Source organism: Flavobacterium flavipallidum, from assembly GCF_038289905.1.
Classification (GTDB): Bacteria; Bacteroidota; Bacteroidia; order Flavobacteriales; family Flavobacteriaceae; genus Flavobacterium; species Flavobacterium flavipallidum.
The window spans coordinates 115,343-302,220 of record NZ_JBBYHU010000001.1 but is presented as its reverse complement, the minus strand read 5'-3'; the positions used below and the strand labels follow the sequence as shown (position 1 = coordinate 302,220).

The window sequence follows — 186,878 nt, the reverse complement described above, 5'->3', positions numbered from 1 at the left end:
GTTATTGCTTGATGCTTTTTTAAAACTTCATTTACACATCGAAGTTTAAAATCATAACCATACTTGACTTTTCTTTCCATAAAAATACCCCCAAATAGTGTCTAACTTTTTGGGGGCAGTGCAAACTGGTCAGCCTCTATTGTATTTAGATAATAAATCAAGAGTTTAAAATCCGAAAATCTCCTGAAGTTTTTTTCCTAAATCTTCCCCTCTTACGTTGTCGGCAATTAATTTGCCTTCTCCGTCAATTAAGTAAGTAGTAGGAACAGCTACAACTTTATAAAGAGAAGCTACATCATTGTCGTTAAAGTTAGGCCATTTCATTTTTTCATCCTCCAATGCTTTTTTCCATGCATTTGAGTCTTTGTCGATTGAAATACTGATAACGTCAAATCCTTTTGAAGCATATTTCTCGTAATTCGCTTTTACATTTGGTAATTCTGCGCGACATGGTTTACACCAAGATGCCCAAAAATCAATTAAAACGACTTTTTTACCTTTGATTAATTCGGCTAAGCTGTGTTTGTTACCATTTGCATCTGCAGTTGTAAAAGCGTGTACTTTTTGTCCAATTTTATTCGCTGGGTATAATAATTCTTCAGTCATTTTTCCATAATAACTTTCTTTAGCCTCCTTAGACATACCGTCAAATGTAGGGCGTTGTTCAGGAGTTAAATAAGAGTATAAAGATAACATCATCAATGGCCCCCAATAGGTTTGTTTATTGGCTTCAAAAGCTTTATCAAACTCTTTTTGTACAGTAGTAAAGAAATCTTTTTCAGCTTTTGCATATTCTTTGTAAGTGTCAAGTTGCAGGATAGAATCCATTTTCTTATTGTTTTTTTCGCTTCGGGCTTTTGCAATAAGCGCACTAACGTCCTTGTAGCGTGTTTGATTGCTTTGGTATAGCTCATCTAGTTTTTTTCTGAAAGCAATTTGGCTATAGTAATAGTCGTTGCTTTTAGAACCTACAATTTTGATGTCTGAAAAAGTATATCGGCTTGGATTTTCATTTTTAGAAGCGATTTTTTCTACTTTTCCATTGATTGAAATTTTGGCATTTTCAATCATAATCTGATAGTAACCTTCATTGTTACCAATAACCAGAAAATACAAACGAGGTTCCGGTACTTGTCCTTTGAAAGCAAATTGCCCTTTTTGAACCGTAGTTTCTATTTCGTTTTTCTGACTGTATTTTGAGAAAGGCATTAAGGCTACTTTTGTGCCTTCTGCAAGACCTTCTAGTTTTCCTGCGATTGCATAATTCTTGCTTTTTTGAGCATAAGTAAAAGAAAGACTTAGACTTAAAACGAAAAGAAGGATTGCTTTGATTTTGTTTTTCATTATGGATTTTTTAGATGTTTTATTTGGTAACATTTTGAACGAATGTTCCATTTCCAGGATTGTCAATTGCTCCTTGAGGGAAAGGCATAGTCCACATATGAGATGTTGGAGCTAATGTCAAGGTATTTCCGTCCACTATTTTAGATAATGTAACGGTATAAATGCCTTCATGATTCCAACGGCGGATATCGCAAAACGGAACAATAGATAGAATTAATTCATTTCTTTTTGTTTTCATAATGTGTGCCATTGCCTGGGCTGTTGTTGTCGCAGTAAGATCGGCATAACTGGCAGCAAGAATACGGGTTTTACGAACCGTGTTAAGGGTATTCATGGCTTCATTGATTTCTCCTTTTCGGGCTTGACATTCTGCTTTTATTAAATATACTTCTACAGTTGTCATTCCTCCAAGGTTAAAATAACCCGAAATCGTACCATAATAATAAGTGTCAGCTCCTACAGTTCTTACTTTCCAACGGGATTTAAATCTAGCGTCACCAGTTTCAAACTGAGCTCCTCTTTCATAAGGAATGGTGCTTTCTCCAGAACTACTATTTGAGGAACCATGTCGGAAATTATAGTTTTCTATATAATTGAAATCCATAGGCGAGGCGGTACGAACATAAGAGGTTGCGTTTTCAATTTGCGTTTTATTTGTAGCATAATAAGCAGTCCAATCATATAATTTATTGTTTTCTGCTAAAGCTTTATCAGCAAATGCTAAAGCTTGGGTATAATTGTTCATTTGTAAATACACACGGGCATAAAAAGCATAGGCAGCCCCTAATCCGGGATGCAAAATTGTAGCTCCTGTTTTTGGTAAAAACGGTAATGCTTCTTCCATATCTTTTAAAATGAAATCATACATTGCCTGAATACTGATTTGTGTATATGGCGCATTTACATTGGCACTTGTAATTAATGGAACTGATAATTTAGTTGCAGCCGTAGAGGCATCATAAGTGTCAGCATAATAATTAACTAAATTAAAATAAGTCATGGCGCGTAAAACTTTGGCATGGGCCCAAACTACACGTTTGGCATCTTCAGTAGCATTTTGACTTGTAAGTGCATTTTCAATAATTAAATTGAATGAGTTGATAGCTCCGTAACTGGCATAATAGGCAGTTTCGTCAGCATTATTTAAAGTGATGCGGTTAATCGATTCGTCCCAAAAATAATTGGCTTTGTATAATGGGTAATAATTTAAGTTTGCACTTGATTGCCATTTGTCATTTAATAAGTTAAGCGCTTGTGTGATATCTACACGGTGATTTCCGTATTCGTAGCGTAACATAGCTTCAAAGTCAGCTAATGTTTCTGGAATTTTTTTTCCTTTTGGAACTTCGTCCAAATAACTTTCGCAACTAGTTAAGCCTATAAGTAAAAGGAAAAAATTCAGCAGGATGATTTTATGAATAGTATTTTTCATGATTCTTTGTTTTAAAAGTTAACATTTAATCCAAATACAAAGTTTGGCGTGTTAAATCCGCCAAGCATAAATTTGGCATCTCTACTATGAGCGAGTGTAAACACATTTTCAACATTGAAATTTAAACGTGCTGTTGTCATTTTTAATTTAGAAATTAACGAAGTAGGCAGGTTGTATCCTAATGAGATATTGCTCAAACGAATATTAGTTGCATCTAAGACATTAATATCTGCTAATGAATAAATAGAATATAATGCCGAACTAAAATCACTGTCGTATTCAAATACGGCACGTGGGATGTTTGTGGTTAATTCATCACCCGGATTTCTCCAACGGTTTTTGATATCGCTGTTGACAACACCAATATTAGTAATATAACCTCCAGCTGCACCATTATAGGCATTATTTAGCATTGGTAGTTTAGTGTTTCTAAGTTTATGTCCGCCCTGGTAAATAAACAACATCGATAAGTCAACATTTTTATACTTAAAAGTACTTCCAAAAGAACCACTGTATTTAGGAGTGGTTGTTCCTAAATTTTCGATCGATTCTAAATCTGTTGGTTGTGAACTTTGTGCTACTCCCTGACTGTTGTAAACCTGTGGCAATCCTGTTGCTGATAAACCAGCCCATTTGTAACCATAAATAGAATTATATGGAGTTCCGATTCTTGGGAATTCACTAGGATAATCTATTTGTAAGAAGTAAACCGGTGCTTTTACATTTACATAAGTAACCTTGTTTTTGTTGTATCCGTATATGGCAGAAGCATCCCAACTAAAATCTTTTGATTTAATGATAGTTCCATTCAAAGTAACTTCCACACCACGGTTTTGCATATTTCCATTGTTGATGGTGTAAGTGGAATAACCCCAGCCTTCAGTAGGTACTCCTTGTGTATTGGCTAACAAATCTTCTCCTTTTTTAGTATAAAATTCGATAGCACCATTTAAACGGTTTTTGAACATAGCAAAATCAAGTCCAATATTAGTTGTAGTTGTTTTTTCCCATGATAATTCCGGATTAGGTCGGGTTGAAACATAACCGTAAGTACCACCAACAGTTGTGCTGGCAAAATAAGAAGCAGTCATGTAAGGAGCAGAATCCTTAGCGATATTTCCTCCAATACCATTAGAAAAACGAAGTTTTAACATGTCTATCCAAGATACGTTGAAAAAATCTTCATCACTGATATTCCAGCTGGCACCCACTGACCAGGTTGGCTTATTTTGATATTTATTATCGGTTCCCCATAAATTAGAACGATCCCAACGTAAACTTCCACTAGCAGTATATTTTTTGTCAAAAGTATAATCGGCATTAGCGTAAAGTGATACAAATCGATTCGTAATTTCACGGATTTGAGCAAAATCAGATGTTGTCATAGAACCTCCTAATATTAATCCTGAAGGATTTAATAAGGTAGTTTGGTTTACTGGGCTATAAGAAAGTAATTCAGGGTCATAGTTATACAAGGTATTAGAACGGTATTCTATTTTTGAATGACGAATTTCATTACCTATAATTGCTGATAAATCATGTTTGTCTCCAAATTTCTTAGTAATATCTAATTGCTGTCTGAAATTGTAAGCATTGGTATATTGATTGGTTTCATTATAAATGTTCCCATAAGGTAAATTGTAAACGGCATTTCCTGAAGACGCAGAAGCCATTTGATTTACTTTGCTTCTTACACTATATGACTCTTTGTTTCTTAATAAACTGCCACGGTCTGCACCATATTCATATTGGAACATCGTGTTGTATTTTAACCAGTTTGTCAATTTAAAATTAGCTTTAATGTAGTTTCTGCTTAAAAAGTTTTTATTATCCTGTAAGTTGTAATTCAATTCATCCAAAGGATTAATATCCATACTGTACATTTTATAAGTTTGCAAAGCATTTAAAGTTGATTGACTAAAACGTGAAGCAGCTGTAGAAACAAATGGGTTCCCATTGTCATCATATAAGCTGTTGTAGGGTTGGTAAGTATAACCAGGACTTAGTAAGTTGTAGGTTTGAGTGGTACCATTTAGATATTTAAAATAAGTTCCAACATCAACGGTTAACCATTTTGAAACTTCAGTTGAATTGCGAAGATTGATTCCTACAGACTTATCTTTTGAGTTAATGTCTTCATATTCGTTTCCTCTGTAAGTAATAGATGCATTAAAGTTATTTTGTTCGCTTGCTTTACCTATCGTTAAGTTATGTTGTTGGTACATTGGACTACGCTTAGCGTATTTAGTCATATCATTATAATACTGAAATCCATTACCGGCTAATTTATCTAAAGTAGTATTCATAGCCGCTTGTGTCGTGTTACCGGCATAATAATTTAGGATTGTATTCAATCCTGTACTAGTAAATACAGCATTATTTAGTAAGGAGTTAGCATAAGTTGAAGCAGTACTTCCCTGTAATTTAGGGTTTTTAGTAGCCCATTCTTTTTCTAAATCAATGATTGCTTCAGAATCCGTTAAGTTGTCTGTGTAATAACGATAAGGATTAATCGTTAAATTTGAAGCATATGAAATATTAGTTTTGCCTTTTTTAGCTTTTTTAGTAACAATTACTACCACACCATTGGCTGCTCTGGCTCCATAAATAGAGGTAGCTGCAGCATCTTTTAATACTGTAATAGTTTCAATATCATCTAAATTTAAATCAGGTAAACTTTCTGTCAAACTTCCTGTTGCTGTATAACGGGTATTTTCAATTGGAAAACCATCAATTACATATAAAGGGGTGGTTAGTCCTTTCATAGAAGTTGTTCCTCTTAAGACACCATTTTGAAAACCGGCAACTCTACCTTCAATAATAGTACTTAAGCTGTTTAAGCGTTGTCCTTTGAAATCTTCAGTACTAATTTTTGAAAAAGCACCCGTTGCTTGTTTTCGGGATAGCGTTTTATAACCGGTAACGATTACTTCGTCTAAATTGTTTACGTCGTTCTCAAGAGCTATTTGAAAATTAGTAGTAGTACCTACTAAAATACTTTTGTTTTTGTATCCAATAAAAGAAAATTCCAAGACATCGGTTGAGGCTGCATTGATTTTAAATTGACCGTCTATATCAGAAATTGTTCCTGTTGTTTTTCCTTTTATATTTACATTAACACCAGGAATTGGTAAGCCTTTTTGGTCAACTACTTTTCCTGTAATTTCTTTTTGTTGTAATGATGTAGCAGTGTTTTTTTTGATGACTATTGTGTTGTCACCAGTAGCTACTAATTGTACATTTTTATTAGCAAGAACTTTTTCAAGCAATTTTTCCGTACTAATGTTACCTTTTGGTAAGTTTACCTTTGGGGCATCTTTAAATAGATCCAATTCATAAATGAAATTGTATTCGGTTTGATTCATAATCAAATCGAAAATCTCATTCACGTTTAATGTGGTATCACGCTGGATTTTAATAATCTTATTTTGGGATAATAGACCATTGGGGCTAAGACTAAATACCAAATTGCAAAATAAAAAGATAAAGGTTCTCATAATAAGCTTCAATAGGCGGCTTCTTGACAGAAACCTGCTTCCAGTTAAGTTAATTTCCATAAATTTGTTTTTGGTTAGTTGTTATTCTATTCGACTGACTCTGTAATAAGGGGACTTGATAATAAGACTTTGGCGAGTTTTATCTTGTCCTCTTTTTTTTATTACTGTTTTTTCTTTTTCCTCATAGGCTATTTGTTTTTTTAAGTGTAATTATAGGTTAGGGTTATTTAAGTATTATTTTGTGATTATTGATTTCGTAGTTATTTATTGATGTTGTCATCATGATTGACATGATTTCTTCAATTTTTAGGTTTTTGCGTAAAACGCCTTTGAATTTAACTTCTTCCAAAGATTTGTTTTCAAAAACAACTTCCATATCATACCATCTTGATAGTACTTGCATGATGTTTTTTAAAGATTCTTCTTTAAAACTAAATTCTCCTTCTTTCCATGAAACTTCAGGTTTGACATCGATATTTTTTATTTTTAAAGAACCTTTTTGTATGTCGCTTATCGCTTGTTCATTAGGCATCATGATTTTTTCATTTGTATTATAATGAATCGCAATTTTACCCTCAACCAAAGTTGTAATGATAGATTTGTCGCCTTTGTAAGCTTTGACATTAAATTGCGTTCCTAAAACTTCGATTGTTTGTTTGCCCTGATGTACCATGAATTTTGAACCTCCGTTTTTGGTGCTTGGAGACACTGAAAAATAAGCTTCACCATACATTAATTCGACGTTACGTAATTTGCCTTTCTGAAAACTAACCGGGAATCTGATTTCTGATTCTGAGTTTAACCAAACAGTACTTCCATCTGAAAGTTCAATTGTAAATTGGCCTCCTCTAGGAATTGTTAAAGTGTTGTAAGTAGTATGATTGGAAGTAACTTTATCGTTAGCAGCATAAGAAATAGAAGCGCTGTCTGTTTTAACAAAAGGAGTTCGGTAGTTTGTTTTTTTACCCAAAATGATTTTGGTTCCGTTGCTTAATGTTAAAATGGCTTTGTTCGAACCCGTTTGAATTTGATTGTTAACTATTAGTGGTGTGTTGTTTGTTGTTTCATGAATTACTTGTGGTGCTGGTTGGAACCAATAAAAAGTTAATACCAGAATAAGTATTGCTGCAGCAGCAAAATAGAAGGTTTTGGTTTTCCTTCTTCTTGGTGTTTTTTTGAATAGTAATTCAAGGTATGATTTTTTGGGTTCAAATTTTTTCCTTTCAGAAATCAATTGATTCGCTGCTATGAACTTATTAAAATAGTCCTGATTTTTTGCTTCTTTTAACCACTCTGTTAAAACCATTGATTCTTCATCTGTAATGGTATTATCAATTAAGCGAATGATTAATCTATTTATACGATTTGACTGCATTTTCCCTTTGTTTTTGTTAATATGATGCAGAAAGGTGTGAATACCCTATATAATTATTGAATTTTTTTTATTCATTTGTAAAATCTCTTTAATTAATGATAAAGAATAGACTTAAAGTTGGATAAATTTGACGAAATAAATATAATTGTTAATGCTATTAAAGCAGGTGATAATAAGGTTTATGAAGAGCTTTATCTATCTTATTATGGTAAATTATGTCATTTTTTAACCGGATATACTAATGACGATATAATTATAGAAGATGTTGTGCAGGAAGTGTTTTTAAAAATCTGGACAAAGCGCGACGAATTGAATATTACAACTTCACTAAATAGTTATTTGTATCGAGCAGCTTACGTAACTTTAATGGAAAAACATAGGTATGTAAAGCGAAAAAACGATATGTTGTCTTCTTATTATTATACCGCTTTGACCTTGGCTTCTGATAAAAGTCAAAAAACTAAAGATTTACAACTTGTTAAATTAGAAGAGTGTATAGCTTCTTTGCCTGATCGTTGTCAGGAGATTTTTAGAGAGAATAAGTTGAACGAAAAAAAATATGCTGAAGTAGCTCAAAAATTCAACGTTTCTGTCAAAACTGTAGAAGCACATATTTCCAGGGCTTTGGCCATTTTGAGGGATTGTTTAACTACTTAAAGGATGCTTTTTACTGGAAAACCACATTAAAAATAATGGAGGTTTTACTTTTCTATTACTAGTTAAATAGACACACATATTACTAATCCACCTTAATTGGCATGAAATGTTACGTAGCAAACTAAAATATTTGTAGTATGTCAAGTTTCGTTTTAGGGATAGCTTTTTATCTTTTTTTATTTTGATGGAACGAAGTGAGAGATAATAAAATGGATGATTTTTCTTCTGATTTTCAAATGATTGGCGTTTTAAAATATTTATATAATTCTAAAAACCTCTAAAGTAAATGCTTTTAGAGGTTTTTTTTTGATGCGTTTTTAACGGGTTTGTTATTAAAAATAACATTTTTAAGAATTATTCATAATTAATTAACGTTAAAAGGTTTAAAAATGTATTTTATTTAATTAATCGTTTTGTAATTGTTTATGTATTGTTAATTTATTATCAACATAACAATGAGTTAACATTAACTTAACACAGTCAACTGAACTTTGCCCAAAAATAAATCAAGAGTAAAAAATGAAAAAAATTTTATTTACAACTGTACTATTTGTTTCGTGTTTAGTGAATGCGCAAAATGTTGATAAGGTTGCAGTTGCAAAAGAAGTGGTTCGTGTTTTAGATTCCATTAATAAGGTAAAAGGAGCGCAGGAAGCTGCTAAACCAAAAAAAGAACACTGGTATGATAATATTGGCTTGAGAGGTTATGTACAAGTTAGATATAATGGTTTGTTGTCTACTAATGACAAAGTAGCTTGTGATCAATGTGATAAATCTTGGGGTACAACTTCAACCGCAGCGGACGCAAAATCTAATAATGGTCTTTTTATTAGACGTGCTCGTTTAGTGTTTTCAGGGCAAATTCATCCTAATGTGTATATTTATATTCAACCGGATTTAGCTAGTTCACCTGCTTCAGGAGTGAATCATTTTGCTCAGTTGAGAGATGCTTATTTTGATTTGTCGTTTGATAAAAAAAGAGAATTTAGAGTTCGTTTAGGGCAAAGTAAAGTGCCTTATGGTTTTGAAAACATGCAATCGAGTCAAAATCGTTTGACTTTAGATCGTAATGATGCTTTGAATAGTGCTGTGGCAAATGAGCGTGATTTAGGTGCGTTTTTCTACTGGGCTCCAAGTGAAGTGAGAGAGCGTTTTGCTATGTTAGTTAAAGATGGTTATAAAGGTTCTGGGGATTACGGTGTATTTGCTTTTGGAGCGTACAACGGGCAAACAGCTAATAAATCAGAAGCTAACAGAAATTTACATGTTGTAACCAGAGTGAGTTATCCTTTTGTAGTAGGAAATCAAATTATTGAGCCAGGTATTCAGGCGTATACAGGGAAATGGGCTTTTGGAAGTGAACTTTCTACAGGTGTAACAACTGCTAATAAGCAAAATACCTTAGATCAACGTATGGCTGCTTCTTTTATTTTGTATCCAAAACCTTTTGGGGTACAGGCAGAATATAATATAGGTAAGGGACCTCGTTATAATAAAATTACAAATACAGTGGATGTATCTCATTTAGAAGGAGGATATGTTACCTTAAATTACAAATGGGATTTACCTAAACATCATTTGTTATATCCATTTGCTAAGTTTCAATATTATAACGGAGGTAAAAAGTTTGAAAAAGATGCTAGAAGCTATGTCGTAAGAGATTACGAATTAGGTTTAGAGTGGCAGCCATTCAGAGCTTTTGAATTAGTTGCTGAGTGGGTTATAGCTGATCGTACTTTTGAGGATAGCGCGCTTCCAAATAATAGACAAAGAGGAAATTTATTGAGATTACAAGCTCAGTTTAATTTTTAATTTCGAAGAGAATAGCATCAATTTAATAAACTAATAATAATATTAATTTAACATTGGCTACAGGTATGTAAAATACTTTTGTGGAAAAATAAAATAAGGAAAATGAAAAAATCAAATTTGAAATTATATGCAGTTTTAGCGGTAATTATGCTTGTAGGTTTGTCATTTACAGCATTGAAAAAAATTACTGTAAAAGGATCTGATACAATGGTAATTTTGTCTCAAAAATGGGCAGAAGTTTACATGGCAAAACATCCGGGAACTGTGATTCAGGTTACTGGTGGTGGTTCAGGTGTTGGATTAGCTGCTTTATTAAATGGTTCTACTGAAATTGCTAATGCGAGTCGTCCAATAAAACCAGCTGAGGTTCAAAAATTAAAATCAAAATTTAAGACAGCTGGAATTGAAATCCCATGTGCTAAAGATGGTTTGTCGGTTTTCTTAAATAAAGGGAATAGGGTTTCTGAATTATCAATTCAACAATTAGGTGATATTTATTCGGGTAAAATTACTAACTGGAAAGAAGTAGGAGGAGACGATGCTAAAATCCGTTTATATGGTAGAGAAAGTAGCTCTGGTACTTTTGAGTTTTTCAGAGAGCATGTTGTACAAGGTGATTTTGCAGCTAATGTTCAAACTTTACCTGGAACTGCAGCAATTGTAAATGCAGTGGCTAAAGATAAATACAGTGTTGGTTACGGTGGTGCTGCTTATGCTGAAGGTGTGAAAGATTGTAAAGTGAAAAAAGATGCAAAAAGTAAAGGTGTATTGCCAACTGCAGCTACAATCAAAAATAAAACCTATCCTATTTCAAGATATCTTTTTATGTACTTGAAGTCTAAGCCTACAGGTGAAACTAAGGCATTTATTGATTGGATTTTGAGTTCAGAAGGACAAAAGTTAGTAGTTGAAACGGGTTATTTCCCAGTAAAATAAATTAAATACATAAGACTATCCTTTATCGGTGGTATTCCCTTCGATAAAGGATATGTTGTATTTATAGATTAATGAATTTTAAATATTCAAAATGAATTCTCAAGTTCCGATTAAACAAAATTTCACAAAGGAAAGTTTAAAAAAACAATTTAGACTTTCAGAATTTCTTGCTGAAAAAATAATTTCATCAGTTGCCTTTTTGTCAATTGCGATTATTTTCTTGATTTTTATTTTTGTTTTTAAAGAGTCTTTGCCAATTTTTTCTCAGGGAAAAGAAACGGTTAAAACAGAAATACAAGAATCAACAGCATCAAATGATAAACCGGAATCCTATGGAGCTGAAACCGAAAGTTTAGAGCCAGAATCTTACGGTGGTGTAGAGAAAGAAGATTTGCAACCAGAGTCTTATGGTGGTGTAGAAAAGGAGGATTTGCAACCAGAATCATACGGAGGTGTTGAAAAGGAGAATTTGCAGCCGGAGTCTTATGGTGGAGTTGAGGTTGAACCTTTAATAGCTGAAGATAATTCGGGAGCAACTAGTGAAGTTAAAGAGGAAAAAGAGAGTTCTGTTTGGGATAGTTTATTAACACCAGACTGGGTTCCTGTATCTGATAATCCTAGATTTGGATTATTAAGTTTACTTATCGGTACTTTGAAAGTGACAATTATTTCCATGTTAATAGCGGGGCCAATTGCAATATTGGCAGCGCTTTATACTGCTTGTTTTGCTTCTAAGAGAACTAAGGAAATCATAAAGCCTATTATCGAAATGTTGGCCGCTTTTCCATCTGTAGTAATTGGTTTCTTTGCCTTGATGGTTATGGCTACTTTTTTTCAGGATATATTTGGATATGATTCGCGTTTAAATGCATTTGTAGGTGGTATAGCGATGGCTTTGGCTTCAATTCCAATTATATACACAATTTCGGAGGATGCACTTTCTTCTATTCCTAAAACCTATACTGAGGCGAGTTTAGCACTTGGGGCTAATAAATGGCAAACTGCTTTTTATGTGGTATTACCGGCTGCTACTCCTGGGATTTTTGCTGCTTTGTTATTAGGTGTTGGTAGGGTTTTTGGTGAAACGATGATTGCTTTGATGGCTACCGGAAATGCTGCCTTGATGTCGGCAAATCCATTTGAGAGTGTGCGTACTTTTGCGGCTACTATTGGAGCTGAAATGGCTGAGACTGTTTTTGGAGAGACACATTACAGTGTGTTGTTTTTTATAGGTTCGTTGTTATTCATTTTTTCTTTTGGATTAAATGCATTGGCAGAATTTTATGTGAAGGGAAGATTAATTAAGAAATTTCAAGGGAAATAATCATGGATACAGCAACTAAAGAAATCAATAGTTCCTTGTTTTCAACTCAAAATAAAAATGACATTAAAGGCAAACTTATTGTAGGAGTTACACAATTAGCCGTTTTTACTATTATTGCAGTTCTTTTTGTTATTTTAGGGATTATAGTATATGAAGGACGCGAGAAATTCTCTTGGGAATTTATCTGTTCTTTTCCAACCAATGGAATGACCGAAGGGGGAATTTTTCCCGCTTTGATTGGTACTTTTATTATGGTAATTGTAATGTCGATTGCGGCAGTACCTTTCGGAACAATTACGGCAATTTATTTGACGGAGTATGCTAGTGAAAGTTCAAAATTTGCGGCAGCAGTACGTTTCTCTGTTCGTACCCTGGCGGTAGTTCCTTCAATTATTTTTGGACTTTTCGGACTTGGATTTTTTATCCAATTCATTGGTGCCGGTTTTGATACAGCTTTCAATGCAGGGCAATTACGATGGGGACAGCCAAATATTCTTTGGGCAAGTTTAACCATGTCATTGTTAACTTTGCCAGTAATTATTGTTTCGGTAGAAGAAGCTTTAAAAACCATTCCGCGTGAGTTGCGTGAAGCAAGTTTAGCATTAGGGGCTACTAAATGGCAAACGATAAAAAATGTGGTGCTTCCGGGTTCTATCTCCGGAATTATGACTGGAACAATCTTGGCAGTAAGTAGAGGAGCAGGTGAGGTAGCTCCTATTTTATTTACTGGAGCAGCTTACTATTTGGCTTCATTACCGGGTTCATTGAGTGATCAGTTTATGAACTTAGGATACCATATCTATATTATGGCTACACAATCTTCAGATGTTGAGAAAACAATGCCAATACAATTTGCAACAACCTTAGTATTGTTAATACTTACATTGTCGCTTAACCTTGTAGCTGTAGTTATTCGTTCCAGAATCAGAAGAAAAGCAAAATAGTTTTGCGCATTAACTAATAAAATTTACTTTTAGATTATAATAAATATAAAAATGAAAGACATAAAAATACAAGTAAATGATTTGTCATTGTATTACGGTGAAAAGAAAGCGTTAAAAGAAATTACAATGCAGGTGCCGGCTAATAAAGTGACAGCTTTAATTGGTCCTTCAGGTTGTGGAAAATCGACTTTTTTGAGATGTATTAACCGAATGAATGATTTGATTCCGAGTGTTTCTATTACAGGTCAAATGCTGGTTGAAGGAGTTGATATTTATGATAAAAATGTAGATGTAGTAAACATCCGAAAAAAAATCGGGATGGTTTTTCAAAAATCAAATCCTTTTCCGAAATCCATTTATGAAAATGTTATTTATGGTTCCCGAATTAACGGAATTACCGATAAAAGAGAGTTGGACGAAATTGTTGAGACTTCATTGCGTCAAGCAGCAATTTGGGACGAATTAAAAGATCGTTTAGGAGATTCTGCTTTAGGACTTTCAGGCGGTCAGCAACAACGTTTGTGTATTGCCAGAACTTTGGCTGTAAATCCGGATATTATTTTGATGGATGAACCGGCGAGCGCTTTAGATCCTATTTCGACTTCTAAAATTGAAGAATTGGTTCACGAACTGAAAGAGAAATACACGATTTTGATTGTTACGCATAATATGCAGCAGGCAGCGCGTGTAAGTGATCATACGGCTTTCTTTTATATGGGTGAATTGATAGAAATGGGTAAAACAAATGATATTTTCACAAAGCCTGAAAAAAAACAAACAGAAGATTATATCACAGGTAGATTTGGATAAATTATTGATATCATTATAGTAGACACAATTGGTATTTAAATAATTTAATCTTAATATTTAAAAAAAAAATAGAATGACACACTTTGAAATAGAATTAGATAAACTTAAAAATGTTATTCAAAAAATAGGTGCTTTGGCCGAAAATCAAGTGAGTGAAGCCGTAAAGACCTTGCTTTTAGAATCTGTTGCAGAAGGTAAAGAAGTAAAGAAAATAGAAAGTAAAATAGATAAATTAGATGTCAAAATTGATGAAATTTGTCAAAGAATCTTTGCTTTACAACAACCTGTTGCTTCTGATTTAAGGTTTATCATGGCTTCTATGCAAATAAGCAACGAAATTGAAAGAATAGGTGACCTAGCAATTAGCATCATTAAGAAAACCAAAAACATCAAGGAAAAGCATGATTTAATCAGTAAATTTGAAATAGGAGAGATTGCAAGAGAGGTTGAAATTGTTGTGTTAAAAACAAATGAAAGTTTTTTAACCAGAGACTCTGAAATTATTTCTACTATCTTTTCGTTAAATAATGCCATTAAAAGGAAAGTTGATGATGTTATTTTAGCGATTATTGGTGAAATGAAAGCAAATTCTAAAGTGGTTGTGTCAGGTACAAATCTTGTTTTAGTTTTAAAACATTTAGAGCGTATTTCTGAACACTGTAGTAATATTGCTGAATCAGTATATTTTATGGTTAATGCTAAAATTATCAAACACGAAAAGTTTGAGGATTTGTAATTCTCAAATTCTTACTCTATCAAAAAAGCCAGGTTTTCATATTGAAAAATCTGGCTTTTTTATGATGATACTAAAGAGTTAGCATTTATTTATCTAAGCCGATAGATTTATTAAATAATGAGATAAGTTGAACAATGTTTTTTATATTTAACTTATTAAATATTTTGTTTTTATGGGTACTAACTGTAGTTAATTGAATACTTAATTTATTGGCAATTTCTATATTGCCATCTCCCTGTACTAAGAGTTCAGATATTTCTCTTTCTCTTTTAGAAAGTTTATCAAGTGGGTTGTTGCTTTCCTTGCTATTTGAGGCCTTAACCAGTTCATGAACGATATTAGGTGTTAGGTAATTGCCTGTTTTCAATATAGTTCCTATAGCATCTGTCAATTTTTTCTTGTCACTCAATTTGTTTAGATATCCATTAGCACCGGCAATGATGTAAGGACACGCATGAGTTTCTTCATCATAAACTGAAAAAATTAATATTTTAACATCGGGTTGGATATCTCTTATTTCTTCAATCATATTTGTATTTCTTCCACCGGGTATATTAATATCTAATATGATTAAATCAAAAGATTTTTTTCTTAAAAGACTTAATGTGTCATTGTAATTTTCGGTTGTAGAAATAGTTATGTTTTTTATCTTTTCTTCTAAAATTATAGAAACACCTGTTCTTACCACTAAATGGTCATCGACTATGAGAATTTCTTTTTGCATAATTTTTGGTTTAGATTCTTTTATAAAATAATTAATCAAGATCAATCTCAATGGTAACTTTTGTACCAATGTTGTCTGAGTTTAAAAATGAAATACTTCCATTTATTATAACTAATAGTTCTAATACCAAGTGAAGGCCTATTCCATAAGTACTCAGAATTAATTTTTCGGGATCTCGATTTTTAAATAGTTTGGTGTAATATTCAATTATCTCCGGATTCATTCCTGTTCCGGTGTCTTTTACCCAATAGGTTATTTTTTTGTTGTCAATTTGAGAACCAATTTCGATTATTCCTGATACGGTGTTTTTTACCGCATTATCTATTAAATTATGAATTATAATTGAGATTATTCTAATATTAATGTTTGATTTTAAATCATGACTACAACTGTTTTTAATTACAGTATTGTTGTTAGCCGCTATTTCTTCAAAGAATGTTTTTTTATTTTCAATTAAATCATGCACAGAATATGTTTTTTGCTCATATTCTTTGTCCTCAATATAAATTTTTGAATATTCAACTAGGGTTTTTGTGAAATCATATAACTGAGAGGATGATTTATAAATAGAACTAGCATATTTATGAATACTTGTATTTTTGTCTTTTTTTGTCTCTGAACTTAGTTGTTTGGCAATAATCTGGATATATTTTAAAGGACTTCGGATATCGTGACTAATAGTTCCTATAATTTTTTTATGTTGAATTATTTCAGCGTATAATTCTCGTTTGGTTTTTTCTAAGTCATTAATTATGGCTTCTAGTTGTTCTTTTTGCTGATTTAATTCCAGTTTTGATTTAATTTTTCTTTGAAGCATGGCGCTATAGTAAATACTAATAGATCCTATAATGACACATATGAAAAAAATGTTTGTAATTAGGAGATAGTATTTTATTGTGCGGGTACCATGCCCTAATAAATTAGAGAAATTATCTTCTTTAATTGCTAATAGATTGTTGATGTTATCTAACTCTTGGAGGATTTTTAATTTAGACTCAAAATCTAATTGATGATTTGTAATTTTTTTATGTATAAGTTGTCCTAAATGGTACAACTGAGCATTCAAAATATCCCCTCCTTTCCATTCAATGATTGCAGCTTTGAAAAATGAAAAACTTTTAAAGTTCTTGAACAACCAAATCATATCCTCCAAATCATCTTCGTTGTTTTTCCCTTCTCTGAAACCCTGTTTAATAGTTTCATTATCTAAATTTTGTAGCAGTGCTTCTCTTGCAACTCCATCGCCTAATGGAGTTTTAATATTTGCTGTAAAATATTCCCAATGTTTTTCATTTGCTGTAAACAAATAGTTTGTCAAATTTCTTGTAGCAATATTGTGACCTTTGGAATAATGTGATTCGCCATTAATATAAGCTCTTGTAGCTGATAAAGTTTTTATTGTGTAAAAGTTAATAACAATCAACATAGAACAAGCCGTCAATATTATAATTATAAATGTGATGGTATTTGTTTTAGCAGGTTTCAATTTGTTGGTAATAAGTTAATTGTTTATTTTTTATAAAATATTGTAAGAATTATATTTTTAAAATTTGAATCTTGATAATGGTATTACAAATATATTAATATAAATAAATACTTTTTGTAAGAATAAATTTGTTTTGAAATCGAATTTTATAAAAATTTTAATAGTTTTTATTTTGTTAACATGTAGTCCAATGTTTATATAAATTAAAGTATTTTCTGTAATAAATGAATTAATTTTGTTATAAATCATCATTTGAGTTAAGATTAGAAATATTTTAAAATCTAATTATACTTGTAAAAAAAAGACCTCAACATCTATTTGTATCCAAATTTAATTCTTTAGATTATGAGAAAAAACTACCCCGAATTATCTACTCCTACACTTATTGTAAAATTTTTACTGATATATAATTTTAATAAGTTGTTCTTTTGTTTAGGTCTTATATTGATGTCTATTAATTCTTATAGTCAATGTAATACTGAAGTGCCGACCGCTTTTGTACCAGCTAATTTTGATAACTTAACTGTTACTACAAATACTACTGGGGCATGCCTTTCTATCCTAGGATGTGGAATAAGTAATGAAAGTCGTCTAATAGATGCCAGTTTAACTAATTATGCAACAGCGAGTTTTGGTGTGGTTAGTGTTGGTACGTCACATTCTTTAAGAGTAACAGACAGTAATACAACTTATACAGCAGGAACTTTAGCAGGATTTAAAATTGCACCGAGCGGCGGATTGTTAAGCTTAGATTTGTTAAATGGAATTACTATCAAGACTTATAATGATGGAGTTCAACAACAATCATTTTCAGGAGCTTCCTTGCTTGGGTTAAGTTTATTGTCAAGCCCAACAGATTATATTGTTGGATTTAATACAACTATCGCATTTGATGCTATTGAGATAGTTTTTGACGGAGGTGTTTCTTTATTGAGTTCTACTAATATTTACCATGCAGTTGTTCGTGAATATTGTGCAGGTCCGGCTTTAGTATGTAATACTGTTACTAAATTAAGCTTGCCAACTTTTCCGGTTACTATAGATCCAGCTAATACTGGTGTTTCTGGAGTAAGCGTAGGTAGTGTTGCTGATGTTGAAAATGCCATTAATTCGAATACAAATGATTATGCAACGATAAATTTAAATGTAGGCTTATTAGCTTCAGGTTCTATAGCGATTAAGGATCAGCTTACAGACTATCCGGCAGGTACTTATGCAGGTGTTGAAATAGAAAATAGTAATTTGTTGAGTTTGTCAGCACTGAGCAATGTTGTATTGAGTACATATTTAAATGGTGTTCAAAGAGAACAGTTTTCTGGAAATAATTTAATTGCAAATACAACTTTGCTTGCTTCAGGCGGAAGGTTTAAATTAGGGTTTATCACCACGCAAGTATTTGATGAAGTTAAATTGTCTGTCAATCAGACATTAGCTTTGAATTTAGGAACCACAAGGGTTTATGGTGCTGTCTTTGAAAACTTTTGCGCAGGACCTGCTTTGCCTTGTAATGTTCAAACAGCAATAACTTCACCAAGCTATCCCGTATATGTTAATAATGCTAATTCTGGTATAAATGGATTGGTATGTGCATTGTGTTCAATAACGAATCAGGATAATTTAATAGATGCTGATTTAACTAATTATGCCGAAATTAATTTATCGGTAGGAGTGGGGACAACCGGAAGTTTATCTGTAAAAGAACAAATTACGGATTACCCTGCTGGAACTTTCGCAGGTTATACAATTGAGAACCCTAGTTTAATTAATGTAGCTGCGTTTAATGCAGTAAGAGTAACTACATATTTAAACGGTGTACAACAAGAATCGAAGTTAGGTAATGATGTTTTAGTTTCGGTAGGAACAGATTTGTTAGTTACTACAGGGAAAAAAACAGTTGGTTTTGTTTCTACAATGCCTTTTGATGAAGTTAAAATCACTCTCGAAAATTTGGTTTCATTAAATTTAGGAATAGTTAAGGTTTATAATGCAGTATTTCAAAAATTATGTGACCCTGTAGTTGAGTGTAATAAGAGTTATCTGTTGTCAAATCCTGATTTTCCAGTAGTAATAAATCAGGATAGAACAGGGATTGAAGGTGTTGCCTGTGTTTCCTGTGCGGTAAATGATACTAATAATTTATTGACTGCTGATCAAAACGATTTTGCCAATATTACTTTAATTGCTGGTGTGATAGGTTCAGGATCTGTGGCTGTAAAAGATCAATTGTTTACGTATCCCAAAGGTACATTTGCAGGATATGTAATTAAAGATTTAGGTACTCTGGCACAGGTTAATTTATTACAGTCGTTAAGTATCAGTACTTATAATAATGGCGTCTTACAGGAATCTAGAACGGGCGGACAAATAATCGATTTGTCGTTGATAGGACTTGATGTTCTGGGTTCAGTTCCTGGAGTATATAATATCGGATTTAAAACGACACTTCCTTTTGATGAAATCAGACTTACCTTAAATTCAGTCGCAAGTGTTATTAATTCAATTAATGTGTATGGTGCTTTTGTAGATACTTCTGAAAGCGATGGTGGTACTTTGTCTTGTAACTCTTCTTCAATTTCAGTAACGAAGGAAGATGTTTATGTTGATGTAAATTCGGATGGTAAAGTAAATCCAGGAGATAGAATTGATTATACTTTTGTTGTAAAAAATACTGGTTTTGAAACCTTAACTAATATTACGTTAACAGATGACAATGCAACTGTTTCGGGAAGCTCAATAGCTAGTCTTGCACCTGGAGCTACTGATTCAAATACTTTTACGGCTACTCATATTATTACTCAGTCTGATATAGATGCAGGGGTTGTTTATAATTTAGCAACAGTATCAGCTTTAACACCTTTTGGTACAACAATAACAGCAACTTCTACTGATCCAACACCTTGTGCGAGTTGCCCGGTAAATACCGCATGTACTGCTTGTACTGCTACATTAATGACTCAAATTGATGGGATAGCATTAGTGAAAACTGCTATTGTAGGAGGAACAGGGACTAAAGGTGATATAATCACATATACATTTTCAGTTACCAATACAGGTAATACTACATTAACAAATATTGTAGTTACAGATCCTATGGTTGGCTTGAGTATAACAGGAAATCCAATAGCCAGTTTGGCACCAGGTGTTACGAATTCAAGTATTACAGGGGTTTATGCTATAACACAAGCAGATGTCGATGCAGGAAAAGTAACTAATTCTGCTTTGGTAACTTCCAAAGATACTCAAAATAACACTATTAGTGACATCTCAGGAACAACAGTAACTACTGATGATAATACAGAAACACCGGTAACTCAAAATTCAAAAATTGCTTTAGTGAAAACAGCCGTTGTTGGCGGATCAGGAGGATTAGGAGATACGATTACCTATACTTTTGCCGTAACTAATACAGGAACCACAACTTTAACCAATATTATTGTATCGGATCCAATGCCAGGATTGACAATAACTGGAAATCCGATAGCGAGTCTTGCTCCAGGGGTATCTAATTTAAGTATTACTGGAACTTATTCAATTACTCAGGCAGATGTTAATGCAGGAAAAGTAACTAACTCGGCTTTAGTAACGGCTAAAGATCCACAAAATAATAATATTACCGATATTTCAGGGACTACTGTATCAACAGATGATAATACAGAAACTCCAATAGGTAGCAGATCGACAATTGCTCTTGTAAAAACAGCAGTGGTGGGAGGTACAGCTAAATTAGGAGATACAATTACGTATACTTTTACGGTAACAAATACTGGGACAACAACTTTAAATAATGTTGTAGTGACAGACCCTATGGTTGGTTTAACTATTACGGGGAATCCAATAGTGAGTTTGGCTCCAGGGGTTACAAATGCGAGTATTACAGGTACTTATAGTATTACGCAAGCTGATATTGATGCTGGTAAAGTAGTCAATTCGGCATTGGTAACAGCTAAAGATCCATCTAATAATGATGTAACCGATGTTTCAGGTACAACTCAAGGCACTAATGATAGTACCGAAACGCCTGTTTCTCAAAATCCAGCCATTGTTTTGGTGAAAACGGCAGTTTACAATGGCAATTCATCAAAAGCAGTTGTGGGTGATACAATTACCTATACTTTTCAAGTTACTAATACAGGTAATACAACCTTGAATAATGTTGTTATTTCTGATCCAATGATTGGTTTGACAATAATAGGTAATCCTATAGCTAGTTTAGGTGTTGGTGAAAAAAAATCAAGTATTACAGGGATTTATACAATAAATCAGGCCGATATTGATCAGGGTAAGGTAACTAATTCTGCTTTAGTTACGGCAAGAACCCCACAAGGAACAGATGTTCAGGATATTTCCGGAACAGCAGTGAATAACGACACCAGTACCGAAACTACCTTACCAAAATCAGCTTCGTTAGCCTTTGTAAAAACAGCAGCTTATCAAGGAAATGCAACTAAAGCAGCAGTAGGTGATAAAATCACTTATACCTTCACAGTAACCAATACCGGTAATGTAACGGTAAGTAATATTGTGATAAATGATGCTAAATTAGGAGCGACTAATTTGGCCATAGTACCAAGTAGTTTAGCACCATTGCAACAAGGTGTTATTACAAGTGATTATACTATCACACAGGCCGATATTGATGCAGGAAAAGTGACCAATACAGCTATTGCCAAAGGACAAGATCCACAAGGAACAGATGTTCAGGATATTTCCGGAACAGCAGTGAATAACGACACCAGTACCGAAACTACCTTGCCAAAATCAGCTTCGTTAGCCTTTGTAAAAACAGCAGCTTACCAAGGAAATGCAACAAAAGCAGCAGTAGGTGATAAAATCACTTATACCTTCACAGTAACGAATACAGGTAATGTAACGGTAAGTAATATTGTGATAAATGATGCCAAATTAGGAGCGACTAATTTGGCCATAGTACCAAGTAGTTTAGCACCATTGCAACAAGGTGTTATTACAAGTGATTATACTATCACACAGGCCGATATTGATGCAGGAAAAGTAACCAATACAGCTATTGCCAAAGGACAAGATCCACAAGGAACAGATGTTCAGGATATTTCCGGAACAGCAGTGAATAACGACACCAGTACCGAAACTACCTTGCCAAAATCAGCTTCGTTAGCCTTTGTAAAAACAGCAGCTTACCAAGGAAATGCAACAAAAGCAGCAGTAGGTGATAAAATCACTTATACCTTCACAGTAACCAATACCGGTAATGTAACGGTAAGTAATATTGTGATAAATGATGCTAAATTAGGAGCGACTAATTTGGCCATAGTGCCAAGTAGTTTGGCACCATTGCAACAAGGTGTTATTACAAGTGATTATACCATCACACAGGCCGATATTGATGCAGGAAAAGTAACCAATACAGCTATTGCCAAAGGACAAGATCCACAAGGAACAGACGTTCAGGATATTTCCGGAACAGCAGTGAATAACGACACCAGTACCGAAACTACCTTACCAAAATCAGCTTCGTTAGCCTTTGTAAAAACAGCAGCTTATCAAGGAAATGCAACTAAAGCAGCAGTAGGTGATAATATCACTTATACCTTCACAGTAACCAATACCGGTAATGTAACGGTAAGTAATATTGTGATAAATGATGCTAAATTAGGAGCGACTAATTTGGCCATAGTGCCAAGTAGTTTGGCACCATTGCAACAGGGTGTTATTACAAGTGATTATACTATCACACAGGCCGATATTGATGCAGGAAAAGTAACCAATACAGCTATTGCCAAAGGACAAGATCCACAAGGAACAGATGTTCAGGATATTTCCGGAACAGCAGTGAATAACGACACCAGTACCGAAACTACCTTGCCAAAATCAGCTTCGTTAGCCTTTGTAAAAACAGCAGCTTACCAAGGAAATGCAGCAAAAGCAGCAGTAGGCGATAAAATCACTTATACCTTCACAGTAACCAATACCGGTAATGTAACGGTAAGTAATATTGTGATAAATGATGCTAAATTAGGAGCGACTAATTTGGCCATAGTGCCAAGTAGTTTAGCACCATTGCAACAAGGTGTTATTACAAGTGATTATACCATTACACAGGCCGATATTGATGCAGGAAAAGTAACCAATACAGCTATTGCCAAAGGACAAGATCCACAAGGAACAGATGTTCAGGATATTTCCGGAACAGCAGTGAATAACGATACCAGTACCGAAACTACCTTACCAAAATCAGCTTCGTTAGCCTTTGTAAAAACAGCAGCTTACCAAGGAAATGCAACTAAAGCAGCAGTAGGTGATAAAATCACTTATACCTTCACAGTAACCAATACCGGTAATGTAACGGTAAGTAATATTGTGATAAATGATGCTATATTAGGAGCGACTAATTTGGCCATAGTGCCAAGTAGTTTGGCACCATTGCAACAAGGTGTTATTACAAGTGATTATACCATCACACAGGCCGATATTGATGCAGGAAAAGTAACCAATACAGCTATTGCCAAAGGACAAGATCCACAAGGAACAGATGTTCAGGATATTTCCGGAACAGCAGTGAATAACGATACCAGTACCGAAACTACCTTGCCTCAAGATTTCAAGATTGCATTGGTAAAAACAGGAGTGCTAAGTGGGGTAGTAGAAGCAGGAGGGGTTATTAATTACACATTTGCTGTTACTAATATCGGAAATGGAACTATCAATAATATAGTAATTAGTGATCCGATGGTTGGTCTTACAATTCCAGTGTCAACAATAGTTAGTTTGGCTCCTGGAGCAACTAATAATTCTATTATAGGGACTTATATTTTAAAACAATCAGATATTGATGCTGGAGTAGTAGTTAATTCGGCTTTAGCTGTTGGAAAAGATTCACAAGGTAATAATGTACAGGATATATCTGGTACCACAATTACAAATGATAATCCTACAACTACTACTTTGTCTACTAATCCATCAATAAGTATTACTAAAGATGGAGTGTATGTTGATTTTAATAATGATGGTATTGTAAGTGTAGGAGATCGTATTGACTACAGTTTTGTAGTGATAAATACAGGGAATACTTCTCTTTCAAACGTGATGGTAACTGATGCTAAAGCCGTAATTACAGGAACGGCAATTCCAGATTTGGCTTATAATACATCTAATAGTACAGCATTTACAGGAGTGTACATAATTACCCAAACAGATATTAATGCTGGAGTGGTATACAATTTAGCAACTGTTGAAGGGACTTCACCAAAAGGTGTAAAAGTGACAAATACATCTACTGATCCTACGCCATGTGTGAGCTGTCCTGTAAATCCTGTTTGTCCAACATGTACAATGACTCTTTTAACACAATCCCCAAAAATTGCATTATTGTTGGTAGGAACGTTTCAAGATGAGAATCAAGACGGTCAGGCTCAAATAGGAGAGACAATTAAATACACATACACTATTATGAATACCGGAAATGTTCCATTGTCTAATGTTTGGATAGAGGATGAAATGGTTGGACATGGTATGAATCAAGGTATAATCAGTTTAGCTGTGGGGGCTACAGATAATTCGACTTTTACGTCAAGTTATACAATTACTCAACAAGATATTATAGCCGGAAGAGTTACAAATCAAGCTAAAGTTTTTGGAACGAGTCCTTTGGATGTGATTGTTGAGGATTTATCAGATACCGATAATCCATTAGAGAATGATGCTACTGTAGTAGGTGTGAGTGGTTGCGAAATTAAAGTGTTTAATGCTGTTTCTCCAAATCTAGGCTCTGATTTTGAACGAATTTTATATATAAGAGGAATAGAATGTTATCCTAAAAATACAGTTCAAATATTTGATCGTTGGGGTGTGAAAGTATTTGAAGTAGATGGTTATGATAATGCAAACAAAGCGTTCAGAGGGATGTCAGACGGACGTACAACGATAAGTCAGTCAAATGGTTTACCTAGTGGAACTTACTTCTACGTAATTAAATATACGGATGCAGAAGCGAATGAATTTAATAAATCAGGCTATTTACACTTAATAAATGATTGATAAATGCAGTGTGCCAAAGAAAGGTTCTTTTAGATTAAAAAAAATCAACTTATGAAAACAAATTCTGCTATAATACTTCTGTTATTAGTAATGGTGTCTGGTTTTGCACAACAAGATTCACAATACACACATTATATGTATAATACTGTTAATATAAATCCTGCTTATGCGGGCAATCGAGGGGTGACGAGTATCTTTGGTTTGCATCGTACACAGTGGGTAGGATTAGACGGAGCTCCTACAACAAATGCTTTTTCTATAAATACACCTCTTCCTAATTCGAGATTAGGAGTTGGACTTTCATTTGTAAATGATAAAATTGGTGCAGGAGATCAAAATAATATATCAGTTGATCTTTCTTATACAATTCCTACTTCTGAGTATCATGATTTATCTTTTGGTATTAAAGGTTCGGCTGATTTATTGAATGTGGATTATACAAAATTAACCCGTTACAATACCGGTAATCAGGCATTTAAAAATAATATTGATAATGAGTTTTCACCAAATATAGGTGCGGGAGTTTATTTTCATTCTGATAAAATGTATGTGGGTTTTTCGGTTCCCAATTTCTTAGCAGTAAGGCATTTTGATGATAACGTATCTGCTACTGTTCAACAACGATTACATTATTATTTGATGGGAGGCTATGTTTTTGAAGTAAGTCCTTCAGTTAAGTTAAAGCCAAGTGTTTTAACTAAAATGGTGTCAGGAGCTCCTTTACAAGTTGATTTATCTGCTAATGTATTGTTGCAGGATAAATTTACTATGGGACTTTCATATCGATGGAGTGCTGCAATTACCGCTATCGCTGGAATTCAAATTTCGGATGGACTGTTAGTGGGTTACAGTTATGATTTTGATACAACCACTCTAGAAAACTATAATTCAGGTTCTCATGAGATATTCTTAAGGTTTGAATTGTTTAATATTCAAAGGAGAATTGTAACACCAAGATTTTTCTAATAAGAACATAATGAAATAACGGTTTAAGGATTTTGAGTTAGTACAAATGTGATTTAAAATAAATTTATACCTATGAAAAAGTATTGTTTATCAATAGTATTGTTCGTTTTTTCAGTGTTAAAACTTTCTGCGCAGCTAAATTTTAAAACAGAAAAAGCGACTAAAGAGTATGACCGTTATGCTTATGTAGATGCCATCAAGACTTATGATCGAATGTATGATAGAGGATACAAGTCATCAGACATGTTATTGAAGTTGGCAAACGCGTATTATTTTAATGGGGATTTGGAAAATGCAGCCAAGTACTATAGAGAGTTATTTGAAATGAACGCAGTGGTTACTCCAGAATGCTGTTATCGTTATGCACAGTCTTTGAAATCAATTAAAGAATACGAGAAAGCAGATGAAATGATGGCTAGATTTAATAGAGAAAATGGAAATGATTTAAGAGCTCAATTGTCTGCTAATCAAAAAAATTATCTTGAAATTATCAAAAAAAATTCGGGGCGATATACAATTGAAAATGCAGGAATTAATTCTAAATATTCTGATTATGGGAGTGCATTGTATAAGGATAAATTAATTTTTACTACTGCCCGTGATACAATGAATTTTATAAAACGTAAGGATCCTTGGACGGGCGAAGCCTTTACTAATTTGTATCAATCTACCATAGATGCTGATGGTACTTTAAAAAAGGAAAGCAGAGCTTTTACTAACTTAAATACAAAGTTTCATGAGTCGACTCCTGTTTTTACTAAAGATGGGAAAACGGTTTATTTTACCCGTAATAATTATAATAATGGAAAACGAGGTAAAGATGGAAAGCAAACTACTTTGCTGAAGATTTACAAAGCTACTTTGAATGGTGAAAAATGGGAAAATATATCCGAATTGCCATTTAATAGTGATGATTATTGTGCGGCGCATCCAGCACTTAGCTTTGATGAAAAGACCTTGTATTTTGCTTCTAATATGCCGGGAACATTGGGACAGTCTGATCTTTATAAAGTAAAAATTAATGATGACGGAACTTATGGAAATCCTGAAAATTTAGGAAAAGTGATTAATACTGAAGGAAGAGAAACTTTTCCTTTTATAACAGTGAAAAACGAACTGTATTTTGCTTCAGATGGGCATCCAGGATTAGGTGGTTTAGATGTTTTTGTTACTAAAATTGCTCAGGATGGCTTATCTAAAGAAGTTTTAAATGTGGGAGAACCGTTAAATAGTTCTAAGGATGATTTTGGGTTGTTGATTAATCCGAATACAAGAATGGGATATGTAACTTCCAACAGAGAAGGAGGTTTAGGAGGTGATGATATCTATAAGTTTATAGAAAACCGAGCTATCGAATATCCTTGTGAGCAGTTTTTAATGGGTAAAGTTACTGATGTAGAAACAAATCAATTGATTGCTAATGCTAAAGTGAGTTTGTTTGATAGCAGTTTTCAAATATTAAAATCGGTTACTACGGGTGAGAAAGGTGATTTTGATTTTGGAGAAGTAAAATGTGACGCTAAATATTACATTAAAACAGAAAAAGAAGCTTACAATACCGATGAAGTTTCTACAACAATTGCTGCTGACAACGGTAAAACTTTTGTGCCGGTTACTATTGAAAAAACCTTGAAAAAAATAACTGTAGGTGATGATATTGCTAAAGTTTTTGGGATAAAAATTATCTATTTTGATTTAAATAAATCGGATATCCGAACTGATGCGGCCTTAGAATTGTCCAAAATTCTGGATGTGATGCTGCAAAATCCAAAAATTAAAATTGATATTCGTTCGCATACTGATAGTCGAAATACGGCTATGTATAATTTGAAATTGTCAGAACAAAGAGCCACTTCAACTAAGGCATGGTTGATTCAAAACGGAATTGATGCTTCCCGTTTGTCGGCAAAAGGTTATGGAGAATCTCAATTAGTAAACAAATGTCCTGATGGCGTAGAATGTACCGAAGAAGAACATCAGGCTAATAGACGAAGTGAATTTGTGATTATTTCTATTAATGATTAGTTAGTTAGGTTTTTTTTATTTCGTTATCCTACGAACGGGGGTTATGTAGGATAGCACATTAGACACACTAATTGGCCTTTTTGGGTCAGTTAGTGTTTGTCTTTTTTATATAAAAACATTAAAAATTTCATTCCAATTGTTACTGGATTTTATTTCAGAAAGTCCTTTGTAATTATCGATTTCATCTAAGTTTTCAATGCAAAAATTATCCTGAGTTGCAAAAGGAACAAGGCCTTCCTTTTTTAATTTTTTGGCTAAGTATAATTGCTCATATTGCCCAGGAGTAGGGATAAAGAAGGCTTTTTTGTTTAGTTTGGCCAAATCCATAATCGAGGTGTATCCTGAACGGCAAAGAATAATATTGCTTTCATTTAGCGCTTGTTCCAGCTGACGGCTGTGCATAAAATTATAAAAAGTAACGTTTTCTGTTTGTTCCTTTTTTTGTTCTTTTTCTATAATTCCCTTTATAAAAAGTACATTTCCGTTGTAGTGAAGAATTTCTTTTTTAAGTTTTTCTTCCAGCATACTACGTTGTGGTTCTGGTCCTGAAAGCAGAATCATTAAGTCGTATTTCTTCTCTGTTTTTTTATAATGCATACGACTCAATGGACCAATGTATCTGATGTTTAAATCATGATTTTTCAAATGACTTAATTCGCCGGCTAAATTTAGTTCGCCTTCATTGTCCGGGACCCAACATTCAGTATATTTTTTGATAATATTTTGATGTAAAATACTGCTTAGCCAGGTAGTGTTTCCTGTCATGACATTGAGCTGATGTGTGATAAATACCGAAGGTACTTTTTTACTGAAAACTCCAAGTCGGTTGTCAGAAATGATACCGTCGATATCGTGTTTTTTAATCCATTTTTTGACTAATTTTTTTTCCTCTAAAATGGCCTCAATAATTTTAGGACAATTTTTTAAAAGTTTCCATTTGAAATATCTTCCGTTTTTGGCATATTCTATTTCGTAGGAAGGTAATTCAAGAAATTTTAAATAGGGAAATTCTTTTTTTAATAAGTCCAAAGCATTGCCATCGGAAGCAATAATAGGAATGAAGTTGTTCTCTTGTAAGGCTTTAATAATAGGTATACAACGGGTAGCATGTCCCAGGCCCCAGTTTAACGGAGCTACCAGGATGGTTTTGCTTGGTGTATTTAAATTCATAGTTTAATCATTTTTGATAAAAATACTTAAACAAAGTTTTTGTAAACAGACTTATTAATTATCAAACTATTAAGTTATTATTTCCTAATCTAATAATTTTAAAATGATTTGGTAATAAAAAAGACACTGCTAAGCAACAGTGTCTTTTTGATGAAGTTATAGTAAAAAAAGATTAACTTTCTTTAGTAACAATTTGCATAGTTTCAGTACCTAATTGTTTTAATAATACTGTTTTTCCTTCTACTACTGTTTGTGCTGCAGCATCGTTAAAGTGTCTGATGGTGTACAAAGTAACATTTTCGTTGTAACCTACTTTGAATTTTTTAGACAAAATAGCTAGTAAATCTTTGAAGTTGCCAAATTTGTCTTCAACACATACAGAAAAGCTAATTGCTGAGTTCTGAATTAAGTTTACCTTAATTTTGAATTCGTGGAATAAACCAAAAATCTCACTGATGTTTTCTTCCATGATGAATGAAAAATCAATAGAAGAAAGAGAGATTAATAATTGCTCTCTTTTTACAATAAAACAAGGCATGAAAGGCTCTAGAGTAGCTCCTTTACTTACAACAGTTCCTTTTAATAAAGGATTGATGAATGATTTTACGTGTAAAGGAATTTCCTTTTTTTGTAATGGTTGTAAAGTTTTTGGGTGAATAACCGTTGCTCCGTAAAATGCTAATTCGATTGCTTCACGGTAAGATATTTGGTTTAACAAACTTGCGTTTTCAAAATATCTTGGGTCGGCATTCATAACTCCCGGAACGTCTTTCCAGATAGTAACGCTTTCCGCATTTAAGCAATAAGCAAAAATAGCAGCAGTATAATCAGAACCTTCACGACCTAAAGTAGTAGTAAAGTTATTTTCGTCAGAACCTAAGAATCCCTGAGTAATGTTTAAACTTTTCGTTTTGATGTTTTTAGAAATGTTGCTTTGAGTCAATTCCCAATCCACTTCTGCATCACGATAATTGTTGTTTGTTTTGATATAATTACGCACATCAATCCACTGTGTTTCAATTCCCATGAAATTCATATAATAACTCAAAACAGTAGTCGAAATAATTTCTCCCATACTTACAATTTGATCGTAAACAAAGTTGTAGTTAGGTGATTTATTATGTGCTAAGAAATATTCTAAGTCAGAGAAATGTTCATTAACACCGGCAAAAACTGCGTGGTTTTCGTCTTCAAATAAATCTAATAAGATTTGGTTATGGTATTTTTTAATTTCCTGTACAGATGCATTAAGCTCAGGAGATTTATCAAAATAATTTTTGATTACTACTTCTAAGGCATTAGTTGTTTTTCCCATTGCTGAAACAACTAATAATACATCTTCATAACCTGCTTTTTGTAAAACGTCATATACGTTTCTTATCCCAGCTGCATCTTTAACCGATGCACCACCAAATTTAAATACTTTCATTTCAAATTAAGATTTTAGACTTAAGAATTCAGATTTAAACTGAAAAGTTAAAGTCATTATTATATGTTTTTACTTTTTAATTTCTTTTCTATAAAATTAGCAATTCCGGCTTCATCCATTTGAGCAACATGCCATTCTTTTAATACTTTAGCTCCGGTTTTTTCATAAAAATCAATGGCTGGTGTGTTCCAGTTAAGTACATTCCAATCTATTCTTTTTACCTTGTCTCTTTGAGCTTGTTTGATAATTTCAGAGTATAAAGCATAACCCACTCCTTTGCCTCTCATGTTATTTTTTACTATCAAATCTTCCAGGTGGATAATTTTTCCTTTCCAAGTCGAATATCGGTAATAAAAAAATGCAATTCCTACAATTTCTGAATTTATTTCGGCAACAAAAACATGAAATAACGGTTGGTTTCCAAAACCATCTCTAATCAAATCCTCTTCTGTTACGATAACAGCATCAGGCTCTTTTTCAAATTCTGCCAGTTCCTGAATTAGTTTAAGAACCGCCTTCATGTCTTCTTTTTCACCTGCTCTAATATTCATAGATTCTTATTTTTTGGTTTAAAATTTAACAATATGGCTTTCCTTAAAACTGTTAGCTTGCTAATTATTAGCAAATATACAATACTGTAAAACTAAGTAAGTTTTATTCTATCATTATCACAAAAAAAACGATATTTGTTACCTCAAATACAATTATAACGATTTCGTAAATGGAAGAAAAAGCAACTACCTTAGGAGAGTTTATTATTGACAACCAAAAATCATTTCAATATTCGTCAGGAGAATTATCCCGAATTATCAATTCAATACGCCTTGCGGCAAAAGTTGTAAGCTATAAAGTAAATAAAGCTGGATTAGTTGATATTACAGGTGCGGCAGGAGAAACTAATATTCAGGGTGAGGATCAACAAAAATTAGATGTTTACGCTAATGAAGTTTTTATTCAAACTTTAAAAAATCGTGAAATAGTTTGCGGAATTGCTTCTGAAGAAAATGATGAGTTTATTACAGTAGAAGGAAAAGATAAAAGCCATAAAAATAAATATGTGGTTTTGATGGATCCTTTAGATGGGTCTTCTAATATTGATGTAAATGTTTCTGTTGGAACTGTTTTTTCGGTTTATAGAAGAGTTACTCCCGTAGGGACGCCTGTAACTCTTGATGATTTTTTACAGCCAGGAACTATGCAAGTGGCAGCGGGTTATGTGATTTATGGAACGTCAACGATGCTTGTTTATACAACTGGTGATGGTGTAAATGGTTTTACTTTAAATCCTGCTATAGGTACCTTTTACTTGTCGCATCCTAATATGAAATTTTCTCCGGATGGTGCTATTTATTCAATAAATGAAGGACATTATTTGCAGTTTCCTCAAGGAGTGAAAGATTATATCAAATATTGTCAGGCCGAAGAAGGTGATAGACCTTATACTTCCAGATATATAGGAAGTTTAGTTTCAGATATTCACAGAAACATGATTAAAGGAGGAATTTATATTTACCCAACAAGTTCTAAAGCACCTAAAGGGAAATTAAGATTGCTTTACGAATGTAATCCAATGGCCTTTATTGCAGAGCAGGCAGGAGGGAAAGCGTCAGACGGATTTAGAAGAATTATGGAAATTAAACCAACCGAATTGCACGAGCGTGTGCCGTTTTTCTGCGGTAGCTATAATATGGTGGCTAAAGCAGAAGAGTTTATGCTTAAGGCAAGTAAATAATTTGAATTAAAATTTTTAATAAATGAAAAAAGCTCTTGAATTTAAAAATTAAGAGCTTTTTTTAGTATTTGTTTACCGTGAAATTATTTATGCATGTTTTGCATTTCGTAAGCAAAAGTGTCAAAATCTACTTTTTTGTCTACTAAAGATAAAGCTTTTGCAACAATGTAGTTAACGTTACTTGGTGTAAATCCTAATCCAATAGCGATTTTCTTTAAAACGGTTTCTTGTTTGTCTCCTAATTGATGATCAACATGTACCATTCTTGCTAAATCGTATAAACGCTCCAGTCTTTGAGAATATAAATAAGGCGGGTTGATTGGGTGAATGGATGGGTTTTCAAGAATTTCTTCATATTCTGAACTTGAAATTTCTAGTTGTGTAGCTAATTTATCCAAGAAGTTTTTTTCTTCCGTTGAGACAATACCATCAGCTAAAGCAACGCGAACGATCGCAGAAAAATGACCTTTATTTCTTTGTTTAAACTCGCTATCAAATAAATCTGAAAATGACATAATAATTGTTTTTTTGTTAGACAAATATAATTCAAATTTTAAATTATTAATTTTCTTTTGGATTTTATTTGATGTAAAATCTATTTTAAAATGAAATTATTCACAATGAATTGAGGAGTTTCAAAATTAATTGTAAGTTTACGTCCCCTATCAATAAATTACACCTATGATGTCCCAATTTTTAATCTATTTTCAGTTAGGATTAAAACATATTCTAAATATTTATTCCTACGATCATATTCTTTTTTTAGTAGCATTGGTGATTCCGCTTTCTTTTAAGGATTGGAAACGAATATTGCTTTTGGTTACTTCGTTTACAATAGGACATACGGTAGCATTGTTGCTAACTTTATATGGGATAATTGCGGTTAAAGTAACCGTGGTTGAATTGTTAATTCCTATTACTGTTTTAATTGTGGCTTTGTTTCATTTGTTTACAGCGGGAAAATCAGGTAAAAAGGAAAGCCTTAATCTCATTTTTTTTATTACACTTTTCTTTGGGATTATTCATGGCTTAGGTTTTTTAAATTATTTTAAAAATATACATAAGGGAGCTTCGGTTTCAAAATTATTAGCGATATTAGAATCGTCATTAGGAATTGAAGCAGCTCAGTTAGTTGTCATTTTGGTAGTTTTGATTTTGTCATATATTGTGCAAACTGTTTTTAGATTTTCTAAAAGAGATTGGGCATTAGTGATGTCAGCATTTATTATTGGAGTAGTTTTACCAATTATTTTGGGAAATGAAATTTGGATAAGATAGAATATGGAACAAAAAAAATTAAATAAATACGATAAGGCTTATCTTAGAATTGCTAAGGAATGGGGGCAATTGTCTTATTGTAAACGCAAACAGGTAGGAGCAATTATAGTAAAAGACCGAATGATTATTTCTGACGGATATAATGGTACACCTACAGGATTTGATAATTGTTGCGAAGATGAAGAAGGTTTAACAAGATGGGATGTTTTGCATGCCGAGGCTAATGCTATTCTAAAAGTAGCGCGTTCAACTCAATCTTGTGAAGGCGCTACTTTGTATATTACGCTTTCTCCTTGTAAAGAATGCAGTAAATTAATACATCAATCCGGTATTAAACGAGTAGTATATCAAAATGGTTATCGTGATGATTCAGGGATTCAATTTTTGAAAAAAGCCGGAGTAATTGTAGATCATATTCAGGATTTAGAAGAATAAAGTGAAAATAAATTATAAATACCTGCCTATTTATATTAGTATTATCCTGTCTATTGGAATACTTATAGGTGGTTTTTTGAATTTTTCAAGTCAAAATCAGTTTTTGAATGCTAATAATTCGAAAGCAAAACTCAATCAATTAATTGATTTTATTAATAATGAATATGTTGATGAGTTAGACACCGATTCCATTGTTAATCGAACGGTGGATAATATTTTGTCCCAATTAGATCCGCACTCCGTTTATATTCCTCCAAGCGAACAGGCTGAGGTAGCTGAAAATATGAAAGGGGATTTTGTGGGTGTTGGCATTCGTTTTTATCTCTATAAAGATACCGTTGCAGTTGTTGAGTCAATCGCTAACGGACCCTCAGCAAAAGCTGGAATAAAAGCCGGTGATCGAATTTTGTATGCAGATCATGTGAAGTTATTTGGACGAAAATTACCAACCGATTCTTTGTTTTCAAAGTTTAAAGGTGCCGAAGGTTCGCAGGTGCTTCTTACTGTTTATAGAAAATCTGAAAATAGAAAAATAAATTTCACCATTACAAGAGGTGTTGTTCCTTTGAAAAGTGTTGATGTTGGTTTGATGTTAAATCCAACTATGGCTTATATCAAAATCAATCGTTTTGCTGAAACTACTTATGAAGAGTTTAAGTCTAATTTGGTTCGATTACAAAAACAGGGAGCTAAATCGTTAGTAATTGATCTTCGGGATAATGGTGGGGGGTACATGGAAGAAGCAATTGAAATTGCCGATGAATTATTGGCTGACAGAAAATTAATTGTTTTTACTAAAAACAAAAAAGGTAAAGTTGATAAAACCTATGCAACAGCAAAAGGTAGTTTTGAAAGCGGGAATTTATTTATTTTAATCAATGAAAATACTGCTTCGGCGAGCGAGATTCTGGCTGGCGCTGTTCAGGATAACGATAGAGGAACAATTGTAGGTCGTCGTTCTTTTGGGAAAGGTTTGGTGCAACGCGAAATGGATTTCGAGGATGGTTCAGCAGTACGATTAACGGTTGCGCGCTATTATACTCCTACTGGTAGGTCAATTCAAAAACCCTATGTAAAAGGGGAAGAGCAATATTTTAAAGAATCTGAAGCCCGATTTAAAAACGGTGAATTATACGATAAAGAATGTATTGAAGTTGATGATAGCTTGAAATTTAAAACGCCAAAGGGAAAGATTGTTTACGGCGGCGGTGGAATTGTTCCGGATATTTTTGTGCCCATTGAGTTTCCTGATGCTGATGAGGCCACCTTATACTTAATGGAATCTGGAGTTGTAGGTAATTTTGTTTTTGAACAATTGGATAAAAAAAGAAACACATTCAAGGCGCTTACTTTAGGTCAATTTTTAAATAAAATGAATGTTACCGATGACTATTTTAATGCGTTTGATACTTTTTTGTCTAAGCATATACAGGGGGTTCAGTTGAAAAAGGGTAAACTGGTTGTTAAAAGATATTTAAATGCTGAATTTGTGAAACAATTGTACGGTGAAAAGGCTTTTTATGACATTTTGTTAAAGGATGACGTGATGATTAAGAGGGTTTTAAATAAAAAATAGGTGTAAATTTTAAAACCATTAAGAAATTAAGAAAGTTTAGCTGCAACGCTTAATAAACTTAATTTCTTAATGGTTTTTTTTGTAGATATTTTTATCTAATGCTGTCGTGCGCGTGAGTTTGTACTCCGTTATTCCATAAAGTAAGAATATCAGTGGCAACGGCTGCTCCACTTCCGGCAGCAATGGCTAATTGGCTTCTCCATCCTGCTAAAGTCCCAATGACATAAATCCCTTCAGTTACTAGATGATCTGTATTTTTTAATTGAATTCTTTGTTTTTCAGGAAGTGCTTTTTGATGCGGTATGACGTATTGCATTAGTCCATCAATAGCAAAAGTGTTGGCTGAGCCAATACCTACTACAACAGCTTTGGTTTGGTAGCTATTTTTGTTAGTGATAACAGTCAAATTAGGTGCTTCTCCTTCAATACGGAATACTTTTTCGTTTTGAATTTGTGTAATATGAGGGTAAGTTTGATCTAAGTGTGCGATGCTTTCACTAAGTAATTCTGATCCAAGTTTGCCAGCAGGAATTCCATAGGCATTATTAAAAAGAGCATCCTGAAGTGAAGATGACTTTTGGTGTGAAAAAATCCCGATTTTTTTATCGGTAACAAATTTTTTGTTTTTGGCTGAGCCAAGTACTAATGCACATGACATGCCGGAAACACCACCTCCAATGATTAAAACGTCAAACATATAACTATAGTTTGTCGTTCATTTTATCTTCTATTTTTTTAGACATTCTAAAAATAATTAGAATCAGGATGGCGCAACAAGAAGCAGCAATTCCAATAAAGGCAACTGCGTTGTCTCCTCCAAACAGATTGTTGAAATCTAATTGAGTAATGTTGAAAATAATAAGTGCTGCAGCTAAAAATACTAATATGTTAGTGAAAATTTTCATGGTATTTGTTTTGACTTGTAGCTAAATATCTATTTGATAAAGTGGATATTGGTTTTTACTACTGGTTGTGTTCTACAAGTTAATTTAGGGTGTAAAATTATAAAAAAATAGTTTAGAGAAATAGTCCTTTAACATTAGAGGCAAATAATTTAACAGCGATAGCTAGTAGTACTACCCCAAAAGCTTTACGTACCACGTCAAGTCCATTTTTTCCTAATAGTTTTTCAATTTTTGAAGATGATTTTAGGACAATGTATACTAAAATGATGTTTAGGATTATAGCGATAACAATATTTACAGTGTGGTATTGTGAACGTAAAGAAAGTAAGGTGGTCATGGTTCCTGCTCCCGCAATCAGCGGAAATGCTAAAGGAACAATAGAAGCAGAGTTAGCTTCTTCATCTTTATAAATACGTATGCCGAGTATCATTTCTAAAGCAATGAAAAAAAGCACAAACGATCCTGCTACCGCAAATGAATGGACATCGATGCCTATGATGCTTAAAAAGTCTTCACCAATAAAGAGGAAAACAAGCATAATAATTCCCGCTACTAAAGCAGCCTTTTCTGACTCGATATGTCCGTGTTTTTTTCTAAGGTCTACAATAATAGGGATGGAACCTACAATGTCAATAACGGCAAAAAGAACCATTCCTACAGTGATGATTTCTTTTAGACTAATTAATAGCATGCTTTTTAGATTTTGTTATAGCAATAGAAGTTGGTGTCTGTTTTAAATTGTTGTGTAAAAATAGTTAATTGCTTATTATTTCGATGTTTTAGGTTGGTTTTTTTAGTGTTATTAATATTGCTGCAGCTGTAGAATTATCTTTCTTTAGTTTAATAGAGATTGGTTACCTTTGTAGCTTATAACAATAGTGTTTAAAAGTTATGTTTCAATTAGGGAAAACAATCGTTTCAGAGGATATTTTAGAGAAGGAATTTGTGTGTAATTTATCGGCTTGCCATGGAGCATGTTGTATTGATGGAGATGCTGGTGCGCCTTTAAGTGAAGAAGAAACTAAAATTTTGGAAGAGATTTATCCTAAAGTAAAGCCTTTTCTGCGTAAAGAAGGGATTGCTGCTATAGAAACTCAGGGGACTTGGGTCAAAGGTACAGATGGTGATCTTGAAACGACATTAATCGATAATAAGGATTGTGCTTATGTGATTTTTGATGGAAAAACAGCGCTCTGCGGTATTGAACAAGCCTATAATCAGGGGATTGTTGATTGGAAAAAACCGGTTTCCTGTCATTTGTATCCAATCCGAGTTAAAGATTTTACAGAGTTCGCAGCTGTGAATTACGACAAATGGGATATTTGTGATGATGCCTGTACTTTAGGTAAAGAATTAGAGGTGCCGGTGTATAAATTTGTGAAAGAAGCTTTGATTAGAAGGTTTGGTGAAGATTGGTATTTAGAGCTGGAAGAAGTGGCTCGTGAATGGAAAAAAGTGAAGTCAAAATAAACTATTTTTTTCTTGTTTTCTATTTTATAAATCCTATATTCTATAGTATATTATACCGTATGTCTATTTTTAAAGTATTGATATATAGTGTTTTATTTTTTAATTAGGGTTTAGTAGTCTTTTCTGTCTTTGTTAAAAACTAGGGGTTATTGTGAATAAGTTTGGCTTTTAATTGCCATAATATTTAGTAATCTTTGTAATATGATTTTAAATAAAAAAGAGCCTACGGACCCAGAAAGTCTTTGGCTCAAATTTTGGAAAGTCACTCCGTCAATTGTTGGATTTGGTCACCTGATTATTGATGTAGTGAAATTATTTATCGAAAGATAGAATAATTCAAAGACCGATGTGTGTAAAAACATATGTCGGTTTTTTGCTCTTCAAAAGTAATACATATCTACATATAATTTGTTAATATCGGTTTAAAATTATTAACGATTCGGGTTTTTATGTTGACAACTTTTTTTTTGACTTTTTTGATTGGAATAAAAGAGTTAAATAAAGTGTTTTTTTTCTTGTTTTCTATTTTATAAATCCTATATTCTACGGCATTTTATAACGTTTTCGGATTTTTAAACCGTTGATATGTAGTGTTTTATTTTTTAATTAGGATTTAGTAGTGTTTTCTGTCTTTGTTAAAAACTAGGGGTTATTGTGAATAAGTTTGGCTTTTAATTGCCGCAATATTTCATAATCTTTGTAATGCTTCAAAAAGCAAAAAACTATCCTTACAATCTCATTAAAAATAGAATTACAATGTCGCAAATTGAACCCATTTTACAAGAGAATAAAAATCGTTTCGTAATATTTCCAATTAAACACCATGATATTTGGGAATGGTATAAAAAAATGGAGGCAAGTTTTTGGACTGCCGAAGAGATTGATTTGTCTCAGGACTTACACGATTGGAACAATAAGCTAAATTCGGATGAGAAATATTTTATCAAACATATTTTAGCTTTCTTCGCTGCTTCTGACGGAATTGTAAACGAAAATTTAGCCGAGAATTTTGTTAACGAGGTACAATATGCTGAGGCGAAATTTTTCTATGGTTTCCAAATCATGATGGAAAATATTCATAGTGAAACCTATTCCCTTTTGATTGATACTTATGTAAAAGACGAAAAAGAGAAAGATGAGTTGTTTAATGCTTTAGATGTTTTTCCAGCTATTAGAAAAAAAGCAGATTGGGCTTTAAAATGGATCGAATCTGATTCTTTTGCTGAAAGATTAATTGCTTTTGCTGCTGTAGAAGGAATCTTCTTTTCTGGAGCTTTCTGTTCTATTTATTGGTTGAAAAAACGAGGTTTAATGCCAGGATTGACTTTTTCTAACGAATTGATTTCTCGTGACGAAGGAGTTCACTGTGACTTTGCAGTGCATTTACACAATCACCACTTGGTGAACAAAGTTCCGAAAGAAAGAATTAAAGAAATTATCGTAAATGCATTAGATATTGAAAGAGAGTTTATCACCGAGTCGCTTCCTGTAAGTTTGATTGGAATGAATGCCGGTTTGATGACGCAATATTTAGAGTTTGTTACGGATAGATTATTAGTGGAATTAGGTTGTGAAAGAGTTTATAATACGGCTAATCCATTCGATTTCATGGATATGATTTCGCTTCAGGGAAAAACCAATTTCTTTGAGAAAAAAGTATCCGAATATCAAAAAGCAGGAGTATTAAACAGTGGAAAAGCTAATGATTCTGATGCTCAGGAAATTTCATTCGACGCTGATTTCTAAATAATGAATACAATGTTTGTTTAGTCGTTGGCTAGGACAAACTCAAAATAACTAAGGCTTTTGGCTTTAGTGTCTTAAAGACAAAAAAGATTACAAATAACCCAAAAACAGAGAAGGGATTCTTTGTTTTTTTAAAACCCAAAACTTATGTACGTAGTAAAAAGGAACGGCCAAAAAGAGCCGGTAATGTTCGACAAGATCACAGAAAGAATTAAAAAACTGTGCTATGGCTTAAATGATTTAGTGGATGCTGTAAAGGTAGCCATGCGCGTGATTGAAGGATTGTATGATGGGGTTTCTACGTCAGAGTTAGATAATTTAGCGGCTGAGACTGCTGCTTCGATGACTATTGCGCATCCGGATTATGCTTTGTTAGCGGCTAGAATTGCTATTTCAAACTTACATTCAAATACTAAAAAGTCATTTTCTGAGACAATGACTGAAATGTATCATTATGTAAACCCAAGAAATGGACAAAAAGCGCCGTTAATTTCTGATGAGGTTTTTAAGGTTATTCAAGAAAATTCAGCTTTTTTAGATTCTCATATTATTTATAACAGAGATTTTAATTACGATTATTTTGGTTTCAAAACATTAGAGCGTTCTTATTTATTAAAAATAAACGGTAAAATTGTTGAAAGACCACAACATATGTTAATGCGTGTTGCTGTTGGGATTCACTTAGATGATTTGCAGTCAGTTTTAGAAACCTATGACTTAATGTCTAAAAAGTTCTTTACACATGCAACGCCAACATTATTCAACGCAGGTACTCCAAAACCGCAAATGTCTTCTTGTTTCCTTTTGGCAATGCAGGATGATAGTATTGACGGAATTTATGATACTTTAAAACAAACGGCTAAAATCTCTCAATCAGCGGGAGGAATTGGACTTTCAATTCACAACGTTCGTGCTACCGGTTCCTATATTCGTGGTACTAACGGAACTTCTAACGGAATTGTTCCAATGTTGAGAGTATTTAATGATACGGCTCGTTATGTAGATCAAGGTGGAGGGAAGCGTAAAGGAAGTTTCGCGATTTATATCGAAACATGGCATGCTGATATCTTCGAGTTCTTAGATTTGAAAAAGAATACCGGAAAAGAAGAAATGCGTGCAAGAGATTTATTCTTTGCGATGTGGACTTCGGATTTATTCATGAAACGTGTACAGGAAGATGGACAGTGGACTTTGATGTGTCCTAACGAATGTCCTGGTTTATATGATGTATACGGAGAAGAATTTGAAGCTTTATATACCGATTATGAGGCTAAAGGAAAAGGTAGAAAAACCATCAGGGCGCGTGAATTATGGGAGAAAATCTTGGAATCTCAAATCGAGACCGGAACTCCTTACATGTTATACAAAGATGCTGTTAACCGTAAATCAAACCAAAAGAATTTAGGAGTTATTCGTTCTTCTAACTTGTGTACTGAGATTATGGAGTACACTTCTAAGGATGAAATTGCAGTTTGTAATCTGGCTTCACTTTCATTGCCAATGTTTGTGGAAAATGGTGAATTTAACCATGAAGCTTTATACAATGTTACTAAACGTGTAACAAGAAACTTGAATAAAGTAATTGACAGAAATTATTATCCGGTTCCGGAAGCTGAGAATTCTAACTTACGTCACCGTCCGGTAGGTTTAGGAGTTCAGGGATTAGCAGATGCTTTCATCATGTTGCGTATGCCGTTTACAAGTGATGCTGCTAAGAAATTAAATCAGGAAATTTTCGAAACTTTATACTTCGCAGCCGTTACTGCTTCTATGGAAATGGCAAAAGAAGAAGGGCCATATTCAACTTACGAAGGTTCACCTATTTCACAAGGAGAATTCCAACATAATCTTTGGGGATTAAAAGATGAAGAATTATCCGGTCGTTGGGATTGGGCATCCTTAAGAAAAGAAGTAATGGAGCACGGTGTGCGTAACTCTTTATTAGTTGCACCAATGCCTACAGCTTCTACTTCTCAAATTTTAGGTAACAACGAAGCATTCGAACCATATACATCCAATATTTATACACGTCGTGTATTATCTGGGGAGTTTATCGTGGTAAACAAACACTTATTGCACGATTTAGTAGAGCGTGGATTGTGGACCGAAAGTTTGAAACAGGAAATTATGCGTCATAATGGTTCTGTTCAAAACATCGATATCATTCCTCAAGACTTGAAAGATTTGTATAAAACCGTTTGGGAAATGTCAATGAAAGATATTATTGATATGTCTCGTCAAAGAGGTTATTTTATTGATCAGTCACAATCATTGAACTTGTTTATGCAAGATGCTAATTATGCCAAATTAACTTCGATGCATTTCTACGCTTGGCAATCAGGATTAAAAACAGGTATGTATTATTTAAGAACGAAATCGGCAGTAGATGCGATTAAGTTTACGTTGAATAATGACAAAAAGGAACAACCCGTTGCTGCTGTTGCTGAAGAAGTAAAAACGGATTCTATTGATATCAACGAATACAAAGCAATGATTCTTAAAGCACAAGCAGGTGGTCCTGAGGATTGTGAAATGTGTGGATCTTAATATGAATTAATTATTAATTCAAAATAGTTAAGAAAACAGTCATCCTTGCGATGGCTGTTTTTTGTTTTAATAAGGTTGTTAATTATTCGTTTCAAAATTATAATTGCTTAAATTTGTAGTAGTTAAAACTAAATCATTAAGCTATGAAACTTAAAAATTTGTCTAAATACAGTGATGCTGAAAAGATTGTTCTTGCCGAACAATTGTGGGATAGTGTTTCTAAAAATGATTTAGAAATTTCTGAAGAAGTAAAAAGAGAATTAGATATTCGAATTCAAAATTTAGAAGAAGGAAAAACGGAATTATATACTTGGGAAGAAGTAAAAAACCACCTGAAGGCTATACGTAGTGTATAAGATTCGTTTTACTAAAGAAGCATTGTTTGATATTGAAGACATTGTCCTTTGGTATGAAGAACAAAGAATAGGTCTTTCTTATGATTTTGAACTTTGTTTAGAAGCCGGAATTGATACTATTTTGAGAAACCCGGAGGCTTATCAAAAAAGATATAAAAATATCAAAGTGAGGTATATTTCTAGATTTCCTTATGGAATTCATTATAGTTTCCAAAAAAAAGAAATTATCGTTATTGGTATTTTTCATACTTCACGTTCTCCTAAAAATTGGTCAAAAAGATTAGGATTGTAAAATTGATTATCTGTTTTCATAAAAACAGTCATCCTTGCAATGGCTGTTTTTTTGTTGTATATCAAATATTTTAATTCGTTTTGATATCTTTTTTGAGTATAATTCGTTAAATTTGAGTAAGTTAATTTTGTTTGAGGTTCTTGTTTAACACTAAATTTATAGTCATGAAAACAGAAGAATTCACAATAACAGAAGAATTATACGCAAGCCAATTCCAGCGTTTTCTTAATCTTTGTATCGATTTGATGTTTATTTATATCATCGTTCTAAGTTTAGGAACTACTGTTATTTTAGTGGCTTTGTCAGCTAATAATTTTGAACTTTCTAATTGGACCGAAAATCTTAGTAGGTCAGAAATAGGTTTTTATTCTGTAATAGTCGCTTTTTTATATTATTACCTCACTGAAGCTTATTTTTCCAGAACGTTTGCCAAGTTAATTACCCATACTATAGTGGTCAATATTGATGGAACAAAACCTTCGGTAAAGCGTTTGTTTATTAGAACTTGTTGCCGATTTATTCCTTTTGAAGTTTTTACTTTCCTGAAAGAATTTCCAAGGGGTTGGCATGATACTTTGTCTGAAACCTATGTAGTAAAAAAACGTAAGCTCACTAAAAAACGCAAGCATTTTAATGCAACAGTTGATGTAGTGAATGCTTAAAAAGGTAGCGTTAAAATTATTTTCTCTCCCCAATTTGCTGTCTCCACATGGCGTAATACAGTCCTTTTTCGTTTAATAAATCCTCGTGTTTCCCTTGCTCGATAATTTGTCCCTGTTCCAACACAAAGATTTTATCGGCGTGCATAATTGTGGATAAGCGATGCGCAATTAGTACCGTAATTTGATCTTTTTTGGATGAAATACTTCGAATGGTTTTGGTGATTTCTTCTTCGGTAATCGAATCCAGTGCTGAGGTTGCTTCGTCAAACAATAATAAATGTGGATTTCTGAGTAAGGCTCTCGCAATGGATAAACGTTGTTTTTCTCCACCAGAAACTTTTATTCCGCCTTCGCCAATGGTGGTGTAAATACCATTCTCGGCACGTTTCAATAAATTTTGGCAGGCTGATTTTTGTAAAACATCATTGATTTCTTCATCTGTTGCATCCGGTTTAACAAAAAGTAAATTGTCTTTTATCGTTCCGGAAAATAATTGTGCATCTTGAGTCACAAATCCTAATTGTTGTCTTAATTCGTTAAGGTCAATTTCTTTAGAATTTTTTTCATTGTAAAAGATAGCTCCTTCTGCTGGATTGTACAAACCAACTAACATTTTTACCAAAGTAGTTTTTCCGCTTCCGGATGGTCCAACAAAAGCAATGGTTTCGCCTACATTGGCTTCAAATGAAATGTTTTTGACGGCGTAACCTTTGGCAGTTTTGTGTTTGAAACTTATATTTTGAAAACTCAAATGATTGATTTCACCTAAGGTTTTAGGGTTTTTAGGTGTTTTTTCTATTTTGGCGTTCATCAATTCGGCAAAATTATCCATTGATGCCTTGGTTTCGTTAAAAGTGGCAATAACATTTCCCAATTCCTGTAAAGGGTTGAATAAGAAAAATGAAAAGAACATTAACGTAATTAAATCTCCCGGTTTTATGATGTCATTGAAAATGAACATATATAATGAAAATACTAAACAGGTTCTCATAAAATGAACGGTTGTTCCCTGAATGAAACTTAACGAACGGATAAAACGTACTTTTTTAAGTTCCAAACCTAAAATTTTGATAGTTGTAGCATTCAATCGGTTAATTTCCTGATCGGTCAATCCTAAGCTTTTTACTAATTCAATATTGCGTAAAGATTCGGTTGTCGCTCCTGCCAAAGCAGTAGTTTCGCCTAGAATTTCTTTGGATATTTTTTTGATTTTTTTACCTAAAAATGAACTTACATATGCAACAATTGGAACAGTTACTAGAAATATTGGTCCTAAAAGCCAATGAATACTTACGGCATAAACCACCACAAATACAATCCCTACAATCGATTGGAATATTAAAGAAATGGATAAGGTGATGAATTTTTCGCAATCTACTTTTACTTTTTGGAGTTTTCCTAAAGTTTCACCACTGCGTTGATCTTCGAAGTCTTGAAAAGGCAATTGCAAAGCTTTTTGAATTCCGTCGGTATACATTTGGGCGCCGGTACGTTGAATGATAATGTTGGTAAAATAATCCTGAAAGTTTTTAGCAATTCTGGAAGCCATGGCAGCTCCTAAGGATAATAGTAACCAACCTGATACGGCTTTAATAAAGTTAGTTTCATTATGATTGAAGTTAGCAACTCCAACACCGCATTCGTTCAGCAGTTTTCCAATGATTATGGAATCATATAATGAAAAGCATTGGTTTACTGCTGCTAAAAATAATGCTATATATAAAAGGGTCTTGTGGGTTTTGATATAACTAAATAAGACTTTCATCGGTTTTTTTTAAGTAAAAAGAGTAACTACAATTAGTTGAATGCAAATTTAAATTAAATATCGAAATATTTCGATATATTAAAAATATATTTTACTTTTGTCCTATGATTGCTGAATTGAACATAAAACAAGTTGAAAAAATCTCAAAAGCGCTGGGGGATCCTTATCGTCTAAAGATAATGAAGATCGTTAGCCAAAGTGAGAGTTGCGTTCAATGTTGTGATGTTTCTGCCGAGTTTCATTTGGCCCAGTCAACTATGTCTCATCATATAAAGCAATTGATTGAAGCTGATTTGTTAATTGCTGATAAAGATGGACGTAATTTAAAATTTGTTGTAAACAAAGAAGTTTGCGAGGCTTATGCTAAATATATTAGCAATTTTACGCTTTAGCTTTTTTTTGATTCAAAATATCGAAATATTTAGATATTTAAATACTTGGGATAATTAAACTATAAATAAGAAATAATGAAAAAATTAGAAAATAAAGTAGCTGTTGTCACAGGAGGAAACAGCGGAATAGGATTGGCAACTGCTAAAGTGTTTGCAGAAGAAGGTGCAAAAGTTGCTATTACAGGAAGAAACAAAGCTACAATTGATGAAGCTGTTTTTGAAATTGGTAATGCTTCTATCGGATTAGTTAGTGATGTTTCGGATATCAATAACATCGACAGGACTTATAAAACAGTGAAGGATACTTTTGGAAAAATTGATGTTTTGGTGGTTAATGCAGGAGTTTTTATTGCTGCTCCATTAGCAGATTTCACTGAAGAAATGTTTGATCAAACCAGCGATATTAATTTTAAAGGAGTTTTCTTTAGTATTCAAAAAGCCTTGCCTTATTTGAATGATGGAAGTTCAATTATTATTACAGCTTCAACAGTGGCACATAAAGGTTTTGCAACTACAGCCGCTTATTCGGCTTCAAAAGCAGCTGTTCGTTCTCTAGCCCGAACATTATCGGCTGAATTGTTAGATAGAAATATCCGTGTGAATGTACTTTCGCCTGGGCCAATCGATACACCAATATTTTCAAGAGGTGGAGCATCTGAAGAAGAAGCTCATGGAACAAAAACACATTTTGCATCAGGAATACCGGCTAAACGTTTGGGAACTTCAGAAGAAATGGCTGCTGGATTCCTTTATTTGGCTTCTGACGATTCGAAATTTATGATTGGTGGTGAGTTGCTCTTAGATGGTGGAGCAGCGACACTTTAATTGGTTATATTATTTAGTTTTTATTTGTTTTAAAAGGAAGAAGCCCTGGTTGAATACAATCAATCAGGGCTTTCTTGTAAAAAAACATTGGTCAATTATTAAATTATCATTCGCTACATGCATTGTTTGAGCTGCTTTGACTATTTCAATTAAAGCTTTTTTAGGTTCTTTCGTGTAACGTGTTTTTGTCTTATAAAATCCTAAAATAAAATGTATTTTTGAGATTTTAAATTTGCAATCTAAAATCAGCTATGAACTGGGAACAACTATTATCTTTAAAACGACAAGGCGACACAAGTAAAAGACTAAGAATTGAGCAGGATGATACCCGTTTGGGATTTGAAGTGGATTATGACCGAATTATATTTTCGGCTGCTTTTAGAAGTTTACAGGATAAAACACAGGTGATTCCACTCTCGAAAACTGATTTTGTGCACACTCGATTGACGCACAGTTTAGAGGTTTCGGTTGTTGGGCGCTCTTTAGGGCGTTTGGTTGGGAAAAAAATTATCGAAAAATATCCTTATTTAAAAGAAGTTCACGGTTTTCATATGAATGATTTTGGTGCTATTGTAGCAGCGGCGTCTTTAGCACATGATATTGGAAATCCACCTTTTGGACATTCAGGAGAAAAAGCCATCGGCGAATATTTTTCAAAAGGAGCAGGTGCTAAATACAAAGCCTTTTTAACCCCAAAACAATGGCAGGATTTAATTGATTTTGAAGGAAATGCTAATGGTTTTTCGGTGATGACTTCCAGTCGTCCCGGAATCGAAGGAGGATTGCGAATTTCTTATGCTACTTTGGGCGCTTTTATGAAATATCCAAAGGAAAGTTTGCCCAAAAAACCAACACGTAATATTTCGGATAAAAAATACGGTTTCTTTCAGGCAGACAAGAAATTCTTTCAGGAAGCGGCTCAGGATATGGGCTTGATTCCAAATAAATCAGGGGATAATATCGGTTTTGAGAGACATCCTTTGGCGTATTTGGTAGAAGCTGCCGATGATATTTGTTATACCATTATTGATTTTGAAGACGGAATCAATTTAGGTTTGGTCTCTGAAGATTTTGCTTTGGAATACCTGATTAAATTAGTAAAAGACAGTATTAATACTTCAAAATACAAGACTTTAGAAACTAAGGAAGATCGTATCAGTTATTTGCGTGCTTTAGCCATTAGCAGTTTGATTAATGATGCAGTTAAAGTATTTGTAGAAAATGAAGAAACTATTTTGCAGGGAAAATTTCCATTTGCTTTGATGGATAAGAGTAAGTACAAAGCGCAAATGGATGATATTATCAAAATCAGTATTGATAAAATTTACCAAAGCCGAGAGGTGATTGAAAAAGAATTAGTAGGTTACCAAATCATTCAAACTTTGCTGGATAAATTCATTACGGCCTATGATAATAAATTCAACGGAAACGATTCTAATTACGATAAATTAATCCTGAAATTATTACCAGAAAAACATCATTTAGAAAAAGAAAATTTATACGATCGTTTATTACATATTTGCCATTATGTTTCCTTGCTTACAGATGGAAACGCTCTTGAAATTTATGAGACTATAAACGGTCGAAAAAAACGTTAATTATTTAAAAGCATAAGTAAGTCCAACGCCCAAAACTTGTTTGATTTGGGTTTTTGGGCCTTCGTTTACTGTTACTCCATCAACTTCGGTTTTGTTTTTTATATCGTCATCATAAATAATACGAGCCCCTATGTTTGCTTTTACGTATTGGTTTACAACCAAATTTAAGGCTAGATCACAATCAACATCAACATTTCCAAAGTTGTTAAGATAATCCGAGTATAAACTTAGTGTATTAACAAAAACTACATTTTTAGCGATTTCTTTTTTGTAATTGTTAGTCAAAAGAATACCAAGCTCATTTTTTGCTCTTTTACCCTTAGTCAAAAGGTTTCCTTCAGTATCATAAGTGGCTTTTTCTACCCCAAAAGAACCTTTATCGGCGAGAGTTTGATCCCAAACAAAAGTAGCTTTGTAAGTAAATGGAGAAAAGTATATCACACGGCTTTTGTCTTTGGTACTGTTTTCTGCACCAGTTCCTAAAAACATATAAGCTGGAGCAAAGAGTCTTGAAATAGGATTTTGTTTATCAGGATATCTGTAACCGTTAGTAAATTGGGTGTTGAAATTAAGTTTAGCCGAATGAAACCAATTGCTTTCTTTGTCTTTTCGGTATCCAAAAGTTGAGTTGAGTCTGAAAGCATCATCAGTTTTTCGGATTTCAATTCCATCTTGCTTGTTCATTCCGTATCTTACACTAAGTTCGTTTACCCATTTAACCAATTTTTTTTCGTAGGTTCTGTTAAAATCTCCTTTTAATAATCCGGAAACTGAGTTAGTTCCTCCGGCACTCCAATTGACAAATGCTATTTCTGAAATGTCAAATCCAAGTATACTTTTCTTAGTCCAACAAGAAGGGGCTTTTTTTTCTATAGCTGGTACAGCTACAATTCTGGCAAAACTATATTTCAGTTTTTCTGGTTTGGGTTTTCTATAAAAATTGTCATTTAAAACAGGAAGGACAATTCTTTTTAGGGTGTCATTTTGAATAGAGTCATTAACTTCTTGTGCAAAAACAGTTGTATTAGTCAGGAATAAAAATCCAATTAGTAGTAGGTAGTGATATTTTATTTTCATTATCAAATTGAATCTTGATTTTGGTAATTACTTGTTTATATAACTTAAAAAAAGTGATTTTAGTGTATCAATATCTATTTTACAAAGTTGTTGTAACTCTTTTATGGTTCCTTGTTCAATAAATAGATCCGGAATTCCCAAGGTCTTTATCGTATTTTGATAATTCTTTTGAGAAGCAAATTCCAGAATTTCACTTCCAAAGCCACCAATAACTGTGCCATCTTCAATTGTGATGATGATTTTAAATTTTTCAAAAATAGCTTCTAATTGATTTTCGTCTAATGGTTTAATAAATGCAAAATCATAATGCGCTATAGCATCTGGATTCCCAATTTCTGATAATGCAGCACTCACATTATTGCCAATAGTACCGTTAGAGAGAACTGCTATTTCTGTTCCAGTTTTAATGCTGTTTGCTTTTCCAATTTCGATTTTTTGGTAATGACCAAAATGTTCTTTTTTCCAATTAGGAATGCTACCACGACCGCGAGGATATCGGATAGCAATAGGATTTTTTAGTCCCAGTTGAGCGGTGTAAAGTATATTTTGTAGTGCAATTTCATTGGCTGGCGCATAAATAATCAGATTAGGAATGCAACGCAAATAAGCAATGTCAAAAATACCGTGATGTGTTGCACCATCCTCGCCAACAAGTCCGGCTCGGTCTAAACAAAAAATTACGGGAAGGTTTTGTAACGCCACATCATGAATGACTTGATCGTAAGCTCTTTGTAAAAAAGTGGAGTAGATGTTGCAATAAACAATCATTCCCTGAGTTGCCATTCCGGCTGCCAGCGTTACAGCATGTTGTTCGGCAATACCTACATCAAATGCGCGTTCAGGGATGGCGTCCATCATGAATTTCAGGGAACTTCCTGTTGGCATTGCAGGTGTGATTCCAACGATTTTTTGATTTTTTTGTGCCAAATCTAATATAGTAAGCCCAAAAACATCCTGGTATTTTGGCGGAAGATTTTCTTCTGATTTGGGGATGATTTCACCTGTTAACGGATCAAATTTTCCCGGAGCATGGTATTGCACCTGATTTTCTTCAGCTTGTTGCAAACCCTTGCCTTTGGTGGTAATGACATGAAGAAATTTAGGTCCTTTGATTTTTTGTAAACGCTTTAATTCTTTCAAAACAGCAAAAATATCATTGCCGTCAATGGGTCCTGAATAATTAAAATTCAGGGATTTAATCATGTTGTTCTGTCTAGGGTTTTTGCCTTCTTTTACCGCTGTGAGATACTTTTTTAAAGCACCTACACTTGGGTCAATTCCGATGGCGTTATCATTAAGAATTACTAATAAATTGGCATTAGTAACTCCTGCATGATTTAGTCCTTCAAACGCCATACCAGAAGCGATTGAAGCATCTCCGATTACTGCAATATGTTGTTTTTCAAAATCGCCATTGATATTTGAAGCAATCGCCATTCCTAAAGCTGCCGAAATAGAAGTAGAAGAATGGCCAACACCAAAAGCGTCATATTCACTTTCACTTCTTTTAGGGAAGCCTGAAATTCCGTTTAATTGTCTGTTAGTGTGGAAGATTTCTTTTCGTCCGGTGAGGATTTTGTGTCCGTAAGCCTGATGGCCAACATCCCAAATTAGTTGGTCTTCGGGAGTGTTGAATATATAATGCAAAGCAATAGTTAATTCGACTACTCCTAAACTAGCTCCTAGATGACCTTCTTTTACTGAAACAATATCGATAATAAAGTCACGTAATTCCTGTGCCAACTCAGGAAGTTGAGCTTCGTTAAGTAAACGTAAATCTTTAGGAGAATGGATATGTTCGAGTAAATTGCTTTTCATTAAAATTTTAAAATGCAAATTTACGGTTTTTGTTTTCTATTTTTGTTTTTCAACTTAACAATTCCCTTTAAGAGATTTATGATAAATCCTTTCACCGACGAATATTTTATGAAAAAGGCTTTGCAGGAAGCTGAAATGGCTTTTGAAAAAGGCGAAATTCCTGTTGGTGCTATTGTTGTGGTTAATAATACCATCATTGCCCGAAGTCATAATTTAACCGAAATTCTGAATGATGTTACCGCTCATGCAGAAATGCAATCCATCACAGCTGCGGCTAATTATTTAGGTGGAAAATATCTAAAAGATTGTACGCTGTATGTTACTCTTGAGCCTTGCCAGATGTGTGCCGGAGCCTTGTACTGGAGTCAGATTTCTAAAATTGTTTTTGGAGCTCGTGATGAGCAGCGTGGTTTTATGGCTATGGGAACCAAACTGCATCCTAAAACCACCGTTGTTTCAGGAGTTATGGCTGATGAGGCTGCCGATTTGATGAAACGTTTTTTTGTAGAAAGAAGAAAGTAATCTCTAGTTTTTAAATTCTTCCATCAAATACACCAGCATATTTCGCACTGGTTTGCCACCACGATATTGTTTGATAATTACAGGAGGATTTATCTTTGCAAAATCATCTTTATAGATTTCATTTGGATCACTAAAATTATTCGAAACAGTAATGTAGTAAGCATCATCACCTTTTTGAATGGGTTTTCTCAATTGGTTTAACCAATGATAGGTATGAATGTCTTCCAGTTTCCCAATGGCAATAAAATGAAGATGTAAAGGTTGGACAATATAATTGTCAATATGTGCTGCCGGAAACCATTTGTTGTTAATGATAAATTCGGTATTGGTTGTCCCCTTTGCTTTATTTTGCTGAATTATTTTTTCAACTTCAGTTTTAAAAAAACTCCAATCGTACATGTCTAAGGTAACGTCGCCTTTTCCTAATTTTTCCTCATTTGTTTTTCCTAATGTTCCTGGGTAAAATGAAATGAACAGAATTCCAATACAACTTACTACAATAATCAAGTAGTTTGCATAATGTACTAATTTAGGTACTAGTGAGTCGGTTTTTAAATCAGATAAATAAGTTGCTGATAGTAAAATCAAGGCAGTGTATCCAGGGCCAGACCAGTGAGGTAAGGTGTCTCGAAATAAGGAAACAAACAATAAAATACCAATCAAGGGCAAACTCATTAAAAGTAAGAGTCGAATGTAATTTGTATCAATCTTGATTTTGTTTTTCCAACAAGCAATTAGAGTTGTTACAATTATAAAATAATTGATAGGATTGTTGTAAGCGAGTCCGCCAAAAAACTCCCGAATAAAACTATTCGGATTCATTCCATGATTGATACTTACTCGATTACTGTGAAAAGTATAGGTGATAAAATCATTTTCGATATTCCAAAACAGAATAGGTGAGATAATCAAAAGTGTTAGTAATACCGATACGTATAAATAGCCGTTGGAAAGTAATTTTCGATTGTAAATAAGAATATAAAGACCAAAACCCAACCACAAGAAAATTCCGTGTATTTTACTCATTACGCACAATCCAGTTGCTAAACCGAAAAAAATCAAATGCAAATTAGATTTGGTTTGACTTTCTTTATTTGTAATTATAGCTGTTAATAAATACAGGCTTACCATCCAAAAAAACAATTGAGGTGCATCAGGCATAATAAATACGCCCGCTATGATACTGCTGTAAATGGAAGAATTATAAAGCAAAGCAGCAAAAAGACCAGTTCGTTCATCTTTGATTTTTTTGCCAATTTGGTAAATCAAATAAGTATTGGCTGCTGCCAAAAGAATGGGGCCTAAACGGATGAAAAATTCATTGGTAAAGGCTAAATTAAATGTAGTCAATCGAATTAATAATGCTACTAAAGGCGGATGATCAAAATAATTCCATTGTAAATGTTGGGCATAAGTCACATAATAAACTTCGTCATTTCCCAGACCAATAGAACAAGCAATGATACAACGAAAGAGCGTTGCGAGTAGAATAATACTTGCTATTTTGTTTTTGAAAAGCATTATTATATTTTGAATGTATAGAAAGAATTAGCTCCAAAATTCCAAATAAAAACAATGGCTGTTACAATGATTTTACAAAGGTAAAAGTTGATTTTTGTCTTTTTTTGTAAGGAATATAAAAAGCCGGTATTTAGGCTAAATCCAATAATGGCAATAATTAGAAAACTTAGAAATTGAAGCCCGATTTCAGAATTGTGATTTTCGAAAGTGAAGTATTTGTTGAGAAAATAATTATTGGTTACGCCAAATAAAAAGCCTAAACCATTTGCCAAGTATTTGTTGAATCCTAATTTTTCTTTACAAATCCAAGTAATACCAAAGTCAATTATAAGTCCCGTAAAACCGACTAATCCAAATTTGAAGAATTTAAAAAAATCCATTTATTGCTGACTAAGTTTAGGATTTGGGAAGTTGAGTGAACCATTTTTGAAAGATTCTATTTTTCTTTTTACAAAAGCACTTTCGCTGATTTTGTTATACCAAATTACTGATAGAGACCCAAAAGCAACTCCTATCAAAGCACCTACAAATACATCCATAAGAAAATGATGGGCAAGGTAAATTCGGGAGTAACCTACTAAAATGCTCAGGAAAAGCAGTGAAGCACAAACGTATCTTCTTTTACAATAATTGGATAAAACGGTTGCAAAAGCAAAAAATGAAGCGGTGTGACCTGATGGAAAACTGTTAAATCCAATTCGGCTTGAAGCAAAAGTATCCAAGTAGTATTTGTAATGATGGAGTTCAAAAAAGACTTTAGGTCTTGGAGCAGCGATTAAGTTTTTTATGATTTGGGCAAAAATTCCAGAACTGATGTATGAAAGCAGTATGATGAATCCCAGTTTTCGATGCTTTTTGATAAAAAGTAATAGTACTGATGAAATAATAATGAACCAGCCGTCTCCCAGAAAAGTGATAATTTCAAAAGTGATTTTTAAAAGGGTATTGTGGAATTGATTCAGCCATATAAAAACATCAGCCTGAGAAAAGGCGCATAGCAAAAAGGAAACCATGGCAACTAATGCCAAATTAAGGCTGTAAAAGAAACTATTTTGTGTAATTATTTTTAGAAAGGAATTCATTTTACAAAAAATTAATTTTTTGTAAAACTAATAGTCAGTTGTTTGTTTAATGTAAACTCAGTTTTGTAAAAACAAAATCAAATTATTAATTGAATGTTACTAAAGTGCTTAGAATGTTAACTACGAGGTTGTATTTTTTTTACCGCACTAGGCTTTACATTTCGTTGTTTTTTAAAATAATTGGAAAGATGGCTTTCATCAGTAAAACCAAATTCAAATGCAATTTGTTTCATTGATAATTGCTTATTTAGTATTCGTTTTTCTATCAATTGAGTCCGTAGTTTGTTAATGTAATCTCGATAGCTTATGGAGAAATTGCGTTTAAAATAAGTCCCAAAATAACTCTGGGAAATGTTAAAATGTTCTGCGATGGTTTTTATTTGTACCAGTTTTGGTTTGTAAATATTTTGGTGGATATAAGAGATAATTTGTTCATTGTCAATTCCTGAACCAGTAGTATTGATGTTTTGCTGTTGAAGGCTTTCTTTTATAAGTCCAAAAATGGATAAGATTTGGTAAAATACAATTGGAGAAGTAGAAATCGTTGCAACGCTGTTGTAAGCTCGAATGTTGTCTATAGTATTTTTTAATATAATAGAATTTGTGGAGTTGAACTTTAGGATGTTTTCTTTGAGATACTGATCACGCATGAAATTCTCGGGGGTGTTCAGTAGGAATTCATCACAGGATAATTTTTTATTTGAATTAAAATAGGTGTCGGTAAATTTGATAAAGAAAAATCGGGTTGTTTCTTTGATGTCAAAATAATGTTCATCATCAGTTGAAAGTAAAAACAAATCTCCACTTTGATAAGGAATCAAATTCTTATTCAATTGATGAATGCCACTACCCTTAATAATGTAAATGATTTCATAATAGGTGTGACTGTGTTTAGGAAGATGAAATTGGTCTTCTTCAAATTCATCGATTTCCAAGGTGTCAAATTGAACTTTTTTCATAGTCTATAATTGCAAGTTTGTATTGTAAATTTACAATTTATTTGGGTTGGTATAGCGTAAATTTGTGAACTCAAATAAATACGAAGTTTTACTAATCGTATTGTGGTTACTAATTTATTGTTTTTAAAATGAAAAAAAGTTTGCTTTCACTCGCTTTGGGTGGTTTAACTATCGGGATTACCGAATTTGTAATGATGGGGATATTACCTGATATTGCAAAAAATCTAGATATAAGTATTCCTGTTGCTGGATATTTAATTTCGGCTTATGCATTAGGAGTGGTTATAGGTGCACCTTTATTAGTGATTATGACTCGTAATTACCCACCTAAAAAAACGCTTTTAATTCTGGCAACAATGATTACGGCATTCAATTCCTTGTCGATTGTAGCTCCTAATTATGAATTTCTTTTTGCTGTACGATTGTTATCGGGTTTACCACATGGAGCATTTTTTGGTGTTGGCGCAGTTGTGGCGAGTCGTCTTGCTGATAAAGGTAAAGAGGCTCAGGCAATTTCAGTAATGTTTGCAGGTTTAACGATTGCTAATCTTCTCGGTGTTCCGCTTGGAACTTATATCGGACATCATTTTTCTTGGCGTTATACATTTATAATTATTGCTATAGTAGGAACTTTAACAGTAAGCGCACTTTATTTTTGGATGCCAAATTTAGAAGCTAGAAGTAGAGAAGGGATGAAAAAGCAGTTGCAGTTTTTTAAGAAAGCTGAGGCTTGGTTAGTTATTTCTATAACCGCTATTGGTGCTGGAGGTTTATTTTGCTGGATAAGTTATATAGCGCCTTTGTTGACTGAAATATCAGGTTTTGCTAGTGCTGACGTTCCTTATATTATGATGCTAGCTGGTCTGGGGATGGTTTTAGGGAATTTTATAGGTGGGAAGTTGGCTGATCGTTATTCGGCAGAAAAAACAATTATTATTTTACTTCTGATTATGGTAGTCGATTTGTTGATGGTGTTTTTCTTTTCGGCTAATCAATATGTCAGTCTTGCTTTAGTTTTTTCTACAGGATGCATTGCTTTTGCAGTAGCAGCGCCAATCCAGACCTTAATGATACAAACGGCTGTAGGTGCCGAGATGATTGCATCGGCGGCAATACAGGCTGCTTTTAACACTGGTAATGCTTTAGGAGCTTTCCTTGGTGGTTTGCCTTTAATCGCAGGATTTAATTATGCTTCTCCTAATTTAGTGGGTGTAACTATGTCGATTTGTGGGGTGCTGTTTACAGTGATTTTTTTACAAAGAAAAAGACGTGTAATGAAGTTGGCTGCAATTTAATTTTTTTAAGAAAATAAAATGTACAAAAAAACCGTTCCGAAATAAATCGAAACGGTTTTTTGTTTAGTCTTCTTTAATAGCATTTCCTTTATTGTCAAAGAAATGATATTCTAAATACGTGTAAGCGTCACGTGGTATAATTTTCACCCATTTTTTATGTTCAAAAAACCATTTTGAACGTAATGATGGAAAACCTTTGCTGAGGTATGCAGCCACAAACGGATGTACATTGAGTACTACTTTTTTGTGGGTTTTAAAAATTCTTTCCAGATCAGCTTTGATTTTATCAATGATTAAAATTGGCGCTTCAATTTCACCATTTTCATTGTTTGGATCTTCTTCTCTGGTTTTAATATTTCTTTCCGGTCTTACTCTTTGTCTGGTAATTTGAACTAAACCAAATTTACTAGGAGGTAAGATTTTGTGTTTCGCTTTATCATCGCTCATTTCTTCCCTCAGGAAGTCGAACAGGACTTTGCGATTTTCGGGATTAGACATATCGATAAAATCTACGACTATGATACCGCCCATATCGCGCAAACGTAATTGTCTGGCTATTTCGGCTGCGGCAATCATATTGACTTCCATGGCTGTGTCTTCCTGATTAGTAGCTTTATTCGAACGGTTTCCGCTGTTCACGTCAATAACGTGTAAGGCTTCGGTATGCTCGATGATAAGATAAGCTCCTTTACTCATGGAAACAGTTTTTCCAAAAGAAGTTTTGATTTGTCTCTCTATATTAAATTTCTCGAAAATAGGCGTGTCGTTTGATTGATAAAACTTCACAATTGATTGTTTAGATGGTGCAATTTCTTGCAAGTAATCCTTGGTTTGATGGTACAACTCTTCATCATCTATTTGGATACTGGTAAAAGTATCGTTGAAAACATCTCTAAGAATTGAGGAAGCTCTGTTGAGTTCACCTAATACTTTTGAGGGATGATGAGCAGTTGGTAATTTCTTACACATTGCAGACCATCTGCTTAGCAGGTTCTGCAAATCTTTTTCTAATTCGGCTGTGTTTTTGCCTTCGGCTACTGTGCGAACAATAACGCCAAATCCTTTAGGTTTGATAGATTGTACCAGTTTTTTAAGTCGGTCTTTTTCTTTTTTGTCTTCTATTTTTTGAGAAATAGAAACACGATCAGAGAAAGGAACTAATACAATATAACGTCCGGCAAGAGAAAGCTCAGCGCTTATTCTTGGTCCTTTGGTTGATATTGGTTCTTTTACAACTTGTACTAAGATAGATTGATTGGCATTGATTACATCAGTAATAGTACCGTCTTTGTCTATCTCTTTTTCAAACTGAAAGTTTTTTAGGGAGAAATCTTTTATTTTACCTGCGCTTACAAGTTTTATGAATTTCAGTTGGGAAGTTAAATTAGGACCTAAGTCGTGATAATGTAAAAAAGCGTCTTTTTCAAAACCTACATTTACAAAAGCAGCGTTAAGTCCGGCAACAGGTTTTCTGATTTTGGCAATAAAAATATCGCCTACCTGAAAGTTGCTTGTCTCTTCTTCTTTGTGTAATTCAATTAGTTTTCCATCTTTTAATAAGGCAAAATCTACGGAATCAGAACTTGATCGAATGATTAATTCTTTATTCACTTTGTAAATTTTTATCCGAACTTTTTAGTTTTCAGTTTTCGGTTTTCAGTTTTCAGTTTTTGCAACTCTTAACTCTTAACTTATCACTTATAACTGAATTGTCAGGATGGATTAAACAATATTTTGAACAGGTATTAACCCGGAGGAATTCAGTAAGCAGTATTCAGTGGGCAGAAAGCAGTTTTATGCTGCGGTCTGAAATCTAAATTCTGAAGTCTGAAATCCAAATTTCAATGAACGTTTAAAAAGAAAAAAGTAGTTAAAAACTACTTTTTCTTTTTGTGACGGTTAGCTCTCGCTCTTTTTTTACGTTTGTGAGTAGCTACCTTATGTCTTTTTCTTTTTTTACCACTTGGCATAATCTTTTAGATTTTATGATTAATAATATTATTTTGCTTCGTTGTTTGTTTTTACTCCTTCCACAAATACTTTTGCAGGTTTGAAAGCAGGAATGTTGTGTGCAGGTATTTTAATTGTAGTGTTTTTAGAGATATTTCTACCTGTTTTCTCAGCTCTTGTCTTTACGATAAAGCTACCAAAACCTCTTAAATATACATTGTCTCCAGTTTCTAATGAAGTTTTTACTTCCTCCATAAAAGTCTCTACTGTTGCTTGCACATCACCTTTTTCAAGACCTAATTTTTCTGAAATTTTCGCTACGATATCTGCTTTCGTCATTTTCTTTCCTTATTTATTATTTTGTAATAATTTTTTTGAGTGTGCAAATATATGAATTAAAAAAACAATTATTCAAGCTAATTCATTAAATTTTAATTACATAAACTTTTACTTTTGTCAACAAATATTTAATAATGATTTTTCATAACTTACTAATAAAGTGGTATTTACAAAACAAGCGTGATTTGCCGTGGCGAAATACTGTAAATCCTTACCTGATTTGGCTCTCTGAAATTATGCTCCAACAAACGCGAGTTGCTCAAGGATTGCCTTATTTTTTGTCTTTTGTTGATGCTTTTCCAACGGTTTTTGATCTGGCAAATGCCGATGAAGAAAAGGTGTTAAAATTATGGCAGGGATTGGGTTATTATTCACGTGCCCGCAATTTGCACAAAACGGCTCAATATGTAGCAACCGAATTAAACGGGGTTTTTCCTGATTCTTATAAAGGTTTATTACAATTAAAAGGAGTGGGCGATTATACTGCTGCGGCTATTGCTTCCTTTTCTTATAATGAAGCTGTTCCTGTAGTTGACGGAAATGTTTTCAGGGTTGTGGCTCGTTATTTTGACATTGAAACAGATATTGCTCAGGCTTCTGCCAAAAAAGAATTTGCCGAATTAGCTTTCGAATTAATGCCAAAAGATAAGCCAGCAATTTTCAATCAGGCGATAATGGAGTTTGGTGCTTTGCAATGTGTGCCTAAAAATCCGGATTGTGGAAAATGTGTTTTTAACGAAAGCTGCGCAGCTTTGCAAAAAAAGAAAGTCGATCAATTGCCGGTTAAGTTGAAGAAGCTTAAAGTTAGAAATCGATACTTTAATTATATTATGCTATCAGATGCTGATGAGAAAACTTTGATTCAAAAAAGAACAGCAAAGGGAATTTGGCATAATCTATATGAGTTTCCTTTGATTGAAACCGATAAAGAAGAAGATTTTGAATTTGTTTCAAATGCTGTTCAGCAAGAATCTTTTTTTGTTAATCCTATTATAAGTATGCGTGCCTGTAATGAAAAAAGTATTGTGCATAAATTGTCCCATCAGCATTTGCATATTAAATTTTGGAAGCTCAATGTAAAAGGTAAGGTTGATAATGGAATTACCAAAGAGGAATTAAAGCAATATCCTTTCCCGATTGTGATTCATAATTTTATTGAATCAGACTAGAATATCATGCGTAAAAAATGTATCTTTGGTTAGTAATCATATTCTAGGGCTATGAACGGAACATTAAATAAGGTTATGCTGATTGGTCATCTGGGTGATGATGTTAAGATGCATTATTTTGAGGCAGGTAATTGTATCGGAAGATTTCAATTGGCAACCAATGAAGTGTATATTAACAAAACGACCAATGAAAAGATTGTTTCAACAGAATGGCATAATCTTGTAGTACGTAATAAGGCCGCTGAAATATGTGAAAAATATTTGTCAAAAGGAGATAAAATTTATGTAGAAGGAAGGATTAAATCCCGTCAGTGGCAGGCAGAAGATGGAACGATGAAACATACGACTGAAATTCAAGTGACGGAATTTACTTTTTTAACAACCAAAAAAGATACTGAAAACAAACAATCTCAGAGTCCTGATTCTTCAAAAAACACTAATTTTGATACACCAAATAAAGGCTTACCTATTAATGATTTGCCTTTTTAATTGTTTAACTAATCTTTTTTAATTTGGACCCGGAGCCCAGTTTGAATTTTGTTTATACAGTAGATTTGAATCTATTGTTCGGCTTTGCCGGAATGTTTGTGTTGTTGTTTTGTTCAGCAGTCGTTTCCGGAGCCGAGGTAGCCTTGTTTTCGCTTTCACAAAAAGATCTTGATGATACCCTTCAGGAAAATCTTTCAACAGGAAAAATTCTTTCCGAATTATTGCAAAAGCCCAAAAAGCTTTTAGCAACACTTCTTGTAGCTAATAATTTTATTAATATAGGAGTTGTTATTCTTTTCTCTTTTATTGGTTCTGATTTATTTGCAGCGATCACTTCTCCTTTGTTGAAATTTGTATTAGAGGTAATTGTTGTTACATTTCTCTTATTGCTTTTTGGTGAAGTGATGCCAAAGGTTTATGCCAGTAGAAATAATGTAAAATTTGCTAAAAGCGTTGCTTATCCCATTTTACTTTTGGATAATTTTCTTTCTCCAATAAGTATTCCTATGCGATCGGCTACGGTATATTTGCATAATAAATTAGGAAAACAAAAAACAAATATTTCGGTAGATCAATTGTCGCAAGCTTTGGAACTTACCGCTACTGATGAGACTTCTACTGATGAACAAAAAATATTAGAAGGAATCGTTTCTTTTGGAAATACCGATACAAAACAGGTTATGAGTCCCAGAATTGATATTTTTGCGCTCGAAATCACCGAATCTTTCCAGGAAGTTTATCCTAAAATTTTAGATAAGGGCTATTCTCGAATTCCGGTTTATCGTGATAATATTGATCAGATTGAAGGAGTTTTGTTTATTAAAGATTTATTGCCTCATATAGAGAAAGAAGATTTTGACTGGACAATATTGATAAGAGAGCCGTTTTTTGTTCCCGAAAATAAAAAGTTGGACAATTTGTTGAAAGATTTTCAGTCTATGAAAAGTCATTTGGCTATTGTGGTGGATGAGTATGGCGGAACTTCGGGATTGGTTTCTTTAGAGGATGTAATCGAAGAAATTGTTGGAGATATTAGTGATGAATTTGATGATGAGGATATTAATTTTTCACAAATTGATGAACGCAATTTTCTTTTTGAAGGAAAAATCAATTTGAAAGATTTTTATCGTATTGTGGATGTCGACGAAGGATTATTTGAAGAGAGAAAAGGAGAGGCAGAAACCTTGGCAGGTTTTATTTTAGAGATTTCGGGGAATTTCCCGGCCAAAGGTCAAAAAATAAACTTTGAGAATTATGTCTTTACTATTGAAGTTGTAGATAAAAAACGTATCAAACAGATAAAAGTAACAATTAATGTTTAATGTAAAATATACCTGTAAGAAGTACTGTTATGCAGTGCTTGTCTTTGTGGGCTTAGTGTTGTTTTCAAGTTGTAAAAAAGAAGTTTTGCCAAAGCCTTCGGGTTATTTGCGATTGGATTATCCGGTGGCTGAATATGCGCATTTTGAAAATAAATGTCCGTTTGCTTTCGAGATGAATGCGAAGGCAATTATCAAAGGAGAAAAAGATTGTGGTTTTACTATTACCTATCCTAAGATGAAGGCAACCATTTATTTGACTTATAAACCGGTGAATAACAATTTGAATAAGTTGCTGCGAGATGCTCAAAAACTGACTTTTGAACACGTTATCAAAGCCGATGATATTTTAGAGCAACCTTATTTAAACACGGAGAAAAAAGTCTATGGTATGTTTTATCAGGTGGATGGAAATGCAGCCACCAATTCACAGTTTTATCTCACTGATAGCACCAGACATTTTTTAACAGGTTCGGTTTATTTTTATGCAAAACCTAATTTTGATTCCATCATGCCGGCAGCTAGTTATATCAAAAATGATATGCAACGTTTGATGGAAACATTGGAATGGAAATAATATGGAATCCAAACAATTAAAGTGGTTTTATCTTTTTATTCTTTGTTTAATTTGGGGTAGTTCTTTTATCTTAATAAAGAAAGGATTGCTTGGACTGTCGGCTATACAGCTTGGTTCATTGCGAATTATTTTTGCTTCTTTTTTCCTTTTAATTATTGGGTTTAAAAGTTTGAAACTTATTCCAAAGTTCAAATGGAAATACATTGCTATAACGGCTCTTTTCGGAACTTTTTTTCCTGCTTTTCTCTTTGCGATAGCTCAAACCGAGTTAGATAGTTCAGTAACTTCAATTTTGAATTCTTTGACGCCTTTGAATGCTTTGGCAATTGGAGTGTTGTTTTTTGGGGTAGATTTTCGCCGAAAACAACTTTTAGGTTTGCTTATTGGTCTTTTGGGGAGTTTGCTTTTAGTTTATAATGGTGCGCAAAATAATCCTTCGCAAAATTACTATTATGCGTTGTTTATTATTATGGCTTCTTTTAGTTATGCTACCAATGTGAATTTGATAAAGAAGCATTTGTCAGATGTGAGTCCGATTAGTATTACGACCGGGAATTTTGTGGTGCTGTTGATTCCTGCGATTCTTATTCTGATTTTCTCAGGTTTTCCGGAGCAAATTCATTTGGTGAAAACTCAAAAAGCGGTTGGTTTTATACTGATTTTAGGAGTTTTAGGTACGGGAATAGCCAATATTATTTTCTTTAAATTAATTCACATTGCTTCGGCTGTTTTTGCGGCATCGGTAACTTATTTAATTCCTGTTGTGGCGCTGTTTTGGGGATTATTGGATAATGAAATATTGACTCCCGTTCAATTTTTTGGTGCGTTCATTATCCTTATTGGTGTTTATTTGAGCGCGAAGAAGTAATTGTTTTACCGCAAATTCGGAGTTATAATTTTTGCGAATCTGCGGCTATTTTAAATCTAAATTATTTCTTTATTGAAATGTTGGTTTTTCTACAGGGTTTCCATATTTATCAAAATAATAAATAGGAATATTGAGTTTCTCTAAACCAGGAATAACGTCTTTTCCTTTTCCTACTATGATTATGCGGCTGTTCTCAATCAGGAAATATTTATTGGCAGCTGCAATTACATCTTCGGCGCTTACAGTATTTACGTTTTTAATGTAATTTTCGTAGAAATCAGCAGGAAGTTCTTCGATTTCAGTATTTAAAGCATATCGGGCAACTGATTCCGGTTTTTCGGCTTTCATTACAAATCTGCCAATGTATCCTGCCTTAGCATTTTCAAGTGCTTGAGTGTCGACTTTTTCGGTTCGGATTCTTTTTATTTCTTTAATAAATTCTACGGTTGCACTATCGGTTACATTGTTTTTTAAAGCCGAAGAAGAGCGGACACTGGTTACGTATTTCCCTGCTCCAATGCCTGTGCTGGCACCATAAGTCCATCCGTGAGCTTCTCTTAAATTCATATTGAGATAGCTGTTAAAACCTCCGCCTAAAATATAGCTGGCAATTACCGCAGGAAAGAAATCCTTATGGTTCATTTTTAAATTATAGGTGTTTACCACTGAAATTTCGGATTGAACAGCATTTGGGACATCAATGAAGTTAATTTGAGTCAAAGCTACGTTTTCTGGGTCAGGATAGGTGATATCGTTAGTGGTTGTTTTTTGCCAAGAACCAAAAAGTTTTTCTATAATTGGTTTGATTTCGTTGAATTTTACATCGCCAACAATTACCAAATAAGCATTTTGAGGAACAAAACGTCTTTTGTAATTACTGATGACATCTTCTAATGTAATATTAGCAATGGATTCTTCAGTAGTAAATTCTCCGGAAGGGTGATTTTTACCATAGGCAAGAGCATTGACTACTCTGCTGGCTATAGAAGAGACGCTTTTTTCCTGTGAGCGCAATCCTTCTGTTGCTTTAGCTTTTTCTTTGTCAAGTTCTTCTTGAGAGAATTTTGGATCCAATGCGCCGTATGAAAGAAGTTCTAGTGTTCTTTTTGAGAATTTAGAAAGTGAGCTGGCATAAGCGCTACTTGAGCTAAAAGACATACTGGCTCCCATGAAATCTACTTCTTCATTAAAGTCTTCTTTAGAGATTTTAGTGCTGCCGTTACCTATTAAACTGCTGCATAGTTCATCAACTCCTTTTTTATTTCCTTCTAAAAATGGTGGATTGTCTATGGTGAGGTTAAAAGTAACTTTAGGTAATTTATGGTTTTCAACCACCATGACTTTTAGTCCGTTAGCTAGTGTGAAGCTTAGTGGTTTTTTTATGTTAACAACAGGTGGTTTTCCTGCAAGTGGTTGTTTGCGTTCTTGTGCGTGCATATTGGCGATAACAATAATTAGGATGAATAATATGCTTATTTTTTTCATTGTTAAAATAGCTTAATTTTCGTTTTTTTGCGGTGTTGGTATGTAGTCTAAAATCAAACGCTGATTAGGGTTGAGGTACTTTCTGGCAGCATCTCTGATTTCTTCTCTTGTAATAGAACGATAAATTTCAATTTCGTTGTTTACTAAATTTACGTCACCAAATAATAAATAGTATTTGGCAAGATTTTCAGCAATTCCCTCTACATTAGAGTTTTCGTTCACATATTGATTTTCAAATTGATTTAGTGTTTTTTGATAATCTCTTTCAGAAATTAAATCGGTTTGCACTTTAAGAATTTCTTCGTCAATTTCGCCTAATAAGTCTTCATTGTTGAATCCTGCCATTGGCAGACCATAGATTATGTACATGCCATAGTCTTCCTGGTTAAATCCTACTGCGCCAATTTGCAAGGCTTTTTTCTTGTCGTCTACTATTTTTTTGTAAAGTTTGGAACTTTTACCGTCACTTAAGTAGGATGATATAAAGTCTAAAGCACGTGCTTCTCTGTTTTTCATAGAAGGAGTACGGTATGCAGTTACCAGCATCGGGATTTGTATGTTAGGATCGATGTGAGTGGCTTTGATAGTTTCGGTGATTGGTTTTTCGGTGAAATTTTCACGAACTATTTTTTCTCCTTTTTTAATTGGTCCAAAATAGTTTTGAATCCATTCTTTGGCTTGTTTTTGTTGAAAATCTCCTGCAACAACTAAGACAGCATTATTAGGGATGTAGAATTTTTCGTTAAAAGCTTTGAAATCTTCCAGTTTGGCTGAGTTTAAATGTTCGGTAGAACCAATGGTTGTCCAGCGGTAAGGGTGGTTGATGAAAAGATTTTTCTTTACGGCTTCTATTATTTTTCCATAAGGTTGATTGTCGTAGCGTGAATTCTTTTCTTCCTTGATAACTTCCTTTTGAGTGTCAACTCCAACTTGGTTAATAATAGGATGCATTAATCTTTCGGATTCCATCCATAAAGCTAATTCCAGATTGTTAGAAGGAAAAACTTCATAATAATAGGTTCTGTCGTCAGAGGTGTTGGCGTTGTTTACACCGCCGTTAGCGGTAACAATGTTAAACCATTCTCCTCTTTTGATGTTTTGAGTTCCTTCAAATAATAAGTGTTCAAAAAAATGAGCAAAACCTGTTTTGTTTGGGTTTTCATTTTTTGAGCCCACATGGTACATTACAGAAGTAATCACCACGGGAGCGCTATTGTCCTGATGTAATATTACATGAAGGCCATTGTCTAAATCGTATTCTTCAAAAGAAATTTTTTGGGCTGTGGCTATGCCGCCCAGAAGAAGAGAAGAACTAATTGCCATTATTGTTTTTTTCATATAAGATTAGTAAAAGTAAGATTGCAATATTAAATGTGTAATATTGTTTTTTTTCAAAAGTAGTTTTTTTTAGCTTCAATTGTATGATTGAGTCATTTTTACCACAAAAAATGGTTTTTGAATTTGGTTATAAAGCCTTGAGAATAAACAAAAAGCAAGGGGAATTATTTTTTTAAAATTAAGGATTGTGTGGTAAAAAAATAATTGTATATTTGCATCCTTAAAAATCAATAAATCAATTTGGTATGTATGCAATCGTAGAGATAGCAGGGCAACAATTCAAAGTAAGCAAAGACTTAAAGGTTTATGTTCACCGTTTAGCTAACGAAGAAGGATCAAAAGTTTCTTTTGATAAAGTTCTTTTGTTAGATGACAATGGAAATGTAACTTTAGGCGCCCCAGCTATAGAAGGTGCTTCAGTAGAAGCTAAAGTGTTACAACACTTAAAAGGAGACAAAGTTATCGTTTTCAAAAAGAAAAGAAGAAAAGGGTACAAAAAAAGAAATGGTCACAGACAATATCTTACTCAAATTGTAATTGAGGGTATTACTGCGGCAGGTGCTAAAAAAGCAGCTACTAAAAAAGCAGCAGTTGATGCAACTGAAGAATCAGCTGAAGCTCCTAAGAAAAAAGTAGCAAAAGCTAAAAAAGAAGATACTCAAGAGTAATAACAATATTAAAACTTAAACATCATGGCTCACAAGAAAGGTGTCGGTAGTTCTAAGAATGGTAGAGAATCAGAATCGAAACGTTTAGGTGTTAAGATTTTTGGTGGACAAGCTGCTATCGCAGGGAACATCATCGTAAGACAAAGAGGTTCAAAACACAATCCAGGTGAAAATGTTTACATCAGTAAAGATCACACACTACACGCAAAAGTAGACGGAATTGTGAAGTTCCAAAAGAAAAGAGATAACAAATCTTATGTTTCTATCCTTCCATTTGAAGTAGAAGCTTAATTGATTTTCTCAATTTATTTTAAACCCGTTCTTATTCAGGACGGGTTTTTTGTGTTTGTTTTGTTCTGTTATGAATATTGGAACACGGATAAAATGGATTTTGTTGGATTATCATAGATTAAGATTGAAAAAAATATAGAAAATAGCACGCAGATTTTGCAGATATAAGCAGATTTTTATTCAAAATAATATTTTCTGTATCTCTGTGGCTTGCTTTGTGAGTTTTCGTGAAATATTTTTCCCGTCAAGATTTTTTGTTAGGTTAAGGGAAGTCGAAATGAATTCGTTTTTCAGAGCTAGGCCTAAATAACAAATCCCCTTGCTTAATAAAACAAGGGGATTTGTTGTCTAAATTGAATTAATAATTACGTTTGATTAATCCATCATTCCAGGGCGACCGCCACCAAAACCACCACCAAATCCACCAGGGCGATCTCCGCGGTTCATGCCTTCCATAGTTCTATTTCTTCCGCTAGGTGCTTTTCCTGCAAAGTTTTTAATATTATAGGTTAATGAAAACATTGTATATCTCTTCAAAACCGTATTTGTAACGTCAGTCACTGCGGTAGAGGATATGTTTCTGCTGATACTCTGGTTTTGATTTAATACGTCGTATACTTTTACTTTAGCAACAAATGTTTTGTTCATGAAGCTATAAGATAAACTTGTGTTCCATAAGTAATAATCGGGATTATTAGAATTATATGTGTATCCAAAATCATTACCCCAAATCCAATTAGTTGGCCAGTAGCTGGTAGTTTGTAAGTTCAGTCTGTGAACTAAATTTGATCTGGAACGTATTGAACTTACGTCGTATTTAGTTTGGCTGTATGAAAAATTATAAGAAGGAGCTATGGTGAAAAATTCGCCATAATCATAGTTTAAATAAATTCTTGGTGAAAACCCAAATGATTCTCCACTATATAAAATATTATTAGTAGAATTTTTGTCAACAGAATAACTTGTGTTTAAAGCGATTCCATATCGAAGTAAATTAGACTCTTGTTTTATTGATTTATTCCAACTACCACCTCCTGAAAATGAGTAATTTCCTGAAATGTTTGCATAAGTGGATGTTTGGCTATTGTTTTCCGGATTATAAATGGATGTTCTTATAATGTCGTTATTGTTGTAATTGGCATTAAGGTATAAGTTATATCCAGAACGAGTACGGAAATCAAAATTTCGATAGTTAATGTTTGCACTATGGGTTTCTGTAGGAGTCAAATCTGGATTCCCGGTTACCGTATTTAGGGTATTTGACACGTTTTCTATAGGTAGTAACTGATTTGCAGATGGTAAAGATTGGTTGTAGTTGTATCTAAATGTAAAATTTTTAGAACGATCTACTCGATATCGTATCTGTGCACTTCCGTTTGGTAATACGTATTTTTTGCTTAATTCAGTTGGGTCGCCTTTGAATAACGCATAGTTGTCGTATTGTAAAATTGAAGTAGAGGAATTAAGATCAATAGTGAAATTGTTTTTTAGTAAGCGGATACCAGTTTTAGGAGCAATACTATTTTGCTTCGAATTTAAGTAAGTTGTTTGATTAATATTTAAAATATCGTAGATAGGGTCATCCTCCGTTCCTGAATTGTCAAAAGTTTTATTGTCGTTAGTGTTGTTTTGATAATTGTATTCTACTCCAATTTTGAAACGAATGGAATCTGTTACTGGTTCTGTATATTCAATTTCAGCAGAATAAGAATCACTAATACTTTTGTTTTTTGAGTTTTGATTTCTTGATATTGTTTCTTTGATCAAATCATCTGGGCCTCCATCGTAAAAATTTGTTCCTGATACGACAAAGTTATTTGCATTAGAATTTGAATTGTTATTGTTAAATCCAAAACTTAAATTTCTAGCTTTTTTTTCGAAAGATTTATTAAAGTTGATGGCGTTGCTGAAAGTATTGGATTCATTTCTGTTTGATGAATTTGAAAAAATATCATAGGCTTTCCTTCCAGTAGTTAAATTATCACTCTTGGTATCACCTTCAGCATGGCTTTCAGAGACTGAAGAACTTATTTTTGGAGCAATAAACAAACGAATTGTTGGTGAAATTTTATATTCTAATTCAACATTTGCAGAATTATTGGAATTTTTATTGTTTGTTTTTGAATTTGAAACTGTGTGGTAAGAATTTCCATCAGGTCTTAATTCTGTCGCATCAGAATGATTGTCGTTTTTAGTGTTTGCTTCCGAAAAATTATAATTAGCATTTGTTTGAAAATCTTTAATTAATTCGTCAGAATAATTAACTCCGATTAATTTAGAGGTTGTAATTCCGTTTGCCTGACTTCTGTTTACACTGCCTCCACGGTTGTTTCTTCCGCCTCCCATATTATCAAAAACTTCATCTTGAGAGAATCCCTGAGCATTGATATTATTAGCCGATCCTAAAATGCTTATTTTTCGGTTATTATTAAAAGAGTTTACAATGAAGCTAGACTCATATCGCTCATCCGAACCATAGCCTGCAAGGAACTTTCCAAAAAAACCTTTGTTCTTATCATCGTCAATAGTGAGGTTTATGCTGGAATTGTCGGATGCGGCCTGGTCTTTGGAATATTCTTCTTTTTTGGTTTTATAGTCAGAAACCTGAACTTTGTTGATAATTTCGGCAGGTAGGTTTTTTAAGGCCATTTGACCGTCACGACCAAAGAAAGGTCTGCCGTTTACTAATACCTGTGTTACTTCTTTACCATTGGCTGTGATTTTTCCATCACTATCCACTTCTATTCCTGGAAGTTGTTTTAAGAGCGCTTCGACGTTAGCATCAGGGCGTGTTTTAAATAAGGAAGCTTTAAATTCTATAGTGTCGTTTTTAATTCTAATAGGCGGATCTTCCCCTTTTACAGTAACTTCGTTAAGTGTGTTTATTGATTCAGATAAGTAAATGTTGTTGAAATCTTTATTTGAGGTAATCCCTTTTTGTTCTTCTGCGAAAGTATCAAATCCCATATAGGTAACTTTCAGAAATACAGGTTTGTCATTTTTTTTAACTGCAAAATTGAAATCTCCATTTTTATCTGTTAGTGTATATTCTAAAACGGTAGAGTCTTTTACTGTTGTAACATATACGGTAGCTGATTCTAAAGGAAGTTGATTGTTGATGTTGAGTACTTTTCCTTTTAAAATATAACTACCCTGAGCAGATGCAAAAAATGGAAAGCACAATAAGAACAAAAATGATAAATATTTATACATAATACATTGGTTAAAGTCAATGTAAGATGCTAAATGATTAAAAAGGTTTAATTAGAAGTGTAAAATTTATATTTATGAATAATATTGTTGATGCTGGACTATGAATTTCTTATTTTATTCTAGTTTAAAATATTCTTCTGAAATACCGCCACAAATTATTTGAGAAAGAGTATCGTCTGATTCATGTCCAAATAAAAAAGTTTTTAGAAGACCTGATTTTTCCTCAATATAAAATTGCCATACTTCTTTGTTTTTGAATGTGATTTCCGTGAAAGTCACATCGTATATTTCGCTTCCTTCTTCTGCTTTTTTACAAAAAACAATGGGCTCTGTTTTTACTAAACACCATTCTTTTGCATTTTTATATAATTCGAAAAATAAAATTTCATTTTCATTTATTGTAATCATTTCTCCAATTATACCATTTTCGTCCGGGATACCCCAATTAGATCCTTTATGTATTTTTTTCCAATTGCCGATTATGTCTTGGTTTAATTTTTTTCTAATAATAGGTTTTAATGAGTCGCATTTTTTAAAGGCAATTTGACCTAATTTATTATCGGTAATAATATGCAGAGCATGATTAAACAATTTAATTGCTCTTTCATTTTCTCCTTTTGTTAAGAAAGATATACCTAAATTAAATCTATCTTTTTGAAACTCTTCTTTAGACATATTCTGTCCAAACAATTGGGAACAAATTAAAAATAAGAGTAGAGTAAGTTTTTTCATAGATTCAAGTATTGAAATATAAATATATAAAAAAACCCTCACATTGCTGCAAGGGTTCTATCTTAATACTTAGTACTAAAAACTTAATACTAATATCTGTAATATTCTGGTTTGAATGGTCCTTGAACTTCCACACCAATGTAAGCAGCCTGATCCGGACGTAAAACTTCCAATTCAACTCCTAATTTAGCCAAGTGTAAAGCAGCTACTTTTTCATCTAAATGTTTTGGTAACATGTACACTTCGTTTTTGTAAGCAGCACTGTTATTCCATAACTCGATTTGAGCCAAAGTTTGGTTGGTGAAAGAGTTAGACATTACAAAACTTGGGTGACCTGTAGCACAACCTAAGTTTACTAAACGACCTTCAGCTAAAATGATGATATCATTTCCGTTGATAGTATATTTGTCAACCTGAGGTTTGATTTCGATTTTAGAAGCACCGTGGTTTTTGTTTAACCAAGCCATGTCAATTTCGTTATCAAAGTGTCCAATGTTACAAACAACAGTTTTGTCTTTCATTTTTTCGAAGTGGCTTCCCACAACGATATCTTTGTTTCCAGTAGTTGTAATGATGATGTCAGCATTTCCAATTACAGTATCTAATTTTTTAACTTCGTAACCGTCCATTGCAGCTTGTAAAGCACAAATTGGATCGATTTCAGTAACTGTTACGATAGAACCAGCACCTCTAAAAGAAGCAGCAGTTCCTTTTCCTACGTCACCATATCCGCAAACTACCACTCTTTTTCCAGCTAACATTAAGTCAGTTGCACGACGAATAGCGTCTACAGCCGATTCTTTACATCCGTATTTGTTATCAAATTTAGATTTAGTAACAGAATCGTTAATGTTGATTGCAGGCATTGGTAAAGTTCCCGCTTTTACTCTTTCGTACAATCTGTGAACACCAGTTGTAGTTTCTTCAGAAAGACCTTTAATTCCAGGAACTAATTCAGGGTAACGATCGATAACCATGTTTGTTAAATCTCCACCGTCATCAAGAATCATGTTCAATGGTTTTCTGTCTTCGCCAAAGAATAAAGTTTGCTCAATACACCAGTCAAATTCTTCTTCATTTAAACCTTTCCAAGCATATACAGAAATTCCAGCAGCAGCAATTGCAGCAGCAGCCTGATCCTGAGTAGAGAAAATGTTACAAGAAGACCAAGTAACTTCAGCACCTAATGCAATTAAAGTTTCAATCAAAACAGCAGTTTGAATCGTCATGTGTAAACATCCTGCAATACGAGCACCTTTCAAAGGTTGCTCATCTTTATATTCAGCGCGAAGTGCCATCAAACCTGGCATTTCAGCTTCAGCAAGTTCAATTTCTTTTCTTCCCCAAGCTGCCAGAGAAATGTCTTTTACTTTGTAAGCCACATAAGGCGTAGTTGTAGTACTCATTTATAGTATATTTGTAATTATAAATTTTTTGCAAATTTACGTAATAACTTTAGAATTAAACTAATTTCTATAATATTTATGAATTGTTTAAGGTCTTAATAGTTAGAACTTTAGTTTAAGAATGCTTTTTAGAAGCTAATCCTGCCATTCACTATATCTTTCCAGCCGAACACCGGCAGGAAAGGATGCCGTTACTGTCAGGGCTAGAAATAAACTTGGTCAAGAAAGAAAAACTCATCCCGATAGCTATCGGGACTCATAACTCACAACTCAAAAGAATGCCTTTATTCAAGAAAATAAATTTTAACAGCCACACACAAATTTACATTTGGAAAATAACCGAATCTTTCGAGCAATTGTATCAGGAAGTTCGTTTAAATCCAATATGTCAGGCACGCATTAGCGGAATGAAATCCGAAATGCACCAACGTGGATTCTTAAGTGTGCGTAAATTATTGGAAGAAGCCGGTTATACCGATTTTGATTTGTATTATGATGCTTTTGGAAAACCACATCTGCATGATGGAAAGCATATTTCAATTACCCATTCGCATCAATTTTCATCCATTATTATTAGCGATGAGGTTGTGGGAATCGACATCGAATTGCAAAGAGAAAAGATTATTCGCATTGCCGATAAATTTTGTGATGCTGAGTTTCAGTATCTCAATCGGGAACAAATTTCAGAATATATTAAAAAGCTAACCGTTATTTGGGGAGCCAAAGAAGCCATTTTTAAAATACAAAACGAAAAAGGAATCAGTTTTAAAGATCATATTGTAGTCCATGATTTCGATTTGAATCAATCAGAAACTTTAGCAACACTTTATTTTTCAAAGACCGAAAAGCAATTTAAAATTTTCTTTGAAGAATTTGAAGGTTTTACGCTGGTTTATGCTTTAGAAAACTAATTTTGAGATGAAACAACTTTTAAGAAGTTGCTGAATTTTTTAGAACACTTCGGTTTTTAAACATATTAAGGTAAAAAAAGCTACCCATTTTTCGAGCTCTGTCTTTTAATATCGTTACATTTTCTCCCTCAAAAAGCTCATCCAGCGTTTGAAACCAGTAGTTGAGCCAAATTCCAAATTCGTTGGCATTTATTTGGCATTTAAAATGTTCGTCTACTTTGTTGTGAACCGCTATAGGGTTGCCCTTGTATTTGCGTATGCCAAATAAATTGGTCTCCCAAAAATCAGCCAGTTTTTCCAGATGCGAATCCCAGTCGGGAATCAATTCGTTAAAATAAGGACTGATTTCCTCGTCAGCCCTTATTTTATCATAGAATTGATGCATTAAAACCGAAATATCAGCTCTGTTTTCAATATCTTTTTTCATTTATAAATTGTTAATGATAATAAAGATGATGCTTGAAATCATGCTAGCTAAAACTGCATTGAAAACAACTTTGTGTTTCATTTGAGCCAAAATGGATGTGTTAGCAATCATAGATATAAAAACAACAAGAACAAGTTGTATCATTTGTCCAATTGAAGTTCCGTTAGCTAATACGGCCATGGCAGCTGCACCGCCTAAACAGCTTTGTACTAAGATACTTAAAGATGCTGATGCAAAATAATTAGTATCAAATTTTTCGAAGGTATTGTTGTAAAGTGTCATAATGTTTTGTTTTAATAAAGCAAAATTACAACGGCTTGCAGCACCTATTTTATGACAAAAATCATGTAATATAAATTTTGATGATTTTTTTTTTGTTTCTTGTCTTAAGTTATTCTTGTTCTTTGGGTTAGGATTTATTTGATGTTGCCTATGTTTTTTGAATAATATAATTTTAGCTTAATGCTTCTCTAACTCTAAAAACTTTTTACTTTTACCTCAGATGAAAAGAGATCATATATATCAGGAAATAGTTCAGGCAAAGTTGCTAAATAAGAAATTATTGGTTGTGCTATTAGATCCTGATAAAATTGTTTGGGAAAATGTACCGCAATTAGTAAACAAAATCAATCAATCGCCGGCAACTCATGTTTTTGTTGGTGGAAGTCAGGTTGGGAATAATATTTTGGATAACTTAATTCTGGAAATAAAAAAAGAGTGTACTTTGCCTATCGTTCTTTTTCCTGGGGATGCTTCTCAAATTTCAAATCACGCCGACGGTATTTTGTTTTTGTCTTTATTATCAGGTAGAAACCCCGATTATTTAATTGGGCAGCAGGTAAAAGCAGCGCCAATTTTAAAACAAAGTAATCTTGAAATTATTCCCACCGCATATATCTTAATTGAGAGCGGCAAAGAAACTGCGGTGGCTCGTGTAAGTAAGACACAGCCTTTGGATAGAGAAAATAAGGAATTGGCTTTAGCAACAGCTCTGGCAGGGGAAATGTTAGGAAATAAATTAATCTATCTGGAAGCAGGTAGCGGAGCTCAAAATGCTGTTCCTGAAGAAATGATTGCTTTTGTAGCTCAAAATCTGACCATTCCAATTATTGTAGGCGGCGGAATCAGGGATAAAGAAGGAATTCTAAAAGCCTATCAATCCGGAGCTGATTTGGTGGTGATAGGGACGGCTTTTGAAAATAATATGGATTTTTTTAATGAATTGTAAATGGTAGATTTCTTTTGGGACAGTTATAAAAATGCCTCAACAGGGCATATATTTTTAGAGTTTTTGGTCTTTGTGTGTGGTATTTTGAGTGTTTGGTTTGCAAAAAAAGAAAATGTATTAGTTTATCCAGTAGGATTAATTGCTACGGTTATTTCTGTTTACCTTCTATACTTTGCCGGATATATCGGGGATATGATTATTAATGCTTATTTTTCTATAATGAGTATTTACGGTTGGTATTATTGGGTAAAAGGAGGAACTGCTAATGATAATTTGCCAATTACCAGAACAAACTTAAATGAAAAAATAATAGGAATTTTATTGTTTATGATTACGTTTTTTGTAGTTTTAGGTGTCTATAAATACTTTGATTATACGATTCATCCTGATAATTATGTAGATATGATTTCATCAGGAATATTTTTTACAGGAATGTGGTATATGGCAAAGAAAAAAATCGAAAATTGGACTCTTTGGATTATCGGAGATATGATTGTTGTGCCGCTTTATGCCTATAGGGGGTTAGGAATGTTGTCTTTACAATATTTAATTTTTACGATCCTTGCTGTTTTTGGATATCTGGAATGGAAGAAAATCTTAAAAAATCAAGAAGTACAATCAAATTTATAGTCTATTATAAAATAATAATTTGGTGCTTTTAATATGTTATTTCAAAGAAAATGAGTGAAATAAAAATTTCGGAATTAGAAAAATCAAAATCTTTAGATGATTTAAAAAATATACAAAATATGGGGTTGTCAGAACAGGATTTGGAACAAATCAATCAACAAGGGGTTTCATTAGAAGCAATTAATAAGCAACTTAGTATCTTTAAAAAAGGAATTGCTAAGATGGAGTTACTGGAAGCTGCAACAGTTGGTAACGGAATCTTGAAATTGACAAAGGCTGATTTTGCTGAAAAAGCGCATTTTTTTGACGAACATAAATCGGATTTGAAATTATTGAAATTTGTTCCTGCTTCGGGAGCTGCAACCCGAATGTTTAAGTTTTTGACTTCTTTTTTGAATAATTTTAACATTGAGAAAGAAACGATCAATGCCTATATCAACAGAAAAAAGGATAGTAACTTACCTGTTTTTTTAGTAGGTATGGAAAAGTTGCCCTTCTTTGAACTGATTTATAAAAAATTAAAAGATGAGTTTCAGGATTTTGATTCATTACCACGCGATTATAAAAATTATTACTTTATAAAAGTGATGTTGGATGAGAAGTATTTTGATTTTGCAACTAAACCAAAAGGAATTTTACCTTTTCATAAATATGCTACAAGAATCGCAAGTCCAATAGAAGAACATCTATACGAATGTGGTTATTATTCCAGTTCCAATGGTCAATCCTATTTGCATTTTACAGTTTCTGAAGCACATCAAGTTGAATTTGAAAAAATCATAAATGAGGTAAAAGCTAATGTTGAAAATGAAACCCAAACAAAAGTGGAAGTGAGCTATTCGTATCAGGACAAAAGTACTGATACCATTGCGGTAAATATGAATGATAAAGCTTTTAGAACTGAGGATGGGAAACTACTTTTTAGACCCGGAGGTCACGGTGCTTTAATAGGTAATTTGAATCAATTAGATGCCGATGTTATTTTTATTAAAAACATTGATAATGTGATTTTGCATAATAATGAAACCATTGCATTGTATAAAAAAGCCTTAGCCGGAATCTTGTTGGAATTACAACAGGAAATATTTGCCTGTTTAAATCTAGTGGATTTGTACGATGTTAATGATGTTCAAATTGAGGAAGTTAAAGCCTTTTTGAAAAACAAATTGAATGTTTCTGTAAAAGCAGATTTTGATTTATATACTACCGAAAATAAAATAAAAGTACTGAGAGATATTCTAAATCGACCAATCAGGGTATGCGGAATGGTAATCAACGAAGGAGAACCTGGCGGTGGACCATTTTGGGTGAAAAATGGAGGAAAAGGCGCTTCTTTACAAATTGTTGAATCTTCGCAAGTGGATTTGAGTAATAAGAAACAGGCTAAAATTATGGCGAATGCCACTCATTTTAATCCGGTAGATATTGTTTGTGCAACTAAAAATTATAAAGGCGAAAAATTTGATTTGCATCAGTTTGTTGATGAAAATGCTGGTTTTATTGTTGAAAAAAATCATTTAGGAAAAGATATCAAAGGTTATGAATTGCCAGGATTGTGGAATGGCGCAATGGCTAATTGGCTGACTGTTTTTGTTGAAGTGCCTTTGATTACCTTTAATCCGGTTAAAACGGTTAATGATTTATTAAAAGAAGCACATCAATCCTTGTAGATTTTGGAAATTCAAAAAATCATATCAGAGTTACAATACAAAGCAGTTAGAAGTAGCGGAGCAGGAGGTCAAAATGTCAATAAGGTTTCGTCTAAAGTAGTTTTGTTTTTTGATTTGAAAAATTCTCAGGCTTTGTCCGAAGAAGAGAAAGCATTGCTGGAACTCAATTTGTCTTCCTGATTAACTGTTGATTCCGTTTTGATTCTCAATTGTGACGAAGATCGAAGCCAACTTAAAAATAAGGAAATCGTAACTAAGCGTTTTTTGGAATTGATAAGAAAAGCGCTTGTTGTTCCTAAAGAAAGAAAAGCTACAAAAGTTCCTAAATCAGTCATTAAAAAGCGAATTAAAGACAAAAAGAATCTTTCGGACTTAAAACAATCACGTAAAAGACCAAACTGGGATTAAATTCCAAAAACTCATTTCTTGGAATTTGGAATTTGTTTTTTGAAATTTTTAACATTAATTTTGCGCCGTCTCAAAGGGGTGCTCTAAATAACGAGCTGAGATCATACCCAACGAACCTGAGCAAGTAATGTTGCTAAGGGAAAAAAGATGAATTTTTGGTGTAAACCAGAAATTTATGAGTTGAACAAATTTTATTTATCACATTAACAAAAGAATAATTCCCCCTTTTATTCGTAAAACAATTACGGATGAAAACTATTCTGGTTTCAAAGTTTCAAAGTCACAAAGCAGCAAAGTCAGCCGTTTTGATGACAGGTTTATTATTTTCTATGGGCGTTTTTGCTCAACAAAAACAAAAAGATAGTACGCAGCTAAATCAATTGGATGTAGTACTGGTTTCCGCAGTTCGTGTTACTTCAAAAACGCCTGTAAGTTTTTCTAATTTAGAAAAAAAAGATATTGCGCCGCGCAATTTAGGTCAGGACATCCCTGTTTTGATGAATTATATGCCATCGGTAGTGACTACTTCTGACGCAGGAAACGGAATGGGTTACACAGGAATCCGAGTACGTGGTAGTGATGCTACACGTGTCAATGTAACTATCAATGGAATTCCATATAACGATGCTGAAAGTCAGGGAACTTTTTGGGTTAATATGCCTGATTTTGCTTCTTCGGTTGAAAGTTTGCAATTACAACGTGGTGTAGGAACTTCAACTAATGGTTCAGGTGCTTTTGGTGCCAGTTTAAATATGCTAACAGATAATTTTGCTTCAAAAGCAAATGGTGAAATTTCTAACTCATACGGAAGTTTTAATTCACATAAACATACTGTGAAATTCAGTACAGGTTTATTAAATGATCATTTTGAATTGGCCGGACGTGTATCCAATTTGAAATCGGATGGTTATGTGGACAGAGCAAGTTCTGATTTAAAATCCTATTTTCTACAGGGGACTTACATTAATAAAACTACTTTAATTAAAGCTTTGGCTTTTGGAGGAACTGAAAAAACTTATCAATCCTGGAACGGAATTGACGGCGAAACTTTAAATTCAAATCGTAGGTTTAACTCTGCCGGAATGTTTACTGATGAAGAGGGTAATCCTCGTTTTTATGATAATGAAACCGATAATTACCAGCAAGATCATTATCAGTTGCATTGGAGTGAATCATTCTCGGATAAATGGAGTAGCAATTTAGCTTTTCATTATACTAAAGGAAAGGGATTTTATGAAAATTACAAAGAAGATGCCGATATGGCTGATTATGGTTTGAATTCCGTTGGGTCAGTTACAACAACTGATTTAGTGCGTCAAAAATGGTTAGATAATGATTTTTACGGTACTACTTTTTCTGTGAAATATAGAGATGAGAAACTAAATGTGATACTAGGTGGAGGATGGAATAAATATGAAGGAGACCATTTTGGAAAAGTAATCTGGGCAAGATATGCGTCTCAATCTGAATTGGGAGACCATTACTATGATGATTTTTCGACAAAAACCGACGGAAATATTTTTGCTAAAGCCAATTACCAGCTAACAGAACAATTGAGTTTTTATGGGGATTTACAATATCGAAATGTACGATATAAAGCTAATAGTTGGGAAACTGGTTTGGTAGACGATACTTTTAATTTCTTTAATCCAAAGGCTGGTTTAAACTTTGAAATTGATCAAAAAAATGCACTTTATTTTTCGTATGCTCGTGCCAATCGTGAACCTAACAGAACGGATTATGAAGGCGGGAATGTAAAACCTGAAAAGTTAAATGACTTTGAATTAGGTTGGAGGTATAATTCAGATACATTTCAATTGTCGTCAAACTTCTATTATATGGGGTATAAAGATCAGTTGATTTTAACGGGGACATTAGACGATGTGGGGAATCCAATTCGTTCTAACAGTGAAAAAAGTTATCGTTTAGGTTTTGAAGCTGATGCAACTATAAAAATTTCAGATAAAGTTATTCTTAGGCCTAATTTTACTTTGAGTAGTAATAAAAATGTTGATTTAGATGTTGAAGGTCAAAATTACGGAACAAAAGAGATCGCCTATTCGCCTTCAGTAATTGCAGGGAATATAATTGTAGTTAGTCCTGTTGAGAATTTTCATATTTCTTTATTACAAAAATATGTAGGCAAGCAATACATGAACAATATTGAATTAGCAGCTGCAAAACTGGCTGACTATTTTGTGAATGATTTGAATGTTTCTTTTGAAATTAAACCAAAATCTGTTTTTAAATCAATTATGATTAGTGGTTTAGTAAATAATATTTTAGATAAAAAATATATTTCAAACGGATATATGTGGGATGTTTATCCTTATTATTACCCACAAGCCGGAATTAATTTTTTAGCGGGATTAACATTGAAGTTTTAATTTGAAGTTTTTTATATTTTCAAAAAGCCTGAGAAGTTTAATTTCTCAGGCTTTTTGTTTTAGTTGTATACGCGAATTACGCTGCCTATTTTTTCTGCTCGATATTGTTTTAAAGGATATTGAAGATCGCTTTGACCGGTATATAAAAAGTATTTTTCATTACCACAACTGCATTTTAAATATGTGCCGTCAGGAATTAAACGGTTTGTACAAGTGCTTGATGATTGGTTAGGGCAGGCTGCATCAAAAGCATTGTAACCTGTACCTGTATTAAATATATAAATTCCTTTTGGGCCAACTTCAGGTCCTGCATAATAAACGGGAGAACTACCAGCATATTGAAGGTTTGAATAAGCGGGATAATTGGTGTCAAATGTAACTGTGAAATTATAGTTAGGTATATAAGGATTGTTGTTCTTAAAACCATTGTCAGAACAAGAAAAAAACAGCAGGCAAATAAGTGATAATGAAAGGATTTTTTTCATTTTTTTATTTTGTGAAAGAATTAGTGAAACAAATTTAATTTATTTACATTTGAAATCTTATATGCTTAACATATAATTATTGACTATTAAAAAATATACTATATTTGTAGCAAGAAATCCCGTTGCGATGGGATTTTTTGTATTTATATAAACGATGAAATTATGAGTAACGTATCTTATTATACTGCCGAAGGATTAAAAAAGTTAAAGGAAGAGTTAGATTATTTAAAAGCGGTAATGCGTCCAAAAGCATCTCAGGATATTGCTGAAGCTCGTGATAAAGGTGATTTGTCTGAAAATGCAGAATATGATGCAGCCAAAGAGGCTCAGGGATTATTAGAAATGAAAATTTCTAAACTGGAAGAATTATATGCCAATGCAAGATTGATTGATGAGTCACAATTAGATTTATCAAAAGTCTTAGTTTTATCTAGTGTAAAGATTAAAAATCAGGCTAATGGTATGGAAATGAAATACACCTTAGTTGCTGAAAGTGAAGCCGATTTAAAAACAGGAAAGATTTCAGTAACTTCTCCTATTGGAAAAGGATTACTTGGAAAATCGGTAGGTGAAGTAGCTGAAATTACAGTTCCTAACGGAAAATTGAAATTCGAAATTCTGGAAATTACCAGAGAATAGTTTAACCATTAAAGGCATTAAACATGAGCTCGATATTCACTAAAATAGTAAACGGAGAAATTCCATGTTATAAAATCGCTGAAGACGAAAATTATTTCGCTTTTTTAGATATCAATCCCAATGCAAAAGGACATACTTTGTGCATTCCAAAAGTGGAGGTTGATAAGATTTTTGATTTGGAAGAAGAAGTTTATTTAGGTTTGATGCAGTTTTCTCGAAAAGTAGCAAAAGCTATCGAAAAAACAGTGCCTTGTAACCGAATTGCAATTTCGGTTATAGGTATTGAAGTGCCTCATGCTCATGTGCATTTGATTCCGTTAAATACCATGGAAGATATTCGCTTTCAAAAGAAAGTGACTTTAAATAATGAAGAATTTGAAAAGTTAGCTGAAGCAATAAGAGCTAACTTTTAAACAAATAATTATCATACAAAGAGACACGAATTTATTCGTGTTTTTTTATATAAAAACCAATTCGCATGAGAAAATTGCTACATAGTTTGTTTTTGTTAGTATCTGTTGTATGTCTAGCCCAAACTAAACCAGCCTATAGTGATGTTGATAGTAAAATGGCCAAAATTCCTTTAGAATTGTCCGCTTCAACCACTGGCATTGCAAAATTTATATCCGATAATTTTAAAACAGATAGCGATAAAATCCGTGCGGTTTTTTATTGGACTACAATCAATATAAGTTATGATGTGCCTAATATGTTTGTGCCAAATCAATTAGAATCTCCTCAGGAAAAAATTGAAAAGACATTAAAAACTAGGAAAGGAGTTTGTATTCATTATGCGGAGGTTTTTAATGATATTTCAAATAAAATTGGAATTAAGTCCAGAATAATCGAAGGTTATACGAAGCAAAATGGAGCCATAGCCACTATTGCTCATGCATGGTGTGCTGCTAAAATTGATAATAAATGGTTAGTGTTTGACCCTACATGGGGAGCTGGAGGTGTGCAAAACGGTAAATTTGTTCGAAAATTAAATAATACGTTTTTTAAAGCAGAACCCTCTAAAATAATTGCCTCACATATGCCGTTTGATTATATGTGGCAATTTTTGAATTATCCGGTTACCAATGCTGAATTTTATGCTGGGAAAATACAAGTGGATAAAACAAAAAAATATTTTGATTTTGAGAAAGAAATTGACCGTTATGAAAAAGCTTCCGAAACAGATCAATTATTTGAATCAGCTGCAAGAATAGAAAAAAATGGTATAAAAAACAATTTGATTTTAGAATATTATAACGTTAAAAAGAAACAATGGAATGCTGTAATGCAAAATACAAACGTTGATAAAATGAATGCAATTGTGGCTGAATTTAATGAAGCAGTATTGCAATTAAATGATTTTATCATGTATCGTAATAATAAATTCAAACCTACTTTTTCAGATGAAAAAATCAGTCAGATGATTCAGATTCCAAGAGAAAAATTAACAAAATGCCAGAATGATATTTTCAAAATTAGTATGGTGGGAACTGAAAATGCATCAAATTTAATGGCATTAAAAAATACAATTGCAGATGCTGTCGTGCAGGCTGAGGATAATGCCGCATTTGTAAAGAATTATTTAAATAAATCTAAGTTGGTTAGAAAAACCATGTTCTCTAAAGTATCTTGGTTTGGTATTCCGTTAAATTAATTTTTTTAAGATTTAATTTCTTACTGTTTTTAAGTTGATTTTATATATTTGATATTGTACAACAAACTTTATTAATTGATTTATGCGAGCAACTTTTTTATTGTTTTTATGTCTTTGCTCTTTTTCTGTTTTTCCTCAAAAGAAACAGAAAATACAGAATAATTATGATTCAATAGATGAGGTGATGGATAAAATGCCGGCAGATTACAATCAGTCAATGGATGCCATTGCTAAATATATAAGTTACAATTTTCAATCTGAACCAGACCGAATTAGAGCCGTATATTATTGGACTACTAAAACGATTAGTTATGATGTCGATAATATGTTTGAAGTGAAATTTGATGAAAAATTACAAGACCGTATTGCAAGAGCATTTGCAGATAAAAAAGGGGTTTGTTTTGATTATGCGAGTATTTTTAACCAACTCGCAAATTCGGTTGGAGTGAAATCTTTTGTGATTTCGGGGTATACCAAATGGAATAAAGTTAAGGTTGATAATTTAACTCATGCCTGGAATGCCGCCAGAGTGGATAATAAATGGTATTTGTTTGATCCTACTTGGGGATCAGGATTTGTTTTGAATGGAATTTTTACCAGACGTCTTGATGATAAGAATTTTAAAGTAGATCCTGAATTAATGATTAATACTCATATGCCTTTTGACTATTTATGGCAGCTAAAAGATTTTCCTATAACTAATCAGGAATTTATTGAAGGGGTTTATTCTGATGACAAAAAACAAAAATTTGATTTTGTAAATGAAATCGAAAAATTTGAAAACGAACCAAAATTACAACAGCTCTATGTAGTGGCACAAAGAATTGAGAAAGGTGGAATGAAAAACCAACATATTGCTCAAGCATTTGTACATGCCAAAACAGCATGGAGAAATGAAAGTGAACGTGATAAAGGAAAGCAATACAGCGAAATTGTTGAGCAATTTAACAGAGCTAATCAATCATTAAATGATTTTATTCATTATAGAAACAAACAATTTCAGCCTCTGGTTGCTGATGCCGAAATAAAAAGAAAAATTCAGGAACCAAGGGATGGTTTTGTTAAATGTCAGGAAGTACTTTTGGATTTTGAGAAAAGCCTTAGCAGTGAAGCTAATAAAACAAGTATCACAAATCTAAGGGAAGCAATCAGCAAAAGACTGGAAAATGCAGAAATGCATTTGCAATTTGTAAATAATTATTTAGCTAAAGCTGTTCCAGCCAGAAAAATGATGTTTTATAATAAAATAGTAATGAAGCCAAAACAGTAAACTAAACTATTTTTTTCAAACTAATTTGCATCGTTGTACCTTTCCCAATTTCTGAATGTAGTACTTTAATATTGCCCTTGTGATATTCTTTTACAATACGTTTGGTTAACGAAAGTCCCAATCCCCAACCTCTTTTTTTAGTGGTAAATCCCGGTTCAAAGATGGTGTTAAATTGATTTTTTGGGATGCCGCTTCCGGTATCTGTAACATTGATTTTTACACTTTCGGTATTTTCTTCAATGCTAACCGCAATTTTACCTTTCCCTTTCATGGCGTCAATGGCATTTTTGATTAAATTCTCAATTGTCCAGCTGTGGAGCGTTGGGTTTAGTAGAGTGTAAATTTCTGATTTTGGACTTTCAAAAGTAAATTCAATTTGCTTAGAAAACCGTGATTGTAGGTAATTATAGGTTTGAAGTGTGCTTTCTACGATGTCTGTTTTTTCTAAAACAGGTTCAGAACCAATTTTAGAAAAACGTTCTGTGATTGTTTGTAATCGGTTAATGTCTTTTTCGATTTCTAAAGTTGTGGTTGGGTCAATATCTTCCGTTTTTAAGATTTCAACCCAGCCAATTAATGAAGAAAGCGGTGTGCCTATTTGATGGGCGGTTTCCTTAGCCATTCCTGCCCAAAGTTTGTTTTGTGTTCCTATTTTAGTGCTTTGGTAGAAATAGTAAATCAAACCCAAAAACAAGACTAGAATTAATATCAAGGCTATAGGATAATATTTTAATTTATTCAATAAAGCCGAATTTCCATAATACCATTTTTGGAATTTGTTAGGAGCATATTCAATGATGATGGGTTCGTTTTCTTTTTTTAGATTATTCAGGAAAGCATATGCTTCAATTTTATCTTTTATAATAGCTTCGTCAATATTAATGGTATTGATAATGCTGTCGTTTTCGGTAAGAATTACAGGAATCGAAGTGTTGTTTTTAAAAATTTGAAGCGGAAGTTCCACATCGGTATTTTCATCGGCATTGATAAGTGTTTTTTGGGCTTTTGCCAAAAGATTCATTTTGATGCGCTCTTCATTTTTGAAAGTTTGGAAAAAAGTATAGGTATTCCAAAGGATTAAGGAAATGATTAAAAATGAAGTGAAAATGAGAATCCATCGTCCGGTATTCCTTTTATTTGAAAATTGCATAAATGATTTTTTGATGCATAAATATAACGAATTATATGAGGTAATATTTTGATTTTTTTAAGTTTTGTGGACCGTAATTTTAATGAAAAGAATTGAGAACTTAATGAATGATAGTTGATTTAAAAGATTTAAAAATTAAAGAAGAAAATGTAAAACAAACTTCATTGTCAGATAGAAGAAGTTGTTATATTTGTAAATCGAATGTTTTTTTGGAATTTTTTTGTATTCAGTTGATTTTGAGGAATAATATTTCGAATAAATGTTAGTGTTCTGTTGTTAGGAATGCTTTTGAAAAATAATATATATAACAGTTAAAATAACGAAGATGGAAGTTACAGGGAAAATTAAAGTTGTTAATCCAGAGCAACAAGTTAGTGCGTCATTTAGAAAAAGAGAAGTGGTTGTAACAACCGAGGAGCAATATCCACAACATATAATGATTGAATTTACACAAGACAAATGTGATTTGTTGAGTAATTATAATATTGGTGAAGCAGTAAAAGTTTCTATCAATTTAAGAGGTAGAGAATGGGTTAATCCACAAGGAGAAACACGTTATTTTAACAGTATCCAAGGATGGAGAATTGAAAGATTAGCTGCTGAAGCTCCTGCTGCTCCAGCTCCAATGCCTTCGGCTCAGGCTTTTGCACCTGCTACAAACTTAAACGAAGACGAACCAGACGATTTACCATTCTAAGAATTAAATCACTAAGTTTTAAAATTCCAAATTCCAATTAATAAACAGCTAATTGGAATTTGGAATTTCTTTTTTGATTTGAGATTGATTTTTGCCTTTGCCATTGTAGATTTAAACTATGTTTTATTTAACCGAAGAATTGTTTTTTCCGCCCGTTCATTTAGCCCATTCTTCAGGAATTATTGGCCTAGGTGGCGATTTGTCTCCTGAGCGATTGCAATTAGCATATAACAGCGGAATTTTTCCTTGGTTTGAAGAAGGAGAACCCATTACATGGTGGTCGCCAAATCCCAGAATGGTATTGTTTTTAGATGAATTGATAATTTCTAAAAGCATGCGAAACATTCTCAATCGGAAAATCTTCAAAGTAACTTTTAATCAAAATTTCAGAGCGGTAATTTCCAATTGCCAAAACATCAAACGTGAAGGGCAAAACGGAACCTGGATAACCGATGATATGATTGAAGCCTATTGTAAACTTCATCAATTAGGAATTGCTAAATCAGTTGAGGTTTGGCAAGAAGATGAATTAGTTGGCGGTCTCTATGGCGTTGATTTAGGACATATTTTTTGCGGTGAAAGTATGTTTTCTTTGGTTTCAAATGCTTCCAAAGTTGCTTTTATTGCTTTGGTAGAAAAATTAAAAAAAGAAAACTACAAACTCCTAGATTGTCAGGTGTATAATTCTCATCTGGAAAGTTTAGGCTGTCGCGAAATTGAACGCGAAGAGTTTATGAAGATTTTGAAAAAAGGTATTTAACCGCAAAGTAGGCAAAGTTTTTCCGAAAGATTCACAAAGAGAATTTCTATGATTTCTCCAATCTGTCTTCCCAAAAACTAAAAATTCAACTTGGTAAAACTCCAATCTAAAGTTTTATACAAAACCAATTCATTTTTCAAACTTGGCAAACCAATTATTAATTTCAAAGTTTCGTGTGCCATCATCGTTCCAATCATTCCGGGAAGTGTTCCTAAAACCCCGTTAAAACTGCAATTAGGTACATCTTTAGGATTTGGCGGTTCCGGAAATAAATCTCGTAAATTTTTACTGCCCTGATGATTAAAAACCGCTATTTGTCCTTCAAAACCTAAAATACTTCCATAAACTAAAGTTTTTTCCAGTGTTACACAAGTATCATTAACTAAATAGCGCGTACTAAAATTATCGCAACCATCGACCACAATATCAAAATCGGAAATGATTCTGGAAGCATTTTCAACGGTTAGTTTTTCTTCGAAAGCGATAACGGCAATTAATGGATTTAGTTTTTCAATGGTTGTTTTTGCAGTCAAAGCTTTTGATAAACCTATTTGGTCTTCTGTATATAAAATTTGGCGATGCAGATTATGAATTTCTATTTTGTCAAAATCAACTATTCCAATAGTTCCTACACCGGCTGTAGCAATGTATTGCAAGATAGGACAGCCTAATCCACCGGCACCAATTACTAAAACTTTGGCATTTTTTAATTTCGCTTGTCCTTCGTCGCCAATTTCAGGTAAAATCGTTTGACGGTTGTATCTTAAAAAATCTTGTATTACGCTCATCTCTTTAGTTTCAAAGGTTCAGAGTTACAAAGGAGCAAAGTTTTAATTACATCCCAATGGGCTTTGTAATTTTGCAACTTTGTAATCTCAAAAATAATTTTTATCCCAGTCTTTCCAAACGGGTTCATAGCCTTTTTGCTGGATGATATTTGCGATTTCGGCAACTGAACGTTCATCGCTAATTTCAAATTGTTCCAATGATTGTGGGTCAACTACATAACCACCCGGATTTGTCTTGGAACCGGCACTCATGCTTGTGGTGCCAATTGGGATAATATTGTTTCGAAATTTTTCATTCTCACGGGTCGAAATCGAAATTTCTACATCTTCATTCCATAAACGATAAGCACAAATCAATTGGGTCAAATCCTTATCGTCCATGATAAAATTAGGTTCAATAATGCCTTCGGCAGGACGTAATCTTGGGAAAGAAACGGAGTATTTAGTTCTCCAATAGGTTTTTTGCAAATAATCCAAATGCAGTGCATTGAAAAAACTATCGGTGCGCCAATCTTCCAATCCTAATAAAACTCCCATCCCGATTTTATGAATACCGGCTTTACCAATTCGGTCCGGAGTTTCTAAACGGAAATCAAAATTGGATTTTTTTCCTTTAGTATGGTATTGTTTGTAAACCTCCTGATGGTAAGTTTCCTGATAGACTAATACCGAATAAACTCCTGCTTCATGTAATTGCTCGTATTCTTCCTGAGAAAGGGGCTGTACTTCGACAGAAATGATCGAAAAATCGTTTTTGATTTGCTCAATTGCTTTTAGGAAATAGTGGATGTTTACGGTATAATTAGCCTCACCTGTTACTAAAAGCACATGGTCAAATCCCGCAGTTTTTAAAGCTTCGACTTCTAAAGTAATTTCTTCAGGAGTAAGTGTTTTTCTTTTGATTTTATTATCTAAGCTAAAGCCGCAGTAAGTACAAATGTTTTGGCATTCGTTACTTAAATACATTGGAGCATACATTTGTATGGTTTTTCCAAAACGTTTCTTGGTCAATTCATGACATATTTGCGCCATTTGTTCCAAATAGGGTTGGGCGGCTGGAGAAATTAATGTTAAAAAATCATCTATATTTCTTTTGGCTTTCGCCAATGAAGTTTCTACATCTATAGAAGTCGTTTGATAGATTTTATTTTTTACTTCGTCCCAATTGTATTGTTCAAAAACCGATTTGAATGTTTTCATAGTTTTTAACGCTAAGAGCGCAAAGTTTTTCGCAAAGTTTATAAAGCTTTGAAAGCTTAATAAAACACTTAACTTAGCTAACTTAGCGTAAGTCATAGCGTCCTTTGCGGTTAAATAGTTTATTCGTACAAAAATGCTGTCAATGGACTCGAAGCCACTGCCTGTGAATATTGTTGTCCCAGTTTAGCTTCGAATGCTTTTCTTCCAGCGATAACGGCTTCTTTAAAAGCTTCTGCCATCATTTTTGGATTTCCGGCTACGGCAATAGCAGTGTTTACTAAAACGGCATCAGCACCCATTTCCATTGCTTTTGCAGCATCCGAAGGGGCTCCAATTCCTGCATCAATAATCACAGGAACCTTAGATTGTTCGATAATGATTTCCAGAAAATCAATCGTTTTTAATCCTTTGTTACTTCCTATTGGTGAACCCAGAGGCATTACCGCTGCTGTTCCTACATCTTCTAATCTTTTGCATAAAACAGGATCAGCGTGGATGTATGGCAAAACAATGAAGCCTAATTTTGCTAACTCTTCCGTTGCTTTTAAGGTTTCAATTGGGTCGGGAAGTAAGTATCTTGGATCGGGATGGATTTCCAGTTTTAGCCAATTCGTTTCCAAAGCTTCTCTGGCTAATTGTGCCGCAAAAATGCCTTCTTTAGCATTCCTTGCTCCCGAAGTATTGGGCAATAAATTGATTTTTGGATGTTTCAAATGCGACAAAATTGCGTCCGTATCAGTTTCTAAATCGACACGTTTTAAAGCTACTGTTACTAATTCAGATTCTGAGGCCAAAATAGCTTCTTCCATTTGGCTATTCGAACCAAATTTTCCTGTTCCTAAGAACAATCTTGATTCGAAGCTTTTATCGCCTATATTAAACAATGTAGTATCCATATAATTTTTCGTTAAGTTCAGTAATAAGTTGTGCTTTTGTTTGGCTTTCAGTAATTAATCCTGACATAGCGATGCCGTGAATCCCTGTTTTGATGATGGCTTCCACGTCATCCGTTTGAATACCTCCAATAGCGTAAACTGGAGTTTTGATTTGTGCTTGCTGCATTTTATGCATCAGCTCAGCATAGCCTTCTAATCCTAAAATTGGACTTAGTTTTTCTTTGGTTTTTGTAAAACGAAAAGGACCTAGTCCGATATAATCACAACCATCATTGACGTGTTTTTGAATATCTTCGAAGGTGTTGGCTGTACCGCCAATAATTTTGCTGCTTCCCAAAATTTCTCTGGCTTTAGAGATTCTCATATCGCTTAATCCTAAATGGATTCCTTCAGCATCCATTTCCTGAGCTAGAGCGACATTATCGTTGATGATAAAAGTGGCTAAATATTCCTGACATAATATTTTTACGGCTTCCGCCAAAGTAAAAGTGTCTTCGGAAGTAGCATTTTTGAATCGCATTTGAATCCAGTCGCAACCGTGATCCAAAGCTTGATGGATGTTATACAGTTGTTCTTCAACTGTATTTCCTTGTGATATATATTGCAAGCGATTAAACATAGTGATTTCCTAATTGTGTTGTGTTGGATAATAAAAAGTTTTCGGTATAACTTTTGGCATTTTCACAGGCTGGTAATAAATTTTGTCCCAATGCCAGATTAGCGGTTATAGCCGACGATAAAACACAGCCGGAACCGTGTTTTTGAAATATTTCGGTATTCTTTGGCGAAAGCCTGAAAAACTGGCTTTCAGTATATAAATAATCAGTGCCTGTTTCGGTAGGATGATGACCGCCTTTTAAAAAGACAGCCGTATGTTCAGCAAGTTTTTTAGCAATAAAACCGGCTTCTGATTCATTTGGATCCAATTGTAAAATCTCGTTGTAATTAGGCGTAATCAAATCAATTTGTTGGAGTATTTCTATCGAAACAGATTGATTTTTGATGTTTAAAAAACTAAAATCGGTTGTTGATTTTAATACGGTATCCCAAACTATTTTTGTTGTTGGTGAAAGTTTTTTTATCGTAAAAACAATTTCTTTCAGGTATTCTAATGAAGGAACAATTCCGATTTTTACAGTTTTTAGGTTGTATTTTTGAAATAGAACTTCAATGCTTCGCAAAACAAAATCAAGTGTTGTCCATTGCATTTCAAAGAAGTTACTCTCGGTTTGAATGGTATTACCAGTGTTAATAGCAAAACCCTGTACCCGAAGCTGTTCGAAAGTTTTGATATCAGCCAAAACTCCTGCTCCGGCCGAAGGGTCAAAGCCCGCAATACTTAAAACGAAAGGACGATTTGTTGACATGATTTGAAATTTTCTATTGGATTATTGCTGTTCCAAATGGTTCCTAAAAGTGTTACATCATCAAAGCCAAATTGAAAAGCCTGATGAATGTTTTCAGCTTGGATTCCACCTAAGCCGATTAGTTTTGTTTTAAAATGGGTTCTCTTTTTTATTTCAGTTGACCAGTTTACATTGGGTTTATAATTTTCTTTGGAAATACTTTTGAAAACAGGGCTCAAAAAAGCATAATCAATATCCTCAGACAACTCATTGAATTCTTCGATGGAATGTGTAGAAGTAGATACTGTAAAACCTTCAGTTTTTTGAAAGTTATCAGGTCTGTTTGTTGAAGAAAAGTGAATCCGATTTATTCCAAATTCTTTAGCCAAATGATGATAACTGTGTAAAACCAACTGATTTCTATATTCCAATCCAATTGCAGTCACAAAAGTTTTCATTTCCTCTTCAGAAAAGTCAGGCTTTCGAACATGAAATAATTCCATTCCATTTTCAAAAAGAGAATGGATGGTGTTTATTTCATTTGCTACCGCAGTTGGATTGGATATGACTATCATTTGGTAAGTTAGAAGTTAGAAGGTGGGTTTAACTTCCCACTTTTTTAAATATAAATCTCTTTCCCTTGCTCGATAAATTCCTCTGATTTCTCCTGCATTCCTTTTTTAGCTTCTTCCACATCACGAATTTCCTGAGAAATTTTCATAGAGCAGAATTTAGGTCCGCACATTGAGCAGAAGTGGGCAACTTTAGCTCCATCAGCAGGTAAAGTTTCATCGTGAAATTCTCTTGCTGTGTCTGGGTCAAGTGCCAAATTGAATTGATCTTCCCAACGGAATTCGAAACGGGCTTTACTCAAGGCATTGTCGCGGTATTGTGCTCCCGGATGTCCTTTGGCTAAATCGGCAGCGTGAGCGGCAATTTTATAAGTGATAACTCCGTCTTTTACGTCTTTCTTGTTTGGTAAACCAAGATGTTCTTTTGGCGTTACATAACACAACATCGCACAGCCGTACCAACCAATCATCGCAGCTCCAATAGCAGAAGTAATGTGGTCATAACCCGGAGCAATGTCAGTGGTTAATGGACCAAGAGTATAAAATGGCGCCTCTGAACAATGTTCTAATTGCTTGTCCATATTCTCCTTAATCATGTGCATTGGCACGTGACCCGGTCCTTCGATGAAAACTTGTACATCATGTTTCCAGGCAATTTTTGTCAGTTCACCTAGAGTTTCTAATTCGGCAAACTGAGCAGCGTCATTCGCATCGGCAATAGATCCCGGACGTAAACCATCTCCAAGAGAGAAAGCCACATCATATTGTTTCATGATTTCGCAGATTTCTTCAAAATGCGTGTATAAGAAGTTTTCTTTGTGGTGAAACAAACACCATTTGGCCATAATCGAACCACCACGAGAAACAATTCCCGTAACACGATTAGCCGTTAAATGGATGTAACGCAATAAAACTCCGGCGTGGATAGTGAAGTAAGAAACTCCCTGTTCAGCCTGTTCAATTAAAGTATCACGGAAAACTTCCCAAGTTAAATCTTCGGCAATCCCGTTTACTTTTTCCAAAGCCTGGTAAATTGGCACCGTTCCAATTGGCACCGGCGAATTACGGATAATCCATTCTCTGGTTTCATGGATGTTTTTCCCAGTAGATAAGTCCATGATAGTATCAGCTCCCCAACGGCAAGCCCAAACCGCTTTTTCTACTTCTTCTTCGATAGAGGATGTAACGGCGCTGTTTCCAATATTAGCATTGATTTTAACCAAGAAATTACGTCCCACAATCATCGGTTCACTTTCAGGGTGGTTGATGTTGTTAGGGATAATCGCACGACCGGCGGCAACTTCGGAGCGAACAAATTCAGGAGTGATTTTAGATTTTGGAGTGTTTGCACCAAAACTATGTCCGGCATGCTGACATTGCATGGCGGTTTGAGCGGTTTCTAATTGTTCGATACGTTGGTTTTCACGAATGGCAATGTATTCCATTTCAGGAGTGATGATTCCTTTTTTTGCATAATACAATTGAGAAACGTTAGCGCCTTTTTTGGCACGCATGGGTTTGTGTAAATATTCAAAACGAAGGTGGTTTAATTTCTCATCTGCCAAACGTTCTTTTCCATAATCAGATGAGATCTCGGTTAATTCTTCAACGTCATTACGGTCTAAAATCCATTGTTCGCGAATTCTAGGTAAACCTTTTCTAACATCGATTTCGATATTTGGATCCGTATAAGGTCCAGAAGTATCGTAAACTGTTACGGCAGGATTTTTTTCTACTCCACCTTTAGAAAGTTTAGTGTCGGATAATTTGATTTCGCGCATCGCTACTTTTATTGGGTGGATTTCACCATCGATGTAAACCTTAGTCGAATTAGGGAAAGGTTGTCGAGATATTTGTTCTTCGTTTGTCATATTTTTTTAATTGAAAGATTGAAAGATTGAAAGATTGAAAGATTCGAATCATTAAATTCTTAAATCTTTTAATCTTTAAATTGTTTTAACCGCCTTGAGTAGCGGAGATAATTAAAATGTCGTCAGTTTCGGATAGCTGGTGATTGTCCCAATTGGATTTTGGAATCACATTGTTGTTAACAGCTACGGCAATGCCGTTTTGTTTTTGCGGAATTTCAATATCGAGCAAGGCTTGGATGCTAAGAGCATTTGCTTGAAATTGTTTGATTTGATTGTTGATTTTTAGTTCCATTCCTTGATTTTTTAAATAAAAAATACTTTAGGAATGGCTACAAATTGCCCCAAAAAATGGAACTACTGGAAGTCATCTTACTTTTCCCTACGCTAGTATGAACTAGATCAGGTTCAGAGGGTAAAATCTCAGCCTGCTAATGCAGACACCCCTAAAGTGTGCGACAAATGTAAGCAAAAAGTTAGAAAAAGGAAGGTGTAAATTAGAAGTTTAACAATTTTGTGCTGAATACTTCTAAACTGAACACTGATTACTGGGCTCTTGTCCAACAACTTTCTATGTGGTCGTTAACCATTCCAGTAGCCTGCATGTGTGCGTATACTACGGTGGAACCCACGAATTTGAATCCTCGTTTTTTTAAATCTTTACTAATAGCATCCGAGAGTGGAGTGGTGGCAGGAACTTCTCTTAAAGTTTTAGGATTATTATCAATAGGTTTTTCATCAGTAAAAGCCCAAATATATTTGGAGAAACTGCCAAATTCTTCCTGAACTTTCATAAAAGCGATTGCATTAGAAATAGTTGCACGTACTTTTAATTTGTTTCGAATGATACCCGGATTCAATAGTAATTCTTCTATTTTTTCTTCGGAATAATGTACTATTTTTTTATAATCGAAATTATCGAAAGCAACTCTAAAATGTTCTCTTTTGGTCAGAACAGTGTACCAACTCAAGCCCGCCTGAAAGGTTTCAAGAATTAAAAATTCAAATAATTTTGCGTCATCATATACGGGAGTGCCCCATTCTTCATCGTGGTATTTACGGTATAAATCATCTTTTTCGCACCAGGCGCAGCGTGTTTTAGATTCCATAATTATTTGCTGTGAATGTATTTTTCAATTAATGAATGTCCTAAATAGATTAGCGGAGTTAGTAAAATGGCAATAATCAATTTGACAAAATAGCCTGTAAATGCCGAAGCAATATATTGTTCGGTGTTGATTTTTCCGGTCATCCAAAAAGCAATTCCCAATACGATAAAGCTATCAAATAATTGAGAGATAACGGTTGATCCGGTACTTCTTAACCAAATCATATTGTTGCCTGTTTTTCTTTTGAAAAAATGAAAAATACTAACATCTATGAGTTGGGAAACAAGGAAAGCTGTTATACTACCAACGATAATCCACATACTTTGCCCAAAAACGGCATGAAATTGTGCATCTGTAACCAGACCTTCTCCTTTTACTGCAGGAATTTTTAAAGCAACAAACAATAAAACAAAACAGTAAGCAATCAAGCAGGCTGTTATCAGCGAAAGTTTTTTTACTCCTTGTTTGCCAAAGTATTCGTTAATTAAATCAGTAGTTAAAAATACAATTGGCCAAGGCAAAATACCCACACTCATTAAATAAGGGCCCACATAAATAAGTTTTCCACCGATTAGTTCGGCAACAACGGCATTAGTGATGAATATTCCCGCCAGAATTACATACACAAGATCTTTTTTGGATTGAAACATATTTGGGTTTTTGATGCAACCAAATTTAGTTTATTATTTTTAGAATTGATAAATGATTTATTTACCAATAAAAGAAAAAGTTCCGCTTTTATACAAAAGGGAACTTAATCAAAGTCACGGTTAGGGTTTTAGTTTTGCGTTTTTCTTTAAAATTATTCGAGCTGAATATTATCTGGAAAATGACCCAGATGTTGTAGCTTGATTGCTGCTGTTTTTTGAGCGATGGTAATACATTCAAGAGGTTCTTTGCCTTTGAGTTTTCCGTATAAAAATCCGGTCCAAAAAGCATCACCTGCTCCGGTTGTGTCTTTAATATTTTTTACAAAAGGAGCTTCTTTGTGTATCATCCCCAATTGAGAATCCCAGTAAGTTACTCCGTTTTTTCCTTTGGTTAAGCAAATAGCTGAAGCGCCTAAAATTTTAAAATATTCAATGATTTCTTCGTCGCTTTTGATTTGATTAAATAATCGGAAGCAGTCGTCATCGCTTAATTTTACTAGGGGTTTAGTGGCCAAATATGCTGCAATTACTTCAGTGGCTTCGTTTCTATCAGGCCATATTTTTTCGGAAAAATTAAGGTCAATGCTTGTTTGTAATCCTAATTGAAGGGCTTTTTTAGCTTTTTTCAAAATGGTTTCACGAGCCGGATTTTTGCTTAAAGCAAAACAAGTGGTGTGAAAAATTTGAGCTTCTTCGAGTATAGAATCCGGAATTTGCTCTTCAATAATATGATAATCGGCTTGGCGGTAAGCAATAAATTCTGGAGTAGCATTTGATTTCGAAACAAAAATCACCGAAGAGGGATAATCGTTTGTTTTTTTAATCAGACTTGTGTTTACCTGGTTTTTGCTTAGTTTTTCAATCATAAAATGACCTAGTCCATCATTACCACAACTGGCTGCCAGAGTTGTTTTCAATCCTAATTTTGCGCCATAAATAGCAACATTAGTCGGAGAGCCACCCAGAAAGCGGGAGTAGTTTTCTATTTCTGAAATAGGCGTGTTAATTTCATGGCCAATAAAGTCAATGAGCATTTCACCTACACAGATTATGTCGATTGTCTTTTTCATTTTAAATCAATAATTTAAAATTGGCTGTAATTCCTTGATGAACCATAACGGTTGCCGCGGCACTCCAAGTACAAAATGGCACTCCATTTGGTTTTTGGGTTTCGGTATTGAAATTTTCGTAGAAACTAAAATCTTCTTTGGCATTGGCTTCATTAATAGATTTTAGCAGTTCCTGTGCAATGTCATTTTGATTTTTTGAAAGGAGAGCTACTCCATAAAAACCATTCACCATAGGCCAGCTTCCTCCATTGTGAAATTCATTGGGATAATTTCTAAATTCATATTTGAAATTGTTTTTCAATAAACTCCAGTCATCGTCGGTCTCTTTGATAGCAGGCCAAAAAGCCGGAAGTATTTTCAGAGCTGTTTGAGTTCTTGTTTTTTCAGCATGTTGAATTATCTTTTGCTGAAATTCCTCTGATCCTATATTTAATAATAATGCTAAGGAATGCGCAAATGCATCAAATGGCGTTTTGTATCCTGCAGGAGAGAAAGAGCAAGGCATATAGCTATCTAATTGCAATTCGTGATAAGTCCTTTCGTGGTATTTTTCACCGGTAGAACCCGGAATAAAATTCGATTCTATTTGCGCTGTAATTTTTTCAACTTTTATATTTATTTCAGTGTTTTTTGCAAAGTAATTGTAGCTTTTTAGCGCCCAGATGCGAAGCAGTTGGTCGTATAATACATAACCATCCGTAATGTATTCATCGGCCCAGTTTCCTGATAAAGGCACATACATCAATTGTTTGTTGTTGAATTCCCATGCATCCATAAGTGTTAAACATTTTTCGATTTTAGTCTTATGTTTTTCAACAAATGAAGGATCATTTTTGTAAAAAGCATATTGGCAAATCCCGATTATGAACCAGGTGACAGCATCAACTCGTCCTGCTAATCCTCCATAACTTACTTCGGTATTGTCTCCGTTAGTCATTACATTGGAAGGGATTGTACCTATTGGATGTTGATTTCTTGCCAGTGTTTCTAATGTTTTTTCAAAGGTGTCTATCAAATTTTTATCTCCGGAAGCCAATGCTGCCAATCCACAAATCACACCGTCTCTGGCCCAAACTCTTTTGTAATTAGAGATGTTTTGTGCACTTGCCAGAAAACCTTCGTTTGAGGATGCTTTATGAAGTAATTCAATTGCTTTATTATATGTAATGGTGTCAGAATTCATGTTGCTAATGTGTTGTTTTGTGTGCTTTAATAAAAAGTGTGCTTAAAGAACCAAGGATTAGAAGTACTCCCGCAAAACTTATTGCTAGTCGGGGATCATTATTTAAAAAGTTTTTGAGGATGTATCCAAAAGACAGGTTTTGTATAATCATTGGGATAACAATCATCATATTGATAATTCCCATATAAACGCCATATCTTTCTTTAGGAATGGTTGCTACTACAATTAAATAAGGTATTCCCATCATACTTGCCCATGCAACTCCGTAACCAATGATTACTGCAAAAAATAAATATTGGTTTTGGATTTGAGGAAAAAACAAAAAAGAAATGGCACCAAATAGCAAACAAACAAAATGCACCATTTTTGGGCTGTGTTTTTTAGCCAACTTAGCCAGATAAAAAGCTACTGAAAAGGTGACGATAAACCCAAAAGCACCTATTAATCCCATCCATTCTACTGCTTTTTCATAAGCTTCTTTGTTTGCTGGAGTGACATTCCAAACAGATAAGCCGATGCTTTTTGAATTGTTTTGCCAGAAACACATTAATGCATACCATTGGAACAAATACACTAAAAAAAGCTGCCACATTACCTTTGGCATTTCTAATACAGCATGGTAAATATCTACAAACGGACTTAAAAGATTTAAAGGTTCTGATTTGATTTTTTCAATTTCTTCGGTGGTTGGCGGAATTTCGGCTGTTTTTTTCATGCTCCACCAAATGGATGTTATCGAAAGTATGGCTCCCAAGAAAAACGAAGCATAAATCCAGTTAGGTAATTCTCCAGTATAACCTGCGAAAACAATCGGGAAAAGAAATAAAGAAATATAGGATAAAAATTGTCCGAAACCTGTAAAAAAACTCTGTGCCTGAAATCCTATAGGCTGTTGGTCTTCGTTAAGCGTATCGGCGATGAAAGCTCGGTAAGGTTCCATGGCAGTATTATTTCCAACATCTAAAATCCAAAGTAAACCTGCTGCCATCCATAGTGAACTACTGAATGGGAATAGGAATAAGGTGATGCTGCAAATAAGAGCACCGATGAAGAAATAAGGTTTTCTTCGTCCCCATTTAGGATGCCAGGTTTTGTCACTCATAGCACCAATAATCGGTTGGATTAATAATCCAGTTAAGGGTCCTGCTAAATTTAATATAGGAATTTGATCCGGACTGGCATGCAAAAAATCATAAATAGGATTTACGGCACTTTGTTGCAAACCAAAACTATATTGGATGCCAAAAAAGCCAACATTCATATTGATTATTTGCCAAAAGCTGAGTTGAGGTTTAACGAATGCCATAATTGTGTATTTAATTTCTGAAATGTAATTCCTGTACTTTTTTTGGTTATTAAAGTACAGGAATTTCTAACCAACTATTATGAAAAAAATTATTTAGAATTTATAAGCTAAACACATCGACACTGATCTTCCTGTCATCGATCTGGCTCTTACATAATTTAAGCTGTTTTCGGTAATACTTCCTTCTTCTGCTTCAGTAATTGCTAAAGTGTTAAACAAGTTGTTTCCTGAAACATTTAATGATAAACCTTTTGCAATGCCTACTTCTACAAATCCATTTACGATTACAAATCCGTTCATTACTAATTGATTGGAATCTTGAGCGTATGCTTTTGACTGACCGATGAAACTTAAACCTAAAGTGTTTTTGTTATCCATAAATTTGTAAGTAGGGATAAAGCTATACATTAATTTTGGCTGTCTTCTTGGTTGGTTGCCATTGTTGTCTCCAGATGTAATTTCGGCTTTTGTATAAGTCAATGAACCTCTTAAGTTTAAGTTGTCAACAACGTCGTAAGATGATTCTAATTCTAAACCAAGTGATTTGTAGTTATTTTGGATAATACTGTTAGAAGTTGCTTCAAATCCACCTTGTTCGTCTGTTTTCGAATGGAAAGCCGTAGCGTAAAAATAACCTTTGTTGAATTTTTGTTTGTATCCAATTTCAGCTTGTTTCAAGAAATCTAAAGCATTGATTTTGTCTCCATTTAAATAATCAAGACCGCTAAAAAGTATTCTGTCTGCTTTTGCAGAAGCACCACGGCTGTAACGAGCAAAAACCGATTGTCTGTTGTTGATTAGGAAGTTAGCTCCTAAAGTATAAGAGTAATAATCATAATCATAGTTTACAGCTGTTGCATTTGCATTATCTACAGCATAAACATTTTGCTCAGGAAACGAAATGTCACCGTCGTTGTTAATGTCAAAAGTAGTTGATGTTCCACCCGCAAATGATCCAGTTACTTTTCCTTTATCATAACGTAAACCTCCTTCTAAAGATAATTTATCGGTTGCATCGATCGAAACATTCACATAAGGAGCAGAAACGTTGTATTGTGTATCGTAGTTTCTTGCTAAATTCCCCCAAAATGGAGTTCCGTAAGCATATAGTCCGTTCTCTGATAATAAAGCACCGCCAGCATTTTTAACGTTGATTAAACGCGGGTTGTTATCCGATACTTCTTGTAAATAAGAATTCCACAACCAAGACATGGAAATGTTTTGCATTGATTTAAATAATCCTGCTGTAAGGCCTACTTTGTCGAATTTCTTAGTTAATCTTAAATCATTCATGAAGTTACCCATATTGTTTAATTGGGTGTCAAACATGTGGATTCTGGCAACTAATCCGTTTGGATTGTTAAACGCAGCGCCGTTATCTGCATAAACTAATGTTGATCCGGTACCAAATGAACTAGCAATTGTTGCGGCAGTTGCTAACTCAGCAGGAAAAGGAGAAATAAAACCACCTGAATTTGAGGTAAATCGGATATTGTCTGTAATTTTCCAACCTCCTTCCAAGTCAAAATTTGCATTAGCACCTATAGATTTAGAAATAGGATGCATACCATTGGCTACTGCTTCTCTGCGTACATTTCCGTCTGGCCCTAATCCAAGACTATGCGTTAAATAAATTGACTGTAATGCACCTGTAGTAGCGTCGTATCCATTCACACTTTTCCAAGTTGGATTTGCATTAGTTCCTGAAACTGCAACCGGCATTGGCATGTAAGCAGCTGCTCTGTCATTTAAGAATTTAGCATAAACAGTAATCGAACCGTTTTCAAATTCTTTAGTTATATTAAATTTAAATTGTCCACCGTTATTGCTGTTGAAGCCAGTTTTTCTAACACCTTCTCCTGTTCTGTAGAATCCTCCTGCATGAAAATATAATCCTTCACCAATTTTTCCTCCATAGTCTACATCTGTTCTGAAATTCCCATAATCTAATCCAAATGTAGTGCTAATGTTTCCGCCTTCAGTTTTTCCTGTTTTACTGATAAAGTTGATGATACCACCAGGTGAATTAGAAGAAAGAGTAGATGCCGAACCTCCACGAATAGCTTCTACTTTAGCAATATTTCCGTCAAATCTTGTAAAAATATCTGCTGTAGCAAAGGCAATGTCTCCAAATAATAATACCGGAAGACCATCCTCTTGAAGTTGTAAATATTTAGATCCACCAGATGAAATAGGAACCCCACGCACTGAAATATTTGAATTTCCTTCACCTCCTGATGATTCAGATCGGATACCCGGAATGGTTCTGAAGATTTCTGCAGTAGATCTTGGAGCCGATTGATTAATTTGTTCCGTTCCTAATGAGGTAATGGAAACACTCGATTTTATTTTAGCTTTTGGATTTACAACCCCTGTGATTACCACATCTTCTAATACATTTGCATCTTCTTTCATGCTAATGTTTTGAACCGTATTGCCATTAATAATAACATTCATTTCTAATGTTTTGAATCCCATATAGGTGGCAATTATTCCAATAGATCCGTTTTTTAGATTACTGAAAGCGTATTTTCCTTCTGCATCAGTAGCTACTGCCTTCGCAGTGTTCTTAATGGCTATATTTACTCCTGGAAGTGGCGCTCCTGTTGCATCAGTAACAGTACCGGATAAATTAGAATTTTGGGCAAAAGAAATATTGAAGAACAATAATACGATTGCAATTCCAATTCTCTTCAATGATAAATTATCTGTTTTCATGGTTTAAAATTGTTGGGTTAGTAATTTTTTGGTTATTTCTTTGACAAATCTATTTTTATTTATTCAAATTATTTCTGTTATTTTTTTCGAAAACGTTTTCGATTTTGCCGAAAACGTTTTCGATTTTCGAAATTTATTTTATATTTGTTTGTATGAGAGAAGCTACATTAAAAGAAATTGCAAATCGGTTGGGTATTTCTATAACAACTGTTTCAAAAGCCTTGAAAAATTATCCTGACGTAAGCGATAAAACTCGAAAAGCAGTTACGGCACTTGCTGAAGAACTACATTTTACGCCTAATAGTTTTGCGGTTAATTTAAGGACTAAAGAATCCAAGACGATTGGTTTGATTATTCCTGAAGTAGTACATCATTTTTTTTCAGGTGTGGTTAATGGAATAATTGCTGAAGCTGAGAAGAATGGTTATTTAGTCATTATGCTTCAATCTAATGAATCCTTGGAATTAGAAAAAAAGCAAGTAGCATTGTTGATCAATAAAAGGGTGGATGGTATTATTATGTCCTTATCCAATGAATCCAATAATGATGCTCATATCAAATCTATTTTAGAGAAAGAAATTCCCTTTGTTCAGTTTGATAAAATATCCAAGTTGATACCAAGTTCTAAAGTGATTATTGATGATCAAAAGGCAGCTATGGAAGCTGTTCAGCATTTGATAGATATGGGGTGTAAAAAGATTGCTCATATCCGGGGATTGGATAATCCTCAGAATTCTATTGATCGCTTTATAGGTTATAAAAAAGCCTTAGAAAAGAACGGAATTCCTTTTGATTCGAGTTTAGTTTATTCGTGTAAAAGTATCACTTTTGAGCAGGGAGTTGAATTTGCGAAGCAAATTCTGGAGGAAGACAAAGGCATAGATGGAATTTTTGTTATAACTGATTTGGTAGCGGTTGGTGTTTTGGCGCATTTTAATGAAAAGGGAATTCAGGTGCCTAATCAGATTGCTGTGATTGGTTTTAGTAATTGGCTTGTTTCGCAGGTTATTACGCCAAAATTAAGTACTGTGGATCAACCAAGTTATGAGATGGGCGTGGCAGCTTTTAATTTACTATTAGAAGAAATGATATGTCGTAAAGAACAAAAACCTTTTGAAGCTAAAACTGTAGCTTTAGAAACCGCTATAATTGCCCGCGAATCAACTTTGAAGAAATAAAAAAGCAGTTTGAAGTAAATCAAACTGCTTTTTTGTATGAATTGTTTAGGATTATCCTAAAGTTACTCTTTTGAAACCAGTGATTTCAACGTTGAAACCTTTAACATAATCACCTACTTTTTTGCTGTCATCTTTGATGAAGTTTTGATCTAAAAGAGCTTTCTCTTGATCTAAAGTAGTGTTGTCAGAGATAAAACGTTGTACTTTTCCAGGGATAATTTTATCCCAGATTTGTTCTGGTTTACCTTCAGCTTTTAATTCAGCTTTAGCATCTTCTTCAGCTTGTTTGATAACTTCTTCAGTTAATTGAGCGTAAGAGATGTATTTAGGGACATTTTTTAAAGTTTTTCCTAAACGTGCAGCTTCTTCATTTTCTTTTTCGATTACAGCGATACGAGCTTCAAGTTCAGAAGCGATGAAAGCAGGATCGAAATCTTTGTAAGATAATGTGTCAGCACCCATAGAAGCAACTTGCATAGAGATGTCTTTTGTTAAAGTCTCAGCGTTAGCGATTGGAGCAGAAATTGCAGTTAAAGCAGCGATTTTGTTTACGTGAACGTAAGATCCAACGAAAGCACCTTCGATAATTTCAAAACCACCAATTTCGATTTTCTCACCAATAACACCAGTTTGCTCGATTAATTTCTCAGCAACTGTGATTCCGTTGAAATCAGAAGCTAAAAATTCTTCTTTAGAAGAGAAATTGATTGCTTTTTCAACTAATTGTTTAGCTAAAGTTACGAAAGCTTCATTTTTACCTACGAAGTCAGTTTCACAGTTCAAAGTGATGATAGCTCCTTTAGTATTATCAGCATTGATGAAAGAAACAGCAGCTCCTTCAGATGACTCACGGTCAGAACGGTTAGCAGCAACTTTTTGTCCTTTTTTTCTAAGGTTTTCAATAGCTTTATCGAAATCTCCTTCAGCTTCAACTAAAGCTTTTTTACAGTCCATCATTCCGGCACCTGTAGCTTGTCTTAATTTATTTACGTCTGCAGCAGTAATTGTTGCCATAATATAATTATTTGTTTTAATGTTAAAAGTAAAAATTCCAATCTTCAAATCCCAAATTCCAACGTTATCAGATGGTTAAAAAATCTGATTTTGGAATTTGGAATTTAAAATTTGGAATTTAAAATTTGATTTATTCTTCAGTTGCAGGAGCAGCTTCAGCTTCAGCAGCAGGAGCTTCTTCAGCTACTTCAACTTCTTTTTCAGAACCTCTTTCAGAAAGTCCTTCAACAACAGAAGCAGTTACTAAAGATAAAATTTTCTCAATTGATTTAGAAGCATCATCATTGGCTGGGATAACGTAATCTACTTCACGTGGATCAGAGTTAGTATCAACCATTGCGAATACTGGAATGTTTAATTTTTGTGCTTCTTTTATTGCGATGTGCTCAGCTTTGATATCTACTACGAACAATGCAGCTGGAAGTCTAGACATATCAGCGATTGAACCTAAGTTTTTTTCTAATTTAGCACGAAGACGATCTACTTGCAAACGCTCTTTCTTAGAAAGTGTGTTGAAAGTTCCATCTTTCTTCATTTTATCAATAGAAGACATTTTTTTAACTGCTTTACGGATAGTAACAAAGTTTGTTAACATTCCACCTGGCCATCTTTCAGTGATGTAAGGCATGTTTGCAGATTTTGCTTTTTCAGCAACGATGTCTTTTGCTTGTTTTTTGGTAGCAACGAATAATATTTTTCTACCTGAAGCAGCAATTTTTTTCAAAGCTTCGTTAGCTTCTTCGATTTTAGCTGCAGTTTTATATAGGTTAATGATGTGGATACCATTACGCTCCATATAAATGTAAGGAGCCATGTTTGGATCCCATTTTCTAGTCATGTGTCCGAAGTGAACACCTGCTTCTAGTAATTCTTTTACTTCTATTTTGTTTGCCATTTTTTTAACTAGTTTACGTTCTGTTGATTAGCAATGTATAAATGGCGATTTCTCTGGCTTTATACATTTAGATGCTAAACTAAATCCTACCTTGGTAGGAGAGCAACAATAACTGTGTTTTTTAATTTCAATAAATAATTGATAATGTCTTGTCCCATCTGAACAAGACAGCGAATATTAACGTTTAGAGAATTGGAATCTCTTACGAGCTTTCTTCTGACCGAATTTCTTACGTTCAACCATTCTTGGGTCTCTCGTTAATAAACCTTCTGGTTTCAAAATACCTCTGTTTTCAGCGTTTGCTTCACACATAGCGCGAGCGATAGCCATTCTTACAGCTTCTGCTTGACCAGTAATACCACCTCCGTAAACATTTACATTTACATCAAAGTTTTCAGCGTTTTCTGTCATAGACAAAGGTTGCATAACTTTGTATTGTAAAGTAGCAGTTGGGAAATAAGTTGCTAATTCTTTTTTGTTTACAGTGATTTTTCCTGTTCCCTCTGTAACATAAACACGTGCAACAGCGGTTTTTCTTCTACCGATTTTGTGAATAACTCCCATTACTTAAGATCGTTTAAGTTAACAGTTCTTGGTTTTTGAGCTCCTTGTTTGTGCTCAGAACCAACAACAACATTTAAATTTCTGAAAAGTTCAGCTCCTAATTTGTTTTTAGGTAACATTCCTTTTACTGCTTTCTCAACTAAAGCTGCAGGGTTTTTAGCTTGCAATACTTTAGCAGTTAAAGTTCTTTGTCCTCCTGGATAACCTGTATGACGCATGTAAATTTTCTCGTCCATTTTGTTACCTGTAAGGTTGATTTTTTCTGCGTTGATAACAATTACGTTATCTCCACAGTCCACGTGTGGGGTGTAACTTGGCTTATACTTACCTCTTAAAATCATAGCAACTTTAGAAGCAAGACGACCTAAGTTATGACCCTCTGCATCTACAACGATCCACTCTTTATTAGAGTTTGCCTTTGTAGCTGAAATTGTCTTGTAGCTTAATGCGTTCACAATAAAAATTTTTTAATTAAACATTCCGTCCCCAATAAAGGGGTTGCAAAAGTACAATTAATTATTTTAAATGCAAATACCTTAATTGAATAATTTTTTTTGGTTTCTGTGCTGATAATCAATTGTATATTTGAATGCCATTATTGGGCTTCTTTTTTAAATTTGCCTATGAGGTTCAGATGTTAAAATTATCATAGATTTGATTTGAAAAATAATTTGATTACCTTGCATTCTTGCTGTGGAGAGAATGTGGTGTGAGAAATGCTTCTTAAAGCAGATTTTTAAAGGGATTTTCAAATAAATAACTATTTTTTGTTCTGAAAAAAAGAACAGACCAAAAATAAAGACAATTATATTCAATATGAAGGTTAAAGCAACACTGAAGCAAATTGCCAAAGAACTTAATGTTTCTGTTTCTACTGTTTCTAAAGCGCTCAATGATAGCCCAGAGATAAGTACTCAAACGAAGGTTAAGATAAAGGAGTATGCTAAACTTAAAAACTACAAACCTAATATTATTGGGTTGAATCTTAAAAACCGCAAGACAAAAACTATAGGAGTAATTATTCCTAATATATTGAATTCTTTTTTCGCTAAAGTGTTTAGTGGAATTGAAAAAGTAGCCGACGCTAAAGGGTATAATGTGATTACTTGTATTTCAAATGAATCCTTGGTGAAAGAAATCAATACATTAGATATGTTGAGTAATGGTACTACTGATGGTTTTATATTATCGGTATCACAGGAGGCTCAAAAACTTCAAGATTACTCTCATTTTAATGATATTATTAATGAAGGAACGCCAATTGTGATGTTTGATCGTATTGCAGATGAAGTAGAATGTGACAAAGTGGTAGTAGATGATTACGATTCGGCATTGAATGTTACGCAACGATTAATTGATACGGGATGTAAAAATATTGCTTTAATTTCCTCAGTAGATGATTTAAGTGTGGGGAAACTGAGAACTGAAGGTTATTTGAAAGCATTAGCAGATAATGGAATTCCGGTAAATGAAAATATTATTCTTCGCACTAATTCTGAAGAGGATATGAAGAAAAAAATTGAATCTGTTTTTGAAAATAATACAATTGATGGTGTTTTTGCTTTAGACGAACGTGATTCAGTGGCAGCTTTGAAATTGGCTATCAGGAAAGGCTATAAAATTCCTGAAGAGTTATCAATCATTGGTTTTGCCGACGGAATTTTGGCTTCCAGACGATTAACACCAAGTTTAAGTACAGTAAGCCAACACGGAGTGGAGATTGGAGAAGTAGCGGCCAAATTACTCATCGACCGCCTTGAGGCTGACGAAGAAAACGAAGCACCTTATCAAACCGTGGTTATTAAAACGAATTTAAAGGAAAGAGAATCTTCCAGAACAAAAAAATCCATTCTTAAAAAGTAAGAATGGATTTTTTTATGTTGATTATAATTACTGTTCACTAAAAACTGACCACTTAAATCAATGCGCTTCCAGCCAGTCTTTCCCCATGCCTAAATCGACAACTAGAGGAACTTCAAGTTTAAAAGCGTTTTCCATTTCGGCTTTAATCATTGGTTGGATTTTCTCTAATTCTGAGTTGTGAACATCAAATACGAGTTCGTCATGTACCTGTAATAACATTTTGGATTTCCATCCCTCAGTGTTTAGTTTTTTATGAATGTTAATCATCGCAATTTTGATAATATCGGCGGCACTACCTTGAATAGGAGCATTTACTGCATTTCGTTCAGCGGCACCTCTGACTACTGCGTTTTGCGAATTAATATCTTTCAAATAACGACGACGGCCTAAAACCGTTTGTACATAGCCATGATCTCGGGCAAAATCAATTTGCTCATTGATAAAAGACTTTAGTCTTGGGTAGGTTTTGTAATAAGCCTCAATCAACTCGGCACTTTCAGAACGGGAAAGGTTAGTTTGATTCGAAAGTCCAAAAGCTGACACACCATAGATAATTCCGAAGTTTACCGTTTTGGCATGACTACGTTGTTCGCGAGTTACTTCTTCCAATGGTACATTGAAAACCTTAGAAGCAGTCGATTTGTGAATGTCTTCGTTGTTTTGAAAAGCCTTAATCATGTTTTCCTCACCACTTAATGCTGCAATAACACGCAATTCAATTTGAGAGTAATCGGCAGAAACCAGTGTGTGGTTTTCATCACGAGCAATAAAGGCTTTACGGATTAATCGTCCTCTTTCGGTACGGATAGGAATGTTTTGCAAGTTCGGGTTGTTCGAACTCAAACGTCCGGTAGCAGCCACCGTTTGCATATAGTCCGTATGAACTCGACCAGTTTTGGCATCTACTTGGTTGGGTAAAGCATCAATATAAGTGCTTTGCAATTTTACCATTTGGCGCCATTCCAGTATATCGCGTACAATTTCGTGTTCGTTAGCCAAATAACTCAAAACTTCCTCACCCGTTGCATATTGTCCGGTTTTGGTTTTCTTTTGTTTGGCACCGCCAATTTTTAATTTGTCAAACAAAATATCACCGAGTTGTTTTGGTGAAGCCAAATTGAATTTCTCTCCGGCCGTTTCGTATATTTTTTGTTCCAATGCGTTGCTCTCGGCAGCCATTTCGACTGACATTTTATTCAAAAACGGAACATCCAATTTGATTCCTTCAGTTTCCATAGCCGCCAAAACAGGAACAAGCGGAATTTCGATTTCGTCAAATAGTTTTTGGGTGGCTGTTTTTTCTAATTCTTTAACGAATAACTCTTTCAATTGGAAAGTAACATCAGCATCTTCTGCAGCATATTCTTTAATGTCTTCCAAATCGACTTCACGCATCGATTTTTGGTTTTTCCCTTTCTTCCCAATTAAATCTTCGATAGATTTTGGCGAATATTTTAAATAGGTTTCTGATAAAATATCCATATTATGACGCATATCCGGATTAATCAGATAATGTGCAATCATAGTGTCGAATAATTTTCCGGCTACGCGAATGCCATAATTGGCAAGGATTTTTAAATCGTATTTGATGTTTTGTCCAATTTTTTCAATTTCCGGATTTTCAAAAAACGGAATGAATTTTTCTGCCAATGTTCTGGCTCCTTCCTGATTTTCCGGAAACGGAACGTAAAATCCTTTTCCTTTTTCATAAGAAAATGAAATTCCAACCAGTTCAGCGTGTAAAGCATCCAATCCAGTGGTTTCGGTATCAAAGCAAACTGAATTTTGTTTTTGTAAATTTTGTAATAACAATTTAAGACCTAAATCGCCCTGGATGATTTGGTAGGAATGTGCTGTGTTTTCAAGCGTGCTGTAAAATTGCTGGTGTACCACTTCGTTCTTATGAGTAGGAAGTGTGCTTGAAAACAAATCGAACTGATCCTGATTTTTTGCCTGTGGTTTTTTGTATAATTTAGTATCATCAACCGGAACTTCCTGATTATTGAAAGCCTGAGCGGGATTTTTGAAAATAGCATCAAATTGTTCTGCCATTCTTCTAAATTCCAATTCGTTAAATAAAGCATCTGTTTTTTCTACATCTGGGGTCGAAAGTTCATAATCTTCTTCATTAAAAACTACTGGACAATCTAATAAAATTGTCGCTAGTTTTTTAGAAAGCAGTCCCAGTTCAGCATTGGCTTCAATTTTGGTTTTGATGGCACCTTTTAATTGGTGGGTGTTTGCTAACAGATTTTCAAGTGAACCGTATTCCGCCAGAAATTTTTTAGCGGTTTTTTCACCCACGCCTGGTAATCCCGGAATGTTATCCGCAGAGTCACCCATCATTCCCAGGTAATCGATAACCTGATCTGGTCTTTCGATTTCAAATTTTTCTAAAACTTCAGGAATTCCCCAAATTTCGATTCCGTTACCCATTCGGGCCGGTTTGTACATAAAAATATTTTCAGATACCAGTTGGGCAAAATCCTTATCCGGAGTCACCATGAAAACTTGATAGTTTTGTTTTTCGGCTTGTTTGGCAATTGTACCGATCAAATCATCTGCTTCATAACCGGCAACTTCAATGATAGGAATGTGCATGGCGCGCAATAATTCCTGAATATAAGGAACTGCAATTTTAATCGCTTCGGGAGTCGCATCACGATTCGCTTTGTATTCCGGGAACATTTCGTTACGTAAATCGCTGCCGCCTTTGTCAAAAGCTACCGCCAGATGATCTGGTTTTTCACGCTTAATCACATCCATTAACGAATTCATAAATCCCATAATGGCCGAAGTATCCATGCCTTTAGAATTAATTCTTGGATTTTTGATAAAGGCATAATAACCTCTAAAAATTAAAGCATAGGCATCGAGTAGAAAAAGACGTTTTTGTGACATTGATTTATAAATTGAATTTGAAATGTAAAAATATAGAATTCAATTTACTTTATGATTATTTCTAATTGCTTTGTTGAGATTGGTTTGTTTAGGGATAAGTGATTTTTCTCAATCTTGTCATCCCGAAGAATGAGGGATCTCATCAAGTTGCTCCTCAAGTATTGGCTGTGCTTCCTGCACGAAAGGATTGGTGCGGTCAATGTCATTAAGTTAAGAATGACACTCCCTGTTTTGTTCATTCCGAAGAATGAGGAATCACACAAGCTGTTCACTTTATGTGATTTCTCCCTCTGGTCGAAATGACACAAAATACGCTTAACTTAATGACATTGTTGGTGCGGTAGCGGGGGACTATCAGGAAGAAAATTGTAGATAGTATGTTTTATTTTTTTGCAATCGAAGTTACTTTTAGTAGGTTATTATATTTTTCAAAGTCGTCAAAATATAGTTCTTTTAGTCTTATGTTTAACCAATTATACAGTTCAGCCACATTATTAAAATGGTCATTGAAAGTTGACTGTATATCAATACTATTGTCTTGTTCATTAATAAATGTTAAACTCAGAGAACTCCAACCTCTCCACTTTAACAATGAATTTTTGTCCATGACTTCCCCCTTCACAATTAACTTCCCTTCTTCTATTTCAACTGGTTTCATAATTAACGGAAGAGAATAATGAGTGTTGTAATTTCGTAAATCTTTCACAAAACTATTTAGGGGAGAATTCGCATATTTTTTCGATATTTTCAAGCGAAACTCAGTTTCAATTTTAGGGCATTTAACTATTAGTCTCCTTGTCTGGTCAATCAAAGTGGAATTAGACATTAAAAAATTATGAATTACTCTCTTCAAGTCTCCAGAGTCATCTCTAACATTTAATAATTCCTTATAATTACGTTCGAATATGTCCTCAACATCCTTGAATAACTCAATACTCAAGATCCTTCGAAATGAATCTGAATTAAAAAATTCAAGGTCAATATGAAATTCATTCTCTGCTTCTAACATTTAAAATAGTTAAATTTTATTATTGTCCATAACGTTCCTACTTTATTGCATGTTGTAGAAATTGAAAATCGATTAAATTTTGGCTTAAATAAATTATGATTTAAAACGGTAATTCATACGAGTGTTGTAGTAGCTTTTTTCATTACAATACTTGTAATTATTCCATTTTTTGCAACAATACATTTCGAAGTAAACAGCATCATTTTCATTAAAAACGAATAACGTTCTGCTTACCGATTTTATCCTGATTTTTTAAGCGCAAATTTCGGTAAAAATTTATTGTAATTTGTTTGTAAGCGAGATAAACTTTCGTATATATACCCATATTTGGATAGATTAGCGAATGTTTGTTCGGGACTAACGATTGTTAAATGCGTCAAATATTCTTACAAAAAGATAAGTTTTTACTAGCCCTGATCGAAGCGTCATCCTTTTTATTTTGTTTTTCGAAATCCTGTAAGTAATGAGTATGTCTAAAAAAATAAAAAGATATATGTCCCGATAGCTATCGGGAAGCAGGAGGTAGCGTTGTTGTGTTGCTGATTTTTCTGCTCCTAAAAAAATACAATTCCGTTAAAGTTTAATTAAGTAGTTCTTAACTAAGCAGTAGAAGTTGTTAATTTGTATAAAAATAATTGAAAATGGGTTTTAGGTTACTATTTTTTATAGTGTTTCTTTTTATAATCGAATTGTATGCTTTTCAGGCTTTTAAAACAATTTTGAAAGACAAATGGTTTTTGATCGGTTATGCAGTTATCAGCGTTGCGATTTTAATTTATATTTTTTACGGCTTTTTTAGTTTTGATCGTTCAGTAGGGCAAACCAAGCAAACGATGTTTGTGATGGGATTGATGTTGCTGGTGTATGTTCCTAAAATTGTTTTGGCCATTGTATTATTGGGCGAAGATATTTTCAGATTGGTAATGGGTTCGGTGAATTATTTTGTCGAAAACACCAATGAAGGCTTTCTTCCTTCCAGACGAAAGTTCATCAGTCAGCTGGGTTTAGGATTGGCTGCTGTACCGTTTTTATCTTTGATTTATGGAATTACTATTGGGAAATACAATTATAAAGTGATTAAACAACGCATTTTTTTTCCTGATTTACCGGATGCTTTTGACGGTTTTACGATTACTCAAATTTCGGATGTGCATTCCGGAAGTTTTGATAATCCGGATAAAATTAATTATGCTATCGATTTAGTGAATGAGCAAAATTCGGATCTAATTTTATTTACCGGAGATATTGTGAATACACATGCCAAAGAAATGCATCCCTGGATTGATACTTTTAATCGTATTAAAAAACCTGAATATGGAAAGTTTTCTGTACTGGGTAATCATGATTATGGTGAGTATGTTAACTGGCCTTCTCAGGCAGAAAAAAATCAAAACTTTAAAGAAATAAAAGAATTGTATGGGCAAATTGGGTTTCAGTTGCTATTGAATGAACATACTTTTATTCAAAAAGGAAATGATAAAATTGCTTTAGTAGGAGTGGAAAATTGGGGTAAAAATTTTAAACAGGCAGGTGATTTGGAAAAAGCTTCTGAAGGTTTGCGAGGAAATGAATTTAAAATCCTGATGAGTCACGATCCGAGTCACTGGGAATATGAAGTAAAAAATGATGATATGAATTATCATTTAACGCTTTCAGGGCATACACATGGAATGCAGTTTGGGATTGAAATTCCGGGCTATTTTAAATGGAGTTTGGCTCAGTATGTCTATAAACAATGGGCTGGTTTGTATGAGCATTTAGGTCGTTATGTGTATGTAAACCGTGGTTTTGGGTACCATGCTTACCCTGGTAGAGTAGGGATTATGCCTGAAATAACGGTAATTGAACTAAAAAAAGGGGATAAAGTAGCATAATTCGTCAAAAATGCTACATTTGTATGAAAGAAATGGTTATCTTACTTAGATTTAAAAATTAAATCCTTAGGTTTTATGTCAAAATTTGGAGAACTTATAAGTGCACATGTACCAGTGTTGATAGATTTTTACACAGACTGGAATGAATCTTCGATTTCTATGCATGAAGTAATAAGAGATGTTGCAGCTGCTTTAGGAGATAAGGCAAAAGTGATTAAAATTGATGTGGATAAAAATCAAGAACTTGCCGAAGCATTGCGAATTAAAGGATTGCCAACATTGATGGTTTATAAAAACGGTCAAATGGTTTGGAGACAATCCGGAGAATTAGATGCTAATTCTCTAATTTCAATTGTTCAGGAGCAACTTTAAAAACGTATGGCTTCAAAGCTGTAGTTGTTTTGTGCTAAATGTTGTAGCACTTGGGGTAAAGTGTATTCTAAGTTTTTAAAGGCCTTTTCACTGTCGTGAAAAACGATTATACTGCCTGATTGTGTATTATTTATAACATTAGCTAAACATTCTTCTTTAGTGATATTGGTGTCAAAGTCGGCACTGAGTACATCCCACATGATTATTTTATATCCTAAATGTCTGAGCTTTTTAGCTTGGTCTGGTTTTATTTTGCCGTAAGGCGGACGGAATATTTTAGATTGCAGAATTGAGAATTGAGATTTCAGATTTGAAATAGCGGTTTCACAGGCTTCAATGTTTTCTAAAAATTCTTTGGTAGTTGTTTTCCAGCCGTTCAAATGGTTGTTAGTATGATTACCTATAGCGTGTCCATTTTTAATTATTTTATTGAAAATTTCCGGATGTTCGGTGATGTTTTTGCCAATGCAAAAAAAAGTAGCTTTGGCATTGTATTTTTCTAATTCGGTTAAAACCCATTCTGTTATTTCAGGAGTTGGTCCATCGTCAAAAGTAAGATATACTTTTTTTTCTTTATTAGGAATATCCCAAATTAATTTTGGAAAAAGGAATTTAATTGTGGGGTGTGTCTTAATCCAATAGGGTTTCATTTGAATTTCATTTGATATTAAAGATAAAAAAAATGTAGCAATCCGATTTGTTGAGATTGCTACATTTTTTTATGAAATAGAAAATTTCACTTATTCTTTATCTCGTCCAAAACGTTGAAAGATGTCAATATAAGTATTGAAAACAGCTCTGTTTTTTTGGAAAAAAGCTGAATCGTTGTTTTTCTTCATTACTTCCAGTAAGGCTCTGTAGCGCTCAATATCGGTTACAATGTCGATAGCAATATCAGATTGATCCGATGGACTCATCTTGCTGTAGTAATTTAAGTTTTCTTTGTATTTACCAATCAGTTTGTCTAAAAGAGCGTGAGCTTTTGCTGCTTCGCCTACTTTGTAATAACTATCAGCAAATGGCTCTAATAAAGAATAGTATCCAAATTTGTCTACTGGCATTTTATCCATGGCTAGAGCAATCACTTTTTTAGCTTTGTCCATTTTTCCTTCACTAATTAACTGATTCGTCAATCGGGAAAGGTTGGTACGGTACGTAATGCTTTCACGACGGGTTTCCGGATCGTGGTAAATGTTTCCGTTGCTGTTGCCCCAGTCCCAACTCATGATAATGTTGTACATTTTGTCTGAATCGATTTTTCCCATTTCCATTGGGTTTCCGTCCTTAGGAATGCTTGTTTTTACAGGGACTAATTTGTACACCATTCCGTCCAATTGTAGGTAGTCTTTCATCCAAAGGTATTCTTCGTCGTCGAATGCTCCACCGCTAAAATAAACAGGTCGTTTCCAGTTGTTATTTGCTACTAAATCCAACATCATTAGTCGGTTTTTGTATAAAGCACTTCCTTTAATATCGATATCGATATAAGGTACAATAGAGTCATAGTCTTTTTCGGGAACCATTTTACTCTTAATAATTGCATTTTTATCAACTGGGATTCTTAGTTGGTTAGTTGGGTAGAAATGGATAACTTGTCCATTTTGCATTTCAACTGTTGATTTTGGATGTTTGATAAAGTCCATAAAACCTTTTACACTCCAACGACTTTTGATTTTAGGGATGCTTACTACATAATCCAATTTGTCTCCCACATATTGATCGTGAGTAAAAGAAATAGGCAATGGTTCTGATTCGTAAGTTTTTGTTTTCATCTGATCAATATACCAATCGGTCATGAAAAGACTAGTGTTTACGATTTTTACATCGGTTCTGTAACCCTCAATTTCCTGAGCATACCATAAAGGGAAAGTATCATTGTCTCCAATAGTAAATAAAATGGCATCTTTGTCGCAAGAACTTAAATAAGCTTTAGCCATTGCTAATGCAGTATATTTACCTGAACGATCATGGTCATCCCAGTTTTGTGATGCCATGATAACTGGTGCGGTTAATAAAGAAGCGGCAACGATTGCAGGTCCAATAATTTTTGGAGAGACATATTTTTTAGCACTTTCGTATAATGAATAAACGCCTAAACCAATCCAAATAGCAAAAACATAGAAAGAACCAACTAGGGCATAATCTCTTTCTCTTGGTTCAAAAGGTCTTTCGTTTAGGTATATTTTTAATGCAATTCCGGTAAAAAGGAATAAAACCATTAATACATAAAAGCTTTTTAAATCTTTGCCTGCGTGGTACATTAAACCAATCAGTCCTAAAATGAATGGGATAAAATAATATACGTTGCGTCCTTTGTTGTTTAATGCGTCTGAAGGTAAGTTGTCCTGAGAGCCTAAATGCATGTCGTCTATAAATGAAATTCCGCTAAGCCAGTTTCCATCTTGATTGTCGTATCTACCCTGATTGTCGCTTTGACGTCCTACGAAGTTCCACATTAAGTACCTCCAATACATATAACCAAATTGGTATTCAACCATAAAACGAAGGTTATCTGTGGTGGTAGGTTTTTCTATTATTAAATAATCGCTGTAACTTCTAAGGAATTTTACATAACCTTCGTTGTCAATTTGTTTTTGAGCATAGGCTTGACGGAATTCAGAAATGGTTTTTTCAACTTCATTTTTTAATTGGGCAATCGCTCTGTTGTAATCCTCTTCGGAAAGTTTGCTTGCATCTACTCCGTATTTTGCTAAATCATTTTCATAAGGGTAATCAGGGTTGATTCTGAATTGTGGAGGATTGGTAAAATTGATATAATTTTCAATGTGTTCAGGACTCCACATTCTTGGTAAGAAAGCTTTTTGAGCATTATCGCTATTTTGCTCAGCGTTTTTATAATTATTTACAATAACATATTTTCCTGTTTTGTAATCTCTCTCATAGTTAGGTGCTTTGTCTAGATAAGGAGTGTCTTTGTCTAAACCTGCAAAAGTTTCAGTGTATTGTGGGCCGTAAAATAACGGATTAGAGCCGTATTGCTCACGGTTGTAGTAAGCTAAAACTTCTCGTGCATCAGATGGTTTATTTTCGTTGATGATTACATTTGAATTGGCACGAATAGGAAGCATTAACCAGGTAGAAAATCCTATTAGGATAAATAAAACACATAGGATAAGTGTGTTGTAAGTTACCATGCCTTTGTCTTTAGTGTATTTTAAACCAAAATAGAAAGCTGCAATCAATGCCAAGGCTGCTAAAATGGTTCCTGAGTTGAAAGGCATTCCAAGGCTGTTTACAGTGAAAACTTCTGCTTTAGCAAAAAAGGCCATCGTTAAAGGAAGTAGTAATTTGAAGATAAATAATAAAATCGAAACAACTACTATATTGGCAATAATGAAATTTTTAATAGTTACTGTTTTGTAATGTTTGAAATAATACAAAAATCCAATTGCCGGAATAGTTAGTAAAGCCATAAAGTGAACTCCAAAAGAAAGTCCCACAATTAAAGAAATAGCCAAAAGCCATTTGTTTCCTTTTGGTTTGTCCATGTCTTGTTCCCAGCGCAATCCCAGCCAGAATAATAGTGCAATAAGTAATGAAGCCATTGCATATACTTCGGCTTCAACAGCATTAAACCAAAAGCTATCCGAAAAAGTATAAGCAAGTGATCCTACAAATGAACTTCCTAAAATTACGATGTCATTGTTTTTATTTGTTTCTTCTGAACTGTTAATAATTTTTCTCAGAATCATTGTAGAAGACCAAAACATAAAAAGGATAGTAAAGGCACTAGAGAAAACAGAAGTCATATTAACCATTAAAGCTACATGTTGCGCATCTGAAGCAAACATGGCAAAGAAAGCGCCAATCATTTGGAAAAGAGGTGCTCCCGGTGGGTGACCCACTTCAAGTTTTGCTGCTGTGGCGATGTATTCCCCGCAGTCCCAAAAACTCATTGTGGGTTCAACTGTGAGTGAATAGGTTATTAAAGCGATTCCAAATGTAATCCATCCTATAATAGTATTCCATTTTTTGAAATTGAATGACTCCTTATTCATGTAGTAATATTTAGTTAATTTTTTCGAGTTACAAAGAAAATGTTTTTTTATTTAAGGATAGAAGCATTAACAAAATTTTCTGCAAAACGGTTCTTTTGGTAAGTGGTTGATAGTGAAAATGTTTTGATTTTTTTAAATTTTTTTTTCAAAAAAAAGCTAAAAAAGTTTGCAGAAACTAAATAATGCTCTAAATTTGCACTCGCTAAACAAAACAACAGTGATGTAAGGCAAACATGGAATGGTCCATGGTGTAATGGTAACACTACGGTTTTTGGTGCCGTCTTTCTAGGTTCGAGTCCTAGTGGACCAACAAAAAAGTCCCGATTTTATCGGGACTTTTTTTATGCGGTAAACTTTGTGTTTATATTTTAAATATAATTAAAGGTTTGTTTCCGTGGTTTGCTAAATCTTCGCTAATACTTCCGCTAAAGAAATGTGAAAGTCCTGTGCGTCCATGTGTGCAAAGGCATATTAAATCAGCTTTTATTTCGTTTGCGAAATTAGTAATTCCTTTTTCTATAGTGGTTTCGTTGTAGATGTTGGTTGAGAAGTTTTGAAGGTTAAATTCCTGAATAAAGTTATTCATTAATTTATTGGCCAAAGATGTGGTTTTAAAACTGTTCGGTGAACAGATGGTAACCATATTAAGTTTAGCTTGAAATTGATTAGTGAAATTTAGAATCTTTTGGAAAGGTTTTTTGATTTCTTCGGAGAAGTCAGATGCAAAAACGATATTTTTTGGTTCGAATTGTGTTATTTCTTCTTTTATGACCATTACAGGTACTGAAGATAAGCGTACAACTTTTTCAGTATTTGAGCCTATGATGAACTCGGTTAATCCTGAAGCTCCATTTGATCCCATTATGATCATGTCTATTTCGTTGTCATTGGTGTAGCTAAGAATTCCTTGTGTAGCCTTTTCTATTTTGATAGCGTCAACAATAGTTATGTCTTTTAGAAAGTTTTTTTCCTTGGTTTGTTGCATGACTTCTTTTGCTTTTTGTATAAAAAGCATGATTTCAGGTATTGGAGTTGCGCCAGTAATAGCGTCGTTCATTTGACTTGGAATCTCTAACATGTGTAAAAGATGGATTTCAGAGTCATTTTTTCGGGTAATCTGTGCAGCAACTTTGAGGGCGTTTTCGGCTCTCGAAGAGAAATCTGTAGGTACTAGGATTCGTTTCATGGCTTTTGGTTTTGAAAATAGATTTTGAATCAATTTGGATGCAATAATAAAGGTAGGGAATAATTTTACAGTAGTCAATTATTTTTGGTTTATAAAAGTAATTGTATATGAGTTAAATTGTTGTTTTATTGCTGGTTAAGGAATTGGAAGTGTAGGTGGAGAAGGTTGTTAAATGTTTATTCAGTCAATATTTTATCTGTTTGATAAAAAAATAGCTGTTGAATTTGTTTCTATATTGAAAAATTACGATGTTTAAAACTGAGACCTAAACTGAGAAGGAGAAATGCCTTTTAATTCTTTGAATTTTCGATTGAAATTAGCAATATCCTGAAATCCGGATAATTCTGAAATGGTAGATATAGATAAGTCTTTATTGTGGTGAAGCATTTTACAGGCATTTTCTATTCGGATTTCAATTAAAAATTGGAAAAATGTTTTGTTTGTTCTTTTTTTAAAATACCTACAAAAGGCATTTTTGGTCATATTGGCTTTTTCTGCCACCTCTTCTAAGGTTATTGCTTTATCAAAGGAACTTATAGCAAAATTAAAAACGTCATTCATACGACGTCCTTCGTCTTCCGTATATTTTTTTCTGCTAACAAAGGAGGAAAGTGAATTGGTTTGAGCAAGAACAATGTGATTCAGAATTTTTAGTAACGATGAAATTCGTTGTATTTTATTTTGATTTCTTAATTTGAAAAATAATAAAGCAATCTTTTCTTTTTTAGTTAAGACTTTCATTCCGTATTCTGATTTTTTAAAAAAATCATCAACATCACTCAAGTCGTTTAAACTAAAAAAATCTTTTCCAAATGAATTTTTTGTAAAAAACAAGGTTAGCATCTCGGATGAAGAAGAAGAATTTTGATCTGTTCTAAAAACATGAGGTATATTTTCTCCTATTACTAAAATATCTTCTTCTTTATATTCATTTATTGAATCACCAATAATTAGAGTTCCTCTTCCTTTTAGGATATAACTAATTTGAATTTCTTCATGTTGATGTAACTTATCGTAGAAAATAGGACCGATATCTTCCTGATATATTAGAGCTTCTTTCTCGGGTTTTGGTATTTTAAATGGTAGTACTTTCAATGTATATAATTTTGGTTATGTAAATATTAAAAAAAAAATAGCAATAATCCAATATTTAAGGTAATATAGTATTAATACAGGCTAACAATGTCTAAGCTATACAATGGAATTAGCTATAATTTTGTTAAAAAAGTAGATATATTATGAAAGTAAATTGGTCAGGAGTTATGCCAGCAGTGACAACTAAGTTTACTGCTGATGATAAATTAGATTTCAACATGTTTGAAGTTAATCTAAAAGCACAGCTTGAAGCAGGTGTAAGCGGTATTATTTTAGGAGGAACCCTTGGTGAGGCAAGTACGCTTCTTGAAGAAGAAAAAACTCAGTTAGTGAGAGAAACAGTGAGAATGGTAGATGGTAAAGTGCCTGTTATTATGAATATTGCAGAGCAAACTACTCGTGCGGCAATTTTAGCAGCAAATAAAGCAGAAGAGGATGGAGCAATAGGTCTTATGATGTTGCCTCCTATGCGATACAAAGCAACCGATCACGAAACAGTTACTTATTTTTCAGAAGTAGCTAAAAGTACTTCTTTGCCAATAATGATTTACAACAATCCTGTAGATTATAAAATTGAAGTAACATTAGATATGTTTGAAGAAATGTTGAAATATGATAACATTCAGGCAGTAAAAGAATCTACTAGAGATATTTCTAATGTAACTAGAATTATCAACCGTTTTGGTTCACGTCTTAAAATTTTATCAGGTGTTGATACTTTAGCGCTTGAAAGTCTTTTTATGGGAAGTGACGGATGGGTTTCTGGTTTAGTAGATGCATTTCCAAGAGAGACAGTAGCTGTTTATAAGTTGGCTAAAGCAAAAAGATATGATGAAGCCTTAGCAATTTACAGATGGTTTTTACCTTTATTAGAATTAGATATTAATTCATTATTAGTGCAGAATATTAAATTAGCAGAAGTTTATACTAACATAGGAACTGAATTTGTTCGTGCACCAAGGTTGCCTCTACAAGGAGATGAAAGAGCTCGAGTTATTGCAATTATTGAAAATGCATTAAAAACTAGACCTACATTACCTGATTATTTGAATTTATAATCATTAATAATAAAACCAAATTTATGATTACTGGAAAAAATTATATTGGAAATTCACTTTCCGCCAAAGGGGATATTACATTTAGAACTATAGATCCAGTAGCAAATTTGATTAACCAACCATTTTTTGTTGAGGCAACAGATGAAGAAATTAATCAAGCTGTTGCCTTAGCTACAAAAGCTTTTAAAGAATACAGTACTGTCTCTGATGCTAAAAAAGCTGACTTTTTAGAAGCAATTGTAGATGAAATAGAAGCTCTTGGTGATGATTTGTTACAAATTTACACTAAAGAATCAGGTCTCCCTTCAGGAAGAGCTACGGGCGAAAGAGCCAGAACAATGGGACAGTTGAAAGCTTTTGCTACAATGCTTAGAGAGGGATCTTGGGTGGAAGCTATCATTAATAAAGTTGGTGATACTTTAGATATTCGTAGAATGCTTATTCCTATTGGTCCTGTTGTGGTTTTTGGAGCAAGTAATTTTCCTTTGGCATTTTCTACTGCAGGAGGAGATACTGCTAGTGCATTAGCAGCGGGTTGTCCTGTTATTGTAAAATCTCACCCACTTCATGCAGGAACTGGAGAGATGGTAGCTTCGGCAATTATTAAAGCAGCTCAAAAAACTGGCATGCCTGATGGGGTTTTTTCAAATTTAAATAGTAGCGGAATAGCTGTTGGTGTAAAATTAGTAGAGCATCCTGAAATAAAAGCTGTAGGCTTTACTGGAAGTATTAAAGGAGGAACCGCTCTTTGCGAAATTGCAGCTAAGCGAGAAATACCAATTCCTGTTTATGCAGAAATGTCCAGTATTAATCCGGTGGTCGTTTTACCATCAGTATTAAAAAATGCCAGTAAAGAATGGGCTCAAAAATATGCTGCTGCCATTACTATGGGTACGGGACAATTTTGTACTAACCCAGGACTTATTTTAGGTATTGCCAGTCAGGAATTAGATGATTTTGCTGCACATCTTGCAACAGAATTAAATGCAATACAACCAAGTTGTATGTTACATCCTAATATTAAAGCTGCTTACGAAGCTCATAAAAAGGAAGTTTTAGCACAAGAAGGATATAACCAATTAACTAATTTGGACATTGAAGTAAAAGAAAATTTTGCATTGCAAAATCTAATTTCAGTCTCAGGAGATTTGTTTTTGAAAAATAAAGCTTTTCACAATGAAGTTTTTGGTCCTTTTTCAGTAGTGGTTAAATGTGAATCTAAAGAACAATTGGATACGATTATTCAGAACTTAGAAGGTCAATTGACAGGAACGATTCTTAATGCTGATCTTTCTGAATTAGAAAGTTTTAAAACTACTATTGATTTGCTAAAAAACAGAGTTGGACGATTAATTTTTAATAGTGTACCTACAGGAGTTGAAGTTTGTTCAGCTATGACTCACGGAGGTCCATATCCATCAACTTCCGATAGTAAATTCACTTCAGTGGGGACTACAGCGGTAAAAAGATGGGTCAGACCTGTAAGCTTTCAGGGATGGCCAAATAAGATGCTACCTGAGGCTTTAAAAGATGAAAATCCTTTATCTATTACTCGAACTTTGAATGATATAATAACTAAGGACAGTATATAAATATGCCAAGAAAAACATTTTTTTGTGTAGATGCTCATACTTGTGGGAATCCTGTACGAGTAGTAGCTGGTGGAGGGCCCAATTTAGTTGGCGCTAACATGAGTGAAAAACGTCAACATTTTTTAAAAGAGTACGATTGGATTAGAAAGGGACTCATGTTTGAACCCAGAGGCCATGACATGATGAGTGGAAGTATACTTTATCCGCCGAGCAATCCAGAAAATGATTTTGGAATTTTATTTATAGAAACTTCAGGTTGTTTGCCTATGTGCGGTCATGGAACGATAGGAACTATTACAATTGCAATCGAAGAAGGGCTGGTTGTTCCTAAAGTACCTGGGAAAATAAAGATGGAAGCTCCGGCAGGTTTAGTCCAAATTGAGTACCAACAAACGGGTAAAAAAGTAGATTGGGTTCGTTTAACAAACGTGAAATCGTATTTGGCAGCCGAAGGACTTACTGTAGATTGTCCGGAATTAGGGGAAATTGTTTTTGATGTTGCCTATGGTGGAAATTATTATGCTATCGTAGACCCACAGCAACATTTTTCAGGAGTTCAGGATTTTACTGCTTCTAAAATTGTGCAATACAGTCAGGAGGTTCGAAAAAGAATTAATGAAAAATACCCAAATATGTTTATTCATCCCGAAAATGATACCATTAGGGATGTGACGCATATGCTTTGGACAGGTGATCCTATCGACCCAACTTCTTCTGGCAGAAATGCTGTTTTTTATGGAGATAAAGCTATTGACAGATCTCCTTGCGGAACGGGAACTTCTGCAAGAATAGCGCAGCTTCACGCCAAAGGGAAATTGAAAAAAGGAGAAGATTTTATACATGAAAGTTATATTGGAAGTAAATTTATTGGACGAGTAGAAGAAGAAACTTCTATTGGAGATATTAAGGCTATTGTTCCAAGTATTCAGGGATGGGCAAAAGTGTATGGATACAATAACATCATTATTGATGATGAAGATGATCCTTATGCATTTGGTTTTCAAGTGATTTAATTTTGGTTAATGATTATTAAAAAAAAAAATCATTGGTGTGTTGTAGATGCTTCGTGCCAATGATTTTTAAATTTATAGCATAATGAAAAAAGTAAGTATTATAGGTGGTGGTATAATAGGTTTGTGTTCAGCGTATTATTTGGCCAAAGAAGGTCATGAAGTAGTTGTTTTTGATAAGTCGGATATGACAGATGGTTGTTCTTATGGAAATGCAGGTATGATTGTTCCTTCTCATATTATCCCGTTGGCGCAACCCGGAATGATGGCACAAGGAATAAAATGGATGTTTGACAGTCAAAGTCCCTTTTATGTTCAGCCAAGATTGAACGTAGATTTATTAAAATGGGGATGGCAATTTTATAAAAGCGCGACTCCACAACATGTTGAAAAATCGATGCCAGCTCTTTGTGATTTGTCACTTTTAAGTAAAGAATTATATCAGGATTTGGCTAAAGAAAGTGCATCTTTTTTCTATGAAGAAAAAGGACTTTTAATGCTTTATAAAACCGATAAGACAGCAGAAGAAATTTATCATGAAGGGAAATTGGCAGAAGGATTAGGCTTAGAAGTTGATTTTCTTTCTAAAGAAGAGGTTGCTAAATTAGAAACAGGTACTAAAACTAACGTGATAGGTGGAGTACATTATAAAAGTGATGCGCATTTATATCCTCAAAAATTCATGCAATTCATTAAGGATGAATTGAAACGTTTTGATGTTAAAATATACAGTAATACTTGTGTGAAAGATTTTATTTTTAGAGGAAATACTATAGGAGGTGTCAACACTGATAAAGGAATTTTTACAACAGATGAGGTAGTATTAGCAACAGGTTCCTGGAGTCCTGAATTAGCTAAAAAACTTAATTTATCTATTTCTATTTTACCAGGTAAGGGATATAGTTTTACACTAAAAGATCAAATCCATAAGCCACGTATTCCAGCTATACTATGCGAAGGAAAAGTGGCTGTAACACCAATGAACACTGATATTCGTTTTGGAGGTACTATGGAAATAACCAGTACTAAAGATACCAAGATTAATCAAAACAGACTTAAAGGGATTGTGAATTCAATAAACGAATTTTATCCGGATTTAGATGTTGAAATGCCAAAAGAAAGTGATACCTGGTTTGGATTTAGACCATGTACACCTTCTGGAATGCCTATAATTAAGAGAGATACCCAAACAAAGAATTTAATTATAGCAACGGGACATGCTATGATGGGATTAAGCTTAGCACCTGCAACAGCTAAGATTGTGGCAGAACTGATTGCTGAAAAACCAACTTCAGTTGATGTCTCTATGTTTCAATAGTAAATAATTGATTTTTATTTAATAAAGCGTTGAGTAATTTAAAACCTAATCGACTATGAATAAATTTGTCTTGGTAATTTTCTTTTTTATAAATGCTGTTTTTGGACAGGTTTCCCTTGATTTAAATCGAATAAATTGGTTACCGGAATCGCATTCTTTTTGGGTAAATGAAAAGGGCGGTTTGGTAATTTATAACGCAGATGAATTAGATAAAAAGACAGTTTTTTTAACTAAAGACCAACTCAACGCTATTGGATTTCAAGGAGGGATTGAAGAAATAATTTGGAATGCTACTCAGGATAAAATTTTAATTTATACTAATTCACAAAGAGTTTGGAGAGCAAACACTAAAGGTGATTATTGGTTTATTGATTTGACTACAAAAAAAGGGAGACAAGTAGGTAAAAGTTTAGATAAATCGTCGCTTATGTTTGCTAAATTTTCCAATGATGGTAAGACTATAGCCTATGTTTCAAAACACAATATCTATGCAGAAGATTTGAATTCAGGAGTAATTACTCAATTGACATTTGATGGTGATGACAAAATTATAAATGGAACATTTGACTGGGTTTATGAAGAAGAACTCATGGCAAGAGATGGATTTAGATGGAGCCCGGATGGAAGTCAAATAGCCTTTTGGAGAGTAGATGCTACTGAAACCAAGTTTCATTTGATGATTAACAATACCGATGCGCTATATCCATTTACTATACCGGTTGAATATCCAAAAGCAGGAGAGAAGCCCTCTGCAGTAAAATTGGGAGTAATTACCCTTGCAGATAAAAAAGTAAATTGGTTGAAAATACCAGGTGAAGCGGATAATAATTACTTGCCAAGAATACAATGGCTGAACTCTAATGAGTTAATGGTTGTTCAATTGAATAGAAAACAAAATCAGGTTACGCTTTACAGATGCAACTCAAATTCAGGGGTAGCTAATAAAATTTATCAGGAAAGTTCTAAAGCCTGGATTGATGTTTTTGATAGCTCAGCGGGAAAATATGATGGTTTTCCCTGTACAATTGTTGATAATGGTAAAGCATTTCTTTGGAGTTCAGATGTAGATGGTTGGATGCATATTTATAAAATAAGTATTGACGGCAAAAAGAAAGACTTAGTTACCAAAGTAAATTTTGACACTTATTTTTTGACTTATAATAAAAAAACAAAAAGCATCTATCATTTGTCAAGTCCATCTGATGCCACTCAGCGCTATTTGTATGAAACTAATTTGAATTCTAAAAAAACAAAACGAGTGACTCCTTCAGTTTTTGAAGGAACAAATACCTATAGTTTTTCATCAGATGGAGCTTATGCAGTTCATACAAATTCTAACATCAACAGAAATTGGAATTCACGCCTGCTATCGTTAGTTGAACATAAAAAGATTTTTCCAAAAGAAGCTGATGTTTTTGTAAAACCAATCAGAAATTTTAGTCTTGAAAAGTTTAAAGTTAAAACAATCGATGGAGTGGAGCTGGATGGAATTATGGCTAAACCTCTTGATTTTGATGCAACAAAAAAATATCCGTTGTTTTTTTATGTGTATGGTGAGCCTGCAGCTTCTGTAGCTAATGATGTGCCTTATTTTAATGGGTTTATTTCTAATTTAATTCCTCAAGGTTATATTGGAATTGCTCTTGATAATAGAGGAACTCCAGTGATGAAAGGGACAGAATGGCGCAAGTCTATTTATAAAAATATTGGAATTATTAATACACGTGATCAAGCAATGGCAGCCAAGGAAATTTTGAAATGGAATTTTATTGATACGACTCGTGTGGCTGTTCACGGCTGGAGTGGTGGTGGAGCAGTAACCTTAAACTTATTGTTTCAATATCCTGAAATTTATAAAACAGGGATTTCGGTTGCTGCAGTTACTGATCAGCATTTTTATGATAATATTTATACAGAGCGATATATGAGCTTGCCTTCGGAGAATGAAGAAGCATACGCTAAAGCATCACCAGTTAATCATGCAAAAAATCTCAAAGGAAATTTATTATATATCCATGGAACAGGTGATGATAATGTTCATTATAAAAATGCAGAAGTACTCATCAATGAATTGGTCAAATATGATAAAATGTTTGATTTAATGATTTATCCTAATCGTTCCCATAGCATTAATGAAGGTGTGGGAACGAGAAAACATCTCAATGATACATTTATGAAATACATTATTGAAAATTGCCCTCCGGGAGCAAAATAATTCAATTCGAGTTGTTCCTAGAGTCATAGTCTAAGCATATTTTTTAATTAATTAACCTTATAAAAAAGAAATAAAATGGCAATAAATAATGAGACAGAATTCAAAAAAGAATTAGGATTGCTTGACGGAACAATGTTAGTGGTAGGCTCAATGATTGGATCAGGTATTTTTATTGTTAGTGCCGATATTGCCAGACAAGTTGGTTCAGTAGGTTGGTTGCTTCTTATTTGGCTAATTTCGGGTATAATTACAATGATTGCTGCGGTAAGTTATGGTGAGTTGAGTGCGATGTTTCCAAAGGCTGGCGGTCAATATGTTTATCTAAAAGAAGCTTATAATGAGTTAGTGGCTTTTTTGTACGGATGGAGTTTCTTTTCGGTTATTCAAACCGGAACTATAGCAGCTGTAGGAGTTGCTTTTTCTAAGTTTACTGCTTATATTTTTCCTGTGGTCAGTGACGAAAATATACTTTTTGAGTCGGGAAATTTTAAGTTGAATGCTGCTCAAATTCTTTCGGTAGTAACAGTCGTTTTTCTAACATATTTAAATACGAGAGGTGTTAAGAATAGTAAGTTGTTACAAACGATTCTTACTATAATTAAAATTGCGTCTATTTCAGGACTAATCATTTTTGGATTTTTGCTTGGTGCAAAAGCTGAAGTTTGGAATATGAATTGGGCTAATGCATGGTCACCTCGTTCTTTTGATTTATCAACAGCTAGTTGGTCACCTATCGGAGGAGTTGCACTACTATCAGGAATTTCTGCAGCAATGGTTGGAACTTTGTTTTCAAGTGACTCTTGGACCGGTGTTACTTTTATTGCAGGAGAAATTAAAAATCCAAAACGAAATGTGGGATTGAGTATGTTTTTAGGTACCTTAATTGTGACAATAATTTATGTTTTGACTAATGTAATGTATGTTTCTGTTTTGTCTTTAGATGAATTAGCAACTGCTAAATCTGATAGAATTGCGGTAGTGGCTGCTCAATATATTTTGGGTAATATAGGAACTTTGATTATTGCTATAATGATTATGATTTCAACTTTTGCCTGTAATAACGGATTGATTTTGGCAGGAGCAAGAGTCTATTATACTATGGCAAAAGATGGTTTGTTTTTTAAGAAAGCAGCTGTTTTAAATCATGAAGGTGTGCCGGCTTGGGCACTTTGGGCACAATGTATTTGGGCCTCTGCTTTATGTTTTACGGGCAAATATGGTGATCTACTTGATTTTGTAATCATAATTGTACTTGTTTTTTATATTCTTACAATTTGTGGGATCTTTATTCTTAGGAAAACAAAACCAGAATTAGAAAGGCCTTACAAAGCATTTGCTTATCCTGTATTACCGGCTATTTATGTTCTTGTAGCTTCAGCAGTGTCCATTTCTTTATTATTTACTAAATTTTCTACTTGTGGCTGGGGTGTGCTTATCATGCTACTAGGAATTCCTGTTTATTACTTGGTAAAAAAGGAGGAATAAATTTTTCATTCTTTTTAGCTTTTTATTAATTTCTTTATTTTATTCAGAATATTACATTCTAGTCTTGTAGAAATTAACTTGTTTTTTTTTGTTGATAATTTTTATGGTTAATATAGTCTTGGTTTTAGTTAATATTGACCAAAATCGCTCTATTGAATTTTCATATTTTTATTAAAATTTAAGTTATGAAATCAATTAGCATGAGAGTTTATGTAGTTTTAGCACTTTTTGTAGGTAATATAAATTTTGCTCAAGGCACTTTAAAAGAGTATCAAAAAGCAAATGCAGTAGATTCTTTATTTAAGAATAAAGTTTTTAATTCTCCAAAAGAATTTCATTGGGTAAATAATACTAGTTTTTGGTATGTAAACAATGCTAAGAATGGAAATGAATTTCTCTTGGTTGATGCTAAACAGGAAAAACAAATTCCTGCTTTCAATCAAGAGCGTTTGGCAGCGTCCCTTTCTAAAATCTTAGATAAGAAAATAGTTTCTAAACAACTGCCAATTGATAATTTAGAGTTTGATAAAGATTTCTCTACGCTTGTTTTTACTACTGATTCTTTAAAAATATCTTGTGATTTAAAGAGTTATGAATTAAGCAAAATAAAAGGAGGTTATAAAAAGACACAAAGAAGAAATGCCTATTGGGGAGATCGTTTTGATGAACAAAGTAAGCGAGAAGTTAAATCACCGGATTTGATTAACGTTGCTTTTATAAAAAACTACAATTTATACATAAAAAATATAAATACTCAGTTAGAAACTCAATTGAGTTATGATGGTTCAAAAGGTTTCTATTATTCCTCCTATTTAGAGTGGTCGCCAGATGGTAAAAAAATTATGGCCTATAAAGTAAGGCCAGGTGAAGAGCATAAAATTTATTTTGTTGAATCTAGTCCTAAAGACCAATTTCAACCCAAATTGCAGGATAGAGATTATTTAAAACCGGGCGATCAATTGCCATTTAAAAGTCCGCAATTATTTGATATTACATCTAAAAAGCATTTGGCAATTGCAACGGCGTTGTTTCAGGAACAGTATGAGCTTTCTAATTTTGACTGGAAAGATGATAGTTCTGCTTTTACATTTGAATTCAATCAAAGAGGGCATCAGGTTTACAGGGTTTTAGAAGTAAATGCTGCAGATGGTAAGGTTAAAGTAATAATCGATGAAACAAGCCCAACTTTTGTTAACTATAGTGGAAAAAAATACCGTTACAATTTAAGAAAAGCAAATCAAATAATTTGGGCATCAGAACGTGATGGCTGGAATCATTTGTATTTGATAGATGCCAATACTGGCAAGGTGAAAAATCAAATTACAAAAGGAAATTGGCCATTAAGGGAAGTAATTAAGGTAGATGAGGTAAACCGCCAGATTTATTTCACGGCTAGTGGTTTAGATAATAATCAAGATCCTTATTTGTTACATTATTGCCGTATTGATTTTGATGGTAAAAATTTTAAGCGTTTAACTACTGAAGATGGTAATCATAAAGTGAGTTTTTCTCCAGATTATCAGTTTTATGTGGATCAATATTCAAGTGTAGATAAAGCTCCTGTTACTTTGTTGAAAAATGTTGCAAATTCAAAAGTAAATGTAAAATTACAACAAGCAGATATTACTGATTTGTTAAATGCAGGATGGAGAGCTCCTGAAGTTTTTACTGCAAAAGGGAGAGATGGAAAAACAGACATTTGGGGAATCATTGTGCGTCCTACCACTTTTGATCCCAATCGTATTTATCCAATAATCGAATATATTTATGCAGGACCTCAGGATTCATTTGTACCAAAGAATTTTCAGCCTTATTATTGGTCAATGACAGCCTTAGCTGAATTAGGTTTTATTGTTGTACAAATTGACGGAATGGGAACATCTAATCGTTCTAAAGCATTTCATGATGTGTGTTGGAAGAATTTAAAAGACGGTGGATTTCCGGATAGAAAATTGTGGATGCAAGCAGCAGCTGCTAAATATCCTTATATGAATATTGATAAAGTTGGAATTCATGGCACTTCAGCCGGAGGGCAAAATGCAGGAGCAGCTTTAGTTTTTAATTCTGATTTTTATGACGTAGCTGTTTCTTCTTGTGGTTGTCATGATAATCGAATGGATAAAATGTGGTGGAATGAACAATGGATGGGTTATCCTATAGGACCGGAATACGAAGCTTGTTCTAATACAGCTAATGCTGCTCAAATGGGAGGTAATTTAATGCTGATTTTAGGTGAGCTTGATGACAATGTAGATCCGGCTTCAACAATGCAGTTTGCAAATGCTTTGATAAAAGCAAATAAAAATTTTGAATTAGTTACTATTCCAGGGATGGGGCATTCGGCAGGAGGAGATTACGGTGAACGCAAGCGTAGAGATTATTTTGTACAACATTTGATGGGTGTTACACCTCCCACTTGGGACAAAGTATACAAATGATTTTTTCTAAGGTCTGAAATTGAAAATTTTAGGGTTAGTGAAAAAGTTTAATTTTCAGGAAGGCATCATAATTTCATAATGCAAGCGCTAAATGAATTTCAAAGCAAATTCAATATTTTTTAAAAACAAATATTATCTAAATATGAAAAGTTACAAGTCATTTATTTTTGGGATACTAAGTTTCTGGACATTGGGGACTACTACTTTGTTTGCGCAAAGTGGAGATCAAATTTTAGACGGAATTGGCGAAACAGATTTGATTGCTCGCTATGTTTTTGATGGAGATACTAAAGATTGGTCTAGAAATAACAGGCATGGAAAGATCCAAGGAGCTGGAACAAAATTTGAAAATGATATGCTGTTTGGTAAGGTTTTGTCTTTGTCTTCAAATGGGAAAGCTTATGTAACTCTGCCAGGAGAAGCCTTGATAGGAGAGGAATCTGTAAGCATATCGGGATGGATTTATTTGCGTTCTGGACAAACTGGGCAACTATTTTTTGACTTCGGGAAAACCGCTAAGTCTCGTTTTTTTGTTGCACCAACGGGAACCAAGGAAGTGAATAGTTTTCAAACAGAAATAGCCACTGAATCTGGAAATAATTATAACTCTAAATCGGCAGTACTTGAAGTTGATAAGTGGAATCATGTGGTAGTAGTTATTGCAATTTCAGATAAAACTATGAGTACTTATGTTAATGGTGTACTTGCAAGTGTAACTAAAAATTTGGATTTGGAATTGAAGCAATTGTTTGGCAAAAATTCTACGAATAAAAACAAGCTATACATTGGTAAATCTTTGGTAGATGAAAATAGTTATCTCAACGCTAAATTGCATGATTTTAGAATCTACCGTACTCCTTTGAGCGAAAAGCAAATTAGTATGATTTATAAAAATGCTTCGGGAAAAGGTAACTCAGATGTAAATGAAGAAAAAGGAGTTGTAGATGTACTTCAGGTTTTTTCTAAAACAAATCCTCAGCTTTATAATGAATATTTAGTTAGTGTATCTGATGTCGAGGTGCAAACAGAATTAGGTAACCTTCCGCGAATTCCAAGTTACGTAAAGGGAGTTTATAAAGATGGGGTTTCTGGTCCTGATGTACGTGTGATCTGGCCTTCGCCAAACGACAATAGCGATGTTTTAAAAGCTGGAAATTATACTGTGACAGGACGTATTGCTGGTTCTGATCTTAAACCGAAAGCAATTATAACTGTAGTAAATAGTAAAGAGATTACACCGCCTAACAAGAAGTTAGAGGTGTTTAATTTAGATCAAGTTTCTTTGAATACAGATCTTCATGGTCATAATACAAAGTTTATTGAAAACAGAGATAAATTCATAAACACACTTGTTAAAACTAATCCGGATGATTTTCTCTTTATGTTTCGCAATGCTTTTGGTCAGGAACAACCTGTAGGTGCAAATCCATTAGGAGTATGGGACAGTCAGGAAACAAAGTTAAGAGGACACGCTACTGGACATTATCTTACTGCGATTGCGCAGGCTTATGCAAGTACAGGCTATGATAAAAAATTACAGGCAAATTTTGCTAATAAAATGGAATACATGGTGAATACCTTGTATCAATTAGCCCAAATGTCTGGTCATCCCAAAAAAACGGGAGAATCTTATGTGTCAGATCCAACTGCAGTACCTCCGGCTCAAGGAAAAACAACTTATGATTCTGATTTAAGTGATGAAGGTATTCGCACGGATTATTGGAATTGGGGAGAAGGCTTCATCAGTGCTTATCCGCCGGATCAATTTATCATGCTGGAAAAAGGAGCCAATTATGGAGGTCAAAAAACGCAAATTTGGGCACCTTATTATACCTTACATAAGATTTTGGCAGGATTAATTGATGTTTATGAAGTAAGTGGTAACAAGAAAGCACTAGAAATAGCCAAAGGAATGGGAACCTGGGTTAATCTCCGTTTAAGCAAATTGCCTACTGAGACATTAGTAAGTATGTGGAATAGATACATTGCCGGAGAATTTGGGGGAATGAACGAGGTAATGGCAAGATTGTATAGAATAACTAATGATAAAAAATACCTTGAGGTAGCTCAATTATTTGATAACATTAAATTGTTTTATGGAGATGTACAGCATTCTCATGGTTTAGCTAAAAATGTGGATACTTTCAGGGGGTTGCATGCTAATCAGCATATTCCGCAAATTGTAGGTGCACTCGAAATGTACCGTAATGCGAATGATCCTGCTTATTATCATGTTGCCGATAATTTTTGGTACAAAGTTACTAATGAATACGAATATAGTATAGGAGGTGTAGCAGGAGCTCGTAATCCTGCTAATGCAGAATGTTTTATTGCGCAACCATCTACTATTTATGAAAATGGTTTATCAGCAGGGGGACAAAATGAAACTTGTGCCACTTATAATATGTTGAAACTAACTGGAGATTTGTTTTTATACGATCAACGTGCTGAATTAATGGACTATTATGAACGAGGATTGTACAATCATATTCTTGCGTCTGTAGCCGAAGACAGTCCGGCAAATACGTATCATGTATCCTTGAGAGCCGGTGCTACAAAACAATTCAGTAATGGTGATATGTCAGGTTTTACCTGTTGTAATGGTACAGCCTTAGAAAGCAGTACAAAATTGCAAAATTCAATCTATTTTAAAAGCAAGGATAATAATGCATTGTATGTAAATTTATTTATGCCTTCAACATTGAAATGGAATGAAAAAAAGGTAATTCTAGAGCAAACAACTTCCTTTCCAAATACCGATAAAACATTATTAACCATTAAGGGTAAAGGTAAATTTAATATTAATGTACGTGTACCACACTGGGCAACAAAAGGTTTTTTTGTAAAAATAAATGGAAAAGAAGAAACTGTAAAGGCTCAGCCGGGTAGTTATATTACTCTAAGCCGTAAATGGAATAATGGTGATACTATTGAATTAGGTATGCCATTTGAATTTCATCTGGTGCCTATCATGGATCAGCAAAATATTGCCAGTTTATTTTATGGCCCTGTTTTACTTGCTGCTCAAGAAACAGAACCGAGAAAAGATTGGCGAAAAGTAACTTTTGATGCTAAAGATATTAGTAAATCAATTCAGGGAAATCCTGAAAAATTAGAGTTTACTATTGATGGAGTAATCTTTAAGCCATTTTATAATACTTATGATCGTCATTCGGTTTATCTCGATGTAACTTTAAAATAGTGTTTAGATTATGGAAGTATAAATCTTTAAAATCATTTGTATGAAAAAATCAATTTTAACCTTTATTATATTTTTATTTATGCTTATTCCCACTTTTTCCAGCGAGCTCATAGATGTAGTCAATACGTATAAGGCTGATAAAACCGCATTGCAAAATTTTTATTCTAACAGAGAATCAGAGGAATATTATGTACGGTTTTCAAAGTTATATGAGGATTGGAAAAAAACAATAAAAGAAATTGATTTTAAGAGTCTTTCTCAACAAGGAAAAGTAGATTATTTATTGTTGAAAAACGTTATCAATAAAGACGATTACTTTTTACAAATAGAATACAAATCATTTAAAGAAATTGCTTCGGTAATTGATTTTACAACAGATATTAATGTTTTTATAAAAGAAAGAAGAAGAGGGAAAAAACCTGTATCTGCTGATTTGGCAAAGCAGTTTGGTATTGCTGAAGCTAATATCAATAAAAAAATAGAATTGCTTAAAAATAAACCTTTTAAAGATTGGTTTGAGGCAGAGAAAGCTTCGAAAGCAGTGAACTCATTTGCAAGATCATTAAAAGAAGCTTATGGTTTTTATTATAGTTACGATCCTGAGTTTACCTGGTGGATGGAAAAACCATACCAAAGTTTGTCAGCAAAATTGAAAGAATATAGTAGTTTTTTAAGTACTAATTATTCCAAAACAAGTATCAAAGATGATGGGAGTGGAATTATTGGAAAACCATTAGGAAGAGAAGCTGTTTTGAAAAGTTTTGCTTTTGAATATATTCCTTACACTCCAGAAGAAATGATTCTTGCTGCTCAAAAGCAATTTGAATGGTGCAAACAGGAAATGATTAAGGCTTCGACTGAATTAGGTTACGGAAAAGACTGGAAAGCTGCTTTAGAACATGTAAAACAAACGTATGTTGCAGCTGGGGAACAACCTCAAGCCATAACTGATTTGTACAATCAATCAGTGAAATTTATTGAAGAAAGAGATTTAATTACTTTGCCAGATTTAACTAAAGAGACATGGCAAATGATTATGATGACACCGGAACGTCAAAAAATTAATCCGTTTTTTACAGGTGGCTGGGAAATTAGTATTTCCTATCCAACAGAAGATATGGATCAGTCTGATAAACTGATGAGCATGCGAGGAAATAATCCTAATTTTTCGCGCGCAACTGTACAGCATGAATTGTTGCCGGGGCATAACTTGCAGTTTTTTATGAATAGTCGTAATAAGCCTTACCGAGAACTTTTTGATACGCCTTTTTGGATGGAAGGTTGGGCTTTATATTGGGAAATTGAACTTTGGAACAAACAATTTCCGCAAACACCAGAACAAAAATTAGGGATGTTATTTTGGAGAATTCATCGCTGTGCCCGAATTATATTTTCACTAAAATACCACTTAGGTGAAATGACTCCACAGCAATGTATTGATTTATTGGTTAATGAAGTGGGTCATGAATATGCTAATGCTGAGGCTGAGGTAAGACGTTCTTTTGCAAGCGGAGATGCTCCTTTGTATCAAATGGCGTATATGACGGGTGGTTTACAATTTTATGCATTGAAAAAGGAATTAATAGCTAAAGGTTGGACTGAAAAGCAGTTTCACGATCGTGTTTTAAAAGAGAATATGATGCCTGTAGAAATGCTAAGAATTTTGCTTGAAAATTTAGAAGTTAATGAGGATTATAGATCAACATGGAAATTCTCAACCGATTTTAAATAAAGGACAAAAATGAAAAAAACACGTTTATTAGTCTTGTTTATATGTTGTTACATCGTATCAAATAATTTGCAGGCGCAAGAATATTGGGATAGAATTAAGGCAAAAAAAGCAACGCTTGAAGTAGATAAAGGACTTATTAATTTGACTACTAAATCTTTTGCACTCAAATTGCTTCAGTCTTCTCAAACTGTTGCTGGACTATACCCGCTTTCAGATAAGAGTTTTGATTTTACTCCAGGTGACCGATTAGCTATTAGAGATAAAGATGGCTTGTATCATTTAGGGGATATTAATCTTAGAATTAAAGCTGCTAATGGGAGTTGGGAAAGTTATTCGACAGCTGCTAAACGTACTGCAATTATCCCATTAGAGGTTTCAGGAAATATTATAGCTGCAGCCGATCTTTCGAATACATTACCTGCAAATATTCCGGTAACGATAAAGCGTTTTTATGAAGAGAAAGACGGAAATTTAATTTTACGTTTTGAGATTACTAATAAAACTAATGCTGATTTAGAAATAGGAGCTTTAGGAATTCCTATGGTTTTTAATAATATTTTGGAAGGAAAAACATTAGACGAAACACATGTTCAAAATGTGTTTTATGATCCCTATATTGGTAAAGACGCCGGTTATCTTGAAGTGAAAAGATTAAGTGGTCATGGTCCGGCTTTATTAGTGCTTCCTGATCAAAATATGCCTTTTGAAGCCTACCGTCCTTTATTAGATGATCCTACACCCAGAACGATAGTTTTTGAAGGTTTTCATGAGTGGATGCCGTTAAGTAAGGCTTATGCCGAAAATGAATGGAAAGCAGCGGAACAATGGAATACACCTACTTCTTTGATTTTAAAATCGGGTGCATCTCAAAATTTTTCATTAAAGTTGGTATTGGTTGACGAAATCAAAAATATTCAAACAGCTTTGATTAAAAATGAACGTCCAGTCGCATTAGGAGTTCCAGGTTATGTCTTACCTCAGGATGTAGACGGACATCTTTTTCTAAAATACAATAAGGCGGTTAAGATTTTTAAAGTGGAACCAGAAGGAGCTTTAGTTATAGAAAAGAAATCAAAGGATAAAAAATCTTTTGCAGAATATATTGTTCATGGTAAGAAATGGGGTAGAGCCCGATTGACAGTAGTTTATGAGGATGGTTTGCAACAAACAATTAATTATAAAATAATCAAATCAGAAACGAATGTTATTGCAGATTTTGGTCATTTTTTGACAACTGCTCAATGGTTTGACCAAAAAGATGATCTTTTCCATAGAAATCCTTCCGTGATTTCATATGATTATGAAACAAAAAAACAATTAAGTCAGGATAGCCGTGTATGGGTAGCAGGACTTAGTGATGAAGGAGGGGCCGGTGGTTGGTTAGCTGCTATTATGAAACAATTAGTTCAACCTGATGTCAATGAAATAAAAAAACTGGAACAATTTGTAGATAGTACCCTTTGGGGAAGTATTCAATACAAAGAAGGAAAAAATAAGTTTGGTGTTAAAAAGAGTGTTTTTTACTATGAGCCAAAGTTAATGCCTGAAGGTACTTACAGCAAAGATATTAATTATGGAACTTGGGCAGCATGGAACAAAGAAGCATCAGATGATCCGGGAAGATCTTATAATTACCCACACGTTGCGGCAGCACATTGGGCAATGTACCGTTTGGCACGTTATCATGAAGGTTTGGTAACAAATCATTCTTGGGATTGGTATTTGAAAAATGCTTATGAGACCAGTATTGCTATGACAACGCTAGCTCCTTATTATGCGCAATTTGGTCAAATGGAAGGCACGGTTTTTTTATTGATATTAAAAGATTTGAAAACCGAAGGTTATACTCAAATGGCAAATGATTTAGAGGCTAAAATGAAAAGTAGAGCTGATCATTGGAGAAAATTAAATTATCCGTTTGGTAGTGAAATGCCTTGGGATTCTACAGGTCAGGAAGAAGTTTATATGTGGTCTGATTATTTTGGATATGATGATAAAGCAAAGGTAACATTAGATGCAATCTTGGCTTATATGCCAGTAATGCCGCATTGGGCTTACAATGGTAATGCCCGTAGGTATTGGGATTTTTTATACGGTGGAAAATTATCCAGAGTAGAGCGTCAAATTCATCATTACGGATCGGCTTTGAATGCTATTCCTGTTTTAGAACAATTCAGAAAAACGCCAGATGATTTTCATTTGTTAAAAGTAGGTTATGGTGGATTATTAGGTGGAATTTCAAATATTACAGAAGATGGTTTTGGACCTGCTGCTTTTCATTCCTATCCCGAGACTCTTCGCATTGATTATCACTCGGGAGATTATGGTTCCGGGTTTTTTGGCTATGCAGTAAACACGGCTACTTTTATCACTTATGAAAAAGACTTAGGCTGGCTGGCTTTTGGAGGAAATCTTAAGACCAAAGGCGATGTAGTTGAAGTAGCAATTACAACAGCAGCAAAATCTAAGGTATATATCGCTCCTAGAAAAATGTGGCTAACCTTAGATTCAGGCACATTTGAAAAGGTACGCTATAACACAAAAACTAAAGAAGTTGAAATTACTTTAGATGCTAAAAATGCTTATACACCTTACGCTTATTTAAGAGTAGATCAGGAAGTGAAATTATCTTATGAGAAGACTAGAGATGCTTTCAAAATTCCATTAAAAACTAAAGAGTTTCAAATTAAATTATAATTCAAATGAGACAGATATTGGAATCACATTTTTTTAAAAAAGTTTTTTTTGCCATTTTAAGTATTTTTTTTAGCTTCAATCTGAATGCTCAAAAATTTGATAAATATTTTCCAAAGAAAGACCTTACTACAGTAGGGGTTTATTATTATCCTGAACATTGGGACCCAAGTCAATGGGATCGTGATTTGAAAAAGATAGCTGAAATGGGTTTTGAATTCACTCATTTTGGTGAATTTGCCTGGGCTGAATTAGAGCCACAGGAAGGAGTTTACGATTTTAAATGGTTAGATAAAGCAGTAGAAATAGCTGCAAAATACAATTTGAAAATAGTAATGTGTACTTCAACAGCAACTCCGCCCGTATGGTTAACTCGCAAGCATCCGGATATACTTTGTACTTATGAAGATGGTACAAAAACAGACCACGGTTCCAGACAACACGCATCATTTTCAAGTAATTATTATAGATATTATTCGTTGAAAATGATTGAGCAATTAGCTAAAAAATATGGCAATAATAAAAATATCATCGGTTGGCAAGTTGATAATGAACCTGCTCGTTTTTTGGATTATGGAGCAGATGCGCAACAACGTTTTAGAGATTGGTTAAAAGCCAAATATAAAACGATTGAAACCTTAAATCATGCTTGGGGAAATAGTTTTTGGAGTGGAACCTACAGTACGTTTGATCAAATTAATATTCCATTACACAGAGAATGGGGGATGAATTTACATGCACAATTAGACCATTACCGATTTGCAGATGAGGAAACTGCAACTTTTCTCGATTCTCAGGCAGTTACCATTCGTAAAAATATCACAAAAGATCAGTGGATTACATCTAATTACAGATCCAATTATAATGAAGGATTTGTGGGCATGAGTAAGGAATTAGATTTTGATTGTTACACGCGCTATATTGTTTATGGAGGAAGTTTAGGAATAGGTAAAAATGGATATCGATTAGGTAATTATACTGATGTAGCAATGTCAAATGATTTTTTCCGTCCTACAAAAGGAATGTATGGTTGTATGGAGTTACAACCGGGACAGGTAAACTGGGGAAGTATAAATCCACAGCCATTACCGGGTGCTGTTCGTTTATGGTTATGGCATGTTTTTGCCGGAGGTAGTAAGTTTACTTGTACTTATCGTTTTCGTGCTCCTTTGTATGGATATGAACAATTTCATTATGGTATTGTGGGGACAGATGGCGTTACACCAACTCCGGGAGGTCAAGAATTTGCTCAGTTTATTAAGGAATTGGGTACACTACGTACAAAATATGATGACAAGGCTACCTTGCCTGATTTTTATTTAAAACGTAGAACAGCTATTTTATTCAATGCTGATAATGTTATGGGAATAGAACTCAATAAGCAAACAAGAGAATGGAGTACGTTAGGGCATTTTATGAAATACTATAAGGCAGCAAAATCATTTGGTGCGCCTGTTGATTTTGTTCGTGATACAACTGATTTTTCTAAATATCCGGTTTTGCTTGTGCCTGCTTATCAGATGATTGATCAAAAGATGATTGATAAACTTACTTTGTATGCTAAGAATGGAGGGAATCTAGTGTTAAGTTGTCGTTCAGGAATACAAAACCGTTTGGGGCATTTATGGGAAGCCAAATTTTATGAACCAATGTGGGATTTAATAGGTTCTCAAATAGATTCTTATGATTTACTTATGCCGCAATCTCCAGGAACAGTTAAGTTTAATGAACAGGAATTTGGATGGACAAGTTGGGGAGATTTATTAAAACCTAATAAAGGAACTGATGTTTGGGCAACGTATCAAGGTGATTTCTATGCAGAGACACCAGCGGTTATTTCACGTAAACTTGGTAAAGGAACAGTGACTTATATTGGGCTTGATTCTAAAAATGGGGAACTTGAAAAACAGGTTTTGACTAAGTTGTACAATCAGCAAAATATTCCTATTGAGAATTATCCTGAAGGTGTGGTAGTTGAATATCGTGATGGTTTTGGTATTGCAGTGAATTATACAGATAAAATATTTCATATTGATCTACCATCTAATGCTAAGGTTGTTATTGGGAAAAATGATATAAAAACTGCAGATGTTTTGGTGTGGAAATACTAAATGTTAGGTTAACAATTCGAATAGTTTCAGATTTACAATTTTAAAAGAAACATGAAAAAAATACATCAAATAGCAGATGATTTTATAGAAAAGAATTGCAGTTTTAATGAATTAATTGAGGCACTGAGAGATGGGTTTTCTAATTCAGATATTGTAGTTCCCATGCGTCATCATCATGATTTTTCTAATCCTGAAGAAGATAAAGATTCTACTTTACTGTTAATGCCGGCCTTTAATCCCGGAAAAAACGTAGGTGTCAAAATTGTTACGGTGAGTCCTAATAATGGAAAATTTGATATGCCTGCTATTCAGGGGACGTATATCTATTTGGATGCTCATAAAGGAAATATTAAAGCTATTTTGGATGCAAAATCATTAACTGCTAAAAGGACTGCGGCAACATCAGCATTAGCAAGTAGTTATCTGTCTAGACCTGATTCTAGTTCTATGTTAATGATTGGAACGGGGGCTTTATCAATTAATTTAATTAAAGCTCATGCTAGTGTAAGACCCATAAAACAAGTTTACATTTGGGGAAGAGATAAGAAGAAAGCACAAGATATTGTTGATGCGCTAAAAGATTTTCCGTTTACTTGTAGTGTTATTGAACAAATCGAAGATAAAATTTCTGAAGTTGATATTATTTCTTCAGCGACGTTGTCTCCTACTCCTTTGGTTTTTGGGAAATATCTAAAAGAAGGACAACATCTGGATTTAGTTGGGGCTTACAAAAAAGATACCAGAGAAGCAGATGATGAAGCTGTCATCAAATCAGCTGTGTTTTTAGATACTTATCAAGGCGGATTAAAAGAAAGCGGTGATATCTTAATTCCGCTAACCAATGGTATTCTCTCCAAAGAAAGTATTAAAGCTGATTTGTTTGAGTTGTGTTCTAATACAAAAAAAGGGAGAACTTCGGATACTGAAATAACCTTCTTTAAATCGGTTGGGCATGCCTTAGAAGACTTAGTAGCTGCATCTTATTTTTATCAATTATTTGATCGTGAAGTATAAGATAATTCATTTTTTTTTGAAATTATAAAATAATTAATTGGTGTTAAAATGACTGAAAAAACAATTGGAGTAGGAGGTTCAAATGCTGCTTTTGAGTTAGAAAAAATTACAAATATGACTCAAAATGTTCAGCCCATTCAAATCGATGAATATTTGTCGAGAATCGAAAAGGCAACACATTTAATGAAAGAAAACTCGGTGGAGGTTTTGTATTTGAATGCAGGTACTAATTTATACTACTTCACAGGAACACAATGGAGTCCTTCGGAAAGAATGGTAGGAGCTTTGCTTTTTGAGGATGGGACTTTGAAATACATAGTTCCAAAATTTGAAGAAGGTACTTTTAAAAAATACTGTCAGGTAGCGGCGGATATTTATTGTTGGGAAGAACACGAGTCACCTTTTATGCTGCTTAATGAGTTGTTAGCAAAGAAAAATAAAAGCAGTGCAAACATGGCTATAGATGAGTCTGCGGCTTATTTTTTAGTTGATGGGATTTTAAAAGCAAATCCTTCCTGTAATATTCAAACTGCTCAGCAAATTACAGCAGGATGTCGTATGCAAAAATCAGTAAATGAATTAGCTATTATAAAGCAGGCAAAAGAGATTACAATGGTAGTTCAAAAAGCAGCTGCTAAAATTTTACGACCAGGTATCAGTGTAGATGAAGTTGTTCATTTTATTAATGAAGCACATAAAAAAGCAGGTGTAACCTCGGGTTCTTATTTTTGTATTGTTTTGTTTTCAGATGATACTCAATATCCACATGGAGTAGCGGTTCCTCAAACTTTAAAAGAAAATGATGCTGTGATAGTGGATACCGGTTGTCGTTTAGAAGGTTATCTTTCGGATATCACAAGATCTTATGTTTACGGTACTCCTTCTGACGAATATAAAGAAATTTGGAACTTAGAAAAAGCCACTCAATTAGCCGCTTTTAAAGCAGCAACAATTGGTGTTACTTGTGGTTCAGTTGATGATGCTGCCCGAAAAACTTTAGCAAATGCAGGTTTGAGTGCTGATTATAGTTTACCGGGTTTACCGCACCGTGTAGGCCATGGGACAGGTTTAGATATTCACGAATATCCTTATTTGGTTAGAGGAAGTGAGATTCAACTTTTAGAAGGAATGGTTGTTAGTAATGAACCAATGATTTGTATTCCAGGGAAATTTGGAATCAGACACGAAGATCATTTTTATATGACAGAAAATGGACCTCAGTGGTTTACAATACCTATGGAGAGTGTTGGAAATCCTTTTGGTTATTAAAAAGTTAAAGAGGAGAATTGAATATTAGTTTTCTTTTAAATTTGTAGTAGTTTGTTTATTGAAACTTTAAGAAAAGGATTAACAAGGGGTAATTATTTTTGGTTTATAAAAATAAACACTATATTTGCAGAGTTATTTATTAAAATCTAGATAATGAGGGGACTAAATGTCCCCTCTTTTTATAAAAAAATATGACATTTAAAGAAAAAGTAAGTTCGTTATTGCAGGAGGTTCTTGAGGAGAGATCTTCACTTTTTTTAATTGACTTAACTATTACTGATGCATTTAAAGTGATGATTACTTTGGATGATGATAATGGAGTGGTTTTGCAGGATTGTATTGATATAAGTCGTGCAATAGAAAGTAAATTAGACAGAGAAGAACAGGATTATTCTCTTGAAGTAGCTTCAGTAGGTGTAGGTTCGCCATTAAAATTAACGCGACAATATATAAAAAATATTGGCAGAACTTTGATAGTGACTACAAATACTGAAAAAATTGAAGCTGAATTAGTTGATGCTAATGAAGATTTCATAATTTTGTCTTGGAAAGCAAGAGAGCCTAAGAAAGTAGGCAAAGGAAAAGAAACAGTACAGAAAGAACAACAGATACCTTATACAGATATTAAAGAGGCCGTTGTTACAGTAACATTTTAATTTAAAGAATTCGCATGGAAAATTTAGCATTAATCGATTCATTTTCAGAGTTTAAAGATGATAAACTTATTGATCGTGTAACGCTTATGGCAATTTTAGAAGATGTATTTAGAAATGCATTGAAGAAAAAATACGGTTCAGATGATAATTTCGATATCATTATCAATCCTGATAAGGGAGATATGGAGATTTGGAGAAGAAGAGTAATCGTTGCCGATGAAGATTTGGATTTCGAAAATGAAGAGATTACTTTAACAGAAGCTAGAAAAATTGAAGCGGATTTTGAAATTGGTGAGGAAGTTTCAGAGGAAGTGAAATTGATTGATTTAGGAAGAAGAGCTATCTTGGCTTTGCGTCAAAATTTAATTTCAAAAATTCATGAACACGATAACACTAATCTTTATAAGCAATTTAAAGATTTAATCGGTGATATTTACACTGCCGAAGTGCATCACGTAAGACCAAGAGTGGTAATTCTTGTGGATGATGAAGGAAATGAAATTGTTTTGCCAAAAGAAAAACAAATTCCATCTGACTTTTTCCGTAAAGGAGATAATGTTCGTGGAATTATTGAAAGCGTTGAATTAAAAGGGAATAAACCTCAAATTATCATGTCAAGAACTTCTGAGAAATTCTTGGAAAAATTATTTGAACAGGAAATTCCGGAAGTGTTTGACGGTTTAATTACCATTAAAAAAGTAGTGAGAATTCCAGGTGAAAAAGCAAAAGTAGCTGTGGATTCTTATGATGACAGAATTGATCCTGTTGGAGCATGTGTGGGAATGAAAGGTTCTCGTATCCACGGTATCGTTCGTGAATTAGGAAATGAAAATATCGATGTTATTAATTATACTAATAATATCCAATTGTTTATAACAAGAGCATTAAGTCCGGCTAAAGTATCTTCAATCAAAATTGATGAAGAGACTAAAAGAGCAGATGTGTTCTTGAAATTAGAAGAAGTTTCTAAAGCTATCGGTAGAGGAGGTCACAACATTAAATTGGCAGGTTTGTTAACCGGTTATGAATTAGATGTTATCAGAGAAGGAGATGTTGAAGGTACTACTGCTGATGAAGACGATGTTGAATTAACAGAGTTCTCAGATGAAATCGATGAGTGGATTATTGAAGAATTTGCAAAAATTGGATTGGATACAGCAAAAAGTATCTTGAAACATGATGTAGAGGATTTAGTTAGAAGAACAGATTTAGAAGAAGAAACAATTCTTGATGTAATGAAAATTTTGAAGGAAGAGTTTGATAGCTAGGTCTATGCTTCTAACAACACAACGGAATAGGTAATAATAAAAAGTTTATATGTCTGAAGAGAGAGTAATAAGAATAAACAAAGTTTTAAGGGAATTGAATATTTCTTTAGAAAGAGCTGTGGATTATCTTAAGGATAAAGGGATTGCTATTGAGTCAAATCCAAACACAAAAATTTCTAATGAGGTATACGATGTCTTGTGCGGTCAGTTTGCGGGTGACAGAGGGAAAAAAGAAGCTTCAAAAGAAGTAAGTGAAGAGAAGAGAAAAGAAAAAGAGGCTTTACGTATTGAGCGTGATAGAGAAGCAGAAGATAAACGTAAGCAGGAAGAAGAATTACATAGACAACAACAGGAAGTTATTAAGGCTAGAGCTGTAATTTCAGGACCTGTTCAAGTTGGAAAAATTGATTTGAATCCTTCTAAGCCAGCAACTCCTCCGGTAGCTGAAGAAAAAGTAAATGTTGCTAAGCCTGAAGTTGTTGAAGAAAAACCGATTGCAAAAAGCACTCCTGAGAAATCAGAATCAGACAAAAAAGAAGAAAAACCTATAGTTGAAGTTAGTAAACCTGTTGTTGAAAAAACAGAGGAGAAGAAAGAAGTTAAGCAAGTGGAGAAAGCTCCTGTTGTAGAACCTCAGGCTAAAGAAGTTGTAAAAACGGAAGAAGCACCTGTTGAAGAAGCAATCGCTACTCAATATCAAAAACTTTCAGGAGCTAAATTAACAGGACAAACTATTGATTTATCTCAATTTGATAAACCAAAGAAGAAAAAAGAAGATCCTAAAAATGCGGCTAATAAGCCAGGTGTGCCTGGTGCACAGGGAGCTAATGCTAATAAAAATAAGCGTAAAAGAATAGCTCCAAAACCAGGGACTCCAAATGCTCCTAATACTGCTAATGCGCCAAGAACTCCTGGTGCGCCAAATCCTAATAAGATTACACCTAATGCAACTGGTGGCGGATTTAATGCTAATAGAGATAACAGAGGTGCAAGACCAGGATTTGTAAAAGGAAATCGTCCTGCTATTGTGGCTAAAGTTGAGCCAACAGAAGAGGAAGTTAAAAATCAAATTAGAGAAACTTTAGAAAAGCTTCAAGGTAAAAAAGGAGGAAAATCTAAAGCGGCTAAATATAGAAGAGATAAAAGAGATACGCACCGTCAAAAATCAGACGATGAACAAAGAGCTTTAGATGAAGAAAGTAAGATTCTTAAAGTTACCGAGTTTGTTACTGTAGGTGAAATTGCTATCATGATGGATGTGCCTATTACTAAAGTAATCGGAACATGTATGTCTTTAGGTATCATGGTTACTATGAACCAACGTTTGGATGCGGAAACATTGACAATTGTGGCAGACGAATTTGGTTATGATGTTGAGTTTATTACTGTTGATATCGAAGAAGCTATCGAAGTAATCGAAGATAAAGAAGAAGACTTAGTAAACAGAGCGCCAATTGTAACCGTAATGGGTCACGTTGACCACGGTAAAACTTCCTTGCTGGATTACATTCGTAAAGAAAATGTAATTGCAGGTGAGTCCGGAGGTATTACGCAGCACATTGGGGCATATGGGGTAAAATTAGAGAATGGTCAAAAAATTGCATTCTTAGATACACCAGGTCACGAGGCGTTTACCGCGATGCGTGCGCGTGGAGCACAATTGACGGATATTGTAATTATTGTGATCGCTGCCGATGATGATATCATGCCACAAACTAAAGAGGCTATTTCTCATGCTCAGGCTGCAGGTGTACCAATTATTTTTGCTATCAACAAAATTGATAAGCCAAATGCGAACCCGGATAAGATTAAAGAAAGACTAGCCGGTATGAACTTATTAATTGAGGAGTGGGGTGGTAAGATTCAATCTCACGATATTTCAGCAAAAACAGGTCTTGGAGTAAAAGATCTTTTGGAAAAAGTATTATTAGAGGCAGAAATTTTAGATTTAAAATCCAATCCAAATAAATTAGCTCAAGGAGCAGTTGTTGAAGCTTTCTTAGATAAAGGTAAAGGGTATGTGTCTACCATCATGGTACAACACGGAACTTTAAGAATTGGAGATTATCTGTTAGCAGGTAAGCACCATGGTAAAGTAAAAGCGATGCACGATGAACGTGGTCATGTGATTACTGAAGCAGGTCCTTCAACTCCGGTATCTATTTTAGGTTTAGACGGAGCACCTACAGCTGGTGATAAGTTTAGTGTATTTGAAGATGAAAAAGAGGCAAAACAAATTGCTGCTAAACGTTCTCAATTAATGCGTGAGCAATCAGTACGTACGCAACGTCATATTACGCTTGATGAAATTGGTCGTCGTATTGCTCTTGGTCAGTTTAAAGAATTGAACGTAATCCTTAAAGGAGACGTAGATGGATCTGTTGAGGCATTATCAGATTCCTTCTCTAAATTGTCAACTGAAGAGATTCAAATTAATATCATTCATAAAGGTGTTGGAGCAATTACTGAAACCGACGTTATGTTGGCTTCTGCTTCTGATGCTATCATTATCGGATTTAACGTTCGTCCTGCCGGAAATGCAAGACAGTTGGCTGATAAAGAAGAAATCGATATCCGTTATTATTCTATTATCTATGCTGCTATCGATGACTTGAAAGATGCAATGGAAGGAATGCTTGCACCGGAAATGAAAGAGGAAGTGTTAGGAAACGCATCCATCAGAGAGTTGTTCAAAATTTCTAAAGTGGGAACTATTGCCGGATGTATGGTTACTGATGGTAAGATTACCCGTCAGGCGAAAATTAGAATTATCCGTGATGGAGTAGTAGTTCACGAAGGTGAATTGGTAGCCTTGAAACGTTTCAAAGACGATGTGAAAGAAGTAACCAAAGGTTACGATTGTGGTATTCAAATTAAAGGATACAATGATATCGAAATTGATGATGTTATTGAAGCCTTCCACGAAGTAGCAATCAAGAAAAAATTGAAATAAGAATTCGTTTATAATTTTATAAGAAAATCCCGATTCGTCGGGATTTTTTGTATTTTAGAGTTTTGTGAGAAGCGATTTTTTTAATTGAAATGTTTTGAATTGAAGTGAGCGGTCGAAAATCAGAGCAATCTTGTCGAGAAATTGATTAGAATTATTAGGTATTTATGTAAATAGAAAACGATATTAAAAAAGGGTAATGGATGATTTAATATATAATAAAATAGAACTTTTGTGTAGTGAGGGTGATGAATATATGGATTGTTGTTTTTTTGATAAAGCTCTTATGAAATTTCAAGAAGCTTTAGAATTAGTGCCAGAGCCTAAAAATGATTGGGAAGCAAGTGCATGGATACTATGTGCTATAGGTGATGTTTACTTTTTTAAAAGTGATTATAAACAATCTTTAAATTATTTCTTTGAAGCATTGAATGCTCCAGGTGGAATTGATAATCCATTTATACAATTACGTCTGGGTCAACTTTTTTTTGAATTAGGAAATAAAAAAAAGGCGAAGGAATATTTGATTGGAGCATATATGTTGGAGGGAGAAGAAATATTTGAGGATAAAGAAAAATATTATGAATTAATAAAAAATGATATATGGCAAAATTAGATGAAGCGATTCAATCAGAAATTGACGCATTGGATGATGAAAGTAACATCACTTATGATAACGGAGATTATAATGCAACTATTGAAATATTAAAAAAAATGTGAGAAAAATTGCCAAATCCAAAGGTTGTTTATGATGATAGTTATCACATTGCGAGATTTATAGCGTTAATATCTTTAGAGCTAAAAAATTTCGAGCAAGCAAAAAAATGGGCAGAAATAACTAAATCATGTGACCCGGAAAGACAAGACATAGGCGAAAAGGAGTTTTTAATTGGTATAGTGGCTTATGAAAGTGGTGATATGCTTGAAGCAAAAAGATTTTTAGAGATTGCTAATAACAAGTCTGGAGGAAGATGTTTTAGTAGTGATGATAAAAAATACAAACAACTAATTAAATAGATCTGGTCGCTCGGATATGTTCATCGTTGATAGCGACTATTTGCAATCCGTGCGTAAAAAGAGAATCAAAAAAGCGACTTCAATAACGGAGTAGCTTTGTTTGTTTTGTAACTGTAATTTATGAATTGATTTTGCTAGTTATAATTTTTTAGTATTCGTATTAAAATTGTTATAAAAAAATATCGAGCTAAAATCAATAAGATTTTAGCTCGATATTTTGATAATAGATGTAGTGTTAAAATTTATTTTTTGGCTTTATTAAAAAAGCATTAGTGTAGGTTTTCTTGATTTCGACTAATTTTTTTTCAGCGTCGATGCGATTTCTGAAATTCCCCATCCATACCTTGTAATTAGGAGTGTTAAACACGATTGTTCCGTCTAGGTCGGTAAAAAGTTGTTTGCATTCGTTTAGAGTGTTTTTTGCCTTATCACTTACACCACTGAAAATTTGAATTTTATATGTCTCATTTACAGTTAGTGAGCTATTGATTTTTCTTTTTTCGTTTAATAACTGTTCAAATTTTGGGTTTTGCTGTAGGTTAATTTTGGTTTCCTGAGCTGATATTTTTAGACCTAAAATACTTAGATAAGCAATATGGAAAAAAGGGCTTTGAATTGTTAAAATTCTCATAACGTGAAGATTTTTAAGTAAAATTACTAATTATATACTTAATGTGAAATAAAAAACTTATTTAGAATTAATATAAATTGTTATTTGAGTTGTATTAGGGTTTTGAGAATAGTTCTTAAGTCGTATTTTTGTGGCTGTTTAAAATAAAGGAACGTTTTTTATGTGAATTTGTTGCATAAAAAATTTGCCAATTTTTAGTAGAAAATCATTATACTTTATGAAAAAGGTGGGTAACCATAATTCGAACTCAAGGAAACTGTTTTTAAGTTTGGCTTTAATGCTGGCTGTTTCCTTCTCTTCATTTGCGCAAGATGCTGCTCCTGCAGCTGCAACCGAAGCTGCTCCTGCAGCTGCCACAACTGGAGGTGATCCGGTAAAAGGTAAGGCGCTTTTTAATACTAATTGTGCTGCGTGTCACAAGTTGGACGCAAAGTCAACAGGTCCTGCTCTTAGAGGAGTTGCTGATAAGCATGATAAAGAGTGGATCTACAAGTGGGTTCATAATAGTTCTGACATGATTAAGTCAGGAGATGCTGCCGCAGTGAAATTATTTAATGAAAACAATAAGGCAGTAATGACTTCGTTTCCTCAGTTGTCAAACGAGGATATCGATAATATTTTAGCTTACACATCTGAACCTAAAGCTGAGCCGGCTGCTGCTGGTGCTAATGGTGCTGCAACTCCTCCAGGTACTGTAGCTGAGAGTGGGAATTCTAATAATATGATATTAGGTGTTCTGTCTTTAGTGCTAGTTGTTTTGGTTGTGATGTTGTTCATGGTTAACAATGTACTTAGAAAAGTAGCTAAAGCAAATGGTATTGAGGTTGCTGCTGCTAAAGAGCGTACTTCAATCTGGAAAGCATTTGTTAAGAATCAATTCCTTGTTTTAGTTTCTTGTATTCTTTTACTATTAGCTAGTGGTTACTTTGTTTATGGGTATTTAATGCAGGTAGGTGTTGATCAGGATTATCAACCTATTCAGCCTATTCATTATTCTCATAAAATCCACGCTGGTGATAATGAGATTAACTGTAAATACTGTCACTCTGCTGCTAGAGTTAGCAAAAATGCAGGAATTCCTTCTTTGAATGTTTGTATGAACTGTCATAAAAACATTTCTGAAGTTGCTGAAACAACAGCTACTCCTGAATACAGTAAAGCTTTCTATGATGCTCAAATTCAAAAATTATACGACGCTGTAGGTTGGGATAAGACAACTCAGTCTTATACTGGAAAAACACAACCAGTTAAATGGGTTCGTATTCATAATTTACCTGATTTTGTTTACTTCAACCACTCTCAACACGTAACAGTTGGTGGCATTGAGTGTCAAACTTGTCACGGTCCTGTTGAAACTTATGAGATTCAAAAACAATTTGCTCCATTAACTATGGGTTGGTGTGTGGATTGTCACAGAAAAACTGAAGTTAAAATGGAAGGAAACGGCTATTATACTAAGATACATGAAGAACTTTCTAAGAAATACGGTGTGGATAAATTGACTGAAGCACAAATGGGAGGTTTAGAGTGTGGTAAATGCCACTATTAATCGAATTATTAAGATTTTAATATATATATACAATGTCATCAAACAAAAAATACTGGAAAAGTGTTGAGGAACTAGAAAATGGTTCTATTGTTGAGGCGCTTAGAAATAACGAGTTTGTTGAAGAGATTCCTACGGATGAGTTTTTAGGGAATGCTGATGCGATGTCATCTTCTTCAACTTCAAGACGTGATTTTCTAAAGTACGTTGGGTTTAGTACTGCAGCAGCTACACTTGCCGCATGTGAAGGCCCTGTGCACAAGTCGATACCTTATGTATTACAACCAGAGCAAATCATCCCTGGAGTAGCTGATTATTATGCAACTTCTGTTTTTGATGGTTTTGATTTCGCAAATCTACTTGTTAAAACACGTGAAGGGCGTCCTATTAAAATAGATAATAATACTATTGCGGGAGCTAAATTTGCTGCAAATGCAAGAATTCACGCCTCAATATTGTCATTGTATGATAATATGCGTTTGAAAGCACCAAAAGAAGGTGGTAAAGATTCTTCTTGGTCAGTGGTAAATTCTAAAATTAAATCAAGTGTTACTGAGGCGAAAGCTAAAGGAGGGCAAGTGGTTTTATTAACGAATACCTTAGCGAGTCCTTCGACAGAGAAATTAATTGCTGACTTTATTGCTGCTAATCCAAATGCTAAGCATGTTGTTTATGATGCAGTTTCATCATCGGCAGCTTTAGATGCTTTTGAAACAGTTTATGGAGAAAGAGCTTTAGTTGATTATGATTTTTCAAAAGCTTCTTTAATTGTTTCTGTTGGAGCTGATTTCTTAGGAGATTGGCAAGGTGGAGGATTTGATGCCGGATATGCACAAGGAAGAATTCCTAAGAATGGAAAAATGTCTCGTCATTTCCAATTAGAGTCTAACATGACTTTATCTGGTGCTGCTGCTGATAAGCGTCTACCGATGACGGTTGCTAATCAAAAACAAGCATTAGTTCAAATATATAATGTAGTTACGGGTGCTTCTGTAGCTGTTAATTTGGATGCTAAATTAAAAGCTGAAGTTACTAAAGCGGCTCAACAATTAAAAGCTGCAGGTTCTAAAGGAGTTTTAGTTTCAGGTATTCAGGATAAAAATGCACAATTATTAGTTTTAGCTATTAACCAAGTGTTAGCTAGTGAAGCTTTTACTACTGTTGGAACAAGACAAATCAGAAAAGGTTCTGATGAAAAAGTAGCTCAATTAGTTGCTGATATGAAAGCAGGAAGCGTTCATACTTTAATCATGAGCGGTGTAAACCCAGTTTATACTTTAGCGGATTCTGCTTCATTTGTTGAAGGTCTTAAAAAAGTAAAAACATCAGTTGCTTTGTCTCTAAAAGAAGATGAAACTGCTTCTATTGCTACAATTGCTGCTCCAGTTCCTCATTATTTAGAGGCTTGGGGAGATTTAGTTCTTACTAAAGGAACTTATAGTTTGACTCAGCCTACAATTCGTCCATTATTTGATACAAAACAATTTCAGGATGTTTTAATGGCTCTTAATGGTCTTACTGGGACTTATTACGATTATTTAAAAGCATATTCTTCTAACTTCATTGTTGGTTCTACTTGGAATAAAGTTTTACACGATGGTGTATTTGTTGGGACTCCTCAAACAACTTCAGGAGGTACTGCTGATTATGCTTCTGCTGCTGCTGCATTAGCTGCATCTAAAGCCGCTAATGGATTAGAGTTAGTGTTGTATACTAAGACAGGTATGGGTGATGGACAACAAGCTAATAACCCTTGGTTGCAAGAGTTTCCGGATCCTATAACAAGAGTTTCTTGGGATAACTATGTTACAGTTTCTAATGCTGATGCTACTAAATTAGGATTGTCTAATGAAATTGTTGCAAATGGAGGTTTGAATGGTAGTTATGCAACTATTACTACTGCTTTAGGTGCTAAATTAGAAAATGTTCCTGTGATTGTTCAACCAGGACAGGCTGTTGGTACAGTAGGTTTGGCTTTAGGTTATGGTCGTAAAGCTGCTTTAAAAGAAGAAATGCAGGTAGGTGTTAATGCTTACACTTTATATAAAGATTTTGATGAAGTTCAGTCAATTGAATTAGTTCAAGCTGATGGTGAGCATGAATTTGCTTGTGTTCAAGGTCAAAAAACATTAATGGGTAGAGGAGATATCATTAAAGAAACTACTTTAGAGATCTTCAATACTAAAGATGCTGCAGTTTGGAACCAAACTCCAAAAGTATCTTTAAATCATAAAGAAGTTGAGTCTACAACTGTAGATTTATGGGAATCTTTTGATCGTTCAGTTGGTCACCATTTTAATCTTTCTATTGATTTAAATGCTTGTACAGGATGTGGTGCTTGTGTTATCGCTTGTCACGCTGAAAACAATGTACCAGTTGTAGGTAAGTCTGAGGTTAGAAGAAGCCGTGATATGCACTGGTTGCGTATTGACAGATATTATTCATCTGAAGAAACTTTCGAAGGAGATAATGAAAGAAAAGAAGGTATTGCTGGATTGTCAAGTTCACTTTCTACTTTCAATGAAATGGAGAAAGCGTCAGATAACCCACAAGTATCTTTCCAACCTGTAATGTGTCAACACTGTAATCACGCACCTTGTGAAACTGTTTGTCCTGTTGCTGCTACTTCTCACGGTCGTGAAGGTCAAAATCACATGGCTTATAACAGATGTGTTGGTACTCGTTACTGTGCTAATAACTGTCCTTATAAAGTACGTCGTTTTAACTGGTTCTTATATAACAAAAATAGCGAGTTCGATTATCATATGAATGATGATTTAGGACGTATGGTATTGAATCCAGATGTTAACGTTCGTTCTCGTGGAGTTATGGAGAAATGTTCTATGTGTATCCAAATGACTCAAGCAACTAAGTTGAAAGCTAAGAAAGAAGGGCGTCCAGTTGCTGATGGTGAATTCCAAACAGCTTGTTCTAATGCTTGTTCTTCTGGGGCTATGATCTTTGGAGATGTTAATGATAAAGAAAGTCAAGTTGCTAAATTAGCTGCTGATGAAAGATCTTATCACTTATTAGAGCACATCGGAACTAAACCAAATGTGGTTTATCATGTAAAAGTTAGAAACGCTTAAGAAATAAATTAAAAATCAATATAAAGGAATATGTCTCATATATACGACTCTAATATTAGAAAGCCTTTAGTTATAGGTGATAAAACTTATCATGATGTAACAGTAGATGTGGCGGCGCCTGTCGAAGGTTTGGCTAATAAACATTGGTGGATTGTATTTTCAATCGCTTTAACAGCCTTCCTTTGGGGGATAGGATGTATAGTTTATACGATATCTACAGGTATTGGAACATGGGGATTAAATAAAACAGTTGGTTGGGCATGGGATATCACTAACTTCGTTTGGTGGGTAGGTATTGGACACGCTGGTACTCTTATCTCTGCAGTATTATTGTTATTCCGTCAAAGATGGAGAATGGCAATTAACCGTTCGGCTGAGGCGATGACAATCTTCTCTGTTGTTCAAGCTGGTTTGTTTCCAATTATTCACATGGGACGTCCGTGGTTAGCTTACTGGGTATTACCAATTCCAAACCAATTTGGATCTCTTTGGGTAAACTTTAACTCACCGTTACTTTGGGACGTATTTGCAATCTCTACTTATTTATCGGTATCATTAGTTTTCTGGTGGACTGGTTTATTACCTGACTTTGCAATGTTAAGAGATAGAGCAATTACACCATTCAATAAAAGAGTTTATTCTATCTTAAGTTTTGGATGGAGCGGTAGAGTAAAAGATTGGCAACGTTTTGAAGAAGTATCTTTAGTTCTTGCTGGTTTAGCAACTCCACTTGTACTTTCTGTACACACTATCGTATCGATGGACTTTGCTACTTCTGTTATTCCAGGATGGCATACAACAATTTTCCCTCCATACTTCGTTGCTGGAGCGGTATTCTCAGGATTTGCGATGGTAAATACTTTGCTTATTATCATGAGAAAAGTTTCTAATCTTGAAGCTTATATTACTTTACAACATATCGAATTGATGAACTTGATCATTATGATTACGGGTTCTATCGTAGGTGTGGCTTATATTACTGAGTTATTCATTGCTTGGTATTCAGGTGTAGAGTACGAACAATATGCTTTCTTAAACAGAGCAACAGGACCTTACTGGTGGGCTTACTGGTCGATGATGACTTGTAACGTGTTTTCTCCACAGTTCATGTGGTTCAAGAAATTAAGAACTAGCATCATGTTCTCGTTTATTATTTCTATTGTAGTAAATATCGGGATGTGGTTTGAGCGTTTTGTAATCATTGTAACTTCTTTGCATAGAGATTACTTACCATCTTCTTGGACAATGTTCTCCCCAACATTTGTTGATATTGGAATTTTCATTGGAACAATTGGTTTCTTCTTTGTATTGTTTTTATTATACTCTAGAACTTTCCCTGTAATTGCACAGGCAGAGGTTAAAACAATTTTGAAAGCAACCGGAGATAATTATATTAGAGAAAGAGAAGCACATAAAGATTCACACCATGAGTAATAAAGTAATTTACGCCATTTATAATGACGATGATATATTGATGGATGCTGTAAAGAAAACAAGAGCAGCTCACCATCATATTGAAGATGTTTTTTCTCCATTCCCAGTTCATGGTTTGGATAAGGCTATGGGAATAGCCCCTACAAGATTAGCTATTTGTGCATTCTTATACGGATGTGTTGGTATCACTGTTGCTACTTCTATGATGAGTTTTATCATGATTCATGATTGGCCACAAGATATCGGAGGTAAGCCAAGTTTTAGTTATATTCAAAATATGCCGTCTTTCGTGCCGATTATGTTTGAAATGACTGTGTTTTTTGCAGCACACTTAATGGTTATTACTTTTTATATGAGAAGTAGATTATGGCCTTTTAAAGAAGCTGAAAACCCTGATGTAAGAACTACTGATGATCATTTCTTAATGGAAGTTGCTGTTAAAGATAATGAGGAAGAATTGGTTTCTTTTTTCAAAAATACAGGTGCTGTAGAAGTTAAAGTAATAGAAAAGAATTAATTTAGATATGAAAAGGGTATATAAAATAACACTATTGTTAGGCATAACTGCTTTAGTAGCTTCATGTCATAATGATAAAGAGCCGAATTATCAGTATTTTCCAAATATGTATGAGTCAGTAGGCTATGAAACTTATTCAGAGTCTAAAGTTTTTCCTGGTGGAAAAGAAGGTTTACTTCCTGCTGAAGGAAGTATTAACAGAGGATTTGAACCTTATGAATATCCTAATACAACAGAAGGATATGAATTAGCAAAAGCTAATTTAAAATCTCCTTTAGATTCATTAGATAGAAATTCTGATAAAGGAAAAGAACTTTTCGAAATCTATTGTATCAGTTGTCATGGAGCAACTGGTAATGGTAAAGGAAAATTAGTTGAAAGAGAAAAATTCCTAGGAGTTCCTAGTTATAAAGATAGAGAGATTACTGAAGGAAGTATTTTTCACGTTGAGACGTATGGTTTAAATGCGATGGGTTCTCATGCGAATCAATTAAGTGTTCATGAGCGTTGGTTAGTTGCTGACTACGTTCTAAAACTTAGAAGCCAATTATAATTGTTGAACAAACTGATCGTAATAGATATGTATACATTTTCAAGTAAATTAAAAACTTTTTCTTTAATCTTAATGGCCGTTGGTATATTAGGAATAGGTTATGGTTTTTTAAACGCGCCAAAAGATATTCACGAAGTTGAGAATATTCTTTCTGCATCATCTCACGGTGGTCATGGTGAAGCTAATCATGAAGAAGCCGCAGCTTCTCACGATGCTCACGCAACAACAGCTCATGAGGCTAAAAGTGAAGTAAAAGAACATGCAGAACACGAAGAGCATTTAACACATGTTTTCCACCAATTGCAAAATAAACCTTGGTCAGCTTTATATGTTGCTTGTATTTTCTTCATGTTGTTGACAATGGGAACTTTAGTTTTCTATGCTATTCAACAAGTTGCAGTAGCAGGATGGTCTCCTGTATTATTTAGAGTTATGCAAGGTATCACAGCTTACTTACCTGTAGGTTCTGCTATTTTCTTTGTGATTTTAGTACTATGTGGTCTTCATTTTAATCATTTATTTGCATGGATGAATGAAGGTGTTACTGATCCATCAAGTGCTAATTATGATGAATTAATTGCTGGTAAAGCTGGTTATTTAAATTTCGGTTTCTGGATCGTAAGAGCTGCAGTTTTTATCATTGGATGGAATTTATACCGTCACTTTTCTAGAAAAAATTGTTTAGCTCAAGATGAGTCTAATGATAATACAAACTATAAAAAGAACTTTAAGTTATCAGCTGGTTTCTTGGTTTTCTTTATTGTTTCTGAGTCAATCATGTCTTGGGACTGGATTATGTCAGTTGATCCACACTGGTTTTCTACATTATTTGGATGGTATGTATTTGCTAGTTTCTTTGTAAGTGGAATTACAATGATTGCTATGGTTACTGTTTATTTAAAATCTAAAGGTTACTTAGAGTATGTTAATACAAGTCATATTCATGACTTAGCTAAATTTATGTTTGGTATCAGTGTATTCTGGACTTATTTGTGGTTCTCACAATTCATGTTAATCTGGTATGCAGATATTCCAGAAGAGATTACTTATTTCGTAACTAGAATTAATGATTACAATTTACCATTCTTTGGAGCAGTTGTTATGAACTTTGTGTTCCCATTATTAATTCTAATCAATACAGATTTCAAAAGAATCACTTGGGTTATTGTAATGGCAGGTATTGTTATCTTAGCAGGTCACTATATTGATTTCTTTAATATGATTATGCCAGGTACAGTTGGTGACCAATGGTTTATTGGTGTTCCAGAAATCTCATCGGTTCTTTTCTTCCTTGGGTTGTTTATTTTTACTGTATTCTCAGCATTAACTAAAGCACCATTATTAGCAAAAAGAAATCCTTATATCGAAGAAAGTAAACATTTTCATTATTAATTTTTAAAGAGATAAACAGATGACAAGTTTGTTGGTAATTATAGTTTTAGTTTTATTAGCTATTGCTTTATGGCAATTGACTAAAATATTCGACCTAACACAAGTTGGTGTTAATTCAGATAGCTCTCAAGTAGCTAATGATAAAGACAACAATTTACAAGGGTACTTAATGTTCGGTTTTTTAGCTTTCCTATACATTTTTACAATTTATGGTTTGTTAAAATGGGGTAATTTACCTCTTCATAATCCAGCTTCTGCTCACGGTGGACAAGTAGATAATTTGATGAATATTACTTGGGTTTTGATTTTTACAGTTCAAGCTATTACACAAGTTTTATTATATTATTTTGCTTTTAAATATAAAGGTAAAAAAGGACAAAAAGCTTTGTATTTTGCAGATAATAATAAATTAGAAGCTATCTGGAGTATTATTCCAGCTGTAGTTTTAGCAGGTTTAATTCTTTATGGTTTGTATGCTTGGACTAATATCATGTTTATTGATGAAGAGGAAGATACAGTTGTTGTAGAGTTATACGCTCAACAATTTAAATGGACTGCGAGAATCGCTGGTGATGATAATGTTTTAGGAAAAGCTAACGTAAGATATATTGAAGGAGTAAATACTTTGGGTGTTGATTTGTCTGATCCTAATGCTCAGGATGATATCGTTGTAACTGAATTACACATTCCAAAAGGAAAGAAAATTCACTTCAAGTTCCGTTCTCAGGATGTTTTACACTCTGCTTATTTTCCTCACTTTAGAGCACAAATGAACTGTGTTCCAGGTATGGTAACTGAGTTTGCTTTTACTCCAATTTATACTACGGCAGAATACAGAGAGATGCCTGATATGATTGAAAAAGTAGCACATATAAATGAATTAAGAGCTAAGAAAAGTCTTGAGTTAGTTGCAAAAGGTCAACCAGGTTTAGATCCATATACTTTTGACTATTTATTGCTTTGTAATAAAATTTGTGGAGCTTCTCACTATAACATGCAAATGAAAGTTGTTGTTGATACCCCTGAAGATTATAAAAAATGGTTAGCGCAACAAAAAACATTAGTTCAGGAAGTAAAAGCTTCATTAGAACAACCTGCAGAAGGTGAAGCAGCGGCACCAGGAGAAGCTAAAGAAAATGATACTGTAGCAGCAGTTGCTCCAGTTGCTATGAAATAATTATTAAGAAAATTTAAAGTATAATATATGTCAGCAGAAGGTCACGATCACGCTCACGATCACGAACACGAACATCACCATAAAGAGACATTCATCACTAAATACATATTTAGTATTGATCATAAAATGATTGCTAAGCAATACCTTATTACAGGTATTATTATGGGGATTATTGGTATTGTAATGTCTTTGCTTTTCAGAATGCAGTTAGCATGGCCGGAAGAGTCTTTTAAAATTTTCAATGTTTTATTAGGTGATAAATTTGCACCAGAAGGTGTAATGGCTAATGATGTTTATCTTGCATTAGTGACAATACACGGTACTATCATGGTATTCTTTGTATTGACAGCAGGTTTGAGTGGAACTTTTAGTAACTTACTTATTCCTCTTCAAATTGGTGCAAGAGATATGGCTTCAGGATTTATGAATATGATTTCCTACTGGTTGTTTTTCTTGTCAGCAGTAGTAATGATTGCTTCTTTATTCGTTGAGTCAGGTCCTGCTTCAGCTGGATGGACAATTTATCCTCCTTTAAGTGCTTTACCACAAGCAATCCCAGGTTCTGGAACAGGTATGACTCTTTGGTTAGTTTCTATGGCGATATTTATTGCATCTTCTTTAATGGGATCTTTAAATTATATTGTTACAGTAATCAACTTAAGAACTAAAGGGATGTCTATGACTAGACTTCCACTTACTATTTGGACATTTTTTGTAACTGCTATTATCGGGGTACTTTCTTTCCCTGTTCTTTTATCTGCAGCTTTACTATTAATCTTCGATAGAAGTTTCGGAACTTCATTCTTCTTGTCAGATATTTATATTGCTGGTGAAGTTTTACATTACCAAGGTGGTTCTCCAGTATTATTTGAACACTTATTTTGGTTTTTAGGACACCCAGAGGTATATATCGTAATTTTACCTGCAATGGGTCTTGTGTCTGAAATTATGGCTACAAACTCACGTAAACCAATTTTTGGTTACCGTGCAATGATTATGTCGGTTCTTGCAATTGCTTTCCTTTCAACAATCGTTTGGGGTCACCACATGTTTATCTCAGGTATGAATCCTTTCTTAGGATCTGTATTTACATTTACAACTCTTTTAATTGCAATTCCATCTGCTGTAAAAGCTTTTAACTGGATTACAACTTTATGGAAAGGTAATTTACAAATGAATCCTGCAATGTTATTCTCTATTGGAATGGTTTCAACTTTCATTACTGGAGGTTTAACAGGAATCATTTTAGGAGATAGTACTTTAGATATTAATGTTCACGATACTTATTTTGTAGTTGCTCACTTCCACTTAGTAATGGGTATCTCTGCACTTTACGGAATGTTTGCTGGTATTTACCACTGGTTCCCTAAAATGTATGGAAAAATGATGAACAAGAATTTAGGTTATGTTCACTTCTGGATTACTGCAGTTTGTGCTTATGGAGTTTTCTTCCCAATGCACTTTATTGGATTGGCAGGTTTACCAAGACGTTATTATACTAATACTAACTTCCCATTGTTTGATGATTTACAAAATGTAAATGTTTTAATTACAACATTTGCTTTAGTAGGAGGAGCTTTCCAATTAGTATTCTTATACAACTTCTTTAGCAGTATTTTCTTTGGTAAGAAAGCGGAGCAAAATCCTTGGAGATCTACTACTTTAGAGTGGACAACTCCAGTAGAACATATCCATGGTAACTGGCCGGGAGAAATTCCTGAAGTTCACAGATGGGCTTACGATTATAGTAACCCTGAGCACGAAGAGGATTTTGTACCTCAAACTGTTCCAATGAAGCCAGGTGAGTCAGTTTTACATCACTAAAAATATTAAAAACCTCTGTTCTGCAGAGGTTTTTTTTATGTGTTAATTTTTGTTGTATTTATTATTTCGTATTCACAATTCGTTTTTTTTATCTTTGTTGAATGAATGAGAATTTAGACCCAACAACAAAGGGATATAATCCGGAAGAGCTTGATCTTGATAAAAGATTAAGACCTCTTAGTTTTGATGATTTTGCAGGTCAGGATCAGGTTTTAGAAAACTTAAAAGTTTTTGTTGCAGCTGCCAATCAACGTAAAGAAGCACTTGATCATGCTTTGTTTCATGGTCCTCCAGGTTTAGGGAAAACGACTTTGGCAAATATATTAGCTAATGAGTTACAGGTAGGAATTAAAATTACTTCCGGACCTGTTTTGGATAAACCAGGAGATTTAGCTGGTTTGTTGACTAATCTTGAAGAAAGAGATGTTTTGTTTATTGATGAAATTCATCGTTTGAGTCCTGTTGTTGAAGAGTATTTGTATTCAGCGATGGAAGATTTCAAGATTGATATCATGATTGAATCTGGGCCTAATGCTAGAACGGTTCAGATTAATTTAAATCCCTTTACTCTTATTGGAGCAACGACTCGTTCCGGACTTTTAACCGCTCCTATGCGAGCTCGTTTTGGAATTTCTTCCCGTTTACAATATTATAGTGTTGAGTTGTTGACTACAATAGTACAAAGAAGTGCTTCTATTTTAAAAATGCCAATTACTATGGAAGCGGCTATAGAAATTGCTGGAAGAAGTCGTGGTACGCCTAGAATTGCTAATGCTTTATTACGCAGAGTTCGTGATTTTGCTCAAATCAAAGGTAATGGTACAATTGATGTTGAGATTTCTAAATATGCTTTAAAAGCATTAAATGTAGATGCCCATGGATTGGACGAAATGGATAATAAAATATTAAATACCATTATTGATAAGTTTAAAGGTGGTCCTGTTGGACTTACTACTTTAGCAACAGCCGTGTCTGAAAGTAGTGAAACTATTGAGGAAGTTTATGAACCTTTTTTGATTCAGGAAGGTTTTATTATGCGTACCCCACGTGGTCGCGAGGTTACAGAGAAAGCCTATAGACATTTAGGGAAAGTTAGAGGTAATATTCAAGGTGGACTTTTCTAATTTAAATCTTTAATTATCGACTTAAGAGAGAAATATTCGCAATTTATTAAATCCGAAGCCAAACGCCTCGGATTTTTATCTTGTGGTATATCCAAAGCTGGTTTTTTGGAAGAAGAAGCTCCTCGATTAGAGAATTGGTTGAATAGAAACCTAAATGGCAAAATGAGTTATATGGAAAATCATTTTGACAAAAGGCTTGATCCAACTTTATTGGTTGAAGATGCTAAAAGCGTTGTTTCGTTGTTGTTGAATTATTATCCAGAAAAAGAACAAAATCTAGATTCGTATAAGATTTCTAAATATGCTTATGGTCAGGATTATCATTTTGTGATTAAAGAGAAATTAAAGGAATTACTGTTTTCGATACAAGAAAATATAGGTCAAGTCATGGGTCGTGTATTTGTCGATTCAGCACCTGTTATGGATAAGGCCTGGGCTGCTAAAAGCGGATTGGGGTGGATAGGAAAGAACAGTAATTTATTGACTCAGAAAGTGGGGTCTTTTTATTTTATTGCTGAATTAATAATTGATCTGGATTTAGAATACGACAGCCGAACAACTGATCATTGCGGAAGTTGTACCGCATGTATTGATGCCTGTCCTACTCAGGCAATTGTTGCTCCATATATAGTTGATGGTAGTAAATGTATTTCTTATTTTACTATTGAATTAAAGGAAAATATACCCTCCGAAATGAAAGGACATTTTGATGATTGGGCTTTTGGTTGTGATACTTGTCAGGATGTTTGTCCGTGGAATCGTTTTTCAAAATCGCATAACGAACCTTTGTTTAACCCTAATCCTGAATTACTTTCATTAAGTAAAAAAGATTGGGAAGAAATGACAGAGGAAACTTTTAGAGTTGTGTTTAAAAATTCGGCAGTAAAAAGAACCAAATTTTCCGGTCTACAACGAAATATCAATTTCCTAAAGAAGTAAAGATTCTAATTTGATTTTTTTTGTTTTTTTTCAAATCATATTTGATGGTTTTTTTATATATTTATATTTCTTTAAATTTTCGATATGACTGTAAATCAAATATTAAGTACTAAAGGAAACGAGGTGTTTTCTGTTGTTTCTACTATTAGCGTTTATGATGCTATTAAGATAATGAGTGAGAAAAATGTTGGAGCAATATTGGTTATTGAAGAAGGCCAACTTAAAGGAATTTTCTCAGAGAGGGATTATGCGCGAAAAATTATTTTGAAAGATAAAGCGTCTAAAACAACCTTAATCCAAGAAATCATGGTGACTAATGTTTTTACGGTTAAGCCTACTGATGATTTAGATAGTTGTATGGAAATGATGATTTCGAGAAGGATTCGACATTTACCAGTTGTAGAAAATGATAAAGTTATTGGATTGATTTCGATAGGAGATGTTGTGAAATGTATCATTGAAAAACAAAAAGAAACTATTCAACAATTAGATTCCTATATAAACGGGACTCATTCTTAAATTAAAGAAAGTTAATTTTATATAGATATATTGTTTAGCCACTCATTTGAGTGGTTTTTTTTTTAGATTTATTTTATTTGTTTTTTTAAAAGAATTAAGAAAATGTTAACTATTTACGTTAAGACTTCTATCTTTGTATATAAGATAAAACTGCTATTCTTTTTTGAGTTAAAATTTTAGAGTAGTTGTCAAATTGTTTCAATGTAAGTTAGATGCCAGTTTGAATAAATTGTTGTTAGTAACAACTTGTTTTGTGTTGGTAAGGAGAGGTTAAAACAATCTTAATTAAACTTTTTCAAAAATAGATATTAGATGATTGCGCATTTACAAGGAAAGTTAGTTGAAAAAACACCCACGCATTTAGTTATTGATTGTGGAGGAGTAGGCTATGAAGTTCATATATCATTACATACCTTTTCATTACTTCCTAATTCAGATTTTATTAAAGTATTCACTTATCTTCAAATCAAAGAAGATGCTCATACCATTTTTGGATTTATTGAAAAATCAGAAAAAGAAATATTTAAATTATTAATATCGGTTTCAGGTATAGGGGCAGGTATCGCAAGGACGATGTTATCTTCATTAGATCCTAAACAAATTATTCAGGCAATAGCTTCGGGAGATGTTACGACAATTCAATCGATTAAAGGAATTGGTGGCAAAACAGCACAGAGAGTCATTTTGGATTTGAAAGAGAAGGTTCTGAAATTGTATGATTTAGACGAAGTTTCTATGGCGCAAAACAATACAAACAGGGATGAAGCGTTATCTGCATTGGAAGTTTTAGGTTTTGTTAGAAAAGCTTCTGAAAAAGTGATAGATAAGATTGTGAAAGAGAATCCAGAGGCCTCAGTTGAATCAATTATTAAACAAGCATTAAAAAGCTTATAAAGTAAAGGTAAAACCAATAGTATGCATAAGATTTGTATTGTTTGGGCAGTTTTATTATGCAGTTTTGTGTCATTGGCTCAGGTTAACGAACCGGTTCAGGATACAACCAAAAGGAGATATTCTACGGGGAAAGTTCAGATGAAAGATCCTAAGAGTATTCTTTCTGCTTATACTTATGATCCAAAAACGGATAGCTATATTTATACCCATTCAGTTGAAGGTTTTTCTATTAAGTATCCTCTAATTCTAACACCAAAAGAATATGAAAATTTAGTTTTGAAAGAATCGATGAAGGATTATTTCAAAAAAAAATCTGATGCAATTGAGGGAAAGAAAAAAGGAAGTGATGTAGATAAAAAGGATTTATTGCCTCGATATTATGTGAACTCAGGATTGTTTGAGTCTATTTTTGGTAGTAATACAATTGATGTAAAGCCTACCGGCTCTGTTGAAATGGATATGGGAGTGCGGTATACTAAACAAGATAATCCTTCTTTTTCTCCTCGTAATAGGTCTAATATGGCTTTTGATTTTGATCAAAGAATTAGTATGAGTTTGATGGGAAAAGTGGGTACCCGATTAAGTGTGAATGCTAATTATGATACACAATCAACATTTGCTTTTCAAAATTTACTTAAATTAGAATATGCCCCTACCGAAGATGATATTATCCAAAAAATTGAGGTAGGAAATGTAAGCATGCCTCTAAATAGCTCTTTAATTAGAGGAGCTCAAAGTTTGTTTGGTGTGAAAACGCAGTTGCAATTTGGAAAAACAACTGTAACAGGTGTTTTTTCGGAACAAAAATCGCAAACTAAGACCGTTGTCTCTCAAGGAGGTGGAACTATCCAGGATTTTGATCTTTATGCTTTAGATTATGACAACGACAGACACTTCTTTTTGTCGCAATATTTTAGAAATAAATACGATGAAGCCCTAAAAAATTATCCTTTTATAGATAGTAGAGTTCAAATTACAAGGATTGAAGTTTGGGTAACAAATAAACAAACGCGTCTTAACACTACATCTAATAATCTTAGAAATGTAATTGCGCTTCAGGATTTGGGAGAAGCTCAGTTAACGGGTTTAAATGATAATGAAGTAGTGGTTTTAAATCCGTCAACAGGAATGTTTAATGCTCCTTTTGATACTCCTTCGGATAATGCTAATAATAAATTTGATCCAGCAAAAATTGGATTGGTAGATGGTTATTTGACAACATCTATACGTGAAATGGCTACTGCTAATGCTGGTTTTAAAGTAACTGTAAATGAAGGGCAGGATTATTCAAAATTAGAAAATGCCCGTAAGTTAACCACTAACGAATTTACTTATCATCCTCAATTAGGATATATTTCATTACAGCAAAGATTGTCAAATGATGAAATCTTAGCAGTAGCATACGAGTATACTATAGGAGATAAGGTTTATCAGGTAGGGGAATTTGGAAATGACGGTGTTGATGCAACCCTTGTTACCGGAACGCCACAATCAACTCAGGCTGTAGTTACTCAAAGTTTGGTTTTGAAAATGTTGAAAAGTAATTTAACTAATGTTTCAAATCCAGTTTGGAATTTGATGATGAAAAATATTTATCAGATTCCGGGAGCATACCAAATTAAGCAAGAGGATTTTAGATTTAATATTCTTTATACTGATCCGTCACCATTAAATTATATTACTCCTGTGACAGGATCTCCTTTTCCGGTAAATCCTTCACCGGATGAAAAAGTGGCTGAAACGCCATTATTGAATGTGTTTAATTTGGATAGATTAAATTATAACAATGATCGTCAAACCGGCGGTGATGGTTTTTTTGATTTTGTTTCTGGATTAACAATGGATACTCAAAACGGCCGCATCATTTTTACTACCAAGGAACCGTTTGGTGAATTATTGTTTAAAAAGTTGTCAACTAGTGCTGTTGAAGATTACAGTAATACAGCTACTTATAATCCTAATCAAAATAAATATGTCTTTGAAGCCTTGTATCGAAAAACTCAGGCAAAAGCCTTAGAAGACAGTGATAAAAATAAATTTCTATTAAGAGGAAAATACAAATCTTCCAGTGGTGATGGAATACCTATTGGAGCTTATAATGTACCGCAGGGTTCAGTTGTAGTCACAGCTGGAGGAAGAGTTTTAGTTGAAGGGGTTGATTATAGCGTCAATTATCAACTGGGTAGGGTTCAGATTTTGGATCCTTCCTTACAGGCATCTAACACGCCTATTAATGTTTCTTTGGAAAATAATACTGTTTTTGGTCAACAAACCAGACGATTTATGGGTGTGAATGTTGAGCATAAATTTTCGGATAATTTTACTTTAGGAGGGACTTTCCTAAAGATGACTGAAAAACCTTTTACTCAAAAATCAAATTATGGTCAAGAATCAGTAAATAATACCATTTTTGGGTTTAATACTAATTTTTCAACCGAAGTTCCTTTTTTTACAAGATTGGTCAATATGTTGCCTAATGTTGATACCGATGTACCATCTAATCTATCAGTAAGAGGTGAAATTGCGTTTTTAAAACCTGATACTCCTAAAGCAGATCAATTTCAAGGACAATCTACATTGTATGTAGATGATTTTGAAGGTACGCAATCCTCTATAGATATGCGTTCAGCTTACGCCTGGAGTTTAGCTTCAACACCTACTAATCAAGATTCAGAGTTCCCAACTACTTATGACTTTAATGGAACCTCAAATGATTTGTCCTATGGTCATAAAAGAGCAAAATTAGCTTGGTATACAATTGATCCTATTTTTTATGTTCAAAAGCCTTCAGGTGTATCTAATGATGATATCTCTTTAAATTCTACTCGAAGAATTTATAGTAGAGAATTGTATCCAACATTAGATATCGCTCAGGGACAAACACAGGTAATCAATACTTTGGATCTAACTTATTTCCCATTAGAAAGAGGGCCGTATAATAATAATTCGAATTTTAGTTTAACACCTAAAGAGAATTATGGAGGAATTATGCGCTCGTTAAGTTCGACTAATTTCGAACAAGGAAATGTTGAATATATTCAGTTTTGGGTATTAGATCCTTATGATGGTAATGGAAGTACATCAACAACAAATACTGGGAAGATTTATTTCAATTTAGGTGAAATTTCAGAAGATATTTTGAAAGATGGAAGAAAACAATACGAAAATGGTCTAGGCCCGGATCAAGTTTTAGTAAATCCAAGGCCGATTTGGGGTGATGTTCCAGCTTCACAATCATTGATTTATGCTTTTGATGCCAATGCTGATAGTAGAAAAAATCAGGATGTAGGATTGGATGGATTGACTAATAACGGAGAGGCAACAGTATATACTAATTTTGCCGGCGAATCAGATCCTGCAGCAGATGACTATACTTATTACCTGAATACTTCAGGAGGAATTAAAGAGCGCTATAAAAATTATAACGGAGTAGATGGAAATTCAGCAGTAGATATTAATGATCCTAATCGTGGTGCCACAACATTTCCTGATGTTGAAGATATCAATAGGGATAATACGATGAATACTATTAATGCTTATTATGAGTATAGTATTGATATGAAACCGGGAATGCAAATAGGAGAAAATTTTGTAACTGATATTCGTGAAGTTAATGATATCCCTTTGCCAAATGGTGATGTGGCAAAAGCCAGATGGATTCAGTTTAAAATTCCGGTATCACAGCCGCAAAATACCATTGGTAATATTAGCGATTTTAGATCGATTCGTTTTATGCGAATGTTTATGACTGGTTTTGAAGATGAAATTACGGTTCGTTTTGGAGCATTGGATTTGGTTAGAGGAGAATGGAGAAGGTATACGAGTTCATTAGATCCTACTGATACAAATGTAGATAATGATAATACGGAGTTAGATGTTACTGCTGTAAATATTCAGGAAAATGATACCAGATGTCCGGTGAATTATATTACACCACCGGGTGTAACTAGAGAACAATTGTATAATAACAATACTTTGATTAATCAAAACGAACAATCATTATCGTTGAGAGTTGCAGGAGATGGTTTAGAAATAGGTGATTCAAGAGCGGTTTTTAAAAATGTGAGTGTTGATATGCGTCAGTTTAAAAAACTTAAAATGTTTTTACATGCTGAATCTTTGAAAGGTGAGATTCCTTTAGCAGATGATCAAATGGTTGGATTCATTCGTTTTGGTAATGATTTTACACAAAATTTCTACCAAATCGAAATTCCATTAAAAGTTACACCAGCGACTGATGGTAATTGTAAGTACACTGCCGATGAAGTTTGGCCGGAAGCTAACGAAATTGATTTGTCTTTAGCATTATTAACGAAGTTAAAAACCAAATTTATGGGGGTGGATGTAAGTACTCTGCCTTTGGATGGGGTTTATTATCTTGATGATGATACTAGTGTTTCCGGAGATCCAAATGAGCGTGATGGTGATTCTAGGTTGAAATTAGGGATTAAAGGGAATCCAAATTTTGGTATGGTACGTACCTTGATGGTAGGTGTGAAAAGTAATGAAACGCATCAGAAATTAAAAGGTGAAGTCTGGTTTAATGAACTTCGTCTTGCCGAGATGGACAATCACGGTGGTATGGCTGCGGTGTTGAATGTGGATACGAATTTTGCCGATTTTGCTACTGTTTCTGCTACCGGAAAAATGAGTACTGTTGGTTTTGGAACAATAGAACAAGGTCCGAATGAAAGAAGCCGCGAAGATATGCAGCAGTATAATATCGTAACAAACCTTAATTTAGGAAAGTTGTTGCCTAATAAATGGGGGATTAATTTGCCTTTCAATTATAGTGTTGGTGAAACTACAATCAAACCGGAATATGATCCTTTTAATCAGGATATTAAGTTGAAAGAGCTTTTAAAAAATACTGATGATGCCGATGAGAGAGCTAATTTAAAAAACCGCGCTATTGATTATACTAAGCGCACCAGTATTAATTTTATTGGAGTAAGAAAACAAAGAGGTGCTGAGCAAAAGCCACATATTTATGATCCTGAAAACTTTACTTTTTCACAATCTTTCAATAAAGTAGAAAGACATGATTATGAAATTGAAGATTATTTAGATCAGCAGGCCAGTACAACAGTAGATTACGCATATAGTTTTGATAATAAACCTCTAGAGCCATTCAAGAAAACTAAATTCATGAAGAAAAGCAGTTATTGGAAGTTGTTGAGTGATTTTAATTTTAATTATTTGCCCTCTAATATCACTTTCAATACTAATATTAATAGACAGTATAATCGTCAGCAATTCAGACAAGTGGATAATGTTCCTGGTCTTGAATTGCAGCCATTGTATAGAAGAAATTTTGGATTTAATTATAATTACGGTTTCAATTTTAATTTAACGAAATCACTTAAATTTAGTTATGCAGCTTCAACAAATAATCTTGTTAAGAATTATTTGGACGACAATGATATGCCTATTGAAGATTTTACTATTTGGGATAGTTATTGGGATATTGGAGATCCAAACCGTCATACGCAACAAGTAGTTTTAAATTATGATATTCCAATCAATAAGATTCCGTTATTTAGTTTTGTAAAAGCGAGTTATTCATATACTGGAGATTATAGTTGGCAAAAATCAGCTAATGCTTTGTCTGAAATTATTGTTGACGGCGTGAATTATAATCTTGGTAACACGGTTCAAAACGCAAGAACTAATAATTTGAATGCAACTTTCAATATGGAAACCTTATATAAATATTTAGGTTTGTCCAAGAAGTCTGCACCTGTTAGAAAAGCACCTGTCGTTGCGCCTAAACCTGGGCAGAAGATTACAGCTGCACCAAAACCTCAGCTGCAGTCCAATGAGTTTGTTGATGGTGTTTTAGGTGTTTTAACCAGTATTAAAAACGTTCAGATTAATTATTCTGAAAATAGCGGAACATTGTTACCTGGTTATACTCCAAGTATAGGCTTTTTAGGTTCGTCAAGACCTTCTTTAGGATTTATTTTTGGTAGTCAGGAAGATGTTCGTTATGAGGCTGCTAAAAACGGATGGTTGACTAATTATCAAGATTTTAGTCAAAATTATACTCAGGTGACTAATAAAACATTAAGAGCTACAGCAAATGTGGATTTATTTCCGGATTTCAAAATTGATTTGAGTATGGATAGATCCTTTTCAGAGAATTTTTCAGAGCAATATGATGTTGCTTCTGATGGGACTTATAATTCACGTTCACCATATAATTATGGTATGTTTTCTATCTCAACGATGTTAATTAAAACGGCTTTTTCTCAAAGTGATGAAAATTTTTCAGCAGCTTTTAATGATTTTAGAAGTAATAGATTAATCATTGCAAATCGTTTGGCTGAGGATTATTATGGGGCAGGAAGTGTCATTCCAAGATATGGAGATGCTTTAAATCCAATTCCGGCTGATCCTATTGATCCGGATAATGATCCCGATAAAAAGAAAAGAGATATTTATCAAAATAACGAAGGTTATCCAATTGGTTTTGGAAAAAATAATCAGTCGGTTTTGTTGCCGGCATTTATTGCTGCTTATACTGGATCTGATGCATCGAGTGTTTCTAAAGGGGTGTTTAGAAGTTTCCCAATTCCAAACTGGACCATAAAGTACAACGGCTTGATGCGTTATGAAATGTTTAAAAAGAATTTCAAACGTTTCTCATTGCAACATGGATATAGAGCTTCTTATACAATTAATCAGTTTAGGTCTAATTTTGATTATGATAATAATCCGGGCGGAGTGGATGATAGTGGTAACTTTTATAACAAGATTTTAATTTCAAATGTCAATTTAGTGGAGCAGTTTAATCCGCTTGTTCGAATGGATTTTGAGTTAAAAAATTCATTAAAAGTATTAACCGAAATTAAAAGAGACCGTGCTTTGTCAATGAGTTTTGATAATAATTTATTGACTGAAGTTAAAGGTGTGGAATATATTATGGGTTTAGGTTATCGATTTAAAAATGTAATTTTTTCATCAAGACTTGCGGATAATCCAACTGGTGTTATCAAAGGAGATATTAATTTAAAGGCTGATTTGTCGTATAGAAACAATCAAACCATTGTACGTTATTTAGATTATGATAATAATCAATTGGGAGGTGGGCAAAATTTATGGTCACTCAAAGTAACAGCAGATTATTCGTTTAGTAAAAATCTGACAGCTATTTTCTATTATGATCATTCATTTTCTAAAGCGGTTATATCAACTTCCTATCCAATAACCAATATTCGTTCCGGATTTACACTTAGATATAATTTTGGTAATTAATTTATAAAAACGAGACAAAATTTAAATTGAAGATTGTTACATTTGCCAAAAAATAATTTTCATATTTCTAAATACTATTATTATGAGCATACCGGCAAATTTAAAATACACTAAAGACCACGAATGGGTAAGTCTCGAAGGAGATGTTGCTACAGTAGGAATCACTCATTTTGCTCAAAAAGAGTTGGGTGATATCGTTTATGTTGAAGTGGAAACTTTAGATCAAACACTTGAAAAAGATGAAGTTTTTGGAACAGTTGAAGCTGTAAAAACAGTTTCTGATTTGTTTCTTCCTTTAACAGGGGAAATTATTGAATTTAATTCTGGTTTAGAAGATGCTCCTGAATTAGTAAATTCAGATCCTTACGGAGAAGGTTGGATGATTAAAGTAAAAGTTTCAGATGTAGCTGAAATTGATTCTTTATTGTCTGCTGAAGCTTATAAAGAACTTATAGGTGCTTAAGAAAATCACTTTAGGTGCAGCTGTATTTTGGGCTGCAGAGATTTTGTATCTCTGTTTGATTAGAATAAGCGAGATGCCTGAAATCAAGATTTCTTATATTGATAAATACATGCACGCTTTTTTTTATTTTGTATTTAGTGTGTTGTGGTTTTATGCATTTCGTTTTTATTTTAAAAAACAAAGTCGTTCTAAGTTGTTAGTGATAGTTTTTGTTATGTCGCTTATTTTTGGAATCGCCATAGAATTGTTTCAAACCTATTTTACAACTTATCGAAATGGCGATATTTCGGATGTTATTGCAAATACGGCTGGATCAATTTTGGCCGTTTTATGTATTTATTTCTTTGATAAGAATGATTTTTTAAGTCATATCCCTAAATAGAAAGTCCTGCCTTGGCAGGATTTTTTGTTTTAAAACAGATGAATATTTTACAACTATTAAGGGATTAGAAATATAAATGTATTTTTGCGAATGCGCCAATCATACAAAAGCAACAATTGATGGATATTAGATCATTTATAGATTCCACTTATTTAAAGAGAGCTTCGCAGGCTGGTTTAGATGAAATTCAAAATCAGGAAGTTGTGAAGACTTTTGTCAAGGAAGCAGTTCAGGAAAAATTTAAGCTGATTATGATTCGGCCAGAAATGGTTTCCTTAGCTAAACAAATAATAGTTGAGGCTTCCTCAAATGTTCTTGTGGGTACGGTGATTGATTTTCCAGAAGGGAATTCTTCGATTGAAATTAAATTACAAGAAACAGCTCAGGCAATTGAAGATGGAGCTGATGAATTGGATTTTGTATGTAATTATGTGGCTTTTAAAAATGGCGAAATTGATTTAGTAAAAGAAGAAATTTTGAAAGGAACCCAATTGGTATTGGAACATAATAAAATAATCAAATGGATTATTGAAGTAGCTGCATTGACGGATAAACAAATTATTCAATTATCGGCTTTGATAAAAAATGTGGTTATAGCCCATTTTAAAGAAGCAGATTATTCCTCAGTATTTGTGAAATCTTCAACCGGATTTTACAAAACAGCAAACAATGAACCTAATGGAGCAACCAAAGAATCAATTATTATGATGTTAGAAAATGCTTCACCACTTCCTGTAAAAGCTGCCGGAGGTGTTCGGACTTACGAAGAGGTAGTAGCAATGATTAATCTGGGAGTTAAACGGATAGGGACTTCATCGGCAAAAGCAATTGTCAATGGAGGGTATAATCAAGAAGGATATTAAAACGATTAAAAAACTTATGAATAAATTTAGACTGTTCTTATTGTTTTGTTTTACGGGTGTTTTGGGTTTTGCTCAAAATAATAAACTGTTGGTTTCTGAGCGATTTCCTGTTTTTTCATCTTGCACTAATTTAGAGGATAAAGCATTAGAAAATTGTTTTTATACCGAAGTTCAGGAGTTTGTTTTTCAAAATTTTGTTGTTCCTGAAGAATTGGTACGAAATAATTTCCAAGGAAATGTAAAAGTGCTTTTTGAAGTAGATGCTAATGGTTTTTTCAAGGTAATTTATGTGAATGCTGTTGATGAGAATTTAATAGCAGAAACGAAACGAGTTTTTGCTAAATTTCCAAAAATTACCCCGGCAACTTACAATGGAAAACCGGAATATTCGAAATATAATATCACTATTGCAATTCCTTTAAAAAGTGTTGCAACATTGGAAGCAGAGAATCTAGCTAAAGCGGATATTCTTAGAAATACAACCCAACAATTGACGGAATTAGATTCTATTGTGTATCATAAATACAATAATCCCGAGTTTGAAAGTCATTTAAATATTCCGTTTTCACATAGTTATTATGCGCAGTTTGATGCTAAAATAAATAAAGTAGGAAGCAATAATCATACGGCTTCAAAACCGTATACGTATGCTGAAGTTTCTAAATATTTTGATTTTAAAAAAATCAATGAACAATTGAAGAAACCTGCTTCCGACTGGTGGACCAGAAAATTATGGAATGAAAATACTGTTGAAATTAAAGGAGAAGATTATTGGTTTACATTGAATCCTGTGTTGGATTTACAATTTGGAAGGGCTTCAGGGAATAAATCGGTAAATACATTTGTAAATACAAGAGCCATGAATTTTAGAGGTGGTTTAGGAAGTAAAATTAATTTTACCACAACTATTTTTGAAAGTCAGGGACGTTTTGCTGATTATTATAATCAATATGCGGCGTCTATAAAACCTTCGGGTGGTAATCCTGCGGTAATTCCGGGTATTGGTATTGCTAAACAATTTAAAACCGATGCCTACGATTTTCCTTTGGCGGAAGCCAATATCACTTTTGCTCCCAATACATTTATGGATATGCAATTGGGTTATGGTCGAAATTTTATTGGTGATGGTTACCGTTCGTTGTTAGAAAGCGATGGGGCGAGTCCGTATCCTTATTTTAAGTTGAATACTAAGTTTTGGAAGATAAAATATACCAATACTTTCATGTGGTTAAAAGATATTCGTCCGGAAGTGACGGTTGATAAAACCTATGCGACTAAATTTATGGCCAATCACTATTTGAGTTGGAATGTTTCGAATAGATTAAATTTAGGTTTCTTCGAATCGGTGGTGTGGACGAATAGTAATGACAGAGGATTTGATGCCAGTTTTATTAATCCGATTATTTTTTACCGTGCTGTTGAATTTGGGTCTTCTTCTAAGTCGGGGAATGCTTTGCTTGGTTTGATATTTAAGTACAAATGGAACAATCAAATTAATTTTTACGGACAATTTCTTTTAGACGAGTTTTCTTTGAATGATATCAAAGAAGGCGATAATAGTTGGAAAAATAAATATGGTTATCAGTTAGGTGCTAAGTATTATAATGCTTTCAATGTACCTAATTTGTTATTGCAACTGGAGTACAACCGTGTAAGGCCTTATGTGTATTCGCACAGTGAACCAATTACCAATTACGGTCATAACAATCAAAGTTTAGGACATCAATGGGGGGCTAATTTTGGTGAATTCATCGCTATTGCCCGCTACCACCAGGGAAGATGGTTTGCTGATTTTAAATTAACAGCTGCGGTTAGAGGATTTGATTTTGCAGCTGCAGGAGCGAATTCTAATTACGGAACGAATATTTACCGTGATTATGATGAAGAGCGCTATGCTGATTCAGGGGTGCTAGTAGGACAGGGTAATAAAGCTAAATTTTTTATGACCGACATTCAGGGTGGTTATTTAATTAACCCTTCGTCTAACTTGAAATTATTTGCGAGTTATATCTATAGAGATTTTAACCCAATGCAAAATACTGCTACTACAATCAAAGAAAGTACGAATTGGTTTTCTATTGGATTGCGCTCGGATATTTTTAATTGGTATTTTGATTATTGATTTTTTTGACTTTAAGTCATTTGTTTTCTCTGTATTTAACCATTGAGAGGCACGAAGCAAACTTATTAAGTATTTCTATAAGTTGATGGTAATGATTGCAAATCTGTGAAATCAGATGTTGTTTTTAAAAAATGTTAGCGAAATTTATTTAAAATAATAACCTAGAGATATTTGTAAAAGGCTGTTAGTAACTCCATGATTGTAATTATTACTATTGAGAGGAGGTTCAAATTCTAGTATTTTTGTAAAACCTTGATACATATTAAACTCAATAAAAATCTTGTTGATTTCATATCCAAATCCCAAATTTAATCCTGAATCAATTTTTTTATCAATATTACCAAAATCATTATCTGTTTTTTTGACGTCTAATAGATAACCAAATTGTGGACCAATAATAATGTAAGGTTTGGAGAAGAATTTAAAGTTGAGAGGAATGTTTATGTAACTAAGTTTGTAATCTAAACTATTATCGTTAATACTTAAAGAAGCTCCAGGACCTTTTTTTCTATCACCTTGTTGAGAAAAAACTAATTTTGGTCTAAAAGCAATTTTTTCATTGAGGTTGATCTCATAAAGTGCTCCGAAATGTATTCCAAAAGTTTTATCAATAGGTGGATTTTTTAAAAAACCATTACTTAAGAAAGAATTATTAAGTCCTCCAAGAACGGCAAATTTGCTTTGTGAAAAATTTAATAAAGGGACTAAAAAAAGCATTAAATAGATTGCTATGTTTTTCTTCATTCTAATTTTGTTTTAATTTTTGTCTACTCGTTTTAGAAATGGCTTAATCACTATGATAAATTCTCTTTTTGATTTTCTGATAGTGATAATTTTTTGTTTTGCTTAATTCAAATATATAGAAAAATTTTACAAAATATAGAATTGGTATTTAGTTACTTAAAAAAAGTCTACATATTATGAGAACCATAAATTTTTCTTCAACAATATTTTATGATTAGATTTTTGTCAATTCCCTTTTGATGCGTTACTTTTGCAGCAGTTTTACAAAAACCTAATGAAAACGGCATTGAGCACAACTACAACTACAGTTTCCCTGAAATCTATTTTTACCGATTTTAAAGAAATCACTAAGGCAGGATTAGCTATTAGTGTGTTGTTTTCGTCTATAGCAGGCTATCTTTTAGGTTTTAATGATGAACAGCCTTTTCAATGGTTGGTTTTATTGATGCTTTGTATAGGAGGTTATTGTATGGTGGGAGCATCAAATGCATTCAATCAGGTGATTGAAAAGGATTTGGATGTGTTGATGGATCGTACAAAGAATCGTCCTGTACCATCAGGCAGAATGTCTTCTGGGTTGGCTTTGGTAGTTGCAAGTTTGCTTACTGTTATTGGTTTGGTTTTGTTGTACATGATCAATCCTAAAACGGCCATGTTTGGGGCTATATCTATATTTTTATACACTTGTGTTTATACACCGCTTAAAACTATTACGCCTTTATCGGTTTTTGTGGGAGCTTTTCCTGGGGCGATTCCTTTTATGTTAGGATGGGTAGCGGCTACTGGTGATTTTGGAATTGAAGCTGGAACTTTGTTTTTGATTCAGTTTTTCTGGCAATTTCCACATTTTTGGGCTATAGGTTGGTTTTTGTATGATGATTATGCAAAAGCTGGTTTTTATATGTTGCCAACAGGGAAACAGGATAATGGAACTGCTATGCAAGTAATTTTGTATACAGTATGGTTGCTTGTTGCTTCTTTGTTGCCTTGTTTAGGTTATACCGGGAAACTATTTATTAGTTCCTATGCAGCCGTTGCGGTATTTTTATTAGGACTTTGGATGTTGTATTATGCGGTGCGGCTTCATAAGTTGAAAACATCAAAAGCTGCAAGAACATTAATGTTGGTGAGTGTTTCTTATATTTCATTATTACAATTGGTTTATATAATAGATAAATTTTTAAGATAGTTATGAGTGTTACAATAACAGCAGAGGAGCAAAAACAACGCAGCGCAAAGTCGGCTAAGATGATTTTGTTGTTTGCAATGGTGAGTATGTTTATGATGTTTGCTGGTTTGACCAGTGCTTTCATTGTGAGTAAGTCAAGAGTAGACTGGTTGAATAATTTTCAGTTGCCAATGGCTTTTTATATAAGTACGATTTTGATTGTTGCTTGTAGTATTACTTTTCATTTAGCTAAAAAAGCGATTCAAAAAGACGATCGAAGTCAGACTACTTTAATGCTTGTAGCTACTTTAGTGTTAGGAGTTGCATTTGTGATTTCTCAATTTGCTGGTTTCGGACAAATAATTGAAAGTGGTTATTACTTGACAGGACAGGGGAGTTCAATAACGGTGACTTTTCTTTATATTATTGCTTTTATGCACCTGTTGCACTTAGCAGGTGGGTTAATTTCGCTTTTAATTATAATTTATAATCATTTTAAACAAAAATACAATTCGACTCAAACTCTTGGTATAGAACTAGGTGCAATGTACTGGCACTTTTTGGATTTACTATGGGTTTTATTATTTTTATTTATATATTTCTTTAAATAAGAAAAAAACGTAAATTTGGGAACTTTTTAACGAATAACTTTTATGGAAGCGACAGTTACTACTGCAAATAACGAAGGAACAACTTGGGGAGGCGGCAATGAGCCAATGAAAGCAAGTTATGGTAAAATGATGATGTGGTTCTTTATCATGTCTGATGCCTTGACTTTCTCTGGATTTTTAGCGGCTTACGGTTTTTCAAGATTTAAATTTATTGAAACTTGGCCTTTGGCCGATGAAGTGTTTACTCACTTCCCATTTATGCATGGGGTTAATGCTCCAATGTATTATGTTGCATTTATGACTTTTATTTTGATTTTTTCATCTGTGACAATGGTTTTAGCTGTTGATGCAGGTCATCAAATGAAAAAAAACAAAGTTATTGTGTACATGTTTTTAACCATTATTGGTGGTTTAATTTTCGTTGGTTCTCAAGCTTGGGAGTGGAAAAACTTTATCAACGGAGAATATGGAGCTGTTGAAACAAAAGGAGGAAGTATTCTTCAGTTTGTGGGTAAAGATGGTAAACAAATTGCATTAGCTGATTTTGCTGTTCAATTGCCAGAAGAAAGAGCACAGTTGTCAAGAAGTCGTGGTACATGGTTTCAAGAAGAAGCTGCTTTGCCTTCTTATTCAGTAGCTGAAGTACAAGCTGGTTTTAAAGCACACCCTGATGTTTTAATTAGAACAGAAGTAATCAAAGACAAACAAAAAACAATTCTTTCAAGAGCAGAATCTGAAGCGAGATTGAAAGATGCTGTTTTGGTAGTAGAAGGAGCTAACTTAGTAAGAAACGAATACGGAAATAAATTATTTGCTGATTTCTTTTTCTTTATTACAGGTTTCCATGGATTCCACGTATTTTCTGGAGTTATTATTAATATCATTATTTTCTTCAATGTGTTGTTAGGAACATATGAGAAAAGAAAAAGTTATGAAATGGTAGAGAAAGTTGGATTGTACTGGCACTTTGTTGACTTGGTGTGGGTATTTGTATTTACAGTTTTCTATCTAGTTTAATTTTTTAAAGTTTTATATTATGGCACATGCACATGAATCAAATGCAGGTAGAATTTGGAAAGTATTTGCAATTTTATCAGTAGTTACAATTATAGAGGTAATTTTAGGGATTTACAAACCGGATGCTTTACACCGAGGATATCTACTTGGTATGAGTTTGTTAAATTGGATATTCTATGGACTTACAATTTTTAAGGCATATTATATTGTATGGGCGTTTATGCACTTAGAAGGTGAAGAATCAAGTCTTAAATGGTCTATAGTTTTACCAATTATTTTTCTTGTCTTATACTTACTTTTCATTCTGTTGACTGAAGGGGATTATATTTATGGGGTTTTTAAAGATTCAACTATTAAATGGAATTTTTAACACTATATTAATTCAAAAAAAGGGCACGCATTGCGTGCCTTTTTTTATTTTTGCACTTTATAAATACCCTTTTCCTGATGAAGAAAAATATTGTTCTTTTTTCCCTTTTTATATTGCCAATTGTTGCATATCTGTTTTTTGCTTCGGGAGTTAATAGTTTTACCAAATTACCTACAATTACGTCTAAAGTTGCTGACTTAGGTAATTGGAAATCTCTAAAAGGGGAGCAAGTAAGTTTAAATAATAAAATTACGATACTAGGTTTTTCGGGTACTGAAATTTTGAAAAATAGAGGGAATCTTTTTAATCTAAACGAGAAAATTTACCAACGATATCATAATTTCAAAGATTTACAGTTTGTGATGGTTTGCCCTTTAGGAACTGAAAAAGATGTTGAAAATATTATGGATGCTTTCGATGATTTTACGGATGTTTCACACTGGCATTTTGTTTTTACTACTCCTGAGGAAATCAATACGTTTTATTCTCAACTGAAATTAGTTAATAAATTAGATGCTAATTTTGGAACTTCTAATGTTTATATAATTGACAAAGAAAGAAATTTGAGAGGTCGAAAAGACAAGAAAGAATATTTAGAAGGTTATGATACTTTTCATCCATCTGAGTTAAGTAATGAAATGTTGGATGATTTTAAAGTAATTCTGTATGAATATCGCGCTGCTTTAAAAAAGAATCATAACGCGACTAAACAATTGTAAATAGTTTATTATGTTAAAAAATAAATCCTTTATTGGAATCGCATTTATAGTTTTGATTTTCGGTATTTATGCTGTGCCTAAAATTATTAACCGTGTTCAAAATAGTAATGTTGTAAAGGCCGATCGTTTAGATAAACTTTCCTCTTCTGCTGATGCTGAAGGAGTTTTGGAAAAAATAGGTCCAGCTCCTAAATTCGAATTAACAAATCAGGATGGGAAAAAGATAAATAATGATAGTTATAAAGGAAAAGTTTATGTTTTGGAATTTTTCTTTACCACTTGTCCTTCTATTTGTCCTAAAATGAACCAAAGTATGTTAGTCCTTGAAAAAAAATTCTTTGGCAATCCTAATTTCGGAATTGTATCTATAACTATTGATCCTATGCATGATACTCCTGAAGTATTAAAAGATCATGCACAATTGCTAGGTGTTAAATCATCAAATTGGAATTTTTTGACAGGAGACAGGCAAACTATTTTTGATTTGGCCAACAAAGGATTTAATCTTTATGCCGGAGAAAATGCTAAAGTTAATGGTGGATTTGAACACTCAGGAATGTTTGCTTTAATCGATAAGAATGGTAATATTCGTTGTAGAAAAGATGAATTTGGAAATCCAATTTTATACTATGATGGATTAGAAAAAGCAGGAGTTAGAGACATTCAACAAGATATAAGTATTTTATTAGCAGAATAAATCATGGAAAAACAAAATTTAGAAACAAAATATAATAAGTGGATTGTTGTTTTATCGGTAGCTATTCCATTAGTAGTAGCTTTGCTTTTTGGGGTTAATTTAAGAAAGTTGGGTTATGATGTAGAGCCATTATCTTTTTTACCTCCAATTTATGCTACTATAAACGGAATAACTGCTATTTTGTTAGTATTGGCAGTACGTGCTGTAAAAAATGGTAACGTTAAGTTACACGAAAATTTAATGAAAACTGCAATTGCTTGTTCAGTTGCTTTTCTAGGGATGTATGTGGCTTATCACATGACTTCCGATTCGACTAAATTTGGAGGTGAAGGAATTATTAAATATGTGTACTATTTTATTTTGGTGACGCATATTGTATTGTCAATTGCTATTATTCCATTGGTTTTAATCACTTATGTACGTGCTCTGGCAGAAGTATTCGATAAACATAAAAAAATAGCCAAAATTACTTTTCCAATTTGGTTGTATGTTGCAGTAACAGGTGTGATAGTATATTTAATGATTGCTCCTTATTATGCACACTAAAGTTAAAAGTCAGAAGTTAGAAGTAGTTAGAGTAGAATCTTCAAGAATTCAAATCCTAAATTCCAAAACTATGACCATGTTTTTTGGAATTTGTTTTTTGTTTTTTGGAATTGCAACTTATGCGCAATGCGCTATGTGTAGAGCCGCATTAACTAATGATGCCAATATAAAACAGGCAGAAGCTGTAAATGACGGAATTGTTTACCTGATGGTTATTCCTTATTTATTAGTGGCCCTTGTGGGTTATTTTGTCTACAAAATGAGAAAAACCAAATCCAAAACGGAATAGATTTATTCTAATCCGTCTACCGAAATATGGATTTGTCCATTTACTTTTACAAAAGCAATGATCGCATTTTGACTTAATTCAATTTTTTGAAATTGAATATCCTCCATTTTTCCATTAACAAAAACCCCTTTCATAGGTGAATAATTGTTTAGGTAATTGAGCATGGTTTTCTTGCCTTCCTCCAAATTAGGTTTGATGGAATAACGACAGTTTTGTTGAATTTTTTTCAAGATTAATCCTTGAGCAAGCCAGTTTGCTGTTCGTAATAATTTGTTCTGTGTGTCTAAAACATAGTTGAGTTCGTCAAAATAGATTTCTTTTTTAGCGGCATCGTATTTTGGAAATCCAGTTAAATAGACAGTTCCGTTTAGGGAACCTGTTAAATCAAGAGCAATGACCATTTTGCCGCTTTTATGCCATACAGAGACATCCTGAACTGTTACTTTTCTTTTGCCGGAACTGAAAGTTTCCCCTGAAAAATTTTTCTTGATAATTCTCGAAGCATCCTGATAGCTTGAAACAGCTACGATATTGGCGTTGATTTGATCCGGAATTTTACTTACTGTTTTTAAAGTGATTTTATTACTGTCAAATTTGGTTTCAGGTGTTTGTCCAACGATAGTTTCCATGTTGCATTTGATTCCCATTTGCAATAAAAAAGAATCATTTTTAAGATGCGAAGTTGTAGAGTAAATTTCCAATGGAACGATTCTTAGCCAACTCTCATAGGCTTCATTCATTTGAAACGGAGTGCAAATTTTTTCTAAAGCAGCGAATACATTTGGTTTAAAATCAGTTGATTTTTCTATTGCTTCATCTATTTTTTTTTCAATTTTTGATTTAAATAATTTTATGGAAGGATTAATTAAATAAGTGACCGGCATGTTTTTGCCAAAAACAGTCATAGTTGGACTCTCATTCCAATCCAGAGAGGTTAATTCGGTAATTGTTTTGAGTTTCCAGTTGTTTAAATTTACTTTACTATTAAGGGTTACAATTCCGTTTAGATTAAATTCTTTAGTGTTGTAAAGTGAAACACCCATGGTTTTGGTACCAATTCGATATTTGATAGTAGCTTTTAATGGAAGAATTGTGGTGATTTTTTCAGAATTAGCATCATTGCTGTTTTTAATTGTGATAGGTGCTAATTTCCAGATTTTCATTTCGATATCGTCATCTTCAATGTTGTTGTCTTCGTAAATTAAACCGTTTAAGAAAGTATTGGTTTTGTTCTCAATATCTTTAAGTTTGATATTGATAGGTAAATTGAGAAATGAAGGGATATTGTTGTAAATAATTGGACTGGCATCATCCGGTTCCGGTTTTAAAGTTGCTAGTTTTTGAGAAGTGGAACAACTCCAAAGAGTCATTAGTATTATGGAAACAGCTAGAAAGACAGTCTTTTTCATCTGATAGATTTGATGCTGTAAATTTAGAAAAAGCTTTGATTTTTTTATCTAAAAAGTATAAAGCTAAATTGATGTAGTTTTTTGGGTTAATATTGTGAAATGTTTTGTTAAGATGTATGCGTTGTTAATTAATAAAAAATTATTTTTGTGTAGTAACTTTACTTCATTTTATCCGGATGATATGAATCAAATTAAACAAAGGAGTTTATTGCTCATGCTTTTTCTTAGTTTTTTTAGTTATGGACAGTCTAAGAAATGGTCTCTGGAAGAGTGTGTTAAATATGCTGTAGAACATAATATATCCATTCGTCAATCTGAGCTAGACACACAAACTGCTGGGATTGATAAAAAAGATGCTTTTGGAATGTTTCTTCCTAGTGTGTCAGCTTCGGTTTCTCATTCCTGGAATATTGGTTTGAATCAGGATATCACTACAGGACTTTTGAAAAATCAAACAACACAATTTACTTCGGCTGGAGCCAATGTTGGAGTTGATATTTATAAGGGATTGCAAAATGTAAATAATTTAAGAAAAGCGAATCTTTCGATTTTGGCATCCAAATACCAATTGCAAAAAATGCAGGAAGATATTGCGTTGAATGTGGCAAATGCTTTTTTGCAGGTGCTTTTCAATAAAGAGAATTTAAAGGTTCAAAATGAACAACTGGCTATTGATACAAAACAATTGAAAAGAACACAGGAATTAATCAATGCCGGAAATTTACCAAAAGGAGATTTGTTAGATGTAAAAGCTACAATCGCTTCAGATAATCAAAAAATAATTACTGCTGAAAATGCTTTATTGATTTCTAAATTAAGTTTGGCTCAGTTGCTGCAATTGGGTAGTTTTGAAAATTTTGATGTTGATGATACTGATAAATTTCAGATGGATCAGGCTATTTTGTCGCAAACGCCAACTAATATTTATGAAAAGGCAAAACAGGAACGAGTAGAGCTTAAAATAGCGCGGACGAATTTAGAAATTGCTCAGAAAAATGTGAGTATTGCTAAAGGTGCTTACCAACCCACATTGAGAGGTTTTTATAATTTTAACAGCCGTGTTTCTTATGCTGATGTGGCATTGCGTGATAACACAACAGGGGCAATTATAGGGACTCAGGCGCCACCTAAATTTTTTGATCAGTTTAGTGATAACAAAGGACAGTCTTTTGGTGGGCAGTTAAATATTCCAATTTTTAATGGTTTTTCAACCCGCAATAATGTAGAGCGATCTAAAGTAAGTTTTGAGAAATCTAAAATTGCATTAGAGCAACAGGAATTGGATTTACAACGCAATGTTTACACGGCTTTTACTGATGCTAAAGGTGCTTTGAAAGCGTATGAATCTGCTGTTCAGGCCTTGGATTCTAGGTTAGAATCGTATAATTATGCCAGAGAAAAATTTGAAGTAGGCTTGATGAATGCATTCGAGTTAAGTCAGTCGCAAACTTTACTCTCGGGAGCGCAATCAGAGCTGTTAAGAACCAAATACGATTATATTTTTAAAACAAAAATTTTAGAATTCTATTTTGGAATTCCTATCATAAAAAATTAGATGCATCATGTCAAAGAAAAAGAAATATATCCTTCTTGCTGTTTTAGTTGTGGTTCTTGGGGCAACTTTATATTTATGGAAAAAAGGTGTCCTGGGAAATAAAGATCAAGCTAAAGAGATTGAAATAGCTAAAATTGTTCCTATGACTATTGTAGAAACAGTTTCGGCAACGGGTAAAATTCAGCCTGAAATTGAGGTAAAAATAGCTTCGATGGTTTCGGGTGAAATTATTGATTTGCCTATAAAAGAGGGGCAGGTTGTTAAAAAAGGAGATTTATTAGTGAAAATAAACCCTGATTTGTATTTGTCTAGTCTCAACAGGACTGTGGCGGGATTGTCTGGTTCCAAAGCTGGCTTGACCCAAAGTGATGCGCAATTTAAGGAGGCAAAATCAAGTTATGAACGCAATAAGGTTTTGTTTGAAAAAGGAATTATTTCTAAGTCGGATTGGGATAAATCGATTGCTTCTTTTGAAGTCGCTAAAGCAACACGTCAGTCGGCTTATTATAGTGTTCAAAGTGCTTCGGCCTCGGTGAATGAAGCGAAGGATAATTTAGGGAGAACGAGTATTTATGCTCCGGCTGATGGAACGATTTCGGTGTTGAATGTAGAATTAGGAGAACGTGTTTTAGGAACACAGCAAATGGCCGGAACAGAATTAATGCGTGTGGCTAATTTGACAAATATGGAAGTAGAAGTAGATGTTAATGAAAATGATATTGTAAAAATCAAAGAAGGTGATTTGGCTAATGTTGAAGTTGATGCCTATTTGAAAAAACAATTCAAAGGAGTCGTGACCAGTATTTCTAATTCGGCAAGTTCCACATTAACTGCTGATCAGGTGACTAATTTTAAAGTAAAGGTGCGCATTTTAAAAGAATCCTATGCAGATTTATTAGAAGGTAAACCGGCAACTTATTCTCCTTTCAGGCCAGGAATGACGGCTACTGTAGATATTATTACGAAAACGAAAAAGAATGTTTTGGCGGTGCCAATTAGTTCCGTAGTTGTAAAATCAGATACTACCGCAGTTAAAGTTTCGGATAAAAAGAATCCTGATTCAAAAGAAGAAAAGAATGTAGTTCCTAAAAATGATAAAAAATTAGAGTGTATCTTCCTGAAAGTAGGAGATAAGGCCAAAATAAAAATTGTAAAAACCGGAATTCAGGATGAGACGAATATTGAAATTCTAAGCGGAGTGAAAAACGGTGATCAAGTCATAACTGGTCCATATACAACGGTAAGTAAAGAATTGAATTCTGGTGATATGGTGAAACTTAAATCAGAAGAAACTAAAAAATAAGTTTCCGGTTAATCACAGTGCTATTTGATTTTTTTTAGACCTTTGCAAAAAAAAATAAATTACAATTGAAGTATATACTCAACATAGAAACGGCTACGAAAAAATGTTCTGTTTCGATTGCTAATGAAGGTAAAACGATTGTTTGTATTGAAATAGCCGAAGAAGGTTATTCTCATGCAGAAAAGTTGCATGTTTTTATTGAAGAAAGTATAAAAGAAGCCGGAATTAGCTACAAAGACTTAGTTGCTATTGCAGTAAGTCAGGGGCCTGGTTCTTATACAGGATTACGAATAGGAGTTTCGGCAGCAAAGGGTTTATGCTATGCTTTAGGAATTCCATTAATAGCTGTAGATACTTTGAAAGCTTTGGCTGCTCAGGTTCAAGTGGAATCAGGATTGATTATTCCAATGCTTGATGCCAGAAGAATGGAAGTGTATAGCGCTGTTTTTTCGGCTGATTTAGAGTTGAAAAGAGCAATTGAGGCCCAAATTATTTCTGAAGATTCGTTTAAAGAATATGCAGAAACGCTATATTTTATAGGTGATTGTGCTTCAAAATGTAAAGAGGTGCTAAGTCAACCAAATTTTGTTTTTCTAGTAGATATTGTCTATCCGTCTGCTAAAGAAATGAGCGCATTCAGTTTTGAAAAATTCTTAAAAAATGATTTTGTAGATGTCGCTTATTTTGAGCCGTACTATTTGAAAGATTTTATGGTAACTACTTCTAAAAAGTAATATAATCACATAAACTTGTAATTCCGCTGTAGGAGGAATCTCATCAAGGAAACACCTGATAAAAATTTTATACAAAAATGGAATAAAGTTTTAAGAAAGTTTATAAAACAGAAAAAGCGTTTCGATTGAAACGCTTTTTGCTTTTATAGTGATTTGGTTTTTAAGCATTAATCGCTTCCACCTGAATGTTGTTGTCGTTCAACATGCTTTTTAACATGTTTTCGATTCCTGATTTTAAGGTGAAAGTTGACGAAGGACAACCGCTGCAAGCTCCTTGAAGAATAACTTTTACTATTTTGCTTTCTTCATCAAAAGATTCAAAAGCAATATTACCCCCGTCAGCTGCTACTGCTGGTTTTACATATTCTTCAAGAATGTTGATAATTTGTTGCGAAGTAACATCTAGTTTTTCAAACTCTTCATTTTTAATTTGTTCTTGTTTTTCAGCATTAATAACAACGCTGTCATCAAGTACAATTCCACCGTTTTCAATATATTGTTTGATGAAAGTTCTTAGTTCTAAAGTGATTTCGTCCCAGCTGTTTAATTCGTATTTTGTTACTGAAATGTAATTTTCGTCAATAAAAATTTCTTT

152 protein-coding genes, 1 tRNA gene, 1 pseudogene and 1 riboswitch (1 of these 155 cut by a window edge) are annotated in these 186,878 nt (G+C 33.7%); of the genes and pseudogenes, 95 read left to right on the top strand and 59 right to left on the bottom strand.

The window, feature by feature from the left end; translation table 11 throughout:
• Nucleotides 1–165 precede the first annotated feature (165 nt).
• The 4 genes from AAEO59_RS01310 to AAEO59_RS01295 all read right to left on the bottom strand — a co-directional run bounded on the left by AAEO59_RS01310 (nt 166) and on the right by AAEO59_RS01295 (nt 7,648).
• Nucleotides 166–1,344, bottom strand: a complete 1,179-nt coding sequence (locus tag AAEO59_RS01310; protein WP_341698952.1) for a TlpA disulfide reductase family protein — start codon at nt 1,342–1,344, stop codon at nt 166–168.
• Nucleotides 1,345–1,363: 19 nt separating this feature from the next.
• Nucleotides 1,364–2,776 carry a RagB/SusD family nutrient uptake outer membrane protein gene (locus AAEO59_RS01305; RefSeq protein WP_341698951.1) on the bottom strand — a complete coding sequence of 471 codons (1,413 nt, stop codon included), beginning with the start codon at nt 2,774–2,776 and terminating at the stop codon, nt 1,364–1,366.
• Between the two features lie 11 nt (nt 2,777–2,787).
• Entirely contained in the window at nt 2,788–6,165 is a 3,378-nt protein-coding gene (locus AAEO59_RS01300) for a SusC/RagA family TonB-linked outer membrane protein (RefSeq protein ID WP_341698950.1), read from the bottom strand.
• Nucleotides 6,166–6,496: 331 nt separating this feature from the next.
• On the bottom strand, nt 6,497–7,648 hold the full coding sequence (locus tag AAEO59_RS01295) for a FecR family protein (RefSeq protein WP_341698949.1): 1,152 nt from the start codon (nt 7,646–7,648) through the stop codon (nt 6,497–6,499).
• Nucleotides 7,649–7,765: 117 nt separating this feature from the next.
• Here AAEO59_RS01295 and AAEO59_RS01290 point away from each other — a divergent pair, with 117 nt between their 5' ends.
• The 7 genes from AAEO59_RS01290 to phoU all read left to right on the top strand — a co-directional run bounded on the left by AAEO59_RS01290 (nt 7,766) and on the right by phoU (nt 14,867).
• Nucleotides 7,766–8,305 (top strand): sigma-70 family RNA polymerase sigma factor, encoded by a 540-nt coding sequence (locus AAEO59_RS01290; protein WP_341698948.1) that lies wholly within the window; start codon nt 7,766–7,768, stop codon nt 8,303–8,305.
• 519 nt (nt 8,306–8,824) lie between these two features.
• Nucleotides 8,825–10,117, top strand: coding sequence for a porin (locus tag AAEO59_RS01285; RefSeq protein WP_341698947.1), 1,293 nt, complete (start codon nt 8,825–8,827; stop codon nt 10,115–10,117).
• Between the two features lie 102 nt (nt 10,118–10,219).
• Nucleotides 10,220–11,053, top strand: coding sequence for a phosphate ABC transporter substrate-binding protein (locus tag AAEO59_RS01280; protein WP_341698946.1), 834 nt, complete (start codon nt 10,220–10,222; stop codon nt 11,051–11,053).
• A gap of 91 nt (nt 11,054–11,144) precedes the next feature.
• Nucleotides 11,145–12,377 carry a phosphate ABC transporter permease subunit PstC gene (gene pstC, locus AAEO59_RS01275; RefSeq protein ID WP_341698945.1) on the top strand — a complete coding sequence of 411 codons (1,233 nt, stop codon included), beginning with the start codon at nt 11,145–11,147 and terminating at the stop codon, nt 12,375–12,377.
• Nucleotides 12,378–12,379: 2 nt separating this feature from the next.
• Nucleotides 12,380–13,321, top strand: coding sequence for a phosphate ABC transporter permease PstA (pstA, locus tag AAEO59_RS01270; protein WP_341698944.1), 942 nt, complete (start codon nt 12,380–12,382; stop codon nt 13,319–13,321).
• A gap of 51 nt (nt 13,322–13,372) precedes the next feature.
• Nucleotides 13,373–14,131, top strand: coding sequence for a phosphate ABC transporter ATP-binding protein PstB (gene pstB, locus AAEO59_RS01265; RefSeq protein ID WP_341698943.1), 759 nt, complete (start codon nt 13,373–13,375; stop codon nt 14,129–14,131).
• A 73-nt stretch (nt 14,132–14,204) separates the two neighbouring features.
• The gene (gene phoU, locus AAEO59_RS01260) at nt 14,205–14,867 is read left to right on the top strand and encodes a phosphate signaling complex protein PhoU (RefSeq protein ID WP_341698942.1); all 663 of its coding nucleotides are present in this window, start codon (nt 14,205–14,207) and stop codon (nt 14,865–14,867) included.
• An 85-nt stretch (nt 14,868–14,952) separates the two neighbouring features.
• On the opposite strand, the gene AAEO59_RS01255 is transcribed toward phoU, so the two are convergent.
• The gene (locus AAEO59_RS01255) at nt 14,953–15,591 is read right to left on the bottom strand and encodes a response regulator transcription factor (RefSeq protein WP_341698941.1); all 639 of its coding nucleotides are present in this window, start codon (nt 15,589–15,591) and stop codon (nt 14,953–14,955) included.
• Nucleotides 15,592–15,622: 31 nt separating this feature from the next.
• A complete protein-coding gene (locus tag AAEO59_RS01250) occupies nt 15,623–17,077 on the bottom strand; it encodes a sensor histidine kinase (protein ID WP_341698940.1) in 1,455 nt (484 codons plus the stop codon).
• A gap of 345 nt (nt 17,078–17,422) precedes the next feature.
• On the opposite strand from AAEO59_RS01250, the gene AAEO59_RS01245 reads away from it, so the two are divergent.
• From AAEO59_RS01245 to AAEO59_RS01235, 3 genes are all read left to right on the top strand, one after another.
• A complete protein-coding gene (locus AAEO59_RS01245; RefSeq protein WP_341698939.1) occupies nt 17,423–25,090 on the top strand; it encodes a DUF7507 domain-containing protein in 7,668 nt (2,555 codons plus the stop codon).
• Between the two features lie 51 nt (nt 25,091–25,141).
• Nucleotides 25,142–26,056 carry a PorP/SprF family type IX secretion system membrane protein gene (locus AAEO59_RS01240; RefSeq protein ID WP_341698938.1) on the top strand — a complete coding sequence of 305 codons (915 nt, stop codon included), beginning with the start codon at nt 25,142–25,144 and terminating at the stop codon, nt 26,054–26,056.
• A 72-nt stretch (nt 26,057–26,128) separates the two neighbouring features.
• Nucleotides 26,129–28,081 carry an OmpA family protein gene (locus tag AAEO59_RS01235; RefSeq protein WP_341698937.1) on the top strand — a complete coding sequence of 651 codons (1,953 nt, stop codon included), beginning with the start codon at nt 26,129–26,131 and terminating at the stop codon, nt 28,079–28,081.
• A gap of 105 nt (nt 28,082–28,186) precedes the next feature.
• Here the strand turns inward: AAEO59_RS01235 and AAEO59_RS01230 are convergent, their stop codons facing one another.
• From AAEO59_RS01230 to AAEO59_RS01220, 3 genes are all read right to left on the bottom strand, one after another.
• Entirely contained in the window at nt 28,187–29,251 is a 1,065-nt protein-coding gene (locus AAEO59_RS01230; RefSeq protein WP_341698936.1) for a glycosyltransferase, read from the bottom strand.
• 172 nt (nt 29,252–29,423) lie between these two features.
• On the bottom strand, nt 29,424–30,680 hold the full coding sequence (locus AAEO59_RS01225; protein ID WP_341698935.1) for an aspartate kinase: 1,257 nt from the start codon (nt 30,678–30,680) through the stop codon (nt 29,424–29,426).
• A gap of 59 nt (nt 30,681–30,739) precedes the next feature.
• Entirely contained in the window at nt 30,740–31,231 is a 492-nt protein-coding gene (locus AAEO59_RS01220; protein WP_341698934.1) for a GNAT family N-acetyltransferase, read from the bottom strand.
• A gap of 170 nt (nt 31,232–31,401) precedes the next feature.
• Here AAEO59_RS01220 and fbp point away from each other — a divergent pair, with 170 nt between their 5' ends.
• Nucleotides 31,402–32,412, top strand: coding sequence for a class 1 fructose-bisphosphatase (gene fbp / locus AAEO59_RS01215; RefSeq protein WP_341698933.1), 1,011 nt, complete (start codon nt 31,402–31,404; stop codon nt 32,410–32,412).
• Nucleotides 32,413–32,495: 83 nt separating this feature from the next.
• Here fbp and AAEO59_RS01210 read toward each other — a convergent pair whose 3' ends face one another.
• A complete protein-coding gene (locus AAEO59_RS01210) occupies nt 32,496–32,927 on the bottom strand; it encodes a TerB family tellurite resistance protein (protein WP_341698932.1) in 432 nt (143 codons plus the stop codon).
• Nucleotides 32,928–33,096: 169 nt separating this feature from the next.
• Here AAEO59_RS01210 and AAEO59_RS01205 point away from each other — a divergent pair, with 169 nt between their 5' ends.
• From AAEO59_RS01205 to AAEO59_RS01195, 3 genes are read left to right on the top strand one after another with little or no spacing between them, the layout of a single operon-like run.
• A complete protein-coding gene (locus tag AAEO59_RS01205; RefSeq protein ID WP_341698957.1) occupies nt 33,097–33,690 on the top strand; it encodes a HupE/UreJ family protein in 594 nt (197 codons plus the stop codon).
• A gap of 3 nt (nt 33,691–33,693) precedes the next feature.
• Nucleotides 33,694–34,125, top strand: coding sequence for a deoxycytidylate deaminase (locus AAEO59_RS01200; RefSeq protein ID WP_341698931.1), 432 nt, complete (start codon nt 33,694–33,696; stop codon nt 34,123–34,125).
• A 1-nt stretch (nt 34,126) separates the two neighbouring features.
• A complete protein-coding gene (locus tag AAEO59_RS01195) occupies nt 34,127–35,701 on the top strand; it encodes a S41 family peptidase (RefSeq protein WP_341698930.1) in 1,575 nt (524 codons plus the stop codon).
• A gap of 91 nt (nt 35,702–35,792) precedes the next feature.
• On the opposite strand, the gene AAEO59_RS01190 is transcribed toward AAEO59_RS01195, so the two are convergent.
• The 3 genes from AAEO59_RS01190 to AAEO59_RS01180 all read right to left on the bottom strand — a co-directional run bounded on the left by AAEO59_RS01190 (nt 35,793) and on the right by AAEO59_RS01180 (nt 37,297).
• On the bottom strand, nt 35,793–36,398 hold the full coding sequence (locus tag AAEO59_RS01190) for an FAD-dependent oxidoreductase (protein ID WP_341698929.1): 606 nt from the start codon (nt 36,396–36,398) through the stop codon (nt 35,793–35,795).
• Between the two features lie 4 nt (nt 36,399–36,402).
• Nucleotides 36,403–36,606 carry a hypothetical protein gene (locus tag AAEO59_RS01185; RefSeq protein ID WP_341698928.1) on the bottom strand — a complete coding sequence of 68 codons (204 nt, stop codon included), beginning with the start codon at nt 36,604–36,606 and terminating at the stop codon, nt 36,403–36,405.
• A gap of 112 nt (nt 36,607–36,718) precedes the next feature.
• On the bottom strand, nt 36,719–37,297 hold the full coding sequence (locus AAEO59_RS01180; protein ID WP_341698927.1) for a MarC family protein: 579 nt from the start codon (nt 37,295–37,297) through the stop codon (nt 36,719–36,721).
• A gap of 200 nt (nt 37,298–37,497) precedes the next feature.
• On the opposite strand from AAEO59_RS01180, the gene AAEO59_RS01175 reads away from it, so the two are divergent.
• The 6 genes from AAEO59_RS01175 to AAEO59_RS01150 all read left to right on the top strand — a co-directional run bounded on the left by AAEO59_RS01175 (nt 37,498) and on the right by AAEO59_RS01150 (nt 43,679).
• Nucleotides 37,498–38,076, top strand: coding sequence for a DUF3109 family protein (locus tag AAEO59_RS01175; RefSeq protein WP_341698926.1), 579 nt, complete (start codon nt 37,498–37,500; stop codon nt 38,074–38,076).
• Between the two features lie 756 nt (nt 38,077–38,832).
• Nucleotides 38,833–39,822: a ribonucleotide-diphosphate reductase subunit beta gene (locus AAEO59_RS01170; RefSeq protein WP_341698925.1), complete on the top strand. Its 990-nt coding sequence runs from the start codon at nt 38,833–38,835 to the stop codon at nt 39,820–39,822.
• Nucleotides 39,823–39,969: 147 nt separating this feature from the next.
• Nucleotides 39,970–42,369 carry a ribonucleoside-diphosphate reductase subunit alpha gene (locus AAEO59_RS01165; RefSeq protein ID WP_341698924.1) on the top strand — a complete coding sequence of 800 codons (2,400 nt, stop codon included), beginning with the start codon at nt 39,970–39,972 and terminating at the stop codon, nt 42,367–42,369.
• Nucleotides 42,370–42,512: 143 nt separating this feature from the next.
• On the top strand, nt 42,513–42,725 hold the full coding sequence (locus AAEO59_RS01160) for an addiction module protein (RefSeq protein ID WP_341698923.1): 213 nt from the start codon (nt 42,513–42,515) through the stop codon (nt 42,723–42,725).
• Complete coding sequence (locus AAEO59_RS01155) at nt 42,718–43,017, top strand: type II toxin-antitoxin system RelE/ParE family toxin (RefSeq protein ID WP_341698922.1); 300 nt, start codon at nt 42,718–42,720, stop codon at nt 43,015–43,017. The genes AAEO59_RS01160 and AAEO59_RS01155 overlap by 8 nt, the downstream gene beginning before the upstream one ends.
• A 164-nt stretch (nt 43,018–43,181) precedes the next feature.
• On the top strand, nt 43,182–43,679 hold the full coding sequence (locus AAEO59_RS01150) for an RDD family protein (protein WP_341698921.1): 498 nt from the start codon (nt 43,182–43,184) through the stop codon (nt 43,677–43,679).
• A 16-nt stretch (nt 43,680–43,695) separates the two neighbouring features.
• Here AAEO59_RS01150 and AAEO59_RS01145 read toward each other — a convergent pair whose 3' ends face one another.
• On the bottom strand, nt 43,696–45,444 hold the full coding sequence (locus AAEO59_RS01145; protein ID WP_341698920.1) for an ABC transporter ATP-binding protein: 1,749 nt from the start codon (nt 45,442–45,444) through the stop codon (nt 43,696–43,698).
• 104 nt (nt 45,445–45,548) lie between these two features.
• On the opposite strand from AAEO59_RS01145, the gene AAEO59_RS01140 reads away from it, so the two are divergent.
• The 3 genes from AAEO59_RS01140 to AAEO59_RS01130 all read left to right on the top strand — a co-directional run bounded on the left by AAEO59_RS01140 (nt 45,549) and on the right by AAEO59_RS01130 (nt 48,259).
• Entirely contained in the window at nt 45,549–45,836 is a 288-nt protein-coding gene (locus AAEO59_RS01140) for an ArsR/SmtB family transcription factor (protein ID WP_341698919.1), read from the top strand.
• 75 nt (nt 45,837–45,911) lie between these two features.
• Entirely contained in the window at nt 45,912–46,661 is a 750-nt protein-coding gene (locus AAEO59_RS01135) for an SDR family oxidoreductase (protein ID WP_341698918.1), read from the top strand.
• A 251-nt stretch (nt 46,662–46,912) separates the two neighbouring features.
• Nucleotides 46,913–48,259, top strand: coding sequence for a deoxyguanosinetriphosphate triphosphohydrolase (locus tag AAEO59_RS01130; RefSeq protein WP_341698917.1), 1,347 nt, complete (start codon nt 46,913–46,915; stop codon nt 48,257–48,259).
• On the opposite strand, the gene AAEO59_RS01125 is transcribed toward AAEO59_RS01130, so the two are convergent.
• Both AAEO59_RS01125 and AAEO59_RS01120 read right to left on the bottom strand, forming a co-directional pair.
• On the bottom strand, nt 48,260–49,336 hold the full coding sequence (locus tag AAEO59_RS01125) for a DUF3078 domain-containing protein (protein WP_341698916.1): 1,077 nt from the start codon (nt 49,334–49,336) through the stop codon (nt 48,260–48,262).
• 27 nt (nt 49,337–49,363) lie between these two features.
• Nucleotides 49,364–51,154, bottom strand: a complete 1,791-nt coding sequence (locus AAEO59_RS01120; protein WP_341698915.1) for a 1-deoxy-D-xylulose-5-phosphate synthase — start codon at nt 51,152–51,154, stop codon at nt 49,364–49,366.
• 78 nt (nt 51,155–51,232) lie between these two features.
• Between AAEO59_RS01120 and AAEO59_RS01115 the strand changes: the two genes are divergently transcribed.
• Nucleotides 51,233–51,676, top strand: coding sequence for a nucleoside deaminase (locus tag AAEO59_RS01115; RefSeq protein ID WP_341698914.1), 444 nt, complete (start codon nt 51,233–51,235; stop codon nt 51,674–51,676).
• 3 nt (nt 51,677–51,679) lie between these two features.
• Here the strand turns inward: AAEO59_RS01115 and AAEO59_RS01110 are convergent, their stop codons facing one another.
• The 4 genes from AAEO59_RS01110 to AAEO59_RS01095 form a co-directional block, all read right to left on the bottom strand.
• Nucleotides 51,680–53,197: an ArnT family glycosyltransferase gene (locus AAEO59_RS01110; protein WP_341698913.1), complete on the bottom strand. Its 1,518-nt coding sequence runs from the start codon at nt 53,195–53,197 to the stop codon at nt 51,680–51,682.
• 2 nt (nt 53,198–53,199) lie between these two features.
• On the bottom strand, nt 53,200–53,577 hold the full coding sequence (locus AAEO59_RS01105; RefSeq protein ID WP_341698912.1) for a GtrA family protein: 378 nt from the start codon (nt 53,575–53,577) through the stop codon (nt 53,200–53,202).
• Entirely contained in the window at nt 53,578–54,279 is a 702-nt protein-coding gene (locus AAEO59_RS01100) for a phosphatase PAP2 family protein (protein ID WP_341698911.1), read from the bottom strand.
• A 116-nt stretch (nt 54,280–54,395) separates the two neighbouring features.
• On the bottom strand, nt 54,396–55,238 hold the full coding sequence (locus AAEO59_RS01095; protein ID WP_341698910.1) for an AraC family transcriptional regulator: 843 nt from the start codon (nt 55,236–55,238) through the stop codon (nt 54,396–54,398).
• 128 nt (nt 55,239–55,366) lie between these two features.
• On the opposite strand from AAEO59_RS01095, the gene AAEO59_RS01090 reads away from it, so the two are divergent.
• Complete coding sequence (locus tag AAEO59_RS01090; protein ID WP_341698909.1) at nt 55,367–56,533, top strand: MFS transporter; 1,167 nt, start codon at nt 55,367–55,369, stop codon at nt 56,531–56,533.
• A 63-nt stretch (nt 56,534–56,596) separates the two neighbouring features.
• Here the strand turns inward: AAEO59_RS01090 and AAEO59_RS01085 are convergent, their stop codons facing one another.
• Nucleotides 56,597–58,144 carry a ribonuclease E/G gene (locus AAEO59_RS01085; protein WP_341698908.1) on the bottom strand — a complete coding sequence of 516 codons (1,548 nt, stop codon included), beginning with the start codon at nt 58,142–58,144 and terminating at the stop codon, nt 56,597–56,599.
• 387 nt (nt 58,145–58,531) lie between these two features.
• Nucleotides 58,532–58,822, bottom strand: coding sequence for an HU family DNA-binding protein (locus tag AAEO59_RS01080; protein ID WP_007805026.1), 291 nt, complete (start codon nt 58,820–58,822; stop codon nt 58,532–58,534).
• Between the two features lie 134 nt (nt 58,823–58,956).
• Here AAEO59_RS01080 and mutY point away from each other — a divergent pair, with 134 nt between their 5' ends.
• Genes mutY through AAEO59_RS01055 form a run of 5 tightly spaced genes read left to right on the top strand, consistent with a single transcriptional unit; the run spans nt 58,957 to nt 63,244 of the window.
• A complete protein-coding gene (mutY, locus tag AAEO59_RS01075) occupies nt 58,957–59,991 on the top strand; it encodes an A/G-specific adenine glycosylase (RefSeq protein ID WP_341698907.1) in 1,035 nt (344 codons plus the stop codon).
• 51 nt (nt 59,992–60,042) lie between these two features.
• Complete coding sequence (locus AAEO59_RS01070) at nt 60,043–60,480, top strand: single-stranded DNA-binding protein (protein ID WP_341698906.1); 438 nt, start codon at nt 60,043–60,045, stop codon at nt 60,478–60,480.
• Nucleotides 60,481–60,503: 23 nt separating this feature from the next.
• Complete coding sequence (locus AAEO59_RS01065; RefSeq protein WP_341698905.1) at nt 60,504–61,802, top strand: gliding motility-associated protein GldE; 1,299 nt, start codon at nt 60,504–60,506, stop codon at nt 61,800–61,802.
• Entirely contained in the window at nt 61,795–62,376 is a 582-nt protein-coding gene (gene gldD, locus AAEO59_RS01060; protein WP_341698904.1) for a gliding motility lipoprotein GldD, read from the top strand. Before AAEO59_RS01065 ends, gldD begins: the two co-directional genes overlap by 8 nt.
• Nucleotide 62,377: 1 nt before the next feature.
• Nucleotides 62,378–63,244 carry a DMT family transporter gene (locus AAEO59_RS01055; protein ID WP_341698903.1) on the top strand — a complete coding sequence of 289 codons (867 nt, stop codon included), beginning with the start codon at nt 62,378–62,380 and terminating at the stop codon, nt 63,242–63,244.
• A gap of 69 nt (nt 63,245–63,313) precedes the next feature.
• Here AAEO59_RS01055 and AAEO59_RS01050 read toward each other — a convergent pair whose 3' ends face one another.
• Together AAEO59_RS01050 and AAEO59_RS01045 are read right to left on the bottom strand one after the other, a co-directional pair.
• Complete coding sequence (locus AAEO59_RS01050; RefSeq protein ID WP_341698902.1) at nt 63,314–64,729, bottom strand: M16 family metallopeptidase; 1,416 nt, start codon at nt 64,727–64,729, stop codon at nt 63,314–63,316.
• 12 nt (nt 64,730–64,741) lie between these two features.
• On the bottom strand, nt 64,742–66,067 hold the full coding sequence (locus AAEO59_RS01045) for a M16 family metallopeptidase (RefSeq protein WP_341698901.1): 1,326 nt from the start codon (nt 66,065–66,067) through the stop codon (nt 64,742–64,744).
• Between the two features lie 245 nt (nt 66,068–66,312).
• Here AAEO59_RS01045 and rplU point away from each other — a divergent pair, with 245 nt between their 5' ends.
• Nucleotides 66,313–66,735, top strand: coding sequence for a 50S ribosomal protein L21 (gene rplU, locus AAEO59_RS01040; RefSeq protein WP_341698900.1), 423 nt, complete (start codon nt 66,313–66,315; stop codon nt 66,733–66,735).
• Nucleotides 66,736–66,759: 24 nt separating this feature from the next.
• Nucleotides 66,760–67,026, top strand: a complete 267-nt coding sequence (gene rpmA, locus AAEO59_RS01035) for a 50S ribosomal protein L27 (RefSeq protein WP_026712573.1) — start codon at nt 66,760–66,762, stop codon at nt 67,024–67,026.
• 375 nt (nt 67,027–67,401) lie between these two features.
• On the opposite strand, the gene AAEO59_RS01030 is transcribed toward rpmA, so the two are convergent.
• From AAEO59_RS01030 to ahcY, 3 genes are all read right to left on the bottom strand, one after another.
• Nucleotides 67,402–70,239, bottom strand: coding sequence for an outer membrane beta-barrel protein (locus AAEO59_RS01030; protein ID WP_341698899.1), 2,838 nt, complete (start codon nt 70,237–70,239; stop codon nt 67,402–67,404).
• Between the two features lie 114 nt (nt 70,240–70,353).
• Nucleotides 70,354–70,971: a hypothetical protein gene (locus AAEO59_RS01025; RefSeq protein ID WP_341698898.1), complete on the bottom strand. Its 618-nt coding sequence runs from the start codon at nt 70,969–70,971 to the stop codon at nt 70,354–70,356.
• An 89-nt stretch (nt 70,972–71,060) separates the two neighbouring features.
• Nucleotides 71,061–72,377, bottom strand: coding sequence for an adenosylhomocysteinase (gene ahcY / locus AAEO59_RS01020; RefSeq protein WP_341698897.1), 1,317 nt, complete (start codon nt 72,375–72,377; stop codon nt 71,061–71,063).
• Nucleotides 72,378–72,655: 278 nt separating this feature from the next.
• Between ahcY and AAEO59_RS01015 the strand changes: the two genes are divergently transcribed.
• Nucleotides 72,656–73,288 carry a 4'-phosphopantetheinyl transferase family protein gene (locus AAEO59_RS01015; RefSeq protein ID WP_341698956.1) on the top strand — a complete coding sequence of 211 codons (633 nt, stop codon included), beginning with the start codon at nt 72,656–72,658 and terminating at the stop codon, nt 73,286–73,288.
• A gap of 19 nt (nt 73,289–73,307) precedes the next feature.
• Here the strand turns inward: AAEO59_RS01015 and AAEO59_RS01010 are convergent, their stop codons facing one another.
• Nucleotides 73,308–73,715 (bottom strand): group III truncated hemoglobin, encoded by a 408-nt coding sequence (locus AAEO59_RS01010; protein ID WP_341698896.1) that lies wholly within the window; start codon nt 73,713–73,715, stop codon nt 73,308–73,310.
• The gene (locus AAEO59_RS01005) at nt 73,716–73,997 is read right to left on the bottom strand and encodes a hypothetical protein (protein WP_341698895.1); all 282 of its coding nucleotides are present in this window, start codon (nt 73,995–73,997) and stop codon (nt 73,716–73,718) included.
• 220 nt (nt 73,998–74,217) lie between these two features.
• Here AAEO59_RS01005 and AAEO59_RS01000 point away from each other — a divergent pair, with 220 nt between their 5' ends.
• The 5 genes and pseudogenes from AAEO59_RS01000 (at nt 74,218) to AAEO59_RS00980 (ending at nt 80,038) form a co-directional block, all read left to right on the top strand.
• Nucleotides 74,218–74,943: a phosphoglycerol geranylgeranyltransferase gene (locus AAEO59_RS01000; protein ID WP_341698894.1), complete on the top strand. Its 726-nt coding sequence runs from the start codon at nt 74,218–74,220 to the stop codon at nt 74,941–74,943.
• Nucleotides 74,944–75,573, top strand: coding sequence for a nicotinamide riboside transporter PnuC (pnuC, locus tag AAEO59_RS00995; RefSeq protein ID WP_341698893.1), 630 nt, complete (start codon nt 74,944–74,946; stop codon nt 75,571–75,573).
• A 50-nt stretch (nt 75,574–75,623) separates the two neighbouring features.
• Entirely contained in the window at nt 75,624–77,243 is a 1,620-nt protein-coding gene (locus tag AAEO59_RS00990; RefSeq protein ID WP_341698892.1) for a DUF4301 family protein, read from the top strand.
• Nucleotides 77,244–77,246: 3 nt separating this feature from the next.
• Nucleotides 77,247–77,651 (top strand): annotated as a pseudogene (arfB, locus tag AAEO59_RS00985) (alternative ribosome rescue aminoacyl-tRNA hydrolase ArfB).
• Between the two features lie 248 nt (nt 77,652–77,899).
• Nucleotides 77,900–80,038 carry a TonB-dependent receptor gene (locus tag AAEO59_RS00980; RefSeq protein WP_407934910.1) on the top strand — a complete coding sequence of 713 codons (2,139 nt, stop codon included), beginning with the start codon at nt 77,900–77,902 and terminating at the stop codon, nt 80,036–80,038.
• A 59-nt stretch (nt 80,039–80,097) separates the two neighbouring features.
• On the opposite strand, the gene AAEO59_RS00975 is transcribed toward AAEO59_RS00980, so the two are convergent.
• Nucleotides 80,098–80,523 (bottom strand): Rieske (2Fe-2S) protein, encoded by a 426-nt coding sequence (locus AAEO59_RS00975; RefSeq protein WP_341698891.1) that lies wholly within the window; start codon nt 80,521–80,523, stop codon nt 80,098–80,100.
• Between the two features lie 162 nt (nt 80,524–80,685).
• Here AAEO59_RS00975 and greA point away from each other — a divergent pair, with 162 nt between their 5' ends.
• The 4 genes from greA (at nt 80,686) to AAEO59_RS00955 (ending at nt 84,083) form a co-directional block, all read left to right on the top strand.
• Entirely contained in the window at nt 80,686–81,162 is a 477-nt protein-coding gene (gene greA / locus AAEO59_RS00970) for a transcription elongation factor GreA (RefSeq protein ID WP_026712588.1), read from the top strand.
• A 23-nt stretch (nt 81,163–81,185) separates the two neighbouring features.
• On the top strand, nt 81,186–81,575 hold the full coding sequence (locus AAEO59_RS00965; RefSeq protein WP_341698890.1) for an HIT family protein: 390 nt from the start codon (nt 81,186–81,188) through the stop codon (nt 81,573–81,575).
• 65 nt (nt 81,576–81,640) lie between these two features.
• Nucleotides 81,641–82,813 carry a transglutaminase domain-containing protein gene (locus AAEO59_RS00960; RefSeq protein WP_341698889.1) on the top strand — a complete coding sequence of 391 codons (1,173 nt, stop codon included), beginning with the start codon at nt 81,641–81,643 and terminating at the stop codon, nt 82,811–82,813.
• Nucleotides 82,814–82,895: 82 nt separating this feature from the next.
• Nucleotides 82,896–84,083: a transglutaminase domain-containing protein gene (locus tag AAEO59_RS00955; RefSeq protein ID WP_341698888.1), complete on the top strand. Its 1,188-nt coding sequence runs from the start codon at nt 82,896–82,898 to the stop codon at nt 84,081–84,083.
• Nucleotide 84,084: 1 nt separating this feature from the next.
• Here the strand turns inward: AAEO59_RS00955 and AAEO59_RS00950 are convergent, their stop codons facing one another.
• Nucleotides 84,085–85,233 (bottom strand): sensor histidine kinase, encoded by a 1,149-nt coding sequence (locus AAEO59_RS00950; RefSeq protein ID WP_341698887.1) that lies wholly within the window; start codon nt 85,231–85,233, stop codon nt 84,085–84,087.
• Nucleotides 85,234–85,558: 325 nt separating this feature from the next.
• Between AAEO59_RS00950 and AAEO59_RS00945 the strand changes: the two genes are divergently transcribed.
• Both AAEO59_RS00945 and aat read left to right on the top strand, forming a co-directional pair.
• Nucleotides 85,559–85,930 carry a DUF3127 domain-containing protein gene (locus AAEO59_RS00945; protein WP_066327210.1) on the top strand — a complete coding sequence of 124 codons (372 nt, stop codon included), beginning with the start codon at nt 85,559–85,561 and terminating at the stop codon, nt 85,928–85,930.
• 118 nt (nt 85,931–86,048) lie between these two features.
• Complete coding sequence (aat, locus tag AAEO59_RS00940) at nt 86,049–86,690, top strand: leucyl/phenylalanyl-tRNA--protein transferase (RefSeq protein ID WP_341698886.1); 642 nt, start codon at nt 86,049–86,051, stop codon at nt 86,688–86,690.
• 77 nt (nt 86,691–86,767) lie between these two features.
• Here aat and AAEO59_RS00935 read toward each other — a convergent pair whose 3' ends face one another.
• The 14 genes from AAEO59_RS00935 to AAEO59_RS00870 form a co-directional block, all read right to left on the bottom strand.
• The gene (locus AAEO59_RS00935) at nt 86,768–87,478 is read right to left on the bottom strand and encodes a HesA/MoeB/ThiF family protein (RefSeq protein ID WP_341698885.1); all 711 of its coding nucleotides are present in this window, start codon (nt 87,476–87,478) and stop codon (nt 86,768–86,770) included.
• 87 nt (nt 87,479–87,565) lie between these two features.
• On the bottom strand, nt 87,566–88,678 hold the full coding sequence (thiH, locus tag AAEO59_RS00930; protein WP_341698884.1) for a 2-iminoacetate synthase ThiH: 1,113 nt from the start codon (nt 88,676–88,678) through the stop codon (nt 87,566–87,568).
• Nucleotides 88,679–88,797: 119 nt separating this feature from the next.
• Complete coding sequence (locus AAEO59_RS00925) at nt 88,798–89,574, bottom strand: thiazole synthase (RefSeq protein WP_341698883.1); 777 nt, start codon at nt 89,572–89,574, stop codon at nt 88,798–88,800.
• Nucleotides 89,555–90,193, bottom strand: coding sequence for a thiamine phosphate synthase (locus tag AAEO59_RS00920; RefSeq protein WP_341698882.1), 639 nt, complete (start codon nt 90,191–90,193; stop codon nt 89,555–89,557). The genes AAEO59_RS00925 and AAEO59_RS00920 overlap by 20 nt, the downstream gene beginning before the upstream one ends.
• Nucleotides 90,186–90,941: a hydroxymethylpyrimidine/phosphomethylpyrimidine kinase gene (locus tag AAEO59_RS00915; RefSeq protein WP_341698881.1), complete on the bottom strand. Its 756-nt coding sequence runs from the start codon at nt 90,939–90,941 to the stop codon at nt 90,186–90,188. Before AAEO59_RS00915 ends, AAEO59_RS00920 begins: the two co-directional genes overlap by 8 nt.
• Nucleotides 90,914–91,495, bottom strand: coding sequence for a thiamine phosphate synthase (locus AAEO59_RS00910; protein ID WP_341698880.1), 582 nt, complete (start codon nt 91,493–91,495; stop codon nt 90,914–90,916). The genes AAEO59_RS00915 and AAEO59_RS00910 overlap by 28 nt, the downstream gene beginning before the upstream one ends.
• A 44-nt stretch (nt 91,496–91,539) precedes the next feature.
• Nucleotides 91,540–93,363, bottom strand: coding sequence for a phosphomethylpyrimidine synthase ThiC (gene thiC, locus AAEO59_RS00905; RefSeq protein WP_341698879.1), 1,824 nt, complete (start codon nt 93,361–93,363; stop codon nt 91,540–91,542).
• A gap of 85 nt (nt 93,364–93,448) precedes the next feature.
• Nucleotides 93,449–93,655, bottom strand: coding sequence for a sulfur carrier protein ThiS (thiS, locus tag AAEO59_RS00900; RefSeq protein WP_066327177.1), 207 nt, complete (start codon nt 93,653–93,655; stop codon nt 93,449–93,451).
• Nucleotides 93,656–93,722: 67 nt separating this feature from the next.
• Nucleotides 93,723–93,818, bottom strand: a riboswitch (TPP riboswitch).
• An 87-nt stretch (nt 93,819–93,905) separates the two neighbouring features.
• Nucleotides 93,906–94,469: a DNA-3-methyladenine glycosylase I gene (locus tag AAEO59_RS00895; protein ID WP_341698878.1), complete on the bottom strand. Its 564-nt coding sequence runs from the start codon at nt 94,467–94,469 to the stop codon at nt 93,906–93,908.
• Nucleotides 94,470–94,471: 2 nt separating this feature from the next.
• Nucleotides 94,472–95,119: a queuosine precursor transporter gene (locus AAEO59_RS00890; protein WP_341698877.1), complete on the bottom strand. Its 648-nt coding sequence runs from the start codon at nt 95,117–95,119 to the stop codon at nt 94,472–94,474.
• A 152-nt stretch (nt 95,120–95,271) separates the two neighbouring features.
• Nucleotides 95,272–96,189 carry a carbohydrate kinase family protein gene (locus AAEO59_RS00885; RefSeq protein WP_341698876.1) on the bottom strand — a complete coding sequence of 306 codons (918 nt, stop codon included), beginning with the start codon at nt 96,187–96,189 and terminating at the stop codon, nt 95,272–95,274.
• A 1-nt stretch (nt 96,190) separates the two neighbouring features.
• On the bottom strand, nt 96,191–97,372 hold the full coding sequence (locus AAEO59_RS00880) for a glycoside hydrolase 100 family protein (protein ID WP_341698875.1): 1,182 nt from the start codon (nt 97,370–97,372) through the stop codon (nt 96,191–96,193).
• A gap of 4 nt (nt 97,373–97,376) precedes the next feature.
• On the bottom strand, nt 97,377–98,678 hold the full coding sequence (locus AAEO59_RS00875) for an MFS transporter (RefSeq protein WP_341698874.1): 1,302 nt from the start codon (nt 98,676–98,678) through the stop codon (nt 97,377–97,379).
• Between the two features lie 93 nt (nt 98,679–98,771).
• A complete protein-coding gene (locus AAEO59_RS00870) occupies nt 98,772–101,396 on the bottom strand; it encodes a TonB-dependent receptor (RefSeq protein WP_341698873.1) in 2,625 nt (874 codons plus the stop codon).
• Nucleotides 101,397–101,548: 152 nt separating this feature from the next.
• On the opposite strand from AAEO59_RS00870, the gene AAEO59_RS00865 reads away from it, so the two are divergent.
• A complete protein-coding gene (locus AAEO59_RS00865) occupies nt 101,549–102,574 on the top strand; it encodes a LacI family DNA-binding transcriptional regulator (RefSeq protein WP_341698872.1) in 1,026 nt (341 codons plus the stop codon).
• A 51-nt stretch (nt 102,575–102,625) separates the two neighbouring features.
• On the opposite strand, the gene tsf is transcribed toward AAEO59_RS00865, so the two are convergent.
• From tsf to rplM, 4 genes are all read right to left on the bottom strand, one after another.
• Nucleotides 102,626–103,588, bottom strand: a complete 963-nt coding sequence (gene tsf, locus AAEO59_RS00860; protein ID WP_026712609.1) for a translation elongation factor Ts — start codon at nt 103,586–103,588, stop codon at nt 102,626–102,628.
• Between the two features lie 130 nt (nt 103,589–103,718).
• Entirely contained in the window at nt 103,719–104,483 is a 765-nt protein-coding gene (gene rpsB, locus AAEO59_RS00855) for a 30S ribosomal protein S2 (RefSeq protein WP_341698871.1), read from the bottom strand.
• A 177-nt stretch (nt 104,484–104,660) separates the two neighbouring features.
• Nucleotides 104,661–105,047, bottom strand: coding sequence for a 30S ribosomal protein S9 (gene rpsI / locus AAEO59_RS00850; protein ID WP_341698870.1), 387 nt, complete (start codon nt 105,045–105,047; stop codon nt 104,661–104,663).
• The gene (gene rplM, locus AAEO59_RS00845) at nt 105,047–105,502 is read right to left on the bottom strand and encodes a 50S ribosomal protein L13 (protein WP_066327161.1); all 456 of its coding nucleotides are present in this window, start codon (nt 105,500–105,502) and stop codon (nt 105,047–105,049) included. Before rplM ends, rpsI begins: the two co-directional genes overlap by 1 nt.
• A 361-nt stretch (nt 105,503–105,863) precedes the next feature.
• On the opposite strand from rplM, the gene AAEO59_RS00840 reads away from it, so the two are divergent.
• On the top strand, nt 105,864–106,910 hold the full coding sequence (locus tag AAEO59_RS00840) for a LacI family DNA-binding transcriptional regulator (protein WP_341698869.1): 1,047 nt from the start codon (nt 105,864–105,866) through the stop codon (nt 106,908–106,910).
• Between the two features lie 57 nt (nt 106,911–106,967).
• Here AAEO59_RS00840 and polA read toward each other — a convergent pair whose 3' ends face one another.
• Nucleotides 106,968–109,811 (bottom strand): DNA polymerase I, encoded by a 2,844-nt coding sequence (gene polA, locus AAEO59_RS00835; protein WP_341698868.1) that lies wholly within the window; start codon nt 109,809–109,811, stop codon nt 106,968–106,970.
• A 382-nt stretch (nt 109,812–110,193) separates the two neighbouring features.
• Complete coding sequence (locus tag AAEO59_RS00830) at nt 110,194–110,820, bottom strand: hypothetical protein (RefSeq protein WP_341698867.1); 627 nt, start codon at nt 110,818–110,820, stop codon at nt 110,194–110,196.
• A 641-nt stretch (nt 110,821–111,461) separates the two neighbouring features.
• Between AAEO59_RS00830 and AAEO59_RS00825 the strand changes: the two genes are divergently transcribed.
• Nucleotides 111,462–112,694 (top strand): metallophosphoesterase, encoded by a 1,233-nt coding sequence (locus AAEO59_RS00825; protein ID WP_341698866.1) that lies wholly within the window; start codon nt 111,462–111,464, stop codon nt 112,692–112,694.
• Nucleotides 112,695–112,769: 75 nt separating this feature from the next.
• A complete protein-coding gene (locus AAEO59_RS00820; protein ID WP_341698865.1) occupies nt 112,770–113,066 on the top strand; it encodes a thioredoxin family protein in 297 nt (98 codons plus the stop codon).
• On the opposite strand, the gene AAEO59_RS00815 is transcribed toward AAEO59_RS00820, so the two are convergent.
• Nucleotides 113,063–113,716 carry a polysaccharide deacetylase family protein gene (locus tag AAEO59_RS00815; RefSeq protein ID WP_341698864.1) on the bottom strand — a complete coding sequence of 218 codons (654 nt, stop codon included), beginning with the start codon at nt 113,714–113,716 and terminating at the stop codon, nt 113,063–113,065. The genes AAEO59_RS00820 and AAEO59_RS00815 overlap by 4 nt on opposite strands.
• A 90-nt stretch (nt 113,717–113,806) precedes the next feature.
• Nucleotides 113,807–117,085, bottom strand: a complete 3,279-nt coding sequence (locus AAEO59_RS00810; RefSeq protein WP_341698863.1) for a glycosyltransferase family 117 protein — start codon at nt 117,083–117,085, stop codon at nt 113,807–113,809.
• Nucleotides 117,086–117,324: 239 nt separating this feature from the next.
• Between AAEO59_RS00810 and AAEO59_RS00805 the strand changes: the two genes are divergently transcribed.
• Nucleotides 117,325–117,395: transfer RNA gene (locus AAEO59_RS00805), tRNA-Gln, on the top strand.
• A gap of 51 nt (nt 117,396–117,446) precedes the next feature.
• Here AAEO59_RS00805 and AAEO59_RS00800 read toward each other — a convergent pair.
• On the bottom strand, nt 117,447–118,271 hold the full coding sequence (locus AAEO59_RS00800) for a universal stress protein (protein ID WP_341698862.1): 825 nt from the start codon (nt 118,269–118,271) through the stop codon (nt 117,447–117,449).
• 252 nt (nt 118,272–118,523) lie between these two features.
• The gene (locus AAEO59_RS00795) at nt 118,524–119,366 is read right to left on the bottom strand and encodes an AraC family transcriptional regulator (protein ID WP_341698861.1); all 843 of its coding nucleotides are present in this window, start codon (nt 119,364–119,366) and stop codon (nt 118,524–118,526) included.
• Nucleotides 119,367–119,509: 143 nt separating this feature from the next.
• Between AAEO59_RS00795 and AAEO59_RS00790 the strand changes: the two genes are divergently transcribed.
• From AAEO59_RS00790 to AAEO59_RS00705, 18 genes are all read left to right on the top strand, one after another.
• Complete coding sequence (locus AAEO59_RS00790; RefSeq protein ID WP_341698860.1) at nt 119,510–120,424, top strand: dihydrodipicolinate synthase family protein; 915 nt, start codon at nt 119,510–119,512, stop codon at nt 120,422–120,424.
• A gap of 23 nt (nt 120,425–120,447) precedes the next feature.
• Nucleotides 120,448–122,016, top strand: coding sequence for an aldehyde dehydrogenase (NADP(+)) (locus AAEO59_RS00785; protein ID WP_341698859.1), 1,569 nt, complete (start codon nt 120,448–120,450; stop codon nt 122,014–122,016).
• A gap of 2 nt (nt 122,017–122,018) precedes the next feature.
• Entirely contained in the window at nt 122,019–123,029 is a 1,011-nt protein-coding gene (locus AAEO59_RS00780; protein WP_341698858.1) for a 4-hydroxyproline epimerase, read from the top strand.
• Nucleotides 123,030–123,111: 82 nt separating this feature from the next.
• Entirely contained in the window at nt 123,112–124,344 is a 1,233-nt protein-coding gene (locus tag AAEO59_RS00775) for an NAD(P)/FAD-dependent oxidoreductase (RefSeq protein ID WP_341698857.1), read from the top strand.
• A 55-nt stretch (nt 124,345–124,399) separates the two neighbouring features.
• The gene (locus AAEO59_RS00770; RefSeq protein ID WP_341698856.1) at nt 124,400–126,559 is read left to right on the top strand and encodes a S9 family peptidase; all 2,160 of its coding nucleotides are present in this window, start codon (nt 124,400–124,402) and stop codon (nt 126,557–126,559) included.
• A gap of 75 nt (nt 126,560–126,634) precedes the next feature.
• Complete coding sequence (locus AAEO59_RS00765) at nt 126,635–128,044, top strand: APC family permease (RefSeq protein ID WP_341698855.1); 1,410 nt, start codon at nt 126,635–126,637, stop codon at nt 128,042–128,044.
• A 185-nt stretch (nt 128,045–128,229) separates the two neighbouring features.
• Nucleotides 128,230–130,482, top strand: a complete 2,253-nt coding sequence (locus tag AAEO59_RS00760; protein WP_341698854.1) for a S9 family peptidase — start codon at nt 128,230–128,232, stop codon at nt 130,480–130,482.
• Nucleotides 130,483–130,624: 142 nt separating this feature from the next.
• Nucleotides 130,625–133,684 (top strand): beta-L-arabinofuranosidase domain-containing protein, encoded by a 3,060-nt coding sequence (locus tag AAEO59_RS00755; RefSeq protein WP_341698853.1) that lies wholly within the window; start codon nt 130,625–130,627, stop codon nt 133,682–133,684.
• 40 nt (nt 133,685–133,724) lie between these two features.
• On the top strand, nt 133,725–135,416 hold the full coding sequence (locus AAEO59_RS00750; protein WP_341698852.1) for a DUF885 family protein: 1,692 nt from the start codon (nt 133,725–133,727) through the stop codon (nt 135,414–135,416).
• Nucleotides 135,417–135,425: 9 nt separating this feature from the next.
• Nucleotides 135,426–138,113, top strand: a complete 2,688-nt coding sequence (locus tag AAEO59_RS00745) for a DUF5695 domain-containing protein (RefSeq protein WP_341698851.1) — start codon at nt 135,426–135,428, stop codon at nt 138,111–138,113.
• 5 nt (nt 138,114–138,118) lie between these two features.
• Entirely contained in the window at nt 138,119–140,221 is a 2,103-nt protein-coding gene (locus tag AAEO59_RS00740; protein ID WP_341698850.1) for a beta-galactosidase, read from the top strand.
• Between the two features lie 51 nt (nt 140,222–140,272).
• Nucleotides 140,273–141,235, top strand: coding sequence for a bifunctional Delta(1)-pyrroline-2-carboxylate/Delta(1)-piperideine-2-carboxylate reductase (lhpI, locus tag AAEO59_RS00735; RefSeq protein ID WP_341698849.1), 963 nt, complete (start codon nt 140,273–140,275; stop codon nt 141,233–141,235).
• A gap of 48 nt (nt 141,236–141,283) precedes the next feature.
• Nucleotides 141,284–142,504, top strand: coding sequence for a M24 family metallopeptidase (locus AAEO59_RS00730; protein ID WP_341698848.1), 1,221 nt, complete (start codon nt 141,284–141,286; stop codon nt 142,502–142,504).
• A gap of 191 nt (nt 142,505–142,695) precedes the next feature.
• The gene (gene rimP, locus AAEO59_RS00725; protein WP_341698847.1) at nt 142,696–143,160 is read left to right on the top strand and encodes a ribosome assembly cofactor RimP; all 465 of its coding nucleotides are present in this window, start codon (nt 142,696–142,698) and stop codon (nt 143,158–143,160) included.
• Nucleotides 143,161–143,174: 14 nt separating this feature from the next.
• Nucleotides 143,175–144,428, top strand: coding sequence for a transcription termination factor NusA (gene nusA / locus AAEO59_RS00720; protein ID WP_026712642.1), 1,254 nt, complete (start codon nt 143,175–143,177; stop codon nt 144,426–144,428).
• Nucleotides 144,429–144,477: 49 nt separating this feature from the next.
• Nucleotides 144,478–147,381, top strand: coding sequence for a translation initiation factor IF-2 (gene infB / locus AAEO59_RS00715; protein WP_341698846.1), 2,904 nt, complete (start codon nt 144,478–144,480; stop codon nt 147,379–147,381).
• Between the two features lie 196 nt (nt 147,382–147,577).
• Complete coding sequence (locus AAEO59_RS00710) at nt 147,578–147,994, top strand: tetratricopeptide repeat protein (protein WP_341698845.1); 417 nt, start codon at nt 147,578–147,580, stop codon at nt 147,992–147,994.
• Between the two features lie 110 nt (nt 147,995–148,104).
• Nucleotides 148,105–148,395, top strand: a complete 291-nt coding sequence (locus AAEO59_RS00705) for a hypothetical protein (protein ID WP_341698844.1) — start codon at nt 148,105–148,107, stop codon at nt 148,393–148,395.
• Between the two features lie 235 nt (nt 148,396–148,630).
• Here the strand turns inward: AAEO59_RS00705 and AAEO59_RS00700 are convergent, their stop codons facing one another.
• Nucleotides 148,631–149,026 carry an SPOR domain-containing protein gene (locus AAEO59_RS00700; protein WP_341698843.1) on the bottom strand — a complete coding sequence of 132 codons (396 nt, stop codon included), beginning with the start codon at nt 149,024–149,026 and terminating at the stop codon, nt 148,631–148,633.
• A 217-nt stretch (nt 149,027–149,243) separates the two neighbouring features.
• On the opposite strand from AAEO59_RS00700, the gene AAEO59_RS00695 reads away from it, so the two are divergent.
• From AAEO59_RS00695 to AAEO59_RS00615, 17 genes are all read left to right on the top strand, one after another.
• Nucleotides 149,244–150,575: a c-type cytochrome gene (locus tag AAEO59_RS00695; protein WP_341698842.1), complete on the top strand. Its 1,332-nt coding sequence runs from the start codon at nt 149,244–149,246 to the stop codon at nt 150,573–150,575.
• Between the two features lie 32 nt (nt 150,576–150,607).
• Nucleotides 150,608–153,661, top strand: coding sequence for a TAT-variant-translocated molybdopterin oxidoreductase (locus AAEO59_RS00690; protein WP_341698841.1), 3,054 nt, complete (start codon nt 150,608–150,610; stop codon nt 153,659–153,661).
• A gap of 30 nt (nt 153,662–153,691) precedes the next feature.
• Nucleotides 153,692–155,095 carry an NrfD/PsrC family molybdoenzyme membrane anchor subunit gene (gene nrfD, locus AAEO59_RS00685; protein WP_341698840.1) on the top strand — a complete coding sequence of 468 codons (1,404 nt, stop codon included), beginning with the start codon at nt 153,692–153,694 and terminating at the stop codon, nt 155,093–155,095.
• Complete coding sequence (locus tag AAEO59_RS00680) at nt 155,088–155,612, top strand: DUF3341 domain-containing protein (protein WP_341698839.1); 525 nt, start codon at nt 155,088–155,090, stop codon at nt 155,610–155,612. Before nrfD ends, AAEO59_RS00680 begins: the two co-directional genes overlap by 8 nt.
• A gap of 7 nt (nt 155,613–155,619) precedes the next feature.
• Nucleotides 155,620–156,165 (top strand): c-type cytochrome, encoded by a 546-nt coding sequence (locus tag AAEO59_RS00675; RefSeq protein WP_341698838.1) that lies wholly within the window; start codon nt 155,620–155,622, stop codon nt 156,163–156,165.
• 27 nt (nt 156,166–156,192) lie between these two features.
• On the top strand, nt 156,193–157,557 hold the full coding sequence (locus AAEO59_RS00670; protein WP_341698837.1) for a quinol:cytochrome C oxidoreductase: 1,365 nt from the start codon (nt 156,193–156,195) through the stop codon (nt 157,555–157,557).
• A 19-nt stretch (nt 157,558–157,576) separates the two neighbouring features.
• Entirely contained in the window at nt 157,577–158,734 is a 1,158-nt protein-coding gene (locus AAEO59_RS00665; protein WP_341698836.1) for a cytochrome c oxidase subunit II, read from the top strand.
• A 27-nt stretch (nt 158,735–158,761) separates the two neighbouring features.
• Complete coding sequence (locus AAEO59_RS00660; protein ID WP_341698835.1) at nt 158,762–160,558, top strand: cytochrome c oxidase subunit I; 1,797 nt, start codon at nt 158,762–158,764, stop codon at nt 160,556–160,558.
• Between the two features lie 101 nt (nt 160,559–160,659).
• Nucleotides 160,660–161,682: a Holliday junction branch migration DNA helicase RuvB gene (gene ruvB, locus AAEO59_RS00655; protein ID WP_341698834.1), complete on the top strand. Its 1,023-nt coding sequence runs from the start codon at nt 160,660–160,662 to the stop codon at nt 161,680–161,682.
• 12 nt (nt 161,683–161,694) lie between these two features.
• Complete coding sequence (queG, locus tag AAEO59_RS00650; RefSeq protein WP_341698954.1) at nt 161,695–162,621, top strand: tRNA epoxyqueuosine(34) reductase QueG; 927 nt, start codon at nt 161,695–161,697, stop codon at nt 162,619–162,621.
• Nucleotides 162,622–162,705: 84 nt separating this feature from the next.
• On the top strand, nt 162,706–163,140 hold the full coding sequence (locus AAEO59_RS00645) for a CBS domain-containing protein (RefSeq protein ID WP_341698833.1): 435 nt from the start codon (nt 162,706–162,708) through the stop codon (nt 163,138–163,140).
• Between the two features lie 312 nt (nt 163,141–163,452).
• The gene (ruvA, locus tag AAEO59_RS00640; protein ID WP_341698832.1) at nt 163,453–164,034 is read left to right on the top strand and encodes a Holliday junction branch migration protein RuvA; all 582 of its coding nucleotides are present in this window, start codon (nt 163,453–163,455) and stop codon (nt 164,032–164,034) included.
• 21 nt (nt 164,035–164,055) lie between these two features.
• Nucleotides 164,056–171,291, top strand: a complete 7,236-nt coding sequence (gene sov, locus AAEO59_RS00635) for a T9SS outer membrane translocon Sov/SprA (RefSeq protein WP_341698831.1) — start codon at nt 164,056–164,058, stop codon at nt 171,289–171,291.
• A gap of 82 nt (nt 171,292–171,373) precedes the next feature.
• On the top strand, nt 171,374–171,754 hold the full coding sequence (gcvH, locus tag AAEO59_RS00630) for a glycine cleavage system protein GcvH (protein WP_341698830.1): 381 nt from the start codon (nt 171,374–171,376) through the stop codon (nt 171,752–171,754).
• On the top strand, nt 171,747–172,136 hold the full coding sequence (locus tag AAEO59_RS00625; protein WP_341698829.1) for a VanZ family protein: 390 nt from the start codon (nt 171,747–171,749) through the stop codon (nt 172,134–172,136). The genes gcvH and AAEO59_RS00625 overlap by 8 nt, the downstream gene beginning before the upstream one ends.
• 119 nt (nt 172,137–172,255) lie before the next feature.
• Nucleotides 172,256–172,999 carry a deoxyribose-phosphate aldolase gene (gene deoC / locus AAEO59_RS00620; protein ID WP_341698828.1) on the top strand — a complete coding sequence of 248 codons (744 nt, stop codon included), beginning with the start codon at nt 172,256–172,258 and terminating at the stop codon, nt 172,997–172,999.
• Nucleotides 173,000–173,015: 16 nt separating this feature from the next.
• Nucleotides 173,016–175,121: an energy transducer TonB gene (locus tag AAEO59_RS00615; protein WP_341698827.1), complete on the top strand. Its 2,106-nt coding sequence runs from the start codon at nt 173,016–173,018 to the stop codon at nt 175,119–175,121.
• Nucleotides 175,122–175,265: 144 nt separating this feature from the next.
• On the opposite strand, the gene AAEO59_RS00610 is transcribed toward AAEO59_RS00615, so the two are convergent.
• Nucleotides 175,266–175,865: a porin family protein gene (locus AAEO59_RS00610; protein ID WP_341698826.1), complete on the bottom strand. Its 600-nt coding sequence runs from the start codon at nt 175,863–175,865 to the stop codon at nt 175,266–175,268.
• 274 nt (nt 175,866–176,139) lie between these two features.
• On the opposite strand from AAEO59_RS00610, the gene cyoE reads away from it, so the two are divergent.
• The 8 genes from cyoE (at nt 176,140) to AAEO59_RS00570 (ending at nt 181,282) form a co-directional block, all read left to right on the top strand.
• Nucleotides 176,140–177,054 carry a heme o synthase gene (gene cyoE, locus AAEO59_RS00605; protein ID WP_341698825.1) on the top strand — a complete coding sequence of 305 codons (915 nt, stop codon included), beginning with the start codon at nt 176,140–176,142 and terminating at the stop codon, nt 177,052–177,054.
• A 2-nt stretch (nt 177,055–177,056) separates the two neighbouring features.
• On the top strand, nt 177,057–177,644 hold the full coding sequence (locus AAEO59_RS00600; protein WP_341698824.1) for a cytochrome c oxidase subunit 3: 588 nt from the start codon (nt 177,057–177,059) through the stop codon (nt 177,642–177,644).
• Nucleotides 177,645–177,686: 42 nt separating this feature from the next.
• Nucleotides 177,687–178,661, top strand: a complete 975-nt coding sequence (locus AAEO59_RS00595) for a cytochrome c oxidase subunit 3 (RefSeq protein ID WP_341698823.1) — start codon at nt 177,687–177,689, stop codon at nt 178,659–178,661.
• 19 nt (nt 178,662–178,680) lie between these two features.
• Nucleotides 178,681–179,031 (top strand): cytochrome C oxidase subunit IV family protein, encoded by a 351-nt coding sequence (locus AAEO59_RS00590; RefSeq protein ID WP_341698822.1) that lies wholly within the window; start codon nt 178,681–178,683, stop codon nt 179,029–179,031.
• Between the two features lie 77 nt (nt 179,032–179,108).
• Complete coding sequence (locus tag AAEO59_RS00585; RefSeq protein ID WP_341698821.1) at nt 179,109–179,750, top strand: hypothetical protein; 642 nt, start codon at nt 179,109–179,111, stop codon at nt 179,748–179,750.
• 10 nt (nt 179,751–179,760) lie between these two features.
• Nucleotides 179,761–180,447, top strand: a complete 687-nt coding sequence (locus tag AAEO59_RS00580; RefSeq protein WP_341698820.1) for an SCO family protein — start codon at nt 179,761–179,763, stop codon at nt 180,445–180,447.
• 3 nt (nt 180,448–180,450) lie between these two features.
• Entirely contained in the window at nt 180,451–180,993 is a 543-nt protein-coding gene (locus AAEO59_RS00575; RefSeq protein ID WP_341698819.1) for a DUF420 domain-containing protein, read from the top strand.
• A complete protein-coding gene (locus AAEO59_RS00570) occupies nt 180,983–181,282 on the top strand; it encodes a hypothetical protein (protein WP_341698818.1) in 300 nt (99 codons plus the stop codon). Before AAEO59_RS00575 ends, AAEO59_RS00570 begins: the two co-directional genes overlap by 11 nt.
• A 2-nt stretch (nt 181,283–181,284) precedes the next feature.
• On the opposite strand, the gene AAEO59_RS00565 is transcribed toward AAEO59_RS00570, so the two are convergent.
• Entirely contained in the window at nt 181,285–182,691 is a 1,407-nt protein-coding gene (locus AAEO59_RS00565) for a DUF4403 family protein (protein ID WP_341698817.1), read from the bottom strand.
• Between the two features lie 181 nt (nt 182,692–182,872).
• Here AAEO59_RS00565 and AAEO59_RS00560 point away from each other — a divergent pair, with 181 nt between their 5' ends.
• From AAEO59_RS00560 to tsaB, 3 genes are all read left to right on the top strand, one after another.
• Nucleotides 182,873–184,246 (top strand): TolC family protein, encoded by a 1,374-nt coding sequence (locus AAEO59_RS00560; protein ID WP_341698816.1) that lies wholly within the window; start codon nt 182,873–182,875, stop codon nt 184,244–184,246.
• Nucleotides 184,247–184,253: 7 nt separating this feature from the next.
• Nucleotides 184,254–185,549, top strand: a complete 1,296-nt coding sequence (locus tag AAEO59_RS00555; protein ID WP_341698815.1) for an efflux RND transporter periplasmic adaptor subunit — start codon at nt 184,254–184,256, stop codon at nt 185,547–185,549.
• Between the two features lie 65 nt (nt 185,550–185,614).
• Nucleotides 185,615–186,283: a tRNA (adenosine(37)-N6)-threonylcarbamoyltransferase complex dimerization subunit type 1 TsaB gene (gene tsaB, locus AAEO59_RS00550; protein WP_341698814.1), complete on the top strand. Its 669-nt coding sequence runs from the start codon at nt 185,615–185,617 to the stop codon at nt 186,281–186,283.
• Nucleotides 186,284–186,443: 160 nt separating this feature from the next.
• Here the strand turns inward: tsaB and AAEO59_RS00545 are convergent, their stop codons facing one another.
• On the bottom strand, nt 186,444–186,878 hold the end of the coding sequence (locus tag AAEO59_RS00545; protein ID WP_341698813.1) for a NifU family protein. The gene runs 465 nt beyond the window's last position; only the last 435 of its 900 coding nucleotides appear in the window; its start codon lies off the right edge, out of view — the gene reads right to left on this strand; its stop codon occupies nt 186,444–186,446.

Bases quoted from the DNA above. Each gene is read 5' to 3' on its own strand.
- AAEO59_RS01310 (WP_341698952.1), bottom strand. From the start codon at position 1,344: ATGAAAAACAAAATCAAAGCAATCCTTCTTTTCGTTTTAAGTCTAAGT.
- AAEO59_RS01305 (WP_341698951.1), bottom strand. From the start codon at position 2,776: ATGAAAAATACTATTCATAAAATCATCCTGCTGAATTTTTTCCTTTTA.
- AAEO59_RS01295 (WP_341698949.1), bottom strand. From the start codon at position 7,648: ATGCAGTCAAATCGTATAAATAGATTAATCATTCGCTTAATTGATAAT.
- AAEO59_RS01285 (WP_341698947.1), top strand. From the start codon at position 8,825: ATGAAAAAAATTTTATTTACAACTGTACTATTTGTTTCGTGTTTAGTG.
- AAEO59_RS01280 (WP_341698946.1), top strand. From the start codon at position 10,220: ATGAAAAAATCAAATTTGAAATTATATGCAGTTTTAGCGGTAATTATG.
- pstC (WP_341698945.1), top strand. From the start codon at position 11,145: ATGAATTCTCAAGTTCCGATTAAACAAAATTTCACAAAGGAAAGTTTA.
- pstA (WP_341698944.1), top strand. From the start codon at position 12,380: ATGGATACAGCAACTAAAGAAATCAATAGTTCCTTGTTTTCAACTCAA.
- pstB (WP_341698943.1), top strand. From the start codon at position 13,373: ATGAAAGACATAAAAATACAAGTAAATGATTTGTCATTGTATTACGGT.
- phoU (WP_341698942.1), top strand. From the start codon at position 14,205: ATGACACACTTTGAAATAGAATTAGATAAACTTAAAAATGTTATTCAA.
- AAEO59_RS01255 (WP_341698941.1), bottom strand. From the start codon at position 15,591: ATGCAAAAAGAAATTCTCATAGTCGATGACCATTTAGTGGTAAGAACA.
- AAEO59_RS01245 (WP_341698939.1), top strand. From the start codon at position 17,423: ATGAGAAAAAACTACCCCGAATTATCTACTCCTACACTTATTGTAAAA.
- AAEO59_RS01240 (WP_341698938.1), top strand. From the start codon at position 25,142: ATGAAAACAAATTCTGCTATAATACTTCTGTTATTAGTAATGGTGTCT.
- AAEO59_RS01235 (WP_341698937.1), top strand. From the start codon at position 26,129: ATGAAAAAGTATTGTTTATCAATAGTATTGTTCGTTTTTTCAGTGTTA.
- AAEO59_RS01230 (WP_341698936.1), bottom strand. From the start codon at position 29,251: ATGAATTTAAATACACCAAGCAAAACCATCCTGGTAGCTCCGTTAAAC.
- AAEO59_RS01225 (WP_341698935.1), bottom strand. From the start codon at position 30,680: ATGAAAGTATTTAAATTTGGTGGTGCATCGGTTAAAGATGCAGCTGGG.
- AAEO59_RS01220 (WP_341698934.1), bottom strand. From the start codon at position 31,231: ATGAATATTAGAGCAGGTGAAAAAGAAGACATGAAGGCGGTTCTTAAA.
- fbp (WP_341698933.1), top strand. From the start codon at position 31,402: ATGGAAGAAAAAGCAACTACCTTAGGAGAGTTTATTATTGACAACCAA.
- AAEO59_RS01210 (WP_341698932.1), bottom strand. From the start codon at position 32,927: ATGTCATTTTCAGATTTATTTGATAGCGAGTTTAAACAAAGAAATAAA.
- AAEO59_RS01205 (WP_341698957.1), top strand. From the start codon at position 33,097: ATGTCCCAATTTTTAATCTATTTTCAGTTAGGATTAAAACATATTCTA.
- AAEO59_RS01200 (WP_341698931.1), top strand. From the start codon at position 33,694: ATGGAACAAAAAAAATTAAATAAATACGATAAGGCTTATCTTAGAATT.
- AAEO59_RS01190 (WP_341698929.1), bottom strand. From the start codon at position 36,398: ATGTTTGACGTTTTAATCATTGGAGGTGGTGTTTCCGGCATGTCATGT.
- AAEO59_RS01185 (WP_341698928.1), bottom strand. From the start codon at position 36,606: ATGAAAATTTTCACTAACATATTAGTATTTTTAGCTGCAGCACTTATT.
- AAEO59_RS01180 (WP_341698927.1), bottom strand. From the start codon at position 37,297: ATGCTATTAATTAGTCTAAAAGAAATCATCACTGTAGGAATGGTTCTT.
- AAEO59_RS01175 (WP_341698926.1), top strand. From the start codon at position 37,498: ATGTTTCAATTAGGGAAAACAATCGTTTCAGAGGATATTTTAGAGAAG.
- AAEO59_RS01170 (WP_341698925.1), top strand. From the start codon at position 38,833: ATGTCGCAAATTGAACCCATTTTACAAGAGAATAAAAATCGTTTCGTA.
- AAEO59_RS01165 (WP_341698924.1), top strand. From the start codon at position 39,970: ATGTACGTAGTAAAAAGGAACGGCCAAAAAGAGCCGGTAATGTTCGAC.
- AAEO59_RS01160 (WP_341698923.1), top strand. From the start codon at position 42,513: ATGAAACTTAAAAATTTGTCTAAATACAGTGATGCTGAAAAGATTGTT.
- AAEO59_RS01150 (WP_341698921.1), top strand. From the start codon at position 43,182: ATGAAAACAGAAGAATTCACAATAACAGAAGAATTATACGCAAGCCAA.
- AAEO59_RS01145 (WP_341698920.1), bottom strand. From the start codon at position 45,444: ATGAAAGTCTTATTTAGTTATATCAAAACCCACAAGACCCTTTTATAT.
- AAEO59_RS01140 (WP_341698919.1), top strand. From the start codon at position 45,549: ATGATTGCTGAATTGAACATAAAACAAGTTGAAAAAATCTCAAAAGCG.
- AAEO59_RS01135 (WP_341698918.1), top strand. From the start codon at position 45,912: ATGAAAAAATTAGAAAATAAAGTAGCTGTTGTCACAGGAGGAAACAGC.
- AAEO59_RS01130 (WP_341698917.1), top strand. From the start codon at position 46,913: ATGAACTGGGAACAACTATTATCTTTAAAACGACAAGGCGACACAAGT.
- AAEO59_RS01125 (WP_341698916.1), bottom strand. From the start codon at position 49,336: ATGAAAATAAAATATCACTACCTACTACTAATTGGATTTTTATTCCTG.
- AAEO59_RS01120 (WP_341698915.1), bottom strand. From the start codon at position 51,154: ATGAAAAGCAATTTACTCGAACATATCCATTCTCCTAAAGATTTACGT.
- AAEO59_RS01115 (WP_341698914.1), top strand. From the start codon at position 51,233: ATGATAAATCCTTTCACCGACGAATATTTTATGAAAAAGGCTTTGCAG.
- AAEO59_RS01110 (WP_341698913.1), bottom strand. From the start codon at position 53,197: ATGCTTTTCAAAAACAAAATAGCAAGTATTATTCTACTCGCAACGCTC.
- AAEO59_RS01105 (WP_341698912.1), bottom strand. From the start codon at position 53,577: ATGGATTTTTTTAAATTCTTCAAATTTGGATTAGTCGGTTTTACGGGA.
- AAEO59_RS01100 (WP_341698911.1), bottom strand. From the start codon at position 54,279: ATGAATTCCTTTCTAAAAATAATTACACAAAATAGTTTCTTTTACAGC.
- AAEO59_RS01095 (WP_341698910.1), bottom strand. From the start codon at position 55,238: ATGAAAAAAGTTCAATTTGACACCTTGGAAATCGATGAATTTGAAGAA.
- AAEO59_RS01090 (WP_341698909.1), top strand. From the start codon at position 55,367: ATGAAAAAAAGTTTGCTTTCACTCGCTTTGGGTGGTTTAACTATCGGG.
- AAEO59_RS01080 (WP_007805026.1), bottom strand. From the start codon at position 58,822: ATGACGAAAGCAGATATCGTAGCGAAAATTTCAGAAAAATTAGGTCTT.
- mutY (WP_341698907.1), top strand. From the start codon at position 58,957: ATGATTTTTCATAACTTACTAATAAAGTGGTATTTACAAAACAAGCGT.
- AAEO59_RS01070 (WP_341698906.1), top strand. From the start codon at position 60,043: ATGAACGGAACATTAAATAAGGTTATGCTGATTGGTCATCTGGGTGAT.
- gldD (WP_341698904.1), top strand. From the start codon at position 61,795: ATGTTTAATGTAAAATATACCTGTAAGAAGTACTGTTATGCAGTGCTT.
- AAEO59_RS01055 (WP_341698903.1), top strand. From the start codon at position 62,378: ATGGAATCCAAACAATTAAAGTGGTTTTATCTTTTTATTCTTTGTTTA.
- AAEO59_RS01050 (WP_341698902.1), bottom strand. From the start codon at position 64,729: ATGAAAAAAATAAGCATATTATTCATCCTAATTATTGTTATCGCCAAT.
- AAEO59_RS01045 (WP_341698901.1), bottom strand. From the start codon at position 66,067: ATGAAAAAAACAATAATGGCAATTAGTTCTTCTCTTCTTCTGGGCGGC.
- rplU (WP_341698900.1), top strand. From the start codon at position 66,313: ATGTATGCAATCGTAGAGATAGCAGGGCAACAATTCAAAGTAAGCAAA.
- rpmA (WP_026712573.1), top strand. From the start codon at position 66,760: ATGGCTCACAAGAAAGGTGTCGGTAGTTCTAAGAATGGTAGAGAATCA.
- AAEO59_RS01030 (WP_341698899.1), bottom strand. From the start codon at position 70,239: ATGTATAAATATTTATCATTTTTGTTCTTATTGTGCTTTCCATTTTTT.
- AAEO59_RS01025 (WP_341698898.1), bottom strand. From the start codon at position 70,971: ATGAAAAAACTTACTCTACTCTTATTTTTAATTTGTTCCCAATTGTTT.
- ahcY (WP_341698897.1), bottom strand. From the start codon at position 72,377: ATGAGTACTACAACTACGCCTTATGTGGCTTACAAAGTAAAAGACATT.
- AAEO59_RS01015 (WP_341698956.1), top strand. From the start codon at position 72,656: ATGCCTTTATTCAAGAAAATAAATTTTAACAGCCACACACAAATTTAC.
- AAEO59_RS01010 (WP_341698896.1), bottom strand. From the start codon at position 73,715: ATGAAAAAAGATATTGAAAACAGAGCTGATATTTCGGTTTTAATGCAT.
- AAEO59_RS01005 (WP_341698895.1), bottom strand. From the start codon at position 73,997: ATGACACTTTACAACAATACCTTCGAAAAATTTGATACTAATTATTTT.
- AAEO59_RS01000 (WP_341698894.1), top strand. From the start codon at position 74,218: ATGAAAAGAGATCATATATATCAGGAAATAGTTCAGGCAAAGTTGCTA.
- pnuC (WP_341698893.1), top strand. From the start codon at position 74,944: ATGGTAGATTTCTTTTGGGACAGTTATAAAAATGCCTCAACAGGGCAT.
- AAEO59_RS00990 (WP_341698892.1), top strand. From the start codon at position 75,624: ATGAGTGAAATAAAAATTTCGGAATTAGAAAAATCAAAATCTTTAGAT.
- AAEO59_RS00980 (WP_407934910.1), top strand. From the start codon at position 77,900: ATGAAAACTATTCTGGTTTCAAAGTTTCAAAGTCACAAAGCAGCAAAG.
- AAEO59_RS00975 (WP_341698891.1), bottom strand. From the start codon at position 80,523: ATGAAAAAAATCCTTTCATTATCACTTATTTGCCTGCTGTTTTTTTCT.
- greA (WP_026712588.1), top strand. From the start codon at position 80,686: ATGAGTAACGTATCTTATTATACTGCCGAAGGATTAAAAAAGTTAAAG.
- AAEO59_RS00965 (WP_341698890.1), top strand. From the start codon at position 81,186: ATGAGCTCGATATTCACTAAAATAGTAAACGGAGAAATTCCATGTTAT.
- AAEO59_RS00960 (WP_341698889.1), top strand. From the start codon at position 81,641: ATGAGAAAATTGCTACATAGTTTGTTTTTGTTAGTATCTGTTGTATGT.
- AAEO59_RS00955 (WP_341698888.1), top strand. From the start codon at position 82,896: ATGCGAGCAACTTTTTTATTGTTTTTATGTCTTTGCTCTTTTTCTGTT.
- AAEO59_RS00950 (WP_341698887.1), bottom strand. From the start codon at position 85,233: ATGCAATTTTCAAATAAAAGGAATACCGGACGATGGATTCTCATTTTC.
- AAEO59_RS00945 (WP_066327210.1), top strand. From the start codon at position 85,559: ATGGAAGTTACAGGGAAAATTAAAGTTGTTAATCCAGAGCAACAAGTT.
- aat (WP_341698886.1), top strand. From the start codon at position 86,049: ATGTTTTATTTAACCGAAGAATTGTTTTTTCCGCCCGTTCATTTAGCC.
- AAEO59_RS00935 (WP_341698885.1), bottom strand. From the start codon at position 87,478: ATGAGCGTAATACAAGATTTTTTAAGATACAACCGTCAAACGATTTTA.
- thiH (WP_341698884.1), bottom strand. From the start codon at position 88,678: ATGAAAACATTCAAATCGGTTTTTGAACAATACAATTGGGACGAAGTA.
- AAEO59_RS00925 (WP_341698883.1), bottom strand. From the start codon at position 89,574: ATGGATACTACATTGTTTAATATAGGCGATAAAAGCTTCGAATCAAGA.
- AAEO59_RS00920 (WP_341698882.1), bottom strand. From the start codon at position 90,193: ATGTTTAATCGCTTGCAATATATATCACAAGGAAATACAGTTGAAGAA.
- AAEO59_RS00915 (WP_341698881.1), bottom strand. From the start codon at position 90,941: ATGTCAACAAATCGTCCTTTCGTTTTAAGTATTGCGGGCTTTGACCCT.
- AAEO59_RS00910 (WP_341698880.1), bottom strand. From the start codon at position 91,495: ATGATAGTCATATCCAATCCAACTGCGGTAGCAAATGAAATAAACACC.
- thiC (WP_341698879.1), bottom strand. From the start codon at position 93,363: ATGACAAACGAAGAACAAATATCTCGACAACCTTTCCCTAATTCGACT.
- thiS (WP_066327177.1), bottom strand. From the start codon at position 93,655: ATGGAACTAAAAATCAACAATCAAATCAAACAATTTCAAGCAAATGCT.
- AAEO59_RS00895 (WP_341698878.1), bottom strand. From the start codon at position 94,469: ATGGAATCTAAAACACGCTGCGCCTGGTGCGAAAAAGATGATTTATAC.
- AAEO59_RS00890 (WP_341698877.1), bottom strand. From the start codon at position 95,119: ATGTTTCAATCCAAAAAAGATCTTGTGTATGTAATTCTGGCGGGAATA.
- AAEO59_RS00885 (WP_341698876.1), bottom strand. From the start codon at position 96,189: ATGAAAAAGACAATCGACATAATCTGTGTAGGTGAAATGCTCATTGAC.
- AAEO59_RS00880 (WP_341698875.1), bottom strand. From the start codon at position 97,372: ATGAATTCTGACACCATTACATATAATAAAGCAATTGAATTACTTCAT.
- AAEO59_RS00875 (WP_341698874.1), bottom strand. From the start codon at position 98,678: ATGGCATTCGTTAAACCTCAACTCAGCTTTTGGCAAATAATCAATATG.
- AAEO59_RS00870 (WP_341698873.1), bottom strand. From the start codon at position 101,396: ATGAAAACAGATAATTTATCATTGAAGAGAATTGGAATTGCAATCGTA.
- AAEO59_RS00865 (WP_341698872.1), top strand. From the start codon at position 101,549: ATGAGAGAAGCTACATTAAAAGAAATTGCAAATCGGTTGGGTATTTCT.
- tsf (WP_026712609.1), bottom strand. From the start codon at position 103,588: ATGGCAACAATTACTGCTGCAGACGTAAATAAATTAAGACAAGCTACA.
- rpsB (WP_341698871.1), bottom strand. From the start codon at position 104,483: ATGGCAAACAAAATAGAAGTAAAAGAATTACTAGAAGCAGGTGTTCAC.
- rpsI (WP_341698870.1), bottom strand. From the start codon at position 105,047: ATGGGAGTTATTCACAAAATCGGTAGAAGAAAAACCGCTGTTGCACGT.
- AAEO59_RS00840 (WP_341698869.1), top strand. From the start codon at position 105,864: ATGAAGGTTAAAGCAACACTGAAGCAAATTGCCAAAGAACTTAATGTT.
- polA (WP_341698868.1), bottom strand. From the start codon at position 109,811: ATGTCACAAAAACGTCTTTTTCTACTCGATGCCTATGCTTTAATTTTT.
- AAEO59_RS00830 (WP_341698867.1), bottom strand. From the start codon at position 110,820: ATGTTAGAAGCAGAGAATGAATTTCATATTGACCTTGAATTTTTTAAT.
- AAEO59_RS00825 (WP_341698866.1), top strand. From the start codon at position 111,462: ATGGGTTTTAGGTTACTATTTTTTATAGTGTTTCTTTTTATAATCGAA.
- AAEO59_RS00820 (WP_341698865.1), top strand. From the start codon at position 112,770: ATGTCAAAATTTGGAGAACTTATAAGTGCACATGTACCAGTGTTGATA.
- AAEO59_RS00815 (WP_341698864.1), bottom strand. From the start codon at position 113,716: ATGAAACCCTATTGGATTAAGACACACCCCACAATTAAATTCCTTTTT.
- AAEO59_RS00810 (WP_341698863.1), bottom strand. From the start codon at position 117,085: ATGAATAAGGAGTCATTCAATTTCAAAAAATGGAATACTATTATAGGA.
- AAEO59_RS00800 (WP_341698862.1), bottom strand. From the start codon at position 118,271: ATGAAACGAATCCTAGTACCTACAGATTTCTCTTCGAGAGCCGAAAAC.
- AAEO59_RS00790 (WP_341698860.1), top strand. From the start codon at position 119,510: ATGAAAGTAAATTGGTCAGGAGTTATGCCAGCAGTGACAACTAAGTTT.
- AAEO59_RS00785 (WP_341698859.1), top strand. From the start codon at position 120,448: ATGATTACTGGAAAAAATTATATTGGAAATTCACTTTCCGCCAAAGGG.
- AAEO59_RS00780 (WP_341698858.1), top strand. From the start codon at position 122,019: ATGCCAAGAAAAACATTTTTTTGTGTAGATGCTCATACTTGTGGGAAT.
- AAEO59_RS00775 (WP_341698857.1), top strand. From the start codon at position 123,112: ATGAAAAAAGTAAGTATTATAGGTGGTGGTATAATAGGTTTGTGTTCA.
- AAEO59_RS00770 (WP_341698856.1), top strand. From the start codon at position 124,400: ATGAATAAATTTGTCTTGGTAATTTTCTTTTTTATAAATGCTGTTTTT.
- AAEO59_RS00765 (WP_341698855.1), top strand. From the start codon at position 126,635: ATGGCAATAAATAATGAGACAGAATTCAAAAAAGAATTAGGATTGCTT.
- AAEO59_RS00760 (WP_341698854.1), top strand. From the start codon at position 128,230: ATGAAATCAATTAGCATGAGAGTTTATGTAGTTTTAGCACTTTTTGTA.
- AAEO59_RS00755 (WP_341698853.1), top strand. From the start codon at position 130,625: ATGAAAAGTTACAAGTCATTTATTTTTGGGATACTAAGTTTCTGGACA.
- AAEO59_RS00750 (WP_341698852.1), top strand. From the start codon at position 133,725: ATGAAAAAATCAATTTTAACCTTTATTATATTTTTATTTATGCTTATT.
- AAEO59_RS00745 (WP_341698851.1), top strand. From the start codon at position 135,426: ATGAAAAAAACACGTTTATTAGTCTTGTTTATATGTTGTTACATCGTA.
- AAEO59_RS00740 (WP_341698850.1), top strand. From the start codon at position 138,119: ATGAGACAGATATTGGAATCACATTTTTTTAAAAAAGTTTTTTTTGCC.
- lhpI (WP_341698849.1), top strand. From the start codon at position 140,273: ATGAAAAAAATACATCAAATAGCAGATGATTTTATAGAAAAGAATTGC.
- AAEO59_RS00730 (WP_341698848.1), top strand. From the start codon at position 141,284: ATGACTGAAAAAACAATTGGAGTAGGAGGTTCAAATGCTGCTTTTGAG.
- rimP (WP_341698847.1), top strand. From the start codon at position 142,696: ATGACATTTAAAGAAAAAGTAAGTTCGTTATTGCAGGAGGTTCTTGAG.
- nusA (WP_026712642.1), top strand. From the start codon at position 143,175: ATGGAAAATTTAGCATTAATCGATTCATTTTCAGAGTTTAAAGATGAT.
- infB (WP_341698846.1), top strand. From the start codon at position 144,478: ATGTCTGAAGAGAGAGTAATAAGAATAAACAAAGTTTTAAGGGAATTG.
- AAEO59_RS00710 (WP_341698845.1), top strand. From the start codon at position 147,578: ATGGATGATTTAATATATAATAAAATAGAACTTTTGTGTAGTGAGGGT.
- AAEO59_RS00700 (WP_341698843.1), bottom strand. From the start codon at position 149,026: ATGAGAATTTTAACAATTCAAAGCCCTTTTTTCCATATTGCTTATCTA.
- AAEO59_RS00695 (WP_341698842.1), top strand. From the start codon at position 149,244: ATGAAAAAGGTGGGTAACCATAATTCGAACTCAAGGAAACTGTTTTTA.
- AAEO59_RS00690 (WP_341698841.1), top strand. From the start codon at position 150,608: ATGTCATCAAACAAAAAATACTGGAAAAGTGTTGAGGAACTAGAAAAT.
- nrfD (WP_341698840.1), top strand. From the start codon at position 153,692: ATGTCTCATATATACGACTCTAATATTAGAAAGCCTTTAGTTATAGGT.
- AAEO59_RS00680 (WP_341698839.1), top strand. From the start codon at position 155,088: ATGAGTAATAAAGTAATTTACGCCATTTATAATGACGATGATATATTG.
- AAEO59_RS00675 (WP_341698838.1), top strand. From the start codon at position 155,620: ATGAAAAGGGTATATAAAATAACACTATTGTTAGGCATAACTGCTTTA.
- AAEO59_RS00670 (WP_341698837.1), top strand. From the start codon at position 156,193: ATGTATACATTTTCAAGTAAATTAAAAACTTTTTCTTTAATCTTAATG.
- AAEO59_RS00665 (WP_341698836.1), top strand. From the start codon at position 157,577: ATGACAAGTTTGTTGGTAATTATAGTTTTAGTTTTATTAGCTATTGCT.
- AAEO59_RS00660 (WP_341698835.1), top strand. From the start codon at position 158,762: ATGTCAGCAGAAGGTCACGATCACGCTCACGATCACGAACACGAACAT.
- ruvB (WP_341698834.1), top strand. From the start codon at position 160,660: ATGAATGAGAATTTAGACCCAACAACAAAGGGATATAATCCGGAAGAG.
- AAEO59_RS00645 (WP_341698833.1), top strand. From the start codon at position 162,706: ATGACTGTAAATCAAATATTAAGTACTAAAGGAAACGAGGTGTTTTCT.
- ruvA (WP_341698832.1), top strand. From the start codon at position 163,453: ATGATTGCGCATTTACAAGGAAAGTTAGTTGAAAAAACACCCACGCAT.
- sov (WP_341698831.1), top strand. From the start codon at position 164,056: ATGCATAAGATTTGTATTGTTTGGGCAGTTTTATTATGCAGTTTTGTG.
- gcvH (WP_341698830.1), top strand. From the start codon at position 171,374: ATGAGCATACCGGCAAATTTAAAATACACTAAAGACCACGAATGGGTA.
- deoC (WP_341698828.1), top strand. From the start codon at position 172,256: ATGGATATTAGATCATTTATAGATTCCACTTATTTAAAGAGAGCTTCG.
- AAEO59_RS00615 (WP_341698827.1), top strand. From the start codon at position 173,016: ATGAATAAATTTAGACTGTTCTTATTGTTTTGTTTTACGGGTGTTTTG.
- AAEO59_RS00610 (WP_341698826.1), bottom strand. From the start codon at position 175,865: ATGAAGAAAAACATAGCAATCTATTTAATGCTTTTTTTAGTCCCTTTA.
- cyoE (WP_341698825.1), top strand. From the start codon at position 176,140: ATGAAAACGGCATTGAGCACAACTACAACTACAGTTTCCCTGAAATCT.
- AAEO59_RS00600 (WP_341698824.1), top strand. From the start codon at position 177,057: ATGAGTGTTACAATAACAGCAGAGGAGCAAAAACAACGCAGCGCAAAG.
- AAEO59_RS00595 (WP_341698823.1), top strand. From the start codon at position 177,687: ATGGAAGCGACAGTTACTACTGCAAATAACGAAGGAACAACTTGGGGA.
- AAEO59_RS00590 (WP_341698822.1), top strand. From the start codon at position 178,681: ATGGCACATGCACATGAATCAAATGCAGGTAGAATTTGGAAAGTATTT.
- AAEO59_RS00585 (WP_341698821.1), top strand. From the start codon at position 179,109: ATGAAGAAAAATATTGTTCTTTTTTCCCTTTTTATATTGCCAATTGTT.
- AAEO59_RS00580 (WP_341698820.1), top strand. From the start codon at position 179,761: ATGTTAAAAAATAAATCCTTTATTGGAATCGCATTTATAGTTTTGATT.
- AAEO59_RS00575 (WP_341698819.1), top strand. From the start codon at position 180,451: ATGGAAAAACAAAATTTAGAAACAAAATATAATAAGTGGATTGTTGTT.
- AAEO59_RS00570 (WP_341698818.1), top strand. From the start codon at position 180,983: ATGCACACTAAAGTTAAAAGTCAGAAGTTAGAAGTAGTTAGAGTAGAA.
- AAEO59_RS00565 (WP_341698817.1), bottom strand. From the start codon at position 182,691: ATGAAAAAGACTGTCTTTCTAGCTGTTTCCATAATACTAATGACTCTT.
- AAEO59_RS00560 (WP_341698816.1), top strand. From the start codon at position 182,873: ATGAATCAAATTAAACAAAGGAGTTTATTGCTCATGCTTTTTCTTAGT.
- AAEO59_RS00555 (WP_341698815.1), top strand. From the start codon at position 184,254: ATGTCAAAGAAAAAGAAATATATCCTTCTTGCTGTTTTAGTTGTGGTT.